Annotated in this window: 137 protein-coding genes, 1 tRNA gene and 1 pseudogene (1 of these 139 cut by a window edge); 58 read left to right on the top strand and 81 right to left on the bottom strand. The window is 47.8% G+C overall.

Features of this window, described 5'->3' with window-relative positions; translation table 11 throughout:
• From BM202_RS18405 to BM202_RS18330, 16 genes are all read right to left on the bottom strand, one after another.
• Window positions 1–249, bottom strand: a 249-nt coding sequence (locus tag BM202_RS18405) for a helix-turn-helix domain-containing protein (RefSeq protein WP_143100710.1), incomplete at its 3' end; no start/stop codon positions are given.
• 146 nt (window positions 250–395) lie between these two features.
• Window positions 396–1,328, bottom strand: coding sequence for an NADP-dependent oxidoreductase (locus BM202_RS18400; protein WP_093828716.1), 933 nt, complete (start codon window positions 1,326–1,328; stop codon window positions 396–398).
• Between the two features lie 150 nt (window positions 1,329–1,478).
• Window positions 1,479–2,093: a 2,3-bisphosphoglycerate-dependent phosphoglycerate mutase gene (locus tag BM202_RS18395; protein ID WP_093828714.1), complete on the bottom strand. Its 615-nt coding sequence runs from the start codon at window positions 2,091–2,093 to the stop codon at window positions 1,479–1,481.
• A 335-nt stretch (window positions 2,094–2,428) separates the two neighbouring features.
• Window positions 2,429–3,232: an alpha/beta fold hydrolase gene (locus tag BM202_RS18390; protein WP_093828712.1), complete on the bottom strand. Its 804-nt coding sequence runs from the start codon at window positions 3,230–3,232 to the stop codon at window positions 2,429–2,431.
• 58 nt (window positions 3,233–3,290) lie between these two features.
• Window positions 3,291–4,121: a sugar phosphate isomerase/epimerase family protein gene (locus BM202_RS18385; protein ID WP_093828710.1), complete on the bottom strand. Its 831-nt coding sequence runs from the start codon at window positions 4,119–4,121 to the stop codon at window positions 3,291–3,293.
• Between the two features lie 55 nt (window positions 4,122–4,176).
• Window positions 4,177–7,368 (bottom strand): PVC-type heme-binding CxxCH protein, encoded by a 3,192-nt coding sequence (locus BM202_RS18380; protein ID WP_093828709.1) that lies wholly within the window; start codon window positions 7,366–7,368, stop codon window positions 4,177–4,179.
• Window positions 7,369–7,372: 4 nt separating this feature from the next.
• Entirely contained in the window at window positions 7,373–8,275 is a 903-nt protein-coding gene (locus tag BM202_RS18375) for a ThuA domain-containing protein (protein WP_093828707.1), read from the bottom strand.
• 146 nt (window positions 8,276–8,421) lie between these two features.
• The gene (locus BM202_RS18370) at window positions 8,422–9,711 is read right to left on the bottom strand and encodes a DUF5690 family protein (protein ID WP_093828705.1); all 1,290 of its coding nucleotides are present in this window, start codon (window positions 9,709–9,711) and stop codon (window positions 8,422–8,424) included.
• A 79-nt stretch (window positions 9,712–9,790) separates the two neighbouring features.
• On the bottom strand, window positions 9,791–10,330 hold the full coding sequence (locus BM202_RS18365) for an HD domain-containing protein (protein ID WP_093828703.1): 540 nt from the start codon (window positions 10,328–10,330) through the stop codon (window positions 9,791–9,793).
• Window positions 10,331–10,358: 28 nt separating this feature from the next.
• Window positions 10,359–11,279 (bottom strand): metallophosphoesterase family protein, encoded by a 921-nt coding sequence (locus BM202_RS18360; protein WP_093828701.1) that lies wholly within the window; start codon window positions 11,277–11,279, stop codon window positions 10,359–10,361.
• A 50-nt stretch (window positions 11,280–11,329) separates the two neighbouring features.
• Window positions 11,330–12,412 carry an alkaline phosphatase family protein gene (locus BM202_RS18355; RefSeq protein ID WP_093828699.1) on the bottom strand — a complete coding sequence of 361 codons (1,083 nt, stop codon included), beginning with the start codon at window positions 12,410–12,412 and terminating at the stop codon, window positions 11,330–11,332.
• A gap of 105 nt (window positions 12,413–12,517) precedes the next feature.
• On the bottom strand, window positions 12,518–14,113 hold the full coding sequence (locus tag BM202_RS18350; RefSeq protein ID WP_093828697.1) for a SusD/RagB family nutrient-binding outer membrane lipoprotein: 1,596 nt from the start codon (window positions 14,111–14,113) through the stop codon (window positions 12,518–12,520).
• A gap of 80 nt (window positions 14,114–14,193) precedes the next feature.
• Window positions 14,194–17,529 carry a SusC/RagA family TonB-linked outer membrane protein gene (locus tag BM202_RS18345; protein WP_093828695.1) on the bottom strand — a complete coding sequence of 1,112 codons (3,336 nt, stop codon included), beginning with the start codon at window positions 17,527–17,529 and terminating at the stop codon, window positions 14,194–14,196.
• A gap of 147 nt (window positions 17,530–17,676) precedes the next feature.
• Window positions 17,677–18,849 (bottom strand): TIGR03364 family FAD-dependent oxidoreductase, encoded by a 1,173-nt coding sequence (locus BM202_RS18340; protein WP_093828693.1) that lies wholly within the window; start codon window positions 18,847–18,849, stop codon window positions 17,677–17,679.
• Between the two features lie 66 nt (window positions 18,850–18,915).
• A complete protein-coding gene (locus tag BM202_RS18335; protein WP_093828691.1) occupies window positions 18,916–19,653 on the bottom strand; it encodes an HAD family hydrolase in 738 nt (245 codons plus the stop codon).
• A gap of 120 nt (window positions 19,654–19,773) precedes the next feature.
• A complete protein-coding gene (locus BM202_RS18330) occupies window positions 19,774–21,261 on the bottom strand; it encodes a nicotinate phosphoribosyltransferase (RefSeq protein WP_093828689.1) in 1,488 nt (495 codons plus the stop codon).
• Window positions 21,262–21,411: 150 nt separating this feature from the next.
• Here BM202_RS18330 and rpoN point away from each other — a divergent pair, with 150 nt between their 5' ends.
• The 5 genes from rpoN (at window position 21,412) to BM202_RS18305 (ending at window position 25,636) form a co-directional block, all read left to right on the top strand.
• On the top strand, window positions 21,412–22,857 hold the full coding sequence (rpoN, locus tag BM202_RS18325; protein ID WP_093828687.1) for an RNA polymerase factor sigma-54: 1,446 nt from the start codon (window positions 21,412–21,414) through the stop codon (window positions 22,855–22,857).
• Between the two features lie 128 nt (window positions 22,858–22,985).
• Complete coding sequence (locus tag BM202_RS18320; protein ID WP_317039701.1) at window positions 22,986–23,624, top strand: hypothetical protein; 639 nt, start codon at window positions 22,986–22,988, stop codon at window positions 23,622–23,624.
• A 112-nt stretch (window positions 23,625–23,736) separates the two neighbouring features.
• Window positions 23,737–24,534 carry an enoyl-CoA hydratase/isomerase family protein gene (locus BM202_RS18315; protein WP_093828685.1) on the top strand — a complete coding sequence of 266 codons (798 nt, stop codon included), beginning with the start codon at window positions 23,737–23,739 and terminating at the stop codon, window positions 24,532–24,534.
• Window positions 24,535–24,600: 66 nt separating this feature from the next.
• Window positions 24,601–24,674 (top strand) — tRNA-Arg (locus BM202_RS18310).
• A 98-nt stretch (window positions 24,675–24,772) separates the two neighbouring features.
• Complete coding sequence (locus BM202_RS18305; RefSeq protein ID WP_093828683.1) at window positions 24,773–25,636, top strand: hypothetical protein; 864 nt, start codon at window positions 24,773–24,775, stop codon at window positions 25,634–25,636.
• A gap of 44 nt (window positions 25,637–25,680) precedes the next feature.
• Here BM202_RS18305 and BM202_RS18300 read toward each other — a convergent pair whose 3' ends face one another.
• The 3 genes from BM202_RS18300 to BM202_RS37285 all read right to left on the bottom strand — a co-directional run bounded on the left by BM202_RS18300 (window position 25,681) and on the right by BM202_RS37285 (window position 27,711).
• On the bottom strand, window positions 25,681–26,241 hold the full coding sequence (locus tag BM202_RS18300) for a hypothetical protein (protein WP_093828681.1): 561 nt from the start codon (window positions 26,239–26,241) through the stop codon (window positions 25,681–25,683).
• Window positions 26,242–26,418: 177 nt separating this feature from the next.
• Window positions 26,419–26,898, bottom strand: coding sequence for a hypothetical protein (locus BM202_RS18295; RefSeq protein ID WP_093828679.1), 480 nt, complete (start codon window positions 26,896–26,898; stop codon window positions 26,419–26,421).
• A 573-nt stretch (window positions 26,899–27,471) separates the two neighbouring features.
• On the bottom strand, window positions 27,472–27,711 hold the full coding sequence (locus tag BM202_RS37285) for a hypothetical protein (protein ID WP_177236623.1): 240 nt from the start codon (window positions 27,709–27,711) through the stop codon (window positions 27,472–27,474).
• Between the two features lie 894 nt (window positions 27,712–28,605).
• On the opposite strand from BM202_RS37285, the gene BM202_RS18280 reads away from it, so the two are divergent.
• Both BM202_RS18280 and BM202_RS18275 read left to right on the top strand, forming a co-directional pair.
• Window positions 28,606–30,858, top strand: a complete 2,253-nt coding sequence (locus BM202_RS18280; protein ID WP_245776711.1) for a GH92 family glycosyl hydrolase — start codon at window positions 28,606–28,608, stop codon at window positions 30,856–30,858.
• A gap of 98 nt (window positions 30,859–30,956) precedes the next feature.
• Window positions 30,957–31,823, top strand: a complete 867-nt coding sequence (locus BM202_RS18275) for a sugar phosphate isomerase/epimerase family protein (protein ID WP_093828671.1) — start codon at window positions 30,957–30,959, stop codon at window positions 31,821–31,823.
• An 87-nt stretch (window positions 31,824–31,910) separates the two neighbouring features.
• Here BM202_RS18275 and BM202_RS18270 read toward each other — a convergent pair whose 3' ends face one another.
• Complete coding sequence (locus BM202_RS18270) at window positions 31,911–32,381, bottom strand: lipocalin/fatty acid-binding family protein (RefSeq protein ID WP_093828669.1); 471 nt, start codon at window positions 32,379–32,381, stop codon at window positions 31,911–31,913.
• Window positions 32,382–32,558: 177 nt separating this feature from the next.
• Here BM202_RS18270 and BM202_RS18265 point away from each other — a divergent pair, with 177 nt between their 5' ends.
• From BM202_RS18265 to BM202_RS18255, 3 genes are all read left to right on the top strand, one after another.
• Window positions 32,559–33,455, top strand: a complete 897-nt coding sequence (locus BM202_RS18265) for a helix-turn-helix domain-containing protein (RefSeq protein WP_245776707.1) — start codon at window positions 32,559–32,561, stop codon at window positions 33,453–33,455.
• A 71-nt stretch (window positions 33,456–33,526) separates the two neighbouring features.
• Window positions 33,527–33,946 (top strand): ester cyclase, encoded by a 420-nt coding sequence (locus tag BM202_RS18260; RefSeq protein WP_093828667.1) that lies wholly within the window; start codon window positions 33,527–33,529, stop codon window positions 33,944–33,946.
• 30 nt (window positions 33,947–33,976) lie between these two features.
• Window positions 33,977–34,321 (top strand): YciI family protein, encoded by a 345-nt coding sequence (locus BM202_RS18255; protein ID WP_093828665.1) that lies wholly within the window; start codon window positions 33,977–33,979, stop codon window positions 34,319–34,321.
• Window positions 34,322–34,389: 68 nt separating this feature from the next.
• On the opposite strand, the gene BM202_RS18250 is transcribed toward BM202_RS18255, so the two are convergent.
• Complete coding sequence (locus BM202_RS18250; protein WP_093828663.1) at window positions 34,390–35,637, bottom strand: DUF5009 domain-containing protein; 1,248 nt, start codon at window positions 35,635–35,637, stop codon at window positions 34,390–34,392.
• A gap of 160 nt (window positions 35,638–35,797) precedes the next feature.
• Between BM202_RS18250 and BM202_RS18245 the strand changes: the two genes are divergently transcribed.
• Window positions 35,798–37,141 (top strand): DEAD/DEAH box helicase, encoded by a 1,344-nt coding sequence (locus BM202_RS18245; RefSeq protein ID WP_093828661.1) that lies wholly within the window; start codon window positions 35,798–35,800, stop codon window positions 37,139–37,141.
• 206 nt (window positions 37,142–37,347) lie between these two features.
• On the opposite strand, the gene BM202_RS18240 is transcribed toward BM202_RS18245, so the two are convergent.
• The 4 genes from BM202_RS18240 to BM202_RS18225 all read right to left on the bottom strand — a co-directional run bounded on the left by BM202_RS18240 (window position 37,348) and on the right by BM202_RS18225 (window position 40,291).
• The gene (locus tag BM202_RS18240; protein WP_093828659.1) at window positions 37,348–38,046 is read right to left on the bottom strand and encodes a DUF4097 family beta strand repeat-containing protein; all 699 of its coding nucleotides are present in this window, start codon (window positions 38,044–38,046) and stop codon (window positions 37,348–37,350) included.
• Window positions 38,047–38,070: 24 nt separating this feature from the next.
• On the bottom strand, window positions 38,071–38,847 hold the full coding sequence (locus BM202_RS18235; protein ID WP_093828770.1) for a DUF4097 family beta strand repeat-containing protein: 777 nt from the start codon (window positions 38,845–38,847) through the stop codon (window positions 38,071–38,073).
• A gap of 150 nt (window positions 38,848–38,997) precedes the next feature.
• Window positions 38,998–39,789 carry a HEAT repeat domain-containing protein gene (locus BM202_RS18230; RefSeq protein WP_093828657.1) on the bottom strand — a complete coding sequence of 264 codons (792 nt, stop codon included), beginning with the start codon at window positions 39,787–39,789 and terminating at the stop codon, window positions 38,998–39,000.
• Complete coding sequence (locus tag BM202_RS18225; RefSeq protein WP_093828655.1) at window positions 39,773–40,291, bottom strand: RNA polymerase sigma factor; 519 nt, start codon at window positions 40,289–40,291, stop codon at window positions 39,773–39,775. Before BM202_RS18225 ends, BM202_RS18230 begins: the two co-directional genes overlap by 17 nt.
• A gap of 185 nt (window positions 40,292–40,476) precedes the next feature.
• Between BM202_RS18225 and BM202_RS18220 the strand changes: the two genes are divergently transcribed.
• Together BM202_RS18220 and BM202_RS18215 are read left to right on the top strand one after the other, a co-directional pair.
• Window positions 40,477–41,619 carry a DEAD/DEAH box helicase gene (locus BM202_RS18220; RefSeq protein ID WP_093828653.1) on the top strand — a complete coding sequence of 381 codons (1,143 nt, stop codon included), beginning with the start codon at window positions 40,477–40,479 and terminating at the stop codon, window positions 41,617–41,619.
• 143 nt (window positions 41,620–41,762) lie between these two features.
• Complete coding sequence (locus BM202_RS18215) at window positions 41,763–42,920, top strand: T9SS type A sorting domain-containing protein (RefSeq protein WP_093828652.1); 1,158 nt, start codon at window positions 41,763–41,765, stop codon at window positions 42,918–42,920.
• Between the two features lie 146 nt (window positions 42,921–43,066).
• Here the strand turns inward: BM202_RS18215 and BM202_RS18210 are convergent, their stop codons facing one another.
• The 5 genes from BM202_RS18210 to BM202_RS18190 all read right to left on the bottom strand — a co-directional run bounded on the left by BM202_RS18210 (window position 43,067) and on the right by BM202_RS18190 (window position 47,110).
• Window positions 43,067–43,564, bottom strand: a complete 498-nt coding sequence (locus BM202_RS18210) for a DinB family protein (protein WP_093828650.1) — start codon at window positions 43,562–43,564, stop codon at window positions 43,067–43,069.
• A gap of 94 nt (window positions 43,565–43,658) precedes the next feature.
• A complete protein-coding gene (locus BM202_RS18205; RefSeq protein ID WP_093828648.1) occupies window positions 43,659–44,360 on the bottom strand; it encodes a pseudouridine synthase in 702 nt (233 codons plus the stop codon).
• A complete protein-coding gene (locus BM202_RS18200; RefSeq protein ID WP_093828646.1) occupies window positions 44,361–44,936 on the bottom strand; it encodes a DinB family protein in 576 nt (191 codons plus the stop codon). It abuts the gene before it with no gap.
• Window positions 44,937–44,980: 44 nt separating this feature from the next.
• Entirely contained in the window at window positions 44,981–45,961 is a 981-nt protein-coding gene (locus BM202_RS18195) for a YihY/virulence factor BrkB family protein (RefSeq protein ID WP_245776710.1), read from the bottom strand.
• Between the two features lie 207 nt (window positions 45,962–46,168).
• Window positions 46,169–47,110: a hypothetical protein gene (locus tag BM202_RS18190; RefSeq protein ID WP_093828642.1), complete on the bottom strand. Its 942-nt coding sequence runs from the start codon at window positions 47,108–47,110 to the stop codon at window positions 46,169–46,171.
• A gap of 265 nt (window positions 47,111–47,375) precedes the next feature.
• On the opposite strand from BM202_RS18190, the gene BM202_RS18185 reads away from it, so the two are divergent.
• Together BM202_RS18185 and BM202_RS18180 are read left to right on the top strand one after the other, a co-directional pair.
• Window positions 47,376–48,416, top strand: a complete 1,041-nt coding sequence (locus BM202_RS18185) for a sialidase family protein (RefSeq protein WP_093828640.1) — start codon at window positions 47,376–47,378, stop codon at window positions 48,414–48,416.
• A gap of 148 nt (window positions 48,417–48,564) precedes the next feature.
• A complete protein-coding gene (locus tag BM202_RS18180; protein ID WP_218160573.1) occupies window positions 48,565–50,268 on the top strand; it encodes a purple acid phosphatase family protein in 1,704 nt (567 codons plus the stop codon).
• 6 nt (window positions 50,269–50,274) lie between these two features.
• On the opposite strand, the gene BM202_RS18175 is transcribed toward BM202_RS18180, so the two are convergent.
• The 4 genes from BM202_RS18175 to BM202_RS18160 all read right to left on the bottom strand — a co-directional run bounded on the left by BM202_RS18175 (window position 50,275) and on the right by BM202_RS18160 (window position 53,727).
• Complete coding sequence (locus BM202_RS18175; RefSeq protein ID WP_093828768.1) at window positions 50,275–50,754, bottom strand: hypothetical protein; 480 nt, start codon at window positions 50,752–50,754, stop codon at window positions 50,275–50,277.
• 20 nt (window positions 50,755–50,774) lie between these two features.
• Complete coding sequence (locus tag BM202_RS18170; protein WP_093828636.1) at window positions 50,775–51,317, bottom strand: DUF4468 domain-containing protein; 543 nt, start codon at window positions 51,315–51,317, stop codon at window positions 50,775–50,777.
• 333 nt (window positions 51,318–51,650) lie between these two features.
• Window positions 51,651–52,595 carry a DUF5050 domain-containing protein gene (locus tag BM202_RS18165; RefSeq protein ID WP_093828635.1) on the bottom strand — a complete coding sequence of 315 codons (945 nt, stop codon included), beginning with the start codon at window positions 52,593–52,595 and terminating at the stop codon, window positions 51,651–51,653.
• Window positions 52,596–52,623: 28 nt separating this feature from the next.
• Window positions 52,624–53,727 (bottom strand): hypothetical protein, encoded by a 1,104-nt coding sequence (locus BM202_RS18160; RefSeq protein ID WP_093828633.1) that lies wholly within the window; start codon window positions 53,725–53,727, stop codon window positions 52,624–52,626.
• 344 nt (window positions 53,728–54,071) lie between these two features.
• On the opposite strand from BM202_RS18160, the gene BM202_RS18155 reads away from it, so the two are divergent.
• The 6 genes from BM202_RS18155 to BM202_RS18130 all read left to right on the top strand — a co-directional run bounded on the left by BM202_RS18155 (window position 54,072) and on the right by BM202_RS18130 (window position 60,912).
• Complete coding sequence (locus BM202_RS18155) at window positions 54,072–55,820, top strand: sensor histidine kinase (RefSeq protein WP_093828631.1); 1,749 nt, start codon at window positions 54,072–54,074, stop codon at window positions 55,818–55,820.
• 10 nt (window positions 55,821–55,830) lie between these two features.
• Window positions 55,831–56,586 (top strand): response regulator, encoded by a 756-nt coding sequence (locus BM202_RS18150; protein WP_093828629.1) that lies wholly within the window; start codon window positions 55,831–55,833, stop codon window positions 56,584–56,586.
• Window positions 56,587–56,731: 145 nt separating this feature from the next.
• A complete protein-coding gene (locus BM202_RS18145; RefSeq protein WP_093828627.1) occupies window positions 56,732–57,382 on the top strand; it encodes a hypothetical protein in 651 nt (216 codons plus the stop codon).
• A gap of 117 nt (window positions 57,383–57,499) precedes the next feature.
• Entirely contained in the window at window positions 57,500–58,393 is an 894-nt protein-coding gene (locus BM202_RS18140) for an alpha/beta hydrolase (protein ID WP_093828625.1), read from the top strand.
• A gap of 160 nt (window positions 58,394–58,553) precedes the next feature.
• Window positions 58,554–59,342: an alpha/beta hydrolase gene (locus BM202_RS18135; RefSeq protein ID WP_093828623.1), complete on the top strand. Its 789-nt coding sequence runs from the start codon at window positions 58,554–58,556 to the stop codon at window positions 59,340–59,342.
• 178 nt (window positions 59,343–59,520) lie between these two features.
• Window positions 59,521–60,912 carry a Gfo/Idh/MocA family protein gene (locus BM202_RS18130; protein WP_093828621.1) on the top strand — a complete coding sequence of 464 codons (1,392 nt, stop codon included), beginning with the start codon at window positions 59,521–59,523 and terminating at the stop codon, window positions 60,910–60,912.
• 69 nt (window positions 60,913–60,981) lie between these two features.
• Here the strand turns inward: BM202_RS18130 and BM202_RS18125 are convergent, their stop codons facing one another.
• From BM202_RS18125 to BM202_RS18080, 10 genes are all read right to left on the bottom strand, one after another.
• A complete protein-coding gene (locus tag BM202_RS18125) occupies window positions 60,982–62,301 on the bottom strand; it encodes a gluconate:H+ symporter (RefSeq protein WP_093828619.1) in 1,320 nt (439 codons plus the stop codon).
• Window positions 62,302–62,337: 36 nt separating this feature from the next.
• Window positions 62,338–63,174 carry a ThuA domain-containing protein gene (locus BM202_RS18120; RefSeq protein WP_093828617.1) on the bottom strand — a complete coding sequence of 279 codons (837 nt, stop codon included), beginning with the start codon at window positions 63,172–63,174 and terminating at the stop codon, window positions 62,338–62,340.
• Between the two features lie 45 nt (window positions 63,175–63,219).
• Window positions 63,220–65,067, bottom strand: a complete 1,848-nt coding sequence (locus tag BM202_RS18115) for an ATP-binding protein (RefSeq protein WP_093828615.1) — start codon at window positions 65,065–65,067, stop codon at window positions 63,220–63,222.
• Between the two features lie 2 nt (window positions 65,068–65,069).
• The gene (locus BM202_RS18110) at window positions 65,070–66,194 is read right to left on the bottom strand and encodes a sensor protein KdpD (protein WP_093828613.1); all 1,125 of its coding nucleotides are present in this window, start codon (window positions 66,192–66,194) and stop codon (window positions 65,070–65,072) included.
• A 107-nt stretch (window positions 66,195–66,301) separates the two neighbouring features.
• A complete protein-coding gene (locus BM202_RS18105; RefSeq protein WP_093828611.1) occupies window positions 66,302–67,459 on the bottom strand; it encodes a porin in 1,158 nt (385 codons plus the stop codon).
• Between the two features lie 48 nt (window positions 67,460–67,507).
• Complete coding sequence (kdpA, locus tag BM202_RS18100) at window positions 67,508–69,214, bottom strand: potassium-transporting ATPase subunit KdpA (RefSeq protein WP_093828609.1); 1,707 nt, start codon at window positions 69,212–69,214, stop codon at window positions 67,508–67,510.
• A 64-nt stretch (window positions 69,215–69,278) separates the two neighbouring features.
• On the bottom strand, window positions 69,279–69,842 hold the full coding sequence (locus BM202_RS18095; protein WP_093828607.1) for a K(+)-transporting ATPase subunit C: 564 nt from the start codon (window positions 69,840–69,842) through the stop codon (window positions 69,279–69,281).
• A gap of 91 nt (window positions 69,843–69,933) precedes the next feature.
• Complete coding sequence (gene kdpB / locus BM202_RS18090; protein ID WP_093828605.1) at window positions 69,934–71,988, bottom strand: potassium-transporting ATPase subunit KdpB; 2,055 nt, start codon at window positions 71,986–71,988, stop codon at window positions 69,934–69,936.
• 44 nt (window positions 71,989–72,032) lie between these two features.
• Window positions 72,033–73,751 carry a potassium-transporting ATPase subunit KdpA gene (kdpA, locus tag BM202_RS18085; protein WP_093828603.1) on the bottom strand — a complete coding sequence of 573 codons (1,719 nt, stop codon included), beginning with the start codon at window positions 73,749–73,751 and terminating at the stop codon, window positions 72,033–72,035.
• A gap of 45 nt (window positions 73,752–73,796) precedes the next feature.
• Window positions 73,797–73,877, bottom strand: coding sequence for a potassium-transporting ATPase subunit F (locus tag BM202_RS18080; RefSeq protein ID WP_093828601.1), 81 nt, complete (start codon window positions 73,875–73,877; stop codon window positions 73,797–73,799).
• 501 nt (window positions 73,878–74,378) lie between these two features.
• Between BM202_RS18080 and BM202_RS18075 the strand changes: the two genes are divergently transcribed.
• Complete coding sequence (locus BM202_RS18075; protein WP_093828599.1) at window positions 74,379–75,803, top strand: pyridoxal phosphate-dependent decarboxylase family protein; 1,425 nt, start codon at window positions 74,379–74,381, stop codon at window positions 75,801–75,803.
• Here the strand turns inward: BM202_RS18075 and BM202_RS18070 are convergent.
• The 7 genes from BM202_RS18070 to BM202_RS18040 all read right to left on the bottom strand — a co-directional run bounded on the left by BM202_RS18070 (window position 75,776) and on the right by BM202_RS18040 (window position 87,212).
• The gene (locus tag BM202_RS18070) at window positions 75,776–77,134 is read right to left on the bottom strand and encodes a sigma-54-dependent transcriptional regulator (protein WP_093828597.1); all 1,359 of its coding nucleotides are present in this window, start codon (window positions 77,132–77,134) and stop codon (window positions 75,776–75,778) included. The genes BM202_RS18075 and BM202_RS18070 overlap by 28 nt on opposite strands.
• A gap of 88 nt (window positions 77,135–77,222) precedes the next feature.
• Window positions 77,223–78,395: a Gfo/Idh/MocA family protein gene (locus BM202_RS18065; RefSeq protein WP_093828595.1), complete on the bottom strand. Its 1,173-nt coding sequence runs from the start codon at window positions 78,393–78,395 to the stop codon at window positions 77,223–77,225.
• 6 nt (window positions 78,396–78,401) lie between these two features.
• Complete coding sequence (locus BM202_RS18060; RefSeq protein WP_093828593.1) at window positions 78,402–79,781, bottom strand: putative oxidoreductase C-terminal domain-containing protein; 1,380 nt, start codon at window positions 79,779–79,781, stop codon at window positions 78,402–78,404.
• A gap of 115 nt (window positions 79,782–79,896) precedes the next feature.
• Window positions 79,897–81,312 carry a Gfo/Idh/MocA family protein gene (locus BM202_RS18055; RefSeq protein ID WP_093828591.1) on the bottom strand — a complete coding sequence of 472 codons (1,416 nt, stop codon included), beginning with the start codon at window positions 81,310–81,312 and terminating at the stop codon, window positions 79,897–79,899.
• A gap of 172 nt (window positions 81,313–81,484) precedes the next feature.
• Window positions 81,485–83,197, bottom strand: coding sequence for a RagB/SusD family nutrient uptake outer membrane protein (locus tag BM202_RS18050; RefSeq protein ID WP_093828589.1), 1,713 nt, complete (start codon window positions 83,195–83,197; stop codon window positions 81,485–81,487).
• Between the two features lie 46 nt (window positions 83,198–83,243).
• Complete coding sequence (locus tag BM202_RS18045) at window positions 83,244–86,396, bottom strand: SusC/RagA family TonB-linked outer membrane protein (protein WP_093828587.1); 3,153 nt, start codon at window positions 86,394–86,396, stop codon at window positions 83,244–83,246.
• Window positions 86,397–86,417: 21 nt separating this feature from the next.
• The gene (locus BM202_RS18040) at window positions 86,418–87,212 is read right to left on the bottom strand and encodes a FecR family protein (RefSeq protein WP_093828766.1); all 795 of its coding nucleotides are present in this window, start codon (window positions 87,210–87,212) and stop codon (window positions 86,418–86,420) included.
• 550 nt (window positions 87,213–87,762) lie between these two features.
• Here BM202_RS18040 and BM202_RS18035 point away from each other — a divergent pair.
• Window positions 87,763–88,584: a hypothetical protein gene (locus BM202_RS18035; protein ID WP_245776706.1), complete on the top strand. Its 822-nt coding sequence runs from the start codon at window positions 87,763–87,765 to the stop codon at window positions 88,582–88,584.
• 132 nt (window positions 88,585–88,716) lie between these two features.
• Here BM202_RS18035 and BM202_RS18030 read toward each other — a convergent pair whose 3' ends face one another.
• Complete coding sequence (locus tag BM202_RS18030) at window positions 88,717–89,160, bottom strand: OsmC family protein (RefSeq protein ID WP_093828585.1); 444 nt, start codon at window positions 89,158–89,160, stop codon at window positions 88,717–88,719.
• 158 nt (window positions 89,161–89,318) lie between these two features.
• Here BM202_RS18030 and BM202_RS18025 point away from each other — a divergent pair, with 158 nt between their 5' ends.
• From BM202_RS18025 to metK, 4 genes are all read left to right on the top strand, one after another.
• Window positions 89,319–90,116: a hypothetical protein gene (locus BM202_RS18025; protein ID WP_093828584.1), complete on the top strand. Its 798-nt coding sequence runs from the start codon at window positions 89,319–89,321 to the stop codon at window positions 90,114–90,116.
• Window positions 90,117–90,246: 130 nt separating this feature from the next.
• Window positions 90,247–91,125 (top strand): lipoyl synthase, encoded by an 879-nt coding sequence (gene lipA, locus BM202_RS18020; protein ID WP_093828582.1) that lies wholly within the window; start codon window positions 90,247–90,249, stop codon window positions 91,123–91,125.
• Window positions 91,126–91,211: 86 nt separating this feature from the next.
• The gene (locus BM202_RS18015; RefSeq protein WP_093828580.1) at window positions 91,212–92,381 is read left to right on the top strand and encodes a lycopene cyclase family protein; all 1,170 of its coding nucleotides are present in this window, start codon (window positions 91,212–91,214) and stop codon (window positions 92,379–92,381) included.
• 84 nt (window positions 92,382–92,465) lie between these two features.
• On the top strand, window positions 92,466–93,743 hold the full coding sequence (metK, locus tag BM202_RS18010) for a methionine adenosyltransferase (protein ID WP_093828578.1): 1,278 nt from the start codon (window positions 92,466–92,468) through the stop codon (window positions 93,741–93,743).
• Between the two features lie 130 nt (window positions 93,744–93,873).
• On the opposite strand, the gene BM202_RS18005 is transcribed toward metK, so the two are convergent.
• The 6 genes and pseudogenes from BM202_RS18005 to BM202_RS17980 form a co-directional block, all read right to left on the bottom strand.
• A complete protein-coding gene (locus BM202_RS18005) occupies window positions 93,874–94,248 on the bottom strand; it encodes an HPF/RaiA family ribosome-associated protein (RefSeq protein ID WP_093828576.1) in 375 nt (124 codons plus the stop codon).
• A 212-nt stretch (window positions 94,249–94,460) separates the two neighbouring features.
• A complete protein-coding gene (locus BM202_RS18000) occupies window positions 94,461–95,840 on the bottom strand; it encodes a cytochrome P450 (protein WP_093828575.1) in 1,380 nt (459 codons plus the stop codon).
• A 64-nt stretch (window positions 95,841–95,904) separates the two neighbouring features.
• Entirely contained in the window at window positions 95,905–96,768 is an 864-nt protein-coding gene (locus BM202_RS17995) for an SDR family oxidoreductase (RefSeq protein ID WP_093828573.1), read from the bottom strand.
• Window positions 96,769–96,863: 95 nt separating this feature from the next.
• Window positions 96,864–97,724, bottom strand: a pseudogene (locus BM202_RS17990) (SDR family oxidoreductase); the annotation flags it as partial.
• A gap of 126 nt (window positions 97,725–97,850) precedes the next feature.
• Window positions 97,851–100,106 carry an ATP-binding protein gene (locus BM202_RS17985; RefSeq protein WP_093828569.1) on the bottom strand — a complete coding sequence of 752 codons (2,256 nt, stop codon included), beginning with the start codon at window positions 100,104–100,106 and terminating at the stop codon, window positions 97,851–97,853.
• A complete protein-coding gene (locus tag BM202_RS17980; protein WP_093828567.1) occupies window positions 100,096–101,280 on the bottom strand; it encodes an ATP-binding protein in 1,185 nt (394 codons plus the stop codon). The genes BM202_RS17985 and BM202_RS17980 overlap by 11 nt, the downstream gene beginning before the upstream one ends.
• Window positions 101,281–101,423: 143 nt before the next feature.
• Between BM202_RS17980 and BM202_RS17975 the strand changes: the two genes are divergently transcribed.
• Both BM202_RS17975 and BM202_RS17970 read left to right on the top strand, forming a co-directional pair.
• Entirely contained in the window at window positions 101,424–103,136 is a 1,713-nt protein-coding gene (locus tag BM202_RS17975; RefSeq protein ID WP_093828565.1) for a GMC oxidoreductase, read from the top strand.
• A 1-nt stretch (window position 103,137) separates the two neighbouring features.
• Window positions 103,138–103,602, top strand: coding sequence for a 3-oxoacyl-ACP synthase (locus BM202_RS17970; protein WP_093828563.1), 465 nt, complete (start codon window positions 103,138–103,140; stop codon window positions 103,600–103,602).
• On the opposite strand, the gene BM202_RS17965 is transcribed toward BM202_RS17970, so the two are convergent.
• Window positions 103,603–105,234, bottom strand: coding sequence for an amidohydrolase (locus BM202_RS17965; protein WP_093828561.1), 1,632 nt, complete (start codon window positions 105,232–105,234; stop codon window positions 103,603–103,605). It abuts the gene before it with no gap.
• 107 nt (window positions 105,235–105,341) lie between these two features.
• On the opposite strand from BM202_RS17965, the gene BM202_RS17960 reads away from it, so the two are divergent.
• Together BM202_RS17960 and BM202_RS17955 are read left to right on the top strand one after the other, a co-directional pair.
• On the top strand, window positions 105,342–106,727 hold the full coding sequence (locus BM202_RS17960) for a TolC family protein (protein ID WP_093828559.1): 1,386 nt from the start codon (window positions 105,342–105,344) through the stop codon (window positions 106,725–106,727).
• A gap of 55 nt (window positions 106,728–106,782) precedes the next feature.
• Window positions 106,783–107,007 carry a DUF2188 domain-containing protein gene (locus tag BM202_RS17955; protein ID WP_093828557.1) on the top strand — a complete coding sequence of 75 codons (225 nt, stop codon included), beginning with the start codon at window positions 106,783–106,785 and terminating at the stop codon, window positions 107,005–107,007.
• Here BM202_RS17955 and BM202_RS17950 read toward each other — a convergent pair.
• Both BM202_RS17950 and BM202_RS17945 read right to left on the bottom strand, forming a co-directional pair.
• On the bottom strand, window positions 106,996–108,075 hold the full coding sequence (locus BM202_RS17950) for a DNA topoisomerase IB (RefSeq protein ID WP_093828555.1): 1,080 nt from the start codon (window positions 108,073–108,075) through the stop codon (window positions 106,996–106,998). The two genes, BM202_RS17955 and BM202_RS17950, sit on opposite strands and share 12 nt — an antisense overlap.
• Window positions 108,076–108,178: 103 nt before the next feature.
• The gene (locus BM202_RS17945; protein WP_093828553.1) at window positions 108,179–108,784 is read right to left on the bottom strand and encodes a DUF6962 family protein; all 606 of its coding nucleotides are present in this window, start codon (window positions 108,782–108,784) and stop codon (window positions 108,179–108,181) included.
• 161 nt (window positions 108,785–108,945) lie between these two features.
• On the opposite strand from BM202_RS17945, the gene sucD reads away from it, so the two are divergent.
• The 8 genes from sucD to porN all read left to right on the top strand — a co-directional run bounded on the left by sucD (window position 108,946) and on the right by porN (window position 118,254).
• Window positions 108,946–109,824, top strand: coding sequence for a succinate--CoA ligase subunit alpha (gene sucD / locus BM202_RS17940; RefSeq protein ID WP_093828551.1), 879 nt, complete (start codon window positions 108,946–108,948; stop codon window positions 109,822–109,824).
• A 61-nt stretch (window positions 109,825–109,885) separates the two neighbouring features.
• Entirely contained in the window at window positions 109,886–111,058 is a 1,173-nt protein-coding gene (locus tag BM202_RS17935; RefSeq protein WP_093828549.1) for a DUF4271 domain-containing protein, read from the top strand.
• A gap of 119 nt (window positions 111,059–111,177) precedes the next feature.
• The gene (locus tag BM202_RS17930) at window positions 111,178–111,963 is read left to right on the top strand and encodes a uroporphyrinogen-III synthase (RefSeq protein WP_093828547.1); all 786 of its coding nucleotides are present in this window, start codon (window positions 111,178–111,180) and stop codon (window positions 111,961–111,963) included.
• A 179-nt stretch (window positions 111,964–112,142) separates the two neighbouring features.
• The gene (locus BM202_RS17925; RefSeq protein ID WP_093828545.1) at window positions 112,143–113,117 is read left to right on the top strand and encodes a PorP/SprF family type IX secretion system membrane protein; all 975 of its coding nucleotides are present in this window, start codon (window positions 112,143–112,145) and stop codon (window positions 113,115–113,117) included.
• A 267-nt stretch (window positions 113,118–113,384) separates the two neighbouring features.
• Window positions 113,385–114,512 carry a T9SS ring complex lipoprotein PorK/GldK gene (gene porK / locus BM202_RS17920; protein ID WP_093828543.1) on the top strand — a complete coding sequence of 376 codons (1,128 nt, stop codon included), beginning with the start codon at window positions 113,385–113,387 and terminating at the stop codon, window positions 114,510–114,512.
• A gap of 126 nt (window positions 114,513–114,638) precedes the next feature.
• Window positions 114,639–115,451, top strand: coding sequence for a type IX secretion system motor protein PorL/GldL (gene porL, locus BM202_RS17915; protein WP_093828541.1), 813 nt, complete (start codon window positions 114,639–114,641; stop codon window positions 115,449–115,451).
• 106 nt (window positions 115,452–115,557) lie between these two features.
• Window positions 115,558–117,144, top strand: coding sequence for a type IX secretion system motor protein PorM/GldM (gene porM, locus BM202_RS17910; protein ID WP_093828539.1), 1,587 nt, complete (start codon window positions 115,558–115,560; stop codon window positions 117,142–117,144).
• Window positions 117,145–117,210: 66 nt separating this feature from the next.
• A complete protein-coding gene (porN, locus tag BM202_RS17905; RefSeq protein ID WP_093828537.1) occupies window positions 117,211–118,254 on the top strand; it encodes a type IX secretion system ring subunit PorN/GldN in 1,044 nt (347 codons plus the stop codon).
• Window positions 118,255–118,329: 75 nt separating this feature from the next.
• Here porN and uvrC read toward each other — a convergent pair whose 3' ends face one another.
• The 3 genes from uvrC to porW form a co-directional block, all read right to left on the bottom strand.
• Entirely contained in the window at window positions 118,330–120,141 is a 1,812-nt protein-coding gene (uvrC, locus tag BM202_RS17900; RefSeq protein ID WP_093828535.1) for an excinuclease ABC subunit UvrC, read from the bottom strand.
• Between the two features lie 142 nt (window positions 120,142–120,283).
• The gene (locus tag BM202_RS17895; RefSeq protein WP_093828533.1) at window positions 120,284–122,641 is read right to left on the bottom strand and encodes a penicillin-binding protein 1A; all 2,358 of its coding nucleotides are present in this window, start codon (window positions 122,639–122,641) and stop codon (window positions 120,284–120,286) included.
• Between the two features lie 101 nt (window positions 122,642–122,742).
• Complete coding sequence (porW, locus tag BM202_RS17890) at window positions 122,743–125,004, bottom strand: type IX secretion system periplasmic lipoprotein PorW/SprE (protein WP_093828531.1); 2,262 nt, start codon at window positions 125,002–125,004, stop codon at window positions 122,743–122,745.
• Window positions 125,005–125,120: 116 nt separating this feature from the next.
• Between porW and BM202_RS17885 the strand changes: the two genes are divergently transcribed.
• The 6 genes from BM202_RS17885 to atpH all read left to right on the top strand — a co-directional run bounded on the left by BM202_RS17885 (window position 125,121) and on the right by atpH (window position 128,515).
• The gene (locus BM202_RS17885) at window positions 125,121–125,396 is read left to right on the top strand and encodes an AtpZ/AtpI family protein (RefSeq protein ID WP_093828762.1); all 276 of its coding nucleotides are present in this window, start codon (window positions 125,121–125,123) and stop codon (window positions 125,394–125,396) included.
• A 67-nt stretch (window positions 125,397–125,463) separates the two neighbouring features.
• Window positions 125,464–125,826: a hypothetical protein gene (locus tag BM202_RS17880; RefSeq protein WP_093828529.1), complete on the top strand. Its 363-nt coding sequence runs from the start codon at window positions 125,464–125,466 to the stop codon at window positions 125,824–125,826.
• 19 nt (window positions 125,827–125,845) lie between these two features.
• On the top strand, window positions 125,846–126,967 hold the full coding sequence (atpB, locus tag BM202_RS17875; protein WP_093828527.1) for a F0F1 ATP synthase subunit A: 1,122 nt from the start codon (window positions 125,846–125,848) through the stop codon (window positions 126,965–126,967).
• A gap of 82 nt (window positions 126,968–127,049) precedes the next feature.
• On the top strand, window positions 127,050–127,310 hold the full coding sequence (atpE, locus tag BM202_RS17870; RefSeq protein WP_093828525.1) for an ATP synthase F0 subunit C: 261 nt from the start codon (window positions 127,050–127,052) through the stop codon (window positions 127,308–127,310).
• 164 nt (window positions 127,311–127,474) lie between these two features.
• A complete protein-coding gene (locus BM202_RS17865) occupies window positions 127,475–127,969 on the top strand; it encodes a F0F1 ATP synthase subunit B (protein WP_093828523.1) in 495 nt (164 codons plus the stop codon).
• Window positions 127,970–127,975: 6 nt separating this feature from the next.
• Window positions 127,976–128,515: an ATP synthase F1 subunit delta gene (gene atpH / locus BM202_RS17860; protein WP_093828521.1), complete on the top strand. Its 540-nt coding sequence runs from the start codon at window positions 127,976–127,978 to the stop codon at window positions 128,513–128,515.
• 145 nt (window positions 128,516–128,660) lie between these two features.
• On the opposite strand, the gene BM202_RS17855 is transcribed toward atpH, so the two are convergent.
• Window positions 128,661–129,119: a GNAT family N-acetyltransferase gene (locus BM202_RS17855; RefSeq protein ID WP_093828519.1), complete on the bottom strand. Its 459-nt coding sequence runs from the start codon at window positions 129,117–129,119 to the stop codon at window positions 128,661–128,663.
• A 79-nt stretch (window positions 129,120–129,198) separates the two neighbouring features.
• Here BM202_RS17855 and BM202_RS17850 point away from each other — a divergent pair, with 79 nt between their 5' ends.
• Entirely contained in the window at window positions 129,199–130,422 is a 1,224-nt protein-coding gene (locus tag BM202_RS17850) for a DUF6786 family protein (protein WP_093828517.1), read from the top strand.
• A 41-nt stretch (window positions 130,423–130,463) separates the two neighbouring features.
• On the opposite strand, the gene BM202_RS17845 is transcribed toward BM202_RS17850, so the two are convergent.
• Window positions 130,464–131,114: an oxidoreductase gene (locus BM202_RS17845; protein WP_093828515.1), complete on the bottom strand. Its 651-nt coding sequence runs from the start codon at window positions 131,112–131,114 to the stop codon at window positions 130,464–130,466.
• A 129-nt stretch (window positions 131,115–131,243) separates the two neighbouring features.
• Here BM202_RS17845 and BM202_RS17840 point away from each other — a divergent pair, with 129 nt between their 5' ends.
• Window positions 131,244–133,661 (top strand): TonB-dependent receptor plug domain-containing protein, encoded by a 2,418-nt coding sequence (locus tag BM202_RS17840; protein WP_245776703.1) that lies wholly within the window; start codon window positions 131,244–131,246, stop codon window positions 133,659–133,661.
• Window positions 133,662–133,696: 35 nt separating this feature from the next.
• Here BM202_RS17840 and BM202_RS17835 read toward each other — a convergent pair whose 3' ends face one another.
• The 3 genes from BM202_RS17835 to BM202_RS17825 all read right to left on the bottom strand — a co-directional run bounded on the left by BM202_RS17835 (window position 133,697) and on the right by BM202_RS17825 (window position 137,564).
• A complete protein-coding gene (locus tag BM202_RS17835; RefSeq protein ID WP_093828511.1) occupies window positions 133,697–135,379 on the bottom strand; it encodes an amidohydrolase in 1,683 nt (560 codons plus the stop codon).
• A 147-nt stretch (window positions 135,380–135,526) separates the two neighbouring features.
• On the bottom strand, window positions 135,527–136,957 hold the full coding sequence (locus tag BM202_RS17830; RefSeq protein ID WP_093828509.1) for a Gfo/Idh/MocA family protein: 1,431 nt from the start codon (window positions 136,955–136,957) through the stop codon (window positions 135,527–135,529).
• A gap of 151 nt (window positions 136,958–137,108) precedes the next feature.
• On the bottom strand, window positions 137,109–137,564 hold the full coding sequence (locus BM202_RS17825; RefSeq protein WP_262507697.1) for a GTP cyclohydrolase II: 456 nt from the start codon (window positions 137,562–137,564) through the stop codon (window positions 137,109–137,111).
• Between the two features lie 253 nt (window positions 137,565–137,817).
• Here BM202_RS17825 and BM202_RS17820 point away from each other — a divergent pair, with 253 nt between their 5' ends.
• The 3 genes from BM202_RS17820 (at window position 137,818) to rodA (ending at window position 142,310) form a co-directional block, all read left to right on the top strand.
• Window positions 137,818–138,846, top strand: coding sequence for an SMP-30/gluconolactonase/LRE family protein (locus BM202_RS17820; protein WP_093828507.1), 1,029 nt, complete (start codon window positions 137,818–137,820; stop codon window positions 138,844–138,846).
• Between the two features lie 170 nt (window positions 138,847–139,016).
• Window positions 139,017–140,996: a penicillin-binding transpeptidase domain-containing protein gene (locus BM202_RS17815; protein ID WP_093828505.1), complete on the top strand. Its 1,980-nt coding sequence runs from the start codon at window positions 139,017–139,019 to the stop codon at window positions 140,994–140,996.
• A 33-nt stretch (window positions 140,997–141,029) separates the two neighbouring features.
• Window positions 141,030–142,310, top strand: coding sequence for a rod shape-determining protein RodA (gene rodA, locus BM202_RS17810; protein ID WP_093828503.1), 1,281 nt, complete (start codon window positions 141,030–141,032; stop codon window positions 142,308–142,310).
• A gap of 457 nt (window positions 142,311–142,767) precedes the next feature.
• Here the strand turns inward: rodA and BM202_RS17800 are convergent, their stop codons facing one another.
• From BM202_RS17800 to BM202_RS17770, 7 genes are all read right to left on the bottom strand, one after another.
• Window positions 142,768–143,127 (bottom strand): DsrE family protein, encoded by a 360-nt coding sequence (locus tag BM202_RS17800; protein ID WP_093828760.1) that lies wholly within the window; start codon window positions 143,125–143,127, stop codon window positions 142,768–142,770.
• A 125-nt stretch (window positions 143,128–143,252) separates the two neighbouring features.
• A complete protein-coding gene (locus BM202_RS17795) occupies window positions 143,253–143,423 on the bottom strand; it encodes a DUF1059 domain-containing protein (protein ID WP_093828501.1) in 171 nt (56 codons plus the stop codon).
• A gap of 311 nt (window positions 143,424–143,734) precedes the next feature.
• Window positions 143,735–146,020 carry an NADP-dependent malic enzyme gene (locus BM202_RS17790; protein WP_093828499.1) on the bottom strand — a complete coding sequence of 762 codons (2,286 nt, stop codon included), beginning with the start codon at window positions 146,018–146,020 and terminating at the stop codon, window positions 143,735–143,737.
• A gap of 223 nt (window positions 146,021–146,243) precedes the next feature.
• On the bottom strand, window positions 146,244–147,305 hold the full coding sequence (gene hemH / locus BM202_RS17785) for a ferrochelatase (protein WP_093828497.1): 1,062 nt from the start codon (window positions 147,303–147,305) through the stop codon (window positions 146,244–146,246).
• A 108-nt stretch (window positions 147,306–147,413) separates the two neighbouring features.
• On the bottom strand, window positions 147,414–148,199 hold the full coding sequence (locus BM202_RS17780) for a hypothetical protein (protein ID WP_093828495.1): 786 nt from the start codon (window positions 148,197–148,199) through the stop codon (window positions 147,414–147,416).
• 131 nt (window positions 148,200–148,330) lie between these two features.
• Window positions 148,331–149,161 (bottom strand): hypothetical protein, encoded by an 831-nt coding sequence (locus BM202_RS17775; protein WP_093828493.1) that lies wholly within the window; start codon window positions 149,159–149,161, stop codon window positions 148,331–148,333.
• A gap of 73 nt (window positions 149,162–149,234) precedes the next feature.
• A complete protein-coding gene (locus tag BM202_RS17770; protein WP_093828491.1) occupies window positions 149,235–149,963 on the bottom strand; it encodes an NUDIX hydrolase in 729 nt (242 codons plus the stop codon).
• Window positions 149,964–150,127: 164 nt separating this feature from the next.
• Here BM202_RS17770 and BM202_RS17765 point away from each other — a divergent pair, with 164 nt between their 5' ends.
• On the top strand, window positions 150,128–151,753 hold the full coding sequence (locus BM202_RS17765; protein ID WP_093828489.1) for a carboxylesterase/lipase family protein: 1,626 nt from the start codon (window positions 150,128–150,130) through the stop codon (window positions 151,751–151,753).
• A 58-nt stretch (window positions 151,754–151,811) separates the two neighbouring features.
• Here the strand turns inward: BM202_RS17765 and BM202_RS17760 are convergent, their stop codons facing one another.
• Window positions 151,812–153,092 (bottom strand): NAD(P)/FAD-dependent oxidoreductase, encoded by a 1,281-nt coding sequence (locus tag BM202_RS17760; protein ID WP_143100708.1) that lies wholly within the window; start codon window positions 153,090–153,092, stop codon window positions 151,812–151,814.
• 220 nt (window positions 153,093–153,312) lie between these two features.
• On the opposite strand from BM202_RS17760, the gene BM202_RS17755 reads away from it, so the two are divergent.
• From BM202_RS17755 to porG, 6 genes are all read left to right on the top strand, one after another.
• Window positions 153,313–153,933 (top strand): anthranilate synthase component II, encoded by a 621-nt coding sequence (locus BM202_RS17755; protein WP_093828487.1) that lies wholly within the window; start codon window positions 153,313–153,315, stop codon window positions 153,931–153,933.
• Complete coding sequence (locus tag BM202_RS17750) at window positions 153,930–154,733, top strand: alpha/beta fold hydrolase (protein WP_093828485.1); 804 nt, start codon at window positions 153,930–153,932, stop codon at window positions 154,731–154,733. The genes BM202_RS17755 and BM202_RS17750 overlap by 4 nt, the downstream gene beginning before the upstream one ends.
• Before the next feature lie 45 nt (window positions 154,734–154,778).
• Window positions 154,779–155,447, top strand: a complete 669-nt coding sequence (locus BM202_RS17745) for a CBS domain-containing protein (protein ID WP_093828483.1) — start codon at window positions 154,779–154,781, stop codon at window positions 155,445–155,447.
• Window positions 155,448–155,535: 88 nt separating this feature from the next.
• Entirely contained in the window at window positions 155,536–156,411 is an 876-nt protein-coding gene (locus BM202_RS17740) for an NAD kinase (RefSeq protein ID WP_093828481.1), read from the top strand.
• 169 nt (window positions 156,412–156,580) lie between these two features.
• Complete coding sequence (locus BM202_RS17735; protein ID WP_093828479.1) at window positions 156,581–157,585, top strand: hypothetical protein; 1,005 nt, start codon at window positions 156,581–156,583, stop codon at window positions 157,583–157,585.
• A 78-nt stretch (window positions 157,586–157,663) separates the two neighbouring features.
• Window positions 157,664–158,335 (top strand): type IX secretion system protein PorG, encoded by a 672-nt coding sequence (gene porG, locus BM202_RS17730; protein ID WP_177236621.1) that lies wholly within the window; start codon window positions 157,664–157,666, stop codon window positions 158,333–158,335.
• 101 nt (window positions 158,336–158,436) lie between these two features.
• Here porG and BM202_RS17725 read toward each other — a convergent pair whose 3' ends face one another.
• The gene (locus tag BM202_RS17725) at window positions 158,437–159,342 is read right to left on the bottom strand and encodes an SDR family oxidoreductase (protein WP_093828477.1); all 906 of its coding nucleotides are present in this window, start codon (window positions 159,340–159,342) and stop codon (window positions 158,437–158,439) included.
• 159 nt (window positions 159,343–159,501) lie between these two features.
• Here BM202_RS17725 and BM202_RS17720 point away from each other — a divergent pair, with 159 nt between their 5' ends.
• Entirely contained in the window at window positions 159,502–160,332 is an 831-nt protein-coding gene (locus BM202_RS17720; protein WP_177236620.1) for a helix-turn-helix domain-containing protein, read from the top strand.
• A gap of 36 nt (window positions 160,333–160,368) precedes the next feature.
• Here BM202_RS17720 and BM202_RS17715 read toward each other — a convergent pair whose 3' ends face one another.
• The 3 genes in view from BM202_RS17715 to BM202_RS17705 are tightly spaced (at most 58 nt apart) and all read right to left on the bottom strand, a layout consistent with a single transcriptional unit that may run on beyond the window.
• Window positions 160,369–163,122, bottom strand: coding sequence for a VWA domain-containing protein (locus BM202_RS17715; protein WP_093828473.1), 2,754 nt, complete (start codon window positions 163,120–163,122; stop codon window positions 160,369–160,371).
• A 58-nt stretch (window positions 163,123–163,180) separates the two neighbouring features.
• Window positions 163,181–163,933 (bottom strand): hypothetical protein, encoded by a 753-nt coding sequence (locus tag BM202_RS17710; RefSeq protein ID WP_093828471.1) that lies wholly within the window; start codon window positions 163,931–163,933, stop codon window positions 163,181–163,183.
• Window positions 163,934–163,966: 33 nt separating this feature from the next.
• A protein-coding gene (locus tag BM202_RS17705) for a hypothetical protein (RefSeq protein ID WP_093828469.1) crosses the window boundary here: on the bottom strand, window positions 163,967–164,198 show its 3' portion. The gene runs 104 nt beyond the window's last position; the window shows 232 of its 336 coding nt (coding positions 105–336); its start codon lies beyond the right edge, outside the window; the stop codon is at window positions 163,967–163,969.

The following is a 164,198-nucleotide window of genomic DNA, read 5'->3' as shown; positions in this document are numbered from 1 at the left end:
TTTACGTCCCCGTCCTGGTTTGGTTTGTAGTCCTGCGAGTCCATCGGTTTTAAAGCGTTTCAGCCAGCTATTAACACTCACATGGCACATGCCCACAATCTGGGCAACATCTTTCGATTTACGGCCAGCCGCTTTGAGTAGGATGGCTTGGCAACGCATCCGAAAGCTATGGCTATCATTGGTTTTTAATTCACGTTCTAAATCGGCACGTTGGATATCGGTTAGAACCGGAGTATTTACTCGTCCCATGAGGGCAAGTTAGAAAATAATGCAAACTATTTCTCACGGACTACTTAGAACCAATCGCTTTAATCAAAAAAAGCTTCCCGAAAGTTGTAAATTTTCGGGAAGCTTTTTTTCTGCTCAGCGTAGTCAGAGACTACGCCGAACGAACATTAAAACGTCAGGACAATCTTGCCGGTTGTCCGGCGGCTTTCCAGTTGCTGGTGGGCGTCGGCGATCTGGTCGGCGGGCAGAACCTGGCTCACGGTGATTTTTAGTTTGCCGTCTTCAATGAATTTGTTGATGGTACGTAGGTCATCACCACTGGTATGTACCAGAATACGCTCGGCATGAATATCAGGCCGCATGGTCAGTACTTTGTCCATAGCGGCATAGGCAATGGAAATCAGCCGACCATTCGATTTGAGGACACTGGCCGAGGCAAAAATCGTGTCGGCGCCGGCCGTATCGAAAACGAGGTCGAGGTCACCTAACGATTCTTCGACCGTATTCTGGGTGTAATCGACAAATTCATCGGCGCCGAGCGATCGGACAAAGGCCTCGTTTTTACCCGAAGCGGTACCAATGACATATCCACCCAGGGCTTTCGCCAACTGAACCCCTAAATGCCCAACGCCACCCGACGCGGCCTGAACTAGCACTTTTTCACCGGCTTTGAGATGGCCGTGTTCGGTTAGTGCCTGCCAGGCCGTCAGGACTGCCAGTGGGGCCGCAGCTGCTTCCTCAAAGGATAGGGTAGTTGGTTTCAGGGCGAGGTGCGCGGCTGGTGACGCTACGTATTCAGCATATGCATTGCCGGGTTCGGGGAAATTGACCATGCCATAGACGGCATCACCCGTTTTGAAATTTGTTACGTCACTGCCAACTTCGTCAATCACGCCCGCTATATCCCAGCCCAGAATGATTGGGTGTGTGTACTTTTTAGAGTAGGGTGTGATGCCGGTGCGGGTTTTAAAGTCGGCAGGATTCACACCAAAAGCATTGACTTTTACCAGCACTTCATCGGCTTTGATAATTGGTTTGGGTACGTCCTGGATAGAGAAATTTTCGACGCCACCCCACTCACTTAATACAACGGCTTTCATTCGATTACAATTTGTGATTCTTGTGCATCCTTTAACAGGATAGTCGCCAGAAGAATTCACCCCCAAACCCATACTTGCGCAGTAATTGAAACGTATCAGCTTACGGTAGGTTTGGGGACTTGTCTTCGTCGATAGTCTAGAGTTGAAATCTCATTTCGGCAGTAGGGTAAATGCGCCCGTTGTTTGATCGTAGTTGTATTGGCGTGGAATACCGGTCGCTAATTCGACTTTCTCGATGTCTTCCGGGCTGATATGCTCCAATTCCATCAACAGCGCCCGTAAACTGTTGCCGTGTGCCGCTACCAGCACGGGTTGTCCGGCTTGCAGGTGCGGCAAAATAGCCGATTTAAAATACGGAATTACACGTGCGTGCGTATCAGCCAAACTTTCACCATGGGGCGGCTGGTCGGTATAGCCGCGACGCCACCGGAATACCTGTTCGGCCCCAAAACGTTTCTCGGCTTCGTCTTTATTCATGCCCTGCAAATCACCATACATGCGCTCATTCAGGGCCGCGCTACGTTCAATGGGTAAATCCGTCTGGCCAATCTCGTCCAGAATAAGGGCCATCGTTTCGATAGCGCGTTGTAATTCCGATGTAAAACCGATTCCGAAGTTTGGGGGTTGGTGAGCTTTGAGTAACGCACCGGCTTCGCGGGCTTCATGCTGACCCAATTCGGTGAGCGGGGTATCGACATTGCCTGTAAAGCGATTTTCTAAATTCCACTGCGACTGGCCGTGGCGAACGATAACGAAGAGCGGCATAAAAAGATCAATAGACTCGTGAATGATAAGGCACTAATTGGGCATGGTTTCTAAACAGGAAAAACGCTTAGAAACCATGCCCAGTAGTCCATTTCAACGAAGCCTTAGCCTTAATAATTCGACTTTATACCATTAATTCTCCATCGGATGATCCTTCAGTAACTGGGTTGGCGAATAGAAATCCTTCTTGCTTTCGGTAACGGCTTTACCTTTTTCACCTTGTTGGGAGGGACAGCCGGCGCCGACTTATTAACTAAGAAGCCTACAGGCGATGATTATAATGTAGACATGAGGTAAGGTAAGTAGGGGTTCATTTATAGAAAATAGGAATAGAGTTAATGAGTTAGCAGCCAGTTACGAACGCGAGGATTGAAGTCTTCGATGCATTCCCAATGGAACGCGTGCCCGGCCTCGTCATAGAAATGAAGTTCGCTGCCTGGAATCGCACCGGCTACTTCTTCGCTCATCCAGACGGGTGTAAAAATATCGTTCCGTCCGCCAATTATTAGGCAGGGCTTATCGATCTGGCTCAGTTGCGCTAACGTATTATGAGTGATGCAAGCGTCGGCCTGCCCTTCCAGCCCATGCAACGGCTGGGGCGAGGCATCGATAGCAGCCTGTTGTTGACTGGCCTGAAGTTCAGCAAACGTAGCGTCATCATCCCAGCTCCGCTTGGCGTAAATCAGCAATTGAATATAATTTGCAAACTCTTCGGGACGGAGCCGGGCCTTGATCGTTGCTATATGCCGGAAGATGGCTGTGGCCGTGCGGTCGCAACGCGCCCACGGACACATGAGTACCAGTGAACGAACTTTATCCGGATGCCTCAGGGCCAACTGCTGAGCAATCGTACTTCCCATCGATACGCCAACGACCCGCACTGATTGTAACCCAAGTTTGTTAATCAGGCCCGCATAATCGTCCGCCATTTGTGCGGTGCTATAGGGGCCTATTGGCTTATCGGACTGTCCAACACCCCGGTTATCGCCCAGAATACAGCGAAACGAATGCTGCCAGTCATCGGCGTGTTTTTCCCAGACAGAGCCGGGCGCTGTAATACCCATAATCAGCAGCAACGGCTCTCCCGATCCCCGCTCCTGGTAATACAAGTTAATGCCGTTGGTTTCTACAAAAGGCATAGTCAGGAAAGATTATTTAATGAGTAAAAAAATCTGCCGAATGGCTTCACTCATTCACTCATTTAATTACTGCCGGAAGTAGTGTTTCGTATACCCAGCGACCATCGTGCAACGTAACACCATCCGGATCGTCCATTGCTTCTGATCCTTCATCTTCACAGATAATCCAGCCGCTATATTGCTGCTCGATCAGCCACTGGGTTATCCCCACAAAATCAACTTTGCCCTTGCCCAGTAGTGCAAATTCGGGCTCGCCACTCCAGTCTTTGTAATGAACCAGATTAATGAGCGATGCGTACTCTTTCATTTTTGTCAATGGGTCCATACCGCCATTGATAAGGTGGCCAACATCGGGGGTCCAGCCGGTTACCGATGCATCAAGCGATTCGATAATTACGCGGTAATCCTCCTCCGTCCGGGTTATGGATGAATGGGGAGAATTGGGGTGAAAACTACAGGGTACGCCCTGATCTACCGCCCGTCGCGATACACGATTAACGATATTGACGAGATTACGTCGGCGGGTTTCAAGATTATGCCGTCCTGTTGGTTTTTGAACGGTGCAGAGCAGCGCACCTGGAAACTGTTTTAGCAGGGCAATACATCGATCAGCTTCATGCCGCTCCTGTTCGGTTTCATCGGCCCCATTCCAGTCGAGGGCTAAAGCAATGGCGGCTAATTCAACGCCTTGTTCATTGAGTTTCTGGGCTAGACTTTCGGGATCGGGCAGATCGCCCATCCAGTTATGAATTGGCTCTATACCCGCAAAACCCGCCTGAGCCGTAATATCAATCATATGCCCCAGGCGATTAGCGTGGGTTTGACCATTATTGTTCATGAACCAAGTGTAAGCCTCGGCTCCGAAGCGAAAAGGAAATGGAGATAGCATAGTTATTCTGTTGACGTACTGAGCCTATGTGATTGAAATTGAACGTTTGCGATCATCATTTTTCCATGGGATGATCTTTCAGCAACTGGGTTGGCGAATAGAAATCCTTCTTGCTTTCGGTAATGGCTCTGACTTTTTTTACCTTGTCGGGAAGGACAGCCGGGGCGTTGTTGCCAAATGAATTTCGTACATAGGTCAACACGGCGGCTATTTCGTTGTCTTTCAACAATCCGCCAAAGGGAGTCATCGGCACCTGACCGGGATAGGTCTTGCCCCCCACATCGATTGGACCCATAAGTCCTTTCAAGGCGATCTTGATCAACCGATCCTCGTTGCCCGATACCCATTTTGTGCCAATAAGGGGCGGAAAGCCGGAGGCCGTAAGCCCTTTTCCATCGGGTTGGTGACACGTAGTGCAATAACCTTCCTTGCCGTAGATTTCTTTGCCCAGATTGTACAGGGCTAGTTCTTCACCTTTCAGCGTTGACTTCACAACCACCTCTTTTTCCTTCTTCACATTTTCGCCCTTGAGGTGAGCAACGGCTGCATCATAGGCATGAATCATCCAGTCATCCAGCGGTTTCTTCGACGCTTCTGCCAGAATGGGTAATCCCTTTTCCTTGCCAATCCACGAAGCCGCGACAATGGCGTCTAACCGAACCCGGCTATTATCGTCACGGACGGCCTGCATGAGCAAATCGGCCTGATCGGCAACCTGATGACCCGTATACCGCACCACCTGAACGGCAGCCGCCCGGGCGTGGTAATCTTTTGCCTTCAATACCTGACGTAGCAGCGGTTGGTCGACTTTATTCATGCCCCAGCTCACCCACAGGCCTTCCAGCAAATGGTGTTCGTATCTCGGATCTTTTTTGTCCAGTCCGGCTACCCAGGTTTTGAGTTTGGCCAACACTTGATTCACATCCCGGCCTCTCAGTTCGCGCCGGGTGCGGTACCGGGTACGATATTCAGGAAGCTTCAGATTATCCAGGAGTTCTTCGATGCTAGCGCCGTCAATTTTAGCCGGTTTCACCAAGGGCCGCGACGGATACGTAATGCGGTAAACCCGTCCGTGCGAATGGTCACGCAGTGGGTCACGGGCGTTGTGCTGCATGTGTCCGATCAGGATGTTGTGCCAGTCGATTATATACAAGGAACCATCGGGTGCAAACTCCATGTCGACTGGCCGGAAGTTCCGGTCCTCGCTAACAACCAGATCGGCCCGGTGGTGGCTTTTATAGCCAGTTCCATCATCGGTCAGCGTATGTTCTTTCGTGCCCAGAAAGCCAATAGTATTGTTGATTAGAAAATCGCCCTGAATATCATCCGGGAAATGGCGGCTGGACACAAATTCCAGACCCGACGTTGGACGTACACGATGAGCCTCTTCGACCAGTTGAACCGACTTATGCGTAAACTCTCCGTAGCGCGGCAATACCGAACCGGGCATCATCCAGCGAACATCGGGGCTGGATGTTTCGGCGAAAAAGGGTTGTCCCCAATCATCGAAAGCAATGCCCCAGGGGTTGGGAATGGAAAGCTGAGCGGTACGTTCCAGTTTGTGAAGCTGTGGGGCATACCGGTAAAATCCACCGTTCGTGGCGCGTACTGGGCCGTAAGACGTTTCTACGTTGGTATGCAAAAACACGCCCTCGCCCGAATAAATAGCGCCGGATGGGTCGGTAGTGAACGCGTGGCTGTTATGGTGGGTGTCATGATCATCATAGCCGCTCATGAGAATTTCCACTTTGTCGGCTTTTTCGTCCCCGTTTGTATCGGTGTACAGTTTCAGGTTAGGGCCCTGCGATACATAAACGCCTTCTTTCGCCAGTTCGAAGCCAAGAGGCAGGTGTAGGCCATCGGCAAACACGCTTTGCTTGTCGGCCTTGCCATCCCCGTTTGTGTCTTCGAGAATGATGATCTTGTCGTTGGGTTTTGAATCGCCCGGCTTGTAGTGCGGGTAACTCGGCATGGTGGCAATCCATAACCGGCCCTTGTTATCGAAAGACATCTGCATGGGTTTCGCCAGGTCCGGAAATTCCTCTTCTGATGCAAAAAGCTCAATTTTGTAGCCCTGAGGTACTTTTAGCTTCGCCAGTGCCTCCTTGCCCGAGAGATACGTTAGGCTGCCGTTTTTCTCCGGATTATAATTGGTTTTTACGGGTGGCAGCGGTGACGTGTTTTTATCCGCAACGCTAAGGTCTAGCTTTTCGCCTTTTGATGCCGCCAGCCAGACAGCGTTGTCCCGAATGGCCGTTAACTCCCGAATTTTCTTTATTTCTGCCGGATAATTATCCGGTCCAAATGGATCATACCGACGACCATACACGTGAACGCCATTCGGAATTTTATAGTCGTTGTGCCACATCCAGTTCTTCTCCATCACGGCGTCATGAATCAGTTTCCGGTTGGCTTCCGCTTTGGGCGATGCCTTGCCAAACACCTGATCGGCCAGCAAGACGCCTAACTTTTTATAGCCTTCCTCTGTGAGTTGAGAACCGTCGATGGTTAGTGGTTCCTTGCTGTCGTCATACCATTTCTGGGAAGGCGCAAACGCATCGACAAAGAGCACTTTGTTCTGCTCGGCGACCTCCTGCATGGCCCTGGCATACAGGGCAATGTTCTCATTTTCTTTTTTGCCATTCGGAAGGTCAAGCGTGGCCGACAAATCCTCAAAGGCGATGGGCGATACGATGGCCAGTTGAGGGGCATTACGTCCGTTGTATTTCTGATTGAGTGTCCATTTGATAAAGGCATCCAGTTCTGCTTTGTAGTTCGCCAGCCCTTCTTTGCCCTGAAACGATTCGTTGTAGCCAAAAAAAGCGATGATTACGTCGGTTTTGAGCCGGGTAAGCCACTCATCGGGTGATTCAAACTGACCCTGACTATCGGACGGATTGGCATATTCAGTCTGAAATTTCTCGGCACCAGGGAATGCCCAGGGCGAAAATCGACTCGAGCGAGGCCGGAAACCGGGCGTATCCCCCGCATCGCACATGTTACGTATGTACAGCGAATCATCAGGATAGCGAACCTGCATTTCGGTCTCGAAGTTGTCGTAATTCATCATTCTCGACCCGAGGTTATTGCCCAGCAACATGATGTGCGCCCCTTTACCAACTTTTAGTGGATCGGCGGCCGTAACCGAGCGTCGGGCCGATTGAAACGCCGTAAACGCAACAATAGCCAGTCCAACCACAACGAGCGAGCCAATGAGGCTGGATTTTCCAGAAATTAAGGACTTCATAGCATCAGGATTTTTTCGGGTGGCCGTATGGAACGTCAATGGCGATTTTGCCCTTCCATTTTTTGGGAACAGGTAAGCCTAATTCCCAATGGATGGCGTTGATAACCAGCCGCTGAAATGACTCGACCTGGAAATCTTCGGGATGGCCGAGGGTTGTTATAAAGGCCTTTCCACCCCACTGATTCTGCCACGTCCAGGCCACAGGGTTATCAATGGCTTCTTTATCGGGATTAACCGATTTGCCCATTAGCAACGGCACTGCGCCTTTTGCCGGGTAGTCTGGCAGAACGCGATAGAGCCAGGAAGACGCGTGAAAAGACGGCGCAACGCCCGTCAGGATTGGATTCTGAGCCGCTGCCGGAATGATCGTTACGTCGGTCGTGCTTTTATGGCCGTAGTGCGTATGTTTAGCCTCGCCACCCCAACCCGGAGGAGCCCCGAACGCAAACTCACCGAAGGCATTCCAGCGTTTACGGTCGTCGCCGTCGGGGTAATTGAAGGCGTGGGTCGTGGTGCGGAACCCCATCACCGGCTTGCCTGATTTCAAGTAATCGTCAATGTATTGCAGTTGTTCTTTCGGGAGCAGCCGCCAGCGCAAATAGAAAACCGCCAGATCAGCCTCGCGCAGAGCCTCAAGGCCGGGAATATCTTTTTCGCCGTTGTAATCGGGCTGAGATTTCAGTACGGTCGTGCGCATACCGTAATTCTTTTCGAGTTCGGCGGCAATCAGCGGCAGCGTCAGTTCGCCACTGTACTCGTGATCGCCCGTCACAAACACTACGTATGGTTTGGCTTTTGCTGAATCGGGATTTAGATGATGAGCAATAGCTTCGGCCTGACTCGCTACACCCGTCAGGGCCAGCAGACTCGTTGCCTGTTGCAGAAAGGCACGTCGATTGGTTTGCATGAAAGGCTGTTTTAGGGAAAAGAATCAACCTGCCAATCTAAGCGGATTTGGGACTGGATTTACTTATGATGAGACGTATTCATCTGTTTTTGACTATTCGACGTAGTTGAAAGGCTGCGTCAAACGGCAGGGCTACGCGGAGTAATTCAAACCACACTTTCCTGTTCCTGAAGAATGACCCTGTCCCGAAATCGTTTTCGGAAATAGATGAACGAGCCTACGACCAGTACGCCGTATGTCAGGGATAAGATGTAGGCACCGTCCACGAAAAACTCCCGGTAACTGATGTTGGCGTGCCCGAAGTTCTTGTAAAGCAATACCGCTACGCTGCCAAGATAACCGTACCAGTCAGCGAGTGTCACGATAAAGCCGACCGTGCTAACGTACCGAAACGATGCAATCAAGCGCTCGAAATACAGCCCGTTGCAAGGCACATACGCCATGTATAACCCCAACCCCGTCAGCAGAAACCAGTTGCCTGGCGACAGATGACCCGTCGAGTAAGCATACGTACTTAACCCCACTAAAGCACCACCCGCCAGCATCAGCCCGTTGAGCAACGCGAAAGCCCGAAAATTGTTGGTGACGCGCTGGAGAAGCGCCATCACAATAAGAATGCCGAGCGCTATCAATGTTTCCGTTTTGGCAAAAACGCCCGGATTCTGCACGCCCGCATCCTTCAGAATTTCGGGGCCAAAATTGTCGCGGAAATCGCGGAAGGCCGAGAGTAATACGTAGGAGGCAATGAGCAGCACCAGTCCCGGCCTAAAGCTTCTGACGAAGGCCCGACGCTCGGCCGCATCCATTGGTTTACGTTCCGTACGTAGCGCGCGGTCTTCAGCGGTTGGTGGGGGCAATAGCGTCAGCGCATAAATTGACACCAGCATGGGCAGGACGAATAGACTTCCCGTTACAAAGGGCAGCCAGAATTCCGACACACCCCAGTCGGCCCGGATTGTGAGCGCCACGGTTTTGACGAAGCCCGACGCAAAAATGAAGGACGCCGTCAGGCCCGCTACGAGCGCATCTGTCTGCCGTCGCCCTTCCAGAAAGCCCAGCATGGTTCCGTAGATCAAGCCCAGGGGCAGTCCATTCAGGAACAGAAAGATGATATTGTAGGGCGCTGGAACCAGGGCAAACCCAAGCAGGGCCAGTAAGGCAATCGCGACAAAGAACAGAATATTGATAGCCCGTCGTCCGGGCGACATTTCAGAAACGACTTTAATGCCGATTCCCTTCGACAGGGCGTAGCCAAACACCTGAGCCGTCACGAGCCAGATTTTATAGCTGATCCCGGCAAAAGCCATGCCCTCGAACGTAACGGCTGTGATGCCCCTTCGGAAGGCATACATACAGGCATAGGTGCAAAACGCAGCCGTTGCCCCAAAGATCACGAACGTAGTGGGGTTACGAAGAAAAGCGGGAGATTTTGGCATGATGCAATATATTCATTTTGTATTACATCAACAGGCCGAATAGGCTACTGAACAATTTGGGTAAAATAAACGCTACGATTTATCCAATTAACCGCTCACTCATCGCTACGTAGTACTCAATTCCCGGCGTTGGCAGGTGCGGAATCTTCGCTTGTTCATCCCAGGTTCGCAGCAATAGAATACCCTTGAAGTATGGATTTGTCTCAAAAGACAGGGCTTCTCCCGCACTCATGGGCCCGCCCTGAAACTCCAGCGTTCGCAAACTCGCTTCCGACAGTCGGGCAAAGTAATTCGGATTTTTAAATACCAGATAGCGCTTGGCATTGACGTGATGTTCGATCAGTTGGGCCACTTTCTCCGAAAATCCCCGCTCACGCAGGTAATCGGCGCCCAGTCGCTCATGATCAATCGTACCGTAGCCGTCCATGTATCCACCCGCTAATTCGGGTGGTAATAGATGACCAATGTCGTGCAGAAACGCAGCGACAATGGTTTCATCATCGGCTCCTGCCTGTTCGGCCAGTTGCGCGCATTGCAGGGCGTGTTCGAGTTGGGTGACCGGCTCTCCAAAATAGGCGTCATCGCCACTTTGGGCGAAGAGATTCTTGATGGTTTCCATCTTTATTATGTTGTTCGCGATGGTGCGTTTACGCGTATTGCAGATACGTCCGTTCAACGGTTCCGTCGTCGTATAAATCAATTAAGGCATATCCGGCTTTGGTTTGCTGATACGTATCACTTTTCCACCAGTTGCCACTAACGGCTCCGTTGCACAGATATGTAACCCCGTTGTAATCAACCCGGTCGAGCAAATGCATATGGCCGCTCAGCGCTGTTTTTACGTTGGGATATTGATAAAAAAGCTTGAGTAATTCCGGCGTATTGGATAGCACCAGCCCGCCCGAAATTGTCCAGTTGCCGTCTTTATTATTCTGCTCGCTGAAGAACGCAGTAGGACTAAAAATCGGGATGTGCGACATCACTAAAACCGGCGTTTTTGTGCCGGTTTTGGCTAAATCCTGTTTTAGCCAGTCCAGTTGCTCTGGGTCAATATTGCCCGTATACCACATACCGTCCGGCTTGGGCTGTACACTATCGAGGATGATAAAATGCCAGCCGTTCTTATCGAAACTACGATACCGACCACTGATCTTCATGAGGTCAACGGCCCATTTCTTGCCGTACATCGGATCGCTTTTCGCGCCCTCGAATCCCCAGACATCATGATTGCCAATGCAGTATTCAATGGGCAGTGAGTTGTCGGCTTTCATGACCGTGTGCCAGGCATCCCATTGTTTCTGTACGCCATCCCGATCCTGCTTCAGCGCATCCATAATTACGTCGCCCCCGTGCAAAACGAACGATGGTTTGTCGGCCTGATTCTGCGCATGATGGAAACATTTCGCTATGCTTTCCATCGGTTTGGTGTCCGGCGTTATGTGCGTATCGCCGATGTAGGCAAAGCGAACACTACGTTTCCTGGCAGCGGGCGCGGTAGTAAGTAAGGGCTGAGACGCGGGCACAAGTGGCAGTAGCGCAGCCGATTTGAGGAGGGTTCTACGGTTCATAAGTTCAGCAATGAGCTATGCATGAGTACAGATATGACAGAGAAAGACCATCACCGATTACCGCTACTGATGGAGTCAATGGGCTTCCCAACCGGATGGTCGCTTTTAAAATCGAATCCCAACAACCGGGCTAACGTAGCGGCAAGCTGATTCTGGAATAAAACAGGCCCATTACTTTGCTCACCCGACGTAGCGACGCCCGGCCCCATTGCTGCTAGCCATATCTGGTAAGAATCGGCGGTTTTGGTGCCGTGATCTTTCCAGCGGGCTTTGGGTGTGTGCCCTCGTCCGTGATCGGTCGTCACTAAAATAGCTGTTTTTCCGGCGTACTGCGGCATGGTCTGGATCATTTTCCACAGATCGGCCAGGTAAGTGTCAATGGACTGAACCATCCGTAGATGATCGTGGTAACGTCCGGCATAGGCCAGATCATCGGTTTCGTCGAACGACAGAAACAGGATGCGCGGCTGCTTCTGCTTGACGTATTGTCGAGCTGAAAAATAGGTCAGGAAGTCAGCCCGCACGCCGTCGCCAAACTCCCGTGGGTATAACGTAGTCAGATCACTCAGGAGCGAATCAGCAGACGTAACAGGGTGGCTTGGTTCATTGGCAGAGCTGGCTGGAATGCCACTTCGCTTTTCGTTAACGGCCGCTTCGATCACATCCCAGGATGAAAACACGGCTACTTTTCCTTTGTAGTCCGGCTGCTGATTCAGAAACTCTAATACCGTTACGTTCGGATTGTCAATCTTGTCGTTCGACTTGATGCGGTCGTCCGCGTAGCCGCTCAGAATTTCGTTATAGCCCGGATAGCTGAACCAGTGCGGATTCGATACGTTCATGCGATTCCCCAACTGCCGATTCCCGTAAAGCTGGCCTTGCTTTCCAATTGTGTTCCACAGAAATGGCATAATTCGTACCCGGCGTTCGGCGGGCGTAGCGGCCCAGAATTGTTTACGGGCACTGGCCGTATCGCGACTGTACACTGGATCGAAAAGCAGCGTTGAGTCAGCCCCATTAAAAACCTCCTGCCAGCGCACGCCATCGAGCGTTACCAGAATGAGATTTTGAGCTGGTTGAGCCAAAGCGGAAACGCTTATGAAGAAGCTGAGTAGGAAAAGAATACGTCGCATAGTTTATCGGATGTTCGGCGTAGTCTCTGACTACGCTCAACTGCTATAGCTAAAAAGACCTATACGGTTTTAAAAACCGTATAGGTCTGGCTTGAAAGTAGTGAATTATTTCAGTACCCACATCGCGGCATTAATATCATCGTTGCCACCGAACTGACTCGCTAGCGCTGCGCTGTTGTTCGCGGTATTGTACGAGCGCTCTGTCGATGGATATTGCCAGCGTAGTGGAATGCGGGTACTGTTGCCTGTACCGGGTCCAGTCAGGAACGTTGGAACGCCCGTCCGTCGCTGATTGTAGAAGGCTTCCATACCCGATTGCTGAAAAAATGCCAGGTATTTCTGGGTCAGAATCTGGGTCAGACCTGGAGCACCCGCTACATATTTCACGGCTGCCTGCGCGTAATAATCGGCAAAACTGACAGTAACCTGATATGTATTGAACAACTTATAACCACCATCGGCCGAGAAAAATACGTCGTTGCTACCGTCTTTCAGGCCATAAAATCCCCAGGATGCCTGGATGCCTTTTTTGTAATAATCTTCCGCGCTGCCCGTCGCCCAGCCCCGGTTGATGCCTTCGGCAATCGTAAACTGCAATTCAGGATAGCCGATAATGATATAGGGTTCAGCGGTATACGTGCTGTAATAGTGTTTGCGATTCTGGAACGAATAAGCGCCCTGATTCGCAGCCGACGACATAATAGCTAAATCTTCGCCCGACGATGCACCAACAAATGCCGCAAAATCGGTTGGCTTGATACCGGCGGCAACTTTCGCTGTTGCGGGTTCGGCGACCACAAACGTGCGTGGATCTTTCAGCGCTGTCAACGTACCCAGATACGTAGCGGCCATGTTCTCACGCGTAGCGCTTTGACCAAAATTGTCCGGATTGCGAGGATACTTGTTGAATTGAGTGTTGTAGACGTATTGAAGATTGTCGTCCATCGAACTCATCACCGGAAACCTGGTGGGGTTATTGACAACCTCCGCAAAGCGCGTCTTCACGTTCAGGTCTGTATCGGCTTCTTTCTTGCTCAGGCTAATCAGCACCCGCAGTTTGAACGTATTGACCACCTTCTGCCATTTGCTCAGGCTGTTATTCAGATAAATATCACCCGTGAGGCTGTTATCGCTTTTTGCGATGAGGGCGGTCAGGTCTGTATTGGCGTCGTCGAGCCATTTCAGAACCTGCACGTACACTTCCTTTTGCGTATTGTATTTGGGCGCTTGGTTATCAAGGCCCTGCAACGCGTCTGTCAGGGGGATATCACCTACCCGCTTGGTCATGTTCTCGAAAAAGAACGCCCGGAAAAATTTACCCAATGCCGAGTATGCATTCACGTCGGGTAAGCCTACTTTTTTGGCTTCCTGTTCCATTTTCACTACGTCTTTCAAGGTCGTGTAATAGAGATCGGTTGACGTCCAGGCGTAATCGTTGGTTGAGTAGTAGTTGTAATTACTGGCATAAAACTGGTTCCAGCGCTGTTGATCGCTCCAGCCTCCATTCGTAACGCCATGGTAGCCCGTTGGAGCCGTGTTTGCATTATACATGTCATTCAGTACACCACTGAAAACCAGCGATGCGGGAGCGCTGGTAGGCCGGTTCGGGTCCTGTTCGAGCTGATCAAATGGCTGTTCGCAACTGGCCAGTGATAACCCAAGAACCGTTAAAGAAAGCAGGAGAATTTTATTGAGTTTCATGAGATTATAGTCGTTAATTGACAGTCGTCAGTCACTAGCGGAGCCACTCTTGACTTCCGACTAATGACTGACGACTATTCTTAAAATACCAGATTCAGATTGATACCGTACCGACGTGTCGTTGGCGTTTGCAGGCCCGAGATGCCGCCCGTTAGATACTGGTCGAGGTCGATGTCTTTGTATTGGGCGAAGTACAGCAGATTGCGCCCCACCAATGATACACTGGCCTGCTTCACACCGACATGGCGTAGCAGGTTTTGCGGCAATGAATAACCAATGATAACCTCGCGCAGTTTGGCAAAGCTCCGGTCCATCAGGAACGATTCCGTAGACCCAAACGCGCGGGCGATGTAATCCTGTTCGAAAGTTTTCGTGGTGTTTGGGCCATATTTTAACTCGCCGTAATTCAGTACATTACCGTTCACGTCGTAGTTGATGGTTCCACCTGTCAAAGCGACTCCCTGGCCTACGAAGGACGTAATGCCCTGCACATCATTAGGCCGGGCAGCCCCATAAGCACCCTGGATCGTTTCGATGTGCCGTCCACCCTGGAAAGTTTTCTGCCGGACATAATCGCCGATGACCCCGCCAACGCGACCGTCGAACTGGAAACTGAAGTTGATGTTTTTGTAGCTGAACCGGTTGTTGATTCCCCAAACGAATTTCGGATTGACGTAACCCAGAAACTGCGACACCGGGTTTATGATCGGCCGTCCACCGTCGTCATTAATCAATTGACCATCAGGCGTCCGCACAAATGCGCTCGAATAAAATCCGTCGGTTCGGTCGCCAATGTTGATAAACCGTTTATCGCTACTGCTTCCGACAAAAAAGTTTGATGCCAGTGTGTTGATACCGCCTTCTGGATAGACTTCTTTCAGTCGTTCTGTATAGGTGGAGTAGTTGGCGACAACATCCCAATTGAAGCCTTTTGGCGAACGAATAGCCTGCCCCGTCAGCGAGATTTCACCACCCTTTTTCTGGGTACTGATTCCGTTAACCAGTCGACCGGTGTAGCCCGTTGCTTCCGACGATGGGAGTGTGAAAATGCGCGGTCCGTCGTTGCTAACGTAGTAAGCCGCATCCAGTGCCAAACGGTTGTTCAGGAAACGAATGTCCAGTCCGATCTCCGATTGTGAGGTCGAGTTGGGTTTCAGATTTGGGTTGTTGAGCGTATTGGTATAATAAGCCGCCGGTTTATTGTTATAGGCCAGGGGCAAGGTATACACCGCCGAGTTCTGATACGTTGGTCCACCATACGACGAGTTATAATCGACACCATAGCCGAGCGGAAACGAAGCGCCCGGCGTAGAGCCGATGGTCGATTGGGTCAGGCCGTCTTTTACGTTGGCATACGACGCTCGCAGTTTCAGGAACGAGATACCAAGTTTGGCCGGTAACTGGACGTAGTCCGAAATGACCGTGCTCAGCGCCACCGACGGATAGAAGTACGCATTGTTCCCCTTCGGCAACGTCGAGAGTTTGTCGATCCGGCCTGTGGTGGTCAACGTAGCGTAATCGCGGAACGTAAAATCAGCCGAGTAGTAGGCCGATAACACCCGCATATCCGACTGGAAATTCGACGCAACAACTGGGTTCGATGAGTTGGCAAAATTGTAGACGCCCGGTACGTTCAGGTAGTTGGTGCTGGCGAAATCGGAGTTGTAATTGAAAATACGCGCTTCACCACCGACCAATGCGTTAATGGCCAGATCGGGCGTAACTTTCTTGTTGTACTGAACCAGCACCTGGTTAATATTGTCGAACAGGTTCCGGCGATCTTCGCGGTAGTCACCCCTGGCTTCTTCGCGGCCGTAGCTCGTAGCCGAATAAGGGAATTTCTCCGTACGAAGCAGGCTATAGGTTGTCAGTTGTGTTTTGGCCGTAACCGTCAACGCATCCGTAAGTTGGTAACGTAGCGATGTGTAGCCGTACAGGTTGCTGTTGTAATGGCCGCGCAACCAGTATTTTGCCAGGAACCACGGGTTATTATACCGCTGATATTCCGCATAAATCTGTTGGGAGCCTTCTTTGCCGGGCTGCCAGATCTGCTTCATGTCGTCGATATTCCAGTCGGCCCCACCCCAGGCAATGATGTTATAGATTAATGAGTTAGGGCCGTAGTTTACGTCCGGAAAGTTGGGCGTATACTGTCGGTTGTAGTTCATGCTGGCCTCAAAGCGGAGTTTGGGCGAAAAATTGTAGCCACCCGTTACGTTGAAGTTCGTTACGTTCAGCTTGGTATTTGGCACCAGTCCCCGCTGAAAATTGTGCGACAGGGAGAAGCGCATATCGTATTTCTCCCCCGATGCAGCCACCGCTATGTTGTTGTTCGACTGAATACCGGTCTGGATAAACCGGCTGAGGTTGTCCTTGCCGCGTGGCAAAAATGGCGTTGGCTGCCGGTTGCTGGTAAAGGTTTTGCCGTTTGGGAATGTCGTGGTGAACGACTGGCCCGGCAAAACCGGACTGTCATATTGCGGAATTAGCTGACCATTCAGTGCTGGTCCCCAGATGTCGTAATCACCGTCGTTGAGGCCGTTGCCTTTCCCATCGCCGAAGGCATACACACCGTGATCGCCGGGACCGTATTCGTCCTGTACTTTCGGAATCGCAAGGAATCCCTGGTCGGCCATCTGGCTCGTATTGACTTCCACCGAAAAACCACGTTTATCTTTCGTGCCGCGTTTTGTCGTGATCAGAATGGCCCCGTTTTTTCCCCGGAAGCCATACAGCGCCGAGGCCGACGCGCCTTTCAGCACGGTATACGTTTCAATATCATCGGCGCTAACATTCCAGGTATCAGACGTAATGGGAATCCCATCGACCACGAACAAGACGTCTGAATTGCCACGTAGTGAAATGTTCGGACGGCCCAGGAGTTCCGACGAAGATCCTATTGTTAACCCGGCCACTTTCCCCGTTAGGGAGTTGATCGGGTTTGGTTCGCGGGCTTTCAATAACTGTGTTCCATCGACGGTTTGCACCGTCACCCCCGTTTGCCGGATATCCTTTTTGATGCCGAGCGCCGTCACGACGATTTCGTTCAGTGTCGATGAGCCGACAACCAGCGATACGTCGATTGTTATACGATTGCCCACGGCAACGTCCTGCGTTTCATACCCGATGAACGAGAACGTCAGCGTATTGGCCGATTGAACAGAAATGGAATACGTACCATCGGCGCGGCTGGTTGTACCGGTAGTTGTGCCTTTCACGATGATCGACACGCCGGGCAATGGCTGGTTGTCTTCACCGGAAACAACCCGACCGCTAACGGTCTGCGCGAAAGCGGTCAGGCCGGATAGTAGGCAAAACAAAAACGCTACGGCCAATCGACGTAGCGTGCGAACCGGGCGGGCGGTTCGTTGCCGGAGTGGTTGCGGTAGCGTTGAAGAAGGTAAAAAAAGAGTCATGCGTTTGCAGGTTGAGATTACTCAAGTAAATTCCTGCAAAAGTAGAGTTCCGATATTACCTCAATATTGACCAATCATCAATGGTTTGTGAACAGATGTTGGGGAGATTTCACATGAATTTAACAGGTATGAAATAAGCGCTTATTTCTACAGCGCAGCTGTGTTCTTAGGTAACCCCAACCACTGCTGAACACTTTCCTCGGCATAACCCGCGCCTGAACTCATGCCCTTGCCGCCAATACCCGTTACGATGCGAATGTTCTCGTCGACGTTGTGTTCGAAGATTTCGTCTTTCGTCTGGCTATAAAACCCCGCCCATGTTTTTTTAATCGTTAGCGGGAACGTAGCAATTCGCCGGGCTTCGGCCAGCATCAGATCGTTGATGAAATCCTGCGTGTGGTAGCCCAGATCTTCGGCCTGTGTCGCGTCGGCGTATTCGTGCGAATCGCCCACGATGATGGAGCCGTCTATGGCCTGCTTGAACAGAATATGAATGCCCCACTTTTTGAGTTCAGCCAGATGCTCGGGCGTGCGAGCCATGACATTGGCATAGGACGGGCACTCCTGAAAAGCTTCATACCGACGTATCGTTAAGCCGGTCAGGATGTTGCCGGGTAAGGAAAGGCCGGAAACCGGCTCGGCCAGCAGCATTTGTAATTTACTTACTACCAGTCCGGCATCGGCCAGAACGTTGGGGAATAACAAGCGTACTTCGTGGCCGCTGCAAATCAGCACCCGATTAGCCTGGAACCGCTCCCGATTGCTCAGCGTAACGATGGCACCACTGTAATTGGATTGCACGTCAATGACGGCTGAACCGGGTCGGTAATCAACGTCATATTTCTGCTGAACAAAGGCAATCAGCCGGTGAATCATCTGCTCCGGCTCAACGCTCATCTCCTGGGGAAAGAAAATTCCACCCACTACGTAGTCGGATTGCAACGACGGGTATTTGGCCAGACATTGGGCTTTGGTCCATAACTCGCTGGTATAGCCGATACCTTGGTAACGGTCGTGGAGTTCATTGGCCAGTGTCCATTCGTCGGCATCGGACGCGATATAGATCGTGCCATTTTGCCGGACGGTCAGGTCGGTTTGGCGCTGAATATTTTTGTAGATTTCCAGGCTCCGACGGCCATAGTCGAACCAGCGCCCGGCCAGCCCCGACGGCACTACCTGCCCAAAATTGCGTACCGTCGCGCCAATTGGATAACGGTCTTTTTCGAGCAACAACACGCGTTTACCGGCTTTGGCGGCATGGTAAGCATGGAACGTGCCGAGCGCACCCGAACCAATAACTATTAAATCGTAGGAAGGCATTTTTCAGGAGGAAAGGGGAGAAAGGGAGGGTGTATAAACAAAACAATTGCCCCCTCCTTTCTCCTTCTATACATTAATCGTTTCTTCTCTGGCGGTGATCAGGGCAGGTAATTCATGAAGAGAACCTAGCAAAAGATCGTGCGGATAGGCATCTAATTGATCACGCGAGTGCGTACCATTCGTGAGCCCCAGATTCAGCGCAACGCCAGCCGCCCGGCCCGACAGCAGATCAGAAGGCGTATCGCCAATATTGATGACGGCTTTTGGACTCGTTACATTGAGGATACGCATCGCCCGTTCAATCATGTCCGGATAGGGCCGTCCGCGTTCGACTTCGTCGCTGGCAATGGAGAGTTGAATGAAGCTGTCGGGACTGCCGATACGTTGGTCATCTAAGCCGTCGAGCCAGCCCAGTTTCTCCAGAATAATATCGGTTACGACCCGATAAAAACCGGTTGTCAGAGCAATTTGAATACCACGCTCGCGCAGGTAGGCAAACGTTTCCAGACAACCTTCGGTGGGGGTGGCGCCCTGCGTGCGGTAATGATTTTCCAGAATCCGGCGAAAGGCATCATACGATACGTCTACCTGCGGCTGTATGTCCGGGTGATCGTTGCCCAATTGTTCTTTCCACAGCGTTTCGAACACGTAGCGCTTAGCTAAGCCCTGCATGGCCAGAATCCGCTCGTCGGAAACAGACAAGCCTGTTTCGGTGGCTGCCTTGGCAAAACACCGTTCTACTTCGTGGTGGTCGGTAACGGTTGTTCCGGCCATATCGAAAACCACTAATTCAATTGGTTGCATGGGTAGAAAAGTCAGGGGAAAAGTCAACAAAACAACAGAAACTTTCGCTACGGTTAACTTTTGCCCTATTAAGAAATAAAGAATTTGTCTGGCCTCGTCTGGCCATTTTATACGTAACGATTACGCTGACTCGCCCCGTAAGGCCAAAATCAAATTCGTTTTCAGTTCGTGTAGGTGCTTTTCCAGACCGACCGGATAGATGTGCGGGTTCACAAACCGTTTTACACCCGGATGCAGACTGGCTAATTGCGTTTGCACCCGATCGCGCACTGAGTGAATATCGGGCAAAACATACACCTGCTTGCCATTCTGAAAAATAGGAACTAACAGGTTTTCGTAGGGCTGACCAGCATTGAAACGGCGTCGTTTGGTGAAGTCCATCGGATCGATCATGACGGTGCCTTTCCCTGTCGTCGGCTGATCCAGCTCGTTCGTTTCCGAATCGAAAATCATATCGGCCAGAAAGCCACGATCGTCCAGATACCGACGCACCTGCTGAATTCCCGGTGTCGAAATTTTAATGGCCTGCTCCGACAGTTTCATTTTGTAATCCCAGCGGTCCGACACTTCATTGCGGAAAGCGGCCAGTTTATACACACCACCCAGCGCCGGTTGATCGAAGGCCGTAACGAGTTTGGTGCCCACGCCCCAGATGTCAATTTTAGCGCCCTGCTGCTTCAGACTATTGATAATTGTTTCGTCCAGATCGTTGCTGGCTACGATGGACGTATCCTGAAAACCGGCTTCATCCAGCAGTTTGCGGGCTTCAATGCTCAGATACGCCAAATCGCCGGAGTCAAGCCGGATGCCGGATAATTTATGGCCGCGCGCGACCAGTTTTTTGCCCGTTTCGATCGCATGCCGGACGCCCTGTAACGTATCATATGTATCGACCAACAGTGTTACGTTGTTAGGCATCATTTCGGCATACGTATCAAATGCCTGCTGTTCGGTATCGAACGACATCACCCAACTGTGCGCGTGCGTACCCCGAACCGGAATGTCGTAGAGCTTCCCGGCCAGTACGTTGGACGTCGCATCGCAACCACCAATGTAAGCCGCCCGGCTGGCCGTCATGCCACCATCGAACCCCTGCGCCCGACGCAATCCAAATTCCAGCAGGGAATCTTTCTCGGCCACTAACCGGAGTCGGGCGGCTTTGGTCGCAATTAACGACTCGAAATTGATGAGATTCAGTAGGGGGGTTTCCAGCAACTGGCACTGTAAAATCGGGCCGCGTACCCGAACCAGCGGCTCATTCGGAAACACGACCGTTCCTTCCGGAATCGCGTCGATGCTGCACGTGAGCTTCAGGTTGGCCAGATAATCCATAAACTCTTCCTCGAACATCGGCGCATCATCGTGACCAGTGAGCGTGCGGAGGTAGCGCAGGTCTTTTTTTGAGATACCGAAGTTATTGATGTAGCCAATTACGTTCGCTAAACCGCAGGCTATCGTAAAGCCGCCACCGAACGGATTTTTGCGAAAATACAGATTAAAAACGGCTTCTTTTTCGGCCGTTTTCGACTTCCAGTAGCCATAGGCCATCGTTACCTGATAGAGATCCGTCAGCAAACTTAGCGACGTATCGTAAAGCTTATTTGTCATAGGTAACGAAGGTACTATTCAGTGGCTTTACAGAAAATTAATCGGGACAAAAACAAAAATCTCACTACTTTGGTCTGATAATTGTAAGGGCCGATTTGCCTATGACTGATTCTACTCAACGTAACTGATTAATCGACAGACAATACCATCATGCAGAAGTTAAGCCTTTCTCAGTCCCTTCAGCAAAAACTATCTCCGCAGCAGATCCAGTTTATTAAACTGCTGCAGATTCCAACGGCTGAACTGGACACGCGCATAGAAGAGGAGCTGGAAATAAATCCAGCCCTTGAAGAGGGAATGGATGAGGAGTATGAGCCAAAAGAGGAAGACCCATTTGATGACGGAGATGATTACAAGGAACGCGACGACGAGCTGGACATAGACGGATATATCAAGGACGAAGACTACGCCGGATACAAAATGCAGGGCGATGGTAATTATGCCGAGGAGGATCGTGATATGCCACTGGCCACTAGTTCAAACCTCACCGATGCGTTGATGCAGCAGTTTGGCTATCTGGATTTAAGTGAAGAGCAACGTATCATTGGGTTGCAGCTGATTGGGAGTATTGAAGCCGATGGCTATATCCGTCGATCCATACAGGCCATCGTGAATGACCTCGCTTTTTCGCAAAATATCTTTACCGATACCGACGAAGTCGAAGAGGTGCTGCACAAGATTCAGTCGTTCGATCCGCCGGGCATTGCCGCCCGAACGTTACAGGAGTGCCTGATTCTGCAACTTCGGCGCAGAGACCAGAGTGACCCGTATGTAGGGCTGGCCATTCGGATTATCAATGAATTCTTTGATGAGTTCTCCCGAAAACACTACGACAAAATTCAGCACCGACTCAACATCAGCGATGAAGCCCTCAAACGGGTCGTTGATATTATCATCAAACTGAATCCTAAACCCGGCTCGGTGGAAGGCGAATCGGGCACCGTGCAATACCTGATTCCCGATTTTATTCTGACGAACAGTAGCGGTAAACTCGAACTGTCGCTAAACTCAAAAAATGCGCCAGAGCTACGGATCAGCCGCTCGTTTTCCGATATGCTCGATACGTATGACAAGAGCAAGAAACAGAATAAAGTCCTGAAAGAAACGGTATCGTTTGTGAAGCAGAAACTAGACGCGGCCAAGTGGTTCATTGACGCCATCAAGCAACGTCAGCAAACGCTGCTTAGAACCATGAACGCCATTGTGCGCTTCCAGTACGACTTTTTCCTGACGGGCGAAGAGTCCCGCCTACGGCCCATGATCCTAAAAGACATTGCCACGATGATCGACATGGACGTATCGACAGTCTCGCGGGTGGCTAACAGCAAATCAATTCAGACGGAGTTTGGTATCTATCCGCTCAAGTATTTTTTCTCGGAAGGTATTTCAACCGACTCAGGCGAAGATGTCAGCAGCCGTGAGGTAAAGAATATCCTGAAAGAACTGATCGATAATGAACCAAAACTCCATCCGCTATCGGATGATAAACTTGAAACAATTTTGAATGAACGGGGATACAACATTGCCCGGCGGACGGTCGCCAAATACCGCGAGCAACTCAATATTCCCGTTGCCCGTTTACGAAAAGAACTATAAAAAATGATGAATTATTAATGATGAATGATGAATGAAAGCAGTTAGTAACTTTGCTAAGTTCACAAGATCAGTTATCATTCGTTAGCTAAGCACCTTATCATTCATAATTCATCATTACCTGTAACTCATTGACAAATTCTTTTGCTCGCTTTCTGTCGGTTATTCTCCATCCCTTGCTGATGCCGACGATCCTGTTTGGTTTATTGCTGTTTCAGGTGCCCGCCGTGCTGGGTATGGATGCATTTTCCAAGTCCTTACGCCTTAGCCTGCTCGTGCTAATTTTTGTGGGTACGTTTATGGTGCCGTCGTTACTGATTTATTATCTCTACCGCAGTGGGTACGTCAAAAGTTTGCTACTTACCAGTCTGGCCGACCGCCGATTGCCGTATTTCCTGATAGGCATCGTTTACCTGTTTGTGGCGTATCTGTTCGCGTTTCAGATGCAACTCATCTCAACCCTTGCGCCCGAAGTGGGGATTATGATCGGTAGTATGGCGGTATCCATTCTATTTGTCGGGATTATTAGTTTGTCCTGGCAAATTAGCGCTCACACGGTTGGTATCGGGGGTGTTGTTGGCCTCATTGCCTGCATCATGATTAAATTTGGCATAACAGACCTGTTTTTTCCACTGCTTCTGCTTGTGCTCCTGACAGGCCTGGTTGCAAGTGCCCGGCTGCAACTCAACGCCCACACGCCAGCTCAGATCAGTGCCGGACTAGCGCTGGGATTGAGCATAAGTTTATTCACCGTATTCTGGTTCATGTAGGTTTAAACACAGAGATAACAGAGATTTACACGAAGAACACAGAGCAAATTGAAAGAACATAGTATTCTCTGTGCTCTCCGTGTACATCTCTATTAGCTCTGTGTTTACCCTTATGTTCGAAAATCTTCTCTACGAGGTGACGGATTCCGTTTGCCGGATCACCCTAAATCGCCCCCAGGTTTATAACGCTCTCAGTCCGGGGCTGATTCGCGACATCACAGCCGCTGTTGAAGCCGCTGGTGCCGACGATCAGGTACGCGTGGTCGTTATTACCGGCGCAGGCGACAAAGCCTTCTCATCGGGTGCCGACCTGAAAGAAGGTGTTACCAGTGCGATGTCGACGGGAGGACAACTTCAGTTGGGCGAATCGCTACGCACAACGTATCACCCCATGATTCGGGCCATCCGCAACTTGCCAAAGCCCGTTATTGGCCGAATCAATGGCGTAGCGGCTGGAGCGGGTTGCTCGCTGGCGTTAGCCTGCGACCTGGTGATTTGTGCTGATGAATCTTATTTTAGTCAGATATTCGTAAACATTGGTCTGATGCCCGATGCCGGTTCAACATTTTTCCTCCCCCGGTTGATTGGCCCACAACGGGCGTTTGACCTGTGTAGCACGGGTCGCCGTGTCTATGGCCCCGAAGCCGCCCGGATAGGATTGGTGAGCCGTTCGGTTCCATCGATTGAATTGGACGAAGCCGTTACTAACGTAGTAGCCTATTATGCCACGGCTCCAACTCGCGCCATTGGAGCCATGAAACAAGTTTTGAATCAATCGTTTTACTCTAATCTCGACCGTCAGCTGGATCAAGAGGCTGATAATCAGGATATATTAGGTGGTTCGGCAGACGCAGCTGAAGGTATTGGTGCTTTTTTGATGAAGCGCAAGGCAAATTTTTCAGGGAAATAGGTTGACAAACGTCTTTTTTCTACCTACTTTTGCACTCCCAATCAACGGGAAATGCTTTATAGCAATGCATTTGTAGCTCAATTGGATAGAGCACCTCACTACGGATGAGGAGGTTTGGGGTTCGAATCCCTACAAGTGCACATCTAGTTAAGACAACCCGCTAATTATCAAATAATTAGCGGGTTGTCTTGTTGTTGGGGGACGAAATAGGGGACGGTTTTGTAAAAATTGAGCAAATATGTTTGAAAGTATACTAAGTCAATTCCTTCTTGATGTAATACCTGCCTACAAGGAATATATTTCTATAAATAATAATGCAATTCTTGACAATGGTGCTGACATCCGTAAAGGTTTAGAGGCATCAGTTAGCCTTTACCATTTTGGAGAACACTATGCACAATGCCTTAATCAAGATTTTAAAAAGGTAGTAAAGCCAAGATTAGTCAATCTGTGTACAGATTATTCACTTTTAGGAAATGTCGCCGATGTGCGTAAGCATAGATTTTTAGACAGACAAAACCCCAAATTTCTATCAGCGAATAGTATGATAGAAAAATATATCATTACAAAATACAATGATGAATCTGGGGAGTATCAAGACACAGAAAAATCAATTGAGATTACTCTAATCGATGGCGTAAAAAGACAATTAATGGATGTGTTAACTAATGTTATGAATATGTGGTATGCTGAATTATATAATGAAAATATTATTAAAAAAATTGAATATCATTCTAATTATGTATACGGAGTCAGGCAAAAGAAAAACAGAAATGCAGTAAAAGATGTCGAATTGCACCAAACATCAGGATTAGGGTTAAATATGCAAATGGTATTTCAGGTGTATGATAACAACACGAGTAAAATCGTTCCTTTGACTACTGGAGAACGTATGCTCCGATTTGGCTATATAGATAATGATACTGGTTTGCACGCTGAAACTGATCTGCCATTTATAGAAACTGAATATATTGAACTCCAACAATTAGGCTCTGAACAAGAAAGACTTGAATACAGCAGAAAAATTGCTAAAAAGAAAGGTGTAACTGACAGATTAATGCTGCAACTAAATGCAGCAAAAATCAATAGAAAAAATATTTAAAAGTAAATTTTGTTATTAAGTCTTTCAGATAGAATTTGGTAAACTTAAGGAGAATGCACCTTACGTATAAGCTCCCCATCTTGATAATAGTCAATTCGATAAGATTTTCCGGATATTAAGGTATCGAACTCGATGTAAGCGCCGAGTTTGTATTTTAAATGGTTTTCATGTGAGTCTGATGTGTAGTGACGCAATTTTAACCTATCAAACTCGTCGTTTACTAAACGGCCCTTGTATTTCTTTTTGATTTCTATTAATAGTAAATTATTCTCGTTTTCTCGGCGTTTATGAACTATTATATCAGGATATACAGATAGAGTTTGAAACTCCTTATCATTTTTTACCTTTTGATTAATTTTTGTTAATTTATCACTTAAAAATTTTAAACTCTTTTTGTAATTATTAGCTGTATTTTCAACGTCACCATTATATTCAAAATCCACGTCAAGATTAAGACAGAGTGGGTATATTCTGTCCCCTAGGTATACTGCAAGTTTATGTGATATAGTCCGCTCATGTAGATTTTTTGTGATCAGATCTGAGTCTTTTCTATATAATTCGTCAATTGAGTCTATAAGTATATTATGCAATTCATCTGTTCCCATAATTTATTAAGTTAATTATTGGTTTATATGCGTATATTATTGTATAAAGACATGCTCAATACATAAATACTTATTTTGTGAATTATATGCTATAGGTCAGTCAATATTTTAAAGGATTTACTTTACATCCTTTTCCAATAAGAATTGATATAGTAATCATTGCACCAAATGATTGATTTAAGATAATATATTCTCCGCCATATCATCTGGTTTTACGACAACTATAAGGGTAGAACTGTAGACATCTATCTTTAAGTTATCTATATTTTTTTGCCTCCTCCTATTACCATATATCTCGGGGTACTTATTTTTCATGACAAAAATCAAGGTTTCCGGCCTTATATTACGAGGATTGATTTCTAGCTCCTCTTCATTGATTGTGTCCTTATTTTTTAGACCTGTAATACAGGCTATTAGTACAGTTTCATAGAAATGCATGCCGCTGGCCCTAGCTACACGTATTTTTTCGGTCTGCATCATGGAAGTAGACGCGTACTTTTTCATTGTCCTGTAATCACATGCACCAAAGCTCTCTTGATTTAATCCCTTAGTTAAGTGGATACAGTAATCCTCAAAAAATGTATCTAATTGTTCCTGTGAGTAGGCATTTACTTTATGACCAGCAACAAACCGGCCTAACTTGTTGCGGTCTTTCATACTAATAGGTTTTTAAACTGTCGTTTACGTCTGTTACTATCGACGTTTCTAACATTATGGCATATTGAACTAGCCCACTTTTCTATATTATCTGTATCTTGTTGTTTGGGAGTTAGATAGCGTTCTGCCAATTTATTGAAAAGGTTCTCGTCTTGAGTATGCAGCATTTTAACTGTTGCCTCTGATATAAAACGGCTACAAGGTTTTCGACTGCTAATATTGATACCTGTGATTAAAAAGGTCTTATACGTTTGTATAGATGTGATATTGTCAGAATGGGTTGAATCTAGTTTGTCCCAATATTCCACTAAACCTAAAGGGTAATTTTGGGACATTTTGCCATTTTCCGAATCGATAGTTTCAGGGTACTTACTTGTCTTATGTGACTTTACATACCTACTGCTAAGTCTGCATTCCACCATATATTCATATGGGGTGGAATGCGGACTTAGCAGTAGTCTTCAACCAAAATGCTCATCTTAGGCCTTTCGGTTATAAAAAGAATAGCCCACTAATCGAATTTTTACGTCCAGTAAAAACGGCCCATTCGCTGTACACTTAAACGGTAAAAATCTATTGCATCCCCTTCCCGACTCGAATGAAGCGATTGCCACAAGCATAGCAGTAAAATCGTTGTGATGGCACTATAAAATCTAATGCCTTTGCCCAGGAGGGGCGTTTAATCCGATCAGGATGATCATCTTTACAAACCGGGCAATGGCTTTGGAAAGTAGCGTGCCGGAGAAATTCGCGGATAAAGAGTGCCAGTAACAGAGTGGCGCTCCCAATGACAAGATAGTGAGCCAATTTCATGATTTAGGTTGTACGTTTACTGCCACAAGTTAACGTTTACCTAATAATGAGAACATAATAATGGTTGTCTATTGAGGGCTTATTTATTAGGAGGTTATTTTGATAGAAGCTGATCCAATTATTCATCTTTTTTATCCTATAGCTGTCTAGTAAAAACGGGCTACTGCTCGGATAAATTAAACTGTCTGGCTGCCTTTTCAAGAAGAAGTAGTTTTATTTTATCACTGGTTTCTGACTTGGTATTAAATTTTTCGTGGGTACGCCCCCCTTTCGGACAAATTAGTAGTATCGAATGATCATTCTTGATAGCGTTAAGTTTAGATTGACACACTGGGCAGTAAGCTCTAAGTCGACTGGCCGTCCATTGCTTGTGGGTAGCGTCCCATCGCCAATGCCACCGCCATATCCAGTATACGAACACATCTTCCCGATAGGTGAATAGTTTGAGATTCCTGGACTTTATCAAGACGTATTTAACAGTAAATACGGTAATGTGCCAACTCAAGCTCATTATTCCCCAGAGCCGAGTTAAAGCATTTCTAACGGGTGTTTCCATGCGTAATTTCCAATTTCAAAAATCTAGCTAAATATACTTTCACTTACATATTTATAGGTATAAGTTAATAAGTATTTATTCTAGTAAACTTGATTTGATGGAAGATCTATATAATATAGTAAAGATTTACTATGATTATGCGTTGTCGATCTTTCAGGTGTATGGAAAATCGTTGGTATTCTGTTAGTAAAAAGTTGGTCATTTGCTCCTTCTTCTGAAGTCAGCCAACTAGTAATCGCTGGTATCTACCCTAAACTCCCCACGGGCCTGGCTAAACGGGCTGTTACCTTTCACGTGATTGTATGAAAAAGATCGTTTGCTTTCTTGTCTGGACAGTTATGTCTGTAGTTGCACATGCCCAGCCAGTAGCTCAGTCGACCGATTGGGTAGAACTGGTCAATCCACTCATTGGTACTGATTCCAAGCCCAGTTTATCGAATGGCAATACGTATCCGGCTATTGCCCTGCCCTGGGGTATGAATTTCTGGATGCCACAAACCGGCAAGATGGGTGATGGTTGGGCCTATACGTATGCTGCCGACAAAATCCGGGGGTTTAAACAGACGCACCAGCCATCACCCTGGATGAACGATTACGGTCAGTTTTCGATCATGCCCATGACCGGAAAGTTACGTATCAACGAAGACGAACGCGCCAGTTGGTATTCACACAAAGCCGAAATCGTTAAACCGTACTATTATAGTGTGTATCTGGCCGATCACAACGTCACGACCGAAATTGCACCGACCGAGCGGGCCGCCAGCTTTCGTTTTACGTTCCCGAAAACCGACAGTTCATTTGTAGTAGTCGACGCCTTCGATAAAGGATCGTACGTGAAAATCCTGCCGAACGAGCGGAAGATCATGGGCTACACAACCCGCAACAGCGGTGGAGTGCCAGCCAACTTCAAAAACTATTTCGTCATATACTTCGACAGGCCTTTCGCTACGTCGCAAACCTGGCGTGAGAAAACACTGAGCAACGCATTGGAAAGTGAGTCTACGCACGCAGGAGCCGCCATCCGGTTTAAAACCAGTAAAGGCGAACAAATTCTGGTGCGCGTTGCTTCATCATTTATCAGCTATGAGCAGGCCGAACTGAACCTCAAAGAAATTGGGTCCGACACGTTCGATGCCGTTAAAGGGAAAGCTAAACTCGCCTGGAATAAGGAGTTGAGCCGAATTCAGGTGGAAGGCGGCTCGCTGGGGCAGATGCAAACTTTCTATTCGTGCCTGTACCGCTCGTTGCTCTTTCCCCGGAAGTTTTACGAACTCGATGCCAGCCAGAAAGTCGTGCATTACAGTCCCTACAACGGCAAAGTTTTGCCCGGTTATATGTTCACTGATACGGGTTTCTGGGATACGTTCCGGTCGCTGTTTCCGTTTCTGAATCTGATGTATCCGTCGCTGAATGCGCAGACACAGGAAGGTCTGGCCAATGCCTACAAAGAAGGCGGCTGGTTGCCGGAATGGGCCAGTCCGGGACTGCGCAACACCATGATCGGCTCCAACTCGGCCTCTGTCATTGCCGATGCCTACCTGAAAGGCGGACGGGGTTACGACATCAACGCGCTGTATGAAGCTGTACTGAAAAATTCGGAAAAGGAAGGCCCAATGGATGCCGTTGGACGGCGGGGTGCTACGTATTACAACGAGCTGGGTTACGTTCCCTACGACGTTAAGATCAATGAAAATGCTGCCCGGACGCTGGAATACGCGTACGATGATTTTGCCATCTACCAACTGGCTAAAGCGCTCAAACGTCCTCAGAGCGAGATTGATCGCTTTGCCAAACGGAGTCAGAACTATAAAAATCTGTTTGACCCCAAAACAGGGCTGATGCGCGGCAAAAACAAAAATGGCTCGTTTCAGTCGCCATTTAATCCGTTTAAATGGGGGGATGCCTTCACGGAGGGCAATAGCTGGCATTATACCTGGTCGGTTTTTCATGATGTGCAGGGATTGATTGGGCTGATGGGTGGTCCACAAAAATTTGTGACGAAACTAGACTCGGTTTTCACCATGCCGCCCGTGTATGACGAGACGTATTACGGAAGCGTTATCCACGAAATTCGGGAAATGCAGATTGCCAACATGGGGCAGTATGCGCATGGCAATCAACCCATCCAGCACATGATTTACCTGTACAACTACGCCGGAGAGCCCTGGAAAGCGCAGTACTGGCTTCGTGAAGTCATGGATCGGCTATATCTGCCAACGCCGGACGGGTACTGTGGCGACGAAGATAACGGTCAAACATCGGCCTGGTACGTGTTTACGGCCATGGGTTTTTATCCGGTTTGTCCCGCTACTGATCAGTACGTAATGGGTGCTCCGCTTTTCAAAAAGGTTACGGCAAACCTGGAAAATGGGAAACAGATTGTCATCAATGCGCCTGCCAATAGTGAGCAGAACCGCTACATCAACACACTACGTATGAACGGGAAACCGTATGGCAGAAACTGGCTGAGTCACCGGGAACTGATGCAAGGCGCTGTGCTGGATGTGGACATGTCGGCAACGCCAAACCAACAACGGGGGATCAAACCAGCGGATTTTCCCTATTCGTTTTCGACGGCGGAAGCAAAATAGGCGTTCGTCCGTTACGTTTTACATACTATCTGAACGGCTCGTCAGTAGCCGGAACCGTATTTTATCTTTTTTGCTGAACTAGTCCTTACCCTTACCTCATGCCTACATTACCATCATCGCCTGTTGGTTTCAACTTATTAGCCTGGTCGGCCCCCATTTCCGAGAAAATGCATCCTATTACGGAGCGTCTTAAAACAATCGGTTACGACGGGATTGAGTGTTTTATTGACTACCAGGACGTAGCGGCTTACCGGCAGTTTGGCGATCATTTGCGGCAATTGAATTTACAAAGCACCTGCGTGATGGTCATGAGTCCCGACGAAAATCCGGCGAGTGATTCACGCCAGATTCGGGATCAGGCGCTGACTCGACTGAAAGAAGCCATTGATCGGGCGCAGGCTATGGGTGCTTCGGTCATATGCGGACCGTTTCACTCGGCCTTTGCTATGTTCTCACGTCAGGAGCCCCAACCCGATGAGTATGAACGTAGTGCGGAGGTGCTTCATGCGGCTGGTGAATATGCCAGACAGGCCAACATTGTGCTGACGCCGGAGGCCCTAAACCGGTTCGAGTGCTATTTGTGCAACACCATGAGTCAGTTACTGGAACTGGTGCGCCGTGCCGATCATCCGAATGTGCGGGCCATGTTCGATACACACCACGCCAACATGGAGGAAAAGCGATTCCCGGATGCCATACGTACCATTGCGCCCGTGCTGGCTCACGTTCACATCAGCGAAAACGACCGCGGTACACCCGGCGACGGACACATTCCCTGGGACGATACGTTTCGAACCTTGGCCGAAATCAACTATACCGGCTGGATGACCATCGAAGCCTTCACACGAAACGATACTGCGTTTGCGAATTCGATAAACGTCTGGCGGGAATACAACGACCCCTGGGACATCGCCGAAAATGGTTTCACCTTCATCAAAACGATGCAGGCTAAATACGCGAAGTGATCGTTTGCCAGCTTGATGATGTGATTTTAACAAGCCGAAAGTCTTGAACTTTCGGCTTGTTCTGTTTTATGGTATTGACCTAAATAATTACCTTACAGGCAGCTCCTTCAGGTTGATTATGTGTTTGGCTAACAGCGGGTTGTCGGCCATTAACGACTTGATATGATAAAGAGTTTTGTCGGGAAGTTGCTGGCTCCGGCTGATAATATCGACACCTTCGGGGGTGAACAGCGTTCCTGAAAACCAGATAACCGCCCACTGGCCATCGGGGTCCTGCAAAACGACTTTCCATTTGCTACGTAGTACGCTTAAGGCTCCTTTCCCGCGCCAGACAAAAGCCGACGAATCGCTCGGGTCCTGATAATCGAAACCAGTCAGCGTTTTTGACCCGCCTTTTTTTACGTACTTGACTTCGTCGAGCAGTACGTTGGTGTCGCCTTTTTTCTCCGCGATTGAATACGTAAACGTAGGATTGAGTTTGTCGCCTTTCAGCCACATCGGAAAGTTCGTACTGCAAATAAACCAAGTCCCAACCAGTGCTTGAAGTAAGTGTGTCATAAGAAACGATGAGTGGTCAACTGGAAACGGTAAACGATGAATGTCAATTATCGGCTTTTATTCTGGCAGACAAGTACGTAATTTTAACTAATAGAGCGCCGGGTAGTTTATCGAATGCGTTAACAGCCAGGCCAAAAAGCACCCATTGCCATTGGTTTTAACAGTCTATATTGAAGCATGATTTTCTCCCCGCAGAAAGACGTAGCGATTAAGCAGTATTCGTTACAGGAAAGTAGTAGCCTTGGTAATACGGTTTTTGACATCGTCGAAGCGAAGGGCGAATTCATTCGGCGTAAATCCAACTTCCTGGTACCACATCGCAAGGACTTCTACTTTTTTTGTCTGGTACGGAACGGTAGCAGTCGCCACTGGGTGGATTTTGTGCCGTATACATTGCAACCCAATATGTTCTATTTTTCGTCGCCACAGCAGGTGCAAGTGAAAGAGAAAACCGAACCAATGACCGGTATTATGCTCTCGTTCACAGAGGAATATCTACAGCTTGAGGGCAATCAGGTGCTTCGGAAACTGCCTATCATTCAAAATCCCGATAATGCCCATGAACTGGCGCTGGCGCCCGCGCATATGCAGTTTCTGGAAGAGTTGCTGGGCAAAATGTTAGTGGAGTTTAATACCGAACATAGCTGGCGAAACACCATGCTGCAATCGTATGTCAACGTATTGCTGATTTATTTGAGCCGTTTGTACATCGACCAATCTCAGACTGTTCAGCGTTCTCCAGACCGGGGATTGTTGAAAAAATTCAGTGCGTTTATCGACAGCCATTACAGCACGCTGCATCAGGTAGCCGATTATGCCGATCTGCTGAACCTAACACCAGGCCATCTGAATGATCGCATAAAGCAGCAAAGTGGCAAAACGGCCATTGAGCACATCCACGAACGATTGGTGCTGGAAGCAAAACGTCGACTCTTACATACCGATCTTTCGGCCAAAGAAATTGCCTGGCAACTGGGTTTTGAGGATGATGCGTACTTCCACCGATTCTTCAAGCGCCTGACCGGTGAGACGCCTGCTACGTTCCGGACGACGATCCGCGAAATGTACCATTGAAACCGACATACAGCCAGTAACCAACCCCACTGAGTGCCGTAGCTTTGTGACCTCAACAAGCACAACGTAGCATGGACTCAGAAGTAGAAAGGAACAAGGCTATTGTCACCCGGTTTAATAAGGAAGCAATTGAAGAAGGACGCCTTGCCGCTTTCGACGAATTGATTGACGATTCGTTTATCAATCACACAGCACCCGCCGGAATGCCGCGGGGCCGGGACGGGATGATACGTTTCATCCTCGACGTACTGCGACCTGCTTTTCCCGATCTACGCGTTGAAATCTACGATCAGGTCGCGGAAGGGGATAAAGTCGTTACCCGAAAAGCTTTTCATGCCACCCACGCTGGTACGTTCATGGGCGTTCTAGCTACAGGTAAAACCATTCGCTTTCCGGTAATCGACATTGTGCGGTTAGGCGACGGTAAATACATTGAACATTGGGGCATTCGCGATACCCATTCCGTTCTGCAACAGATCACCCAGTCTTAACAAGCCTTCCATTTTTGTATGATTAGGCAGATGAAAACGTACCTCATTTTGATTCGTGAACCGGATGGTCGTGCCACCATCCCCTCCGCCGAAGAAACGCGCCAGCACCAACTTGACTGGAAAGCCTGGATAGATGATTTATTGGCGAAAGGTCATTGGGAAGGTGGTCAGTCGTTAACACTTGCGGGTAAAGTCATACGACCAACGGCCTCGGGTCCAGAGATTACAGAAGGTTTGTATCGGGTAAATGGGCAGGAAATTGTGGGTGGTTACCTATTGCTCAAAGCCACTGATTTTGACGAAGCCGTTGCCCTTATGCAAACCTGTCCTGTTTTCGACACCGATGGATTTGTGGAAATTCGGGAGACAAGGTGAGGGTTATTACCTTTTCCTAAGTAGTTCTTTTTGAATCACTGGATTAAAGCCCGGTGATTCAAAAAGAACTACAATTTTAGCTTAATTTTCAGTCTTCCCAACACAGCCGTAATGCCGACGATCAGAAAGGCGAACAGGAGCGATTTAACAAGGCCAACACCGCCAGTTTTTAGGGATTCGGGTAGTGAAAGGGCAGATAAATCGACCAGGCTGTAGTAGAGGTAAGGGAGTACGTAACAGGTTAGTGTGCTTGTTCCGGCGGGTTTAATAGGGTCAAACCAGGACGCTTTCCCGTTCATGTCGACCAGCCAGTAAATGCCGGCGTAAACGATAAAGCCAATGCCGCAAGACAGGAGAATCCAGGTGGGTGTGGCTTGAATTTTTGAGATAATAAAGAAGTTTCTGGCCAGGAATCCAGCGACGAGAAACAGGATGCCTATGCCCGTGAAAAGTAAAGGTAATTGCTGAGTTTTGCCCATGCGCTGTACCCGTGTCAGGAGCAACGTCGCTAGTATTCCAGCGAAGGCAAATGCATTGAAGGCACCATTGTCCAGGGTCCAGTTGCGTGGGCCGTCGGGCCAGAGTGCGTGTAGCCAACCCGCATGACCAGCTATGGTCAATACGGTGAAAAACAGCCAGGAAATGAGTAGCAGAATCGGTTGTTTGTAGAGAAATAAATAGAGGATGGAACAGGTAAAGTACGTCCAGCCGATCAAACCTAAAATCCCCCACCACTGGGGCGTCATTCGGGTTAAAGCATCATCAGGACCACCTCTGAAAATCACAGCCAGATAAGCCAGTAATCCCACGCCCAGTAATTGCAGCGCCGTGAAAACTGTTTTTAAGACGTCTTCGCGTTTGGGGTATTGATTCCAGATCAGAAAAAAGCCCAGTACCATTAAAATTTGATACCACTCAACACGCATTCCTGTAGCCTCCGCGTTCAGGTCGGGCGTATTAACGGTGAAGACGCCCATCACCAGTAACGCAATCGATCGAAGCGTAATGTGCCAGATGATTTGTAGATAAGAATCGCCTTTGTCGAGCCGCTGGCGGATGGAAAAGGGAATCGACATCCCGACGATAATCAGGAAACAGGGGAACACTACGTCCGAAAACCCCAGGAAATCCTGGTCCGCATGAGCGTGTTCAAGCCAGATGGGAATGCCCGATAAGGTGCCAAAATCATTGACAAAAATCATGATCAGCATCGTCAACGCCCGGAAGACATCGATCGAAAACACACGTTTCAGCAATAAATCTACAGGTCTGGATGGGATGGACGTGGATACCCGCGAAGAATACGACTGGTTCATGAAATATAAATAAGACGGACGTCAGTATAAGCCGGTATTGACGGTATTCTATTCAATTTTTAGAAAACCTGGCTATATAGACGTATCGAGTTGATCCGTCGAAACAATGATGTCTTCAGCGAATAAGCCTACCTTCGTGGTTTATTTGACAGGCACAACTATGACTTTCGACGAACTGAATCTGAACAAACCGCTGCTGAACGCCTTAACCGATTTAGGGTATACGACGCCGACGCCCATTCAGCAAAAAGTATTCTCGGTTGTGATGTCGGGTAAGGATGTGTGCGGCATCGCGCAAACGGGTACGGGTAAAACAATCGCTTACTTGTTGCCGTGCCTGCGTCAGCTTCAATTTACAAAGGACAAGCTCCCGCAATTGCTGATCATCGTGCCCACGCGCGAACTGGTCGTGCAGGTCGTTGAAACAGTTAAGGAACTGACCAGCTACATGAACCTTGTGGTGGTGGGTATATATGGTGGCGTCAATCTGAAGCCGCAACTAGCACAAGTGCTACAGGGACTGGATATATTGGTCGCCACGCCCGGTCGCCTGGTCGATTTGATGACCAATGGAGCCATAAAGACAAAGTCCATCAAGAAACTGGTCATTGATGAAGTAGACGAAATGCTAAATCTCGGCTTTCGGACGCAATTGAAAATCGTGCTTGATCTATTGCCGCCAAAACGGCAAAACCTGCTGTTTTCGGCTACGTTGACCGACGAAGTAGAGCAGTTGATGCACACGTTTTTTACGAATCCGGTGCGGGTAGAGGCTGCGCCCGCTGGCACGCCGTTGGAGAATATTGAACAGACGGGCTACCTGGTTCCCAATTTCTACACGAAAATAAATCTGCTGGATCTGTTTTTGAGGCAGGATGATACCATGACTAAAGTCCTAGTTTTCGTGGCCACCAAGCAACTGGCCGATCAGGTTTACGATCAGATGGAAGAGAAGTTTCCGGGTGTTGTCGGTATCATTCATTCCAACAAAGCGCAGAACAAACGATTCGAAGCGGTTGATCAATTTAAGTCCGGTACGTACCGGATTCTGATTGCAACGGATATTATCGCCCGTGGCATTGACGTAGCCGACGTATCGCACGTGATCAACTTCGATATGCCCGACGTACCGGAGAACTACATTCACCGCATTGGGCGAACCGGGCGCGCCGACAAAAAAGGTATCGCCATTACGTTTATCAGGGAAAGCGAAAGCGAGCAGCAGGCCGCCGTTGAGCAACTGATGAATTACCAAATTCCGATGCTGGGCTTACCCGAGAATCTTGTCATTTCGGACGAGTTAACGGCTGATGAGAAACCTAAGGTTTACATGCCCAATATTGAAGTAAAAGTACCCAAACGGGAAGACGTCGGGCCTGCTTTCCACGAAAAAATTGACAAGAATAAAAAGGTGAATATTCGGCGCGATCATGCCGCCGAAAAGATGTTAAAATACGGCCGACCGATCAAGCGGGTAGGAGGGAAGAAAAAGCGGGGCGAGTGAGCCTAAGAAACCATCTGAAAAGCCCCTAAATCCCCTGAAGGGGACTTTGTTCACGCTCAAACAAAGTCCCCTTCAGGGGATTTAGGGGCTTTTATATACTACTTTCAATTAGGTACTGCGTATTACTCTCGACCGCCCTTCAGGGGGCTCAGGTTGAGAATAGTCGAGCAAAGCCCCTTCAGGGGCTGGGCGTAAAACGAAAAAATTCAATCCTTTTTTCGAAAATAAACGTTGTTGCTGATTGACTCCAGCCGTACGTCGGGGCCGCCACCATTCAGCGTTCCTTCGAGAAGGTAACCGACGATTGGGTGTTTCTCTTTCTTTTTGAAGCTGATATCCATATCGGAATATACCTCACCGGTAATGGTTTTCATCGCCAGATTGGCGCCCTTTGCTTTGGGCCAGCTCATGTCGACATAACCACTGATGGTCTTCGCAAAGACCGCCCCCGCTGCTCCCTGAATGTCAATATTGCCGTTGATCGTCTCAACTTTTAATTTGACCTGACGGGGCAGAAATACCTGGTAATTAATGTCGCTGCATACGTAGTAATCTTTGCCATTACGTTCCGTACGCCAGTGCGAGGACGTATTGCCGGGGCAATCTTCGGCTTTTCCTTCCTTTAGTAATTCATTGTCGAAATCGGTTTTCAGGCTGACCTCCCCCGATGTAGAACTGGACGTAACCAGCAACGCATCGTTCAGCTTCCCGCCGTTGATAGTCACCTCAATACGTATCGACATCGTCGGTTTATCCCAGTAACGAACCTGAATGCTGTCGGCAAACTTGAGGTTGAGGTTAACGCCCTGATTTGCCGAAACAGACAAGGTCTTTTCAATGATTTTCTGGGCAAAAGCTGGGCCGACGAGCAAGCTCAGCAGCAATGAATAGACGATCTTTTTCATGGGAATGAGGAGGGTTTGGATAAATCATTTTTGCTTCCGAATGTAGATATTGCTGTTGATCGTCTTCAGTTGGATTTCCACCCCACCTCCGTTTGTCGTGCCGTCGATGTTATTGCCACCACCCACTCTCGACATGCCGTCTTTTGTCGATTTTACACCCAGATCAAAATCGGTATACATTTCTCCATGAATCGATCGGAGCTTCATATTGGATTTGGAACTGGCAGGCATCGTAATGTCAATTGGGCCATTGATGGTCGATATCGCCGTTGGTTTCTCCTGACTCAATGCCGAATAAACAACCTTGATTTCGCCGTTGGTACTGTTGGCTACAATAGGCCCTGTTACGTTGTTGAGGTCAATGGAGCCATTATTGGTACGTACCTCCAGATCGCCATCCATATTGCTGATAGCGAGCGTTGAACTCTGCCAATTTGTTTGTTCAAAAAGTAGCGCGACCTTACGGGGAACCCGGATGGTGTATTTGATTGGTTTTCTCGTCGCTTTTTCGATTCTCAAACCTCCACTTTCCGTTGTCACAGCCAGACCAATACCGGAGTTATCGACCGCCGAATTATAGATGGGTTTTAGTCCTTTCGCCCGCTCGGGGGGAGCCTCGTAGCCCGATGCCTGAATGATGACATCGTCGCCATTGTGACCTTCGATTTTAATGTCGCCCGCGTCCATTTCAATCGTTACCTTTCGGTCTTTGGTATTCGCCAGCTTGGTTTTGTATTCCTGCGCCTTGGCACTGCTCAGGCACCATAACAGGCTGACACTTAGCACTAGGATCTTCTTCATGTTCATTAATTATTTGGAGTAAATGGTTGATTTTTTGAGAGTTAATGGGACGATGCAGGCACACACTTCCCTAGCCGTTCCCGACCATTGACCGGCTGAAACGAAAGTCTGTCTGTTCTTTGCAAAATCATGTGATTAAGCAGTTAGTGATTAGGAAGGAGACTTGCCGCCCTGAACCAGGTTGTTCAGCCCTTCCTGCGCTTTTTGGCGTACGACGTCCAGAACTTCCTGATTCTGAGCCAGCCGCTGAATTTCGTTGACCGCCCGCTTCTCTTTAATTGCCACCAACGCATCGATGAGCGTTAATTGGACGTTTGCATCGGTTTGAATCGTCAGCGATTGAATGAGTGCTTCGCGCACACCCGGTTCGTTCTCGAAGCGTGTCAGTGCCTGACAGGCCGCCAGTCGTACATTCACGTTGGCGTCGAAATTCAACGTATTGATCAGCAGCTGCGTAATATCACGGTCGGCCTGGGAGAGTTCGTAACTCTGATTCACGGCCTGGATACGTTCGCTGGCCGATGTTTTGGGATGCTGTTCGAAGGCCAGCACCTTTTTCATTTCGAGTGTCGGCATGGCATCACCCGAAGAAACCGTCTGTTGTGTACGTTGCTGATCAGATCGCCACTGGTCGTAAAATCGCCCGCCCGAAAAACCAACAATCAACAAAGCAAGACTGGCCGCCAGACGCATGAACCAGGTTGTCAGGCTACGTATTGGCCTTGGCTCAGGTGCCGTTAGCTTGTCTACCAGGCGATTGTTGAACGTAGCCGACGGATGCTGCGTCCGGGCTTCGGCGAAGTAGCGAAACGGGGCCGCATGCTCCAGCAAATGGGCTGGAATCGTTTCCTGCTGGAAAAACTGCCGCAATTCCTTTTCTTCGTCGAGGGTTGTTTCGCCCTCGTAATATTTCTCCAGGAGCTTTTCAATGTCCGGCTTCATAATTATTTGCTTTTACGTAACTCTCCCGCAGCCGTAGACGTGCCCGCGACAAAATCACCCGTATGTTATTGATGCTAAGGCCCGTTACCTGTTCGATTTCCTCAAACGAATACTCCTCAACATCGCGTAAATGGAGAATGAGCTTTTGTTGGGTGGGTAAATCCTCAACTAAGCGACGGATCAAGCCAGCACTGTCGGCTAATTCTACCTGCCGATAAGGAGAAACCCCCTCAGCCTCAAACTCCTTCAACCCAGCATCGTTGGCCATTTTCTGGTGCGCTGGCGATTTTAATCGATCCAGACACAGGTTCTTGGTCATTTGCACAGCCAGCGCTTCCACGCTATGGTACGTATCCAACTGCTGCCGATTGGTCCAAAGCCGCAACAATACGTCCTGTAGGGCATCCTCGGCTTCTTCGCGGTTGCGCAGAAACAGTTGAGCCAACCTAAAAAGGCGACCCTGAACAGGCAATATCCGTTGTTTAAAGGCTTGTAAATCCATTTCAATGACAAAGACGACTAAGTCAGGAAAACATTACAGCGTTGGGAAATATTTTTTAGAATTCTCCGTGATGATTGATCCATTTGGTTCTGCTACGTTGGCATTTGGATAACTGTTGACCAATAATCTCTGGGATTAAACTTACCTTCGTTGGGATAGAACACAACCCGAATTTATTCATACATATGCCTTTTTCATCGCTTGGTTTGTCTAAACCACTGCTGAAAGCAGTAGCCGAACAAAATTATACACAGTCGTATCCCATTCAGGAACAGGCGATTCCGGCGATTCTGGAAGGTAAGGATATTCTTGGGATCGCTAAAACGGGTTCGGGGAAGACCGCCAGTTTTGTGTTGCCCATTCTGGAATTGTTTCATCGGTCCAATGCCGTCAACAATAAATCACTTAGTGTATTGGTGCTGGTCCCAACGCGGGAACTGGCCGTGCAGGTAGCCGAAGTTTTTCAGGCATTTAGTCAGCATCTTCCCCAAAAAGTAAAAACGGTAGCGGTGTATGGTGGCGTGGCCATTAATCCTCAGATGGTTGCTGTATATGGAGCCGAAATTGTGGTTGCTACGCCGGGTCGACTGCTGGATCTGGTGGCCCAACGAGCGCTACGTTTGTCGGAAGTAGAGCTTCTGGTGCTGGATGAAGCGGATAAAATGCTGGATCTCGGTTTTGCCGATGAGATGGATCAGGTATTCGATCTGTTGCCCGAAAAACGGCAGACGATTCTTTTCTCGGCTACGCTCGGCGATGCGATTCAGGACATTAACGCTAATCTGCTCCATGAGCCCGTAAAAATTGAGATTGTCGAAGAGGAGCAGAATCTAGATTTAATCAAACAACTGGCCTATCGCGTTGATCCCGAACGGAAGGGGCCGTTGTTGCGGTATCTGATCAAAACCAGTGGCATGAAGCAGGTGCTGGTCTTTGTCTCATCGGTGCGCACAGCCGACAATCTGGTCGTCAAACTCAACAAGAACGGGATTCAGTCGGCAGCTATGCACAGCAAAAAAACACAGGGCTCCCGGATGGAAACGCTACGTCAGTTCAAAGCGGGAAAACTGACAGTAATGGTCGCTACGGATCTGATTTCCAGAGGCATTGACATTCAGTTTTTGCCCTATGTTATCAACTTCGAGCTACCCCGATCGCCGAAAGATTATATTCACCGCATTGGACGAACGGGCCGCGCCGAGGCCTCGGGGGAAGCAATTTCACTCATCTGCCCCGAAGATGAACATCACTTCAGAATTATCCAGAAAAAGATGGGCAAACGGGTCGAGATGATCGATACCGCAGACCTGAATTTGCTAAAATACTAGTGCGTCTATAGAAATAAGATAGGTTTTGTCGTCAGACACTCTGTAATAGTTTATTTAATAGTACTGTGAATCCTTTAAAAAGTTTCATATTATTACACGATAAATTATTTATAGTTACAACTATACCTGAAGACAAAATTCTTATGAAGACACGTTTTCCTTATGTTCGTTTTATCGCCCACCTATTTGTAATCAGTATTGTACTGATACGTCCGGCAGCAAGCTTTGGGCAGATTTATAGCAATACGTTTACTGGTACCGGAACGTGTCCAACACAGGGTAACGTACCGACAACGTCGACTACTGCTACAGGTACTCCATTGACGAGAAGTACGATTGGGTGCACTGTCAGCACGGGTGTATTTAACTCGACCGCCATAAATAACACCTCAACTATTAACGATGCCTCCTATATTGAGTTTTCTGTAACGGCTAATCCTGGGGCTCAACTAAACGTAGCGTCACTTAGTTTTTTCAGGCAGGCCAGTGCTACAGCTCCTAATCAGTTAGAAGTAAGGTATAGCACCGATGGTTTTGCTACATCAACCAGTTGGGTAAGTGCGCCAAATACACCAACAACCGGGACTATCATCACCTGGGATTTTGCCGACTTTACAGTGCCTTCTACAACTACGTTAACATTTAGGTTTTATCCATATGGTACGCAACGGGCAGATTTAACGGCTCCTGCTTCTTCATCTGCGGGGACATTCAGACTGGATAACGTTACGGTAAATGGCACGGCTCCGCTTCCCGTCAACTTGGTTTCGTTTGTCGGCAAATCCAGTAATAATTCGGTTGTATTAAACTGGGTAACGGCCTGGGAAAAGGAAAATCAGGGATTCGAAATTCAAAAAAGTACGAATGTCGAGAGCTTCGAAGCAGTTGGTTTTGTGGAAGGTAACCGGAGTACTCAAGTGCAGTCTGTTTATGAGTTTACAGATACCAATGTGCTGCCTGAGCAACTGTATTATTACCGGCTTAAACAGAAAGATACGGGCGGAGAATTTGCGTTCTCACAGATCACGGCGGTGCGAGCTGGGACGGGTGAACAGGAAGAAAAACCAACCATTTTCCCCAATCCAAGTCGAGGTAGTTTCACCCTTTCGGGCAGCACTCCAGACGCTACTGTCAAATTGTATTCAACGGCTGGAGTAGAAATTCCTATTCGTGTCAATCAGAGTGGAAACCCTAAAAGACTTGATGTGGCCGCCAGGTCAGTTTTATCTCCGGGCTTGTATTATCTAAACGTACATTCGGCTGATGGGAAAGCAAAAGTGCTAAAAGTGTTGATCTATTGATGAGTGTTGAGAAGCGACAAATAATATTGTTTCAATACAACTTCTGCAATACACCCCCACCCCCCTGAAGGGGGCTTAGGTTGAGAATAGTCTAGCTAAGCCCCCTTCAGGGGGGTGGGGGTGTATTGAAACTGATCTCGGATAGATTAGAAATTTGGCTCATCGGCACTGGGTCCGTAACTACCCGGAATCGGAATGTTTAACAAGCGAAGGTAAACGCCTAGCTGCGCCCGATGGTGTACTATCTGCGAAAAGGTTATGCGAATCATTTCGCCTTTGGTCGTTTTACTATAAATTTCTTCGCCATTACGCAGCGTCCATATTGGCTCCAACTGCTCATCCGTTGCCTGACTCAGTGAGGCTTTTCCATCAGCTAATGATTGCTCAAAAAAGTCGAGTAATTCCGCTGTGTTGTTGATCGAAACGGGCGCATAAGGAGCGGTGGCGAAGTCAAGGCCGTCGGTCGTGAGCACTAGGGTAATCCATGTTGGTAACTCGGCAATGTGAGTCGCTAAGCTTCGAATCGTCATGCTTTTTTCGTGCGGTTGCCAGTCGTATTTATCATCGGGAACGCGACCCAGCATATTACGAGTTGTTTTGGCTTCCTGCTCCATTTCTATTAAAAGCATCTGAATTATTGACATGGCTGTTCGTTTTTGTTTACAGCACAAAGATCGCTGCACCCACTGACAGCCCTATGTCAGTAGTGTTTCGGGATGAAAAATAAAGGCACAGTGTTCAATTAATCCCAAAAAGCTCAGTCAGCATGCGTTCAAACTCGGCTTGTAGGGGAGCGGTAATCGTGATTTTCTCTGACGTGATGGGGTGTTCAAAATCAATACGTTGGGCATGTAACAGCATCGTGTTCATGTCGAAATGATCTTTGAATAGCTTATTCTGCTTGTTGCAGCCGTGGGGCCGGTCGCCGATAATGGGGTGTAAAATATGCGCCATGTGCTTACGCAACTGGTGCATACGTCCCGTAGTGGGAGTGAGTTCCACCAATGAATAGCGCGACGTAGCATGTTTGCCGAAAGGCAACGGGACCTCTGTGCGACGCAGCGTTTTGACATGCGTAAACGCTTCCTGGAGCAAACCTGCTCCCCGACCATCATCACGCCGGAGCGGGTAGTCGATTTCCTGCTCGTCTTCGGTGTAGCCCCGTACAATCGCCAGGTACGTTTTTGCTACGTTACCATCCGAAAACTGTTGCTGCATAACGGAATTCATGGCTTCATCGAGCGCGAAAAGCAGTACTCCACCCGTTTTTCGGTCCAGGCGATGGACGGGATACACACGCTGCCCCAATTGATCACGCAGGAGCTGAACCGCAAATTCGCTGGCATCGCTGGCAATCGGTGACCTATGAACCAGCAAGCCGTGGGGTTTATTGATTGCCACCAAGTCGGGCGACTGATAAACGATAGGTAAATCAGCCATTCAGGATGGAAAGCCGGAACTGGCCTTTATTTCGTCAATCTGTTTACGATGGCGCTCAACGTGAGACGCCATCACCAGAACCGCCTGATATGTATCCAGCGTGCCGAGCGCTGGATGAATGAAATAGTGCGTACGCAAATCGTTTTTTGTGTTTAGAACAAGATCAATAGCATCTTGTCGGCGCTCTTCGAAAGCTTGCAGTGCGTAGCTGGCGTCACCAAATCGACCCGTTGGGACGAAAGGGGCAGGGGCCGCTAATGTGAATAATCGGCTACGTACAGCCTTGATAACATCAACATCCGATATCCGGATATCGGCTCGTTTAGCAGGGTCGGCAGGAACGCTCATTCCGGCCAGTATCGCTTTATAAATACCTTTCTCAACTAGGGCGATGTGCTCGACGCATTCGGCAATGGACCAGCGATCCACGGTGGGTTTATACGTTAGCTGCTCAGTAGATAACCCATCAAGCGACTGTTTAAGATTCGCTAACGTCGCATTAAGAGAATCCACGGCGTAGCTACGTTCCGAATCGGTAACGGGGCCGGTAACAGGAAGAGATTGCAGGTTTTCCACGTCTTGATCGTAGGGGATGGACTGGATGCAAAGGTACGATCGATTTATTTTTTAGCTGCTTCCACTTTCTTTTCCGTTGGTATCGTTGCAACATCGCGTTCGCGCTCGGTTTGCTCAACATAGACGGCGTAATCGGCGGGTTCAATCTTAATGCCAAAATGGTTGGCGTAGGCCTGCGTGAATTCAGCGCCGAAATACAGGATGGCCGCGGTATAATAAATCCAGGTTAAGATGACGATGAGTGAGCCAGCGGCCCCGTATGTCGAACTTGTGCCAGTAGTGTCGATGTATAAACCGATCAGGTAGCGGCCCAGCATGAAAAGTAACGCGGTAAAAAGAGCACCCCAACGCACATCTTTCCAGGCAATTTTTGCATCGGGCAGGACTTTGAATATGACCGCGAAAAGAATCGTGACAACAACCGTACTGATGGCAAAATTAATAGCACTGACTACGTATACACCAAGTCCAGGCAGGAAACGGGTTAGCTGGCCACTCAAAGCCAGAACGATTCCGTTCACGACCAGCGATACCAGTAGTAGGAACCCCAGGCTGACAATCAGCGAAGAGGATAGCAGTCGATCTTTAATTAGCTTCAGCCAACCCTGTTTTGGTTTGGCTTTCACCCGCCAGATTAAATTAACTGAATCCTGAATTTCCACGAAAATGCTGGTTGCACCAATTACCAGCGTGACAATGCCGATAATCAGTGCGGTATTGGTTTTGCCAGACAGACCTACGCTCTTGATCATATCCTGAATCTGCTTGGCGGCCTCGTTACCGACCAACCCATTAATCTGCCCAAATATTTCGCCCTGAATCGCTTCCTCGCCCAGAAAAATACTGGCCAGCGACATGATCAGTACCAGGAGGGGGGCCAGCGAAAAAATAGTGTAATAGGCCAGGGCGGCACTTAATTTCAGGCACCGGTCATCCATGAAACCATTGAAGGAATCCATCAGTACGGTCCAGGCGTTGGAAAAGAATCCCTTCTGAACGTTAGCAGGTTGAGTCGTCGTCGGCATAGGTATCGAGTCGGCGAATAAACTGTTGTAGAATCGCCCTAGTAAGTTTGCCATGAGTTGAGTATCTTATATAATGGCTGAAGCTGCCCGCCAAACCATGCCATAGGTCAACAAGCAGCTTCAGCTGTAAGGATAACTATAAACTTAGACGAGTTGTTGCCAAATGAAACCTAACGGCCCATTTATAAAGTCTTCTGTTTAATGCGGTTAATGCAAGTCTGCCAGCCATTGTTTAGCAAAAAGACGAGCTTCGGTAACGGGTTCTTTGCCTAGGCGATATAGAAATTTCCACTCGGCAGGTTTACGTTGATAAACAGGGTTAGCAAATTCCTGCTTGCGACCCATTGGTGCTAACCGTGCGTCAAAATCGACGGTTTCACTAAGCGTAATGAATGCCTGTAAACGTTGTTTTAAAAGTGGTCCAAAGTCGGAATGAGCATCGAATTCTGCTTTCCGCTTACGTTCTTCTGACAGGCGATCTTTATCCCGTTCGGGCTCATTAGCCGATTGATTCATACTGGCCTGCATCTGTTGTTTAAGGGAAGCCAGGTATTGTTTTTTGAACTCAGCCGGCGGCAGGATCATCATCTTTTTTAAGCTCGCTACGTGTTGGGCGCGCGTTGTTCGAGCACTGCCGGATAATGCAGCGAGTTCCTGTTCTTCCTGGCTTAGTTGTGCTTGAGCCGCCATTTTTAACATAGCTGGGTCCATTAAGCTAAACGACTGATCCATAGCGCCCATCTGCGCCGAAAACTGACCTTGTGCAACTGATTTTTCTGCCTGGTCGGCTTGTTTTTTCTTCGCTATGTATTCATCGGTATAGGTCTCATCATACGGATAATACGTTCGCAAATCCTGAAGCCATGTTTGTTTGAACGATGACGATTCGACGTAAGCCCGCACGGCCTTAGCCAGCGTTCGTACGGTTGTCGCACGAGCCGACCCGGGAAGTTGACGAACGGCCTGGCGCATGGAATTAGTAGGATTAAAGAAGAACCAGCGCGGTTCTCTTAGGTTCAACAGGACGTCCTGCCGAAGTTTCGGTTCTTCGATGCCCAGCTCGGTCATGACATCGCCGGAGTTAGCGGCCATCAGCAAAGGACCTGCGACCAGTACGGCTAAAAAAGAGAATTGTCTGATAAATTTCATGATTAAAAAAGAGGATGGTTCAGCCTTGTCAGGCGAAATTGGCAGGTCGAGACACGTAGCGAAAGCACGTTGGTAATCAATTGCTAAAAACGATTCATGAACCGCGTAAATCAGTCCCTGAAATCAACGGGTATTTAGGCCAGAGGTGCCCAGTTGCAATCGGTTTACAGGATAATTGTCGGCGACTGACTGGTAGGAAATGAGGCTGGCCTACTTATTTTAAGCGAATCAAACTTCTTCTTTTGCCTCACTGTACGAACCGCTTATGAGACCTCTTTTTCTACTAGCCTTCACTACTTTATTGTGCTCCATACAGTTCGTTTCAGCGCAGTCGGATAACCCGCCGATTGTTCTCAATGAATGGATTTACGAAAAAGCACCTTTCCCGGAATGCCATGCCTCCACGCTGGCCGAGACACCCAAAGGTCTGGTTGCCGCCTGGTTTGGCGGCACACGCGAACGCCATCCCGATGTAGGCATCTGGGTGAATAGCCGGTCGGCCACCAACTGGACAACGCCGGTAGAGGTCGCAACGGGTGTACAACCCGACGGAAAGCGGCTGCCCTGCTGGAATCCGGTATTGTTTCAGGTACCCGGTGGCGATTTGCTGTTGTTTTATAAAGTTGGTCCCAGCCCATCAACCTGGTGGGGCCTGTTGAAGCGGTCGAGCGACGCAGGAAAAACCTGGTCGGAAGCGGAACGGTTGCCGGAGGGGATTCTGGGACCAATCAAAAACAAGCCGGTCTTGTTAGCCTCGGGCGTTTTGCTCTGCCCAACCAGTTCGGAAGATCACAACTGGCGTGTCCATTTTGAGCAGACCAGTGATCTGGGCAAAACCTGGCAAAAAACGGGGCCGATCAACGATGGCGTGGAGGATGGAGCCATTCAGCCGAGTATTCTGTTCCATGCTGATGGGCAATTGCAGGCCCTTTGCCGGAGCCAGAAAAGCGGATTTATTCTGGAAACCTGGTCAAAAGATAACGGTAAAACCTGGTCGCCGTTGCAGAAAACGTCACTTCCCAATCCAAATTCGGGAACCGATGCTGTGACCCTGAAAGATGGCCGTCAGGTGCTGGTATATAATCCTACATCGCCTGTAGCAGGTAAAAGTGGTCCAAGAACTCCCTTAGACGTAGCGATTTCCAGCGATGGCAAAACCTGGAAATCCCTGGCCCGGCTCGAAAGTGCACCCGGCGAGTACTCCTACCCGGCCGTAATTCAAACCGCCGACGGACTAGTCCACGTTACCTACACCTGGAAACGAAACCGGATTAGACACGTAGTACTCGACCCAACCAAAGGGTAGTCGTTAGATAATTGTTGTGTAATGTCTTGAAAATAGGTCTATTAGGCATAACTTTTCTGTAGTGCTGTGTAATTTGTTATTGTCTTTTTTTTACACGATGCTACGTCTTTCGCTAGTCCGTTGGGTACTGCTACTTGGCTTAACCGTCATGAAACTGACGACTATCGCCCAATCAGTCACTCGGTCGCCCTATCTGCAAACCGTTACGCCTACTGGTATCACCATCCGTTGGCGAACCGATCTGCCGACAGATAGTCGCGTTCGCTTTGGCGCTGATCTTTCGCAACTTACTCAGCAAACGACCGATCCTGCGGCAACGACCGAGCACCTTGTTACATTAACAGACCTGCAACCAGCCACCCAATATTTTTATGCTGTCGGTTCGTCGGCAGGCGATTTAATGGTATCCAGTGATCAATATTTCCGGACGTCGCCCGTTGCCGGATCAACGGTACCTGTTCGTATCTGGGCACTGGGTGATTTCGGTAGTAGTACCGTAAACCAGTTTCAGGTGCTCGATCAATACCGGCAAGCGGCTCAGAGTCATCCGGCCGACATTTGGCTCTGGCTCGGCGATAATGCCTACGATCAGGGGTACGATTCCCAATACCAGCAACGATTATTCACCATATACAACGACATTTTAAAGCACTTGCCCGCCTGGTCAACGCCCGGCAATCATGAGTATGCCGATGTACCCACCAACCTGAATATCGACTATTTTAAACTAATTACCGTTCCGCAACAGGCTGAAGCCGGGGGTGTACCGTCGGGTTCAAAGCTCAACTACTCATTCGATTACGCCAATGTGCATGTCGTTTCGCTGGATTCTGAAGGTCAGGATGACGGGCGACTTTACGATACAACGGGCCATCAGGTACAGTGGCTCAAGCTCGATTTAGCCGCCAATCATCAACCCTGGACGATCGTTTTCTTTCACCATCCGCCCTACAGCAAAGGCTCTCGGGATTCTGACGTATTTGATGATCAGACGCAACTACGTCGGAAACTTGTTCCTATTCTGGAACGCTTTAACGTCGACCTTGTCCTGAGCGGTCACAGCCATATCTATGAACGGACGTACCTGATAAAAGGGCACTATGGCCTGGCCAATACGTTCAACACAAATCAACATGCCGTGTCGACCAGTTCCGCCCAATATGATGGTTCTGCCAATTCCTGCCCCATTGTCAATAAACTGTCGGGCGTGGTCTACGTAGTGGCGGGCAGCGGTGGTCAGTTAGGCGGAAACGGCAATGGGTATCCGCATCCGGCCATGGTGTACTCGAACAATACGGTAGGCGGTTCCATGCTGATTGACGTAACCGATAACCGGCTGGATGCTCAGTGGCTGGCCACCGATGGCACCGTAAAAGACAAGTTTACGATGTTCAAGCAGGTTAATAAGCAGCAGACACTTAGCTATAGTTCTGGTAATCCGGTGTCGTTAACGGCTTCATGGCCGGGTACTTACCGGTGGAGTACTGGCGAGACAAACCGCACAATCAACGTATCACCGACAGTGTCAACGACCTATACTGTCAGCGATAATGTAGGCTGCCTAACCGATACGTATATCGTCAACGTAGAGAATGGCGATTTGCGGTTTGATGGTCAACTCGTACTGTATCCTGATCCCGCAACTGGAGTCGCCACGATTAAAGCATCCATGCCCGATCCGGTAACAATTGACCTGCAACTGACAACCAGTGATGGCACGGTTATCTTCTCAAAACAGTACGTCAATACGTCGCAGGTACTGGAGCAGGTCAACCTCGCTACGCCGGGTCAGTATTGGTTCATTGCCTCTATTGGCACCAGGCTTGTTGGCCGAATGAGCTTTACGTTATAGGTTTGGTCAGGTTATTCGCCACCAGACAACCAAAAAGAGCATAAACAGAGCAAACAGAATCAGTATCCATTTTAATACGGGTAGGTAAGCCCAGTGGGAGATCAAAAACAGCCCGGCAATACCTCCCATAAATCCCAGCACTGTCCATCCCATAGCAATGAACGCCACCGACCCCAGGATAATACCAACATCACGAACATCCTGGTAACTGGCTGCTTTGCTGAGAAAAAATACCAGACCCACCACACCGAGCAGGCTGACCAGCATGATGCGGGCTAAGCACCACCACGGATTGCCGGGCGTCCAGAAAAAGGGTGCAAAAGCCAGCATAACGCCAATAGCGGGCAGAAACAGATTCAAAAACATGACCTTCCAATGCCCTAAGCTGCTGATGGGCTGATTCACGGCAACAAAGATCCCGGCAAAGGCAAACATGAGTATCCAGATTAGTTCAGGGCCAATCAGGTAAGCGGTAGTTCGGTTCATGAACGAAGTCATCGGCCCAATCAAAAGGCTTTGTAGTTTTTTACGTTTTCCTGAAAATCAGTCAGTACCTTCCTGAGTTGTTTGTCGAGTTCCGCATAGATCACCTGAAGTTCTTTGTCATTCTTCTGGCAATAGGTTTCGATGGGCGTAGGGCGGGACGTAGTACTTTCCTCCAGATCAATCTGGCTAATGGTTACCCGATATTTTCGATTGGTGCACTCAACCACGAGGCTATACCGGAATGAATAGATGCCACCTGCCGAACTCTCCGAACGAGGCATCGTAACCACCTGCGTAGACCGACTGACTAAATCACCGGTTTTTTTATCGCTCAACGCAAAAGTGTCCTTCGCCGAATGAAAGGATTGAGCGATCCACAATCTGGACCGTCGGAACAGATCGCCTTGTGATACGCTGCCGCAATCGATGATCTCTGAGTACGTTACTTTCTGATTGACGAGAGGCAAAAGGCCATGCAGTTTTTCGTTCATGATAACGGGTGGACAATCGGCCAGAACGGGGCCGGTACTCAATAAATACCCCAGTAGTAGGGCAAAAGCCATAGTTTTCACGGATGACGGAGTTGTTTGGTTTGGGTAGAGGAATAGTAATTAGCTGTAAACCTCGTCAAAGCTAGAAAAGGGTAAAGAGCACATCCAACCTGAGTTGGCAGTCGGTAGGTATGGGTAAACAAGTAGCGGAAATAACGTATTGGTTTGTGCTGGCCCTCGAATCCCATTTTCTGATTTCGCTCGGCTTTGATGACTAGGTTTGTAGATACAATAAGGTAGGAGAAATGGATGAAATACAAACGGCTAGCCTTGACGTTAAGGCTAGCCGTTTGCAATTTTAATGATGTGGAGAGAAGCGGAAAGTGGATTATAAAAAGTATCTGGCTATTTATTGAATTTTATATTTGCCTTCCAGATGTTGTAATTTTTTTCGGCATTCGAACTGAAAAATAACAAATTGCTATCGCCCCAGGTAGGATCACTTTCGTCGGTTTCTCCCTGCGTGATCTGGACCAGGTCGCTGCCATCAGCTTTCATGACGTAAATATGCTTGTTCTGTTTCTTCGGGTTCTCGCGGTTACTGGCAAAGGCAATGTATTTACCATCTCTTGAGAAAGCGCCATCCCGGTTGTTGTAATCCCCCGTAGTCAATTGGGTTTTCTCGCCGGTTTTAAGGTCCATTGTAAACACCTGCATGGTTTTCCCAACCATAATGTTATAAATAATTCTATTGTTGTTGAGGGGATTCAAACTGAGGTGAGCGCCCTCCGTAATGACGGAATAATTTCCTCCTTTCATGTCCATCGAGCAAATCATACGACTGTTACTCATCTTGGTTGTAAAGAGAATTTTGGAATTGTCTTTCAATACAACAGGTTCAGCATCATCTTCGCCCATGGCTCCTGGCGAAATGTAGTTTAATCCCACGCCGTTAATATCTGATCGCACAATTACTGCTTTTTCAGGCTTTATGTAGCTGAAAATGACGCCTGTATTATTGGGTAACCAGGTTGGGTACGCTGCGTTGTTAACCAGTGGATTCGTGATAGGCTTTCCAATCTCTTTACGAACAATACGGTAGTTTTTGTTGGTCTTTACTTCAATTCTTCCATTGGTCAAACCGAGGGAGTATGATACGTCGATGGCATTGTATAATAGAAACTTACCATCAGGGCTAACCCTGGCAAAAAATTCCTGAGAAGCGTCGGAGGTTTCGCGAGTCAGGTTTTCCGCGTTGCCCGTTATACCCGGTACACTTGGAACTTGCGCCATCAGATGGCTTGACATACTGAATAGTGTGACGACTAAAGCGCCCTTGGTAAGATTCATAAGGTTTGAATTACGTAATGAATGAGTGTTAAAGTTTTTTGAAGTCGGAGAAACGACCAACCACGTTGAGCGTATAGCTCCCATATTTCCCTTTTGCCGATGTCGAGGTACGAGCCGTTATTTTGTAAAGTCCTTTTGATAGCGTCGACTGGACAATTTTATACGACTTGTTCTGCGCAGATGCCTGTGAGGGAATCGAAATGGTTGCTCCGCCAACAGATTGCAGATAGAGTTCAACGAAGGTGTCGCTGGACGAGATTTCGAGGTCCAGCATATTGGCCCCGTCATCGTTCACCTGCAGGGTATATTCGTCGTAAGCGAGTTTGTTCTGGTCCGCCTTGCTGGTGGCTGACCACTGCCCTGTTACGACCATGGACTGAGATTCGACGCTAGTCAGATTGGCGACTTTCCCCGTTACCCGCAGGTTGTAACTGCCGGTGCTACCCCGTTTGGTCGTAGCGACCATCATCAGGTACGTCCCTTTAGTAACGGTCCTGATTTCATAGGCATAGCGCCCTTGCCGTGACGTAGTAAATTGCCTGCTGGGTAGATCATACACCCAAATCCCGGCATCGGTATCAGGCGATTCGAGTTCGACATCGAAACCGGTACCATCCTCAGTAACGTCCACCGAATAGAAGCGATTCTTAATGGTTACCTCATTTCCTCCTCCGCCCAATGGTCCCCAGTCCAGTTTGGACTGCAGTACTGTCGAAGAAATTAGGGTAGCCCCGCCTTGTGTGCCTTCTAAAGACAGTGAGAACCGCCCAACAGCCTGCCGTTCAGCCGTTACTACGATGCGATACGTACCCGCATCGAGCGTGTATTGTTTGCTTAAATCCTGCCCTTTCCCTTGTACATCGATCGGCAGATCAAATGCGTCAAACAGCGCATATTGAACATTGATATCGCCGGATGTAAGCCGTATGTTTATCTTCTGATTTCCGGTGGGTACGTCGAAATTGTATTGAAAATTCTTGAGTGAATTGTAGTTCGTAAATCCCCCGGCGCCACCGACTTCTGCTTTCCATTCGCCAACGGGACGGCTGGTAGGTGCGTATGGGTCAATCGATTTCTGGCTGCACCCCCAAAATAGGCCTGGGAATAAGAGTAAGAAAAATGCTTTTTTCATGTTGAACCAATGAACTACAAAGGGTAAGAGGAAGGTCCGGCGGTCCGTTTGGGTGTACTAATTCTTATGAGAAAGACTTCAGTCGGAAATTAAGATCCGTTTTTCCATTGTTGTAATTTGAGGTACATTCGCCGGTATTTAGCTCACTCAATTCTAGTCATATTTCGGGCTTGCTTTTAGGATAATTTCCGAATGAGCGCAAGCTCTTTCCGAACGAAGGCAATTGCTTTCCGAATCGTTTTTAGTGCAAAAAATCAGGAATTGGCAGAGAAGCAGTCGGTTCAAAAGTCCTACATTTACCCGCACTCATAGCTGCCTGTCGAGGAACTTTACCACCGTGTTGGATGAAAACGTATCGTAACAAATCAGCTTTCCTGCTCTTGTTTTTCCTCATCCGAACCAGTACTAGTAATGCCCAGCCATACCAAAGCTTACCCCTTCAACCCGACAAGCTTAGGTATGCCCGGGAAATTGAACAGGAAGCGATAACGAAGAAGGACACCCTGCTCATGGCAGAAGCGTACTACTTGTACGGTAAGGTGTATGTAGCTGCCCGGGATTATCTGAAGGGCAAGAATTACTTTGTGAAGTCACTCCGGATTGTGGAGCAACAGCGCAAGTTCGACAAAGTCAGCCGGATCTATACACGATTGTCGAAGTTGGAAATAGACCAATCCAATGGAGCTAAAGCTTTGGAATACGGGCGTTTAGCCCTTGCTTACGTACGCAATGGGTCCAAACGGCAAATCATATCTGCTTATCAGGTTATTGGGAATGCATACGTTGTCATTTGCCGCGATAGTTTAGCCAACAACCGCAAACACCCATTGCAGGATAGCCTGTTCTATTACTGTAAGCTGAATGAGCGTATAGCTTATGAATCAAAAGATACGCTCGGTATTGCTGCGGTCAGTAGCACATTCGGTGAACTATACAGATATCAGCGAAACGTCAAAGCATTTCAATACTATAGAACAGCCCTGGCGCAGTATAAGGCAATAGGCCATACCCATAATCAGGCCAAGACAGTGCAGGAGCTGGCCTTGACCTATCTCCGATTTAATCAGCCTGATGAGGCTTTCCCGTTGTTGCAGGAAGCAGAACGAATGTATAAGGCATTGAATATTAGGGAGTTTTATACTGAAAAGTCATTTGCCGAGGCATGTCTGCAATATTACCAGCAAAAAAAAGACTGGGAAAAAGCCTTTGAGCAAGCGCAACTGGTGCGAACCTACGAACAGGGACAAATGATAGCTGACCGGGATGGCGCCGTTTCTCGCCTGAGTGTAGAATATGATATCGAAAAAAAAGAAGCGCAGCTAAAAAGTCAGCATCGGGAACTGGCACTCAGTAAAGAAAATCAGCAGACACAGCAGCGGTTTCTGATGGTGCTTTCGACGTTGCTGCTGGGAACCGTAATCGCAAGTGGTGCTTTTTACCGGCTGTCACGGAAAAATCGGCGCCTTAGCCTGCACAACGCGGCCTTAGTGCAGGAGCAAAACCACCGCGTTAAAAATAATTTACAGTTAGTATCGAGCCTGCTGAGTTTACAGTCGAATCGCCTTTCAGACGAAAGTGCCAGAAATGCGGTGGAAGACAGCCAGCGACGTATCGAAGTAATGAGCCTGCTTCAGCGTAAACTCTATGATGACGAAAATCTCGCTGCAGTCAATTTAGCTGACTTCATCCGGGAACTGATCAAAATGGGATTGCAGACGTTCGAACTGGATCAGGTTGAGGTTACCTGCCAGATTCCGCCTGCCCTCACCCTACCCGCCGACTACATTATGCGCGTTGGACTAATTGTGAATGAGCTGATTACGAATGCCTGCAAGTATGCCTTTCCCGAACACCCATGCCCTGCGCTACGAATAGAGGCCTCTTTAGATAAAACTACATTTCGTCTGGAAGTAGCTGATAACGGGAAAGGGTTGGACGAGTCTTCATTGCCCTTAAAATCATTTGGCATGCGCCTGATTCAGATGCAAGTGGAGCAACTGTATGGAACGTATCGGATCGGAAACAAAGGCGGCATGACGTTCGACATGGTATTTAACCTACTTCCCACTGCCACCAAGTGGAAAAAAATATAACACGATTTATATGAAATCGCTCAAAATTCTGATTGTTGAAGACGAGCTGGTAACAGCCCACGACATTCGGGAAACGCTGGAAAAAGCGGGCCATGAAGTAACGGACATCACCCGTAATTCACCCGCAGCCTTAACGTCGGTACGTATCAATCCACCCGATTTGGTATTAATAGATATCCACCTGGAGCATTCGGCCGAAGATGGTATTGATCTTGCCCTCCGGCTGCTGGCAAAGCAGGCAATCCCCATAATTTATCTGACCGGGCACTCGGAGCAGCCGACCATATTACGGGCCCAACAGACGCGCCCCGCGGCTTATCTTCTTAAACCCTTTCGCCATAAGGAATTAGCGATTCAGGTCGAATTAGCCTATTATAATTACCAGGCTACCCAGGCTAATTCGGTTGATCCTTTTTTGTCGGATAGCCTGTACCTGCCTGTAGATCAAGGGAAAGGGTATGTCAAAATCAATAAAAACGAGGTTCTCTTCTTACAGGCCGATAGGGCTTATGTTGAAGTCTATTTACTGAATGAAGAACAGAAGCAGGTTTTCTCCATGAATCTGGGCTATATAGCGCAGTTTTTTACGAATCCCAACTTCTACAATCTATCGCGATCCCTGTTAGTGAATTTGCAGTTTGTGGAGCGCATTGAAAAAAATCAGTTTTACGTAAAGGGCCGGAAAGCGCCTGTTCAGTTTCCGGAAAATAATCACAAACTATTTTTACAGCGGTTTGCGATCGTTAAAACACCTTCGAGAATGTAAGTACGTGGATCAATGGGATTGCCAAATTCTGTTGATCTTGTATAGTCTTTCCTCAATTCATGCCGCCCATTTTACAGTTCAGTCAGATGGTCCTTCTGTCGCCCTGGCGTGTCGATTAGTTTTGTTGACACCAACCATTGGCCTTATGGAAGCTTTTTTTGTCATCAGTACCTTGCTCATTAGCCTGGCCGGTAACACGCAATATATGCCCGTCGGTGCCATCACGATGTGGACAGAGGGCTACGTAGTAACGACGCAGAACGATACGATTCGTGGGCAGGTGCGGGTCGGGTCGCTGGTGAACGATTCCCCCGCCAGCATTATCATTAAGACGGGCGATAATGCTAAATTGAAATTGAAAGGTGATGACCTTATACTCATTGCGCAACGATTGCCCGACTTTGCCTATTCGACGGGCAGCATTCCCCGCGACCGGGAGATGATCATTTTTGAGCGCGTTCCCAATCCACGGCGCAAAGACAAGCCGATGCTACTGGAACGCCTGACTCCCGCTGGCGGCAACATTGCCCTTTATTTCGACGTAGCAGGCTGGAAGAAAACGACCGAATATTCCTTTGGTAATTTTGTGCTGGGTGTCGACTATCAGGACCTCAGCTACATTGCGCTGAAAAACCGGAGCGACGCATTCGTGGCGAAGCGGGGAGAGATGGAGACCGTTCATGACCGTTTGTTTGGCGACTGTCCAACCTTCATGCAAAACTACCCGACCGCTACGCGCCGGGACTGGCGTGGATTTGGCGAAATGGTGGCCGCATACAACCAACTTTGCCAGTAAGGAGGAACAAGCTTGTCCGACCAATCCAGAAACCTACTTTCGCGGTATGTATTGATATACTACCAGGCTGCTCGGGAACGTAGTGGTTTATAAATGCGGATAGTTAGGTCTTCCAACATGCTTTCTTTTCGATTACTCTGGCAAATTCCGGCGGCCTTACTGCTGGGGGTTATCTTAGTGCTTTCTCTAAACGAATTTGCCGTGGCGAGCGGCAGTCGGCGGACGAAGGATATTTCCTATTTGCCGCCCGCTACAACCCCGTCCGACCCGACCGATCGCCACCTGCTGGATGTGTTCTCACCCCGAAAACGCGATCCCGGAGGCCGTCCGGTTGTGCTGTTTATTCACGGAGGTAACTGGAACAGTGGGAATAAAAATCTCTATGCCATCCTCGGCCGACGACTGGCCAGGCAAGGTGCTGTCGCCGTTATTATCAACTACCGGCTTTCTCCGAACGTAGAGGTGCCTGCAATGGCCGAGGATTGTGCCCAGGCGGTTCGCTGGGCTACCCAGCACATTGCTGAATATGGTGGAGACCCGGACCGAATTTTTGTTATGGGGCATTCGGCAGGGGGCGGACTGGCGGCTCTGCTGGCTACTGACGATCAGTTGTTTACTAAAATTGGGCTGGCGAAAAATCCAGTGAAAGGCGCCATCCTCGATGATCCGGGTGGGCTGGATATGTTCGATTATCTGAAAAAAATGGAATACCCCGGCGACGATCAGTATCTGGTACCCTTTGGTAAAGATCCTTCCATTTGGCGCGATATGTCGCCCATGTACCATGTACGGGCCGATAGTCCGCCTATGTTGGTGTACGTGGGCGAGCATACCTATCCGAGTATTGCCAGCAGCACCCGAACGTTCAATCAACGCCTGCTGGAGCTTGGTGCCCGGCACACGTTTACCGTAATTCCAGGTAAAAAACACATCGCTATGGTCACCCAGTTATTCTGGCAGCATAACATCATCTACCGTGACTTGCTGAAATTGGTAGGTGTGAAGCCGTAAGAAAGCTGGCATTCCGGCCAAAAGCTGCATTCCGTTAGCGCGTAATGGCGTTTGTTCTGTTCAAACCGCAGGAGACGAAATAATTCACTAGTATTCGACTCATAATGAGGAGAATACTAGTATCTTCCCCCTCTTTTACATACCATTAAACACTATAATCATGGAAGGTATCAAAACCAAAACCGTCGTATTCGTCACGGGAGCCTTTGTTGTCAATACTGGCTGGGACGAATGGCAATCCTATTTCCAGAGTAAAGGGTACGAGACGATGGCACCCCCCTGGCCGTTCAAGGATGGGACAGCTGCCGAATTGCGCGCCCGGCAACCGAACGACACCGATTTAGCCAAATTAACGCTGAATGAACTGGTCGATCATTACATGGATATTGTGAAGGCGCTTCCCGAAAAACCAATCGTAATCGGGCATTCGTTGGGCGGGTTGATTACCCAGATCATTGTGAGTCATGACCTGGCTGCCGCAGCCGTTGCCATTCACTCCGTTCCACCGCAGGGCGTATTTCCCTACGAGTTCTCCTTTCTGAAAGCGGGCTGGAAAGCCCTGGGCTTGTTTACGGATCTTGACGAAACGTACCTGATGTCGTTCGAAGACTGGCAATATGCGTTCGTTAACGATATGCCGCTGGACGAACAACAAAAAGCCTACGACGAAAACACGATTCCAGAGTCGAAAGTGGTGGCCAGGGGTGGATTAACTAGTGCTGCCCATGTGGATTTTGAAAAGCCACACGCGCCCCTGTTGCTTACGGCCGGCAGCATCGACAACATCATCCCGGCTCACCTCAACCATCGTAATTTCGAGGCCTACAAAAGCAATGGTTCGGTGCTGGATTACAAAGAGTTTGAAGGACGTAATCACTTTGTGCTTGGGCAACCTACCTGGAAAGAAGACGCCGACTATATTCTGGATTGGCTGGACAAAAACGCGTAAAGAGGTCGTTCTTTAACTTCCCGAAAGAGGGCCACCCGAGCGGCTCAAAACTTCGGGAAGTTAATTTGGCGTATTGGCTGGCAACAGTTTTACTACGTAGCAAACAGGCAGTGGTAGCTAATTCTTTTAAACAACGCGTTTTTACAATCTGTTTCTGACGTAAACTCAATAGCACGTTATGAAATCGATTGATCATTTTGTTAATCTTCTACTCGACCAGCCGGCAACAAAGCCGGTATCGCGGCAGGATTTTCTCCAATTTACGAGCCGCAGTCTGGCGGTAGGTGCTATCGGCAGTACGCTCATTGCCTGCGAGAAAAAGCCCGAAACCACTACGTCCACGCCAACGGCCAGTACGCCCGGTGGGGCTGCCCCAAAACTACCCGCTACCTCGCCACCCGCTACGGTCCCTGCCGAACAGCAAAAACCGATCGAGCTGGAGCAGATCAAAGCAAAGACCGAACAACAGGAAGGTGATACGCCTACGCCCATGCCAGAAGATCAGCGGGTTGGTTATGCGCTTGTTGGCCTTGGTCACCTGACGCTTAATCAGATTTTGCCCGCTTTCGGGGCTTGTAAAAAATCAAAAGTTGTGGCTCTGGTAAGCGGTAGTCCCGAGAAGATGCAAAAAGTAGCTGCGCAGTATGGCGTAAAAAAAGAGAGTTGCTACAGCTATGCCGACTACGATAAATTAAAAGATAACAAAGATGTACAGGCCATCTACATCGTCTTGCCTAATGGCATGCACGCCGAATACACCGTTCGGGGAGCGCAGGCCGGTAAGCATATTTTGTGCGAAAAGCCGATGGCTAATTCCGCGGCTGAGTGTCAGACGATGATTGACGCCTGCAAAAAAGCAGATCGTAAACTCATGATCGCTTACCGGATTCAGTACGAGCCGCACAATCGAATGGTGCGCGACATGGTCCAGACGGCGAAATTTGGGAAGGTAAAGTCGATTATTGCGAACAACGGCCAAAACTCCGATAATCCGAAACACTGGCGATTTAACAAAGCCTTAGCCGGTGGTGGTTCGTTGCCCGACGTTGGACTCTACTGCCTTAACACGATTCGATACGTACTGGGTGAAGAACCAACCGAAGTAATGGGCTACATCCACAGCACGCCCGACGATCCGCGATTCAAAGAGGTAGAAGAACAGGTGAACTGGATCATGAAATTTCCGAGTGGCGTGCAGACCAGTTGCGCTACCAGCTACGGACATCACGACGACAAAAGTTACCGGGTGCTGGCCGATACGGGCTGGATCAAAATGGACCCGGCTTTTCCCTACAAGGGGCTGAAACTGGAAACGAGTCAGGCGCAGGGAGAAGTAAACCAGATCATTGAGCATAGTATTTCTGACAAAGACCATTTTGCCACCGAAATGGATCACTTCTCGGAATGCATCCTGGACAATAAAATCCCGTTTACACCCGGCGAAGAAGGTCTACAGGATCAGAAAATTATGGAAGCGATCTATCAATCAGCGAAGGACGGGAAACCAGTAAAGCTGGAAACCATCACCAAAAAAGACGCATTCCGGGGGCCAGAACCGAAAGCGAGTTAATTAACTGGTACTGTCTGGACGGTCACGTTTGCCTGAATTTTATCCCCGGACGTGGCCGTCCAGGCTACACTAATTAATAAACCAACTCAGCGCCATGACCCCCGCTAATCCGGTTACGGAAACCAGCGTTTCCATGACCGACCAGGTCTTGATCGTATCGGCCATCGACAGCTGGAAGTACTCTCGGAACAGCCAGAATCCGGTGTCGTTGACATGCGAAAACATCATGCTTCCAGCCCCAATACTCAACACCATCAAATTGGGCTCAACGCCCGTAGCCGTCAGCATGGGCGCGACGAAACCCGCTGTTGTAATACCCGACACAGTAGACGAGCCCACTGCAACACGTATCAGAGCGGCCATCCCCCATGCCAGCACGTAGGGATGCAAAGTGGAGTTACGCATCAGGTCGGCAACGGCCTGGTTCACACCGCCATCGGTCAACACCTGTTTTAGGGCACCGGCCCCGCCAAAAATCAGAAAAAGCATGGCCACATCTTTTATCGCATCGGCGAACAGGCTGGTTACTTCCGGCATGGTTTTTCCTCGCCAGATGCCCAGCGTGAACGTAGCCACGACGACCGAGATAAACATGCTGACAACCGGCTCGCCCAGAAAAAGTAAGGTTTGCTGGCTCAATGAACCAGCGGGCAATAATGAACTACAGAATGCACTTAATCCAATCAACAGAATCGGGAGCAACACGGTCAGGAAACTTACCGTTGCCGAGGGCATTTGGTCTTCCTGTAAATCGGGTGCAATAAACGCGGGATTGGGTAACGTAGTGTAGCGTTTGATGGTAGACCCAAACAACGCACCCGAAATGAGAATAGCCGGTATTGAGACGATGATGCCATAAAAGAGCGTCAGGCCCATGTCGGCGTTGAACTGTTTCAGAATCGCCAGGGGAGCAGGGTGGGGTGGGAGGTAGCCCTGCGTCACCGATAACGACGCCAGCATGGGTAGGCCGATGTAAAGTGCGGGCAGTTTGTATCGATAAGAAACCGTAATGACCAGCGGCACCAGCAGAAGAAACCCTACCGAATAGAAAAGCGGCAAGCCAACAATAAAGCCCGTCACCAGAAAAGCCCATCGTGCATGCTGTGTACCAACCAACTCCATGATTTTCTGGGCAATACGTTGGGCGGCACCACTTTGCGCCACCAGTTTACCGAGCATCGCACCTAAAGCAATGATGGCCGTAATGGAGCCTAGCGTACTGCCAATGCCTTTCTGGATGGCATCCATAATGGCCAGCGGCTTTATTCCCAAGGCCAAACCGACACCCAGCGAAACAGCTAGAAATGCCAGAAACGGGTGCAGCCGAGCAATCGAAATGAGGGCGACAAGAGCCAGGATGCCAAGAAACGTGATGACCAGAAGCGTCATAAATAAGGAAAGAGAGCTGCCTCGTGAACAAATAGATTAGCGGATCGGCGTATCTCTTGAATCGGCGTAAGCTTTACTAAAATCGATCATTTTTACCTGTCCGGCAACGTAGCGAATGCCCTGAAAAATGTGGTTGATGAACGTAGTATCTGTTTGGTAATCCGTTTTGGCATGGCCCAACGTCGTGCACCAGGTATAGCCGCCGTCGAAATTATAGTACCAGGCGGAGGGATATAGTTCTGTGTATGAACCGCCGAACATCTTCACCTTCTCCGGTTCGTCCTGATTGAGCGACGTCAGATCATTTGCCATAATGACCGTCGGACCTGGCGACATATTCTTGGTAAAATAAAACTCATCTTCTTTCTCCCACACCTTCGGCAAGCCCTGCATAGACGGGTGCCTGGTATCCAGCACCTCAACCCTGAACTTCTGAAACTTTGGATGCCAGGCAAACGTACCACCCAGCATTCGCTTGAACCAGGCCCAGTTGCGCTCTGTACCCATAACGGAATGAATGCCCACAAAGCCTCCTCCGGCTTCAATATAGCGCCGGAAAGCCAGCCGCTGGGCGTCGGTATCGAATACGTCGTTGTTCGTACTCGGGAAAATTAGAAGGGTGTATTGTTTCAGACTGCTCTCCGTAAATACAGTTGGCTGAGCCGATGAATCGACCGCGAAGCCGTACTGCCTGCCGAGCTTCTGAATGCACTGAACCGCGTTCGGAATGTTGTCGTGGACGTAACCTTTGCCATTTTTTGTATAGACCAGTACCCTGACTTTCTTCCAGTTGACATCCTGGCTCCAGCCAGTGCTCATAGTGAGGAGAAAAATAAACAGCCCTGAAAAGGCTACCGCCGTAAATCGAATCATCTTTGCCTATAATTGATGATTCTATAAGCACCAAATACGGCTTATCTACGCTTGCCGATCAATGGGTAATCGAAAGAAGAAAGCCGCTCCGTCGGTAATGCTGGTATCCAGTCCAATCTGGCCGTTCATGCTCCGGATAAATTCGCTCGAAATGGCCAGACCAAGACCCGTGCTGCCCGGCATGGAGGTGCCGGATGCAGATTGAGTTGCCTGTCCGTTGAGGCTGGGGGCTTTAAAGTAGCGGTCAAACACTTTGTCCTGATGCTCGGGCCGGATTCCTGCTCCGTGGTCACGCACCCGGAATTCAACATACGTATTGACCTGTTGCGCTGATATGTCAATGACACTGTTTTCGGGACTATGCCGAATCGCGTTCGAGAGAAAGTTGACCAGCACCCAGGAGACTTTATCGGGGTCAGCCAACACGATGGGGAGTGCTGAAGGAACCGTTATGGAAAGTCTGATACGTTTGTTCTCCGCCGAGACCCGAAGGGCATTGGCCGCATAATTGACCACATCGACAGGTACCACGGCCTGTATGTTTAATTGAATCTGGCCCGATTCGACCTGCGCCATATTAAGCAGTTCACTCGTTAGGTTCAGTAGCCGGTTGGTATCGTCGCTGATATTGCCGATGAGTTGTTTCTGCTCGTCGTTCACCTGTCCAATGCGGCTGTCTTCAAGCAGCTTAAGGCTCATTTTGATACTGGACAAAGGCGTCTTGAGTTCGTGTGAAATCGTGGCGATGAAGTTGGTTTTGGCTAAATCGAGTTCTTTGTAGGGCGTAATATTTTCGAGCACCATCACGTAACCCGCTAATTCAGAATGTATTTCGCCAGTACGGATCACATCGACCCTATGCGTTCGCCGTTTGAAATAACTTTCTTTCCCGCGTCCATCTGCCCCTAGACCATCTGGTTTGAAGCCGTCCGGTCGGGGACCATCCGGTCGGGGATCGTAAATTTTGAGAAAGCCATTCTGTTCGGTATCCAATGGGGTATCGGTCATGATATCCTGGATCAACGTCCGCATTAAGTCGTTTGAAGCCGCAATGTCCGGCGCATATTGACCTACTAACTGCGCTTCGTCCATACCCAACAGTCGGCAGGCTACGGGATTGGCGAATAAGATGCGCCGTTTTTCGTCCATACCCACAATGCCCTCACTCATAATGTGGATAAGGGTATCAATACGTCGTTTCTCGTACAGCACCTGCGCCAGATTGGAATGCTCATATTCATCCAGTTTCTGCGCCATTGAGTTGAACGATTTCGCTAGTTCGCCAAACTCATCGTTGGAATCGATGTGCAAACGCTCTTCAAAATTACGTTTGGTTACCTGTTTGATCCCCCGCGTCAGCTCGCGCACGGGATTGGCGATGTAGCCGGGGAAATTGATGATGAACGAGAATAAAATCAGAAAGCATACCGTTCCTGCAACCGCTACCCACAGCAACGCGTCTTTGGCCGTTTGTTTGGCCGTTTCGTTTTTACGGATAATGGCCTGTCGGTTAATGTCGTCCAGCGCGAACAGGTGTTGCCGGATTCGGGCAATAATCGGAGAATCAGTGGGTTTGCTACGTAGCCGATTAAATTCCCGGCGTAAACTACTGGTTATTTCCTGCTCCCCGATTTCTGTCACGTTGCCTTCCTGCTTTTTGAGGTTTCGATCAAAATCCGTTAAGCCTTCGGGGTCCTGTTCCGGTGTTTCGGTGGACATCGCCAGTGCCTTCTGCATATTGCTGACATATTCAAGCGAGATGTAATTATCCTTTAAGATTGCCTGCGAATCGCTGGAAAGCTCATTCAGGTAATAGGCACTCAAGCCGCCGAGTACCAGAATAATGGTAAACATAAACGCCAGAGCGACGGCTATTTTGCTTTTTATACTCATGGCTACGACAGTATGATCAGGTCGGTATCTGAGCCCGACAGTTTATTGAGAAGTTGGTTGAAGGCGTTCGTCCGCAAAATAATCTGGATCAAGGTAAGGTGCGGCTTGCCAATGCAGACCGTTGTAATGTTCCGACTCTCCACTTCGGTCATGATGCTGGTAACGATGTTGCTGCTCTTGACATGAATCACCTCTGCGCCCAGTTCAGTAGCTAATTTAAGGTTGTTGATCAAATGTCGCTGTACGTCGAGCTTAATACGGTCGGAGCTTTCGGATGGCGTTTGGACGTAAAGCACAAACCAGCGCGAGTTATAGTAAGCGGCCAGTCGCGCCGTTTTGCGAATAACGTGTCGGGCAATCTCGTGATTGGAACTGATGGCGGCCAGAAATCGCTCGGGTTTCGCCTTGCTATTCGCTGGAAGCGAGGTTTCAATCTTGCGTTCAACTGCGGTTGCTACCTCACGTAGCGCCAGTTCGCGCAGTTGTAGAATCTTCTCGGCCTGAAAAAAGTTACGTAGCGCCGTTTCAACTTTGCCCGGATCATAAATCTTCCCTTCTTTCAATCGCGTGATCAACTCATCAGCGGTGAGGTCAATATTTACGACTTCGTCGGCCAGTTGCAATACCCGATCCGGCACGCGCTCGGTTACGTCGATGCCCGTAATTTGATGCACCGCTGAATACAGGCTTTCAATGTGCTGAATATTAACCGCACTGATTACGTTAATGCCCGAATCCAGAATGTCCAGTACGTCCTGCCAGCGCTTTTCATTTTTCGATCCCGGTATGTTCGTATGGGCCAGTTCATCCACAATCACCAGCTCGGGATGGCTATTCACTACGGTCTGCACATCCATTTCTTCCAGCTCGCGGCCTTTGTAAAACAGCTTACGCCGGGGAATAATGGGTAAACCGGCAATTAGCGCATGCGTTTCGGCCCGTTTATGTGTTTCAATGAAGCCAATTTTAACGTCGATTCCTCCGCGAAGCAGGGTATGGGCTTCCTGCAACATACGGTACGATTTACCAACCCCCGCGCTCATGCCAATGTACACCTTAAACTTCCCCCGCCTGGATTGACGGAGGAGGTTCAGGAAATGTTCGGCGTTCTGGTCGTTGGGATTCATAAAGTTGTAGAAATTTTTGTCATCCCGACGCAGGAGGGATCTTCGTTGATAGCAGAAAAGATTTTCTCACCCGAAGATCCCTCCTGCGTCGGGATAACAAAAAAAACTTAAAAACTAACCGCTAAACTCGTTGTCAATGAGGTATTTGTATTACTGTCACGGCTTGCTGTTTCAAAGATAGCGTCCTGACTGTTGTAAACTTTTCCTTCGATCCTGAAGAGCGCAGTGGGTAAAATAAAGTAGTCGACATTCAGCGAATAGCCCCAGATTTTGAAGCCGTTTGGTGTTCCTGTTGCAATGATTACCCCGTTTTTGTCATCGTAATATTCAACCCGCCCCGCTAGTTTCACTACGTCACTAAACGAATAGCGGACAATGGCCACGGGGGCATACCAGACGTAACTGCCATTGCCTACCCGGCGACCGTCGGGGCCAACGGGTTTGCGATCGGCGCCAATATCGAAGCCAAGAATAGCGCTGACTTTTCCGTTTGGATTCACAATTGCGTAGATGTTATTATAAAATCGCGTTTGTTTCAGTGAATCGGGTCGGTCGCTGCCCAGGAAACTACTCCAGTTCAATACAAAATTGGCCGTTGGCTTAAACTGCACCTGCGTACTAACCGATGGACCGGAATAACCAGGTAATTTGGCAATCCGTTGCCAGCCATTCAGTACCGATCCCAAAAGAGTCCATTTTCCATTGGGCGTGTTGTACGTCAGTTTGGCACCTGCCAGATAATAGGGTGAATTTTCAGCCACAAGGCTACGTGTCAGCGTCCAGCAATCTTTCGAGATCGCACTTTCAAACCCAATATGCGACGAGAAAATGCCCGCGTCGAGCCAGAGATCATGCGTTTTACTCAATTTTACTCCCGCGTTCGCTTCAAATATATTCTTCAGTAAACCTTGTTCAGCGGCATAATTATACTGCGCATACGTACCAACCTGAATCGCCAGATTCGCCCGGACGCGGTCACTGGTATAAGCTCCCTTGATAAACGCCAGATTTACGTTTACTTCGCGGTTTCGCTTGTGATTATACAAAAATCCAGGTCGCTCCTGAGCGGTTTTTGGTGCCGTGAAATCGTGTGTGTAGTAGGCTTCAACGTAGCCCGTGACGGTTAATCCTGAATTAGGTGCTACAGCACTCTGTGGTTGAACTGGCGTCAACGTATCTTTCGTGTCATTTATTGACTGAGCAAGTAGTGGTGAGGTATGAAAAACTATTGCAATCGCAACAGTCAGGAGAAAGTTATTTTTCATTTTAGTACCCGGCTTTAACCAGGTTTTATGAATTGTTGTACTCGAAAATTATTGGGTCAAATACTCGGCAATTGGCCCGATCGCCAGTGCCGGAAAAAAACATAAGGCACCTATTATCAGGATGACCGCGGTTAAAAGCACCGCGAATGTCGATGATTCAACAGGCAAAACTCCGGTCGTTGGTGGAACGTAGTGTTTGGCAAGCAGGAGGCCGCCAATGATCAGGGGACCCAGCAGTGGGATAAATCGGCCTAACAGCATGACAACTGCCGTCGACAGGTTCCAGAACGGTGTGTTATCACCCAATCCCTCAAAACCCGATCCGTTTCCAGCGGCAGACGATACGTATTCGTAGAGCATCGTGGTAAACCCGTGATAACTGCCGTTGCTCAACCAGCCGAGCGTTTCCGCTGGATTAGTGGTGTTGTTCCATACCGCGACTGCCAAACCAGTTGCACCCAGATAGAGTAGCGGCAACATGACAATCACGAAAGCAGCTACCTGGATTTCCGGTATGCCTACCTTCTTCCCCAGCAACTCGGGTGTTCGGCCAATCATCAGGCTACCAATAAAAATAGCAATGATGATGTATAGGAACATGTACAGGAACCCCGTTCCAACACCTCCGTAAAAAGCGTCTACCTGCATGCCCAACTGCATAAATAAACCCGATAAAGGCGTGTAACTATCATGCATTGACGTTAGCGTTCCTGCGGGAATAACGATGTTTACGCCACACCAGAACGCAGAGGCTGCTGTACCAAATCGCATTTCCTTACCCTCCAGACTGCCCATCGACTGGTCGATACCCAATTGGGTAATCGCTACGTTGCCTGCTAACTCCTGCGCCATAATTGGGATTGTAAGCGATAACCAGCAACCCGTCATGATCGTAAACAGCATGACGGCCAGCTTCCGCCGGTTTAGAAAATACCCCAGGAAGCAGATGAATGCCAGCGGCAGTAACAATACGTTCACCAGGTTAAGTATGTAGCTGACAACGTTCGGATTCTCGAACGGATGCGCCGTATTTGCTCCGAAGAACCCGCCACCATTTGAACCGAGGTGCTTAATGGATAGCATGGCCGCTACCGGACCTGTAGCCACAGTCTGTTCTGCGCCCTGCAACGTTTTAATAACCTGGTACGGCTCAAATGTCATCGGCACACCGGTAAAAATCAGCTCTATTGCGCCAAGCAAAGACAGGGGCATGAACACCCGCGTGATCGACAAAACAAAATCCTGGTAGAAATTGCCGAAACGCTCGCTGTGTTCACTTCGCAATGACCTGACCACTGCCACACCTACGGCCAGACTTGTTCCTGCCGACACAAACTGCAAAAACGTCAGCACCGCCATTTGCGTAAAATAAGTTGCCCCGCTTTCGCCCGAATAGTGCTGTAAATTCGTGCTGGTCAGAAAACTAATGGCCGTGTTTAGGGCCAGCGTCCATTCCATTGGTGGGATGTTGCCCTGGTTCCAAATCGGAATTTGAGCCTGGACAAGGAGCATAACCAGCGCATAGAGTAACCATACTCCATTAACTACCAGCAACGCTACAGCATACTGTCGCCATGTCATCGGTTGGGCCGGATCGATTCCGCCGAGTCGATAGATTAATCGTTCGAGAGGAGTCAGAAAGTCCAGTGGCGTTGTTTCACCTTTGAACACGTGGCTTAGGTAGCGTCCCGTTGGAATTGCGATCCCCACGGCCAAGCCGAAGAGCAGCCCAAGACCAATATAATCGGTGATCATTCTGGTATTTGATTGTCAGCTTTACTGAAGAACTCGATTGGTAACCGAATCCCTCAGCAAAACTTTATTTGAGTTGGTCAAGTGCTACGTTCAGTTTTAACACATTTACCGTTGATGGACCAAGTAGTCCTAAGAGAGGGCCTTGGGTCTGTTCATCAACAAGTTGATTCAAGCGTTCGACGCTGATGTTGCGGTTCTTAGCAATCCGTGCTACCTGAATTTTGGCGGCCGCTGGCGATAAATCCGGGTCCAGGCCTGAACCAGAAGCCGTAACGAGTTCAGCAGGAATATCGGCTTTGTTTACCCCTGGGTTATGTACGAGGAACGTATCAATCCGGGCCTGAACGGTTTTCAGATAGTCGGGATTTGACGGACCTTTGTTCGACCCCGCCGATCCGGTTGCATTGTAGTCAACGGCCGATGGGCGGCTGTTAAAATAGCGGTCTTCGGTAAACTTCTGGCCGATCAGCGCATAGCCTACGACCTTGCCATTGACTGTAACCGTTTCGCCTTTGCCGCCCCCTGCTGCAAGCGTGGCTATTCCGGCTACGACAATAGGATAAACAACGGAAAGAATAACCAGCAGAATAAGCGTAAGCCGAATGGCTGGTGAGATGTGATTTTTCATGATTTTTATTTTTATACCACCGGGTTAAAACCTGGTGCAATTGATTCTATTCCCCATTTGCACCGGGTTAAAACCCGGTGGTGTCATAGCGTTACACAAATAACCCGACGACTAAATCGATCAATTTAATGCCAATGAACGGAGCGATAAGGCCGCCAACACCATAGATAAGCAGATTCCTACGTAGCAGGGCCGATGCGCCAATCGGTTTGTATTCAACACCACGTAGCGCCAGCGGAATCAGCATGGGAATAATGATCGCATTGAAAATAACCGCCGATAGAATGGCCGATTCCGGGCTGTGCAACTTCATGATATTGATTGCCTGCAAGGCGGGAATCGATAGTACGAACAGGGCCGGAACGATGGCAAAGTATTTCGCTACGTCGTTGGCAATAGAAAACGTTGTCAGGGTGCCCCGTGTGATCAGCAATTGCTTCCCAATTTCAACGACCTCGATAAGTTTGGTTGGGTCATTGTCCAGGTCCACCATGTTACCCGCTTCTTTGGCGGCTTGTGTGCCGGAGTTCATCGCTACACCTACATCGGCTTGTGCCAGAGCGGGTGCGTCGTTGGTCCCGTCGCCCATCATGGCTACGAGCTTGCCGCCTAGTTGCTCGTGGCGGATGTAGTTCATTTTGTCTTCGGGTTTGGCTTCGGCGATGTAGTCGTCGACGCCCGCTTTTTCAGCGATGAACTTGGCTGTCAGTGGATTGTCGCCCGTAACCATCACTGTTTTAACACCCATTTTTCGCAGTCGGTCGAAGCGTTCCGAAATGCCGGGTTTGATAATGTCCTGCAATTCGATGACACCTTTAACCACTTCATTTTCAGAAACGACCAGCGGAGTGCCGCCATTAGCAGCAATCTTTTTGGATTGTTCCTCCGTTATGGCCGGGAAGATATTGCCTGCCCGCGAAACGATGTTGCGAATCGAATCGGTGGCCCCTTTCCGAATCCGCACCTGCGAACCGTTTTGGCCGCTGGGCATATCGATGCCTGAAGACCGGGTTTCGGCCGTAAACTTGATCAACGTAGCACCTTCGGTTGATAATCGACTCGTTACGTTCGTGCCGGCCAGTTCGACAATGGATTTGCCTTCCGGGGTTTCGTCGGCCAGCGAACTGAGTGCCGACGCCCGAATCATGTCGTCTACGGAAATACCCGGAGCGGGGTAGAAATTGGTTGCTTTCCGGTTGCCAATGGTAATTGTGCCCGTTTTGTCGAGCAGCAACGTATCAATATCCCCCGCCGTTTCGACGGCCCGGCCCGACTTGGCAATTACGTTCGCCCGCAACGCGCGGTCCATTCCCGCAATCCCAATGGCCGAAAGCAACCCACCAATCGTCGTTGGAATGAGGCACACGAACAGTGAAATCAGGGCCGCAATGGTGATTGGCGTATTGGCATAATCCGCAAAGGGCTTCAATGCGACGCAGACGATGATGAAAATCAGGGTAAATCCGGCCAGCAGAATCGTCAATGCAATTTCATTCGGCGTTTTCTGCCGACTTGCTCCTTCCACCAGCGCAATCATCCTGTCCAGAAATGATTCGCCCGGTTGGGTTGTTACTTGTACTTTGATGCGATCGGAAAGCACTTTCGTACCGCCCGTCACCGACGATTTATCACCCCCCGATTCTCGAATAACCGGAGCTGATTCACCCGTAATCGCCGACTCGTCGATGGTGGCTAAACCTTCGATGATTTCGCCGTCGGACGGAATAATGTCGCCCGTTTCGCAGAGAAACACATCGCCTTTTTGCAGTTGCGCGGAGGAGATTAACTCAATGCGGTCATTGCCAACGACTTTTTTTGCGGGCGTTTCCTGCCGCGTTTTACGTAGTGATTCTGCCTGCGCTTTACCGCGTGCTTCGGCAATGGCTTCAGCGAAATTGGCGAACAGAATCGTCAGCAACAGAATGAACGTGATGGCGATATTGTAGCCCAGCGTTCCCTGCGACGTATCGCCCGTGATGGCGATGTAGGCCGTTACCAGCACCATTACGACGGTACCGATTTCGACGGTGAACATGACCGGATTCTTGATGAGAATGGCCGGATTAAGTTTGACAAACGAATCCCGAATTGCCTTGCTTACCAGCTCGCGCTGAAAGAGGGCCGGGGAAGAATTTTGCTTTGCCATGATATTGGTTTCTAAATCAGAATTTTTCTGACTTAGATGTTTAATTATTTAAGTGAGAAGTATTCGGCCAGTGGGCCCAGCGCCAGTGCTGGGAAGAAGGATAAGGCGGTAATGATCAGGATAACGGCGAAGGTCATCAGCCCGAACGTAGCGGTATCCGTTGGCAGTGTTCCAGACGATTCTGGTACGTATTTTTTCTGCGCCAGTAGACCCGCAATGGCTACCGGGCCGATGATTGGGATAAACCGCCCCAAAATCAGCACAATACCCGTGGCATAGTTCCAGAAAAAATTGTTGTCGCCCAGCCCTTCAAATCCCGAACCGTTGTTGGCGTTTGCTGAGGTGAACTCATAAAGGACTTCCGTGAAACCGTGATTAGCTGGATTGTTCAACCAGGCTGAAGGCTTCCCAACCAAGTCGGACGCGACCCCGGCGCCGTTTGGATAGTTAATATAAACCCAGGCAGCTAGGGCCGTTCCGCCTTTTACCAGTAACGTACTGAGCAAGGCAACGATCGAGGCAATCTTGATTTCCCGCGCTTCGACTTTCCGTCCGAAGAGTTCCGGGGTCCGGCCTACCATCAATCCTGAGATGAAAACGGCAATGATGAGGTAATAATAGTAGTTCAGAAAACCGACGCCACAACCGCCGTAGAAAGCATTGGTCATCATCCCCAACAGCTCCATTGTGCCCGACAAGGCCATTGACGAATCGTGCATCGAGTTGACTGATCCCGTCGAAATAATCGTTGTGACAATGCTCCAGTAGGCCGACGCCAGTGGGCCGAAACGTACTTCTTTGCCTTCCATCGCGCCGGTTGGCTGGATCACACCCAACTGGGCAATAGCTGGATTACCATGGAATTCCGTTACTAGTGTTGGAATAAGCAGGCAAAGCATACCAATCGTCATGACGCTATAGACAACCCAAGTGAAGCGCCGACGATTGATCAGGAAACCCAGCGCAAACAGCATCGCGATTGGTAGAAGTACTTGCGCCACCATTTCAACTACGTTAGTAAAATAGGTTGGGTTTTCGAACGGGTGCGCCGAGTTGGCGCCAAACCAGCCTCCGCCGTTGGTTCCTGCGTGTTTGATGGCAATCATACCAGCCGCTGGCCCACGTGACACACCGACCGTATCGCCCTGCATGGTTACGATACTGTCTTTGCCATCGAAACTGGCCGGAGTGCCGCTGAAGGCTAGCAGTAGAGCGACTACGAACGAAATCGGCAGCAGGATTCGAGTGATCGCTTTTACAAAGAATACGTAGAAATTACCGACGGTATCGACTGCTTTAGGCAGAAACGATCTCACAACTAACAGCAGCGAAGCGATACCCGTTGCGGCCGAGGTGAACATCAGGAAATTGACCACAAACAATTGCGTCAGGTACGTTAGCCCCGACTCGCCCGAATAGTGTTGCAAGTCGCAGTTGACCATGAAGCTGATGGCCGTATTGAACGCCAGATCGGGCGTCATTGACGGGTTTCCATCCGGATTAAGAGGCAGTGAGCCCTGAATCAGCAGCAGCGTAAACGCAAAGCCTAACCAGACCGCGTTGATTGTGAGTAGTGCTATAAGGTTTTCTTTCCAGGTCATATCGCGGCTGGAATCCAGGCCCGCGAGCCGATAAATGAACCGTTCGATTGGCCCATTGGCAGACTCCGGTTTAAATACGTTGGCAATGTATTTGCCCAGCGGAATGGCCAGAAGGAGAGTTAATCCATACATGACCGCGACGCCTAATAATTCAGTTGACATAGTGAATGTGTTTTACTCCAGCGATAGGAGATGGAGACGATCCGGTTAAAATTTTTCCGGTTTAATCAGGACGTACAGCATGTACGCGAAAACCAGCAGCGAGACAATAAATAAGAGCGAGAGCATTTTTTTCAGAGCGAAAGAGTGAATAGGCGAAAGAGCAGATAGCTGTAACAGCAGTTTTACGCTCTTACACCTTTAGATTTTCTCGAACCATTCGATGGCTTTGTAAAAAAGAGCGAAGCAGATTAGTGCTGAGGCAACAAGAAGCAGGAGTGTACCCATGATCGTGATTGATTAAAAACGTTATCTGGTACGGGTATGCCAAGAAGTAGTCCAGAAAAACTTTGAAGGTTACTGTTTTGAGGTAACCAATTGAATAATAGGGATTTGTTTTATCTTTGCGTGTTCTATGACATCATGCTAAAAAAGCTGACCCTACCATTTTGGTAGGGTCAGCTTTTCAGTTTGATAATATAAAGAGCAAAGGTTGGAAAGGAAAATAAGCCTGTTGAGGGCTGTGTGCTGCACCGCTGATTGTTTGCCCGTAGCTTAACCGAAGTAATCGGACACTTTATTGTTTTATCTTACTTTGCCTTTACCACTGTAATGCTATCCCCTGGTGCCATGATCTCACCCTTACAGCAGGATTTAGAAGACCTTGCTACGTTGCTCGAACGAGCTAAAGTTGAAAGCCTGACCCACCTGAATGCGCTGGATCAACTGCCGACAAAAAGTACATACAGCCCCAAATTATCCGGGAACCAGTTGCCAAATCAGGGTGTAGGTACGCTCAGGGCCGTCGATGAATTTAATGAACGACTGAGGCAGGTTATCGTGGCATCGGCGGGTCCGCGCTATTGGGGTTATGTGATTGGGGGTACCACTCCGGCATCCATTGTGGGCGACTGGTTAGCCACTGCTTTTGACCAATGTACGTTTGCGACGGCTGGGCAAGGTGATATTTCGGCTAACATTGAAATTGAGACGATTCAACTGTTGCGGCAACTATTCAATTTGCCCGATACGTATCAGGGTGGATTTGTCAGTGGAGCTACGATGTCAAATTTTACCTGCCTGGCGGTAGCGCGGCAGTGGGCAGGTCAGCAACTTGGGGTGGATATTTCCAATGATGGTATGGTGCCGGGCATTACAGTTCTATCGGCTGAACCGCATGCATCCGCGGTCAAATCGCTGGCAATGTTAGGCATTGGACGTAATAATGTCGTGCGAATCAACCATGTGGAAGGGAATCGGGAAGCAATGGACATCAGCGATTTAGAGGCTAAGTTACAGGCTCTGAATGGCCAGCCTGTTATCCTGATTTCGAGCGGAGGTACAGTCAATACGGTTGATTTCGATGATATGATTTCCATCGGTAAATTGAAAGAAATCTATACTTTCTGGTGGCATGTCGACGGGGCATTTGGTGGTTTTGCTGCCTGCTCACCAACGTATCGACACCTACTGGCTGGCTGGGAAAATGCCGATAGCATCACTATCGACTGCCATAAATGGTTGAATGTGCCGTACGATAGTGCCATTTTCTTTACGCACACGAGGCACCGACAACTGCATATCGAAACGCTGCAACCACTTAATAGCCCATATCTGGGTGATCTGCTATCGCATGTAAATTACCAGACACTGGTGCCGGAAAGCTCAAGGCGATTACGGGCATTACCGGCCTGGTTTAGCCTGATAGCGTATGGCAAAGAAGGCTACCAAACTATTATAGAAACGAATATTCGACTTGCCAAATCATTCGGTACGATGCTGGCTGGTAGTGATCATTTTGAGTTGTTAGCCCCAGTCAGACTTAATACCGTGTGTTTCTCACTGAAAGAATCTGAAGCAGAACCGGAGCGGGTAAAAACTTTTCTGTCTACCCTGAATGATACAGGTTTAGTCTTCATGACCATTACCGTGTATAAGGGGCGGACCGGTATTCGGGCGGCTTTTTCAAACTGGCGCACAACCGACACTGACGTTAGGATGGTGTTCGATAAAATGCAGGAAATTAGTTACCCGTCGCTTAAGCCCGCTTCCTGAAGTTTTCGGTAAAGTGTTGTCAGGCCGATGCCCAACAGTCGGGCGGTTTCTGTTTTGTTGCCATTCGTCTGACGTAGCACCCGACGGATGTGTTGCTGTTCTACAGTTGCTAAATCCAGTGCGGTCGGGTCGTTTGATAGTCCATTTTCCTGTATCTCATAGGGGAGGAGATCAGGCGTCAGCTCAATGGAGCCATCGGGAGACGTATCGGCGAGGATAACAGCCCGCTCAATGACATTTTTTAGCTCGCGTATATTGCCCTTCCACGCATGCTGCTGTAGTTTTTGCACAAAGGTCGGACTAAGTTTCACGATTCGCTTCCCAATCTTGGCCGCACTTTGTCGGGCAAACTGGTCAGCTAATTCAGGGATGTCGGTACGTCGATCGCGTAAGGGTGGGAGCTCAATCTGAAATACTGATAGTCTATAATACAAATCCAGCCGAAACCGACCGGCAGTGGCTTCTTGTTCCAACCCCCGGTTGGTGGCTGCAATCACGCGAACATCCGTTTTTGTCGGCTTGGTATCGCCTACTCGCAGGAACTCATGCGTTTCAAGCACACGTAGTAGTTTGGCCTGTAAGTCGAGAGGCATTTCACCAATCTCATCTAAGAAAATAGTGCCTTTGTTGGCTTCAGCGAACAGCCCTTTCTGGTCGCGGTTGGCTCCCGTAAAGGCCCCACTCCGGTGACCAAATAGCTCACTTTCCAGAATGTCTTTGCCCAGGGCTCCACAGTTAATTGCCACGAATGGCCCTGTTCGGCGGAAACTGGCCTGATGAATGGCTTGCGCAAATACTTCTTTCCCGGTGCCTGTTTCGCCCGTCAGCAGTACAGTTGTATCGGTGACGGCTACTTTACGAGCCAGCTCAATAGCTTGTTGAATGGGTTTTGATCGGCCAATAATGCTATCAAATCCGTATCGCTGGCCAACCTGTTGTTCAAGTTGTTTGATCCTGAATTGCAGATTAGCCTTCTCGACAGCCCGACTGACCAGCGGAATAATCCGGTCGTTATCGTCGCCTTTGGTGATGTAATCAAACGCCCCGTTTTTTATGGCGGTTACACCATCTGAAATGGTACCATAAGCCGTTAATACAATGATTTCGGTAGCCGGATAGAGTTGTTTTATCTGGGCCGACAGCTCAATGCCATTCTTGTCGGGCAGTTTTACATCGCTGATCACTAATTGAACTTCCTCATGCTCAAGAGTTTTGAGTCCACTACGTGCCGTGTCAGCTTCAAGGACGGTATAACCTTCGAGTTGTAGAATCCGGGCCAGAAGCTGACGTAACCGGGGCTCGTCATCAATAATCAGAATAGTAGCAGCCAAATGGTCGAAAGTAAGTGTTTGGCAAAGTTAGATTCTTTGGATTCTATTGATTCACGGCACCCGCAGAAACTATAGAATCCAAAGAATCTTATTTTTTCAGGTGAATCTCCTGCGCTTGTTTCTGCGCTTTGAGTGCCAGTTCCGTAGCCAGAAAGCAATGCTCCTGCGTCATCGCCGTTTCGGTTCGGTTAAGAACGTCATTGACAAGTTGTTCGCCGTAGGGCAACGGTTCTTTGTTGCAATCGATATAGCGGGTTTCTTTCTGGTCTGTTATAAAAAGATGGTTCCCCCCTTCGTGTCCAGCCGGGTCGATGTTCTTCCGGATCTCAATGAACCCTTCCGTACCCAGAATGGTCAGACGTCCATCACCCCATGATTTCAGGCCATCGGGCGTGAACCAGTCAACCCGAATGTAGCCCATGCCGCCATCACCACGTAGCATGACGTCGCCGAAATCTTCGAATTTGGGATATTGCGGAAAATGAACGTTGCCTACCTGTGAAGCCACTACGTCTGCTTTTTTAGATCCGGTGAAGAACAGAAACTGGTCGAACTGGTGCGAGCCAATGTCGCAGATGATACCCCCAAATTCTTTCTTGTCGAAGAACCACTCGGGCCGCGATTTGGGCGTCATGCGGTGCGGACCCAGGCCGATGGTCTGAATAACGTTGCCGATCGCACCTGCCTTGACCAATTCGCCCGCTTTCACGGTAGCCCGGTTTTCGAACCGCTCGCTATACATGATCGAGTAAATGCGCTTGGTATCTTTCTGCACCTTGCGTACGTCGGCGAGTTGTTCGAGTGTCGTGATACCGGGCTTATCGGACATATAATCCTTGCCCGCCTTCATGACCCGAATGCCAAGGGGAGCCCGGTCGACGGGTATACCGGCGCTGAGAACAAGCTGAACGGTCTTGTCGTCCAGGATTTCTGACTCACTTTTTGCCTGTTTTGTCTGTGGATAACGCTTCACAAAGTCAGCCATCAAATCAGGCTCTTTGGCGTAAAAGGAGACGAATTCACCCCCGCCCCGAATAACCGCTCCAATCTGGCTATTGATGTGCCCATGATTCATCCCAATGACGGAAAATCGAATCCGGGCGGCACCTGCTGGTGTAGAATCACTCCCGAGTGATCCACTACGTAGGATAGCCGGTGCGCCGATCAATGCAGTTGGCAAAGCCGGTAATACAACCAAACCAGCCGCTGTGCTGATGGTTTCCTTTATAAAATTACGCCGATTGGCCTGTGGTGCGTTCATCGTTGATTAGTTAGATTTCTTCGCCAGCTCCAGTGCCTGCGTTGTTGTATAGTATTTGGCAATCATGTTGGGCACTTCCCAGGCGGGTAGCTTCCCGGCTTTGAGGTAGTCGAAATATTTCTGCGCCACCCGACCAAAATGCGCTTCGTGGCCTTCCTTGTATTTTTCCGGAATGACCACCTCCCAACCCGTAGCGATTTTCTTTATATCAACGCCCGGAAATTCCTGCTGAATTTTTGGCAAAGCAGCTTTCAGGGAAGCCTCCAGAGTCTTGTTTCCAGCGACGGATTCGATATACAACGTCGGCTTGTATTGCTGGGCTGCTCCTTGGCGGATGATCAGGTTAGCTTTGGTGCCGCGCATGATCGAATAGTGCGTATCACCCGCGCCTTCCGGTGCTTTGTAAGCCCAGGTAACCGATACTTTGGCATGAATGCCCCGCAGTTGGTAATTGATCTCGCCGTTACTGTACACCCGCAGAATACTGTCTTTCACTACGTCCTTTTTGAGGTAATCCGGAAACGTGTTCTGCTTGGTGATCGCTTTGAATTGGCTCAAACTCATGTCCGTAGTCCAGCGTCGGGCCGAGGTCAGGCTTATATCTTTCTGGTAGTCAATAGCTTGTTCTGGAAAACACTCCCACTGCACTAGGTCAACCAGGTGGGTTGTTACGTCCACAATGCCTTCACCCTGTTGTGCTACGTCCATAAACCAGGCCGGACGCGTGAGAATGCTACCCGATACGTTCTTGTAAAAATGGTGAACGCTTTCTTTCGTAACAGCCGGATTGCCGGGTGTTCCCTTCTCCAGCGTACCAAACACATCCAGTTGTTGAGAAAAGGCGCGTTGCAACATTGTAGAGATTTCGTATCGCTCGGTCATGATGTCGTAGAGCAGTACGTTCTTTTTTTCGGCAGTTGTAAACGATTCTTTCAGCTTATCGAAGTTCGAGGCATTGATAACCATTGGCTTATCGGCCAGTACGTTAAAGCCAGCGTCAACGGTTTTCTGGATGTAGTCGGTTTTTAGGCGGTTATTTCCAGCCATGACCACTACATTACCCTTCTTCCCGGCAATCATCTTGTCGAAAAAGTCGGCCCCTTTGTACACCTCTTCTTTCCAATGAGTTGGATTGTCGGGACGGGTATTGTAGCCCTGAATTTTGTCTAGATGCAATTGTAGATCGGGGCCATCTGGTGCGTAGACATGAACGACTGAATCGACACCTTCATACATGGATTTTTGAACCAGTGCAGCATGGAAATGGCCGGGGTCCAACGTAATCAGTTGAAAGGCGGCTTTACTCGTTTCGCTCTTCTCCGACGACTGGCAGGCGGTAATTAACGTAGCCATGAAGAGACAAGCAACGGGGGGGGATAACTTCATTGAAATGGTTTTTAAAACACAGAGTAACAGAGAAAAACGCGGAGATAACCAAGGTGAGAATATGATAGAAAAACTCCGTATTCTCTGTGTTTTCCTCCGTTACCTCCGTGTTTAATCATTTAGCGGAGACTACCATTTTAATGGCATACGGAGCCCGTTGCGGACGTGACAGGAGTTTATTCGCTTCCGGATCGTTTTTGAACTGCTCCTTCTTTGGGTCCCAGTAAAGTTTTCGATTCAATTTCATCGCTGCATGATGCAGCAAACAGGTTGTACAGGAGCGGTGACCTATTTCAGCGGGAGCAATAGGTTCTTTCCGGCTCACGATGCTCTCCAGCCAGTTGCCGTGGTGCTCTTTGCTGACTGTCAGGTGAACTTCGTTCGGACCAATGACCGACTCAAGGATTTTTGGATCGCTGGCATCGAGTTTTTTCGCTGCATTTTGTTTGGCAATCGGATCACTGGCCGTTACGGCAGCGTCGCCACGGGAGACAAAGATCCAGCCCTTTGTTCCTTCAAACTTAATGCCGTTGGGAATCTCGTTGCTGACGACCATATGGACGCCATTTTCATACAACCCTTCCGTCCGGAAGATGCCGTGAACATCCCATAGACCACTTTTTGGGAAATCGGCTTTCCCCCAGATTTCGATCGGGCCCGTATGTTCGGTGTTCATGGCCCAGTGTGCGCAGTCAACATGGTGGGCGCCCCAACCCGTAATCATGCCTGCACCGAATTGCTCGCAACGGAGCCAGCCTGGCCGGTCATAATCGGCCTGGGGATGCACGCGCTTCTCGGTATAGTAAACCTCGGGCGTTGTGCCCAGCCACATATCGTAATTCAGGTTTTTGGGCACCGGCATCTGCGGCTCTTCATTCCCCGAAGGATCGCCCGGCAGGCCAACGTATACGGTTTTTAATTCGCCGATACGTCCGTTACGTACCAGTTCGGCCGCATACCGAAACTGCTCCGACGACCGTTGCTGACTGCCCACCTGCACAATCTGGCCCGATTGCTTCACGGCATCCGCCATCATCCGGCCTTCGGCAATGGTGAGCGAAGCGGGTTTCTGCATATACACATCCTTTTTGGCCCGGACGGCATCAATAACAATGGGTGCATGCCAATGATCGGGCGTACTGACGATGACGGCGTCGATATCTTTATTGAGCAATAACTCGCGATAGTCGTGATATACTTTAACGCCGTCGTAGTCCTTGCCGGTTTTTTTTGCGTAATAGCCATTGACTAATTTCTTCGCATCGTCGGCTCGTTTGGTGTCCAGATCGCAAACGGCCATAATCAGCGCGTTGTCGTACTGCCAAACGCCCGGCATATCATGTCCGCGAGAGATACGTCCCGTGCCGATGGCCGCTATATTAATGCGGTTACTGGGCGCATTTTTACCAAAAACGGAAGCGGGCAAAATCGTTGGGAAACCACTGATGAATGCAGTTGATGCCAGCGTACCTTTTGCTGCCAGATCGAGAAACTTTCTCCGAGTGACAGGTTCGTTTTTTTCGATTGACATAAACGTAAGCGTCAAAGACGCGTTTAATAGTCTGTATTATCTAAAGTCAGCGACCTGGTTATCTTACTACGTTCAAAGAGTGAATGAGTAAAAGAGCGAATGAGTGAAAAAAACATGCGTTAGCATTTTCACTCATTCGCTCTTTCACTCATTCACTCTTTGATATTATTCCTCAGTATCCTGGATTCTGCGGAAAACCAGAGGTGCCATCAGCAGCTTTCTCCGTTCGGTCAATCTGCGTTTGTGGAATGGGGCGAAGGTTATTTGTCTCTTTTACGTTTGCCGCACCCTGTGGGTTATATAGTTTAACCCGCTCTACCAGATTCCCCCAGCGTTTTAAATCCATCCAGCGCATCTGTTCACCCATCAGTTCACGACCGCGCTCTTCCATCAGGAAGTCCATTGTGGCACTAGCCGGCGTAATTTCCATAGCTGTTTCTTTACCAGGCCAGGCCGCCCGCCGACGTACTGCATTGATGGCCGCAGCCGCTTCTGTCGGTTTCCCCAACTTAATCTGAGCTTCGGCTAAGATCAGGTACGTTTCGGCTAGGCGGAATGCCAGATAGTCGCGGCTACCGGGCTCATATGTTTTGTCGGGCCGGAGAGGGTCGAAGAATTTTTGAAGGGGCAGGAACAACGTTTCGTTGTAGGCACTCGGCACGAGAACCTGGTACGGTTTTTTTGCCCGTTCTGCCAGTGGCATTTCGTAGCCAGGAATAAAAATGGCTGTGTCACCCGCTTTGAACGTAACGGTTGGCTTCGATTTATCAAAGGCCGTACTAAATGTACCTGGATTGTTGCTCAACCATGTATCCCGGAACGATTTTTTATACCGGGAGTCATTCACGCGATCCTTGAAAACAGTTTCTAGGGCATAGGTTGTAGGGCGTAAGCGCCGAAACGGTCGGCCATAAAAAATATCCCGAACCATGCCGGCCTGCGTATCATACTGCATACCGAAGAACAGGTGAAGGTTGTTACCTCCGGTGTTCCCTCCAGAACTGGCTAAAGGAGATGAGGCAGCATTGGTCAGCGGATCAGATGTATACTGAACTGAGAAAACTACTTCATCATTAATTTCGCCTGCGCCCTGGGCAAATACACTTGCAAAATCGGGCAATAATTTAAACCCATAGTTGGCAATTACATTCTGAGCATACGTAGCGGCTTTGGCGTAATCGTCGGCTGCTTTCGCTGATGATGTTGCTTTTGTCAGGTATACGCGAGCCAGAAGATGTTCCGCAGCCGCTTTTGTAGCCCGGCCATAGTCCGACGATCTGGCCTTGTTCTCCAGATCCGGCAATGCCGATTCGAGATCAGACAGAATAGCTTTATAAATATCGGCTTCTGTTGCCCGGCTGGTTTTTTTTGTAGGGCCCAGCGTTTCCGTCAATCGCAAATCTACACCACCCCACTGCTGTACCAGAATAAAGTAATAGTGCGCGCGCAGAAACTTGACTTCGGCAACCCGCTGTTTTTTTAGCGCGTCACTAATTCCCGTTGCTGCCGGGGCACGTTCGATCACCGCATTGCAGGTGTTGATACCCCGATAAAGTTCTTCCCAAACACCCTGTAGAATATCGACAAAACTATTTAGCTGGGTATCGTAGAAATGGAAACCCTTGTAACTGCCGTCAGAACCGGTCGCGTACAAATCCGTCCCGAATTCTGTCATCGTCAGGCCCTGTTGCGTTGCGTAGAAGCTTCGTAGTGGCGCATAAGAGGCTCTGGTCGCATCCTCAAAACCCTTGGGTGTATTGATGTAATCGTTCCCAATCGCCGAGATTACTTTTTCCTCCAGTACGTCTTTACAGGATTGGCCAACCAGCAGGAAAGCCAGCGTGCCAAGTATGCAAACTGATTTTTTTATATATATACGGTTCATTTTTTCAGAATTTAAAAGTTGTATTAAACAGCCCGGTCCGGTATGTTTAAAATTTAACGTTTAAGCCAAAGGTCGTTATCCGGGTAGCGGGCGTAACATTGTTGTTGATGGTGCCGTCAGCTGTTTCAGGATCGACACCGTTGTACTTCGACCGATAGGTTGAGAAGATGAACGGCTGCTGAATACTGGTAAATACACGTAGCGATTGCATCCCCAACTTCTGGGTCAACTTTGACGAGAAGGTATACCCAAAATTTATGTTACGAACTTTTACGAATGTACCATCGAAGTAAAATAAGGCTGAGTTATTGACCGGAAATTCCTGGTTATGATTGGGCCGTGGGAATTCATTGGTCGGGTTATTGGGTGTCCAGTAATCTACTTTAATTTGATTGTACCGACCTGCCAATTGGTTGTTATCCCGGTGGAATCCGCTCAGAATTGTTTGACCGAAGCGACCATACACGAAGAAGGATAGGTCGAACCCTTTGTAGCTAAAGCGGTTGGTAATCCCACCACTAAAGTTGGGGATATCTGAACCCAGGAACACCCGGTCATCGGCTGTAATTTTGCCGTTATTGTCGGTGTCCTGTATTTTAATTTGCCCAACACCGCTTTGGTATGATTTTGCTACATCAGCTTCGCTCGTCTGCCAGATGCCCGCTTTTTTATAGTCATAATATGCAGTTAACGGCTTTCCAATAAACCACTTGTTACCGAGGTCATCTACGGCACCATTGTAGAGTGAAACAATCGCTTCGTTATTTTTGGTGAAAGCGAAATCCGTTGTCCACTTAAAGCCACTTTTTGAGTTAACGTTTACCGTCGACAAACTAATTTCGACCCCCCGATTGCGGGTTTCACCGACATTTTTTGTAACGGCGTTAAAGCCAATAGACTGAGGCAATTGGTCAGACAGTAGCAGGTCGGTTGTGTTGGTCTGATAGAATTCGATCGAACCGGCTACCCGTCCCCGCCATAGGCTAAAATCCACCCCGATATTTGACGAGGTCGACGTTTCCCATTTTAAATCAGGATTGCCAATCGTACTGGGCCGATACCCATAAGCTGCCGTATTGTTCCATGCATATACAGTACGGCTCAGCAATCCCTGTGTTTGATAAGGAACCACCCCCTGGTTTCCTACCGAACCACGGCTAACCCGTAATTTCAACTGATCGAGCCAGGTAACTTCTTTTAGAAAATCCTCATTGTTGATGTTCCAGGCCAGAGCAATACCGGGGAAGTTACCGTATTTGGTGTTTTCACCGAAACGGCTTGAGCCATCCCGCCGTAACGTAGCGGTTACCAGGTATTTATCCTTGTAGTCATAATTGATCCGACCCATGAACGAGTTAAGCGTCCACTGAATTAAATTGCTACCCACGCCCAGCACCAGACTGGCATTGCCTACATTATTAAACTGCTGCGTTTCGGCCGGAACACCTTGTACGGAAAGATTAGTGTATTCAAAATTATCCCGTTGAATGGATTGCAACGCCGTTATTCCTACGTTATGATCACCAAACGTCTTGTTATACGTCAGGATGTTTTCCAATGTATAATTGAATCCAAACTGATTGTTATTAGACGCCGTTGGGTCACCCCCCTTTCGATCGTTCGTCTGGGACCCAGTAAAACGACCTGCCTTCGACACGGAGAAATCAGGGCCAAAGTTGACGCGGTACTTCAAGCCATTGATGATATTGGCCTCGGCATAGATACTGTTGAAAATGCGATATTTCTTGATTTGATCTACTTGAGCACCCGGCACAATTTCTGCCAGTGGGTTAGTCAGCAGCGCATCGTTGGTAGGCGAGAAGATGATGTTACCATTATCATCGTAAGGCCTGCCAAGTGGGTTTTGCGAAAGTGTGAAACCGTATGGGTTAAGATTGGCTCCATTTCGAACGCTGTACATCATATACGAAGAAACACCGACTTTGATCACCTTATTGATTTGATGATCAATGTTGGCCCGCAATGAATAACGCGAGTAGTCCAGACCTGGATTAATGCCTTTGTCAAGAAAATAGCCAGCGGAAATATAGAACTGTGTTTTCTCGGTTCCCCCTTGAATGCCAAGTGAGTGGTTTTGCTGGAATCCCTGCCTCAGGATCAACGATTGATAATCGGTGTTCCGATTGGCGGCAATACCAGCGGCTACAGCAGGGTCCCCCCCTAAAGGCGCAACGTGGGCGTCTGCATAAGCATCTGCTACACCGGTGGGTACGGCCTTTCCTGTAGCATCATTATACTCATTGGTAGACCGGTAAGCTTCCCGTACGAATTCGGCAAATTCAGGGCCATTGAACAAGTGAACTTTGTCTAGCGGATCTGTAACGCCTGCGTAGGCATCGTAGCTGATTGTCGTCTTTCCGTTGTTATTGCCCCGTTTGGTTGTTACCAGGACAACACCATTAGCTCCTCTGGCACCATATATAGCCGTTGCGGTGGCATCTTTTAGAATTTCCAGCGAGGCAACATCGTTTGGGTTCAGGTCTTCGTAACCACCCGTGGTAAAATCGAACGGACGAGTGCCTAACAGTTCATTTCTATCCCCGGTAAGCGGAATACCATCCACTACGTACAATGGATTGTTCCCCGCGTTGAACGACCGACGTCCCCGAATCCGGATCGTCGGTGTCGAGCCTGGCTTGCTCCCCGACTGAGCTACATCGACACCTGCAACACGGCCCTGCATCGCCTGACCTATGTTTGTAATGGGTTGTTCGGTAATTTGCTTCGCCGAAACCGACGAAATAGCACCCGTCAACTGGCTCTTTTTCTGCGTACCATACCCAACCACGATGACTTCGTTCAAGGTTTTATCATCGGCGATCATCTTAACGTCGATCGTTGATTTCGATCCGATGACTACTTCCTGGGCCAGAAAACCCACCGATGAAAAGACCAGTGTAGTTCCTCCACTCGGCACATTGATTTTATAATCCCCATTCGCATCAGTGGTAGTACCGCGGGAAGTGCCTTTAACCGCTACGTTAACACCCGGTAAGGGACCATTATCATCCGTTGATAGTACTTTACCCATCACGACGCGTTCCTGTGCTGGATCTGAGGCTGTTATGGGGTGTATGGAGGGGGCGCTAAACGCCGGTTGACCAGTCAGTACGAGTGCTGTCAAGCCAAGTAGAGGGAGCCACGATTGCCGTGGCGGTTGTGTAATAGTTGTTCGCATTGTAGGTTTAGGAAAAAGTGATTAATGATTAGGCAATGATTTGGCTGAACCGGTCGCGATTTCGAACGAATCGCCGGGTTGTAGCCGGATGGGGTCCTGGTGTTTCAGCAGGAGATTTATCTGCCCGGAAGTCAGGGCTACGCAGGTACTTTTTGGGCGTTCCCGCACTTGAAACGTAGTGCCAACCGCTTCAATGGTAATATCGGCCGTATGAACCCGAAACAGACGGGCTGACGACGTATCGTTGCGGTGAACAACGGCAAAATCGGCTTCGCCTTTCAGCCAAACGGCTCTGGGGGTTTCGTCGGTCCACCGGCGGACATACTTTACAGAGCTATTGGCATGTAACGTAATGAACGAATTGTCGGGTAACTGAATCTGGCGAGTTTGGTTGGCATCGGTGCTGACGGTCGAAACCGACTGATTGGGGCCATACTGCATCCAGAGTGCCCAGCCAATTAGCAGCACTACGCCCAGCGCTGCCGCCACCGTACGGATAAAATACCACCACCCTACAACAGCCCGCACATCAGGCTGAAGGGGACGAAGATCCTCCATCGTCTGAAACGATTCACGAATGCGTCCCCAAACGGATGAAATCTCGTCGGACGATAGCGCTGGAAGTAATGGCTTACTGCCTTCGATAATAAGCTGTCGAGCGGTTTCAACTTTATCGGCGCAGTCGGGGTTTTGATCGAGCCAGTTTTGCCAGTACGCTACTACCTCATCGTCGTTGGGGTACTGCACCCAACGTACGAACAGGTCGTCGAGAGCAAGCTCTTCAACGGTGTAGACGGAATATGGCTTATGAGACACGGTATAGAACTGTTGCGTGTAGGCCAAAGCGTCAGGAATAGGGGTTTCTACTTATTTAACTACAATTATGAGTTGAGTAGGACGTATTTACTGTATACTGTATAAATATGGATTATTTAAGGAAATCGTATCTAGTTTATATAATTTCACTCCGAACAGCTTTACTGTAAGCTTCTGAATAATAATAGACAATAAAAATAAATTAATCGATTATTTTTATGCAAGCGCTTCCGGGAACGTTCCCGGATAGTATTATTATAAAAATTAATTGTAAAAAATAGAGACATTTTGTCATTATTATCGTTTAATCTTATAACGAACTTCCAGGTCCGCTCATTAAAAATATTGTACTTTTTTTAGGTATAAGTGATATTTTATGCGCTCATTTGTGGCTCAGCATGAAATTCACGTGGTTCATTTTCAAGTGGTTGCTGACACGTTGTATTTGAAGATCGTATCACACTATAGTGTTGACAGAGACCTTAATCTGACGTAATGTCTGGTATCGAATTTTAACTATTGTGGCCTTTGCAGGTTATGTTTTTATACTATGAAAACAAACCCGAATCGAGGTTGGCAGGTAAAGCCGCTTTGCCTTCTCTGCATACTGTTTTTCCTGACACATGTGCCTCTTTCGAGCGTAGCTACGTCGATGCAGATTAACTATAAATCACAAGATTCAACGAAAATACAGACAACTCAGCCGTCTTCACGGACGTTTACTGCGTCAACCGACCAACGCTTTTTCTTTTTCAGTGATACCCGTAATAACGAAAATCGCCGTGTGCCTGTGAGCGTATATGGGATACGGGCAGGTTTCTTGTTTCCTCCAAACCATAAGCGCCCTGAACTTAAGAGTGGTCGTTCGGCTAGTTTTAAAGCAGGAGCCGGTTTTTATTTTATTAATCAGCACCTGGATCGGCCAGGATTACTGCCCAATACATCAGAATCGGTTACGCGTCATTTGCGCATTGCAACGGTATATTACGAGCGCTATCTGCTACGTCGTAAAGCTTTTGAAGTGAGTCTGCCAATAGAATTAGGCTATGGACACTCACGTTATGAGATCAATGACGATTTATCGAACAAGCATGAAGTAGCGCGGGGCATTTTCCTGCCGCTTGGGGTAGGGGTTTCAGCGGCTTATCAATTTCCATCCATATCCTGGCTTCGGCCAATCCATTGGTTTGGTTTGAACATATTGACTGGCTACCGCTTCATTCTTAAAAAAGACATTCCCGATAGTAATATCAACTATACCGGTTTCTATATATCGGTCGGCCCCTCGTTTTTCCTCGAAAACCTGACTGCAGATGTCAAATACTGGCGCCAAAAAAGCAAAGCCCGAAAATCATCACGGGCTAACCAGTGAGCACAAGGGTCAAATTATGCTTCCTATCTATAAATTGATATGATATGAGATCGGGGCTTCCCGCACGCTATGATATATATTCTCATAGCAATCATACATCACAGCGCACGGGCTGTCCCGCCCCTACATCTTTCACGCGTTTACTTCTTCTTCCCACCGGATGCTAACGGCCTGTTCAATGTCAGGGTGTAAGCTGATGGCTACCGGGCAGGTGTGCGCAATTTTTTCCAGGCGGGCGCGGATTTCATCGTTTGGCAGGAAAGACTCTCCATCCCGATTGGCCTGAAGGGTTAAATTAATCTCAATGCGGGCAATTCGCCGGGGAGGCTGGTTCGTCATAATTTTTGTTACGTCGAGTGCGCTGCCTGTCAGATCAATACCGTCACGGCGAGCGTGTATGGCCATAGTCGTTATGATGCAGGTGCCTAGTGCATTAGCCACCAGATCAGTCGGTGAAAATGCTTCACCCCGACCCTGATTATCGGTTGGTGCGTCCGTGTTAATGTGAGTGCCAGATTGCAGGTGAATACAGTCGGTACGTAACTCGCCGAGGTAGTTGATATGAATTGTAGGCATAAATCAGTTGGTAAGTTGATAGGTAATCATTTTATAAATTAATTCACTACCGGTTTGGGCTTAAACATATAAATTAATGCCCTAGTTACACAACTTAGTGGCGGTGATTTTGTGAAAACGGGCAAAAAATAGTAGCTTTAATTCAGGATATTACGAAAATGCGAACGATATACGGATTAATTGGGCTGGTTTTAAGTGGTATGCTCTTTTCCATGCAGGATAGTATAGCACAGCGGGTGACACAGAAGGCCGATGCCGACGAAGAAAACTATAAAACTGTCACCACCTTTGGCCTTACAACGAATACTAACTCAGGCATTATTGGGGGACTTTCATTCCGTCAGTCAAAGCTGTTGTCGGGAACCTTGTTTGGTATGCCGCAGGCTCGCTATTTGAGTGTGGAGCTTGTTAATGTCAAACACCCCAAGGAACTGCCGTCATCGCTTAATTCATACGGATCGCGTTTTGTCGAAGGCAAGGAGAATTATCTGTTTGTGCTACGTCCGCAGTATGGTCGGGAAGTACGATTGTTTCAGCGCAATGGCGATGAAGGAATTGCGGTAAGTGGAATTCTGGCGGGTGGCCCATCGCTGGGTATTATCAAACCATATTACCTCGAAGTATCTTATGGTAACTTTACCCGTACGGTCCCAGCTTCGCAGGTAAACGGATTTACTACGCCTACGGGAGAGACCGTAACGGGCGCAGGAGGTTTTTTTCAGGGCATCGGCGAATCGAAGCTTACGGTAGGACTGAACGTAAAAGCGGCCCTGAGTTTTGAATTGAGTGCCTTTCGAACTAATACAACAGGTATTGAAATCGGCTTTCTGGCTGAAGCCTTTCCCAATAAAGTTGTGATCATCCCAAACACCGATCCTACCGGCAAGCGTGAAGATGGCAATCGCAGCTTCTTCACATCAGGCTATATTATCTTATTTTTTGGGAGTAAGAAGTAAAAAAGAGTCGACAGTCATCAGTCCAGAGTCATTAGCGACCAGCAACACTAACGACTCTGGACTGATGACTGTCGACTCTCGTGAACTTTACGCCCGAAAAACGAATTTTGCTGGAAAGGATTGAGGAGCTATGATTGAACTACCCGTAATACCCTCCGAACAACAACGAAAAAAACGCCCCGACTGGCTTCGTGTCAAACTACCAATCGGTCCTGAATACGCTAAAGTCCGCAAACTAGTGGACGAGCACAAGCTCCACACTATTTGTGAAAGCGGTAACTGCCCGAATATGGGCGAGTGCTGGGGAGCCGGTACGGCTACGTTCATGATTCTGGGAAATGTCTGTACCCGGAGCTGTACGTTCTGCGCTGTGGCGACGGGACGTCCTAACGAATATGATACCGACGAACCCCGGCGCGTGGCCGAAGCTATTGTGCTGATGAAGGTTAAACACGCCGTTCTGACATCGGTTAACCGCGATGAATTGAAAGACCGGGGTGCCGAAATCTGGTATCAGACAGTACGTTTGATTAAAGAAGCTTCCCCAACGACGACGATCGAAACACTGATTCCTGATACGAAAGGGAATTGGGAGGCTTTGGAACGTATGATTTCGGCGGGTCAGGAGGTTGTATCGCACAATATGGAAACCGTCGAGCGGCTTTACCGTCGTGTTCGGCCTCAGGCTCGTTATGAACGTAGTCTGGAGCAGATTCGTCGGACGAAAGAATACGGCCAACGGACAAAATCGGGCATTATGCTGGGTTTAGGGGAAACGAAAGATGAAGTCGTTAAAGCTATGGATGATCTGGCGGCAAACGGACTGGATATTCTTACCTTAGGCCAGTATCTGCAACCGACCAAAATGCACCACGAGGTGATCGAATGGATTCATCCCGAAACGTTCGCTATGTATCGGGAAGAAGGCCTGATGCGTGGCTTGAAATACGTTGAGTCAGGACCGCTGGTCCGGTCGAGTTATCATGCTGAGAAGCACGTGAATGTTTAGTTGATTGACAAGTTTTCAAACAATTAGGCAGTCCCATTATTTATACAGGAGAGTCCGGGCCAACGGTCCGGACTTTTTTTTGCCGTATGAAAAAATATGACTTCATCATAGCTGGGGGAGGCATGGCGGGTTTAAGTCTGGCATATTATCTCAGTCAGTCTCCGTTACGCAACCGCAGTATCTTAATTCTGGATAGTGAACTCAAGAACCGTAACGACCGGACATGGTGTTTCTGGGAGCCCGATGGTGGGTCTGCTACGTACACGTCGGCGTTTGATTCTATACTGTTCCGCAAATGGAAAACCGTTAGCTTTCATGGTACCACTTATGCCGGAGCGCTTGATATGGGTGACTATCAGTACAAAATGCTACGTGGTATTGACTTCTATGCGTTTGTACGTAACGAACTGAACAAGCACCCAACTATTGAGTTTCAACAGGCGACTATCAACCGGATCAAAGATACGCCCCAGGGAGGCTTCGTTATTGCCGACGATGAGCCTTATCTTGCTGACTACGTGTTTGATAGTACATTCGCGCTGAAGTTAGATCAGTCTGAAAATCATAATCTTCTCCAGCATTTCAAGGGCTGGGTGATTACAGCCGAGAAACCATGCTTTAACCAGAATCAGCCTGAACTTATGGATTTTCGGGTGGCCCAGCATGGTGATTGTCGGTTTATGTACATATTGCCTTTTGATGAAAAAACGGCTCTGGTTGAGTTTACGCTTTTCAATGACCAGCTTCTGACAGATGCTGAATATGAAGCGGAACTCCTTCAGTACATTGACCACTTTTTAGACACGGGTGGCTACAAAATTTGCGAAACTGAATATGGGGTTATCCCAATGTCTGATGAGTCGACAGAGGAAAACCATGCTGAACACATCATCAGAATTGGTACGTCGGGGGGGTTCACAAAGCCATCTACTGGCTATACTTTCCAGCGGACTCAACGTTATTTGCAAGCTATCGTTAAAAATCTGGCAGAAACGGGTAAGCCGAATCGGCGGTCGTCGTGGTTTGCTGGCCGGTTCAAACTTTACGACAGTATTTTTTTGAACGTACTGGAGAAACACCGCCATAATGCCGATGATATTTTTACCCGGGTTTACGCCGAGAATCATCACCGTGTTTTCACATTTTTAGATGAGGATACCCGGTTTATTGACGAACTGCGGTTATTTGCTACTATGCCTTTTTTACCCTTCGTCTATGCTTTTTTTGATGTATTGCGCAGGAAGGCAATCGGCTGAACCAACCTCATACTCTTATTAAGCTTGTCCCCTGCCTAGAAACTTGTAGCTTTGTAGTTTCAAACCAAGTCACACGCAGCAGCAATGCCTTATCTCTTCACTTCCGAGTCTGTCTCTGAGGGACACCCCGACAAAGTCGCCGATCAAATATCCGACGCGCTAATTGATAACTTTCTGGCGTTTGATCCATCCAGTAAAGTAGCCTGTGAAACGCTCGTAACGACTGGCCAGGTAGTTCTGGCTGGCGAAATAAAAACCGATACGTACCTAGACGTTCAAAAAATTACGCGCGAGGTGATCCGCAAAATCGGCTACACCAAAAGCGAATACATGTTTGAGGCCAACTCGTGTGGTATTTTTTCGGCCTTGCACGACCAATCTGCCGACATTAACCAGGGCGTTGATCGTGAAGTTGCCAATGACGATTTCGAAACTTTAGCCAATGCACAAGGTGCTGGCGATCAGGGTATGATGTTTGGGTATGCTACCAATGAAACTGATAATTACATGCCTTTACCGTTGGATCTGGCTCACGCCATCCTGCGTGAAATGTCGGTGATACGGAATAACGAAATTGAGCTAATGCCGTATTTGCGGCCTGACGCCAAGTCGCAGGTAACAATTGAGTACTCGGACGATGATCAGCCTATCCGGATCGATACGATTGTTGTTTCGACACAGCACGACGATTTCGCTGATGACGAAACGATGCTGAAGAAAATCAAGGAAGACATCATCAACATTGTTATTCCCCGGGTTAAGGCCGCTCAGAAAGCCGAGTTGCACAGTCTTTTCACGGATAACATTACGTATTACATCAACCCAACGGGTAAATTCGTGATCGGTGGTCCGCACGGTGATACGGGTCTAACGGGTCGTAAGATTATTGTTGATACGTATGGTGGTAAGGGTGCACACGGTGGTGGTGCTTTTTCGGGTAAAGATCCTTCCAAAGTAGACCGTTCAGCCGCTTATGCTACCCGTCATATTGCTAAAAATCTAGTGGCAGCTGGCCTTTGCGATCAGGTGCTGGTGCAGGTGTCGTATGCCATCGGCGTAGCGAAGCCTTGCGGTTTATACGTAAATACGTACGGAACTTCCAAAGTGGATATGCACGATGGCGTAATTGCCGAGAAAGTTGCCGAGATTTTTGATATGCGTCCCTACGCTATTGAACAGCGGCTGAAACTTCGCAATCCAATTTATTCTGAAACGGCTGCTTATGGCCATATGGGTCGTAAGAACGAAGTTGTTACCAAAACGTTTGGCTCGAACGGTCAGACTAAAACGATGGAAGTTGAGCTGTTTACCTGGGAAAAACTTGATTTTACGGATAAAGTCAAAGCCGCTTTCGGCCTGTAAGTAACGCGGGCGGAAGCCGGCGAACTTAGGACTTTAAACCTTTGCGGGCTCTTGCTCGCATTATAAATAAAAAGAAAGCCTCTCCAAAATCAATTTTTGGAGAGGCTTTCTTTTTATTTAAACGATTGGTTTATAACTCATCGATTTCAAAAATCTCGTCTTCTTCTGTTCGGGATTTAGCCTCAGTAATAGCCGGGCTGGAAATGTCATTTCGTTTTTGCTTGAACCGAACGAGCTTGTCTTTCAGGACATCCATCACCCGGTCGGTGGCACTCTCGAAACTTTTATCATGTTCTTTGACGAAAATTTCTTTGCCCGGAATCAGTAGTCGTACTTCGACTATTTTCTCCTTGACCTTGTTGGAGTCAGCTCCTTCCAGTCGTAAAAACACTTCTCCGCTAACGATACGGTCATGAAAAGTGTCTAACTTATCAAGTTTAGCCTGGATAAAATCTAACAGGCTTTGATCGGCCGTGAATCGCACGGCATGAATTTGTAGTCTCATTGTGTCGCCTTTAAGATGAATTGAAACAAAAGCATCAATGGATTAACTAAGTTTGAGTAAAAGGATCAGAAAGTCAATGCCATCTACGAAAGATGCAACCCAGTTTCACGGACTTTGTTACTGAAAAAAGTTAATCGTCTGTAAGGTGACCTTTTTAATTGATATCGTGAAACGGTTAAATAAACAGATTCTTTAAAAAGTATAATTAGCCATTATGCTAAAACTACCTGAATCGGCTTGTTAGGACGTAGCGTAATCAACGGTTTAGGGCTAATGCGTTGGCTTGGCACTGGCTGAAAATCAAAATTACGTACCATCATCGCCAGTAAAATCTGCATTTCCATCAGAGCAAATTGATTGCCGATACACAGGCGCGGACCTCCTCCAAAAGGCAGGTATGCGTAAGGATGCAACTGCTCTTTGATGCCACCCGGCGCAAATCGATCTGGGTCGAAGCGTTCGGGATCAGGCCAATTTGTGGGATCTCGGTGAAGTAGGTAGGGGCACACCAGCGCTGTAGCGCCTGCCGGGATGGTGTACGATCCAATCGGATCATCGCCCAGTGCCAGGCGGCTCATGATCCAGGCCGGTGGATAAAGACGTAGCGACTCCTGTACGACCTGTAATGCGTAGGGGAGGGCACGAAAAGCATCAGCAGATGGTATTTTGGCATCGCCCAACACCGATTGACTCTCTGCCCGAAGCTGGGCAACTACGTCGGGATGTTGCGTTAATAAATGGAGCGTCCAGGCCATAGAGACCGCTGTCGTTTCGTGACCAGCAGCAAACAACGTAACGCATTCATCACGCAATTGCTGGTCTGACATGCGCCCAGAGCCGGGCCAGTCGCCCATTTCTTCATCCTCTATGCTGATCAACATGCCCAGCAGATCGTCGCCCTGATCGGCGTTCCCGTTTTTTCGGCGCTGGTTAATTAATCCGTAAATAAACGAATCGACCTGGGTGCTTGCCCGCCGAAAGCGGAGATTACCAGGGGTTGGCCAATGCAGTGGCAAGCGCAACGGTGATACCAGACGTTCATTGGCCATGTAATTCAACGTATCGAGCGCCGATGATAATCCACTAAGCTGGGCTGCTACATCGGAACCGAACAGTGTTTTGCAGACAATCCGCATCGTTACGTCCATAAATGCCTGTGACACGTTCACTGGCTGTGTTCGATTACTTTGCTTCAATTCATCGATCCAGTTCGCCGTTTCAGTGATCATCGTCTGCGCCAGCGCTGCTAATTTCTGACGATGAAAGGCAGGTTGAGCTAGTCGCCGTTGCCGACGCCAGAAATCACCTTCGCTGGTGAGCAGTCCGTTCCCTAAAAAAATTTTGAGTACCTGAAACGCAGGCGACCGACCGTAATTGCGGTGATTTTCCTGTAAAATGTGTTTGCTGTCTTCGGGGCTGAAAACCAGATATTGGTGTCGTCCGCCAATCCGAAGATGCACCATACGATTTTGTTGACGCTGCAAGGTTTGTAGCGTACTTAATGGATCGCGGAAGAACGCAAGCGTGTTGCCAATCAGCGGCAGACCCGGAACCAGGGGCACAGTAAGTGGAGCAGAGGCAGTCGTTTCCATAAAAAAAGTCGTTCCGAATAGTATTTCAGAACGACTATAAATATAGCTTAGAACTATCGAAACGCTACGAATTGACAACCTCGCCCCCGTTGACATGGATGACCTGACCGGCAAAATACGATGCATCTTCCGACGCCAGAAACACGTAGGCAGGGGCTAGTTCCGCTGGTTGGCCGGGACGTTCCATGGGTACATCTTTGCCAAACTCCTTAACTTCTTCGAGCGTTTTCGTCGCCACAATCAAAGGTGTCCAGATCGGGCCGGGTGCCACAGCGTTCACGCGGATTTTGCGCTCAATCAGATTTTGCGACAGCGAACGCGTGAAGGCCGTCACAGCTCCTTTAGTTGATGCATAATCAATTAGGGCTTCACTTCCCCGATAGGATACGACCGACGTCGTGTTAATAATGCAATCGTTTTCAGCCATATACGGCAATACGGCTTTCGTGAGCCGGAACATGGCCAGAATGTTCAGCTCGAACGTTTCGCGCATTTGCTGATCCGATATGTCAATAAATTCCTTCTGCTCAACGTGGTTAGCCGCGTTATTTACCAGAATATTGACGTGTTTATACGTATCGATAACAGTACTGACCGCTTCCTGAATAAAAGATAGCTGCTTCAAATCGCCGGGAATCAATAAGCAACTTCGCCCTTCGGCTTCAATGAGCGCTTTCGTTTTTTGCGCGTCCTGCTCCTCACGTGGATGATAAAGTACAGCCAGGTTAGCCCCTTCGCGGGCAAAATGAATGGCTACTGCCCGGCCAATTCCCGAATCGCCACCGGTGATGACGGCAATTTTGTCTTTTAATTTATCTGCCCCCTGATAATCATCCCGAATATAAATCGGTTGCGGGTCCATTTCATATTCCAGGCCCGGCTGCGCGTTCTGATGCTGGGGCTTGGTTTCAATTTCCATTTGGTCCATAGTAGTCATGAGTCGATAGTCGTCAGTAAATAGTGAACTTCATCCGATAGCTGTTCTTAGCTAACGACTATTGATTATCTACTGACGACTTGTTTTTACGCATTTACAATTGTTCCACCGTTGGGGTGTAAGACCTGTCCTGTGATGTATGAAGCATCTTCCGAGGCCAGAAACACATAGGCGGGCGCTACTTCGCTGGGTTGACCGGGGCGTTTCATTGGTACGTCTTTGCCAAACTCAGCGACTTCTTTCGCCGAGACTGAAGACGGATTAAGCGGTGTCCAGATCGGTCCGGGTGCTACGGCATTGACCCGAATCCCTTTGGTAATCAGGTTGCTTGATAAGGCCCGAGTAAAAGTCATGATCGCACCCTTGGTAGACGAGTATTCGAGTAGGTCAGCACGACCCTGATAGGCCGTGATCGACGTAGTGTTGATGATCGTGTCGCCCTTATGCAGGTGTGGCACGGCGGCTTTGGTAACCCGGAAAAACGAATAGATATTGGTTTCATACGTAGCCAATAAATCGTCGTCGGTAGCCTCTTCAAGGGTTTTATGTTGTAGTTGTAACCCGGCGTTATTGACCAGAATATTGAGTTTGCCGAGTTGCTCAACCGTACTATCTACAATATACTTACAGTACGTTTCCTGCCGAATATCGCCCGGCAGTAGCAGGCATTTCCGGCCTTCGGCTTCAACTAACTCTTTGGTTCTCTGCGCATCGACCTCTTCGCGGGGCGTATACGAAATCGCTACGTCGGCGCCTTCTCGGGCGAAGTGAACGGCCACCGCCCGACCAATGCCACTATCGCCACCCGTAATGAGTGCGACTTTGTCTTTCAATTTGTTAGCACCTTTGTAAAGATACCGGATCACCTTAGGCTGCGGGTCCAGTTCGGCTTCAATACCGGGCTGAATATCCTGATGCTGTGGGGGAATTTTAGCTTCCATAACGTTGCTGTTAACAGACTTAGACGCTTTTTGAAGCCTTCTAAGTCTGGGTGTTTATAGGTGGATAAGCCCAAAGCAACGCAGGTTGTTTGCAAAACCGATTGAAACACTGGATTTTGTTAGGAGCGGGGTTTAAGCATAATCAATTGCCATCTGCGCGACTTCGGCCAGAATGTCGTCTACTGTTTCTTTGAGTTCCGGCCCCATACGCAGGTACTCGGTCGGATATTCATCTTTAAGGAAATACAACGTAGCGTAATACAGCGGTTTGAAGCGATCTTTTAATTGCCATTCTTCTTGAGTGAAATAGTTGTAAGCGGTATGGTATTGTTTTTTTGCGAGGAGCAAACGTAAAAACAATGTTGCTACATCACCTCCATTATCCTTTGAGGAAAATCTTACCAAGGTAGGTTCCTTTAAAGGAACTAATTCTTCAAGCCCTTGAAAGATATTGTTCCACAGTTGAATAATTTTTTTAGACAATAAAAATCTTATCTGTGCGGAATTTGAAGGATCAATTGTATTAGGGAGATCACTCGTGATTTGTAAAGCAAGTTCTTTTCTAGAAATGTCTACAGATAAGAAATATCTTAAAGCGATTTCACTCTTTAAATCATCATTGAAGCTTTTTGAAAAGAATAATATTTTTTCAGTTTCAATATTAATTACATCATCTGGCAAGTATTCAGGATCAGGCACTATAAGAATGAGACATATGCCTTCAAATACTAATAGGGGTACAAGTAGTCTATATTTTGTATTTTTTGTATTATTATTTACATATAGATTTGGGTGTGATATTAAGAAGTTTTTGTTATCGATTTTATGGCTAATAAATAATTCTATTAATATTTCTTTAGCTTTTTCAAAATCTTTTAAAAAAACATAACATGATATAATATCTAGTAATACCCTTGTAGTCCGATTGTGAAAGTTTTCTAAATGAGTAACAGCCTTCTGATAATTATGTTCTCGCAGTAATCTTTCTACTTCACTGTACTTAGATGACACATCATTTAATAAGTCATATCTTCCTTGATTAGTTAAAAAAAGTACTGTTTTCTTTTTCAGTATATCTTCCATCTCCTCATCCTTTAAAACCCCTGCGAACGCTGTTGTCAAAAACAAAGCTGCTTCTGGATCTAAATTTCCAATTTCCATTGCTTGTAAATGGCCATCAATACGTTCCTGCATCCACTCAGCATCGCCTTCAAACATCGTTTCGAAAAAGCGTATCAACCAAAGCACCCGCTGGTCGGTTTTGCGACCGAAACGCATAAGATACCAGATATTGAAAAATCGTTCTTCGAGCCGGTAGAGGTGATTTTTAGTGTTGGTTTCTATTTTTTCGACAAGGCCACTATTAATCAATTGCTTCAATTGAGCTGAAACCACTTTGCTTTCCAGCCGTACGACCTGAGCCAATTCTTTTGTGTTAGCAGCATCCCACGCCGTAGCCAGCGCAGCCATAATCTTTTGCTGTTGAGCGGGCAGATCGTCCATGCGATGCTTATAGAGAGGTGTAACGCGGTCGAGTAATACTTCCAGATCGCGAAAAACGGAGCCTGAATCATTTTCGACAAGAATCTCAAATAGCAAGACCATTGTCCGAATTACTCCGCCCGTTAGTCGGCGGATGGCTTCGATACGTCCCGGCTGGCGTTCGATCAATTGCTGCACAGCCTCAGTGTGATACGTTTCGCCCAATTTTAAAAACAAGTCGATGGCTTCCTGCTGTGAAAGACCATCTAAATGAATGATTTTGAAGAACTCGTAGAACGGTTTGGTATAGTCATGCACTTGCTCAATAGCCACCGACGTAGCGCCAATTAGCCGTAGTTCTGACTTAGTGAGCAGCACTTCACGCAGGCGTTGTTCTTCCTGAGTATCTAATTTTTTCAGTACGTCGCCGATGTTATCAATGAGCAATAACAGTTTTTTATTTCGTTGTTGAAGCGCACCAATGAGCGTCTGTAGAGCTTGTTGTTCGTAATCTTCCTGACCGTATTGTTTCGTCATTAGGTCGTATAAATCCGCAAACGCTACGTCGGTTTCGCCGAGATACTGCGCAGTACGTTCCCACACATCGGCCAGCGAGCTAATGCCGTACTCTTCTTCGTTGAATACGATCGGAATAAGTCGCTCGCGTAGCGCTGGCATATTATCTATTTCGTAAGCGATACGTAGCAACAGCGTCGTTTTGCCCATTCCCCGAATCCCCTGAATAAGATAATGTTGCTCGGGCTTGGTCATGGGCGAGTCGCGTATGTCACGGAAGAGCCGTTCGAATTTTTGCTTGCGGGCAATGAATCCGGCAATCAGCGCTTCTTTGCTCTGATTATGTGGATTATAGATCGTGGCAATTAGCGGTTGTGAGTTAGCTGACATATTTTTTCCACCAGATTTTGAGAATGGATGAATTAAATCGGTACGCTTTGTTATCGTCCGTTTGGTGTAAGTAGCCGTCGTATTCCAGTGACTCAACAGTTGCCTTATAGTTATCGGCAATACCGTGTTTAACAGCCAGATCATGAACAACGGATTTCTCTAATGGTATTTCTTCGGTGGCTCGGTTCAGTACGTCATGTACAAATAGATATTCCGCGCCGGGTTCAAGCCGTTTTTTCAGACGCTCGTAATATTGTTCGAAATAGATTTTGTTACGTTGGTGAAACACCTGCTGAAACGCTTTCTCCGCTTTCTGGCGATCAATTGGATTGCCGTTGCTTTCATACACATCGATAACTTCCTGCACCAGTAATTGCACATGAAAAGGCATTAACCAGTCAATCTTTTGCAGAATAAAGCGAACAGTTTCGTCATCGATCTGAATCCCTTCAAGTTCTATGAGTTTCCGAAAAAGAGTACAAGCTTCCTCTTCGGTTAATGGCGGAATATCAACGTATTGAAGTTGATTGACAAGATCGCTGGCGTCAAGTTTTTTCACTAACGGCTGTAAGCCAATGGAACCCGTTAGCAGAAACTGCACCTTGTTTGCCAGCTTGCGGTTGTGCATTAGTTCGCGAAATAGTTGCAAAAAACGTCGGGCTTCCTGTTTGCCGTGCTTGAGAAATATATTGTCGAGCGTTTCCGTAAACTCATCAACCATGATAATAAGCTTACCGCCATCTAGGTCTAATTCTTCCAGCAGTTTCTCCAGGTCCGTCTGGAAATTTATCGGTTCTCCTTTATCGAGAGAAACATCCAGAAATGGAACCGATACTTTCAAATTGATACGTTGTAATAATCCACTAGCTACCTTTTTTAGTGTATCCGTCACTTTCGACATCGTTCGAAAAGCTGGGCTGTCAATCACTTGTTTCGCTAACTCTTTATAGAAACCATCCACCGAATCAATGGATTGTGTGATTACATAGACGTAGTGTTGTCCCGTTTCAGGATTATCCTGAAGGAAATTCATCGCCGATGTTTTACCAACTCGTCGGGGTGCTGACAGATATATAGAGCTACCATTGCGAATGGCGCGACGTATTTTGCTGATTACCTGCGGACGCTCGAAGAAATCACTTCCAGATACGGCCTGACCAATAACGTTTCTCATTTGACAATAAAATTATTGTCAAATATATTAACAATAAAAATATTGTCAAATAATTTAGCAATAATTTTATTGTCAAAATCTAGTCGAGTCAATACGGTATAGATAATTGAGTTTTGTACTTTTATAGTTAAACGACGCCATTTATGAATATTAACGGCGATGCCAAAGCGGCTTGCATTTATGATGCCATCGTCATTGGCTCTGGCATTAGTGGAGGGTGGGCGGCTAAGGAACTCTGCGAGAAAGGATTAAAAACGCTCGTTCTGGAGCGCGGTCGTGACGTTCGGCATATTGTTGACTATCCGACGGCAACGCAGAATCCCTGGGAGTTTCCACATCGGAACCGAATGCCTGAAGCCTTTGATCAGAAAAACCCCATTGCGACAAAGTGCTACGCCCTGGATGAGAGCACGCAGCAGTTTTTCGTGAAGGATGCCGAGCATCCCTACGTGCAGGAAAAGCCGTTCGACTGGATTCGGGGCTATCAGGTTGGTGGCAAATCGCTGATCTGGGCACGGCAGACGCAGCGGTGGAGCAAGTTTGATTTTGAAGCCAATGCCCGCGATGGAGCAGCCGTCGATTGGCCAATCCGGTATGAAGACATCGCGCCCTGGTATAGCCACGTTGAGAAATTCGTGGGTATCAGTGGAAATAAAGATGGATTGGAAACGCTTCCTGATGGTGAATTCCTGAAACCTTGGGAACTGAACTGCGTTGAGAAACACATTCAGAAGCGTGTTGCCGAGCAGTACAAAGACCGCCACATTATCATTGGCCGGTGTGCGCACCTGACTGAGCCGAAGCAGATTCACTATGATCAGGGACGGGCGCAGTGCCAGGCGCGGCATTTGTGCTATCGGGGTTGCCCCTACGGTGGTTACTTCAGTAGTAATTCCTCTACGATTCCGTGGGCCGCTAAGACCGGCAAGCTAACGCTACGTCCCGATTCTGTCGTTCATTCGATTATTTACGATGAAACCAAGGGAAAAGCGACGGGTATTCGGGTAATTGACACGCATACGAAGCAAATGACGGAGTATTATGCGCGGATTATTTTTGTCAATGCGGCCTGTTTGAATACAAACCTTGTGTTGCTGAATTCTACGTCAAAGCGCTTTCCAAATGGTTTGGGAAATGATAATGATCTGCTGGGTCGATACGTAGCGTTTCATAATTATCGAGGCAATATTGTCGCTGATTACGAAGGTTTTGAAGATGGATATTATTACGGACGTCGACCAACAACGGCCTTTATGCCCAATTTCCGGAACGTTCGTAAACAGGAAATGGATTTTCAGCGGGGCTATATGGTGGCTTTCAGCGCTGCCCGTTCTAACTGGCATCTAGGGGCGTCACAGGAAGGTTTTGGGGCCGGATTTAAAGACAAATTAAGTGATCCGGGAGCCTGGAACGTGTTCATGATGATGCAGGCAGAAACCGTTCCGCGGTACGAAAACCACGTGCGGCTTAGCGCCGACCAAAAAGATGCCTGGGGTATTCCGCAACTCGTGACGTCTATCGACTACACCGATAACGACCTGAAGGTGATGAAAGACTTCCTGGAACAGGGTGCTGAGATGCTGGACAAAGCGGGTTGTAAAAATATTAAGCCGTACGATGATCACCGAAACCCTGGTCTCGATATTCATGAAGTAGGTGGTGTCCGGATGGGTCGTGATCCGAAAACATCACTGCTCAATGCACATAATCAACTACATACCGTGAAGAATGTATTTGTTACCGATGGGGCAGCCATGACCTCAACCGGCTCTCAGAACCCATCCATTACGTTTATGGCCTTAACTGCACGGGCGGCTAATTTCGCAATAAATGAAATGAAAAAAGGAAATTTATAACGTGATAGGTACGGATCAACAAACGAAAGAGGCACTTCTTGCCTTATGCCAGCACTACGTACAGCAACGTATCGATACGGCTAAAGAGGCCATGCAGGCTGTCCAGGAATCGGCGAATTCTGAATCGAAAAGTAGCGCGGGCGACAAATACGAAACAGGTCGGGCGATGGCACAACTGGAGCGGGACCGACATGCGCAGCTATTGGCTGAAGCCATGAAACTAAATCAGGAATTAAGCCGGCTGAACATAGATAAGCCGTATGATAGTATTCAGCCGGGAAGTTTAGTGATTACGAATCGGGGTGCTTTTTTCATCAGTATCAGTGCAGGCAAACTTACGTTCGAGGGCAACGATTACTTTGCTGTTTCAGCTGCCTCGCCTATTGCCACCGTGTTAGCGGGCAAGAAAATCGGCGATTCTGCTACGTTCAATAAACTGACGTATCAAATCCTACAGGTGGTTTAACTAGTAAACCCGCTCACCGCCAATCCATGTCTGGCGTACTTTAGTTTGCCGTAATTGTGGATTGGGAACGGTCATTATATCCTGATCAAGCACGACAAAATCAGCTTGTTTGCCCGGCGCAATGCTGCCGCGAAGGTGGTCTTCGAAACACGCATAAGCCGCCCAGCGAGTCATTGCCAGCAAAGCTGATTTACGGTCAACGGCGTTTTCCATTTGGTAGCCACCATCTGGAAAGTTTTTCGCATCCTGCCGGGCTACGGCCGCATGAAAACCGAATAGTGGATTAACAGCTTCGACTGGGAAATCACTGCCAAAAGCAATCAGGCTATTCTGTTTCATGAGATCCTTAAAAGCATAGGCGCCCTTTACCCGAACCGGCCCTAATCGGTCGGCAGCCCAGTACATATCCGACGTAGCATGAGTTGGTTGAACGGAGGGAATGACCGAATATCGCCCAAATTTCCAGACATCCTCCGCCGAGACAACCTGCGCGTGTTCGATACGCCACCGGCGATCGTTTTTACCTTTTAGCAATTTGCCATACAGATCAAGCATGAGGTGATTGGCCGAATCGCCGATGCAGTGGGTATTGGCCTGAAACTTTGACTCGTACAGCAACTTCGTTACACGTTCCAGCTCAGCCGGACTGAGAAGCAAAAAGCCGCCTGTTTCCGGACGATCATTGTAAGGACGTCGGAGGCAAGCCCCGCGAGAACCAAGCGCTCCGTCAGCATAGAGTTTGAACGCACGAACGGTTAGGCGCTCCGTCTGGAAAGGACCACGTTTGAGGAAATAATTTATATTCGGCTCGCCAAGGCTAATCATCGCATAATCACGGATTTTGAGTTTGCCAGTACGTTGCAGACTGTCAATCAAGTTGATTTCATCGGGGCTGATACCCGCGTCTGATATGCTTGTTAGACCCAGGGCGACGCAGGATTTCTCGGCATTTAACAGCATACGTGCCTTGTCGGTGTTATCAGGTTGTGGAATGACCCGTTTGATAAGCTGCATGGCATTATCTACGAGCACGCCTGTGGGCTGAGTATTTATAACTAAAATTTCGCCACCGGGCATCTTCGATCCGGCTGTTACGTTTGCCAGTCTAAGTGCTTTTGAATTGACGAGCAGAGCATGGCCATCCACGCGCATTAAGGCAACTGGAATATTCGGGAAAGCGGCATCTAATTTCTCTTTCGTCGGAAATTCTTTGTCTGTCCAGTCATTTTGATCCCAACCCCGCCCCGTGAGCCACAGTATTTTCGGGTGTTTTTGATAGAAACTTTTTAGTCGCTCAATCACCTCATCGTAGGAATTCGCCCCAACCAGATCGGCCTGATCAAGCACCTGTCCCAGTCCCAGGAAATGCGCATGAGGATCGTAAAATCCAGGGTAAACGGGTTGCCCTTTTAAATCGGCCGTAGTTTCGGCATCATACTGATTTGCAAGGTCTTGAGTAGAGCCAACCGCTAGAAAATTTCCATCTTTTATCGCAAAGGCATCCGCCGTGGAGAAGCTCGAATCGGCGGTATATATACGGGCATTAGTAACGAGCAAATCGGCCTTTTTCCGGGATGTACAACTGGGTAATAAGATCGGCAAGAGCGCCATTAAGCGCAAAAGATGTTTCATAATGGATGGTTGGGAAAGATTGCAAGATAATCGAAAGTTAATAAGCCAACCAGCTAATCGTAGATTCTTGTATTTTTGTCCAGATCGTTCTCGTTAACCTTAATTCAATGAAGCTCAGCAGTTGGATTCTTTTCACTTGTTTATCTTTTTCGGCCTTCGCTCAACAACCTGCCCAAACTCCTATTCAGCGTGCCCTGCGTAATGCTACCATTATGCAGCAGGGGGAAGTAATTACACTGGCTGATGCTATTCAAACAGCACTGGCTCAAAACTATCAAATCAAGGTAACGCAAACCCAGCAACAGGTAGCTGCCTACAATAATACGCTGGGTAATGCGGGTATCTTACCTACTTTGTTCGGTAACCTGACCAACAATAATTCCAATCAGCACCTGCGTCAGACCTACCTGGTACCCACTACGTCTCCAACCGACCGGCCGGGGGTCATCAGTAAAAACACGACAATCAGTCTAAATCTGAACTGGACGATTTTCAACGGTTTTGCTACGTTCTATGTGCTCGATCAATTGAAAGAGTTAGTCCGGATCAGTGAAGTAAATACGCGAGCCAACATTGAGGCAACCGTGGCCAGGGTGTCAACATCTTATTATGATGTCGTGCGTCAATTGCAACGATTGCTTGCTGTACGACAGGCGCTTGATATATCCCAGTATCGGCTCGACCTTGCCAAGACTAATTTTGAAGTAGGGAGCTTCTCGAAAGTTGACTATCTGACAGCTCAGGTTGATTATAATGTAGATAGTGCGGCTCTCATCGCCCAGCAACTGGCTTTGAGCAACGCTAAAATTTTGCTTAACGCGCTTTTAGTACGTGATCCTAGCACTGAATTCGCAGTACGTGATACGATTCTAGTTCGCTCCAATCTAGCATTGGAACAATTACGTGAATCATTGATTAGCAATAATCCCTTGTTGGCCGCTGCTGTTCTGAACCGGCGTGTAGCGGATATCAACATAAAGCTAGCGAAAGCGCAACAGCTTCCAACGCTTAATCTATTGTCTGGATATACTTACACAAACACCAATAACCAGGGAGGCAACACGACCGTTGCCACTGCCCGAAATAATGGCTTTACCTATGGTATTCAGGCATCGGTGCCAATTTTTAATGGATTTAATCAGCGTCGGCTAAACCAGGTAGCCTCTGTGAACGCACTAGCCGCAGAGTACCAGGCGAATGACCAGCGTGTACAACTTGATCTGGCCCTGACGCAGACGTATCAGCAGTACAAAACCAATTTGCAATTATTATCGCTCGAAATTCAGAACTATAAAATCACCACACAAAACGTGGATATTGCCTACGATCGATATCGATTGGGGACCTTAACGGCCGTTGGTTTTCGCGATGTACAGCGTAACCTCCTCGATGCTCAGCTTCGGTTGATCGATGCTGAGTTTAATTCCAAAACGGCTGAGATCGAACTCCTGCGCCTGAGCAGCACCATTACCCAGGAGCTTGGCCGTCAGTAAACAGTTTCTCGGGGGATGCAGTTATTGTAGATAATTCACTAACTACTCAGCTGGTATGCCCTGGACAAAGAAAGAATATCCCGATTCGTTGAAGAATTTCATGGCGCCGGTACGTAACAAAGCCATCGACATTGCCAACGCGTTGCTCGCTGATGGCACCGACGAGAAACGAGCCATTGCGATTGCAACGGCCAAAGCTGAAGAGTGGGCTTCGAATCGGGGTATAAAAATCCGGAAGGCCAACGCACCAGAGACGCCCAAAAGCGACTCACTTCGCTGATTTAACAGGCTTCTTTACCTGATCTTTCAGGAACTTTAGCAACAGTTTTTCGATGCCGTCAAGTCCGTGTGGGCTTGTTTGCCTAAAGTGTGCTTTTTGCTTGATGTACGGGTTCAAATCCTGACATTCATAGGCCTCCAGTATTTGCGGGTGCACGTAGTGTTTCCGGCAGACAGTGCGTGTATTCCCTAATTGATGAGATACCTCGTCTAAAACTGTATTTACATTTTTCTTCAGCTCTTTCTCCGTGTCACAGGGTTCTAACTGGGCTAGAAGCCGCAAAGCGTTCACCGTACCAGCCCAGGTCCGGAAATCTTTTGCTGAGAAATCATCACCCATTGTTTCACGCAAGTACGTATTAACCATGCCGGAGTCAATAGGATGGCGGTTTCCACTTTCGTCGAAATACTGGAATAACTCTTTGCCAGGAATATCGCGGCAGGCTTTCACTAAACGGGATAACCGCCGGTCGTGGAGCGTGATATCGTGGTAAATTCCTTTCTTCCCTTTAAAGCTAAACCGTGCTTCAGTGCCTTCCAGTTTCACGTGCCGGTCTTTCAAGGTTGTTAAGCCATACGAACCATACTCTTTTTCGTACGAAGCATTACCCACTCGAATCAGGGTTTGTTCCATCACACTCAGGGCAATGGCAATAACTTTCTCCCGAGACAATTCACGGGTTTTGAGATCGCTGGCCAATCGAGTACGGAGTAGGGGCAGGGCCTCGCCAAAAGCCACCATCCGAAAGAACTTTGTCTGACTCCGAATGGCATTCCATTTAGAATGATACCGATACTGCTTTCGATTTTTGGTATCAATGCCCGTCGCCTGCAAATGACTGTTCACTTTAGGGCTAATCCAGACATTCTCCCAGGCGGGGGGCAAAGCCATACTACGAATTCGGGCCAGCGTTTCAGCATCGTCTACTTCATGACCTTGTTGATCAAAATATTTAAACTGGCTAGGGCTGCCCTGGCGGCTAATGCCAGGCATTGTATCACTCACATAGATTAAGCGGGCGGCCCTGGCCGCTTCGGCTGAATCGTGAGTTAATTCCGGGAAATTCACGTTCGTTGAGTAGTTGGTAACCGAAAAATAAGTGACGAAGTAACTGATTGAAGAAGGGATTAGTTAACCGGATCGCCCACTTTTTTTTCAGGGCTTATTTGCCTCACTTCTTTTCAATTAACCGGGTTCCAGCACGCCAGTCTGACGCTTTTCCGAAAAACCAGAGGGCTAATGTAGTAGCATAGTGATAGAAATCAGTAGGATGGACGAAGTTGTTGAACGAATCGGCTTTAGTCGCAAGTCCCATCATCATGGCCGCCAGGACGACCCATAATCCTCGCTTGTTCCGTTGAAGTAGCGAAAAAACGGCCAGTAGCATAAGCACTAAAATACCCAAAGAGGGCACGATCGGCGTAAAAACCCGTCCATCAGGCAGCGATAGGCTGATAAACAGGAATAAGCCAAAGAGGATTGTTGCAACAAAGGTTATCAGCGAAAGCGTACGCTGGTTCAGCAGGGCATAAACCGCCGTTACGGCACATACAACCCCCAGGCTATCGGATAGCACAATCATAGATTGGCGTAGAGGTTCGAGCGATTCATACCCCGCAAAATGAACCACGCTAATCAGTGCGGCTAGTGAGGTTGTTAGCAAGAAAAACCCCCACAATAACCGATTAAAGAGCGCAATTCGCCCAAAAAAATGCCAGAATACTCCGATGCCCGCCCCGGCCAGAATAAAGCCGGAAAGGATGTGCGAAAAAATCATCACGTAATTTACGAAGATTCGGCTACTTTTGCCCAACTTTTTAGGGTAACAAGTCGAATGGACGGAAGAAGAAAGACCCTTCCGAATGTTGAAACTCGTTTTTCTTTCGTCTATCCGGGTTGGTATTAGATAACCGTATCGCCAACGATTTACAAACCGTCATGAGTGTTTTAGTTAACAAAGACTCCAAAGTTATCGTCCAGGGCTTTACCGGCTCTGAAGGCAGTTTTCATGCCCAACAGATGATCGAGTATGGTACCAACGTCGTTGGGGGCGTAACGCCCGGCAAAGGTGGCCAGACCCACCTCGACCGGCCCGTGTTTAACACTGTTCAACAGGCTGTTGATGAAGCCGGTGCCAACGTTTCCATCATTTTTGTGCCACCTGCTTTTGCTGCCGATGCCATTATGGAATCGGCCGAGGCTGGTATTAAGGTTATCATTTGCATTACCGAAGGTATTCCAACAGAAGACATGGTCAATGTAAAAAATTACCTTGAGGGCAAAGATGTGCGGCTAATTGGGCCAAACTGCCCCGGCGTTATGACGGCTGAGGAATGTAAAGTTGGTATTATGCCAGGTTTCATTTTCATGAAAGGTAAGGTTGGTATCGTTTCCAAGTCCGGTACGTTGACTTATGAAGCTGTTGATCAGTTGACGAAAGCAGGATTGGGTCAGTCAACAGCCATTGGTATTGGGGGAGATCCCATTATTGGTACAACAACCAAGCAAGCTGTTGAATTGCTGATGAATGATCCCGACACTGAAGCGATCGTTATGATTGGCGAAATTGGTGGCGGTATGGAAGCTGAAGCTGCTCGCTGGATAAAAGCTGACGGGAATCGTAAGCCCGTTGTAGGTTTCATTGCGGGTCAGACTGCTCCTAAAGGTCGTCGGATGGGTCATGCTGGAGCCATTGTCGGTGGGGATGATGATACGGCTGCAGCTAAAATGGCCATTATGCGTGAGTGTGGTATCTACGTCGTTGAATCGCCCGCGTTAATCGGCGAAACAATGCTGAAAGCCTTAGGAAAGAATTAAATAAAGAGTGAAAGAGCGAAAGACTGAAAGAGCGAAAAGATGTGAATTAAGATGGACCACTATGTTCATAGTAATACTCTTTCACTCTCTCACTCTTTCGCTCTTTGTATTTTCAGTCGCTACTGCTCAGACACGTATTAATGGCATCGGTCCGGAGAATCGTTTCTATCCGATCCACGATTTTCGTAACGATTTTCAGGTATATGACGAAGGAGCCAAAGCCTATATACCATACATTGTTGAGCAACATGCCGATCAGACAGCGCTAAGCGCCTATGTCGATCTTGAAAGTAACCGGCATTATAATTTACTGGTATCGACTCGTCAGGATGGGTATCTGTTTATCAATGCGGCTCTCAAACGAAAACTTCGTGCCAATCAGTGGCAAATATTAAGCATTGATAGCCTGTTTCGAACGTATCGCCAGCCCGAAATTTTCCTGACTGTTTACGGGGCTCCGGGTATCAACGACAAGCAACTTTTCATCGGTTACCCTAAGTCAGCTACTCAGAAGCCTGTCATCCTACGGGATGATAATCTGAGTGTTCGGCCCCGACCTCGAACAATTTATGAGAATTTCCTGGGCTTTGGGCTGTTATTTCTCCTGGCAACTCACGCTTTTCTGTTTGCCTTTTATCGTAGAGCCTTTCAACGTTTTTACAATTTTCGTGACTTGATTTCGCTACGGTCGCAAGATGATTCGTTCCTGATCAACCGCCCGTTAAGCAGTGTTAATCTGCTATTTACACTTAATTTGAGCTTCATCATTGCTTACCTGATTGTTTTCGTACAAAGTCGTAATCTTGAGGTATTTGCTTCGCGGGCGCTGTTACTGGGTGAGCAGGGCCTGGGCGGGTTAGTAGGTGAGTTTTTTTTGTTAAGCGTGGTCGTATTAAGCAGCCTTGTAAGCAAATACGTATCGCTGGAAATAATGGGAGGACTCTATAAATTGGAAGAAAGTATACAAGTTCATTATTTTAAAATATTACAGTCGTCATTACTATTTTTTGCGTGTCTGACCTTGCTGTTGGCTGTCCTTGCCTACAATACACCAGCGATGCCGTGGTCGCAAAGTATATTGCTATTACCATTGATTGGGTTTTATGCTGCTCGCCTAATATTGCTATACTTCGTTATCCGAAGCTTGGAGCCTATCAAGAATCTTTATTTATTTTCGTACCTTTGTATCGTTGAATTGATTCCACTCATCATAGGTTTGCGCTTTGCACTATGATGAAAGGTTTACAGTTTATTGTTGCTGGCTTTTGGTTAATCGGCTAACCTAAACGTGTTTTTTGGCTAAAAACAAAAACTGCAAACTAAAAACGAACGATTGACCCGAGTAGAGATTCAATGAACGAGACCAGCATGCAACCTACCCAAGACCGGCTCACGAAAGTTAACCGGCTTCTAGTGACCCAATCCCGCCCCGCCGACGAAAAATCACCTTATTTTGATTTAGGAAGCAAGTATAATCTTCAGATTGACTTTCGGCCTTTTATCCAGATTCAGGGAGAGTCATTTAAAGATTTTCGTCGTCAAAAAATAAACATCCTGGCACATACGGCTATTATCTTCACCAGCCGAAATGCCATTGATCACTTTTTTCGGATTTGCCAGGAAGGGCGTATTGAGGTTCCAGCCGACATGAAATACTTCTGTATTTCAGAGCAGACCGCAAATTACCTGCAGAAATACATTGTCATTCGGAAACGTAAAATCTTCAACGGGACTAAAACCGCTACAGAGCTGTTTGACCTGATCAGGAAGCATAAGAACGAGAAGTTTCTGTTTCCTTGCTCGAATATCCGACGTAATGATATTCCGGAATTTATGGATACCAGCGGTCTACACTTTACCGAGGCCGTAATGTACGATACGGTACCAACTGACTTATCGGATCTTGATATCCAGAGTTATGATATTATTGCCTTCTTCAGCCCATCGGGCGTAAGCTCACTGTTAAGCAATTTTCCTAACTTTAACCAAAATGGCACGCGGCTGGCAGCTTTCGGCCCTACGACTGCCAAAGCCATTACCGATGCTGGCCTAACGATCGATATTGAAGCGCCGTTACCCAATGCACCGTCTATGACGGGGGCGCTGGATTTGTACATTAAGAAGACTAACAATCCGTAAAAATCATAGTTATTTACGCGTTGAATGCCGGGATCGGGTTTTTGACTCATTTCCGGCATTCATCATGTAAATGGGCCCAATAATTTGATTATACAGGCGTTTAGTTGTAAACTGTGATAGTATTTACAGGAACGCTGTTACCAGCGAGTAGTAGTAGTTCTGAATTTCGGTTAGGCAGTATGATTCGCACACTCTACGTTTATGCTTTGTTCCTGCTGACGGTTGCAGGCCCGACCGCTTTTGCGCAACAGGACCCACAATTTAGTCTATACATGTATAATCCGTTATACTATAACCCAGCGGCTGCGGGGTCGGAAGGTGTAACGCGGATTCAACTTACGCATAGAACTCAATATTTGGGCTATCAGACAATTGGTAATGGCGATGAGAGTGCCGCACAGAGTACGCAGCTTTTGTCGTTCAACATGCCACTAGCCAAGATTAATAGTGGGATTGGTATTTATGCCCTTAATGACAAATATGGTCCGTCAATAAATCAGGCGGTGCAAATATCATACGCGTATAGGCTAGCGCTTAAGAATGGGACATTAGCCATAGGTGTACAGGCTGGTATGTTTAACAAGGGATATGATTATGGCCAGTTTCGCCCGAGTGATCCTGGTGACCCACTTATTCCAGGAGGACGTATTAACCAATTTAAACCGGATATAGGCGCTGGAGTATATTACAATACAGTTGACTATTGGATTGGGGTCAGCATGACGCACTTAAATAAGGCGAAGTACAGCTATGTGACCGACCGGTCAAGTGACCCGTCTGATAGTAAAGCTTATTTAACCGCAGGCTACAGACTGGGAATTGGTTATAACATTGATGTACAGCCATCAGTTTTAGTTCAGTACAGCACAGTTCAGGGATTTCCTGGGTCTACAGTGGCCGTAAACTTACTGGGTACATACGACAATCGAATCTGGGCTGGACTAGGTTATCGCTTTAAGGATGCTGCTATGGCCACAATTGGCATTAATCTATTGCGTGATAATGCCTTACGTATCGGTTACTCACTAGATGTTATTACTGACGGTGCAAAGGCAAAAAGCGCAACGTCTCATGAGATCATACTGGGCTATGCCTTACCGGCACCGGATGTACGCAAGAAGCCAATTATAAGGACACCACGTTTCCGGTATTAATGCAAGAGAAAGTAGAACTGTTCTTGGAACTTTACTGGAGCGTAGCAAAGCTGGGTAACAGGGTTATTAGGGAGTTTGCTTCCAGTAGCTTATTTTTGGGAAACGGGCTAATTTAAGTAGAAAATTTATCTCCTTAAACGGCAAATACCTAGCTAAAAGATAGGCTGTAAACAGAAAAAAAGCCGATCCCAAGTTTTACTATACAATATCCAAATAGATTTTCGTTTTTAGTCTGGTCTCGCACAAGAAGAAGGTAAAAGTTTTACAATGATGAATTATAACTCGTTAACAGTCAACGCAACCCGGATAGTGATGGTCGCTGCAGTAGTACTGCTGATGCAAGGTTGCGGCTTTCTGAAGTCAAAATTCGGTGGCAAGGGCGGTAAAGAGGGCGAAGTAGGCGTTACAAATGGTGAAATTACCGCCACCGGACGTAAAGGCTGGAAGCAACCAACGCCGTTTGGCATGGTACTTGTTCCATCCGGGTCGTTTATTATGGGACAAGCCGACGAGGACGTAGCGGCTACTCAGATTAACATGAACCGGCAGGTAACAATCAGTTCATTTTATATGGATGATGCTGAAATTTCGAACCATGAATACCGCCAATATGTCAACGCACTGCTGGCTGACTCTGTGTCGACACTGGGCGAAGAAGAAATTATGGCCAAGTATTATCCTGATACGACCGTATGGAAAAATGACTTTACTTACCATAACGGTGATCCCATGCTGGAGCACTACTATGGACATCCTGCTTTTGACACATATCCTGTGGTAGGTGTGAGCTGGGTTGCTGCAAAGCATTTTTGCAAATGGCGTACGAATACACTTGACGATTTCCGTACCAAAGACGGTGGTTACAAATCCTTTGGTTTCCGTTTACCGTCTGAAGCTGAATGGGAATGGGCCGCTCGTGGTGGAAAAAGCGGAGCTAAGTATCCTTGGGGTAACCCTTACGTAGCAAATGGCAAAGGCTGCTATCTGGCCAACTTCAAGCCGCAGCGTGGTAATTTTGATGCTGATGGCTACCCATATACTGCTCCAGCAACAGCCTATAGTCCTAACGATTATGGCTTGTACAACATGGCTGGTAACGTAGCAGAGTGGTGCCGTGATGCGTATGCAGACAATACCAATGCGATTGTATGGGACATGAACCCCGACAATCAGAATGCTGATGAGCCGCGCAAAGTAGTACGTGGTGGTTCCTGGAAAGACATTGCTTATTACCTTGAAACGGGTACCCGTTATTACGAATACGAAGATCAAAAGCGTTCTTATATTGGTTTCCGTTGCGTAATGGACAATCTCGAAGGTCGTACTGCATCAGCTCGGGGAGGTCGCGCTAGCAAAGCTAAGAGCAGCAAAAAAACTTCATCGAAGAAGGTGTAACGAAACTTGAACGTGTTAATCTGGTAGACTGTAGTAATAGTCTATGCAAAATTTACGTGTAGGACGTTAAAGTTTACTCCATAATCAGTTACCTATTCCAACCAATAATAGTTTATCAAGTTCATCATGGCAGCAGCAAAGTCAGAAAGTTTCTTTTGGGATCGTTTAGTACCAACCATTTATAGTGCCGGTGCGGCCGTCGTTATTTTCGGAGCGTGGGCTAAAATTACACATAATGAGCAGTTTGGTTTTATGTTAACGGCTGGTCTATTGACTGAAGTAGTTATTTTCGGTCTTTATGCCGTTCAGAGTTTCACTAATCCTGCAACAGCAGATGACGGGTATGCCTGGGAAAAAGTGTATCCTGAACTGGCCGATGATTTTAAAGGTGAGGCTCGTAAGCCAGCTCCACAGGCAAATGGCTTAACGGGTAATATGGATCAGATGCTGGCACAGGCAAAAGTAACACCTGATGTGTTTGAGCGTTTGGGCTCAGGTTTTCGTAATTTGAATGACACCGTATCTAAGCTCTCTGACCTTACGGATGCGACTGTGGCCACGAACGATTACGCACGCAATGTGAAAGCAGCTTCCAGCTCGCTTTCTGAAATGAATAAGTCATATAATACAGCAATTACGGCCGTTAGTTCTATGGCTGATGCAACGGCGGATACAAAAGAACTGCGGGATCAGACCCAAAAAGTAACTAAGAATATGGGTGCTCTGAACGCGGTTTACGAGCTTGAATTGCAGGATACTAATAAGCACCTGAAAGCAATGAATGCCTTCTATGGTAGCTTGACGGCAGCTATGGAAAATATGAGCGATGCTAGCCGTGATACGCAACAGTTCAAAAGTGAGCTTGCTAAATTGACTGGTAACCTAGCTTCTCTCAATGGCGTTTACGGCAGCATGTTAACAGCCATGCGCGGTAATTAAACTTACGTATAGAGTTTGTGGGCTCAGAGTTATTCTTTTTTTAACTCTGAGCCCATACCTTGACCTATACATCCCATAATTTTTTAATTCTCACTACCATAAGTTCATGGCAGGTTCAAAAGAGACACCCCGTCAGAAAATGATCGGGATGATGTATCTGGTTTTGACCGCATTACTTGCACTGCAAGTTACTTCGGCCATTCTGGAAAAATTCGTTTTAATTAATAATAGTCTGGAGCAATCAACTGGTGCCGTCAGTAAGGTTAACCAGCAAACGTTCGACAATATTCGGGCTACAGTTGAAAAATCAGGAAACCGGGCCACTGATCTGGCCATCGTTAAGCAAGCCGATGAAGTGCGCCAGTTGACTGCCGGGTTAGTTGGTGAGATAGATAAGCTTAAAGAGCAGCTTGTTGATGCGGGCGGTGGTCGTGATGAATCAGGTAATATCAAAAATTTGAGCGAGGAAGAGAAAGTCGCTCAACTCATGATTGGTACTGACCGTAAGGGGGCTGCCTTCAAATTGAAAGATCAGTTAAATGGGTATGTAGATAACGTATCGAAATATTCGGGTTCAAAATATGCTCCAATGGCGCTCGATGGAAAGGATGATCCGATTGCAAATCGGTCGCCTGATCAACGTCGGAAAGATTTTGCTGAACTTAACTTTGCGCAAACGCCTGTACCAGCGGCTTTAGCCGTTTTAAGCCAAAAACAGGCTGATGTTCGGCGGATCGAGGGTGAAGTACTTGATGTTCTGGCCAGTAAAGTAGGTGCGCAGGATGTGAAGTTTGACAAGATTCTGGCCATGTTAAGCATGGATTCAAAAGTAGTTGTAGCAGGTACCAAATTTAAGGGACAGATGTTTTTAGCGGCATCGTCTTCGGGTATTCAACCACGGATGAGCTTAAACGGTGGCGCAGTACGCGTGCAGGACGGCCAGGGTATAATTGAGTTTACGGCGCAGGGTGGTGCTTATGACAAAAATGGTCTTTCAAAGCGGACGCTTACAGGATCAATTGCTTATCAGACTCCCGCTGGGTTAAAGACAGTTCCTTTATCGGCTGAGTACTTTGTTGCAAAGCCCTCATACGAAATTGAATCTGGCTCCTTTCCGCCTTTATACCTTGGTTGCGCAAATAAATTAAGTGTACAAAGTCCACAGTTAGGCGCTTTGTGGAATCCAAGCTTTTCGGCTGAAGGCGGTTCGGTTATTACATCTGGTGAGAAAGGTAAAATCACGATTGTTCCAAGCGCTGCCCAGCTAACATTGAATGTTAGCAATGCTGGTAGTTTATTAGGGAAGAATGACTTCCGGGTGAATCGTGTACCGAAACCTACTATTGAGTACTACGTAGGTGGGACTAAAGCTGGAGACCCAAGAGGTGTACCTGCTGGACAGGCACGTAGTGTACGTGTAACGGCAGTTGCAGATGAAAGTTTTCGCAACTACTCTCCCGATGATGCTAATTTCCGCGTGACGGGTATTACGGTAATTTTAGCAAGAGGTACCCGTAAAGTTGGTCAGGTTAATTTAGGGCCTGCTGGTGGGTCACTGGGATCAATGGCTGCTGAAATCCAGCCTGGCGATCGCCTATCGATTCAGGTTGACGGTGTTCAACGACGAAATTTCAGAGGAGATATCAGTGACGTCTCTATGGGAAGTCCCCAGCAAACAGTACCGCTTTATTAATCGTACTAAACAGAGAAGTCTTTCGTTATCAACAGGAACGAAAGACAACAAAAACAACCGTTGACAATGAAACAAGTTAGAGCGATAGCCGTAACCGCTGCACTTCTGGCGGTAGCAGGTGGAGGGGCAATGGCGCAGGAGAAAGCAAGCACCGGCACTAACGCGCTGTCGGTTCGGGCAATCAACGAGAACGATATTATGATGAAGAAGACCCTTTGGCGTCGTATCGACCTGAAGGAGAAGCAGAATCAGTCGTTATTCTCAAAGAATAATGAAATATCCAAGTACCTGATTGAGGCGATGAAAGCTGGTTTAATCGATGGTTATGAAAATGACTCGGTGACAACCAAACTGACGCCTGAGAAATTTCAAAATAGACTGATCATGCCGAACACAGGTGGTGGTTTGTCGAAAGAGGAAATCGAAGCTGGTTTTGGTAAAGAAGGAACAGCTGGTGCAACAGATGGTTGGGATACCAAAAAAACAGATCCCAAAACAGCTGCTAAACCCGCTGACGATGGTTGGGGAACCCCTAAGAAAGCAGCAACTCAACCAGCCGACGATGGCTGGGGCGCACCTAAAAAGAAGACTGTAGCCAAAAACACAAAAGGTAAAAAGGGCAAAGTAGTCCAGCAACCAATTGTGGAAGCTCCAAAAGTTGATACGGTTGCTAAAGTAGCCGCTGTTCCAACTGGTGATGAATACTTTGCAAAAGAATTCAACATCATGGAAATCAAGGAAGACTGGATTTTTGATCGGAAGCGTTCACGTTTGTATTATGATATTCAAACAGTAACGATCTATCTGCCTTCAGATAAAAACGCGGCTGGTGTAGAAACTCCACTAGCTACGTTTAAGTACAAAGATCTGGATAAGTTGTTCCGTAGCGATCCGAAAAAATTCATTTGGTACAATCCACAAAACCAGGCTCAACATAAGAATCTGGCCGATGCTTTCGATTTACGTTTATTCTATGGTCGGATTACAAAAGTGGCCAACCCAGGTGATACAGACTTAGTAGGAATGTATGGAGACCGGGAAGGTTTGCTGAAATCCTATCAAACCGAATACGAACTGATGGAAACCGAGCATAGTCTCTGGGAATATTAAAAAAAAGCGGCTGGAAAGCCGCTTTTTTTGTATGATGCAACCTTGAGTGAGCGGCTTTATAGCCGCTTTACTTTTTTACCCGTTTTCCAACGTGTCAAAATAGTGTTTCAGCTTAATTGCCCGATCTTTTCCAACCACTTCTGCAACGTCATCAAGCGTGGCTTCACGGATTTTTTTGACTCCTTTAAAATGCTTCAGTAACTTGGCTGCGGTTTTCTTGCCAACTCCTTCTACATTTTCCAGCTCACTAATAAGACTATTCCGGCTACGTTTATCCCGGTGATACGTAATAGCGAATCGGTGAGCTTCATCACGAATCCGCTGAATGAGCTTGAGTGATTCGGATTTCTTATCAATATAAAGCGGTAAGTTATCCTCGGGGAAATAAATTTCCTCCAGCCGTTTGGCAATGCCAATTACAGGTACTTTACCATATAAATCTAACGCTTTCAGCGCGTCGCAGGCAGCGCTAAGCTGGCCTTTTCCACCGTCAATGACAATTAGATCGGGCATGTCGGTTCCTTCTGTCAGTACGCGGGTGTAGCGACGTGTAACAACCTCAAACATACTGGCAAAGTCGTTGGGTCCAACAACGGTTTGAATCGAAAAATGGCGATATTCTTTGTTGGCAGGTTTACCGCCAATAAAACATACCATTGCTGATACAGGATTTGTGCCTTGAATATTCGAGTTATCAAAGCACTCAATACGGTTTGGAAGCGTTTTTAATTGTAAATCCTGCTTCAATCGGATTAGGACGCGATCTTTTTTGCTGGCGTTAGCCGTGGCTTCAGCGGCTGCGCGTTCCTGCCGTTCACGTCGGAAATAAAGCACATTCTTCAGCGACATATCGAGTAATTTCTTTTTGTCGCCAATTTGTGGAACAGTAACCTCCGCCTTTAAATCTACATCAAGTGGTACGTTCGATATAATCTCTTTCGCTTGGTTTCCATACTGCTCCCGAAACTCAATGATCATCATCGCCAAAAGATCAGCGTCCATTTCATCGAGTTTTTTCTTGATCTCAACCGTATGTGTCTGAACGATTGTCCCATTGACAACCTTCATAAAATTGACATAAGCCGAAATTTCATCAGAAGCAATGGAGAAAACATCCGCATTCTCAATTTTCGGATTAACAACCGTTGATTTACTTTGAAAACGCTGTAATACGTCAATTTTATCCTTGTATTTCTGCGCCTGTTCAAAGGCTAACTCGTTAGCGGCTTCAACCATGCGCGTTTTAAAGTACTCCTGCGCTGGTTTAAGATTTCCTTTTAAAATATGGTGAATCTGTTCAACGTCACTATCGTAATCTGCCTCGGCCTGCTTTCCTTCACAAGGTCCTTTACAATTGCCAATATGATACTCCAGGCAAACTTTATATTTGCCCGCTGCAATATTTTCGGGAGCAAGATTGTAATTACAGGTACGAATAGTAAACAGTTGGCTAAACATATCCAGCACTGTATACATGGGCTTCAGATTGGCGAATGGACCATAGAAAGTGCCCTGCTTGCGATCAATATGCCGAGTGGTGATAACGCGAGGGAAATGCTCATTTGTAACGCAAACGAATGGATAAGTCTTATCGTCGCGTAACAGAATATTAAACTTCGGCTGGTAGCGTTTAATAAGTTGATTTTCAAGCAGCAGCGCATCAAATTCAGTATGCACAATGGTAAACTCAATCTTCCGAATCTGACTCACCAGACGTAGCGTTTTTCGGTCGTGTTGCTTTGAGTTTGTAAAATAACTACTAACCCGATTCTTCAGGTCTTTCGCTTTGCCGACATAAATCACCTCGCCCGATAGGTCGAAATATCGGTACACGCCAGGTTCGTGGGGTACTTTGGTTAATTCTGTTTTATAGTCGAATTCAGCCATGCTGTATGCCGACCAAAATGATCAGCTGATTGATATGCGGTCGTTACCGATGGTCGGTATTACAAAACAACCTATTCTGGCTAAAGGTTGCCTGATTATTTACATAAAAAAAGCCAGCATTCTTGCTGGCTTTTTTTATGTTTTATTGCAAAATTTCTTCTTCGTCTTCGGGTACAACCTTAGGTGGAATATACCGTTGAGAAGAGTCAATATGATATCCACCACAATCAATTTTGAAGTTATTAGGCTTGCGGAACGGTTCCGGTCGATAGCTGGTCAATGTAGGATCTTTGTATATTTTTTGCATATACATGGCCCAGGCAGGCATAGCTTGTCGACCACCTTGCCCTAATTCAATCGTGCGAAAGTGAATCGGTCGGTCATCGCCACCAACCCATAGGCCCGAAACCAGGTGCTGCGTCATGCCCATGAACCAGGCATCGGAATAATTCGACGTAGTACCAGTTTTAGCCGCAATCTCATTACCGCCGTCCAGTAGTTTGTATTGCGTCCGTAGCCGTTGGGCTGTACCGCTTGGTTCTTCAACAGCTCCCCGCATGAGATGCAACATTTCGTAGGCGCGGTTGGCACTAATAACCTGGTTGGCATCTGGGTGGAATTGCTTTAACACGTTGCCGTTTTTGTCTTTAATTTGCCAGATTACCATCGGTCGAACGCGCATACCGCCATTCGCGAAAGCACAGTAAGCAGCCACCATCTCATACACTGACACGTCGCCAGTTCCCAGGCACAGTGTTGGGTTATTGGGTAGATCTTTGCTTTCGATTCCCATGTCGTGCGCATATTTAATGACCGTTGCGGCACGGGTTTTTTTGATCAACTGAGCGCTTACCGTATTAATGGATTGGCCTAATGCTTCTCGTAACGACAAACTTCGGAAACTATATTTGCCATTCGAATTTTTTGGCATCCAAGGCGGCCCGCCATTATTATCCTCTCCATGGGCAAATACTGTCGGCTGGTCGACAACATGGCTACAGGGTGTCACAAAGCCCTGATCCATAGCGGTTAAATAAACGAATGGCTTAAACGTCGATCCCGGCTGACGTCGGCTTTGGCGAACGTGGTCAAACTTCATGTGTTTGAAGTTGATACCACCAACCCATGCTTTTACGTAACCAGAGCGCGGGTCCATCGACATAAAACCGGTGTTAAGTAAGCGTTTATAATACTTGATGGAATCTAGCGAACTCATTGTTGTATCTTTCTCGTTACGCCGGCCGCCGTATACGAAAACCTTCATTTTGACGGGTTTGCGCATCTCCTGCCAGATAGCCTTCTCATCGTTGCCGTAAGCGGCTTTCAATTGCTTGTAACGAGTGGTACGACGAGCAACAGACTCAATAAAGCCTGGAATTTCGACGTATTTCTTCGTTCGTGGGTCTTTTTGCACCCACGGGTTACGTCCGCGCCAGTGCTCATAAAACTTTTTCTGCTGATCACGCATATTGGCCATAACGGCTTCTTCGGCGTAAGCCTGCATACGGGAGTCGATAGTCGTGTAAATTTTTAGACCACTCGTATACAGGTCCAGTTCAGAACCTGTATTTTCTTCGTTATACTGCTTAATCCACCGTTTAATATCCTCTTTAATTACTGACCGAAAATAAGCCGCCATGCCTGTATTCTGATTCTCAACGCTGAAGTCCAGTTTTAATGGCTTATTCTTATACGTAGTGAATTGATCGTTGGTCAAAAACTTGTACTTTTTCATCTGCCCTAACACTACGTTCCGTCGGTCTCTGGTACGTTCTTCAAACAGACGCGGATTGTAAAAGGTCGGATTTTTAAGCATACCCACCAGCAAAGCTGCTTCTTCCACGGTCAAATTCCAAGGCTCCTTGCTAAAATAGGTTTTTGCTGCCGTCTTGATACCATACGTATTGTTTCCGAAAGAAACCGTGTTGAGGTACATCATCATCACCTCCTGTTTGGTATAGTTTCGTTCCAAACGTACGGCCAGAATCCACTCTTTGGTTTTTGCAATGACAAGACTGATAATGGGAATATGTCCCAATACGCCACGCAGTTCTTCCTGCCGGGTATCAAACAGGTTCTTGGCTGTTTGCTGGGTAAGCGTACTGCCACCTCCTGAACTTGACGCGTCTTTGAACGTCAGGAAGCCACTAACAGCCCTAAACAGCGACCGGGGGTCGATGCCAGAGTGTTTGATGAAACGAGCATCTTCGGTAGCCAGTAGAGCCGATGTAACGTTGGGCGACACTTGCGAAATTTCAATGGGCGTTCGGTTTTCAACGTAGTACTTTCCCAACAGTTGGCTATCGGCTGTGTATACTTCGGAGGCTTCTTCACTTTTCGGGTTTTCAAGCGCTTTCAAACTTGGCATGCCGCCAAAAAGCCACAAAAAGTTATAACTGACGGCTACGATATAGAGAACCAACAAGGCAACGCCAAGCAGCGATAATCGCCAGAGATTTCGGATTATGTTCCGGTAGGGACCGGGAGCAAGTTCAAACATTACAGGTGTTTGGGATTATGGTTTCAGCGTATGGTTTTCGGAAGCTAAGACAAGATTTACGGAACGTTGTAAACCTAAAACTATAAACTGTAAACCCAACTTTATTTTCGTTTTGCCGTCGTTTGGTCGGCCGCAATCTGCATTTCTTTTGCCCTTGGCACTAACTGGCTAGCTGGGTAATCGCGCACAAAGTCAGCCAGTGCCTGCCGGTATTCATCGACGCTTTTGACTTTGCCCAACAGCATGACACGTAGCAGCGCTAATTTATCTTCTAATTGCGTGCCGGCTAAACTACTCAGGGCCGTTTCTGCCTGGGCTAATGCCTCGGTTGACTTATTGTCTTTATAAAGTTCGTAAATAGCGGTGTATGTTTTCTGGGCCTGCGCTTCAGAATTTGTTGTCGGAGCAGTGGCAGCTAATCGGCCAATTAAACGGGCATAAGATGAATTTGGATACTCGGTAACCAGTTTATCTTTCCAGGCAGATGATTTGCTCAATTGGTCATTCGAGAGGTGGAGGAGATAGTACACCTCTGGTTTTTGAAGCGTATTTGGGTATCGCGTCAATAGTTGTTCAAACGTAGGAATGGCATCTGCAGGCTGATTGAGTTGAAATTTGTATAGTTTGCCTAATTTGTATAGGGCATTCTCAATCCGCTGATTTGCTTGTGTCTGTGCTTCTATCGTAAACGGGATTTTTGCCATCATGGCATCTTTCCTGGTCTTTTGCCCAGCAACGAGACCTGTAGTAGCAGTTGTTGCGGTAGGTGTATCCAGTTGAGGCTGTAGCGGTGCATTCGGATTCACCGCATTGGCGGGTACGCTTCCGTTGATCGGGCTGTTTACATTAGCTATCGACTCCGAGGCTTCCTTATTGCTACGTCGCCAGTTGTCTTCAAGAAGGCGGTTACCCCAACGCACTGAAAATTCCTGCCGTCCCTGACTTAGGGCTACGGGATTGTATAGAACCCAACGTTCGGACGGTTGCAGATTAGAATTAGTGGCTCCCGCTACGGAAGCTGGCCCGCCTTTCGATGCCAGTTCTGTAGCTTTCTGTGCGGCAAGCGCTTGGTCTTTAGCTTCTTTATCCTGCTGATCAATAACCTTGTTCAGTAGTTTGTCGAGTGCAGCCGGGTCCATCTGTGCCATATGTAGCAGGCTATCATCGGTTCGGATGGTAGTTTTGTATTGCACGAATTCATCCAGCGTATTTTTTCGATTTAGCAACGCTGTGTATTCGGGGGATTGCTTGGGAAGCAACGTGAGTGCACTATCGTAATATACTTTTGCTTTGGAATAATCGGTTTTCTTCTCAAAATACAGTTTTCCTATTTCCAGATACGTATAGGGCACTTGCTCTTTATTAACACCCGCTGCCTGAATAGACTGGCTGTAATATTTAATTGCCTGATCGATCCGACCGCTACGGGCTTCGAGCAAACCCATTGTAAAATAGATCTTATCTTTCAGGTCGGTATTCTTACGGTCGTTCAGCATATTGTCAAACGTTTCTGCTGATTGCGCCATTTTCTTTTGATCACCCGTCAAACCATTGCTTTGAATGGCGAATAAGTTCGCATAAAAAGAGAGATCATAGGTAGGTTGCGACTTTAATACCTGGCGATAATGGTCAACCGCTTTTGCTGGCTGACCTATCAGATCATAAAGCTGGCCGGCAATCAGGTGTAATCGGGCGGTCGCTTCATTCTTTTTCAGAACGGGGAAGGTGGCCTCTAAAATACCAACGGCCGTTATATATTCGCCCTGACGTTCATGAAGATAGGCTTTCGTTAAGTAGAAGTCCCGGGTATTATTCTTGTCCAACGGTTGTGTACGCAGGTATTCCGCTACGTTCAATGCGTTCGTAAAATCACTCGTTTCAACGTAAGCCCGCATCAAACCCACTAGCGCCGTGTGTTTGTCGTTTTCGTCGCTACCCTTTGTATTTACGTATTTGAAGACCTCAATCGCATTCGGCAAATCCTGCTTCAGCAATCTCGCCCGGCCGATAAGAACATAGGCATTGTCGAGCCACTTGCTATTCTGATGGCGTTCGGGAATGAGGGATGCTTTCTTAATGGCGTCATCTAACTGAGGCTTTACCGATTGAATGCGCATTGAATCAATTGGTAATAGAATGGGTAATAGATGGCTATAGTTTTCCTGCCTGGTTTTAAACAGTGTCTGCTCAGCAAGATCAATCTGGTCACGGGCAATCACATACGCATTGAAATGTGCATTCAGATTGTGGTATCCTTTGCTGATCGGTTTAGTGCTGTATTGAGAACACGAAACCAGTCCGCCGGTCAGTGAAACAAAGACCGTAAGCAATAAGAACAGATGGTTACGTAAATTGCAGGACATTCGGAAATAACGCGTAATCACTCGTACTAAAACGTTCAGAGCCGACTTGACAATATAGAACGTAAGGCCAAATTAACGAATTTTGCCCCACATATTGCATGCTGCTTTTTAGTTCTATGGAAAACGACCCTGAACAATCCAATCAAAACGTACCGAACAAGCCAGTTCGGGACAATGATCCTATCAAGAAGGCAACCGAAAAAAGTACGTCGTTTGTTCAGTTCAGTGGTATTGCTTTTCAAATGCTCGGTACTATTGGCTTAGGCGTGTGGGCAGGAATGAAGTTGGACCAATGGCAAAATAATCATCGCCCTGTGTGGACTATTGTTTTGTCCTTAACGGCAATCGGGGCATCGCTTTATCTGTTCATTCGTCAGCTTACGAAAAAATAGTTTGTCAAAGGTTGCAGATCTAACCTGTTGATTTTAATGGACAACTATTGCCTGAAAGCCACTTGCCATGCTCCGTATATTCTTATTTACCATCATATTAACAATTGTATTTTTCGTAGCCGAACAATATTTTGTTGCGACTTGGTTGCACCCTAGCTGGAAGATTTTACTAATCTTCTTTTTCAGCGTCTCATTTCTAACACAACGGTTGGTAGAGACTGGTTTACAGGGTAATCGGGAGCGATTGATCCCACTCTACCTGGCCGCAACAGCCGCTCGTCTGATTTTGGGACTGGCTTTCATTGGTTTTTTTCTATTTCAGCATATTGATCATCAGCGAACCTTCGCTTTGGACTTTCTTGTACTATATATATTCTACACAGGTTTTGAGATTTGGGGCGTTACTCGTAACTTGCGACGCGATTCGTAAAAAGGATCTGTCACATCATATGATGCGTTCTTCAATTAATAAGTTTTTATTGATAACGGCTCTCATTTTGAGTTCGTTAGTTGGTGCACAGGCACAGGAGCATAACCACGAGGGTGAAACGCCCGCCAAGCAAGAAGGCGAGGCACATGCTGAAAAGGGAAAATTTAATGTGGGTGACATGATCATGCACCACATTAAAGATGATCACGGATGGGAGCTTGCACACGGCTTTACCATTCCGCTGCCCGTAATTCTTTACTCGAAAGATCGGGGACTTGAAGTGTTTTCGTCATCACGGCTAGCTCACGAACAGGTTTACAACGGGTATAAGAATGAGCACGGTAAAATTCACCGCGTCACGGAAGCCGGAGCTGTTGATCATGAAGCTAAGTTTTATAACTTCTCCATTACTAAGAACGTAGCGTCGCTGTTATTGAGTGCTATTATTATGCTGCTGCTATTTCCAGCCGTCAGTCGCGGATATGCTAAAAACAAGGGCAAAGCACCATCAGGTATACAGTCGTTGCTTGAGCCGATAATCCTGTTCGTCCGCGACGAGATTGCCAAGCCGAGCATTGGTCCTAAATACACGAAGTTCCTGCCTTATTTGTTGACGTTGTTCTTCTTCATTCTGGTTAATAACCTGCTGGGCTTGTTGCCAGGCGCGGCCAATCTGACGGGAAATATCACGGTTACCCTGGTGCTGGCTGTTATTACGTTCCTGATCGTTACGTTCAGCGGGAATAAGCATTACTGGCTCCACATTCTGAAGCCAACAGGAGTTCCGATTGCCTTGCTTCCAATTATGGTTCCGGTAGAGATTATAGGCGTTTTCATGAAGCCCTTATCGCTCATGATTCGATTATTCGCCAACATCACGGCTGGTCACATTATTATTTTGAGTTTGCTGGGACTTATTTTCATGGCCAACCACATGGGTGGTATGACAACCAGTATCGCTATTAGCCCGGTTGTTCTGTTCTTTACCCTGTTTCTTAATCTAATCGAGTTGCTGGTGGCATTTCTTCAGGCGTTCATCTTCACACTGCTCACGGCTATGTATATCGGCAGCGCAGTAGAAGATCACCACGAAGCTGATCACGGTATCGGTTATGAGGGTACTACGTCAGAATTAGGTTAATCGGTATCTATCAACTGATTAGCTTAGTTGATGGTGTTTAAGTTGCAATCTTTTGTTTCACTAATAAATCTGTTTGAATTTTATGTTCGCAATGTTGTTTTCCCTGCTGTTAGAAGCGTCTGGTAGTGTTTCAGTTATGGGTGCCGCTATCGGCGCTGGCCTGGCCGCTATTGGTGCTGGTTTGGGTATTGGTAAAATTGGTGGTAGTGCTATGGAAGGTATTGCCCGTCAGCCAGAAGCGGCTGGTCGTATCCAGACTGCCATGCTTATCATCGCGGCTCTGATTGAGGCCGTTGCCCTGTTCGCAGCTGTTATTTGTCTGCTGGTCGCTACAGCGGCTTAAGCAGACGCTAAGTTTGAGTAGGCTGGTTGCATTAGGTGCTGGCGTCACTACTCACCCGTTTCCTGGAAAACGTTCGCCCATTTGGGGTTGCCGGTGGGCGAACATTTTCCAACAAAAGATTGATACGTATTCTATTAACACTGACTTCTCCATAATTCAAACTCATGGATTTACTTACTCCCGATCTTGGCTTATTATTCTGGCAGGTGGTGGTATTCCTCGGCCTGTTTCTGATTCTTCGCGCTTTTGCCTGGAAACCCATCACAGAAAGTCTGAACGAACGCGAAAATAACATTCAAAGTGCTCTTGATCTGGCTGAAAAGACTCGTCTGGAAATGACAGCCCTAAAGGCCGATAATGAAAAATTACTGGCTCAGGCGCGTTCCGAGCGTGAAGCTATCCTCCGTGGAGCGAAAGAAACTGCCGATAAAATGCTGGCCGATTCGCGCGATAAGGCTGAATCGGAAGGCAAACGCATTCTTGAGCAGGCTCGCGAATCAATGCAGAATGAACGGCAGGCATTGGTCGCTCAGATGAAGAAAGAAGTCGTTACACTCTCGCTGGATATTGCTGAGAAAGTTCTTCGTAAGGAACTTAGTGATAAATCTGCTCAGGAGAAACTGGTAACAGATCTGGTATCTAATTCACGCTTAAACTAACCGATTATGGCTGTCGCTACAGTTGCTGCTCGCTACGCTAAGTCGTTGTTAGACCTGGCGCAGGAAAAAGGCCTGACCGAGACGATGTATAAAGACATGGTGTTCTTTAAAAATACAGTGGACCAAAGCCGTCCATTGTTGTTAATGTTAAAGAACCCAATTGTTCGTGCCGAGAAGAAGAACGCTGTTATAAAAGCAATTTTTAGCAGTCGTTTTAATCCGATGACGATGGCATTTTTTCAGATCATTGCCAATAAAAATCGGGAAGGCATTATGGATTCTGTTGCCGCGGAATTCATCAATCAATATAATTCCCTAAGAAGTATTGAACGGGCAACTATCGTTACCACGATGCCGCTGACAGATGATTTACGCAAGAAGTTTACGGCGATTGTTTTGCAAAAAACGGGCGGTAAAACCGTTGAGTTAGAGGAAAAAATAGATTCCAGACTTATTGGCGGTTATGTATTACGTTTGGGCGATCAGCAGATTGATGGTTCCATTCGCAATCAATTAAACGAGCTACGCCTGAAATTCTTGAATTAAAAACTTTGGATAGATAGTACTTGACCGAATGGGCCGCTTTTTTTTAGAGCGGCCTATTTTTTTAGGCTATATTTTTATAGGTAAATCAGGCTACCTTCTGAAAGATCATTTCGCTGGTACTGGATTATCAACGGCTGGCAACGTACTATCGAAGCATTTTAACTAATTTAAGGTGTGTGCTCTTAAAATTTTCCCGTTCATAAAACCGGATAGTGTCAATACGTTTCTGATTGGTCGTTACTTCAAGATTTACGAAGCCTTCCCGATAAGCCAACGTTTCGAGGGCTTCTACTAATTTGTGGCCAATTCGCTGATTACGAACGTCAGAGCGGACAAACAACTCCTGAATTTCGCCGACTTTACCACCGTGATGCAATAAGTACTGAACGTGACAACTTGCAAATCCAACAAGCTCTCCGCCTTGTTCAGCCACTAAATAATGGATCAATGGATTGGCTAGGTTATGGAGGAAAACGCTCTTAAAAGCGCTCTGATCTAGTATTTCGTCTTCCAGTATACACAAAAAATCATAGACAGTCGGTAGATCTCCTGTATCAGCGGGCCGTATCTGAAGGCTATGTGAAAAAGTAGATTGAGTGATCACAGTGATTTAGAGGACGTAGGCTCTATCAAATAAGATGGAGCGTTCAAGTTCGTCATTTTCCGGGTTTACTTGAATTTGTATGCATAAAATCATTGTGTTTGCTATGCTTGGTCTAGGCTTTTCCTGTTCGAGTCGGAAATCCGCAATAGAGGGCGAGAAAACCAATAATAAAGATTCTGTATCTCAATCTACCACTATGAATGCGTATGATCAGGATCGGCAGTTTTTGCGGCAGCATCACGCCGATTTGGTTGAATTAAAGATTGGGGATGCCCGAGCGCTGATTTGTCCAGCTTATCAGGGGAGGGTAATGACGAGTAGCGCCGATGGGCAGTCCAGCTATGGTTGGATTAACTACGACCTGATACGTTCCGGTAAAACGCTCCCGCATATGAATGCATTTGGGGGAGAAGATCGCTTCTGGCTGGGACCCGAAGGTGGACAATATGCGTTATTTTTTAAAAAAGGAGATCCTTTTGATGCAGCGCATTGGCAAACACCTGCCGCCATCGATTCGGAACCGTTCACGATTACCGATACTACCAGTACATCCGTTACGTTTGCCCGTAAGGTATCGTTGACAAATTATACGGGCACTCAGTTTGATATTGGTATTGAGCGGACAATTAAACTTTTATCCAGTTCCGAAATAAGTCATCAGCTAAACACACCTGTCGATTCGCTCAGGATAGTGGGTATTCAGTCGGACAATATCATTACGAACCTTGGGAAACAGACCTGGACGACACAAACAGGAATGCCATCTGTGTGGATTCTGGGAATGATGAACGCGTCGCCCGAAGCGACTATCATTATTCCTTTTCGGTCAGGGGAGGGAAAACCTATCAATGATATGTATTTTGGCAAAGTCCCAGCCGAACGGCTGCGGATTGGCCAAACGGCAGCCTTATTTAAAGCTGATGCAAAGTACCGGAGTAAAATAGGCGTGTCGCCCACACGTGTCACAAACTGGATTGGTAGCTATGACCCCGTGACCCAAACGTTAACGTTGGTGACCTATGACTTTAATCCGGACGACCGGCAATACGTTAATTCAGCCTGGGAGCACCAAAAAGAACCCTATGCAGGTGATGTGATAAATGCGTACAACGACGGTCCTATGAAACCCGGCCAGTCGCAGATGGGTCAATTTTATGAGTTGGAATCGTCGTCGCCAGCGGCTAATCTGGCTCCTGGTGCGAAACGCAAGCATCGGCATACGACCTTTCATGTGCAGGGTTCGGAACAAATATTAAATAGAATGGCCCAGAAACTATTGCTTACTGATTTATCGCAGTTATAGTAAGCATGACTACGGCCCCGGCTTCCTGTTATCTGCAAGTCCTAGAATTCCTGTAATACATCTGACTCAAATACGTGTTTGCCGGTTAGCTCCTGTTGCATGGTTAATAGTATCGCATTGGCGACTTTATCGGCATCAATACCTTTATATTTAGCCGGGATTAACGGGCTAAAAAGTCGCATAACGCCGGATGCAATACGTTCGGTGAACCGATTCTCGGAACGGTCACCAAAAAGGAGCGAAGGCCGAAAAATCAGTAGCGTAGGGTAGTTCAATGCAGCTAAGTCACGCTCAACTTCGCCTTTAACTCGGTTATAGAAAATAGAGGATGCTGGATTGGCACCCATTGCCGTAACGATGGCAAATTGCTGGGCACCGTTAGTCAACCCCAGCCGCGCAATATCCATCGGGTATTGGTAATCAACTTTACGAAAATTCTCTCTTGAACCCGCTTTCTTTATAGTTGTACCAAGGCAACAGAAGATATCGTCGGCCTGAGCGAGCAAGCCATTGGGATGATCAAAATCAAACTGAACTTCTTGTAAACGAGGATGCTGCCAGCTCAGTGACTTTCGAACTAATACTTTTACGTTGGAGTAGATCGGAGAGTCAACAAGACGATGGGTAAGCAAGTTGCCAATGAGGCCAGAGGCACCGAGTACTAACGCAGTCTTATGAGTGGGAGTAATCATGGTAAAGAAGGATTTCTGCTAAATTAGTCACTTCGTTACCATAGGAAGACACTGAACCTTGAATTCTATTCTATGCGGGCTACTTTTTCCCATTACTTATGGACATTTATCGTTCTTATCGCTGCGTCATTGATTGCATTTCGTGGCCATGAAGACGATTTTATTAAACGGTTGGTCGATCAGTTTAGAGCTTATAATCGAGAACGACCTACCGAAAAAGTGTACGTGCATACGGACCGTGATGCGTATCTGATTGGTGAAACGGTCTGGTTGAAAGGCTATATTTTAAACGGGTTTACCCATGAAGCCGATACAGTAAGCCGAGTGTTGTACATAGATTTAGTAGATCCGGTTGCCAAACGAGTGCGATTACGAGAGCAACTCCGGGCAACAATGAGTTATGCGCCCGGCCAGCTCTTTTTGCCCGATTCATTACCCGCCGGAACGTATCAGCTTCGAGCATATACGAACTTCATGCGCAATTACCCTGATGCTTATTTCTTCTCTAAAACGCTAACTATTTTGCCTTCGGATGAGAAAAGTGCTGCCGGTAGTACTACACTCCAACAGAATGGTCAACCTGATGTGCAGTTTTTGCCGGAAGGTGGACAATTGATCGCCGGAATTGAGAATCGCGTTGCCTTTAAGGCCGTCAATTCGTCGGGGCGGAGCGTAGCTGTAGAAGGGTTTATCCTGGATGCAAAAAAAGATACGGTTATTGGGTTTTCCAGTACGTTCCTGGGTATGGGTTATCTTACATTCAAGCCCGAAGCGGGACAATCCTATACGGCGTTTGTCCAGTTTAATGATGGTACCCGGAGCAACTATCCGTTACCACCCCTGAAGGCGCAGGGCGTAGTGATGCAGGTAGATAACCTGAGTCACAAGGACAATATCAAGGTGTATCTGCGCCATAACAAAACCAATGCCGATACAACCGCTAAAATGACGCTGGTAGCCCAGACGCGCGGCCAGATTGTGCAGGTGGCTATTATTCCCTTGTCTAAAAAGGCATCCTTAATCCAATTACCCAGAGCGCAATTTCCCGAAGGTATCGCGCAACTTACTTTATTTGATGAGACGCATGTTCCTGTTGGCGAGCGACTTGTGTTTATTAATAAAAGCGAGCAGATCAACATTGGCCTAATGACCAGCAAAACGAGCTACAAAAATCGGGAACAGGTTGACCTGACAATTAAGACAACCGATGCCAGTGGTAAACCCGTTGCGGCTAATCTTTCGCTTTCTGCAGTAGATGACCGGCTCGCTCCCGAAGCTGATTCCAACGGAGCAACCATTGTATCGCACCTGTTACTGGCTTCCGATTTAACGGGTGCGATTGAGCAGCCAGATCATTACTTTAATCCAGTTTATAAAGATCGCTTGACGCAACTTGACCTGTTGCTGATGACGCAGGGCTGGCGACGATTTGCCTGGACCGACGTACTGTCCGGAACGATTCCACCCATCAAATACCCAATTGAACGGGGACTGTCGCTGACAGGACGGGTTGTACGTCCGAATCAGAAAGATATTGGTGGCAAAGTGAACTTGACATTCATGATACTCAACCGCGACAGTACGAGAAGTTTTCTATCGGGACAAACGGATGAAGCGGGCTATTATGGCGCCTATGATCTTGATTTTACCGATACAACGTCCTTACTGATCAATGGCATAAAGGGGAGTGCCAACCGTAACCTGGTTATAACCCTCGATCAGCTACTTATGCCAACCGTGACAATCGCTCGCGTACCTTATAATCCGCTCGAATTTCGCCGGGATGAGCTGGCGGAGTTCATGAAACGGGCAAAGGAATATCAGGAAATTGAACGCCAGATTCGGCGTAACGGCGAGGTATTACTCCAATCGGTAACGGTGAAGGCTAAAAAATATAAGGAGCCTGACTCGCGAACTATTTATGGTACTCCCGATGCATCGGTTAAGTTTGACCAAATGAATACATCCGGTCGGCAAACGATTCTGGACGTGATTCAGGGACGTATCGCTGGTGTTCAGGTGACAGGTTCAGGCTTTAATGCACAGGTGCAGATACGTGGTGCTGCCAATTTCAGTGGGCCTGTTGCTCCCCTGTTTCTGCTGGATGGCATGCCTATGGACTTGCAGGCAATCATGGGAATTTCGGTACAGGACGTTGATCGGGTCGATGTACTAAAAGGCGCATCTGCCGCTATTTATGGCTCACGAGGGAGTGGCGGGGTTATTTCAATCCTGACCAAACGGGGAGGAGCTAACTATGATTTCACAAAAGAAGTTGCCCCCGGTACGTTGGTGGCTAAACTACCGGGCTATGCTCCAGTACGTGAATTTTATGCACCACGCTATGATGTCAAAAAGCCAGAGCATGTGCGACCTGACTTCCGCACTACGTTGTTTTGGGCACCTATGATTCAGACCAGTGCCGATGGGCAGGCAACGGTATCCTTTTTTACGTCCGATGCCAAAACTACCCTGCGACTGCGGGCCGAAGGCGCAACCACGGGCGGCATGCCCGGCGTAGGACGGGGAATAGTGCGGGTAGAATAGTAATCTCATCAGTAGGTTTTAACCCAGTGATAAGATTATTTCCCCTTCGTCCCGGCCTGTTTTGTCAACTCAGCCCGTTGGTCGTCACGTAGCGTTGGGTATTTAATGCCGAGTTGTTCCAAGTACGTCTTGTACTTCGTTGGATCATAGTAAAACTTCTCCAGCCTGGGCTTGAATTCGGCCATTATCTTCTTGTTCAGGTAGACTGCCGGAAGTTCTTTCTTCGAAATCAAGGGGGTGTATTTCGTGTCTTTCGTTTGCTCGTCGTTAAAATACGCCTTTGCTTCCTGAATTATTTCGGGTTTCAACAGCATGTCCAGCAACGTCATGGCTTCGACTTTTGCACCCGCCACAACACCTTTGTGAGCAATGGGCGTGGCCATCGAAATCGCGTCCGACCAATGGTGACCCGGCAAGCCAGGAATGTTTGAGGGATAAAGCAGCACAACCGTTGGCACGACCCACGATATGTCGGATATATCATCGGAGCCGCCGGTCAGTGGCACCATGGATTGCCCACCCATCATAACCGTGGGAGCTGTCGGAACAGGGGTGCCAATGGTATCTAATTTTATAGCTAGCCCTTCTCGTTTAGGCGATTGTAGTTCTTTCTGCGTAGCCTTCGCCAGCATCTGATCTTCAGCTGACCAGGTTGGTAAACCAATTTGTTTGATGTTGTCGTACATCACCGAGGCTATCGGTTTGTTAAAATGCCCCGGCCAGGCCGACCCCAGAATTTCGTAAGTAAACTTCGTATCGGTCATTAAGGCAGCCCCTTCGGCTACCTTAATGCCGGTTTCAAAGAGTTTTACGATTTTAGGATATGACCGTTCCCGGAAATAATACCAAACCGATGCTTTCGAGGGTACTACGTTCGGTTGGTCTCCCCCATCCGATACAACGTAGTGGGAACGTTGGGTTAGTTCCAAGTGTTCGCGCCGGTAATTCCAGCCGACATTCATTAACTCAACGGCATCGAGCGCACTACGTCCGCGCCACGGGGCAGCCGCTGCGTGAGCGGCCTGGCCTTCAAACGAGAACTTGGCCGAGATCATACCGTTATAGCCCGCATCGCCATAGGAAACACTGAGATTGTCGGCTACATGTGTGAAAATACAGGCGTCTACATCTTTAAAATAGCCATCCCGAACGTAAAATGCCTTCGTGCCAAGAAGCTCCTCAGCTACGCCCGGCCAGAGCATCAACGTACCGGATAACTTATTTTTCTCCATAAGCTGCTTTACCGACAGAGCCGCGACGATGTTAAGTGCCTGACCTGAATTGTGACCTTCACCATGGCCCGGAGCGCCCTCTACAATCGGGTCTTTGTAGGCCACACCGGGTTTTTGACTGGCTTTGGGAATGCAGTCTATATCGGAGCCAATAGCAATGACGGGCTTCCCCGACCCCCACGTAGCAATCCAGGCCGTGGGCACTCCGGCAATGCCTTTTTGGATCGTGAAGCCTTCTTTCTCAAGTAGCGTAGTCAAGTATTTAAATGACTCTTCTTCCTGGAAACCAAGCTCCGAAAAACTAAACAGCATATCATTGATCTGCTGCGCCTGATCTTTCCGCTGCTCCACTGCCTTGATGGCTTCCTGCTTTAACTGATCGAGCTTGCCCGGCTGTTTTTTTGCAGACTTTGCCTCTTTAGGCTGCGCCATCAATAAAGCTGGCACAAGAAGGAATGTAATAAAGATAGATATATAGTATTTCATGGAAAATATGAAATTTAATTCTGATATAATAGCTTTAGCCGGTATAAATATATTGTATAACTTGAATAGTTTGTAGTAAATAAAAAAAGAGCCAGTACCAATTTATGGTCTGACTCTCTTTTTTTATGCTATCTACTAAGGTTGCTGCTACGTAGTCGTCATGATTTTCATATTGATTGGGTCCCAGCTATATGGTTTTTTCTGGAAATAGCTCAGATTCCCACACTGCGTTGGACCACAGGCACGTAGACCGAACGTAGCATCTTCTACGTTTGGGGTGTTCTGGCGTATCGAACTGAAGAAATTGACAAAGTGCTCGTAGCGGTCGCCTTTATATTCTTTTGGAAACGAATATTTAAACTCCTTAGGACCGTCGAGTTCGGGATGTGGTGGATACAATTTGTTGTATTCCGCAATGAATAATTCCTTCTGATCTTTCGGGAAGTTATCAATCGACATGCCCGGAGCCTTGGGGAATTTATTCCGGTGAACGGTCAGGCTATCGAAGCCGAGCGACAGGTCACCTTCTGTACCTACAATCCGTACCAGATAATTGCCACCGCCACCATCAACAAAGTTAGAACGAGTCGTCAGGTTAAATTCCGGGTGCTCTGCTGTTTTTGGGTAATCGTAGATACTCAGTTGAATATCAGGAACATCACGTCCATCTTTCCAGTATCGAGTGCCGCCGGTTGAGTACACACGGGTTGGCCCTTTGGAGCCGGTAATGCAGTGAAGCGACGTGAGCAGGTGAACGTATAGATCACCGGCGATACCGGTTCCGTAGTCCCGGTAATTCCGCCACCGGAAAAAGCGGAGTGGGTCCCAGGGGCGTTTTGGCGCACTACCCAGATACGTATCCCAGTCGACCGTTTGCGGAGAAGCATCGGGCGGAATTGAATATTGCCAGGCGCCCATCGCACTGTGGCGATCGTAGATGGCTTCGGCAAACACAAGCTCGCCAATGTCTCCGGCTTTCAACAGTTCACGCGCTTTGGCAATCAGGAGCGAGCTGGCAAACTGGCTACCTACCTGAAAAACTTTGCCGGTTTCTTTCGCTACTTTAATAAGCGTATGGCCATCTTCAACTTTCTGAACCATAGGCTTTTCGCAGTATACGTGCTTGCCTTTGTGCATCGCATCCGACGAAATTTTTTCGTGCCAATGGTCGGTCGTACCATTGATAATCGCATCGACATCGGAGCGCTCCAAAATCTCCCGGTAATCTTTAGTAACTGGAAGCTGATCGCCCCAAAGCTCTTTAGCCCGACGCAGCCGTCCGTCATACAAATCGCAGGCAGCTACCATTTCGACACCATTGACCATCAGTGCCGTTTGCGTATCACCGATACCCATGCCGCCCGTACCGATCAGAGCGATACGTACCTTATCGTTGGCCGCAGTGCTGCTGTGGCTTTTAACCAGATTCAGGTATTGGGGTAGGGGAGAACTGGTTTCGGCAAGTGCCGCTGGCGCTGCGGCAGCGGCCGTACCAGCAATGCCAAGCGTCTTCAGAAACGTCCGTCGGGAATTTGTTGCGTTGTTCTCCGACGAACCCGCCTGTTTGTTGTCGTTCATGGAAAGAGTTTAATTGGGAATTGGGAAAATCCAGCTAAAAATAAGTTAAAATTTAGAGAAATGAGGTGCTATATACCCTGAAAATGCTTGCGCTATCTAGTAATCATACCTTTGGCAAAGTTTGAAACTTTGTCGAAGGTTAAAGGGCTCATTACAGTTTCGTGGGTTTAATACCAACCACATTAATTCCATGTTGGGTAAGCGTTTCCACTTTGTTGATATTATTGGTCAGCATTCGTACTGATTTAACACCAATTTCATTCAGGATGTCGGCGGCTTGGGTGTAGTCTCTCGCATCCCGCTTAAAGCCCACTGCTTCGTAGGCCTCGGCTTGTGCTACACCCTTCCGTTTATAGTCGACGCTTTTTAACAGGGCAAAATGACCATTTCCTTTACCTTCCTGCTCTAACCAGATAATAATGCCTTTGCCTGCTTCCTGAATGAGCTGTTGAGATATTTCCATTTGTTCCCGGCAATCGCACTCGATGCTGTTGAAGTGATGGCCAAAAATGCAGGAAGAATGCACGCGGCATAGTACATCTTCTTCCCCGGCTACATCGCCCATAATTAAGGCAAACGATTCTTTTTGCCCGTTGTAAAAGAGTATTTAATGTTACTCTCCAAATTTAGTTTTGAGGTTTCCCTCAGCCATTTTAACGATCATAGTACGCTCTTTTTGATTAGTGAAGGCTGATGTCTGGACGTAGCGCATAAACCAACACGAATATAATTTACCCTGAATGTAATGTCCAGGTTCACTTTTGGAGCGGTAGGTCAGGTTTCGTGATATGGCTAAGGTAAATTCCTGAGGATCTTACTTTTTGTTCCTAAATGCTGGTTAAACCCGCAAATCCAAACCCATGAAAACGAAATCTATTTTGCTGGCTGGTTGGCTAGGTATAACGCTTACGTCAGCCATAGCCCAAACGACGAATTATCCGACCATTGGGCAGGTGATTCGGGTCGACCCGCGACTGGACAAACTTATTCCCAAAGAAGCCAAAATAGAGGTTCTGGCCAGCGGATTTACCTGGTCTGAAGGGCCGATCTGGATCAGGAAGGGAAATTACCTGCTTTTCTCCGACGTACCGGAAAACACAATTTTCAAATGGACGGAAAAAGAAGGCGCCAAGCCGTTTTTGACACCATCGGGCTACACTGGCCTGGGCGAGTACGGGGGGGAGCGAGGCTCCAATGGCCTGACGATCGACACGAAGGGGCGGCTTATTTCCTGTGAACATGGCGACAAGCGCGTAACAGCCATGCCCCTGGACGGCAGCGGTGGCAAGCGAACCCTGGCCGATAACTACAATGGCAAGCGGTTTTGTAGCCCCAACGACGTAGTGGCCCACTCGAACGGCAGCTACTACTTCACCGATCCACCGTATGGGATGCGTAAAGGTGAAAATGACCCGGATCGCGAAACAGACGGTTATGGCGTATACCGTATTGCTCCCGAACGTAACGGAGTCCCAGGCCAAGTGTCGATCGTCGTGAGTGACCTGACTCGACCCAATGGCGTAGCCCTCTCGCCCGATGAGAAACTACTCTACGTCGCTCAATCAGACCCTAAGAATCCGGTTTTGATGGTCTATCCCTTGCAGGCTGACGGATCAGTTGGAAAGGGACGTATCGTTTTTGGACCTGATGCGATGAAAAAGCAGGGATTTGAAGGTGGTTTTGATGGCATGAAGACCGACCGCGACGGTAATTTGTGGGTAACTGGTGCCAATGGCTTACTGGTCTTATCGGCCGCCGGGGAATTTCTGGGCCATATTAAAATTGGTAATTCAACGGCCAACTGTGCCTGGGGCGATGATGGCTCCACGCTTTATATTACCGCCGACATGTATCTCTGTCGAATCAGGACAACGGCTAAAGGATGGTGATATTTAAGGATGAACTATGAATGATAAATGATACACAAAAAATAGGATAAAACAGATACGAACTATCATCCATAATTTATCATTCATAATTCATCACTACTACGTTAGTTCATCGTTATTAGACTAACTTTGTAGAGAGTACATCGCTTGAATTTAAGGAATTTATTCTCATGTTAGAGAATCGTAAGTGGGTCATTATCGGAGTTTTCTGCATAGTTGGCCTTTTATATCTGGCCCGATTGTTCTATTTGCAGGTCCTCGATGATACCTATTCATTAGGAGCATCGAAGAACTCGATTAAGCGGGTAATCGAAATACCCTATCGAGGTCAGATATATGACCGAAACAATAAACTTCTTGTTGACAATACGCCTGTTTACGACTTGTACGTAACGCCCAAACAGGCCCGAATTTCGGATACGCTGGCGTTCTGTCAGTTAATGAATCTGACCAAATCCGACTTTGATAGCATCATGGGACTGGCTAAAAACTATTCGTTAGTGAAGCCATCGTTGTTCATGCGCCGACTATCGAAAGAGGATTTTGCCCGGATTCAGGATGCACTGGTAGACTTTCGGGGTTTTAAGCCAATGATCAGTTCGGTGCGGTCTTATCCGGGCCATACGCTTGCGAATGCACTGGGTTACATTAGCGAAATCAGCCGCAAGAAGCTCGATGAGCAGGAGTATCCTTACTACCGGCAGGGCGACTATATTGGGCAAAACGGGCTGGAAGAGCAATACGAAGAACAATTGCGGGGTCGGCGGGGCGTCAAATTCATCATGCAGAACGTACACGGTGTCAATAAGGGATCGTGGAAAGATGGTGCTTTCGATACGTTGGCCGTTGCTGGTAAAAACCTGATTACGGGCATCGACTCTGACCTGCAACGATTTGCGGATAGCCTGATGCAGCACAAAGTAGGTGCCATTGTGGCCGTTGATCCTTCCACAGGCGAAATCCTGGCATCCGTGTCAGCGCCAACGTACGATCCGAGTCTGCTATCGACCCGGGTCTTCTCGAAAAATTATCGGGAGCTGATCAAAAATCCTTACAAGCCACTTATTAACCGGCCTATCATGGCGAGCTATCGGCCCGGCTCGACCTTTAAATTGATTCAGGCCCTGGTCGCGCAACAGGATGGTACGTTGCTGCCGCAGACAGTATACGGCCACGCAGGTTCGCCCATGCGGTGCCACTGCCGGGGGGGGAATGATCTGCGTGGGGCGATTGGTAATTCCTGCAACCCGTATTTCTATCAGGTATTTCGGAAAATGCTCTACAACAACGCCGAAAAAAATACATTCAAGGCATCGGCGGTGGGATTGGCAAAGTGGCATGAGCGGGTTGAAAAATTTGGTATTGGGCAGCGGCTTGGCGTCGATCTGCCGAGTGAACTACGCGGTAATCTGCCCGACGTACCGTATTACGACAAAATGTATCACGGAGCGAATCGCTGGAAATTTTCCTATGTTTCGTCGCTTAGTATCGGCGAGGGTGAGCTGCTGATCAGTCCGTTGAAATTAGTCAATCTGGCGGCTTCCATTGCCAATCGGGGGTGGTTCATCACACCTCATTACATAAAAGGCTTCGGTAAGCCAGGGGAGAATGTACCGGCAGAATACCTGGAACGTCACGACACGGGCGTTGAGCGTCAATATTTCCTGCCAGTTATCGACGGAATGCGTCGGGCCGTACTAAGTGGTAGCGCGAAATCGGCTAATATTTATGGCATTGACATGTGCGGTAAAACCGGTACGTCGCAGAATGCCAAATACGGGCATAAGTTTGATCACTCCATTTTTGTTGGCTTCGCGCCCATGAACGACCCCAAAATTGCCGTCGTCGCATTCGTTGAAAATGCTGGTTGGGGGGGCGATGTGGCCGCACCGATTGCTGCTTTGGTTGCCGAGCGTTTTATCAAAGGGAAAACGGATTCCAAGCATTTAGCAGCCCGGCTTATGGCGGCCAGCTATCTGCCTCCAATTGCTGGCGTACCAGCCCCTCGAAAAGCCGTGCCGATGAAAAAAGATACAACCCGGTACCTCGATACCACAAGAATACCAACGCCCAAGGCAATTGCGCCTAAACCACTTATGACCGCCAACCAGCGCCAGAGCACGCCAATGGCGGGTGCGGGTGGTATTTAATCTTCGTTTATCCGATTTTGACATCTAGTAACAATGGCGCGCCGTAACGATCCTTTTGCGCAACCAATCGACTGGCTCACGCTTTTATTATACCTCGGCTGTGTAACAATAGGCTGGCTGAATGTCTACGCGGCTGTGTATAGTCCTGAGGACCAAACCAGCCTCTTCGATATGTCGACCAATGCCGGGAAGCAGTTGATGTGGATTGGCACGACAGTCATTCTGATTATCTGTATTCTTGTCGTCAATCATACATTTTTCGATACGTTCGCTTTCGTCTTCTACGGTGTTATGATTGCCATGCTGCTACTCGTTTTGGTGGCGGGTGCAAACATCAATGGATCGCGGTCGTGGATTAAGTTTGGCGGTTTTCAGCTTCAGCCGGCAGAGTTCGCAAAAATGGCTACGGCCCTGGCTTTAGCCAAGTATCTGGACATACCGGGCGTTAGTCTGAATAAGCAAAAGGACCTGCTCTACATTGGAGCCATCATTGTGCTGCCCTGTATTCTGATTCTGGCTTCCAACGAAACGGGCTCTACGCTGGTATTTGCCTCGTTTGTAATCATGCTTTATCGCGAAGGATTGCCCGGCTGGATTCCGGCCATCGGCATTGCGGCCGTCGCTTTATTAATCCTGGCGTTAATATTTTCCAAGCTGTATATCTTCATTGGCATCGTTGTTCTTATCGGTATCGTTATCCTGCTTATGCCCCGGTACAATCGCACGATAAACAACCTGTTATCGATGGGGATCGTTGCCATTGTTATGATGGTGTATGTGGCGGGAGTCGATTTTTTTGTGAACGATGTCCTACAAAAACACCAGCGCAACCGTATCAAAGTACTCGTTGACCCAACTATTGATCCGTTGGGTGTTGGCTGGAACGTAACGCAGGCTAAAATTGCGATCGGCTCGGGACGGTTATACGGGAAAGGGTTTCTGGAAGGAACACAAACCAAACTCGACTTCGTGCCCGAGCAAAGTACCGACTTTATCTTCTGCACCATCGGTGAAGAACACGGCTTTCTGGGTAGTTTCGTGATCATTGCTCTCTTTGTCGGACTGCTTACCCGCATTGTCATTCTGGCCGAGAAGCAACGTACTAAATTTGCGCGGGTGTATGGCTACTGCGTGGCGGGAATTATATTTTTCCACCTCATGATCAATATCGGTATGACCATCGGCCTGATGCCTGTTATTGGTATTCCGTTGCCGTTTTTTAGCTACGGGGGTTCATCGCTCTGGTCATTTTCGATTCTCCTGTTTATCTTCCTCAAACTCGACTCCCGCCGATCATCCCTGATGCGTAGGTAGATTTGTAGTTGAATTTTGGCGGTACGTTAGGTGAAAGCTATTTCTTACGTTAATCTTTCGACTGAATTACCCGATAGTCTTTGTAATTCTTTTCTATGATTGAGTCCTTGAATAACTTAAACTATTCGTTGCCTTTTTGGGGCCCATACTCTTTCGTCAGAAATGATTCAATGCCGTAATCAGCGCTAAACAGCTAGGCGTATGAGCTATCAGCTACTAGCTTGGTGGGGTGCATGACGCGTGTTTGTTTAGATATATTCTGCTTTGCCGCCGATAAATTCTTAGCACCAAGCCAGAAAATTTCATGGATAATGCGCTCGTATTGAGCACACTTGTTCGCTTTAACTGGATACGAAATCACCCAGACGCTCTCATTCTGCTTGGCAGTGGTGTAGACGGTTTGACTTATACTTGGCGCGCTTATTGAGGCAAGCAGAAACTATAGTCCTGTGAAAAATCAGTACGTAAACATCCGGTCACTATCGGTAGCGAGCCTGACTAATACGGTAGGCATGGCGAATTCGGCAGGCTTCCCCGTAATGTCAGCATCTGTTATGTTACGCGCTTTCGAAGACATGCCTGATAAATAGAACTTACCGCCTGCCTTGGCAATGGCCTCATAATGTTCCCTCAGTTTGCCTGTCCCCAACCCCACTACTTTATCCATTTCGGTGTCTTTGAGCAAGGTAACAGCATCGCCCGCCAGAAAAAGTGAGACAGTATGTCCTTCATCGAGAGCCGTTTTTGCTACCAGAAAACCTAAAGCCGCTTTTGTGGCATTTTCCGGGCCACACGTAATGTGGATAAGGAATTTCATCTTTTTCGCGTTCGCAGTAGAAACAGTGGTTGTGGATGTCTGTGCGTAAGTTGTAACACCCATGAAGAAGTACCCGAGAACGATCAGTAAATGTCTTTTGCTTGTCATACTACGTTGCCAGGCTGTTATACGTCGTGAATCAGAGGCTTTATCTGCTCGGCCATCTCTGGTGTGACCGTTACCTGATGAACCTCTTGGGCATGTTGGGCGGCTATTTGTAACACGTCAGATTCGCTTTCAGCTTTAACAACAGCAGGGCAGTCGAAACCCAGGTCTTTGCAGTGTAGTTCTTTCATGGTAATAAAATTTTTTAGTAAATGATTTTTGAATAGCTCGTAAATGTGAGAAATTATTTACTGGTGATGAATAGGTATTTTTACTGATTTATTTAATGGTAACTTTTTTAGATAACTGTCTAGTAATTAGGCTTGTTGAAATGAATAAATGAATACTGTTTCAAGTAGTATTATCTGTAATTCTGCTACAATTTTTCTAATAAAAAGGGCGTTCAGATTGAGAACTCATAAAATGGTTCTCAATCTGAACGCCCTTTTTATTCGTGATTTTATCTGGTCCGTAACCAGCCTCCCTACGTTGTAACTCTCACCTAACTCACTCCCTGCGCTTCGACCACGGCAATGGCCACCATATTGACAATTTCCCGTTCTGATGAGCCAAGTTGTAGTACGTAAACAGGCTTGCGCATACCTAATAAAATTGGGCCAATCGCGTCGAAACCCACCGAACGTGGTCCGGCGGCTTCCCGCATCAGGTTGTACGCGATATTAGCCGCTGACAGATTCGGGAAAATGAGCGTGTTAGCGCCTTCGTCTACCAACTTGCTAAGCGGATAATTCTGGCGTAGTAAGTCCACATTGAAGGCTAAGTGTGCCTGCATCGAGCCATCTACGACCATCTCAGGATGTTTCTTTTGTAGGATCTCAGTGGCCTGCTGCATTTTATCAGCGTCTTCCCCTTTAGCGCTGCCAAAATTGGAATAGGTCACCAGAGCGATGCGCGGTTTGATATTGAAGCGCTCAACCGTTCGTGCCGTCAGTTCCGTAATCTCGACAATCTCTTCGGCCGTAGGATTCATGTTGACCGTTGTGTCGGAGAAGAATAGCGGGCCCCGGTTGGTCAGCAAAATGTACATCCCCGCCACTTTCTGCACGCCCGGCTCTTTACCAATAACCTGCAACGCAGGCCGGATGGTGTCGGGATAGTTCTGCGTCAACCCTGAAATCAGCGCGTCGGCCTGACCGGTTTCAACCATCATAGCGCCAAAGTAATTGCGCTGAAGCATTCGTTTTCGGGCTTCGATAGCACTCACGCCTTTGCGATGTCGGTTTTTATAAAATAAATCGCCAAACTGATCGACAAGTGCATGCTGCTCCGCCGAACGCGGATCGATGATAGCGACATCCGCAAGATCCAGATTATTCTGGGTGATCATGTCTTGAATCATGGCTATTTCACCCAGCAAAATGGGCTGCGCAATCCCCTCATCTTTTACTTGCTGGGCCGCCTTAAGTACTTTCAAGTTTTCGGCGTCGGCAAAAACGACCCGTTTTGGATTCGTTCGGGCCTTATTATTAATCACCCGTGAGATTCGCGTGTCCTGTCCCAACCGCCGGGCCAGCTGACTTTCGTAGGCGTCCCAGTCGGTGATTGGCTGCTTCGCTACGCCCGATTCCATCGCGGCTTTTGCCACGGCTGGAGCCACCGAGACTAGCAAACGAGGATCAACGGGTTTAGGAATGATGTAGCCACGCCCAAACATTAGGTTATCTGTTCCGTACGCCATGTTGACCAGATCAGGAACGGGTTTCTTCGCCATATCGGCCAGGGCTTTTACGGCCGCCAGCTTCATGGCTTCATTGATTTCGGTAGCGCGCACGTCGAGCGCTCCCCGAAAAATGTAGGGGAAACCCAGTACGTTGTTGACCTGATTTGGGTAGTCAGATCGACCCGTTGCCATAATAATATCGGGGCGGGCTGCAATGGCGTCTTCGTAGCTGATTTCGGGCGTGGGGTTGGCCATCGCAAACACGATCGGATTTTCAGCCATCGAACGTACCATGTCCTGGCTCACCGTATTACCTTTCGATAAACCGACAAATACGTCGGCACCAACGAATGCTTCTTCGAGCGTGTGCAGGTCGCGGGACGTAGCGAAAAGGGATTTACGTTCATCAAGATCGGTACGATCCGCGCGGATAACGCCCTTGCTGTCGCACATCACTACGTTGTCGACGTTGGCACCTAGAGACACATACAATTTCGTACACGAAATGGCTGATGCCCCCGCGCCGTTTATCAGAATCTTTGCTTCCTGAATGTTCTTGCCAACGATTTCGAGCGCGTTCAGCAGGGCAGCCGCGGAGATGATGGCCGTACCGTGCTGGTCATCATGCATGATGGGAATATTCAGTTCGGCTTTTAGCCGCTCCTCAATCTCGAAGCATTCTGGTGCTTTGATGTCTTCCAGATTTACGCCCCCAAATGTTGGCTGCAGAATTTTTACCATTCTGACAAACTCATCGACATTTTTGGTATCTAACTCAATGTCAAATACATCAATATCTGCGTAAATCTTAAACAGTAACCCTTTGCCTTCCATAACGGGCTTGCTGGCTTCGGGGCCAATGTCGCCCAGGCCCAGCACGGCCGTTCCATTACTGATCACGGCGACCAGATTTCCCTTGGCTGTATATTTATAAACGTCTTCGCGATTGGCAGCAATGGCTAAACAAGGCTCAGCTACGCCCGGCGAATACGCCAGTGATAAATCGGCCTGCGTACTGTAATCTTTGGTGGGAATAACTTCGAGTTTGCCCGGACGCCCTTTCGCGTGATATTCAAGGGCATCTTCACGACGTATCTTTTGTTGCATAAATTGATGATGTAATTACATTTTTTCGCTGGCAATTTAGGTAGAGTTCCTTAATAACCGTAGGGTAATTACTCACTCAATTTATACTAAAAAGAACTGGCTGGCGCGAATCACTATCCGCGCCAGCCAGTTCTTCATTACTCAATGGGCAATTCTAATTAATCACTGCATAGTGATAGCTTACTAATTATCAGTTATTTGCCTAATGAGAGAGTGATCTCTACTAGGCCGTCTTTACCAGGTCAACCAGTGTTTCGATCCAGATCGGGCTGTCGTTTAGGCTTTCGACCAACTGCCAGTGTTTGCCGCCAGCCTGCTCAAACAATTCTTTGTATTCTACGCCAACTTCAATCGTCGTTTCCAGACAATCTGCGACGAATGCAGGCGAAAATGCCAGTACGCTCTTAATGCCATTAGACGGGAATTCCTTAATGACCTCGTCGGTATAGGGTTTAATCCACGGGTCGCTGCCAAGGCGCGATTGAAACGAAGTCGTGTATTTTCCTTCGGGAATGCCTAAAGCTTCGACCAGCAGGCGCGTCGTTTCAAAGCATTGTGCCCGATAGCAATGTTGATTCAGCGCATTGAACGTATTGCAACAATCACCAAACTGACAGACTGTTTTCGTTACATCACCTTTACGAATCTGTCTTTCGGGCAATCCGTGGTAGCTGAACAGAAAGTGATCGTAATCATAAGCCGCCATGTATTTGCGGGCAATCTGTGCGAATCCTTCGATGAATTTCGGATGCTCCAGAAAACGGTTGACAAACCGAATGGCTGGAATTACGTTCCAATCTTTAACAATATCCATCACTTTCGCATATACTGAGCCAGTTGAGGCTGACGCATATTGCGGAAAAAACGGTACGACGATAATGTTAGTCAGGCCAAGTTGCTGGAATTCGTTCAGACCTGCATCAATGCTGGGGCTTTGGTAGCGCATCGCTAATTTCACTACGTAGTCATCGCCCAGCTCTTTTTGCAATTCTTTCTCAACGACTTGTCCATAGTACTTCAACGGCGAACCCGTTTCGGTCCAGAGCTGCTTGTAAATTTTTGCTGATTTAGGGGCGCGAAACGGAGCAATAACGCCATTGACGAGCAGTGAACGCTGAACGAGCGGAATGTCGATAACCCGACCATCCATCAAAAATTCACGCAGGTATTTACGTACGTCGGGTACAGATGGACTATCGGGGGTGCCAAGGTTGACGATTAAAACGCCCGTTTTACCAACTACTTTTGTTTGGGCAACGGGGGATTGTAAAACAGCTACTTCCATGAAGGAGAAAACAGTGATTTTAACGAGTTAGTTTGTTACGGTTTTAGGTTTGCAATGTTGAGCGCACGGTTTTAATTCAACGGCTTTCGTAAGCTGAAAGCCGTACACTCACTTTGCCTGTGGATATCGGCTCAAGTCGGTTCGGGTGAAATCGCTGAAAACTTCACCTGGTAAACCTGTAAAGACCCTAATATCGGTTAGGTCGCGTCCACCCCGGCCACTGGAGAGCAGAATACCACCATGTTGCTGATAATCGTCCCAGGGCAACGTGAAAAGGGGGGACTGGTCGGTAATTTTGGGATAGCGAGCCCACTGCGTTACCAGCCTTGATTTCTTATCTACCCATATTTTATACTTATTGCCGGGCATGCTACTGCCGCTTTTGAACGTCATTTGAAGCACATCGGCGGGTTTGCCTAATTGCGTAATCTCATCGCCCAGGTATTTGAGTGTTACGCCCGGTTCTTTAAGCCTGAAGGGCATCAGAAGCCAGTATGAGTCATTAATCCAGTTTTGCTTGCCTTGTTTAACGTATTTAGCCACTGAATCCGGATCGGTCAGTTCATCGCCGTTACGGAAAACACGCCCTTTGTCATTGTTGATATTCAGTAGGATTGTCTGGTCATCGTGAAGATTATCGATTCGAACATCACCCGACCATTTGTCCCAGACGAACTTCCGTACGCCAGCAAACGTCCAGGTAATCAACTGGGTTTCATTCCACGATTCCCGCCCGCCCATCGCATTCATCACAGCATCGGCAATCTGTACGGCACGTGTATCTGAACCCGCTATATCGAAGCCCGATGTGGGCGAATTCGTTAGTTTGGTAGACTGAGCAAGGCCAGTCAGTCCGTTGAGCAGTAAAAACAAAAAAAGTTGAGGTATTTTCATAGGATAAGGCCAGAGGTTCTGTCAGTTAGCATAGAACAAGGCCTGATTTTGTTTGGTTTGGCCGTGACTGGAATTATCTCGATTTTGTTAGAATAGTGTCATTCAATCAACCAAAGCGCAGCTAATTTAACTTATTTACTACGTTTTCGCGCGGCTCGTTTTGCGCGCTCCAATTGTCGATACGTATCACTAAATTCATGACCCGTTGCCATTGCATTGGATAAGGCCGGAACGCCCGGTCGTCCTACCACAGCTAACCAGCGCGTGACCTCTTCGGCTGCTGTTTGGTAGGCCAGCATCGTATGGAAGGAATCGCCACCGAAAAAGTCACGGGTAGTTTCTAGGTCAGCCAGTTTGAGCATAGGATGTTGCGGGAACAGCACCCAATCATCCTCACCAGCGGTCGAAAGCGCTTGCTGCAAACTATCCGGCTTATCCCATACCGCCGGATTCGTGAAGCGATAATCGACCATTAAGGCCAGCCCTTCGTTGAACCACTGTGGAATCTGACGTTTAACGCGCCACCAGCCCAGGCGGGCAAATAATTCGTCGTGGCAGAGTTCGTGCGCAATCACGTCGGGGTTATTGCCATCCGGGCCCAGCACCAGGTAAGACGTGCCCCAGGGCGTTCCCAAACTACATCCGGCCCCTTCACCCCCCGCGCAATATTGTTCGTAATCAGCTTGAATTGGGCAGTAAATCAACGTAGCACGACCGCGTCGATCGCCCCAAAAACGGTGGATGCGGTCATGAGCGACACGGACGTGTTGTTGGAGTTTTGCCTGTTGAGACGCCGTAGCTGTGCGACTGACGTATGTTTCGCTACCAGGAGCAAGACGATGGAAATCCGCTGATTGTCTGACGTACATACACCGAAGTACTTGTGGGTAAAGCAGCAAAGCCCCAATTGGCAAGGCAATCAGCAAGGGAAGTACGTAACGGCGCAATACGTTTACACGCATGAAAAATCAACGGATCGGGTAAGCGGTTTATTTGTTTTGACGGCTGCGGCTGACCGTCCAGTGTTCAAAATTATTAGTTAGAAACGAATCGGTATAGATACGGGGCCTTATGAGCTCCCCCGCTGAATTTCTTGTCGAGACGTTCTAAAATCCCCAGACTGAGCATCTTGCGTTGAAATCCCGATCGATGCAATGGCTGATCCAAAATCGTTTCGTAAAGACATTGCAGATCGGCCATGGTAAATGTATCAGATAGGAGATTAAAACCAATCAGTTTCCGGTCAAGATCGGTTCGAAGCGTTTCCAGTGCTTTTTGAACAATCGTCTGGTGATCCAGCATTAATGCGGGAAGGCTAGCTAGATCATACCACTCGCAACTGTCCGATAAGGGATCGGGAATGGGTACTGCTTTTGTGAAATCAATCAGGGCGTAATAGCCAACCGAAACAAACCGACGTAGCAACCAATGGTTTTCGTCAGGAACAATGCCTTTAGCTTCCATAATGGCTCGCATAGGGGCCGGATCGTGGCGGCTTCGATCGCCAAAAACGTAAAATTGTTCCAGAAAAATATCATACAAACCCGTTCGTTCGGCCAGCACCCGGCGGGCTGCATCGTTCAGATTTTCGGTTTCCTGAATAAATCCAGCCGGTAGCGCCAGTAAGTCTGTATTTCGGTATGACAGCAGCAGAATTTTCAACTGGTTCTGATGAAACCCAAAAATCACGAAGTCAATAGCCAGACCTGGCAGAAAGCCTGCACCATCTGGACTGATTTCTTCGGGGATTGGCTGATTGCTCATTCGATTAAAATTTAGGCGCAAGTAACAAAAATTTTGGTGGTCTCAATTTAAGTTTTGATTATTGTATCAATTTGTGACAATAATCAAACTAATTCCGTATTTACCCCGCAAACGTAGTGTTGGGTGGTTGTCAATACGTTTCCTTTCCCCTAAAAAAAATGGCAATGAAAACTCTTTTTATGCTTTCGGTACTGACTGTTCAACTGGCCCATGTGGCCGTTGCCCAAACCGCTCCTCAGGCCAAAACAGTCAACGGTGTTGTTGAAGGTGTTACAGAATCGAGCGGAATTCGCGCGTTTAAAGGCATCCCTTTTGGTCAACCGCCCGTCAATGATTTACGCTGGAAAGAACCCCAGCCGGTTAAAAACTGGCAGGGTGTTCGCAAAGCAGACAAGTTTGGGCCACGCGCCATGCAACGGGCTGTTTTTGGCGACATGGGTTTCCGATCAAACGGCATGAGTGAAGACTGTCTGTACCTGAATGTATGGACGCCTGCAAAATCAGCCAATGAAAAACTGCCGGTGTTAGTTTATTTCTACGGTGGCGGATTTATTGCGGGTGATGGTTCAGAAGCGCGCTACGATGGTGAAAGCATGGCCCAGAAAGGCATTGTAGCCCTTACGGTAAACTATCGGCTCGGCGTATTTGGCTTTATGGCCCACCCTGAACTAACAAAGGAGTCTCCGCATCACGCGTCGGGTAATTATGGTCTGATGGATCAGACGGCCGCACTACGTTGGGTAAAACAGAATATTGCTGCCTTTGGTGGTGATCCGAACAAAGTAACTATCGCTGGTGAATCGGCTGGATCTGTGGCCGTAAGTGCCCAAATGGTATCTCCGCTGGCGAAAGATCTTTTTGCGGCTGCCATTGGTGAAAGTGGTTCACTGCTAGGTGGCATGTCACCTAACTCACTTGCCACCGCAGAACAGAGCGGTGTTACGTTTGCAACGGGTCTGGATGCAAAATCGTTGGCGGATTTGCGGGCGATGCCAGCCGAAAAAGTGCTCGAGGCCACTGCGAAACCGGGTGTTCCCTGGTTCACCTCTACCATTGATGGGTATTTCCTGCCTAAAGCTCCGACGGCAATTTTTGCGGCTGGTGAGCAGGCTCACGTACCCTTGCTGGCTGGCTGGAACTCGCAGGAAATGGGCCCAAATGCAATATTGGGCAAAGAACAGCCAACGCCAGAGAATTATGCAAGTGCCGTCAAAAAACTATACGGCGAACGTGCCGATGAAGTGTTGAAACTCTATCCCGCTACAAACGAAGAGGAGGTTTTGAACTCAGCAATGGATCTGGCCAGCGATCGGTTCCTGGCGTTCAGTACCTGGAAATGGGCTGATATGCAGATTAAAACGGGTGGCGGCAAGCCGGTCTATCGCTACTATTATTCTCGTCCGCGTCCATCCATGACCGCTGAAATGGGCAATGCAACCGCCGGATTAGCCGGTGGCGTTGTGAAGGGAGGGGATACACCCGCCAGCAAAATACCACCAGCTCGCGGTGCCGTGCACTCGGCTGAAATTGAATATGCTATGGGAAATCTGGCCAGTAATAAAACGTACGCCTGGACTCCCGATGACTACAAGGTTTCAAAAGTTATGCAGGAGTACTTTGCCAATTTCATTAAAACCCACAACCCAAATGGTCCGGGTTTACCAAAGTGGCCAGCAGCGAACAGTGGGAGTAGCGTTCAGTATATGCAGATCGACGTGAATACCCGCCTTGAAACGGAAAAAAATCGGGCACGTTACCTGTTCCTTGATACGTATAATACGAAGCAGTAATTTGAGTTTATTCGTTTACCAACTTCCCGAAAGATTAAATCTTTCGGGAAGTTCTTTTTTACTGGCTACTGATCATCTCCGCAACTTCCCGGCCTGTTTGTATGGCAGCATTGAGCGAGGGGTAAGCCGTTTGGTCACCACATTGGTAGAGTGAATCGCTCAGTTTTAGGGGGTGACGAAGCGCATTTGAACCCGCTTGAATGGGGGCATAAGCGGGCAGGGCATGAGGAATATGATACGTCCGCAAATGCCGCCATTGTTGCACCTCACTACCGAACCAGCCCGTTAATTCCTGTCGGATCTGTTGAGTTAAAACGGGTTCATTCACTAGTTCCAGACTTTGTGTGCTAACGGAAATGAGCGTCTGCCCGGCCGGTGCATAGTCAGGAGCTACGTCACTAAGAATAGCTACGTTATGCACTGCCGAACTGCGGTGTGTATTGAGTAATAGTAGTTTCTGAGCCGGGTTCGATTTGGGCGAGTTTGATGCAGCAAAATACGTACAGGTTGTATGATTAAACGATTGTTCAGTAGGAGCAGGATTTCCCAGCAACGTAGCGGCCTGGGCTGCATCGACGGCCAGCACAATAGTCCCCGCCCTAATCGTCTCTCCATTGGCTAACTGAACTGTGTTGTCCGAAATTTTTCCAACTGGACTATTAAGCCGAATTTGTTCCGGCGATAACCGACTGGCTAGCTGATTCGCAATAACGCCAATACCCCGCGCAGGTACGGCGGCATCACCCGAGAAGAACATACGAAAGCAAAACTCGAAGAAATTACTCGAGGTTATAAGCGCATCTTCCAGAAACACACCCCCAAAAAATGGCCGAAAGAATCGTTCTATGATCTGGTCTGAGAAGCCATATTCCCGCAGAAATGCTAACGTAGTAGTGGGTGTTTGCTGAAACAGTTCGCTAATTGGCAAGCCCTGAGTTCGGCGCATCAGTTCGGCAATCCGCAGTTTATCGCCCAAGGTTCCAACAGAAGACCCAATCATTCGAAAGACAGAAAGTGGCTCCTGTAATGGATTCAGCACCGTTATCCATTCATCCCGCTCCCGAATGAGCGCGCCAGAACGAAAGGTGCGTAGATCGAGCGCTGCGTAGTTGAGCAACCGTTGCGCTTCGGGATAGGCCGTCAACAGAATCTGAAAGCCCCGATCGAGTTGGAAACCGTCGACGGTATCGGTGCGGACACGCCCACCCACACCATCGGCTGCTTCGAGCACAAGAGCATGAATCCCAGCTTGTTTGAGGTAAACGGCGCAGGCTAGACCAGCCATACCGGCACCAATAATAACAACGGGTGAATCCAGATTGGGCAAATCCGTAACCATGTCAGCGATGAGTTGAGTTTATGAATAAACGTCAAATTTAACCGCTACGCCGACCTATCAATAAGTTCGTTATTCATTACGTGGTACTTTTTTTATAAATTTTGACTATTTCTAAGTTTGTGAAAAATTAATGTTCTGATAATCAGATCCTATTAATTACGTGTTATTGCTTTTTTTTAGAAAGTATTAATTTTGCCCGCATGATTTGCGTTATGGCTGTATGAACCTGTTGGTCGTCGATAATTTCGATTCATTCACCTACATGCTGGTTGATTATTTACAGCAGGCAGGTGCTACGTGTCGCGTCGTGCGAAACAATGAATCGTTCGCTGATCTGATCAACGAACCTGTCGATGCCGTTGTGCTGTCGCCAGGTCCGGGTGTACCGAAACAGGCTGGCCGGCTCATGGATGCTATTCACTATTACCATCAGCGTGTGCCCATGCTGGGTATTTGTTTGGGGCATCAGGCGCTGGGCGAATTTTTTGGGGCATCATTGATCCGGGCCGAACGACCCATGCACGGGAAGGTATCGACAATTCGGACCGAAATTGACGATGTGTTGTGGCAGGGCTTGCCGACAGAATTTGATGTAACGCGCTATCATTCATTGGTGCTAACAGATCTGCCATCTAATGAATTAGTGAGATTGGCTCTAACGGAACAGGATGAGGTAATGGCCATCCGCCACCAGACATTGCCGATATGGGGCGTGCAGTTTCATCCCGAAGCGGCTCTTACCCAGTATGGATTGAAGCTTATCGAGAACTGGATTGATTTTGTATTGTTTACTTATAAAAAAAACGACCTAACCACAACCTTAACCGCGCAATACGTATGAGCTATCACATTCGGGAAGAAGCGGGTTTCCGCTACGTAGATGAAGGTCAGGGCGAAGTGCTGCTGTTACTGCATGGCCTGTTTGGTGCCCTCAGTAATTGGGACAGTGTTATCAACACCTTTTCGGACCGATACCGGGTGGTGATTCCCTTGCTGCCTATTTACGAAATGCCTATCCGTCAGGCTAGTCTGGAGGGGTTGGTGGCCTACATTGAAAAATTCGTTGCTCAGAAATCCCTTCACGACATGACGCTGCTTGGCAACTCGCTGGGTGGTCATTTAGCTATTCTTTATGCGTTTAAAAACCCCGAGCAGGCCCGCCGATTGGTGTTGACAGGAAGCTCTGGGCTGTTCGAGAATGGCATGGGTGGATCGTTTCCAAAGCGGGGCAGCTATGATTACATCGCCGAGCGTGTGGCCTATACCTTTTATGATCCGAAAGTCGCGTCCAAAGACTTGATTGACGAGGTATTTGAGATTACGAGCAGCATCCCCAAGTGCATGAGCATCGTGGCTATTGCGAAGTCGGCCCAACGAAATAACGTAGCAAAAGACCTTTACCGAATTCAAGTGCCGACGCTACTGGTGTGGGGATTGAACGATACCATTACGCCGGCTGAGGTAGGACATGAGTTTAATCGGTTGATTGCCAATTCAGAACTGCACTTTATTGATAAGTGCTGCCATGCACCGATGATGGAACGTCCTGAGCAATTTAATGCGTTGCTTGATAGCTGGCTTGTCCGGCATCCTGTTTTCAGTGAAGAGTTATCCGAGAACAGTTTTGAAACTATGACTTAATTTGTGTATTTTTCTGCCAAACAGGTTTTTTTAACATTACTAAGTATGCTGGCCGCCGAACTAATAGATCCTATGCTGCCGTCCCTAAAGCCAACCGACCTGGTCGGACAGGCCCTGGAGTGGATGGAGGAACACCGCGTCGGGCAACTCGTGCTGACCGATCAGGGCGATTATCGGGGCATTGTTAGCGAAGAGTTGCTACTGGACGTTGCCGATGACGAACGCCCTTTAAGTGACGTAATGCGCCTGTTTGAAAAGACGTATGTGCAGGAAGATCAGCATCTGTTCGAGGTGTTAGGACTTGTCATCCAGCATCATATGGAGGTAGTTGCGGTAACCAGTGCAGAGCGGATATTTAGTGGAACCATTTCCGTTAATGAACTGCTCAAACAGTTTGCGCAGGAACTAGGCGTACAGGAAGTGGGTGCCATTCTGATTCTGAACATGAATGAGCGCGATTACTCATTATCTGAAATCAGCCGTCTGGTTGAATCGAATAACGTCAAGATTGTAAGTAGTTTCTTTTCCAGCGCGGCCTACGGCCAGCCCGACCGCTCCCGCCTGACGCTCAAGCTGAATCGACGCGATATTACACGGGTCATCTCAACGCTCGAACGTTTCGGTTATCACATTGAAGCAGCTTTTGCCAATGCCCCTGTCGAAAATATTGACCAGGATCGGCTCGACTCGTTGCTTCGTTATTTAAATACATAGGATAGTCGACAGTTGACAGTCGATAGTCATCAGTGAATATTGATACCGGGACTATCGACAAATGACTATCGACTAACGACTTCTCTTTATGAAAATCGCCATTCACGGGCGCAACTTCCCCGAATCGGCTCGTCCATATATCCAGTCCATGTTTGAGGAACTGGCCAGACGGCAAGCTGAATTAATCATCTCCAAAGGGTATCGTGAGTATCTGGATAATGCAGGCGTAGCGCATTACAGCCAGGCTACCTACACTATTGAGGAAGGTGTTACAGATGCCGACTTTATCTTTAGTCTGGGGGGCGATGGCACGTTGCTTGACGCCGTTACGCATGTAGGTGTCCGGCAGATTCCCATCATCGGTATTAACATCGGGCGGTTGGGTTTTCTGGCTACGGTCGCCCCGGCATCAGTGCGCCTAATGATTGATGCTCTTTTCAGTGATCAATATAGCATTGATGAACGCGTATTGGTAAGCGTTCGGTCGAGCCAGGATATTTTTGGAAACCTGCCTTTCGGCCTCAATGATTTTACGATAACACGTACGCAGACCTCATCGATGATCACCGTGCATACGTATCTCGATGGCGAATTTCTGAACTCTTATTGGGCCGATGGTATAATTATTTCAACACCCTCCGGCTCTACAGGCTATTCGCTCAGCTGCGGAGGTCCCGTGCTGCTGCCTCAAACGAATAACTTTATTATTACGCCCATTAGTCCGCACAACCTTAACGTGCGACCTATGATCGTAATGGATAGTTGTCAATTGTCCTTTGAAGTTGAGAGTCGTAGTGGCAATTTTTTGGCTGCCCTGGATTCCCGGTCATTTACAGTTGAGACGGCCGTCAGGATCAGCGTTCAGAAAGAAGCGTTCAAGGCCAGGCTGGTGAAACTCAGCGATGATAATTTCCTCAATACGCTACGTAGCAAACTTAACTGGGGGTGGGATATACGCAATTAAAAAGCGTAGATAGCTAAAGTTTTACCACTTGGTATGGCTTGTTTTAGGGCTCATATGTCCTTATAGAAGATAAATTTTACGGTATAGGGCCAATAAAAGCCACGGCCCTACCGTTTCGGAATTGGCTGGTTTACGAGCCAGTCAAGGTTGATTCACGTACTTCACGAATATGAATAAGCATAAGCAGTTGGTGATGAGTGTTGCGGCAGTTTGTCTGCTGATGGGCCAGGTTACGGAAAGCTCGGGGCAACGGCGACCGAATACGAATTTTGTTCCATATTCATCGGTGACGTTTGGAGGTGGTACGTCTACTTATTTTGGTAATCTGGCTGGATATCGTACCGGCTTAAAATCATTATTTACGTTGCCCCGATGGAATCTTGGGCTGGGCTATACGCGTCAGTTCACGCCCCATTTTGCCGCTCGTGCTATGTTTACTTGGGCGCGGATTACGGGCGATGATTATACATATACTAAAAATAATGTTGAAGAATATCTCTTTTTATATGCACGTAACCTACATTTTCGTAATGACTTAAAAGAGTTTGCTGTTACGGGTATATATAATTTCAAGGAAGATGGACGCAACCCCAATGCTAGAGCGAAATTTACTCCCTATTTATTTGGGGGCATAGCCCTATTGGCACATAGCCCTGAGGCCCGCACTCCGGTCACCACGGAGCCGGGTAGTCAACAATGGGTTAAACTTCAACCATTGCATACAGAAGGACAAGGGCAACCTGGTTTTGCTAAGCCGTATTCGCTGGTAACGATTTCTATACCGTTTGGTGTTGGTGCGCGATATAAACTTAACGATAGCTTTAATATAGGGGCCGAAATTGGTTTTCGATATTCGTTTACGGACTATCTTGATGACGTAGGTGATGGTACTTATGCTGATAAAGCGACACAACAGGGTGTAGCGACGGTCATGACAGATAGGAGGCTTGAGGAGTTTGCGGCTCGTACTAAAAATGCCCCTGAGCGTTATAGCATACTACGAAGCTTATATGACAATGGTACGGCTGAGCAAAAGGCGAATATCGCTGATGCATTGAATTCATCAGTACGTAGTATAAAGGGAATCTTGAACTTGAAAGATAGCTACTTATTGACCCAGTTTACAATTCAGTACATTATTCCGTATAAAATCAAGTGCCCACCCATTAAATAAACGCATGGTAATCAGAGAAGTGACTGGTCTACTAGAGAATCAGACACTTTCTGCTGACTGCATACTATTACCTGATTTATGTCTCACTATAGAATCAACATAGCCCGGCTGGTGATAGCCGGGCTTTTTATCAGTTTTAGTACGCAGGCTCAGAAAATGGAAGTAGGCGGAGGCCTGGGCGGGATGCTCTGTAAAGGCGACGTTTCGCCGACACTCAATCCCCGATTTTATCGACCAGCGGGGAACCTGTTTTTCCGTTATAATGCCACCCGTTCATTTTCAATGCGGGCAGGAGTCGCCATTGGTGGTTTGCGTGGTGAAGATCGGATTAGTGGCGATCCTTTTCAGCAGGCACGGGACTACTCGTATCGTACGAGTCTCAATGAAGTAACGGTAGATTTTGAATATAATTTTTTCAATTATAAACCACAGCCAAAAGTAAAAAACTGGTCACCCTACATATTTGGCGGAGTAGGAATCGTCAACTTTAGTAATGCCGTTATCAAGGCGCGTGGTATGCTTGCGTTCCCCTTGGGCATAGGCATAAAATATGAAATAAAACGGCCGTGGAGCGTTGGCGTGGAGTTTGGTACCCGCTTCACAAACAACGATTATTTAGATGGATTGGGTGATAGGACATTTGGTGTAACCAACAGTAAGTTAGGACAAGGCAACCCCGGCTTGAATGACAGTTATACCTATACAGCGCTGACGGTGAGTTATACATTTTATAAGATCTTCTGCCCGTAATAGAGCGCCCAACTGCATAAAAAACAAAAAGACTTGCAGAAATACCATCTACAAGTCTTTTTGTTTTTTATGCTTTCTTATAGATTCGGCAACGTATCATTTCAGGAAAAAGCCGGGGTGTAGTCTTGAGTGAACGTAGCAAAAGTGCGTGGCGAATTACCTGTAACAGCCTGGACATCTGGCGTAACGAACGAAGCCTCATTTCGACTATAATGTGCATAATCTTCCAACAAGCCGTCGGCTTGCCAGATTGGAAAACCCACTCCAAGTAAGGCGCTCCGCATGGCTTCTGATGGAACGTCTATAAATGTAACTTGCCGATTTAGTGATACGGATAACGCGTCGGCCATATCTTTGTGGGTTAATGCCTGCGGCCCCGTTAGCGTATAAGTTTTACCCTCATGTCCCGATTTAGTAAGTGCCGCAACAGCTACGTCCGCAATATCTCGAATGTCGATGGCACTGATCCGGGCATCGCCAATGGCCGCGAAGAACTTCCCCTGTTCAATAATCGAGTCTTTGAACCCCAGTAATCCTTGCATAAACAAATTAGGGCGTAGGAACGTAAAGTCCATTCCCGATTCTCGAATGGCCTCTTCAACAACGGAATGATAGCGGAGAAACCGTACCGGCGATCCCTTGTCAGCGGCTAACTGGGATAACTTTACAAGATACCGCACCCCTGCCTTTTGCGCTTGTTTCACAAAGCTAAGTTGCTGAGATTTGGCTTGTTCTGAGGAGTTTGTTAACAGGAACGCTCGCTCTATGCCCATTAGAGCCTGAGCCAGCGACGTAGCATCGTTGAAGTCGCCTATCACTACATCGGCCCCGGCTAATGTGGCGAATTTCTCTGCATCTTTGGGCGAGCGGACCATGGCACGAAACGGGATGCCACGCTGCGATAGAAGTTGGGTAAGCGCTGTACCAATGCTGCCCGTTGCTCCCGTAATGAGCAGGGTAGGGTTTTTAGCTATTGGCTGTGAAACGGAGTTCGTTGTGATAGTCATATGCTTGTCGTTTAGTGGCTCGCTACAGGTTCATTTAATTGAATGAGCAAAATTGGGTTGACCGTAGTGAGCCTAAAAAGTATTATTTGTGTTTTGACAAGACAAAGGTCTACTTGAACGGCCAGGTAAAATTGTAAGAAAACGAAAATGACTACGCCAATGAATAGCCAGGTAGTAGAGGCCGACGCTCGGTTGGCGACCGTATTCAGTCATTTTTATTGTGTTCAGCAAACCTTGGATGCGTCACCGCTCCGTCAGCAGTTATTGCCTAATTATGAGATGATTCTGGCGTTCAATTTTGGCCCGGAAATTCCTGTTTCCATAGGTGATAACGATTATATGGTTCGCAAAACGGCTGTATTGGGTCCCTTGCAGAAGGTGATAACGTATGAACTGCCTGCTGGTGCCGATCTTATTGTTGTGAATTTCACCCTCAATGGGTTCCATAGGCTGTTGAAAGTGCCCATGCAGCAGTTTAGCGCAGGCGATGTGTATAACCCCGACGTATTGCTCAACAAAAACTGCTTTGATGATTTATGGCAGCAGTTGGCCAGTATTCCCGAATTAAGCGATCGGTTGCAGCTATTGAGTGAGTATGCCCTAATGTTTGTTGCTCCCGTCGAGCCGTCGGCACATCCCCTGATGGATAGCATTCCCTATTTTAAGGAATCGGCTACCGACCCAATTAAAGCCCTGGCAGATACGTATCAACTGTCTCCTCGAAGTATTCAGTTGCGTTTTCAGGCGCAGCTTGGCTATTCAGCTAAAGAGTTGATTCGTTTTCTGCGCTTCAAAAAAGTACTTGGTTTTCTATTTCAGGCGTATCCTGCTCCCGTTGACTGGCTGGATCTTGTACTGAAGTTCAGTTATCACGATCACAGTCATCTGATTAAGGACTTTCACTATTTCCTGGATATGACGCCCCGTCAATTCCTTGCCCAACTCGCTCAGGGTAACGTGTGCATCAGCAAACCGGGCAAGTTTTATTAAAGTTTGTGCCTCTGTGGACAAAAACAGTGTTTACAGCTAGGGTGCTTTCTTAGCCTGCGCTTCCAGGATCAATTGCAGATTTGCGTTTTCGGGGGTAATGTGGGCGTACGTTCCTTTGCCTAACTGAGCCAGTTTTTTGAGACTTTGGCTATTGATTTCCTTTCGGCTGAAGGTGAATATTGTCAGGTAAACATCCTGGCGACTGGATTCGCTCACCAACTGAAAAACCTCATCACTCACTGGGAATTCGCCGTCGGTGGCTAACACGATGCGATTGTTACCCGCTCGGATGTACTGCTTGTTGGCTATTTTGTAGGCCAATTGAATGCCGCCGTTTCCATCGGTGTCCCCGCCTGATTGAAGCTGATCGATCACGCGGGCAATTTCATCAGCCTTCGCACCGGATGTGGGTTTTAACGCCACGCGCGCTTTTCCGGAATACACTATGATCGAAATCTGATCTTCAGGACGCAGCAAATTCAATAGCGATTTGATGGATTTTTTCAAAAGAGGCAATTTATACGGCGAATCCATCGACGATGATACGTCTAGCAGTAACACCATATTGTTCGTCGCAAAGCCTGTCAGAGAAGCCGCGGCACTCTGTTGATTGCTACGATCTATGTATACCGTATCGACCGTTGGACGATCGATGAAAACGGTATCATGCTTTACTATCGTCTTGCCGTCTGTTGCCGCCAGTCCGTTCGTTGCAGGGTCAGCAACCAGTTTCTGTTTCGATGGAGTAGAACTGTCTGTTAATCGGCTAGCGGGTTGTTCTGGCTTAATAGGGAGAACAGAAGCTGATGATGACAAAGCCTTCGACCGTCGGAAAGCCGTGATATTCGGTTCGCTGATGGATTTCAGTACGTTAGTCTTGGCCAGTTCGCTGAATTTATTGTAGGTATGGGCTAGCTCATTGAAAAAGTAGTAAAACGATTCGTAGGGGCTTGTTGCATAGTCAGACGTGGGCAGTTTGACTTTCTGCACCATCTCAGCCAGTTTGATCGAATGATCGGCAAGGTCTTCGTAGGGTGTGTATGGACAGAGGCCGTTGCTACGTCCATAGCGTTGTAAGCCCTTTAGATTCTGGAATTCGTTGGTAATCAATTCTCTGGCTTTCGCCTGCACCGAATCAGTTGCGGGTAGTTGGCTAGTTTCACCGCGTAAATACGCTCTCATGCCAAACAGCACATCTTTATCCAGATCCAGTAACTGAAGCATGGCCTTTCCCGCTACGTTCCACGAATCAGCTGGTTTTTTCAGCGGATAACTTTCGTGAATGCGTCGCACGTCCCGATAAAGTTGTTCTTTTTTCCTGTCAAACGTATCGAACAGATACCCATACCGATCCAGAATAGCATCGGACCGTTGAAAGTTATCTTTTACGTACTGATTTTCGCTCGTATAATTGATCAACTCAATGCTTAGCTCATCCATTTCGGTCAGCATACCCAGCAATACCTCGGCCTGGCTGTTAATTGACGTGCGATAAGCCTGAAGAATCTGGGCGCTGTTAAGGCGCAAAAGCTGGTATTCAGAAAGCGGCACTTTATATGCCTCGTGCGAGTACGTCAGGCCATTCCGTTTCCCTCCACGCGCCACTGAAGCCCGATAACTGTCGGCCGAATATTGATAGTTACGCATCAATAACTGCATCTGATTCATCTGACGTAACGATTCGTTTATGAAGTCCAGGTAACTAGTCAGGGCCTGAAACGTAATAACGCTCTCCGGGTCATCGGCTGGCGTCGTCGCAAAAGCAATTGGCGGTATGTCCCGGAAAGGCTTGACTCCCTTGGGTTGTGGTGTGGCGGCTTCCGGGACATCAAATGCAAAAACTGGCGAATAGGCAGGATAAGCCAGTAACTGCCTGACCGACGCGCTGTATGTGATAAATTGCTGCTGCCAGTTCAATAAATCATTGTTGTAATGATTGATGAACGAAAGGTAGAACTCGTTTCCGTGTTGAGCCGATTGGCGGGTGGCAAAATTATAATCGTCAACTGCCCGGCGTTTCATAGCCTGTATTCCCTGCAAGCCTGTTCTAAACGCCGAAATCATATCGCTGGCCGGATAGTCAATGGCCGACTTGCCTTTGCCAAACTCAACGAGCAGTTTTTCGTCAGCCAAAATGCTTTTCTGAACGAATTCAACGGGCCAATCGGAATGGTTGCCTTTGTTGAGATAATACCGTACAGTATCGAGCAACTGTTGCTGGCTCTCCAGCACCTGGTCCATTTCTTTTTCCGTATACAGATACGGGTTTGTAGGCAGATAAGGCTGATACCGGCGGTAGACTCGCTGAATCTGTTGATAGAATTTAGCCTTATCTTGACCAAACTGAGTCAGTAGTACCTGAAGACTGGCAATCAGTTCGTTTGCCTTTTTGAAGTTGTCCCGCTCATAATCCTTCAGCCGATTGTAGGTTTCCAGTGCTTTGGTCGTACTGTCAATTTTAGAGGTCAATTTCCAGATAGCTTTTACCCCGGCATTCAATCGTGTTTTTTCGGCTTCGGTCAATCCGTCGTTAGTGAGGGCTTTTTTGTAATAATATTCCTCCAGCAGCCCCGACGGAGAAAGCGCTATGGGGAAATTCTTATTCGGTATATACGAACCGATGTTAGCATGATAAGCCCGTATCTGTTGAAATCGACTGGCGACCTCAGTGACTGATTGATTCAGAAAGTCGACGTAGCGATTAAGGGATTGTTGAGGTGTTTCCTGGAATTGGTGACCCGCAACAAATACCGAGGATAACGCCAGAAATAGCCATAAGGACGTCTGCATGACCGAAATAACCAAAATAAGATACGTAGTCTGGTAACTTTTGATTACGTGGATTCACCTAGTGATAATCCTCGTTGTTGGGAACAAGCCGAAGCCGGTAACGGAGCGTGAGCTTCTGCTGCACATCGGAAGGGATGACGTTCTCCTGATATTGAGTGGGAGCCACCCAACCCGACCAGTCGCTGGATTGAGTTGGATTTCGGGGTAAATCCAGGGTAAATAGCATCGGTTCGTTATGTAAAAATACCCGTACCTGCCATTTATTAACGAACATGGGAGCCGTTGCCCACGGCAGAATTACGAACTTGCCTTCTTCCCGAATGGCCTCCGGTTTAGGGAAGTTACCGCTGTTTGCACCGCCGATGTAATCCATTGAAATAGCCGAACTAATCAAATCGTTGACCAATAATGATTTCTCTGTCCGTACTTCGACTTCCAGTGCTGCCCAACGGCCATCAAACAGTAATCGTTGGGGTTGCTGTGCTGAATGTATAAGCCAAACTGTTAGCCATCCCGCCAGGACAATTCCGTCGGCGATCTGGAGATAGTTCAGATAATCCGCTACCAGAAAACGCTGGGCAAGATACCAGACGATAAAGAAACTAATGGCTCCTAGGGCCAGTCCAGCCAGAATCATAAAATAACCATAAGCCATCTGATCATCAGAGCCGCCACCGGCGTCTTTTGTCATCCAATCGACGACGTAGGCTCCCGACATGAAGCCTAGTGGCGAAATGCACAGACTGGCCACGAGTACGGTCAAGAAGCGTTCCATACTATTGTCTTCGGTAATTAATTGGGCTTTGGTCATTGACGAGGAAGGTTACTACGTTGATAGGATCTGTTATGGATTTAGCTTTTGTATAGCCAGTTGCTCTGTGTCGTTGATAGCCCCTTTATCGGCTTGAAATGATCCTCTGTATTCGTTGATAAGAAAGATGGCCATAAACACAACAGGCAATCCGCCAATCACCAGGGCTATGATTCTGGTAGTCTGTGAATTGTAGAGGTTTAGGCCCGTAAGTATAGCGCCGAAAATTAACAGGAGTACAATGAAGCCACTGCTCATTCCGCGT

The sequence above is a fragment of the Spirosoma endophyticum genome (assembly GCF_900112365.1).
In the GTDB taxonomy this organism is placed as follows: Bacteria; Bacteroidota; Bacteroidia; order Cytophagales; family Spirosomataceae; genus Spirosoma; species Spirosoma endophyticum.
Note: the sequence above shows the minus strand (reverse complement) of the source record. Positions and strands in the feature narration are given on the sequence as shown.

Bases quoted from the DNA above. Each gene is read 5' to 3' on its own strand.
- kdpB (WP_093828605.1), bottom strand. From the start codon at position 71,988: ATGGCAAAGCAAAATTCTTCCCCGGCCCTCTTTCAGCGCGAGCTGGTA.
- BM202_RS18375 (WP_093828707.1), bottom strand. From the start codon at position 8,275: ATGCAAACCAATCGACGTGCCTTTCTGCAACAGGCAACGAGTCTGCTG.
- BM202_RS18150 (WP_093828629.1), top strand. From the start codon at position 55,831: ATGAAATCGCTCAAAATTCTGATTGTTGAAGACGAGCTGGTAACAGCC.
- BM202_RS18250 (WP_093828663.1), bottom strand. From the start codon at position 35,637: ATGAACCAGTCGTATTCTTCGCGGGTATCCACGTCCATCCCATCCAGA.
- BM202_RS17960 (WP_093828559.1), top strand. From the start codon at position 105,342: ATGAAGCTCAGCAGTTGGATTCTTTTCACTTGTTTATCTTTTTCGGCC.
- porL (WP_093828541.1), top strand. From the start codon at position 114,639: ATGGCAGCAGCAAAGTCAGAAAGTTTCTTTTGGGATCGTTTAGTACCA.
- BM202_RS18075 (WP_093828599.1), top strand. From the start codon at position 74,379: ATGATCTCACCCTTACAGCAGGATTTAGAAGACCTTGCTACGTTGCTC.
- BM202_RS18155 (WP_093828631.1), top strand. From the start codon at position 54,072: ATGAAAACGTATCGTAACAAATCAGCTTTCCTGCTCTTGTTTTTCCTC.
- metK (WP_093828578.1), top strand. From the start codon at position 92,466: ATGCCTTATCTCTTCACTTCCGAGTCTGTCTCTGAGGGACACCCCGAC.
- BM202_RS18060 (WP_093828593.1), bottom strand. From the start codon at position 79,781: ATGAAGTTATCCCCCCCCGTTGCTTGTCTCTTCATGGCTACGTTAATT.
- porN (WP_093828537.1), top strand. From the start codon at position 117,211: ATGAAACAAGTTAGAGCGATAGCCGTAACCGCTGCACTTCTGGCGGTA.
- BM202_RS18390 (WP_093828712.1), bottom strand. From the start codon at position 3,232: ATGCCTTTTGTAGAAACCAACGGCATTAACTTGTATTACCAGGAGCGG.
- porM (WP_093828539.1), top strand. From the start codon at position 115,558: ATGGCAGGTTCAAAAGAGACACCCCGTCAGAAAATGATCGGGATGATG.
- BM202_RS17760 (WP_143100708.1), bottom strand. From the start codon at position 153,092: ATGGTTACGGATTTGCCCAATCTGGATTCACCCGTTGTTATTATTGGT.
- BM202_RS18125 (WP_093828619.1), bottom strand. From the start codon at position 62,301: ATGACGCTTCTGGTCATCACGTTTCTTGGCATCCTGGCTCTTGTCGCC.
- BM202_RS17775 (WP_093828493.1), bottom strand. From the start codon at position 149,161: ATGCGTGTAAACGTATTGCGCCGTTACGTACTTCCCTTGCTGATTGCC.
- BM202_RS18180 (WP_218160573.1), top strand. From the start codon at position 48,565: ATGAAACTGACGACTATCGCCCAATCAGTCACTCGGTCGCCCTATCTG.
- BM202_RS18315 (WP_093828685.1), top strand. From the start codon at position 23,737: ATGTTCGAAAATCTTCTCTACGAGGTGACGGATTCCGTTTGCCGGATC.
- BM202_RS18245 (WP_093828661.1), top strand. From the start codon at position 35,798: ATGACTTTCGACGAACTGAATCTGAACAAACCGCTGCTGAACGCCTTA.
- lipA (WP_093828582.1), top strand. From the start codon at position 90,247: ATGATTGAACTACCCGTAATACCCTCCGAACAACAACGAAAAAAACGC.
- BM202_RS17880 (WP_093828529.1), top strand. From the start codon at position 125,464: ATGCTCCGTATATTCTTATTTACCATCATATTAACAATTGTATTTTTC.
- BM202_RS18050 (WP_093828589.1), bottom strand. From the start codon at position 83,197: ATGAACCGTATATATATAAAAAAATCAGTTTGCATACTTGGCACGCTG.
- BM202_RS17935 (WP_093828549.1), top strand. From the start codon at position 109,886: ATGTTCATAGTAATACTCTTTCACTCTCTCACTCTTTCGCTCTTTGTA.
- BM202_RS18105 (WP_093828611.1), bottom strand. From the start codon at position 67,459: ATGAAAAATAACTTTCTCCTGACTGTTGCGATTGCAATAGTTTTTCAT.
- BM202_RS18165 (WP_093828635.1), bottom strand. From the start codon at position 52,595: ATGAATCTTACCAAGGGCGCTTTAGTCGTCACACTATTCAGTATGTCA.
- BM202_RS18225 (WP_093828655.1), bottom strand. From the start codon at position 40,291: ATGGATTTACAAGCCTTTAAACAACGGATATTGCCTGTTCAGGGTCGC.
- uvrC (WP_093828535.1), bottom strand. From the start codon at position 120,141: ATGGCTGAATTCGACTATAAAACAGAATTAACCAAAGTACCCCACGAA.
- BM202_RS18160 (WP_093828633.1), bottom strand. From the start codon at position 53,727: ATGAAAAAAGCATTTTTCTTACTCTTATTCCCAGGCCTATTTTGGGGG.
- BM202_RS18065 (WP_093828595.1), bottom strand. From the start codon at position 78,395: ATGAACGCACCACAGGCCAATCGGCGTAATTTTATAAAGGAAACCATC.
- BM202_RS18130 (WP_093828621.1), top strand. From the start codon at position 59,521: ATGAAATCGATTGATCATTTTGTTAATCTTCTACTCGACCAGCCGGCA.
- BM202_RS17925 (WP_093828545.1), top strand. From the start codon at position 112,143: ATGATTCGCACACTCTACGTTTATGCTTTGTTCCTGCTGACGGTTGCA.
- BM202_RS17720 (WP_177236620.1), top strand. From the start codon at position 159,502: ATGAATAGCCAGGTAGTAGAGGCCGACGCTCGGTTGGCGACCGTATTC.
- BM202_RS17765 (WP_093828489.1), top strand. From the start codon at position 150,128: ATGAAAACTCTTTTTATGCTTTCGGTACTGACTGTTCAACTGGCCCAT.
- BM202_RS18255 (WP_093828665.1), top strand. From the start codon at position 33,977: ATGAAAACGTACCTCATTTTGATTCGTGAACCGGATGGTCGTGCCACC.
- BM202_RS37285 (WP_177236623.1), bottom strand. From the start codon at position 27,711: ATGAAATTGGCTCACTATCTTGTCATTGGGAGCGCCACTCTGTTACTG.
- BM202_RS18080 (WP_093828601.1), bottom strand. From the start codon at position 73,877: ATGCTCTCGCTCTTATTTATTGTCTCGCTGCTGGTTTTCGCGTACATG.
- BM202_RS18030 (WP_093828585.1), bottom strand. From the start codon at position 89,160: ATGCCTACAATTCATATCAACTACCTCGGCGAGTTACGTACCGACTGT.
- BM202_RS18175 (WP_093828768.1), bottom strand. From the start codon at position 50,754: ATGAACCGAACTACCGCTTACCTGATTGGCCCTGAACTAATCTGGATA.
- BM202_RS18110 (WP_093828613.1), bottom strand. From the start codon at position 66,194: ATGAATCCCAACGACCAGAACGCCGAACATTTCCTGAACCTCCTCCGT.
- BM202_RS18400 (WP_093828716.1), bottom strand. From the start codon at position 1,328: ATGAAAGCCGTTGTATTAAGTGAGTGGGGTGGCGTCGAAAATTTCTCT.
- BM202_RS17945 (WP_093828553.1), bottom strand. From the start codon at position 108,784: ATGATTTTTTCGCACATCCTTTCCGGCTTTATTCTGGCCGGGGCGGGC.
- BM202_RS17865 (WP_093828523.1), top strand. From the start codon at position 127,475: ATGGATTTACTTACTCCCGATCTTGGCTTATTATTCTGGCAGGTGGTG.
- BM202_RS18205 (WP_093828648.1), bottom strand. From the start codon at position 44,360: ATGGCTGATTTACCTATCGTTTATCAGTCGCCCGACTTGGTGGCAATC.
- BM202_RS18190 (WP_093828642.1), bottom strand. From the start codon at position 47,110: ATGAAATTTATCAGACAATTCTCTTTTTTAGCCGTACTGGTCGCAGGT.
- kdpA (WP_093828609.1), bottom strand. From the start codon at position 69,214: ATGATCACCGATTATATTGGTCTTGGGCTGCTCTTCGGCTTGGCCGTG.
- BM202_RS18365 (WP_093828703.1), bottom strand. From the start codon at position 10,330: ATGGAAACCATCAAGAATCTCTTCGCCCAAAGTGGCGATGACGCCTAT.
- BM202_RS17985 (WP_093828569.1), bottom strand. From the start codon at position 100,106: ATGTCAGCTAACTCACAACCGCTAATTGCCACGATCTATAATCCACAT.
- BM202_RS18305 (WP_093828683.1), top strand. From the start codon at position 24,773: ATGTTTGAAAGTATACTAAGTCAATTCCTTCTTGATGTAATACCTGCC.
- BM202_RS18215 (WP_093828652.1), top strand. From the start codon at position 41,763: ATGAAGACACGTTTTCCTTATGTTCGTTTTATCGCCCACCTATTTGTA.
- BM202_RS18220 (WP_093828653.1), top strand. From the start codon at position 40,477: ATGCCTTTTTCATCGCTTGGTTTGTCTAAACCACTGCTGAAAGCAGTA.
- BM202_RS18145 (WP_093828627.1), top strand. From the start codon at position 56,732: ATGGAAGCTTTTTTTGTCATCAGTACCTTGCTCATTAGCCTGGCCGGT.
- BM202_RS17715 (WP_093828473.1), bottom strand. From the start codon at position 163,122: ATGCAGACGTCCTTATGGCTATTTCTGGCGTTATCCTCGGTATTTGTT.
- BM202_RS18115 (WP_093828615.1), bottom strand. From the start codon at position 65,067: ATGAGTATAAAAAGCAAAATAGCCGTCGCTCTGGCGTTTATGTTTACC.
- BM202_RS18370 (WP_093828705.1), bottom strand. From the start codon at position 9,711: ATGCCAAAATCTCCCGCTTTTCTTCGTAACCCCACTACGTTCGTGATC.
- BM202_RS18275 (WP_093828671.1), top strand. From the start codon at position 30,957: ATGCCTACATTACCATCATCGCCTGTTGGTTTCAACTTATTAGCCTGG.
- BM202_RS17820 (WP_093828507.1), top strand. From the start codon at position 137,818: ATGAAAACGAAATCTATTTTGCTGGCTGGTTGGCTAGGTATAACGCTT.
- BM202_RS18385 (WP_093828710.1), bottom strand. From the start codon at position 4,121: ATGCTATCTCCATTTCCTTTTCGCTTCGGAGCCGAGGCTTACACTTGG.
- BM202_RS18340 (WP_093828693.1), bottom strand. From the start codon at position 18,849: ATGCCTTCCTACGATTTAATAGTTATTGGTTCGGGTGCGCTCGGCACG.
- BM202_RS18260 (WP_093828667.1), top strand. From the start codon at position 33,527: ATGGACTCAGAAGTAGAAAGGAACAAGGCTATTGTCACCCGGTTTAAT.
- BM202_RS17850 (WP_093828517.1), top strand. From the start codon at position 129,199: ATGCATAAAATCATTGTGTTTGCTATGCTTGGTCTAGGCTTTTCCTGT.
- BM202_RS17895 (WP_093828533.1), bottom strand. From the start codon at position 122,641: ATGTTTGAACTTGCTCCCGGTCCCTACCGGAACATAATCCGAAATCTC.
- BM202_RS18230 (WP_093828657.1), bottom strand. From the start codon at position 39,789: ATGAAGCCGGACATTGAAAAGCTCCTGGAGAAATATTACGAGGGCGAA.
- BM202_RS18360 (WP_093828701.1), bottom strand. From the start codon at position 11,279: ATGAACCGTAGAACCCTCCTCAAATCGGCTGCGCTACTGCCACTTGTG.
- BM202_RS17845 (WP_093828515.1), bottom strand. From the start codon at position 131,114: ATGATTACTCCCACTCATAAGACTGCGTTAGTACTCGGTGCCTCTGGC.
- BM202_RS17835 (WP_093828511.1), bottom strand. From the start codon at position 135,379: ATGAAATACTATATATCTATCTTTATTACATTCCTTCTTGTGCCAGCT.
- BM202_RS17725 (WP_093828477.1), bottom strand. From the start codon at position 159,342: ATGACTATCACAACGAACTCCGTTTCACAGCCAATAGCTAAAAACCCT.
- BM202_RS18265 (WP_245776707.1), top strand. From the start codon at position 32,559: ATGATTTTCTCCCCGCAGAAAGACGTAGCGATTAAGCAGTATTCGTTA.
- BM202_RS17710 (WP_093828471.1), bottom strand. From the start codon at position 163,933: ATGACCAAAGCCCAATTAATTACCGAAGACAATAGTATGGAACGCTTC.
- porW (WP_093828531.1), bottom strand. From the start codon at position 125,004: ATGTCCTGCAATTTACGTAACCATCTGTTCTTATTGCTTACGGTCTTT.
- BM202_RS18280 (WP_245776711.1), top strand. From the start codon at position 28,606: ATGTCTGTAGTTGCACATGCCCAGCCAGTAGCTCAGTCGACCGATTGG.
- BM202_RS18055 (WP_093828591.1), bottom strand. From the start codon at position 81,312: ATGTCAATCGAAAAAAACGAACCTGTCACTCGGAGAAAGTTTCTCGAT.
- BM202_RS17975 (WP_093828565.1), top strand. From the start codon at position 101,424: ATGAATATTAACGGCGATGCCAAAGCGGCTTGCATTTATGATGCCATC.
- BM202_RS18270 (WP_093828669.1), bottom strand. From the start codon at position 32,381: ATGACACACTTACTTCAAGCACTGGTTGGGACTTGGTTTATTTGCAGT.
- BM202_RS17980 (WP_093828567.1), bottom strand. From the start codon at position 101,280: ATGAGAAACGTTATTGGTCAGGCCGTATCTGGAAGTGATTTCTTCGAG.
- porK (WP_093828543.1), top strand. From the start codon at position 113,385: ATGATGAATTATAACTCGTTAACAGTCAACGCAACCCGGATAGTGATG.
- BM202_RS18005 (WP_093828576.1), bottom strand. From the start codon at position 94,248: ATGAGACTACAAATTCATGCCGTGCGATTCACGGCCGATCAAAGCCTG.
- BM202_RS18395 (WP_093828714.1), bottom strand. From the start codon at position 2,093: ATGCCGCTCTTCGTTATCGTTCGCCACGGCCAGTCGCAGTGGAATTTA.
- atpH (WP_093828521.1), top strand. From the start codon at position 127,976: ATGGCTGTCGCTACAGTTGCTGCTCGCTACGCTAAGTCGTTGTTAGAC.
- BM202_RS17930 (WP_093828547.1), top strand. From the start codon at position 111,178: ATGAACGAGACCAGCATGCAACCTACCCAAGACCGGCTCACGAAAGTT.
- BM202_RS17780 (WP_093828495.1), bottom strand. From the start codon at position 148,199: ATGAAAATACCTCAACTTTTTTTGTTTTTACTGCTCAACGGACTGACT.
- BM202_RS17965 (WP_093828561.1), bottom strand. From the start codon at position 105,234: ATGAAACATCTTTTGCGCTTAATGGCGCTCTTGCCGATCTTATTACCC.
- BM202_RS17995 (WP_093828573.1), bottom strand. From the start codon at position 96,768: ATGGACCAAATGGAAATTGAAACCAAGCCCCAGCATCAGAACGCGCAG.
- BM202_RS18035 (WP_245776706.1), top strand. From the start codon at position 87,763: ATGAAAACAAACCCGAATCGAGGTTGGCAGGTAAAGCCGCTTTGCCTT.
- BM202_RS17790 (WP_093828499.1), bottom strand. From the start codon at position 146,020: ATGCAACAAAAGATACGTCGTGAAGATGCCCTTGAATATCACGCGAAA.
- BM202_RS18350 (WP_093828697.1), bottom strand. From the start codon at position 14,113: ATGAAACTCAATAAAATTCTCCTGCTTTCTTTAACGGTTCTTGGGTTA.
- BM202_RS17800 (WP_093828760.1), bottom strand. From the start codon at position 143,127: ATGAAATTCCTTATCCACATTACGTGTGGCCCGGAAAATGCCACAAAA.
- BM202_RS18000 (WP_093828575.1), bottom strand. From the start codon at position 95,840: ATGGAAACGACTGCCTCTGCTCCACTTACTGTGCCCCTGGTTCCGGGT.
- BM202_RS17830 (WP_093828509.1), bottom strand. From the start codon at position 136,957: ATGAACGACAACAAACAGGCGGGTTCGTCGGAGAACAACGCAACAAAT.
- sucD (WP_093828551.1), top strand. From the start codon at position 108,946: ATGAGTGTTTTAGTTAACAAAGACTCCAAAGTTATCGTCCAGGGCTTT.
- BM202_RS18135 (WP_093828623.1), top strand. From the start codon at position 58,554: ATGGAAGGTATCAAAACCAAAACCGTCGTATTCGTCACGGGAGCCTTT.
- BM202_RS17735 (WP_093828479.1), top strand. From the start codon at position 156,581: ATGAATAAGCATAAGCAGTTGGTGATGAGTGTTGCGGCAGTTTGTCTG.
- BM202_RS18355 (WP_093828699.1), bottom strand. From the start codon at position 12,412: ATGCGACGTATTCTTTTCCTACTCAGCTTCTTCATAAGCGTTTCCGCT.
- BM202_RS18380 (WP_093828709.1), bottom strand. From the start codon at position 7,368: ATGAAGTCCTTAATTTCTGGAAAATCCAGCCTCATTGGCTCGCTCGTT.
- rpoN (WP_093828687.1), top strand. From the start codon at position 21,412: ATGCAGAAGTTAAGCCTTTCTCAGTCCCTTCAGCAAAAACTATCTCCG.
- BM202_RS17955 (WP_093828557.1), top strand. From the start codon at position 106,783: ATGCCCTGGACAAAGAAAGAATATCCCGATTCGTTGAAGAATTTCATG.
- BM202_RS17740 (WP_093828481.1), top strand. From the start codon at position 155,536: ATGAAAATCGCCATTCACGGGCGCAACTTCCCCGAATCGGCTCGTCCA.
- kdpA (WP_093828603.1), bottom strand. From the start codon at position 73,751: ATGTCAACTGAATTATTAGGCGTCGCGGTCATGTATGGATTAACTCTC.
- BM202_RS18095 (WP_093828607.1), bottom strand. From the start codon at position 69,842: ATGAAAAATCACATCTCACCAGCCATTCGGCTTACGCTTATTCTGCTG.
- BM202_RS18015 (WP_093828580.1), top strand. From the start codon at position 91,212: ATGAAAAAATATGACTTCATCATAGCTGGGGGAGGCATGGCGGGTTTA.
- atpE (WP_093828525.1), top strand. From the start codon at position 127,050: ATGTTCGCAATGTTGTTTTCCCTGCTGTTAGAAGCGTCTGGTAGTGTT.
- BM202_RS18195 (WP_245776710.1), bottom strand. From the start codon at position 45,961: ATGCCGACGACGACTCAACCTGCTAACGTTCAGAAGGGATTCTTTTCC.
- hemH (WP_093828497.1), bottom strand. From the start codon at position 147,305: ATGGAAGTAGCTGTTTTACAATCCCCCGTTGCCCAAACAAAAGTAGTT.
- BM202_RS17815 (WP_093828505.1), top strand. From the start codon at position 139,017: ATGTTAGAGAATCGTAAGTGGGTCATTATCGGAGTTTTCTGCATAGTT.
- BM202_RS18335 (WP_093828691.1), bottom strand. From the start codon at position 19,653: ATGCAACCAATTGAATTAGTGGTTTTCGATATGGCCGGAACAACCGTT.
- BM202_RS18170 (WP_093828636.1), bottom strand. From the start codon at position 51,317: ATGGCTTTTGCCCTACTACTGGGGTATTTATTGAGTACCGGCCCCGTT.
- BM202_RS17770 (WP_093828491.1), bottom strand. From the start codon at position 149,963: ATGAGCAATCAGCCAATCCCCGAAGAAATCAGTCCAGATGGTGCAGGC.
- BM202_RS18330 (WP_093828689.1), bottom strand. From the start codon at position 21,261: ATGACAAATAAGCTTTACGATACGTCGCTAAGTTTGCTGACGGATCTC.
- BM202_RS17750 (WP_093828485.1), top strand. From the start codon at position 153,930: ATGAGCTATCACATTCGGGAAGAAGCGGGTTTCCGCTACGTAGATGAA.
- porG (WP_177236621.1), top strand. From the start codon at position 157,664: ATGTCTCACTATAGAATCAACATAGCCCGGCTGGTGATAGCCGGGCTT.
- BM202_RS17745 (WP_093828483.1), top strand. From the start codon at position 154,779: ATGCTGGCCGCCGAACTAATAGATCCTATGCTGCCGTCCCTAAAGCCA.
- BM202_RS18300 (WP_093828681.1), bottom strand. From the start codon at position 26,241: ATGGGAACAGATGAATTGCATAATATACTTATAGACTCAATTGACGAA.
- BM202_RS18185 (WP_093828640.1), top strand. From the start codon at position 47,376: ATGAGACCTCTTTTTCTACTAGCCTTCACTACTTTATTGTGCTCCATA.
- BM202_RS18240 (WP_093828659.1), bottom strand. From the start codon at position 38,046: ATGAAAAAGATCGTCTATTCATTGCTGCTGAGCTTGCTCGTCGGCCCA.
- BM202_RS18235 (WP_093828770.1), bottom strand. From the start codon at position 38,847: ATGAAGAAGATCCTAGTGCTAAGTGTCAGCCTGTTATGGTGCCTGAGC.
- BM202_RS18025 (WP_093828584.1), top strand. From the start codon at position 89,319: ATGCGAACGATATACGGATTAATTGGGCTGGTTTTAAGTGGTATGCTC.
- atpB (WP_093828527.1), top strand. From the start codon at position 125,846: ATGATGCGTTCTTCAATTAATAAGTTTTTATTGATAACGGCTCTCATT.
- BM202_RS18295 (WP_093828679.1), bottom strand. From the start codon at position 26,898: ATGAAAGACCGCAACAAGTTAGGCCGGTTTGTTGCTGGTCATAAAGTA.
- BM202_RS18045 (WP_093828587.1), bottom strand. From the start codon at position 86,396: ATGCGAACAACTATTACACAACCGCCACGGCAATCGTGGCTCCCTCTA.
- BM202_RS17885 (WP_093828762.1), top strand. From the start codon at position 125,121: ATGGAAAACGACCCTGAACAATCCAATCAAAACGTACCGAACAAGCCA.
- BM202_RS18120 (WP_093828617.1), bottom strand. From the start codon at position 63,174: ATGATTCGATTTACGGCGGTAGCCTTTTCAGGGCTGTTTATTTTTCTC.
- BM202_RS18140 (WP_093828625.1), top strand. From the start codon at position 57,500: ATGCTTTCTTTTCGATTACTCTGGCAAATTCCGGCGGCCTTACTGCTG.
- BM202_RS17755 (WP_093828487.1), top strand. From the start codon at position 153,313: ATGAACCTGTTGGTCGTCGATAATTTCGATTCATTCACCTACATGCTG.
- rodA (WP_093828503.1), top strand. From the start codon at position 141,030: ATGGCGCGCCGTAACGATCCTTTTGCGCAACCAATCGACTGGCTCACG.
- BM202_RS18345 (WP_093828695.1), bottom strand. From the start codon at position 17,529: ATGACTCTTTTTTTACCTTCTTCAACGCTACCGCAACCACTCCGGCAA.
- BM202_RS17795 (WP_093828501.1), bottom strand. From the start codon at position 143,423: ATGAAAGAACTACACTGCAAAGACCTGGGTTTCGACTGCCCTGCTGTT.
- BM202_RS18210 (WP_093828650.1), bottom strand. From the start codon at position 43,564: ATGTCAATAATTCAGATGCTTTTAATAGAAATGGAGCAGGAAGCCAAA.